The following is a 230,686-nucleotide window of genomic DNA, read 5'->3' on the forward strand; positions in this document are numbered from 1 at the left end:
CTAAAAGAAATCTTAGAGCGAAGGTCTTCGTCGCCAGCAGCGCCGCCGCCCTCGTTCTGTGAAGCGGCTTATACGGCCCCCACCCTTTCTAAGTCAACAGCACTTTGCGAAAAAAACAAGCTTTCTTCCATGTCATTGAATTCTAACAGAGATTTCCAGACAGCCAACCAAACAGCCAAAAAACGCCACCGCACAGGACACCAACTCACCAATTAGAGCACCAAATGCTCCCGGCGAGGCACGCCTCCCCGCCAGCACTGGACGTTGTCCTGGCATCCGGAGCGCTGAAAATGGCGCTCGACGTCAATTGAACCTGTGCTCCTTGTCTGCGAGCGGTGATGCAAACAATGTTTGCCCGGGAGACAGCTCCCGGTCGCCATCGGTGCGTGCGACGAGCGAGGGAAGGCCCGGCACATCGAGATGGACCACCGTATCTGCGCCGAGCCTTTCGATGTGTCTGACCTCCCCTCGCCACTTTCCTTCGACGGATGACAGCGAAACGTGCTCGGGCCGCACGCCGTAAACCTTGCAGCCTTCGCGCGCGGCGATCTCTCCTTCGAAGAGGTTCATCTTGGGGGAGCCGATGAAGCCCGCGACGAACGGTGTCGCGGGATGGTTATAAAGGGTCATCGGAGAGCCGACCTGCTCTATCTTCCCACCATTCAGGACGACAATCTTGTCCGCCATGGTCATCGCCTCGACCTGATCGTGCGTCACGTAGATCATCGTTGCCCCAAGCTTGGCGTGGAGATCCGTGAGCTCCATGCGCATCTGAGAGCGCAGAGAGGCATCAAGGTTGGAGAGCGGTTCGTCGAACAGGAAGACCTTCGGGTTGCGGATGATGGCACGGCCGATCGCCACGCGCTGCCTCTGCCCCCCCGAAAGAGCCTTGGGCTTGCGATCGAGCAGGTGCGAGAGTTGCAGGACCTCAGCCGTTTTCTCGACCTTCTCCTTGATCTCCGCCTTTGGACGCTTGGCGAGCGAAAGACCGAACCCGATATTCTCGGCTACCGTGAGATGGGGGTAGAGGGCGTAGGACTGGAAGACCATGGCAATGCCGCGCTGGGACGGTTCGGCTTCTGTGACGTCCTTTCCATCGATCAGAACCTTGCCCGACGTCGAGGTCTCGAGGCCCGAGATGATCCTCAGCAGCGTGGACTTCCCACAGCCGGACGGACCGACAAAGACGCAGAATTCCCCTGCTTCGACACTTAGGTCGACACCCCTCATCACTTCCAGACCGCCAAAACTCTTGCGAATGCTATCAAGAACGACGCTTGTCATCCGATTATCCTTTCACGGCGCCGGCGGTCATGCCCGCAACGATCTGCCGGTTGAAGAAGACGAACACGATGAGGGGAGGAATGGTCACCAGCAAGATGTTCATGAACAGGAGGTTGAATTGTGTCTGGAACTGTCCCTGGAAGTTATAGAGCGTGAGCTGGACGGTCACGTTCTCGCGGCCAGGGAGATAGTAGAGCGGGTTCGTGAAGTCGTTGAAGATCGCAATGGACTGCACGACTACGACCGTAACGGTCACCGGCTTCAACAACGGCAGGACAACCCGGAAAAAGATCTGGAGTGGTTTTGCACCGTCGATGATCGCGGCCTCATCCAGATCGCGCGGGATCGTCGCAATGAAGCTCTTGAACAACAGGACGGTGAACGCCAGGCCATAGGCAACCTGGATCAGGATCATGCCGGAGATGGTCTTGAACAGACCGAGTGACTGGAGCACCCAGATGGTCGGCACGACCGCCGGCGGAATGATCAGGCCAGCGAAAACACAGGCATAGATGACCGTATTCCAGCGCGATGGGCGGCGCTGCAGAATGTAACCCACCATCGCGCCGAACAGCACCAGCAGCGCCACCGCCACCACCGTGATCACGGTCGAATTGAAGTAGGCCAGCAGCAGCATGTAGTTGCGGGCTTGAATGACCTCGAGGAAATTCTCCCAGAGACGCCATTCGACGGGCAGGCCGAATGTCAGAGAGGCCGCAGCCTGCTTTGTCTTTGCCGCCGTCAGCAGGATGAACAGGAACGGCAGCACGAATATGATGCCGGAGGCGGCGAGCGCTATTACGCCCGAGTAGCGTTGGCGGCGCGTCACAGGTCCACCTCCTTGCGGTTGAACCATGCGGTCAGGGGCAGAACGATGACGCCGATCAGGATGAACAGAATGACGTTTCCTGCCGTCGACAGGCCATAGAAGCCCGCCTGATACTGCTTGTAGATGACGCTGGCGAGGACGTCCGACGAAAAGCCGGGACCGCCGCGCGTCATCGCCCAGATGAGATCGAAACTTCTCATGCCGCCGATCAGGGACAGAGTAACGACCGTGACCGTGGCCGGCTTCACGAGCGGAACCGTCACACGGACGAACATCTGCACCCGTGTCGCCCCATCGATCCTGGCGGCTTCGTAATAGTCGGCGCCGATCGATGCCAGACCGGCGATGTAGATCACAGTCGCAAGCCCGATGCCCTTCCAGAGGTCGACGAAGACGATGGAATAAAGCGCGAGGCTCGGATCGGTGAGCCAGCCGGGACCGTGGATGCCGATCGCGGCAAGCGCGACGTTGATGAGCCCGCGCGTCGGGTGCATGAGCACCGAGAAGGTGATGCCGACGCCGATGGTCGAAACCAGGACGGGAAAGAAGATAACAGTGCGCAGCAGACCCTGTGCCCAAATGCCCGATGTCAGAAGTACGGCCAGCAGCAGACCGAGCACCGTCTTCGTGCCAGAGGTCAGGACCGCGTAGATAATGGTGTTGATGAGGCCCTGGATCAGGAATGGTTCACGAAAGAACTGCCGATAGTTTTCCAGACCAATGAATTGAGCGCTGAAAAGATCCCACCTTGTCAGGCTGAACCAGAAGGAGGCGGCGGTCGGAACCAGAAACAGCACGGTGAAGATCACTGCCGCGGGCAGGACGAACCAGTATGGATACGGAGATTTGCGCGTCACTAAGGGGCTCCTTGAACACCCCCAGCCCGGACGAGCACCGGGCTGGGGAGGGCTGGGAGGTTACCAGTTTGGCAGGCCGAGCTGCTTGGCCTGCTTTTCGACGTCCTGGTCGTAGAGAGCGGCGGCATCCTTGGCGGAGCGGATGCCGGTTCCGACTTCGACAGTGATCTGCTCAAGCGCCGGCCCCTTTACAGGGGACACGAATTCCAATGCCGGCGCCGTATGGCCTTCGGTTTCGAAATAAGGCAGCATGTCGGAGACCACGGCCGGGATATCTTTCGGAAGTTCGCAGCCCTTGACCAGATAGGGGCCGGACGGAACCGCCTTGGCCATGAGGTCGCATGCCTCCTTGCTGCCAACGAAGTCGAGGAATTTCTTGGCTTCGGCAACATTCTCGGATTTGGCCGATGCATAAAGTGCAGACGGCATCCACACCGTGAGGCCGTTCTTGGCCGCGTCCGCGCCCGGCTGAGCAAAGAAGCCCAGGTCTTTCAAACTGTCCGGAGCGTTCTGTTGAACGTTTCCGATGCCGAACGTCAGGTTCGGATAATGTGCAGCCTCGCCGGTGGCCACCATCCGCATGCCATCATCGAACTTGGCAGCCCCGAAGTCAGCGTTGAAGTAGCCGGCTTTCGCGACCTCTTCGAGGTGCTCGAAGCCGCGCATCGCAGCTGGCGTATTGGCGTACTTCACCTTGTTGGCGGTATAGTCGTCGGCAAAGTTTGGAACCTCGGCCTGGACATTGTAGTAGTCGGCGAGAACGAAGAGCTGTGAAGTCCAGGTGTCGCCGTAGGTCTGCGCCACTGCGACCTTGCCTGCCGCCTTCACCTTCTCGTTGTTGGCCATGAATTCCGCCCATGTCTTAGGCGGGGTAAGGCCGAGATCCGCATAGATCTTTCGGTTGTAGAAGATACCGCCACCCATCGCAGGACCAAACGGCATTCCGCGCACGTGTCCATCCGGACTGGTGACAACCTTCTTGAAGCTTTCCATAATTCCAGCTTCGGAGGCAAGGTCGGAAAGGTCGGCGATCGTTTCCTGCGGCTTCAGTGCCTGGAACAGCGAGCCCGCGTTGTAAAGGAAGATATCGGCCATCTCACCGGTAGCGAGGCGCGTCTTGATGATGTTGTCGCCTTCCGATCCCCCTGCGCGTTGCTCAACGTCGAAGGAGACATCGGGATGCTTTTCCATATAGGCCTTGGAAACAGCATCGAACGAGGCGATCGTCTCTGGGTTTGTGTCGATCAATACGCTGAGCGTTACGTCAGCATGGGCAACGCTGGCTGCCAGCGACATAAAGGCTGCGGCAAGAATGCTGCACTTCGTCATTCTCATAGTCATTTCCTCCTCTTGAAGACCAGAATGATTGGGCTGCGCGCTTTCGGGCTAGGCCCGAAAGCAGTTTTGCTAGATTGAGAACGTGATCGTATGTTCTCCCGCGCCGATCCTGACCTCCTCGCCAGGCGCGACAAGTTTGCCGTCCGCTGTCAGCGACTTCCTTCCCACCTTGCCCTGCAGGCGTGCGGTTACGCCCTCCGGCAATACAAGACGGCAGGTCACCGCCCGGCCTTCCAGTCTCCATCCGGCCTCGATGCGGCCAAAGCGGGTGTCATGCCAAGCCGCGACCGGGGACAGGGCTGGAAGAATGGCCGGGTCGAAAGCAACCTCCTCGAAACCCGGCTTGTCTTCCAGCGGCTTGATGCCAGCCACATCTTCAAACAGCCATTGGCACACCGCGCCATAAGCGTAGTGATTGTAGCTGTTCATGTCAGGATCGTAGATCGTCCCATCCTCTGCGAGCGCATCCCACCGCTCCCAGATCGAGGTCGCGCCGCGCTCGACCTGATAGAGCCAACCGGGGACTTTCCTGTTGAGGAACATCTTCTCCGCGAGATCGAGCATGCCAAGGCGCGTCAGTGCCGGCAGCAACGCCGGCGTGCCGATGAACCCTGTGCCGATGACGCCGTCCGTTTCTTCGGAAACCCGACGGAAATATGCGCGTCCGGCTTCTTCATACTCCGGCGGGACAAGACCATAGAGGAACGCCAGCGCCCAGGATGTCTGGTCGTTATGCGCAATGCGGCCCGACGGCGAAAAGAACTCATGCTTGAAGGCTGCCCGTATCTCCTCGGCCTTCGCATCGAGGCGCGCGGCTTCAGAGGTCTTGCCGAGAACCTGGGCGATTTTTGCGGTCAACTGCGTGGATATGAAGTGATAGAGCGTAGCGGCACAATCATCGGCCACCGTCGGGCGCGGCTTCCTGTTGTCGCCGACAGGCTGAAGCCAATCGCCGAAGGTGAAGCCGTGAGCGCCCCAGACCGCAGGCGGCCGAATGATCGGTCCATCGGAGATACCCCAGAGGTAGTCGAGCCAACGCATCATCGCCGGGAAGCACTCTTTGAGAACCGAGGCGTCCCCATAATGCAGGTAGAGTTGCCACGGAATGATGACGATGGCGTCACCCCACCCCGTGGAGCCTGCCCAATCGCCGCGCCCGTCTATCGGGAACAGGCGCGTCGGATCTGGCGAGAAATGAGGAACAGCACCATCGGCGCGCTGATCGTGCATGACGTCGCGGAGATACTTCGTCAGAAACGACTGGCTGTCGGCCAGCCAGCAGGCCGTGCCGGCAAAGACCTGCGCGTCGCCGGTCCAGCCGAGCCTTTCATCGCGCTGCGGGCAATCCGTCGGGACTTCGATGAAGTTGGAGCGGTGTGACCAGATCGTGTTTTCCACGAGCCGATTGACAGCCGGCTCCCCGGAGGTAAATCCACCGGCGGTGACCGGCACCGAGGAGATCGGGACCATCGTGATCGCGACGAGCTCCGCTTTACCTGTTAGCGTGATCCTCGCATAGCGGAAGCCCATGAATGTGAAGAGTGGCGCATAGGTCTCTTCGCGCTCTCCCTTCAACGTGTAGACCAGTTCAGCGCGGGCGCTGCGGTAGTTGCGATTGTCGAAGAACCGTTCCGGACCGAGCACTTCCGAATGTTCGACACGCACCTGCGCTCCCGCTTCTCCCTTTACTCGAATTAGAATGTACGCGCCGGCATTCTGGCCGAAATCATAGACCGTGCGACCGTCGGGCTCGATCCAGCTCTCGATCGGCGTGAACCCAGCGAGCTCTTTGACGGCGCCCGTCTCATGTGGCACGAGCAGGGCTTTATCGAAGGCGAGAACCTCGACGCCTGCGGTATCTGCAGGCACGATGCGCGCGTCGTAATCCTCACCGAAATAGATGCCGTTCCGTGTGACCGGCGTGTAGCCGCTCTTCCAGGTGCCGTCGGTCTTGAGGAGCGGTGCTCCGGCTGCGCTGATCTCGGCAATGGCGCCGGTTCTATCCCCCCAGCAATTGAAGACCGGATTGGAGGCCCAGAGGAGCTGACTCCGGTACCAGCCGTCACCAAGCCAGATCTCGATGCGATTGCTTCCTGAAAGCAGCAGATCCGTCACATCATATGTCTGGTAAGCGATCCGGTCGTCGTAGCAGGTCCAGCCGGGCGTCAGCAGATCGTCGCCGACACGGCGCCCGTTGATGAAGGCTCTGTAGAGACCAAGCGCCGATATGCGCAGCGTCGTCCCCGGCGTTACGGTCCCGATCGCAAACTCACGGGATACAAACGTTCCTGCCGTTCCCTGCCCTGCGTCGCAGGTTGGCGCGATCATCGAAGCGCCGAACTTGAAGGTTGAACCGTCAATGCTGCCAACCACGGCGGTGCCGCGGTCCAATACAATCGTCATTCCTCAACTCCCTTGGCTGCCCCGTCCTCTGGCGGCCGAAACAACACGCTTGTGTGTATCGTTCTATGTAGATCATTCTACAACATCGATTGCCGCGCAAGAGTTTTTTGTCTATAATTTTCGCGTATTGTGGAGATAGACGTATTATAATGAAAAAACAGATGGTTAGCGCGACGGCAGGACGGGCGACGATCCGCCATGTCGCAGCGGATGCGGGAGTCTCGGTTGCAGCCGTCTCGAAAGTTCTTCGCAACGCTTACGGCGTCAGCGACATTCTCCGGCAGAAGGTAGAGACATCGATCGAGAAGCTGAAGTACCGTCCGTCGGTCGCCGCGCGGGGGATGCGAGGCCGTACCTACACGATCGGCGTTCTGATCATCGAGTTGACCAACCCCTTCCTTGCGGGGGTTATCGAGGGCGCAAACGACACCTTCTCCGACAACAATTACAAGGCTCTTGTCGGCATAGGTCGCGCGGCAAGTGCGATAGAAGCATCCTTAATCGAGTCCATGATCGACAACCATATGGATGGGCTGCTGATCATTGCCCCGCGAATTTCGGGCAAACTGATCGAGCGATACTCTCGCCAGATCCCGATCGTCGTGATCGCGCATCATGAACCGCAAGCCCTGAGCTATGACACGGTCAACTCCAATGACCGCAAGGGAGCATACCTGGCTGCCGAAGCCCTGCTGCAGCAAGGCTACGAGGACATCGCCATGCTGAGCTACGATCTTTCCGAGTCTCCGTCTTCGGTTGTCGTTCTCCAGCGCGAGATCGGCTATACCGAATTCATGAAGCAGGCGGGCCTTGAAGCACGCAGCCGCATCATTCGATTGCCGTTGGTCGCTACAGATCGGAGCGCCGAGATCCAGACGTTCCTGAACTCAGCGGACCGACCTCGCGCCGTGTTCGTCTGGTCGGATCTTGATGCGGTGCCGCTCCTGAACGCCGCAAGAACCAGCGGTATCCGGGTTCCTGAAGATCTCGCCATCATCGGCTACGACAATTCTCCGCACGCAGCCATCCCGCTCGTTGCGCTCTCGAGTATCGACCAGAACCCGGCCGAACTCGGAAAGACGGCGGCAGAGATGCTTCTCAGCCGGATCGACGGCCGCGAAGAGGCCCAACACGTTTTGATCGAGCCCCACGTCGAAAAGCGCTCCAGCGTCTGATGTGAAGTCCGGCGGCTGCGCAACGGCCACATCACTCCAAGGTGGACGGGCTCACGTCCAGGCCGTACAATGACAGCTTGTCGCAGGCCGAGACTTTTCGGCAGGAGTGCGCCAATGGCTATCTTCATGGATCGGCATGAACTTGCGGGAACGTCGGCCGCCGATATCGCCGAAGCGCATCGTAGGGATCTCGACATTCAAGATAGGTACGGGGTCAAGTTCCTCACCTACTGGTACGATCCCCGCCGGGGAAACGCGTTCTGCCTCGTGGACGCCCCTGATATGGAAACTGCCCAATGCGTTCATCGCGAGGCCCACGGCTTCATCGCCGGCGAGGTTATCGAGGTCGCTTTGTCCGCCGTCGAGGCCTTCCTCGGTCGGATCAACGACCCCGAACCGGCTTCCGGGCAGATCCCTGGAGAGATGGATGGCGGTCACCGGGCGATCCTCTTCACGGACATCGTTGGCTCGACCGCAATGACGTCGCGTCTCGGCGACCGCATGGCGACAGAACTGGTCAGGGCGCACGATTCCGTCGTGCGTCGATGTCTCGGACAATCCGATGGCCGCGAGGTGAAGCATACAGGCGACGGCATCATGGCGGCGTTTGCCTCCACGGCCCAAGCCGTCAATTGCGCGATGATGATCCAGAAGGAGTTTCAGCGGTTCAACGACGCAAACCCAGAACCGATCCATGTCCGCATCGGACTGGATTGCGGAGAACCAATCGAGGATAGCAATGATCTGTTCGGGTCGACGGTGCAACTTGCGGCTCGATTGTGCGCTGCAGCGTCTAAGGACCAGATCGTTGTCTCCGAGAACATCTTTCGCGAGTTCGGCGCATCCGACATCTTCGTTCACGCGACACAGCGAAAACTCAAGGGATTTTCGAAGCCCGTGCTGGTGTTCCAATGCGACTGGACGAATGCTGGCATCAACTAGGACTTCTCCAAGTTTGCCATAAGGCTTGGGGCCAACTCCTGTCCCTGCTCTAGGCTATGAGCCTTGCGCCATTCTCTTGGCCAGATGGCTGCCGCCGCCGGGTTGGCCGAGCCAGATCAAGGCGATCCGATCGCCCGTTTGTTTTGCCAGATACATATAGCTGTCCGCTCGCTTCATGAGGGACACGGCGTCGTCGTCGTGCTGGAGCAACGTGACCCCTACGGCAGCGCCAATCTCGGTCACGATGCCATCCACCGCAATCGGTTTGAAAATCCGGTCTATCGCCTCGTTGAGCGTCAACTCGACGTCATTCAAATGCGCCTCATCAATTTCGAGGATGACCGCGAACTCGTCGCCACCGATGCGCGCGATGAAATCATTGGCGCGGAAACTGTCGCGGAAACGACTGGCGATCGTTCTCAAGACCTCGTCACCCGCCACGTGCCCCATCGTGTCGTTCACTGCCTTGAAGCCGTTAAAGTCGATAAACGCGAGCGCGACAAGCTTCTCCGACTGATCCATACGCGCGATGTACTCGGAGATGACCTCATCAAAACAGGCACGATTTGGCAGTCCCGAAAGTGCATCGGTTCGCGCCGACGCCCGCAAGGCAAGCTCGATCTCGTTTTGGTGGCGAACGCGGGCTGAAACATCGACAATGACCTCGACGTCAAACGAAACACCGTCGATGACGGTACGCTGGGCCGAAATCAACGTCGGCAGGATCGTGCCGTCCGCATGCCGGAGATCGACCTCTTCCAGGACATAGCCACCGTCTTCAGCGAGCAGGCGATGCCGGCGGTCCCGAGCCGGGCTGCTGATTGCAGACCCTTCCGAGGTAAGCGTCTTGCCTCGAATATCGTCCCACTTCAGTCCGGTCAGCCGCAGGTAGGCATCATTGACCTTGAGGTAGCTCGAAGTTTCAGTGTCGCTTGTCGAAATCGCCATGGCGATTGGCGCGAACTCGAACATTCGCATCAATATCGAAGTCAGAACGTCTGGCGGGAGTATCTCGGCGTCGGCCATACACTTGATCACAAGAACACAAGCTCACAATGTAACGCGCAAAAGTAAACGCTTGCTGACATTGCCGGCGGGTTGGCCGAGCCAAGCGAACCTGAGTCAGCGGACGAACTTGCGGAAGTTTGGCTTGCGTTTCTCCTTGAAAGCCTTGCTGCCTTCCTTGGCTTCGTCGGTGTCGTAATAGAGGCTGAGCGCATACATACCCATGCCGGCGATCCCCCGGATGTTCTCGCTGTCCATGTTGAACGAGCGCTTGGCGATGGCGATGGCCGTCGGGCTCTTTTCCAGGATCTCGGCGCACCACTTGTCGACCTCGGCGTCCAGCTGATCGTCAGCGACCACGGTGTTGACGAGGCCCATGTCGAGCGCCTCTTTCGCGCTGTAACGACGGCAGAGGTACCAGATCTCGCGAGCCTTCTTTTCCCCGACGATGCGCGCTAGGAAAGCGGTGCCGAAGCCGGGATCAACCGAGCCGACCTTGGGACCGACCTGCCCGAAGACAGCACTCTCACCCGCAATGGTGAAATCGCAGATCGTGCATAGAACGTTACCGCCGCCGATGGCATATCCCTGCACTTTCGCGATGACCGGCTTGGGAACATCACGGATGATGGAATGCAGGTCCTCCAGCGGCAGCCCGATCGTTCCACGACCGTCGTACTGACCTTCGTGAGCTGTCTGATCGCCGCCGGTGCAGAAGGCCTTGCTACCCGCGCCGGCGAGGATGATCACGCCGACCGACTTGTCCCATCCGGCTGCATTGAAGGCGTGAATCAGCTCCTCGCAGGTCTTTCCCCGAAACGCATTGTACTTTTCCGGCCGGTTGATCGTGATCTGCGCGACGCCGTCGACTGCATCGTAGAGGATATCTTCGTACTGCATAGTCTCGCTCCCTGATGATGGTCTCACCCCTGCGTATCGTGTCTTTCGCGCCTCCCTGTTCGGCAATGTGTGGCACCGCTCAACTCGCCCACCGGCACCTCTCAGAAATCCCAGTCATCGTCTTCGGTGGCCACCGCCTTGCCGATGACATAGGACGAACCCGAGCCGGAGAAGAAGTCATGGTTCTCGTCAGCGTTGGGTGACAGCGCCGACAGGATCGCAGGGTTCACCTTGCAGGCCTCGGTTGGGAACAGTGCTTCATATCCCAGGTTCATCAACGCCTTGTTCGCATTGTAATGTAAGAACTTCTTGACGTCCTCGGTCAGCCCCACACCGTCATAGAGCGCTTCTGAATACCGCGCCTCATTGTCATAAAGCTCGAGCAGAAGATCGAACGAGAAGTCCTTGATTTCCTGTTTCTTTGCCTCACTCATACGCTCGGTTGCGCGTTGAAACTTGTATCCGATGTAATAGCCATGCACCGCCTCGTCGCGAATGATAAGTCGGATCATGTCAGCCGTGTTGGTGAGCTTTGCGCGGCTTGACCAATACATTGGAAGATAGAAGCCGGAATAAAAGAGAAAGCTCTCCAGGAAGACACTGGCAACCTTTTTTCGCAACGGATCGCTCGAACTATACTGCTCAATGATCAGGGACGACTTGCGCTGAAGGAACTCGTTCTCCTCCGACCAGCGGTATGCGTCATCGACATCGGCTGTCGAGCAGAGCGTCGAGAAGATCGAGGAGTAGGAGCGCGCATGCACCGCCTCCATGAACGAAATATTCGAGAGCACCGCCTCCTCGTGCTGCGTCACGGCGTCGTCCATCAGGCGGATCGAGCCGAAACCGTTCTGGATGGTGTCGAGCAGCGTGAGGCCGGTGAAGACACGGATCGTCAGCTGCTGCTCTTCCGGCTTCAAAGTCGCCCACGACGGGATGTCGTTGGACAATGGCACCTTTTCCGGGAGCCAGAAATTTCCCGTCAGGCGGTTCCAGACTTCCAGATCCTTGTCGTCCTCGATACGGTTCCAGTTGACGGCGCGGATGCGGCTTGCCGGCTTCAATTGCATGTTCATTGGGATTTTCCTTTGGGAGCCGAAGATCAGAGCGCGCAGGATACGCAGCCCTGCACCTCGGTGCCGGTCAGCGCCATCTGGCGAAGGCGGATGTAGTAGATGGTCTTGATGCCCTTCTTCCAGGCGTAGATTTGAGCCCGGTTGATATCGCGGGTGGTGGCCGTGTCGCGGAAGAACAGCGTCAGCGACAATCCCTGGTCGACGTGCTGCGTGGCGGCCGCATAGGTATCGATGATCTTCTCTGGCCCGATCTCGTAAGCGTCCTGATAATAGTCGAGATTGTCGTTGGTCATGAAGGCGGCTGGGTAATAGACCCGGCCGATCTTGCCTTCCTTGCGGATCTCGATCTTCGAGACGATCGGGTGGATCGAAGAGGTCGAGTGGTTGATGTAAGAGATCGAGCCCGTGGGGGGCACGGCCTGCAGGTTCTGGTTATAGAGACCGGACGCCATCACCGCCTCCTTCAGGGCCAGCCAGTCCTCCTGCGTCGGAATTGCGATCCCCGCCTGATCGAAGAGAGCCCTCACCCGTTCGGTTGCCGGCACCCATGCGCGCTCGGTGTATTTGTCGAAATACTCCCCCGATGCGTATGCGGACTTCTCGAAGCCCTTGAAGCTTCGCCCGCGCTCGACTGCCAAGCGGTTCGAGGCGCGCACGGCATGATAGGTCACGGTGTAGAAGTAGATGTTGGTGAAATCCACGCCTTCCTCTGAGCCATAGAAAATGCGTTCGCGAGCGAGATAGGCGTGCAGGTTCATTTGCCCGAGACCGATCGCGTGGCTGTCGTCATTGCCCTTTTCGATCGAGGGGACGGATGAGATATGGCTCATGTCCGACACCGCGGTCAGCGCTCGGATCGACGTCTCGATCGTCTTGCCAAAATCGGCCGAGTCCATAGCGGCTGCGATATTCAGCGAGCCGAGATTACAGGAAATATCCTTGCCCGTGCGCTTGTAGGAGAGATCGTCGTTATACTCGCTCGCCTCGCTCACCTGCAGGATTTCCGAGCACAGGTTGCTCATGGTGATGCGCCCGGCGATCGGATTTGCCCGGTTCACCGTATCTTCGAACATGAGGTAGGGATAACCGCTCTCGAACTGGATCTCCGCGATGACCTGGAAGAAATCGCGCGCCTTGATCTTTCTTTTCCGGATGCGGCTATCGGCGACCATCTCGCGGTATTTTTCCGTTACCGAGATCTCCGTGAACGGCACGCCGTAGACGCGTTCGACGTCGTATGGCGAAAAGAGGTACATATCCTCTTTGTTCTTGGCGAGTTCGAAGGTGATGTCAGGCACCACCACGCCGAGGGACAGCGTCTTGATGCGGATCTTCTCGTCGGCATTTTCCCGCTTGGTATCGAGAAAGCGCATGATGTCCGGGTGATGGGCGTTGAGGTAGACGGCGCCCGCGCCCTGGCGAGCACCCAGCTGGTTGGCGTAGGAGAAGGCATCCTCGAGCAGCTTCATCACAGGGATGATGCCGGAGGACTGATTCTCGATATGTTTGATCGGAGCGCCGGCCTCGCGGATGTTGGTGAGAGACAAGGCAACGCCACCGCCGCGCTTGGACAGCTGCAGCGCCGAATTAATGGAACGACCGATGCTCTCCATGTTGTCTTCGACCCGCATAAGGAAGCAGGAAACAAGCTCGCCGCGCTGCTGCTTGCCGGCATTCAGGAAGGTCGGCGTCGCAGGCTGGAAGCGACCCGAAATGATCTCGTCGGCCATGTCGGTCGCCAGCGCCTCGTTGCCTTGCGCGAGCGTCAGTGCCACCATGCAGATGCGATCTTCGTAACGCTCGAGATATCGCTTTCCGTCGAAGGTCTTCAGCGTGTAGCTCGTGTAGTACTTGAACGCCCCCAGGAACGTGGGGAACCGGAACTTTTTCGCGTAGGCGCGGTCGAAGAGATCGCGCACGAAATTGAACGAGTACTGATCGAGAACAGCCTGCTCGTAATAACCCTCGGCCACGAGGTAATCGAGCTTCTCCCTGAGATTGTGGAAGAAGACGGTGTTCTGGTTCACATGCTGCAGGAAATACTGCCGCGCCGCGGCCCGGTCCTTGTCGAGCTGGATCTTCCCGTCCTCGTCATAGAGGTTCAGCATCGCGTTCAGCGCGTGATAATCGAGCGTCGCTTCGAGTAACTTTGCAGGGCGGTCGGCCGTATCCCGCGGTGAAGAAGAACCTAGCGTGTCCAAAATCGTTCCAATCCATGTTTGACGTTGGCGACGTCCTCGTCGGTGCCCAGGAGCTCGAACCTGTAGAGGTAGGGCACCCGGCATTTGGCCGCGATAATGTCGCCGGCGAGCCCGTAGGTCGCACCGAAGTTGCTGTTGCCGGCGGCAATGACACCGCGGATGTTCGAGCGATTTTCCGCGTCGTTGAGAAAGCGGATCACCTGTTTGGGGACAGCGCCCTTGCCGCCCTCGCCGGCATAAGTCGGCACGACGAGAACGAAGGGCTCATTGACAGTCAGACGCTCCGTGGCGTCCCGGGAAATGCGCAACGCCGGCAGCGCGAGTTTCAGCACGAAACGATGGGTGTTTTCCGAGCGGCTGGAAAAATAGACGACCCGCGCCATCGCCGGCCTTCCCTATGCCAAAGCGCTGATCATATCCGGGCGGAAACCGGCCCAATGCTTGTCGCCGGCGATCACAACAGGCACCTGGCGGTAACCGAGGCCCTGAACCAGTTCGTATGCCGTGGCGTCGGTGGAAACATCGACGACCTCATAGGGAATTCCCTGACGCTCTAGAGCTCGGGTGGTGGCTGTGCATTGAACGCAGGCAGGCTTGCTATAGACGGTGATCGTCATGACTTCCTCGTAAGCTTCAAAAAGGAATAGGGTATCGATCGGACATCCGCCGATGTCCGTGCGACAAATCTGAAATGGGACGGCACGCCTTTACACCGGGCGCTGAGGCTCGGTTACTCGCGCTTGCGCGGACTTGCTAAACTGGACATGGACTTCACCCCGAAGTTGGCAACACGAAGGTTCGGGGCAGCGACACGCGTGGACATCATTCCACACCTATGCGCGACCTTCCGGACACCCCGCCCGTGGACGTTTTCGTTTGAGGCAGGTCTCCTGGCTCGCGGGTCACGACATCCATTCTCGCCTTCCCGAAACTCGCGCTTCAGTGACTTTCTCGAACAGATGCTCGCCGCTTACAGTTGCGGGGGCAGCTCCGGCATTGCAGCGCCCATCATGAACAGCCGCTCACCGTATTCCCGTCTTAGCTTCCAATTCGTGAGAATCAGAAGAACCTCCAACACTACATATAGTAGTTGAGCCGTTATTTTCGTCAATAACCATGTTTCGGGGCCAACAGATTTGTGGACTGACGGCGGCAGATGGCGTGTCGCCAAAGCCGTCATACGGATTCCGGATCGCCCATCCACTGAGGGATATCGCGCTTGACATGCAGCACACGCCACACGTCGATATGCTCGGCATGATCCCGATAAAACACGCAATAGGGATAGCGCTTGAGCGCGATGCTGCGCAGGTCGGGCAGTTCCAGTTCGTATGCATAACGCAGCGAACCTGACTGCGGGTGTCTTCCAAGCAGATCGAACGCTGCCTGCAGCGCATCGACGAAGCCGATCGCCGTATCGACGCCGGCTTCTCGCGCATAATAATCCACCGCCGCATCCACATCCGTGCGCGCAAGTTGGCGGAGATGGATTGGCTTGGGTGTCACTCGCTCTGTTGACCGCGAGCCCGCTCGCGAAGGCTGGCGAAATAGTCGCCGTCGAGAGGGCCGGTCGCAGCCGATGCGGCTCCGTCGAGAAGTAACCTTCGAAGATTGAGCCGGTCCTGATCGCGGCGTATCAGCTCCCGGACATACTCGCTGCTCGTGCCATAACCACGGCCCGTGACCTGCTCGTCAACGAAGCTCTTGAGGTTTTGCGGAAGAGAGATGTTCATCGTGCTCATGTTGGCAGCCTAGCGGTCTTGGCAAAATTTGGCAAGGACTCCGCATTTCCGGCCTCTGACCTGCCAAGCGGTCATTCGACGGTGCCCATCCCACCCCGCAACAACCCTCTTGATTACCACAACAAAATATAAGAACATAAAGTGAACACACGAGAGGTCTGCAGATGAACAAGACAGAGCAAGTCATCGCAAACGCTTTGGCCGTTGTTGCAAACTGCCGCGCCGAGCGCGAGCGTGACGCGGAACGACGGAAGCGCGTATTCGGCAGGATCGACATTGGTCTCCCCCTGCCCGCCCTGAAGGGAACGCAGTTGACTCTCGATCTGCATTGACGAGGAGCATGGCGCAGCCATGCCCGCGGCATCGACCGTCCAACCGTGGCAGATTTGCAACCGACGTTCAGGCAGTGTCATTTTAGAATGGGTAAATGGACGTCATTTGCAGTTACGCTCTTCCAAATATGCTCCGGTTGGCTATCGTCCGCTGGACTAACCGGTGGAGCATTCATGTTGCGTAGATTGCTGATTGCGAGCCTTGTTGTTCTGTCTGGTTGTGGACATCCTACTGGTGTGATGACCCCCGTGGCGCTGACGGCGGCCACTCCGAAGACGACCCAAATCAACATGCTTGTTGCAACGACGCGAGAGCCATCCGGCGATCCCGCAACGCTCTTCAACGGCGAGCGCAGCCCGAAGCCTTACCTGACCGAGGTGTCAGTCTCGATTCCCCCGAAGCGGGAGCCGGGGACTGTACAATGGCCGAAGCGGCTTCCTCCGAACCCGGCAACAGACTTCGCCGTCACACAAGTGACACCGGTCGCGACCCTTGCCGAAGGCCGTCTGTGGCTTCGTCAGCATATTCAGGACGGGCATGCGCTCGTGTTCGTCCATGGCTTCAACAACAAGTATGAGGATTCGGTCTTCCGTCTGGCGCAGATCGCCAACGACAGCGGCATGAAGGCGACGCCGGTGCTGTTCACCTGGCCGTCGCGCGCGCAGCTGACCGCCTACGAATACGACAAGGAAAGCACGAATTACTCGCGAACCGCCTTGGAACAGGCGCTCCGCACGCTGGCTGAAGACCCCGCGGTCAAGGACATCACGGTTCTTGCCCACTCGATGGGGACCTGGCTTGCGATGGAATCGCTCCGGCAGATGGGCATCCGCGACGGTCACGTGAACAGCAAGATCCGCGACGTTATTCTCGCCTCGCCCGACATCGACATTCAGGTCTTTGCCAAGCAGTATGCCGAAATGGGGACGCCGAGACCGAAGTTCACGATCTTCGTCTCGCAGGACGACAAGGCGCTGGCTGTGTCGAGCTTCATCACGGGCAAAGTCTCGCGACTGGGCGCGATCGACCCGACTGTGGAGCCCTATCGTACAAAACTCGAGGAAGCCGGCATCACGGCAATTGACCTGACGAAGGTCAAAAGCGGCGACAGGCTGAACCACGGCAAGTTCGCCGAAAGCCCTGAGATCGTGCAATTGATCGGGCAGCGGTTGATGACCGGCCAGACCTTGACCGATTCCAATGTTTCGCTCGGCCAGGGCATTACCGCCGTCGTCGGCGGAACAGTCACGACCATCGGCAACGTCGCGGCGACCGCGGTGGCTGCGCCGGCAACCATCATCGAACATCCGGTGGTGCTGAAAAAGAAGCCGGAGAATGCCAGCGACACCTTGCAGGGTGATCTGAAACAGCAGCCGCTGACGCAGTAGACCGGTCCGATCCAGTTCCTCTGGTGCAGTATTGCTCGGCGTCACCTCGCTGACGGCGAAGATTTACGCGCACGTGTTCGCGCATTTACCGTAACGTACTGTCGGTTTGCCCCGATTGGAGCGAAACTGGCGTCCAAACAATGGAGGCGCCAATGACCACAATAGCTCAATGGTTAGCATTCGCCGGACACCGGAGCATCGCCGGATTTTCGAGCCGCCGCCTAACCAGAACAATCGAAGCCGCTCTCACCTCTCTGCTCGTTGCCGTCCTGCTGTTGCTGACAGGCACGGCCCAATCGGCCTTTGCACAAGACGTTCTGCCGTCCTGGAACGACACGTCCGCGAAGGCACGCATCGTGGACTTCGTCACGAAGACTGTGACGGAGGGCGGCGAAGGCTATGCTGCGCCGGAGGCGCGTATTGCCGTCTTCGACAATGACGGCACGCTCTGGTCGGAGCAGCCTTACTACTTCCAGCTCGGCTTCATGCTTGATCGCGTCAAGGCATTGGCGCCGTTGCACCCCGAGTGGAGTGAAAAAGAGCCGTTCAAGAGCATACTGTCGGGCAATCTGAAGGGAATTGCCAAGGGCGGTGAAAAAGGGATCGTCGAGCTGAGCATGGCCACGCACGCCGGCATGACGACCGATGAATTCAACAAGATCGTCACAGAATGGTTCGCCACCGCCAAACATCCCAAGACGGGCAAGCTGTTTAGTGAGATGACGTTCCTGCCGATGCGGGAGCTGCTCGACTACCTTCGAGCGAACGGCTTCAAGACCTACATCGTCTCCGGCGGCGGCGTCGAATTCATGCGCCCCATGACCGAGAAGGCCTATGGTATTCCGCCCGAACAGGTAATCGGTTCCACCATCACCACGGAATATGCGCTTGTCGATGACGTTCCGGTGTTGAACCGGCTCCCGAAGATCGACTTCATCGACGATGGCCCGGGCAAGCCAGTCGGCATCAACAAGTTCATCGGGCGCCGACCGATCTTCGTCGCCGGAAACTCGGACGGCGATTATGAAATGCTGCGCTGGGGGACCAGTGGCGCGCAGCACGGTTTCGGTTTGATCGTTCACCACACGGACGCCGAACGCGAATATGCCTACGACCGCAACTCGGAGTTCGGCAAGCTCGACAAGGCCCTGGACGAAGCCGAACGCAGGAACTGGCTTGTCGTCGACATGAAAAACGACTGGAAGAAGATCTACAAGTTCGACCAATAGCAGCTGGAACAGCACCCCGAGATCATCGCCAGAGTCTCATCGAGCGCTGGCCAATGACTCCGTGTTGAACTGCGCCCCGGCCTTCGTCAGGCCAGCCTGGATGGAGGCCGTCAGCTGTGGGGAATATCGCCGCCAGGCCATCCTGCGGTCGAATGTCGATTCGAAGTCTGGCTCGCGCTGCTGGACTTCACTAAGCCGAGCGGCAACCTGATCGGAGCCCAGCTGAGCGAGGGCCGCGACTTTGAGCATGTCGGCATCGAAATCCCTGTGATTCAACTGCTCCGCCAGCAGCGAGGCTCCGGACCAGTCACCGCGGCGATATGCATCGAGCGCAAGCACGAGAGTGGCTTCTCGCGGAACCGCGTCAACGTCACGTCCAGCGTCTTCAGCCAGTGAAACGCCCGCGTCCCAATAGCCCGAATTGAACAAGACCATCGCCAGGTTCGCGCTGACGTCCGGATTGTTCGGATTGAGCGACAATGCCCTGTTGCCCGTACTGATCGCCGCCTCCGTCCTGCCGCTGTAGAAGAGCGCCGTCATCAATGCGATATGGGCGCGATCGGATATAGGGGCCAGAGACACCGCGCGATTGGCAAGTTCGAGCGCGCGATTAACCGCAGTGGCTGTGTTCGTTTCCGTCTGTTGTGCGAGCAGAATTCTGGAAAGGGTGGCCGCCGCATCCGCGTCGTTCGGATCAGCGGCAATCGTCCTTTCGAGGCAAGAAGCAGCGCCTGTGAGCGCCGCTGACCCACCCTCGTCGAGCTCATACTCCGCGCGCAGGACACATGCATTGCCGATCGAGGCCTCAGCACCCCCATGTGTTTCGACATTGTTGATCGCGCTGCGCGCCGCTGCGAATCGCCGTGACAGCAAGGCCGCGAGCTCTGCTCTTGCGACGACCACCGTCTTTCCCTTTGCATCCACATGCTGAACGCCTGACGTCAACAGATCGCCGGACCGCGTATCGGTGATCTGCCACCAGACGCTGCGGTCATCGCCGTCGCTGTAATACTTCATGTCGATGGCATAGGCGTTTGCAACGGAAGGTCGAAGTTCGTCCGCGAGCGTCCGGTGCCGGGCAGGCCCTGCGACGACGCGTAATGTCTGGAACTGCGTCAGCGCCGTCAGCAGCATGTCCCTTGTCAGGGTTGCCTCTCCGCGTTGCTCGTCAGCGGCCGCCACCATCGTCACCGTGACGACCGGCTTCTCGGTATTGATCGTGCGGAAGGCAAGCCCAAGGCCGCCGATTGCGGTAGCTATGAGAGCGAGGAACAAAGCCGCCACCGCAGCCTGCCCACGGCGAGCCAAAGGCAATCGGACGGGCTGGTTGGTGGCCACCGTGTCGCTCTTGTCGATGCCTTCATTGGAAGCGCCACCGTCGAAGTTAGCCCGCTCGTCGGTCTTGCAGCCACCTGTCTGACGAAACTCCGCAACATAGCGCCCCCTCGGCAGCCGAAGCTCGACAGAAGTCTCCGAACCGTACGCCTCATAATACTGGTTCAGCGCGGATCTGATCCTGCTTAACTCGATACGGACGATCGGATCCATGGTCGAATCGAAATTGCTCGGACGACCAAGGACGTCGATGGCGATCTCGTAGGCCTTGGCGCTGTGATCTTCACCCGAAAACCGCCTGTCGGCCAAATACCGCAAAACGCTGGCCGCACGCTCGGTCGCATGGAATCGATTGTCGGAAAGAAGTCGCTCGAGTTCGGCGCGCGCCTCGACCTCCGGAACGGCGCTGGCCACAATATCACGCTGCTCAGTAGGCATCGCAGTTCCCCGCACGCAATGATCAACCGGACAAGCGCGGATATATTGCGCGCCTAACGATAGGTTGCAACAGCAAATGGAAAATAAATCAACGGGCGATTGCGCCATCAGATGGGCTATTCCGGAATGCCCCAGCGTTTGTCGAGACAGAGCTTGATGACGTCGTTCTCAATCTCACCGCAGATCGTCTCGTACTCCTCGACGAGCGTGTCACGAGAGGCGCCAGACCGCGCGCGAAGGCGTTCCAGCGCGACACTCGCATCCTCATATGCCTCGCAGAGCCCTTCGAGAGACGCGGATCTGGTGATGATGAGCTGAAGGCGACCCCGAACCGCTGGCAGCTTCAGCATCAGTCGCCACAAGCCGCGCTGCGCGGCGTTGTTCGGCGCCGGCTCCGATGTGTTACCATCCCCCATCATACAACCACCTTGGGTCACAAGCTCACCCGACAGGCGGAGGGTACGCTACGGCGCGAGGCGGGGAAGTACGTAACGGTAAATGTGGGCGGCAGAGGCCGCGACTCCCGCAGCCCGCTCGGCCGACTTTGCCTGGGCGCTATCGCCCGGGGGCGTGAGCGAAAGGTCCGACGCCACCAAGCATCAAACACATGAATCGATCTGCGCCAATCGATTCAAATTTGTCGTTGGACGCTGACTCCTAGCCGAATCATGTTTGAGGTCATGAGCCAGCAACAGTCCAGCCTCCGCCTTCAACGTATAGACGTCACCAAAAACATGGCGCGCTACTACGCACTCTCGATCCAGCCGACATTGTTCGGCCAGACATCGCTGGTCCGCGCCTGGGGTCGTATCGGCACTCGGGGCAAGGAGATCGTACACATGTTCGAACGCGAGCAGGACGCCATCGCGTTGCTTCGCAAAATCGCCGAAAGGAAGCTGAAAAAAGGCTACTCCGTCAAATAGCGAAATCATCCGCCGTTGCGTCGGCATATCGCTTGGACGAGGCTTGACAAACATGGTCTGCCTGTATTTTATCCAAGCCTGCGGATTAGGCAAAGCCATGCCGCAATCACATGACTTCGATAGTCGCTGGGCAGTTTCGCCTCATGATGCTCCATTCCCTGGATGGTTCGCGTCGTGGGGTTTTTTGTTTTTTGGTCTTTGATGAACGACGCGCTGAAGATCGGGATCCTTTATTCCACCACCGGCCCCTATGGCTCGATGGGGCGCGACGCGCGCGACGGTGCGGAATTCGCGCTGCGCGAATTTGCCGGATCGGCCGGATTGGCAATCGAGCCGGTTTTCTTCGATCCGCATGCTGATATCGCCGCCTACCTTGAAGGCGCGCGCCAACTGTTGCGGTCCGGTTGCCGACATATTGTCGGAACAATCACCTCGGCCGCCCGCAAGGAAGTCATTCCCCTTGTGGAGAAGCACGACGCGCTCCTTTGGTACATGTGCCCCTACGAGGGCTTTGAGGCCAACGAGAATGTCATCTATGTCGGCGGCTGCCCAAACCAGCATCTGATCCCGCTCTTCGAGCATCTCATTCCCCGCTATGGCAAACGCCCCTACCTGGTCGGCGCCAACTATGTCTGGGGATGGGAGATGAACAGGCTTGCCCGCGAGCTGGTGACGAACGCCGGCGGCGAGATACTCGGCGAACGCTACCTTCCGCTTGAGGAAACCGCTGTCGAACGCATCGTCAGCGATATCGAACAACGCCGGCCGAGCTTCATTCTTAACAACCTGATCGGCCCCTCTAGCTACGCCTTCCTCGAAGCCATCCGGCTGCTGGGCGAACGCGATGCAGCGTTTCGGCCGGAAAACTGCCCTGTCGTCAGCTGCGACCTGATGGAGTGCGAGCTGGACGACATTACGCCCGGCGCTGCCCTCGGCCAGCTTTGCGCGGCCTCGTATTTCGACAATCTCGCCACGCCGGAGAACGCGGCGTTCAAGGCGCGGGTCGCCGGGCATTTCGGCGCTGGCCGCAGGACCTCCGGCGTGTTCGCCAGCGCTTATACGGCGATCAAACTCTGCACTGACGCGATTGTCACCGCCGGCACCGACGATCCCATCGCGGTTCGACAGCAGCTTTATCAAGCGTCGTGGCCAACATTGTTCGGTCCGCTTGTCATCGACAGGGAGACCAACCACGCTGCCCTGCCGTTCCACCTTGGCCGCATCAATGCCGAGAACGGCTTCGATGTGATCGCTTCGCGTGCTCCTCTTGCGGCCGACCCCTATCTCACGGGGCGCAACAAGCCGGCTTCGCCGAGACTGCGGGTGGTTCAATGAGCGAAACCCCGAACTTCGCCGGCTGGCGCGCAACGGTTCTGCATCGGGAAGATGGCAACACCGAACGACTGCACCGCCAACTCCGCCTTCTTGGCCTCACCCCGAAAATACAATGGGCGCCGCTCTCGGCGGCCGAACTACCTGATCTGGTCATCGTTGACGCTGATCAGGGCTGGGACAGCCTGCTTCCGTGGCACGGCGCAACGCCGACATGCCCGGTCGTCGCACTGCTTGGCTCGGAAGCACCGGGCCGCATCGCCTGGGCGTTGGAGCAGGGTGCCGGATCCATCATTGCCAAACCAATCGCGGCATCGGCCGTCTACCCGGCGCTGGTCATGGCCGTATCGATCCATCAGGAACGCAAGGCTTCCGCCGAGCGATTGCAATATCTGGAAGAACGCGTGCGGCTCCGCCCGCTCGTTCACGCCGCAGTGGAGAAATTAATGACTGGTCGCAACATAGATGAGGAGCGGGCCTATGCCGTGCTTCGTGATTGCGCCATGCGCCGGCGGCTACCGATGGAACAGATTGCAGCCTTCATCCTGGGCGGTGCCGAACCGCTGCCGGAGGCCGGTTGATGCGCGTTTTGAAAGCCCTGTTTCGCCAGCCGGCAGCCCTGTTCGGCGTGGTCGTCGTTCTGCTTGTGATCCTATTGGCAATCGCCGCACCGTGGATCGCACCGTATAGCCCGGATGAGCAGATGTTCGACGGACTGTCTCTGGAGGGAGCGCCGCTGCCACCCGGCGGCCAGTTCCTGCTCGGCACGGATACGCTCGGCCGCGATCTGTTTTCGCGCCTGCTGTTCGGTGCCCGAACCTCCCTGCTGATCGGCCTAGTCGCAAACGGCATTGCTGTCGGTATCGGCCTCTTTATCGGCATTCTCGCTGGCTACTTGCGCGGCTTGTTCGGCAATGTGCTGATGCGGTTTACGGACCTGATGATGGCGTTTCCCGCATTGCTGCTCGCGATCGTGCTCGCCGCCCTCCTCAAGCCCAGCCTCTGGATCGTCGCCATGGTGATCGCATTGGTGAACTGGGTGCAGGTCGCACGCATCGTCTATACCGAGACCCGTGGACTGGTGGAGCGGGACTTCATCATGGCGGAGCGTTCGCTCGGCGCCGGCCACATGCGTATCCTCTTCACCCATATCCTCCCCCACCTGATGCCTACGGCGATCGTCTGGGGGACCCTCGGGATTGCAACGACCGTGCTGCTTGAAGCGACACTCTCCTTTCTCGGTGTCGGCGTTCAACCGCCACAACCGTCATGGGGAAACATCATCTTCGAAAGCCAGAGCTACTTCCAGGCAGCACCTTGGCTGGTCTTCTTCCCGGGAGCGGTCATCCTGCTGACGGCACTTTCCTTCAATCTCGTCGGGGATGCCCTGCGCGACATTCTTGATCCGACACAGCGGGGTAGAGGCTGATGGCGTTCGTCGTCCTTCGCCGCCTCGTCCAGGCAGCCCTCATCCTGCTTGGCGTCGCCGCCATAACCTTCGTCCTGTTGTACGCGCTACCGGCTGATCCTGCCCGGATGATCGCCGGCCGCAGTGCTACCACACAAACGGTTGCCAACATTCGGCATGAATTGGGGCTGGACCAGCCACTGCTCCTGCAGTTCTGGACCTACCTGACGAACCTGCTGTCCGGCAATCTCGGCCGCTCCTACGCGCAGAAGACCGAGGTGTGGACGCTGGTGGCGGCCCGCCTCCCGGCAACGCTTGTCCTGATGCTGGCCGGCATTCTGGTGGAAGTTGTCCTTGGCCTGATCCTCGGAACCCTCGCGGCGGTGCGCCGTGGCGGCGCCGTTGACCGGCTGGTGATGATGGCATCCTTCATCGGCGTCTCCGCCCCGCAGTTCGTCGTCGCTCTGCTTCTGCTTTACATCTTTGCCGTGACGCTCGGCTGGTTTCCGATGAGTGGCTACGGCACCCTCGCCCATGTGGTACTGCCGGCAACCACCCTCGGCGTCCTTGGCGCCGGCTGGTATGCACGCATGGTGCGATCGGCGATGATCGACGTGCTCAATCAGGATTACGTTCGCACCGCCCGCGCCAAGGGTCTCTCGTCGCGACGCATCATCTTTCGGCATGCGCTTCCGAACGCGATCCTGCCGATCATCGCCATGATCGGCATCGATATCGGTCAGTTCATGGGCGGCGTGGTTGTCGTCGAGGCCGTCTACGGATGGCCAGGCATCGGCCAGCTTGCGTGGCAGGCAATCCAACAGGTCGATATCCCGATCATCATGGGTGTCACGCTGGTATCGGCACTCGCCATCGTCATCGGCAACCTGCTCGCCGACCTTATCGCGCCGCTTATCGATCCACGTATCCGAACACGTTGACAGCAACCAAAGAAGGGGAACCTAACATGTTCAAACGCCTGCTCCAAACGACGAGCCTCGCCACGATGGTGGCACTCGCGCCGCTTGCCGTCATGGCTCAAGACGCACCCAAGCAGGGTGGCGACATCGTCGTCACCTACAAGGACGACATCAGCACGCTCGATCCGGCAATCGGCTATGACTGGGTCAACTGGTCGATGATCAAGAGCCTCTTCTCCCGCCTGATGGACTATGAGCCGGGCACACCCAACCTCGTGCCGTCCCTCGCCGAAAGCTTCACTGTTTCCCCCGATGGCCTCACCTACACCTTCAAGCTCCGCAAGGGCGTGAAGTTCTCGAGCGGCCGTGAAGTCGTTGCCTCGGACGTCAAGTACTCGATCGAGCGCGCGGTCGATCCGAAGACGCAGGGTCCGGGTGCCGGCTTCTTCGGCGCCATCAAGGGCTTCGAGGACGTGACCGGCGGCAAGGCAACCACGCTGGCGGGCATCGAGACGCCGGATGAATCGACCGTCGTCTTCAACCTGTCGCGCCCCGACGCGACCTTCCTGCATGTGCTCGCGATCAACTTCGCCTCGGTTGTGCCAAAGGAAGCCGTTGAGGCAGCCGGCGGCGATTTCGGCAAGAAGCCGATCGGTTCCGGCCCCTTCATCCTGAAGGACTGGACAATCGGCCAGCAGCTCGTTTTCGAACGCAACAAGGACTACTTCGTCAAGGACGTCCCGCATATCGACAGCTTCAAGGTCGAGGTCGGCCAGGAGCCGCTGGTCGCTCTGCTGCGTCTTCAGAAGGGTGAAGTCGATATCGCCGGCGACGGCATCCCGCCGGCCAAGTTCCTCGAGATCAAGAATTCGGCCGATGGCCCGAAGATGATTGTCGACGGCGAGCAGCTCCACACCGGCTACATCACGCTCAACACCAAGGTTAAGCCCTTCGACAACGTCAAGGTCCGCCAGGCGGTCAACATGGCGATCAACAAGGAGCGCATCACACGCATCCTGAACGGCCGTGCCACACCTGCCAACCAGCCGCTGCCGCCGCTGATGCCGGGCTATGACAAGGCGTTCACCGGTTATGCCTACGACGTTGCCAAGGCCAAGGCCCTGCTGGCTGAAGCTGGCTTCGCGGATGGCTTCGAGACGGTTCTCTACTCCACCAATACCGATCCGCAGCCGCGTATCGCCCAGGCAATCCAGCAGGATCTGGCCGCCATTGGCGTCAAGGCCGAGGTTCGGGCGCTGGCACAGGCAAACGTCATCGCCGCGGGCGGGACCGAAGGCGAAGCGCCAATGATCTGGTCGGGCGGCATGGCCTGGATCGCCGACTTCCCGGATCCGTCGAACTTCTACGGTCCGATCCTCGGATGCTCGGGTGCGGTCGCCGGCGGCTGGAACTGGTCGTGGTATTGCAACGCCGATCTCGATAAGCGCGCTGTTGCCGCAGACTCCATGTCCGATCCGGCAAAGTCCGCCGAGCGTACCGCTGCCTGGGGCAAGGTGTTCACCGACATCATGGCTGATGCGCCGTGGGTTCCTGTGATCAACGAGCGCCGTGTTGTGGCGAAGGGGCTGCGCATGGGCGGTGCGGACAACATCTATATCGATCCGACACGCGTCATCAATTACGACGCCATCTACGTCAACCAATAAGCTCGGCAAGAGCAAACACCTTCCCGGCCGGTCCGGGAAGGTGCACTCATCCCAGGGAGATTTTGACATGTGCGTCGCCTGCACCCACACCATTCACCGCGCTCAGCACAATTTCGGCTGGAACAAGGACTTCGCTCCGGCCGTTGTCGCAAAGCCCGGCGAGACCATTCATTTCGAATGCCTTGATTCATCCGGCGGCCAGCTCGGCCGTGACGCCACCCTCGAGACGCTCAACAATCTCGATTTCGGCAAGATTAATCCGGTCACTGGTCCGGTCTATGTGGAAGGCGCCAAACCCGGCGACGCCTTGAAGGTCACCATCCGCCGCTTCGAGCCCTCCGGCCACGGCTGGACGGCCAATATCCCGGGATTCGGCCTGCTGGCCGATCAGTTCAAGGATCCGGCGCTGCACGTCTGGTCCTACGACGCCAACAGCATGGCGCCTGCGCTTTACGGTCCCGGTGGTCGCGTGCCGCTGAAGCCTTTCGCCGGCACGATCGGCGTCGCGCCGGCCGAGGCTGGCACCCATTCCGTCGTCCCCCCCCGACGCGTCGGCGGCAACATGGACATCCGCGACCTGACGGCGGGCGTTACGCTCTACCTGCCGGTCGAGGTCGATGGAGCTCTGTTCTCGATCGGTGATACCCACGCCGCGCAAGGCGACGGCGAAGTCTGCGGCACGGCGATCGAAAGCCAGATGAACGTCGAGGCAACGATCGAACTCGTCAAGGACGCCCGCCTACAGACGCCGCGCTTCACCACCACCGAGCCGGTCACCCGCCACCTTGATGGCGCAGGCTACGAAGTGACGACCGGCATCGGCCCAGACCTGATGACCGGCGCCCGCGAAAGCCTGATGCGGATGATCGACCTGCTCGGTTCGGAACACGGCATGAGCGCCGTCGATGCCTATCTTCTCTGCTCGGTATGCGGCGATCTCCGGATCAGCGAGATCGTCGACCAGCCGAACTGGGTTGTCTCGTTCTACTTCCCGAGGATCGTATTCGCGTGATTTCATCTGCTCCCTCGCCCGTTCTCGCCGTCCGCGATCTCAGCATAGACGCCCTCACGCCCGAGGGCCGCAAGCCGGTCCTTCGCAATGTCGGCTTCGAACTCGCCTCCGGCGAGACGCTTTGTATCGCAGGCGAATCCGGGTCGGGGAAATCCGTGACGTCGCTCGCCATCATGGGTCTGCTCCCGAAGGCATCGCTTCGCGTCGCCTCGGGGAACATCCTACTTGGCGAGCGGGACCTGCTGACGCTGTCGAACCGCGCCATGCGCGGCATTCGTGGTGGCGACATCGCGATGGTATTTCAGGAGCCGATGACCTCGCTCAATCCTGTGATGTCGATCGGTGCGCAGTTGACGGAAGCCATTCGCGAGCACCAGGGCAGCGACCAGGCTGAGGCCGTCGCGCTCAGGATGCTGGACGCCGTGCAGATGACGGAGCCGGCCCGACGTCTGAAGCAGTTCCCGCACGAACTTTCCGGCGGCATGCGGCAGCGCGTCATGATCGCCATGGCGCTCTCCTGCCGCCCCAAGGTGCTGATCGCCGATGAACCGACGACGGCGCTCGATGTCACCGTACAGGCCCAGATCCTGAAGCTGATGCGCGAGCTGAAGACCGAGTTCGGCACGTCGATCATCCTCATTACGCATGACATGGGGGTGGTTGCCGAAATGGCAGATCGCGTCGTCATCATGCAGCATGGGCGCATTGTCGAAACCGGCCCCTCGCTGGCCGTGTTTTCCGAACCGAAAGAGGCATACACCCAGCAGCTGCTGGCCGCAGTTCCCCGGCTCGGGGCACTGTCGGGCACCGACGGCCCGCCGCGCGTGACCGCTTCCCCGAAAGAGGCCAAGCCCACGGATCATGCGCCGGTGATGAACGTCACAGGTTTGAATGTCGTTTACGGCACCTCCGGCAGCCGCTTCTTCAAGGGCAAGCCGCCGGTGCGCGCGGTCAACGATGTTTCCTTCGACATCCTGCCGGGAGAGACGCTCGGACTCGTCGGGGAAAGTGGTTCGGGCAAATCGACGACCGGAAAAGCAGTTCTCGGCCTGATCCCGTTTACCGGCGATGTGCTGATAGACGGGCGGAACATTGCCGGGCTGGGACAGCGCGAGATGCGCCCGGTGCGACGTTCCGCACAGATGATCTTTCAGGACCCTTATGCATCGCTTGATTCCCGCATGGCGGTCGGCGCCGCGGTCGCCGAGCCGATGCTCATCCACGGCATCGGCGACAAGTCTGAGCGGCGCGACCGGGTAGCCGAACTTCTGAAGCGAGTCGGGCTCACACCCGACGCCGCTACCCGCTACCCTCACGAGTTTTCCGGCGGCCAGCGCCAGCGTATTTGCATTGCGCGCGCGCTGGCACTCGAACCCAAGCTGATTGTTGCAGACGAGAGCGTTGCGGCGCTTGACGTTTCAGTCAGAGCCCGTGTCCTGGACCTGCTGCTTGAACTGCAGGAGACGATCGGCCTCGCCTATCTCTTCATCTCACACGACATGGCTGTCGTCGAGCGCATGTCGCACAAGGTCGCAGTCATGCGGCACGGACAGATCGTCGAGACTGGCTCGCGACGGGAAATCTTCGAGAACCCGCGTCAACCCTATACGCAGGCATTGATGGCGGCTGTTCCTGTCCCGGACCCGGCGCACTACAGGGCCGCGCGAGAAGAGGTCGTTTACCGCGAAACCGGTGAGGCGTGAGCCTCGCTCGTCGCGCCGAAATTCTTGAGGTAGATCGATAGAAGCTGCGTTTGCGATGAAATGCCGAGTTTGCGGTAAACATTGCGTCGATGCACTTTGACGGTACCGGTCGAGATGTTGAGCTTAAGGCCAATCGATTCCGACGAGTGCCCCTGAAGTACGAGGTCGACGATTGCCGTTTCACGGGCAGTCAGATTGAGATCCTGCCAGACGGCATCCGCGGGTTGGAGCGCTGTTGCTTTTGCTCCGCGCTTTTTACCTCGCTGTTGTCCGGTATTGAGTTGGGCATCAAAGCGCGCGGCGAGGCCGGACCAATAGTGCCTGGCCATCTTGGCGACCAGTGGCTCGACCTGCTTGAGCAATGCAATCTCGGCAGCGGGAAATGCCCCCGTCTTTTCTCTCCGCATCAACGAGAGCACGATCGTGGTGTCGCTGTCCGCGGCGATGAAAAAGCCGACCTCCTCCGCCAGCCCCGTTTGCACATAATAGGTGCGGTAATACTCACTGGAAAAAAAGCGATCCGGCGCGAGCTCGCGCATGCGGAAGACGCCAGTCCGCCGGGCATGTGCCGTGTGATAGAATGGATCAAGGAGGTAGGGACCCGCCTGATAGAGCGTGACGAAAATGATGTGCTCCTTCGGATCGAAGGTGCTGTAGAGATCGATCGGCCGTTCCTTGCCGCGGTAGGCAAAGGCCACGACATAATCGAAGCGTACCAGTGCCGACATCATGTTCCGAAAGGTTTCGCCGAACTCGGCGTCGCTCATCGCCGGCTTGCCGACCGTCGCGCCGAAGGCTTCAAACAGCGCCTGCAAATCGGTGCTCATCCTGACGGAACCCTCCCCGTTTCCTCGCTGAAAGCCCGCGAGCGTGTATATACCTTCCATGAAGCCATTTTGGCTTAAATACCTCTCTCGGGGTATATACCGTAAGAGAGGGTGCGGCTTAGTCTTTTACCAACGACGGTGGCAAAAGGCAGCGCTAGACTGCCCACTCCAAACCAACCGCAGGGAACAGACGTGGCATCCGCTTCGACGAACGATATCGAGTTCCGTTCGGTCACCAAAAACTATGGCGCGGTGACCGCCGTAACGGACATTAATCTTCATGTGCCGAAGGGCGCCTTCCTGGCGCTGCTCGGCCCTTCCGGCTGCGGCAAGACAACTTGCCTGCGCATGATCGGCGGCTTTGAGCAGCCAAGCGAAGGAACGGTCCTGATCGACGGGCGCGAGATGAACGGCGTCCCCGCCTATCGCCGCCCCGTCAACATGGTGTTTCAGCACTACGCGCTGTTTCCGCATTTCAACGTCGAACAGAACGTTGCCTACGGGTTGAAACAGATGCGGCCGAAGATCGCCAGCGCCGAGATCGATCGCCGCGTCGGCGAGGCGTTGGAGATGGTACGCCTTAGCGGCTTCGCCAAGCGCCGCATCCACGAGATGTCCGGCGGCCAACAGCAGCGCGTGGCACTCGCCCGTGCCATCGTCAACCGCCCATCCGTTTTGCTGCTCGACGAGCCTCTGGCGGCGCTGGACAAGAAATTGCGCTCAGCGATGCAGATCGAACTGCAAACACTCCAGCGCGAACTTGGCATTACCTTCGTTCTGGTGACGCACGACCAGGAAGAGGCGTTGTCCATGGCCGATATCGTCTGCGTGATGAGCGCGGGCCGGATCCGACAACTCGGCTCGCCGCAGGAAGTCTACGACCGCCCGGCTGATCTTTTCGTTGCAGATTTCGTGGGCAAGACGAACCGCGTCACGGCAAAAATGGAAGCCGACCGAGCGACCATCAGGCTCGCCGACGGGTCAGCGATCGCCGCCGGACCGCGCCCGTCCGTCGCTGTCGGCGAGGCGATTGTTGCGATCCGTCCGGAAGCCATTCGCCTGTCGCGGCAACCGGTTGACGGCACTGCCTTCAAGGGCACGGTGACGCACCGTATCTTCCTCGGCTCTTCTGCCGAGTATGCGGTAACGGTGCCCGGCCTCGGTGATTTTCTCGTGACCGCAGATCGGCGCGGTGTGAGCGAAAGCGACCTTGTGGAGCCTGGCGAAGCGGTGTTCCTCGCCTTCGACCCGCTGGCCGCGCATGTCTTTCCAGCAAGTGCAGCATAAAACCAAAACAAGGGAACAGCATCATGAGCAAGGACTACAAGGATAATCTTCCCATTTCCGCCGAAGGCTTCATGGACGAATTCATGCGCCTGAAGCGCGGCTCCGTCAGCCGCCGCCATTTCCTCGGCATCACCGGCCTTGGCCTTGCCACGGCGGTCATGTCGCGATTCCCCGGCGCGCTCTCGACACCTGCCTATGCCGCGGGTGAACTCGGAACGCAGATGTCGATCGCCACATGGCCGAACTACCACGACCCTGCGACATTCGATAACTTCAAGGCCGCAACCGGTGTCGCCGTTGAAGTCAACGTCTTCGGCTCGAACGAGGAAATGCTGGCAAAGCTGCAGGCCGGCGCGTCCGGCTGGTCGCTGTTCGTGCCGACGAACTACACGATTTCGACCCACCACAAGCTTGGCCTGATCGATGAACTCGATCTGTCGAAGATCCCCAATTTCAGCCAGACGACGCAAAATCCGCGCTTCACCAAGGAAGGCCAGATCGACGGCAAGACCTATGCCGTGCCGAAGAACTGGGGCACGACCGGCTTTGCCGTCAACACGTCCAAGATCAAGTCGAAGCCGACCACATGGAAGGACTTCTTCGAGCTCGCACAGACGGAAGCCGATGGCCGCGCCATGGTGCACGACTACCAGCTGACGACGATCGGCAGCGCACTGGTTTCGTTGGGCTACGGCTTCAATTCAATCAAGGCCGACGAACTCGCCAAGGCAGAAGAGCTCCTGATCAAGGTCAAGCCGCATCTGTTCGCCATCAACAGCGACTATCAGCCGGCGATGCGCGCAACCGACGCCTGGATGACGATGTGCTGGACCAATGACGGCGCACAGCTGAACCGCGATGTTCCTGAAATCGCCTACGTGCTGGGCACGGACGGCGGCGAAATCTGGACGGACTACTATGCGATCCCGAAGGATGCGCCGAACAAGGCCGCGGGCTATGCCCTTCTCAACTTCCTGATGGATCCGGCGAATGCCGCCAAGGAGCACATCGCCAATGGCGCGCCGGCAACGGACAGCCGCGTGATTTCGCTGCTTCCGAAGGAGATCACCTCGAACAAGATCGTCTACCCCGACGAAGCATCGCTGACGCCGCTCGAGTTCGGCGCCGCCGTGACGCTGACAGATCCGGGCCGCGCCGAACTGATGGCGCGCTTCAAGTCGGCCTGATCTGACATCTGAGGCCCTCCGTCTGCTCTTCGTCCAACGCGAAGAGCAGACGGACGCAGCCTTGTTGCCCACAAACCAGCATTGTGAAGCCCATAGCATGGCCCTGACAACGGATACCAAGAAACGGCTCGTCACCGCCGCGCTGGTTGCGCCGGCGAGTGCCTGGCTCTTCGTGTTTCTGGTCCTGCCCTTCATTGCGATTGTCGTCTTCTCCTTCGGCGAGCGAGCACCGGAGGGCGGATACCAGGCGGCGTTCACGTTTGCGCAGTTCGCCAATCTCGGCTCGCGTGCAGCGGCCTTCAAGAACACGCTCATTCTTGCTCCGATCGGCGCATTTGCCTGCCTGCTCGTGGCGTATCCGGTCGCCTATTATTTGGCGGTCAAGGCAAGCGCGAAATACCGGCTTCTGCTGGTTTCGCTTGTGGTCGTCCCCTTCTGGACCAGCCTTCTCGTTCGAACCTATGCGTGGATGTATATTCTCGGTGCGCGAGGCATTCCGCATCTGCTGGAACTTGTCGGCATCGAAAATGTCCGCCTGCTGAATACGCCGGGTGCGGTCCTGCTTGGCATCGTCTACGGCTATCTGCCGCTGATGATCATGCCGATCTACGTCAGCCTGGAGAAACTGGATCGACGCCTGCTGGAGGCATCTGCCGATCTCGGCGCAAAACCGATCTCGACCTTCTTCGGCATCACGCTTCCGCTGTCGCTGCCGGGTGTCATGACAGGGATTGCTCTCGTGACCATCCTGCTGCTTGGCGAATATCTCATTCCGCAGCTTCTGGGCGGCGGCAAAGTGTTTTTCATCGGCAATGCGCTGGTGGATCTCTTCCTGCAGTCCCGCAACTGGCCCTTTGGCTCGGCAATTGCAGTTAGCCTCGTCGTGGTGGTTGTCATCGTGCTTCTCGTGGCCATGCGCATCGCTTGGCGCGTCTCGGGCACCCGCCAAGTGGATCTCGTCTGATGCGCAGCCTCGTTACCGCAGTTTACCTCTTCCTCTACACACCGATCGCCCTGGTCGTCCTGTTCTCGTTTAATGCGGGCCGAAACGCTTCGGATTTCACCGGCTTCTCGACGCAATGGTACGGGAAGGCGTTGAGCAACACGTTCCTGATGGAGGCGCTGCAAAACAGCCTGATCATCGCAGTGACCAGCGCGGTTCTCGCAGCCATTTTCGGCACCATGGCAGCCATGGGAATGGAGCGGCTCGGGCCGAAGACCCGTGCTGCGTTCGATGGCCTCTTTGCCGCCGCCATCGTCGTTCCGGGCGTCGTCATCGGTATCGCGACGCTCGTTGCACTTGTCGAGGTGTTCGGCTTCATCAACCCGCTGCTCGCCGCTGTCTGGCCGGGCGAACAAGCGCCGAAGCTGTCGCTCGGCTATGGATCGATCATCGCCGCCCATGGGCTTTTCACGATGGCGCTGGTGACAATGATCGTCAAAGCACGCATCGCAAGCCTGGGACGGGATATCGTCGAGGCATCCAACGACCTCTATGCGACACCGTTCACGACATTTCGCCAGATCGTGCTGCCACAGATCCTGCCGTCGATCCTCGCAGGCTTCCTGCTCGCGTTCACCTTCTCCTTCGACGACTTCATCATCGCCTTCTTCGTCGCGGGCTCGAATACGACGCTGCCGATCTACGTGTTCGCATCCATTCGCCGCGGCGTCACGCCTGAGATCAACGCCATCGCCACCATGGTGCTCATCGCATCGCTGATCTTGATCCTCGTCGCGCGCTTCCTGATGCGCGACCGGAAAACGCAGTAACGGGAAATATCATGATCCTCAAAAATCGCGTCGCAATCGTCACGGGAGCCGGATCGGGGATTGGCCAGGCCGGGGCCTTGATCATGGCCCGCGAGGGCGCCCACGTCGTTGTCGTCGATGTCGACTTCATGAATGCCGGCGAAACTGTGAACCAGATCGTGGCCGCCGGCGGAAATGCCGAAAGCCTGGTTCTCGATGTCACCGATGACCGCGCGCTTGAAGCCGGTATCACTGCGATCGCTGAACGCCACGGACGCATCGATATCCTCCACAATCATGCCGGAGCACAGGTGGCAGGCGATCTAGAGGAAGTCGCGATCGACGGATTCGACAAATCCTGGAACCTGAACGTCCGGGCTCACTTCATGGCTGCGCGGTTCGCCATGCCGATTATGAAGAAGGCTGGCAAAGGTGTGATCCTCAACACGTCCTCCTCGTCCGGCGTGCTCTATGACCGCGAGATGATCGCCTACACAACGACCAAGCATGCCGTCATCGCCATGACCCGGCAAATGGCCGGCGACTACGCCCGCTTTGGCATTCGTGTGAACGCGCTCTGCCCAGGCTGGGTCGATACCCCGTTCAATGAACCATTCATTGCGCAGATGGGCGGGCGTGTTGCAATCGAGACCTATGTTGCCCAGCAGGTGCCGCTCGGGCGCTGGGCAACGGTTTCCGAGATCGCCGAACCGATCCTTTTCCTCGTGTCCGACAGGTCATCCTACATGACGGGCCAGATTCTCGTTGTCGACGGTGGCGAAACCGTCGTCTAGCCGCGCCGCGCTGCACGGAAACCTCTTGCAGAAAACCTCTTTCCGGCGATGCTGCCTCAGGGAGCAGGAGGAGGTATCATGAGCCGCGATATCATTTTGGTCGATCCGTTGCCGCGGACGCTCGAACTCATCATGGAGCCGGCCGTGCGTGGCCGGCTCGAAGCGCTTGGCGAGGTCGTCATTTCGGAAGATCGCCGCATGCCGGATGATCAGGTCGAAGCGCTGTTGCCGGAGACCGTGCTCATTTTTGGCCAGACGGATATGCCGAAGGAGCGACTGGATCGTGCACCGAAGCTCAAGGCGATCATCAATGTCGAATCCAACTTCATGCCGAACATCGATTATCAGAGCTGTGTCGAGCGCGGCATCTGGGTGATCACGCCTGCCTCCGCCTTTGCCTCGCCCGTTGCCGAGGCATCGCTGGCGATGGCGATCGATCTTGCGCGCGGGATTACCCAGGCAGACCGCGACTTTCGGCAAGGAACGGAGGAATACGGACTCGCCGGCAACAAGGGCGTCTTCCGCTTCGCCGGGGCCCCAATCGGGATTGTCGGCTTCGGCGATCTCGGCAAGCAACTTCGAGAGCTCGTCCGCCCCTTCAAGAACTCCGTTCGGGTATTCGACCCCTGGCTTCCCGACGAGGTGATACAGCGCCTTGATTGCGCGCCGTCGGACCTCGACGAACTCTTCCGCGAAAGCCGGGTTGTCTTTGTATTCGCAAGCGTCACAAGCGAAAACGAAGGCTTCATCGGCCGTCGGCAATTTGAACTGATGCAGCCGGGATCGGCGTTCCTGCTGATGAGCCGTGCCGCGGTCGTGGACTTCCCGGCTATGCTTTCTGCAGTCAAGTCGGGCCACATCAGGGCCGCGACCGACGTGTTCCCCGACGAGCCCGTGGCTGCGGACGATCCTCTGCGGACGATACCGGGCCTGCTCCTATCTGCACACCGGGCTGGCGGCACGCGCGATGCGTTCTACGAAATCGGCTCCATGGCCGTCGCTGATGCCGAATTAATCATGAGGGGATTGCCGCCACAGCTTTGCCGGCGCGCGGATCCGGCGACGGCGAGCCGGCTACGCTCCAAGCCGGTCTCCGTATCCTGATCGCGCGCAGAGATATTGTCGGCTTCAGATCGCCGTGAAGCCGTTGTCCACGAAAAGGTGCGCGCCGTTCACGAATCTGGAGTCATCGCTGGCAAGGTAGAGTGCCGCCCGCGCAACGTCCTCGGGCTCGCCGATGCGGCCCTGCTGGGCAGCGATGGCGGCATCAGACACATCGACGCCGAGAGCCTGGAGCTCGGACACCTCGCGCAACCCGTGAGGCGTACGAATGAAACCGGGGCATACGGCATTGCATCGAATATTGCGGTCCCGGAACTCGACACCAATCGCCCGCGCGAACATGTGGACCGCGCCCTTCGTCGTATCGTACAGCACCTCCATCGGCGTCGCCGCGACGGCTGAGATCGATGAGGTGCAAACGATCGAGCCACCGCCGGCCGAGATCATTCCCGGCAGCACGGCGCGCGTCATCAAGAACATGGACCGGACATTGACCGCGTGAAGCCAATCCCACTCCTCGACGCTCGTTTCCAGGAAAGGCTTTATGACAATCGTGCCCGCGTGATTGAAGAGCACAGTCACCGGGCCAAATTTCTCTTCGACACCGCGAACTGCGTTGTTTACGGCCGTCTCGTCCGAGACATCCGCGGTCCAAAAGTCAGCAACACCGCCATCGTCGCGAATGGCCTTTGCCGTCTGCGCGGCTGCCTCGGCGTTGCGGTCGATGATTGCCACCTTCGCGCCCTCCGCCGCAAAGAGCCGTGACGCCGCTCCTCCCATACCGGTAGCGCCGCCCGAAATAATCGCGATATTGCCGTTCAACCGTCCCGTCATGTTTTCCCCATATCATGTTCAAAATATTGCCCCAACGCGAGGCACGCGCTGTTTGAAGGCACGCGCGCGCCTTGCGCAGAGTATCAGAGGATAGCCACGATAGAAGGAGAAAGACGCTTACCAAACGTCGTTCGATTGCCGCAACGACGCCGCGCCGGACAGCGACCGGATCGCTGTCAGTTCGCTCCGGCTTTCAGGATACGATGGGTGCTCGCGTCCAAAGCATGACTTGCGTCCCTGCCATCTTTGGCGAGCCCGTTGGCGGTGTTGGCACAGGAGGAGAGTGCGAGGAGCAGAGCGACGACGGCGGCGACTTTTGTCATTTGGTCTCTCAATCGACTTGTTGATGACAATGACATGTCGCCGTGACGCGGGAAAGCAAGGGCATACCCGCCCAAGGCTCTACCCAGTCTAGGTGAAGCGCCCTGCCCGTGACATCACAGAGCGCGTTGCGCAGCCGCCGGTTCCTCATCGTTATCCAGTGCCAGCAGTTCCCCGACCTGCGCCAACGCTCCCGTGATGACATCGGTGCGTATCGAATAGAACACCGATTGAGACACGCGCCGGGTATCAACGAAATTGCTCTCCCGGAGGATTGCAAGGTGCTGCGATAGGGCGGACTGGCCGATACCCAGCGTCTTCGCGAGAACCTTGACCTGTATCTCTCCACGGCGGAGATTTTGAAGTATTGCTAGGCGATTGGCGTTGCCCAGGACCGACATGTAGTCGGCCAGCAAGGCGATATCGGATGAGACCCAGGTGTCTTCCTGCATGAGATTTCCCTTTTAAGAAATGGCTCGAATGCACGGCAGCAGACCACGGCTGTCGGTTTGCCCAAACCGGCCTTCGAAGCGTTTTTGAATTTTGAGAATGAGGTACCGGCTAGACCGGTGGGTCCGTATGTACTGACGCTCGACGATGAACAAATCTGAGACGCAGTGGGACATCAGCACAAGGAGTTGGTGCTGATAACAGCTGCGATACCGCCGCCTGAGGCGAGCGGCCATGCTGTAACAGGAGAGTGGACATCATGTTCACCTGATTGGAATGGAAACTGTCGACACCATCCTCCACACCATTAAAAAGATAGTTAAAAATCATCAGCTTCCCGGCCGAAACCGGGCTTTAAATCCCTTTATTTTAGACAATTCGGCAAATATGGTACTTTTCAGTACCCTTTTATCGCGTCATTTCGAGAATGGCACTCACGGAATAGGGTCAGTTGGCGCCGACGCCTCTTGCAAAGATTGCAATGCACTGCCGCAGATGAGCCTTGCGCAGCTCGAGATTCGGCCACGCTTTCGCCTGTCCCTCGGGTGGCCTTATGCCACCGAAGATCATATCCATCAGCATCCGCGCACAGCTCTCAGGATTGCTAATCGCGGCCTTGCCAACCGTGGCTTGCTGCGAAAGCCAATCGACCAATTGTTGTCGCGACTTGAGCATGCCCTCATCGTGCAGCATGTCCCTAAGCTCGGGAAACTGCCCGGACTCGCGCATCGCCAGGTGAATGAAAGCAGCGCGCTCCTCATCTGCCGCCTCATCCATATCAATCATGAAGATCGCCTCCAGTGCCTTTGACACGGGCAGATCCTCGTCTTCCGGTCGCGGCAGATCGAGCATCATCTGACGATGCGCGATCACCACTGCGCGGAAGAGATCTTCCTTGCTCGCAAACAATCGATAGAGGGTCTGCTTGGACACGCCACTACGGGCAGCGACAATGGCTGTCGTCGTGCCCGCATAGCCCAGTTCGACGAATATCTTCTGTGCGAAGGCAACGATGTGCGCTCGCTTGGTCTCGTCGCTCGATACCTTTGGACGCCCGCGCGGCCTCGGAATCGAAATGTTGGCAGGGTCCCCGGATCCATCCATGAAAGCGGCACTCGATTGGCAGCGACGACAGCGAAGGCTGCCAATCGCCCAGGCAGCCTGCCAGCGACGGCATTTTGCCAAGATGGTTTCTGTGTAGGACCACTGGATCAGGAACTGTTCAGTTCGCACCCATCACGTGACCCCATTTCCGTGGCAAAGCAGCTGTTCGCGACCTCCGAGTCGCACATCAGCCGCTACATCGCACCGTTGGCCGAACCTGCCTCGTGAAACCACTGAAAGTCAATCATTTTTGGCTAATGTTGGATTATCCGGCAAACAGCGGACTTCACAACCCCGTGTTTGCCATGACAGCGGGCGACCACACGATCTGAGCCGGCAGCAGATCGGGTGACGCGCCGTAGCCGTGCCGCTCACAGCAGCATTGAAGCGCCCCGATCGAGGTAGGTGTCCAGGAACTGTTCGAGGCGCGGATTTCTTGGCTTCCTGAACACATCCTGCGGGGCTCCGGTGAATAGCACCTTCCCGTGATCGAGGAACGTGATCTGCTGACCAACGGTGGCGGCAAAGCCGATCTCGTGCGAAACGACGACCATTGTCATGCCTTCGGCCGCCAGATCACGCATGACGTTCAGCACTTCACCCGTCAGTTCTGGATCCAGTGACGATGTCGGTTCGTCGAACAGCATGATCTTCGGCTTCAGCGCCAACGCTCGGGCGATCGCCACGCGCTGCTGCTGGCCGCCGGAGAGCTGCGACGGGTAATGCCCTGCACGACCTTCGAGGCCAACTTTGACCAGCTGCGCCATGGCGCGTTCCTCGGCGTCCTTGCGGCTCATCTTGTGAACCGTCTTCAAGGCTTCGCTGACGTTCCCGAGCGCGGTCATGTGCGGCCACAGATTGAACTGCTGGAATACCATACCGATCTGGGCGCGGATCGTCCGGTTCGCCGCTGCCGATATGCGCTCGCGCGCACCTTGCGCGTTCTCGGTGAAACCAAGCACCTCGCCATTGATCGTGATGATGCCGGAAGTGGCTTCCTCAAGGAACGCCATGCATCGCAGCAGCGTACTCTTGCCCGATCCGGATGGCCCGATCAGGCAGGAAACCTGCCCCTGCGGAATCTCAAGATCGATGCCATGCAGCACCGTCGAGTCGCCGAACTTCTTCACGAGATTTTTGACTGCGATCGCGGGTAGGCTCATGCGTTGAAAAACCTCAATCTGGTAAGTTTCATTTCGACGAGATGGCCAAGCCTGCCGGTGATCTCGACGAGCACCCAGTAAAAGAGTGCCAGGACGGAAAGCGCTTCGACGAAGGCGTATTGCTGGGCGCCGATGGCACTCAGCGTAGCAGTAAGCTCGGGAACGGTAATAATCGACAGGACCGCCGTCTCCTTCATCAGGAGCACGGCCATGTTCAGCGAAGGCGGCAGCACCAGCATAGTCATCTCGGGCAGGAGAATGCGCCGGATGATCTGGCCTTGGGTGAGCCCGACACATTCTCCGGCTTCGATATGCCCCTTGGGAACGGCAAGGAAGCCGGAGCGGAAGATCTCGCTATAATAAGCCGCACCATAAATCGAGATGCCGACAAGGCCCGCGGGCAGCGGATCAAGCGAAAGGCCAATGAACGGCCCTCCGTAGTAGACCAGAAAGATCTGGATCAGAAACGGCGTGCCGCGCAACACGGCGACGATCAGGCCGAGGGCCGTGTCGAGGACCGGTCCTCCAAATCGCCGGCCGACGGCCACGAAGAAGCCGATCACCGCCGCGGCAAGCGTTCCAACGATCCAGATCATGATCGTCACGCCAGCGCCGCTCAGGATGGCCGCGCGTTGGTCGAGAATGACGTTGATGTCGAAGGTCATCGCGGAACTCCTGGAAGGGAGCGCTCGATCAGGCCACCCGCAAGCGCCACGATCCAGTTGATCACGAGATAGATGAGCCCGGCACAGGCAAAGATCTGCAGCGGCAGGAAAGTGCTGCCAGCAAGATCCTGCGCCATGCGTGTCAGCTCGACGATGCCAACGACCGACACCAGCGAGGATGCCTTGAGGATTAAGATCGCTTCATTGACGAGCGCCGGGAAGGTAAGCCGCAACGCGATTGGTGCCTTGATGCGGCGAAAGATCTGTGCCGGGGTCAATCCCACCATCTCGGCCGACTCGACAAGCCCGATGGGAACGCTGGCAAAGCCGCCTCGCAGGTTTTCGGCCTGATAGGCCGCCGTACACAACGACAGGCCGGTGATGGCGGCAACGATACTCGGCACATTCAAGCCGATCGCGGGCAGCATGTTGTAGATCAGCAGCAGCTGCACGAGCAGAGGCACGCCACGGAAGAAGCTGATGAAAATCTGGGCAGGCGCGATGAAAAGCCGCTTTTGCGAGAGAAGCATCCCGGAAAGAAGGATCGCGATTGCAAAACCGATCAGGATCGACACGACGCTGATTGTCACCGTGTAGATCGACGCCTGCAGAAGCAGTTCGAAGAGTTTGATGGACATGTCCGGCTTTTGCCCGCCTGGCTGTCGTGGAGACCTGATCGCGCCCTGAAATCACAGGGCGCGATCGGTTAACGATCGGCAGAAATCAGAATGCCGGATCCTTGACAGCGTCAGGCGTGTCGAAGGTCGCGCCGAACCACTTCTTCTGCAGCTCAGCCATACGACCGTCGGCCTTGATCTTCAGCAGGGCGGCGTCGATCGCGTCCATCAGGGGCGCATGATCGGCATCCTTGAGACCGATGAAGCCGAAGTAGGACTTCTTGCCGAACGGCGGCAGAACAACCTCAAACGTTCCTTCGCGCTGCTTGGCAACGAAGGCGATGTTCGGCAGCGAGTTCGCTACGCCGGCAATGCGGCCGGCCGCCAGGTCCGCATAGGATTCCGTGAAGGCAGGATATTCGCGTATGTCCACCTTGGACGGCAGCGTTTCAGAGAACTCCTTGAGCTGGTCGAGCTGCGACGTCGCCTTGCCGACGCCGATCTTCTTGCCGGCGATATCCTCTGGCTTGCTGATCGTGGTGTCGCCGGCCTTCTTCAGTACGGCAATGGTCGCTTCGGCGATCGGCGGAGTAAAGCGATAGCGCTCCATACGCTTCTTTGTGATCGTCGCAGGACCTGCAACAACGTCAAACTTTCCGGCTTCAAGTGCGGGGAAAACGCCGTCCCACGGAAGGGCGACCCACTCGATCTTGACGCCGAGTTCCTTGCCGATTTCGGCAAAGAGATCCACGTTCAGTCCGGCATGTTCGCCGGCATCGATAAAGTCAAAGGGCGCGAAGGCGGTTTCGGTCCCGACCTTCAGCGTGCCGGCGGCCTTGACGGCTGCAAGCGTGTCCGCGGCGTGGGCCGACAGGGTTGCACCGAATATGAATGCTGCGCCGACGAGGCCCTTAAGCAACGAGTTTGCAATCATGATGTTGTTCTCTCCAGTTTTCCCTCCGCAAAGGAGGAGTTCCCGATTTCAGTCCCGTTGAACGGATTTCTGTGATCCGCTTTTGACTATACAAATAGATATAGGCTAGCCTAAGGTGTCAACGTCAAAGTCGACGGAAGCAAATTTTGTGCCGAACGACCGCATCGGAAGTAATGCCGATTGTCGCCTCGCCCGACAGCAAGGGCGGATGTCGCTGGGAGCAGGTGGCGTATTGATACCAATTCACCAAAGAATTTTCAAAGACATAGAGGCGAAAATCCTGACCGGCGACTGGCGGCCGGGCGACCGCATCCCGATCGAACACGACCTGGTTGAGGAATATGGATGCTCCCGCATGACGGTTAGCAAGGCGCTTTCCACGCTCGTGGAACGCGGCCTTATCGTCAGGCGCCGGAAGGCCGGATCGTTCGTTGCCGCACCACAGATCGACCGCATGGTAATGGACATCCAGGACATCGGCACCGAAGCAGCTCTGGCCGGTTACGAGCATCGCTATGAGATACTGGTCCGAAAGATCGACACGCTCGCACCTGCCGAAGCGGCGCAGCTACAGAGCACGGCGGGAGCCGAGGTTCTGCGAATTCAGTGCCTCCATATCGTGGATGGCAAACCGACCGCGATCGAACGGCGAATTATCCTGCTGGATACCGTACCGCAGGCACGGGACGAGAGCTTTGCCGACGTGCCCCCCGCGAAATGGCTTTTGTCACAGGTGCCTTGGTCGAAGGCTAGGCATGTAATCCGCGCTGTATCCGCCGACGCAACAACGGCCCGGGTGCTGCAGATCGGTCGCGGAGAGCCCTGTCTCAATCTCATCCGCCAGACGTGGCAGAACGACCGCTTGGTCACTTACGTCGAGATCACGCATCCCGGCGAGCGTTTCCAGTTTGCAGGCGTCTTCCATCCTGCAGAGACACTTGTTTCTCGTCACCAATCGTAGCGAGGCTTCCCGATGACCGACGAGCAGCACTTCAGGGCGGTTCCGCTTAAAGGCTTGCAGGCATTCGAGGCGGTTGGTCGCTGCGGAAGCGTTACGGCGGCCGCGACGGAGTTGAACGTCTCTCCGGGCGCCATCAGCCAGCAGATACGGAAAATCGAGAGCTTCCTCGGCGTAACACTCCTGGAACGCAGCGGCCGGACGGCCGAACTGACGCTCTGGGGCAGGCTTTACCACCGGGAGATTTCCAAGGGTTTCGAGCAATTTGCCGCCGCCGAGCAGATCCTCGCACGAGCGCGCAACGAGAACGCGCTGGTGCTGAGCGCGTTGTCGTCTGTTGTCAACAAATGGATCGGCCGGCGCATTTTCGATTGGCAGGCGCTCCATCCCGATGCGCATGTCAGGGTGACGGGCCGGGACCGCGAACCCCGCATGGGATTTGACGAGGTCGACTTTCGCGTGAGCTACGGCTCCGACGTGCTCCAGCACGACCACTATACAGAGCTGTTCCGCGACTGGGTCGTGCCCGCCTGCTCCCCTGCCCTAATCGACGCCAAGACTGTGCCGGCTTCCGCGCTGCTTCGCTATCCGCTGCTTCATGTCGAATGGGAACGGCATTTCACGCCCTACCCCAGTTGGGCGGAATTTGCCGAGAAAGTCGGCGTCCAACTCAAGGAGACCGCCCCGGGGCTTTCCTTCACCCTGTCGAGCAGCGCTATCGATGCGGCCGTCAACAAGCGCGGCGTCGTCCTTGCCCAGAGGTCGATGATTGCGGATGAGCTCGAGGCGCAGACTCTGGTCATCCCCCTCGATGTCAGGATCCCGCTCCGGGAAAGTTACTTCCTCGCCTGGGATCGTTCCGCGCTACAGAAGCCGTTCGGGACAGAGTTCCGCGACTGGGTTATCGCCATCTCCCGGCGACAGGCGACCGTCTCGGCACCCTCCACTCTTTAGAAAAACTAAAACGGAAGATAGCTTGCGCGATATTGATGAAAAAAGCCGCGCGGCGTTAATTTGCGCATATCGATGATGATCAGCCTCAGGAGGGCTTAATGGCGCGAACCGACAAGATGAAACTCGGCACCTTCGTCTACACGTTCGGTTTTCACCCGGCCTCCTGGCTTCACCCTGCCAGCAGTGTCCACGGCGCCAATGATTTCAGCCACCTTCTGGATGTCGCCAAACGCTCGGAAGCAGCGAAACTCGACTTCATGTTCATGGCGGATTCACCGGCCGCTGCCGTCGGCGATCCTGATGCGCTTGCGCGGATCCCGACGAAAATGAACCGCTTCGAGCCACTTTCCTTGCTCTCGGCTCTTTCGGTCACGACCGAAAACCTCGGCTTGGTGGCAACGGTCTCGACCAGCTACTACGAACCGTACAACGTCGCGCGCCTCTTCGCCTCCATCGATCATCTGAGCGGCGGTCGCGTGTGCTGGAACGTCGTAACCTCCGACCATGACGAGACGGGTTACAACTTCAATCGCGAAGGGCTCGACCCGCACGCACTACGCTACGAGCGCGGCAATGAGTTCGTCGACGTGGTCTTCGGGTTGTGGGACAGCTTCGAAGACGGCGCCCTGCTCCTCGACCGCGAGAGCGGCGTCTACTACGACAAGACCAAACACCACACGCTGAACCACAAGGGGAAGCACTTCCAAGTGCGCGGTCCGCTCAACATTGCGCGCTCGCCGCAGGGTCGCCCCGTAATTGCGCAAGCCGGCGGCTCTGAGCCCGGCATGGACATGGCCGCCCGTACGGCAGAGGTCGTCTTCAGCCTGGCATCCAACATCGAGCGCAACAGGACCTTTTACGACAACGTCAAGCGCCGCATGCCGGCCTACGACCGCAACCCCGATGATCTGAAGATCATGCCAGGCGTGGTCCTGAACGTCGGAGAAACCCAGGCCGAAGCGCAGTCAAAGGTCGACTACCTGATCGACAAGATGCATCCCGATGTCGGGCGCCTGATGCTCTCGGAATTCCTTGAAGCCGACCTGCGCGGCGTCCCGATGGACAAGCCTTTCCCGATGGACAGACTGCCAGAAACGCCGAAGGGCTCGCGCGCGCTGTTCGACGAACTCGTCGATTTCGTGAAGAGCGGACGCACCGTCGGCGAACTGGTGCGGCACTATGCCGAAAAGCACACGGGCAACGGCATTACGGGCACACCGGTTCAGATAGCCGACTTCATGGAAGAATGGTTCGAGACACGTGCGGCCGACGGCTTCATCCTGATGTTCCCCACGTTGCCCGCAAGTCTCGACGATTTCGTGAAGCTCGTCCTGCCGGAACTGCGCCGCCGCGGCCTGTTTCGCGAGGAGTATGAAGGTAAGACTCTTCGCGAGAATCTGGGGCTTTCCATGCCGGCCAATCGGTTTGCGGGCATCAATTCGCAGCGTTGAACGCGGAGGTAGGCAGATGGACCAGATCGCGAAGACGGTGTTTACCGTCGATCAATCGGCTTTCAAGATGTCGATGCGACAACTGGCGGGAGCCGTGAGCGTCATCACCGTCGGCGAACACGAGGAACGCACGGGCTTCACCGCCACGTCGGTATCGTCGCTATCCGCTGACGTTCCGTCCGTCATCGTCAGCGTCAACCGGACTTCGTCTTCCTGGCCAATGCTCGAAAAGTATCGCCGCTTCTGCGTCAATGTGCTTGCCGCCGATCAACAGCATGTTGCCCAGTCCTTTGCCGGCTTCGATGGACGGCGAGGCATCGACCGGTACACAGGTGGCACCTGGTATCACCTTGCCACGGGCACGCCAGCGCTGCGAGATGCCTTGACGGTCCTCGACTGCGAACTCGACGCGGTGATGAACCATCACTCGCACGCGATCCTGATCGGTCGCGTCTGCGCGATCGACACCAGAGAAGACATGGAACCGCTACTCTACTGGCGCGGGGGCTATCGCCGGCTATCAAACGGCATAGCGACGACTTCCTGAAGTTCTGGTTTGCGCGAAGGAGATGGTTCTACGCGCAAAACCGTATTCACTGCCCTCAGGCCGCGTCCGGGCGATGAAGCGTCTTGACCTCTAGGAAGTCCTCCAGACCGAACATGCCGCCCTCGCGACCGTTCCCGGACTGCTTGTAGCCGCCGAAGGGACTGCCATAGCGATGGGGGGCGCCATTAATGTGCACCATGCCGGCGCGAAGGCGTGCGGCCACGCGTTCCGCTCGTTCCGGATTGCCGGTCTGGACATAGGCGGCGAGACCGTAGTTGGTGTCATTGGCAATCGCGATCGCCTCCTCCTCGGTCTCGAACGGCATGATGGCCAGCACCGGCCCGAACACCTCCTCACGGGCGATACGCATCGTGTTGTCGACATCCGCGAAAATCGTCGGTTTTACGAAATAGCCCGTCTCGAAACCCTCGGGCTTTCCAGCGCCGCCGACAAGCACTCTTGCGCCATCGGCAATTCCCGCCTCGATCAAGGCCTGGACGCGACCGAACTGGATATCGCTGACCAGCGGACCAATGTGCGTCCCCTCTTCCGCGGGATTGCCGACAGCAACCTCCCGACCCACGCGCTCGGCAATTTCAACGGCCTTGCCGTAAACGGACTTCTGCACCAGCAGGCGCGTTGGTGAATCACAGGACTGGCCGGAGTTGTTGAAGCACTCCAGTACGCTGCCGGTGATACGATCTTCCAGATCAGCATCTTCGAAAACGATATTCGGAGATTTACCGCCGAGTTCCAGCGTGACGCGCTTGACGGTATCGGCGGCATCCTTGCTGACTGCAATCCCGGCGCGGGTCGAGCCGGTGAAGGACATCATCTCGACATCCTTGTGCTTTGAGAGTGCGGCACCGGCATTCAGGCCGTCGCCGTTGACGAGATTGAAAACGCCGGCCGGGAACCCGGCTTCATGCACCATCTCCGCATAGAGCATGGCGTTCAGCGGCGTAAATTCGCTTGGCTTCAGGACGCAGGTCGAGCCAGTGGCCAAAGCCGGGACAACCTTGAGCGCAATCTGGTTGATCGGCCAGTTCCAGGGTGTGATCAGCCCGCAGACGCCGATCGGCTCCCGCAACAACACATCACCGTTCGGCAGGACTTCGCGCATGGAAATGGTCTTCAGCGCGTCGATGAACCCTTGGAGATGGCCGACACCAACATCAGCCTGCTGCTCCCGGCTCATGGTCAATGGCGCGCCAAGTTCCAGCGTTATCGTCTGCGCCATTTCCTCGTAGCGGCGCTTGTAGATCGCGAGCAGCTTTTCCAAGAACGCAAGGCGCTCTTCGACGCTGGTACGGCTGTAGCCGGCAAATGCCGTCTTGGCGGCAGCAACCGCCCGATCAATATCGGCGGCGGTTCCCATGGAGATCACAGCCACCGGCTTTTCCGTGGCCGGGTTCAGGACGTCCAAATCGTTGGCGGCAAGCGGCGCCACCCATTCTCCGTTGATGTAGAACTTCCGCTTGTCGAGCATGGTGTGTCCTCTCAAGACTGTTTCTGTTTTTTGTTGAGCCAATCGCTGATCAGTTGCCGGTAGCGCTCGCCGCTGAAGCTTGGAAAGTGCCCCCCATGAACCACGCGGGCCGGGATCGTCAGCAGCCGTTCCATCGATGCGAGGTAGTCGTCGGCATTGGCGTGGTAGGTGTCCTCGATCAACGGCCCGTCGTAAAGGATGTCGCCGGAAAACAGGATCTCAGTTTCCTTTTCCCACAAGGCGATGCCTCCTGGGGAGTGGCCGGGCGTGTGGATCACCTCGAACGTCCTGTCTCCAAGGTCGATCACATCGGCATCGTTGAGAATGCGCGTCGCCGGCGCCCCGCGAACCGCATAGCACTTTGAACAATAAGGCTCCGGCGGCAGGGCATCAAAGATCTCGTCGGTGACGTAAGGGTCGGCAAGCGTATTGGCCCGCGTCGGATTGGCGAGCAGCTCCGCCTCGGCGGAATGCACCGCACGGCATTCGAATTCGTGATGGCAGCCGATATGGTCGAAATGCGTGTGGCTCGCGACGGCAATCAGGTCGCGCTCGGTGACAAGCGGCACCCATTCACGGAGCGAGACCACGCCCATCCCGCTGTCGACCAGCATGTCCCGGTCACGCCCCCTGATATGCCATATGTTGCAGCGGTAAAATTCCTGAATGTAAGGCTCCGAGATCGCGGTGACGTCGTCTTCCAGACGTCGCAACGCATACCATTTGCCGGGATCGATACGCTCCATCAGATCAGTTTCCGCCGCCATGTGCCGGCAAGGCTACGACATCGGACGCAGTGACGGCAAGCGCAACGCTTTGCCCTTCCACAACGCCCGCCGATTGCGGCATGTGCGCGACGATCGCAAGCTCCGGCGCGGTCAAGGGTTTCAGGTGGCAGCGATAGTGGGTCCCGAAAAAGGCTCCGGCGGTCACCGTTGCCTGGCCAAGCGCCGTCGCCGCCTCGGTCGCGGCGTCGCCGCGGCGGAAATGCTCCGGCCGGATGCACAAGGTCACCCTCTGCCCTTCCGTCGGCGCGGCGGCCGTGAAGCTTCGGTGCGCGAGAACGAGGTCGCCGATGGCCGTCTCGACCTTGGCGCTCGCCGCATCGACTGCCTTGACGGTGCCGGGAACGAAGTTCACTTCTCCCATGAAGCCGGCGGAAAACAAGGAGCGCGGGCGCATGTAGATTTCCGATGGAGGGCCGAGGTCTTCGATGCGCCCCTGGTTCATCACCACGATCCGGTCGGCGATCGCCATTGCCTCTTCCTGGTCGTGCGTCACGTGGACGAAGGTCGTACCCACCCGCTTCTGGATCGCCTTCAGCTCATCCTGCATCTGGCGACGAAGCTTGAGATCGAGAGCACCGAGCGGCTCGTCGAGCAGCAACACATCCGGGTCGACCGCAAGCGCCCTTGCCAGCGCCACGCGCTGGCGCTGGCCACCCGACAGTTCGTGCGGTCGCTTGTCGGCGGAGGACTTAAGGCCGACAAGGTCGAGAAAGCCTTTGGCCCGCTCTTCGCGCTCGGTCTTGGCGACGCCGCGCATTCTCAGCCCAAAGCCGACATTGTCCTTGAGCTTCATATGCGGAAACAGCGCGTAATCCTGGAACATGGTCGTCGTCGGCCGCCTGGCGGGCGGAACGTTGGTCATGTCCTTGCCGCCGATTGTGATCCGACCCTCGGTCGGCAAAAGGAAGCCGCCCAGAATGGAGAGCAGCGTTGTCTTGCCGCAGCCGGACGGTCCGAGCAGCACGATGAATTCGCCGGCTTCGATATCAAGCGAAACATTGTCGAGCGCGGTGAAGGCGGCAAAGGTCTTCGTGGCGTTTGCGATGGAAACCGGAGCGGTCATGATTTCTTTGTCCTTCCGAACAGGCAGAGTTCCAGAACGATCAGCACCGTGACCGACACGAGAAACACCAGCGAGCCGATGGCATTGGTTTTTGGATTGAGGCCAGAGCGAAGCAGGCTCCAGATCTCGACGGGGAGCGTGACGTCGAAGCGAGACAGCAGAAAGGCGATGATGAACTCGTCCCAGCTGAAGGTCACGGACAGGAAGAAGGAGGCGAGCAGCGAAGGCATCAGCATCGGTGCAGTTACCAGCATCATGACCTTGAGATCGCTGGCGCCGAGATCGCGTGCCGCTCGCTCGATGTTGATGTGGTGATCACCCATCGAGGAATAAATGATGGCAAAGCAGAGCGGTAGATTGATGACCACATGGCCGATCCCCACCGTCCAGAGGGAGAGGCCGATGCCGAGTGTATTTAGCACTGTCAGCAGTCCCAACGCGATGATGAGGTAGCTCACCGTCATCGGCGCGATGAGCAGACCGCGCTGGAGCGCTGAACCCGGCAATTTGTAGCGGGCCAGCGCATAGGCGGCGAGGAACCCGAGAACGCAGGCGACCAGCGAGGATATGGTCGCGACCAGAAACGAGTGAAGCAAGGCCGACATCAGCTTGCGGTCGGCGAAGACCGCCTCGTACCATTGCAGCGAGAACCCGTTGAACGGCGGCACCGGCAGACGGCCATCCTGGAACGAGAAGAGCACCAACACCACGACGGGCAGGAAGATGAACCCGAAGATCAGCAGGGCATAGGTCGTGGAAACGAACGTCGTTATCCTGTCGCGCATCGTCAAGCCCTTTCGATCTTCAGCCAGCGAGCGCATGCGATATAGGCGACCGTCACGGCGAGCATGAGGATGATCGAGAGCGCCGCCGCCATCGGAAAGTCGGCCCGGCGTCCGAGCTGCAGCATGATGATCTGCGGCAGCACAAGCTCGTTGTTGCCGCCGAGGATCTGCGGCGTGACGTAGTCTCCAATGCAGAGCACGAAGGTCAGGAACGCCCCCGTCATGATACCGGGGATCGTCAGCGGCAGGATCACGTGCCAGAAGGTCTGCAAAGCGTTTGCCCCGAGATCCGCGGCCGCGCGGCGGTAATTTGGCGGAAGCTGAACGAGGTTGGCATAGATCGTCAGCGTCAGGAGCATGACAAAAAAGTGTACGAAGCCGATGACTGTCGCGGTGCGATTGCTGGCGAGTTCCAACGGCTCGCTGATCAAGCCGCTCTGCATCAAAGCCTGATTGATGACGCCATTGCGGGACAACACCAGCAGCCACGAATAGGAACGCACGACATAGGATGTCCAGAACGGAAGAACCGCGAGGATGAGTGCCGTTCGTTGGAAACGCTGCGGCACGCGTTCGGCAATGATCCAGGCAAGCGGATAGGCCAGGAGCACCGAAAGGACGGTAACGATCGCGGTTATCTCCAGCGAATTCGTCAGGCCCTTGAACAGCGCGTCCTTTTCGAAAAAGGCGACGTAGTTGCCGAGGTTCCAAACGCGCACGATGGAGCCGCCCTGCTGGGCCCAGAGGCTCATCGCCGCCATGAAGAGGAAAGGCGCCACGAAGAAGGCAAGCGTCCAAAGAAGCGCAGGCGCAACGAAGCCCCACGCCTTGCGACGCTCCGTATCTTCAAGGGAAAGGCTGGCCATGCCAAAACTCCGTCCTGCCTCTCCCGCATGGCGGGAGAGGGTCATGGTAAGGCGTTGCGGAAAGATCGATGCTTACTGCTGCAGCATCTCGGTCCAGACATCCTGCATCTTGGCGTCGAGTTCGGCGCTCGGAATTGGATAGAGCTGGGTGCGCTTCAGATAGTCTGCCTGTTCGTTCCAGCGCAGCGCCGTCTTCTGCTCATCGGTCAGGTGGGCGCCGGCCTTCTCGTTGGCAGGCATTGCCCAGTAGCATGAGGAGGTCGCAAGCCGTGCCTGGCCTTCCGGACTGACGATATACTGCACGAACTTGAGCGCCAGGTCCTTCTTGGTCGAGTCCTTCATGACGCCGATCGACTGCGCCCAACGCACGGCACCCTGATCAGGAATGACCCAGTCGAGGTTGGGCTTGTCCTTGACCAGACCGGCGGTCAGCCATTCTCCACCGCCGAAGACGATATCGACTTCGCCCGTGGCCAACGCCGTCTGCGACGAGACGACATCGCTCACCTGCTTGGAGTTTTTCTTCAGCGCGAACAGCTTGTCCTTGATCGCCGGCATATCGGCGTCCTTCAGGTCGGCCGTGGCCTTTCCGAGATCGATGCCAGTCAGGCCGATCATCGGCAGGTAATAGTCGTAGACTGCAATGCGGCCCTTGTACTTGTCGGACCAGAGCTTCGACATGTCTTTCATGTCAGCCGGATCGACCTTAGTCTTGTCGTAGGAAACCGTGTTGTAGCCGAACTTTTCGGTAACGGCGTAGGTCTTGCCGTCCCGCGTGTTGTTGGCTTCCATCCTGACCTCCGGGAAGAGGTCCGCATTCGGAAGAGCATCGGCCGGGATCTCGGCAAGAATGTCCTTGTCGACCGCGCGCTGCACATCAACGCCATCGATGACGAGAACATCCCAGTCACCTGGACGGGACTGGTCGATGATCGACAGTCCCGCACCCGTACCTTCGTAGTCCTTTAGGTTGACCTTGACGTTGTTGGCCTTCTCGAACGGCTCGATCAGCGCGGGATCGGTGTGATCGCACCAGACGAGCGCGTTCAGCTCCTCCTGGGCGAAGACCGGCGCGGGCGCCAAGGCCGCGGATGCCGCACCGAGCGAGAGCACGGCGACGGATGACAGGAATTTACGCGCAAATGCGCCTGGAAACGCTTGGATCATGATGTTGCCCTCTGGTCAGCGACGCTCGTCTTGGCGCCTTCACAAAAAAGATTGAATGAGTTCATTTTTTAAGTCAATATGAATTTTGAAGGTATTCATAATTTGAAGAGAGCTGCAAATGACGGGGCTGCGCGCAAGGCAGAAAGCTGATCGGAATCGTCGCATTCTGGAAGCCGCGACGGGCCTTTTTCGTGAGGTCGGCTACGACAGCGCGCGTATCGAGGACATCGCCGAGCGCGCCGAGGTTTCTGTCGGAACCTTCTACAATTACTATGAGAACAAGGGTGATATCCTCGTGGCTGCGGTCTCGATGGAAGTCGAGGAGGTTCTGGAATCCGGCAAGGCAATCGTCGAGAACCCGCCTTCAGCAACACTCGACGCACTACAGGCGCTGATCGGCCAATATTTCGATCACTCGCTGGTCTATCTGAGCAAGGAGATGTGGCGAACGGCGATGGCCACCTCGATCCAGCAGCCCGACAGTCCCTTCAGTCGCCGGTACACCGAACTCGATGGCCGGCTCTGTGACCAGGTTTCCATGCTGATGCAGAAGCTGCAGCTACGCGGCGCCGTTATGCCAGGGATCGATGCGGTTGCCGTGGGCCAAATGGCCTTCAACAACCTCAACATGATGTTCATCGAATTCGTCAAGGACGAGGCGATGACGTTGGAAACGCTGAAGGAACGTGTCGCGCGGCAAAATCGCCCGCTCGCACTCCTGATCAGCAGCCCCAGAATTCAATAAAAATACGGGAGACAGGGATGGAACAGCAACAACAAGCCGTGCTCGCGGCGGCCGATCGGCTTGTCGACGCTTTCGGGCGGCATGATCGCGACAGCTACTTCGCGGCATTCGCACCAGAAGCGACATTCGTTTTTCACAATCTGGATCGCGCACTGCGCAACCGCTCAGAGTACGAGGCGGAATGGGAACTGTGGGAGACCAGAGACGGCTTTCGCGTGAGGGGGTGCCGTTCGAGCGACCGCCATGTGCAGCTGGCGGGACCGATCGCCATCTTTACCCACAGCGTGGAAACGGACCTTTCGTTCAACGGCGAACCGACGACAAGCACGGAGCGGGAAACGATCGTTTTTGAACAGCAGGCAAGTGGCAAATGGATTGCGATCCACGAGCATCTGTCGCCGCGCGCCTGACATCCGCGCCCCAAGACACCACCTGAATTCGACTGACCAGACGTGCTAAGTACCGCTTAGAAGAAGGATTAAGTGCATGGTTGATTTGAAGAAACACCTGGAAGAGCTGCGCAGCAGGTTCGCGGACAGCGCGGAGTTCTTCGATCCGCGGTTTCGCAAGGTAGCAGAGAAGATCTTCAAGGGCGGCACGCGCGCCGCACCTTACTCCGGCATTTCGACCTTTGCCGGCCTGCCCTATCGCGAGGTGGATTTCTCGGCTCCCGATTTCGGCGATCTGCAGGTTGCAGCGATCGGCGTTCCGATGGATCTCGGGGTCAGCAACCGCCCGGGCTCACGGTTTGGACCGCGCGCCGTTCGCGGCGTCGAGCGGATCGGCCCCTACAATCACGTTCTTGATTGCGCCCCGGCCTACGACCTGCGGGCCGCCGACATCGGCGATGTGCCGTTTGGAAGCCGCTACCGGCTCGAGCAGTGCCACCAGAACATCGAAGCCGTCATCGGCAAGATCGTCGAAGCCGGTGTCATCCCGGTTTCGGTCGGCGGCGATCACTCGATCACCCATCCGATTCTAAAGGCAGTCGGCGCAAAGCGGCCAGTTGGACTGATTCACATCGATGCGCACTGCGATACCGGTGGACCGTTCGATCAGACGAAGTTCCACCACGGTGGACCGATGCGCAACGCAGTCCTTGATGGCGTGCTCGATCCGACCAGAACCATACAGATCGGTATCAGAGGCTCATCGGAATACCTGTGGGAATTCTCCTATGAGTCGGGAATGACCGTCATTCACGCCGAGGAAATTTCCGGCATGGGCATACCGGCGGTTATCGAAAAGGCGCGGAAGATCGTCGGCGACGGCCCAACCTACCTGTCCTTCGATATCGACAGTCTCGACCCGGCCTTTGCGCCTGGCACAGGAACTCCCGAAATCGGCGGGCTGACCACCCGAGAAGCGCTGGAGCTCCTTCGCGGGCTCCGGGGCCTCAATTTCGTGGGCGGGGACGTGGTGGAGGTCGCGCCACAGTATGACAGCACCACGAATACCGCTCAGGCAGGCGCGCAGGTCCTGTTCGAGATTCTGAGTCTGCTGGTTTTCAGTCCGGCGCTTGCGACGCGCTAACAAAACCGTGATCGAAACAATGCGCGCGCCGAGACTCTCTCGGCGGCGCAACCGTATTCCTACCGGTAACGTTGCAGTAGCCGATGCGGGCGCCGAAATAGCCGCGGCCGCCCTAAACACCAATCCTGAGGGCTAACAATTAGCCCTTGCCACCGCGTTTCAGCGGACGATATACCCCCTGCAGGGTTGGAGACGTTAAGGTGCTGTCTCCTGCCGGTGCCTGATGCGTGAATATGTCGAACGCAGGTAGGACGAAACTGATGGCATTTTGTTACGCTCGTGATTGCCTGTCGAGCACACCTTCCCGCACGAGTGAAATGCCGCTCGCTTGCCAAGCGAGCTTACGCTGCAGGACGAAACTCAGTTCCATTTGCTGTCCATCCGATTACTAAACCGCGCGGCGAACCTGCGCGACAAACAGCTCGTTCTCGTTCGCCGGCATCCAATGGGGCTATTCCGTGGATAACTCACCCAAATCACCATCATTGCTCAGCCGCCTGTGGCTATTTCTTCTGGGCGCAATCATCACGATTGCCGGCCTTTTCTTTGCCATCGGCGGCGGCAAGCTCGCCTCGCTTGGAGGCAGCTGGTATTTCCTGCTCGCCGGCATCGGCCTCATCATCTCCGGCCTCCTGATCGTTCGTCGCAGACCGGCAGGTGCTTTGCTGTTCGGTCTCGTCTTTGTCCTTACCGCCATCTGGGCGGTATGGGATGCAGGGCTTGAGTTCTGGCCGCTCATTTCGCGACTGCTCGCGATCGGTGTCGGCGCCGTCGTGGTCGCCCTCTCTTTCCCGCTGCTGCGTCGCTCGGTCGGTCGCACGCCTGCCTATGGCGCGTCCTTCGTCCTCGCCGCCATTCTGGCCGTTGGCTCCGCTGCAGCCTTTGTCGGTATGTTCATTCCTCACCCCACGGTAACGGCGACGGCTGCCCCGGCTTTGACGCCCGTCTCGCCTGACAAGGAACAGAAGAACTGGGAAAGCTACGGCAACACCCCCGGGGGCAGCCGGTTTGCAGCGCTTGACCAGATCAACCGCAACAACGTTTCCAAGCTGCAGGTCGCCTGGACCTACCACACCGGTGATATCCCGATCAGCCCGGGCGCCAACGGCGCCGAGGACCAGGAAACCCCGCTACAGGTCGGCGACACCGTATTCCTTTGCACGCCGCACAACAACGTGATCGCCCTCGACGCCGACACCGGCAAGGAAAAGTGGAAGACGGAGATCAACGCGAAATCATCCGTCTGGATGCGTTGCCGCGGCCTCGCCTATTTCGACGCCACGCGGTCGCTCGAGCAGCCGACGGCACCGGGCTCCACTCCCGTCACGCAAGTGACAGTCGCACCGGGCGCGCTTTGCGAACGCCGCATCCTGATGAACACGATTCAGGCGGAACTGATCGCGATCGATGCCGATACCGGCAAACTCTGCGAAGACTTCGGCAACAAGGGTCGTGTCGACCTGAAAGTCGGCATGGGCGACGCACCTGATCCCAACTACGTGCTGACATCGGCACCGACGCTTGCCGGCACTACGGTCATCGTCGGTGGCCGCGTCGCCGATAACGTCAGTGTCGATATGCCTGGCGGCGTCATGCGCGGCTTCGACGTCGTCACCGGTCAACTTCGCTGGGCCTTTGACCCCGGCAATCCCGACATCACATTGCTGCCGCCTGCCGGCAAGAGCTATACACGCTCGACCCCGAACGTTTGGGCGGCCATGTCCTACGATCCGGCTTCCAATACGGTGTTCATGCCCGTTGGAAGCCCCTCGGTCGACCTGTGGGGCATTACGCGCACGGCGCTTGATCACAAGTACGGCGCATCCATGCTCGCTCTCGATGCAACGACGGGCCGCGAGAAATGGGTGTTCCAGACCGTTCACAACGACCTGTGGGACTTCGACGTCCCGATGCAGCCGACGTTCATCGACTTCCCGGGCAAGGACGGTTCGACGGTACCTGCGCTCGTCTTCGGAACCAAGGCCGGCCAACTCTACGTATTGGACCGCGCAACCGGCAAACCGCTGACCGAGGTTCAGGAACAGCCCGTCAAACCCGGCACGATCCCCAATGAACCATACGCCCCGACGCAGCCGCGTTCGGTCGGAATGCCGCAGATCGGCGCCCAAACCCTGACCGAGTCCGACATGTGGGGCGCCACCCCGTTCGACCAGTTGCTGTGCCGCATCGCCTTCAAGGGCATGCGCTACGATGGGCTGTATACCGTACCGGACACCGATATCTCCCTCAGCTTCCCGGGTTCGCTCGGCGGCATGAACTGGGGCGGATTGTCTTCCGATCCAAACAGCAACTACATCTTCGTCAATGACATGCGGCTTGGCCTCTGGATACAGATGGTCCCGGCCGACCCGAAAAGCACTGCGACCAATAGCGGTGGCGAAAGCGTCAACACCGGGATGGGCCTCGTTCCGATGAAAGGTACGCCTTACGCGGTCAACAAGAACCGCTTCCTGTCGCAGCTGGGTATTCCGTGCCAGAAGCCGCCATTCGGCACGATGACGGCAATCGACATGAAGACCCAGAAGATCGCCTGGCAGGTTCCAGTGGGCACCGTTCAGGACACCGGGCCGCTGGGGATCAAGATGGGATTGCCGATCCCGGTCGGCATGCCGACGCTGGGCGGCACGCTGGCAACGCAGGGCGGACTGGTGTTCATCGCCGGGACGCAGGACTATTACCTGCGCGCCTTCAACTCGGCGACCGGTGAGGAAGTCTGGAAGGTCCGCCTGCCGGTCGGCAGCCAGGGCGGCCCAATGACCTACAAGTCGCCCAAGACCGGCAAGCAGTATGTCGTCATCTCCGCCGGTGGCGCCAGACAGTCGGACGACCGGGGCGACTATGTAATCGCCTACGCGCTTCCGAACTGAAGCCACGAGACGTCAATGGGGGCCGCACCTGCTGGCCCCCATCCCACCCGGCACGGTTGACTCGACACGAGCCACAGCCGAAAACGCAGGAAGGCATGTTCCGGACTGCGAATTCCTCATGACAGATAAGCGCCCTACCCTCCCGCCGCTCAATGCACTGAGAGCCTTCGACGCGTTGGCGCGGTGCGGAAGCCTGAGAGCAGCCGCAAGCGATCTGGGTGTGGTGCCCGGCGCCGTGCGCCAACAGCTTTCCAGCCTGGAAGAACATTTCGGAGTACCGCTCTTCAATCGCGATGGCGGACGCGTCAGCCTGAACGATACCTCGCGCCGGCTTGCGGACGCTGTCGGTGTCGCCTTTGCGATCATAGCGAGGGCTGCCGACGAAGTATCGCCGCAGGGGCAGCGATCGAAGCTCAGGGTCGGCGTTCCGATGCCGATGGCAGCAGCATGGTTCATACCCCGGCTCCCTCGTATTCTGGCGGAGGTGAAATCGCTTGAAATTCAGGTTGTTCCCGTGCCGGTCAGCCTGAGCCTGACGGATGCGGCGGATATCGACGCGCTCATCGCAGGCGGCGAATACCGGCCCTTGCCCGATATCTCTGCCACCCAATTCATGAACGATGAGTTTGGACCGGTCGGAAGCCCGGAGGCGATCGAACAACTCGGCCTGGGTCTCGACGCCGGCACCGCCATCATTGCCAGGGACGTAAGCTACCTCTGGGACGACTGGTTCCGTGAAAGCGGCACCACGCCCGTGCGCTTTCAGAGGCGTACCGAATTTAACGACCTGATGCTTGCAATCAGCGCCGCCAAGGCGGGACTCGGCCTGACCATCGCCCCGCGAGCATCGATCGAAGCGGATCTGGCCGCAGGCACGTTGATTGCACCCTTCGGCTTCTCCGCCCGGCCCGCCGGCTATCGTCTCTGCTGCCGGGCGGTGGACCGTGATCGCAAGGCGATTGCGGCGTTGCGCGCCTGGCTCGTTGCCGAAGGGAAAGCAGCAAATCTGCGCGTGGAGACACTTTAATGTCCCTGTGCGAGAGCACCGCGAATTGGTTATGACGCTTTGACGGCAACCGGGCCGATTGGCCATGAAAGGCAATACTGCATGCTGCGTTGGGGTATTCTGGGAACGAGCTTTATCTCCCATACGGTCGCTGATGCCATCAGCGCCAGCGATGGCTCGCAAATCGTCGCGGTTGCCGGTCGCGATCCCGCGCGTTTGGCCGAGTTTGCAGACCAGCACGCCATCGCCAGACGCTATTCGACTGTGAACGCCTTGGTCGACGATCCGGATATCGACGTAGTCTATGTTGGCCTGCCCAACAATGTCCACCACGAGGCGGTCATCGAGGCTGCGGCAAAAGGAAAGGCCGTGCTTTCAGAGAAATCACTGACCACGACGATGGCCGAGGCGCAGGCGCTGGCCGCCGCGGTCCGTGAATCGGGGATCTTCTTCCTCGAGGGGTTGATGTATCTCAGCCATCCCATCATTGCCGAACTCGGCGGCATCATACGGTCGGGACGACTTGGGACCGTCCGCTCGATTGCCGGCCTCTACGCTGCCGACATCTGTAAGCTCGTCAATCCTCTCGGCAAGGGTACGCTCTACAACCTGGGCTGCTATCCGGCCTCATTGTTGCAATACGTCGTTCAGACCGCCTTCGGTCCGCAGGCTTTCGCGGATCGCTCGGTATCCGCTCACGGCAATATCTCGTCGCATGATGGCAACATCTGCGATGCCTCCCTGTCGGTCCGCTTCGGCAACGGGACGCTCGCCACGCTGCAGTCGACGGACAGTTACGGCATGTCCTTCGACTTTGTCGTGCGAGGCGACCTCGGATCAGTGCGCTTCCGGACAAACCCATGGCTGCCGACCGCCGGCGACAATATCCTGGAGATCGAGGACTATGGCCGACCGCCCGAGCAGATCCGTGTCCCGTCCGATTTCGACGCGTTCGGACATCAGGTCCGCCTAGTCGAGCGATGCATTGCCGAGAGATTGAGGGAAGCACCTCGCCCCTCTCCACGACTGAGCGATTCCATTGAAATCATGGAATTGCTGACCGACTGGGAAAACGCGATCCGGGCGCCTGCCACCTAGAACGACAGGTCGAGCGCCCGCCCTTCAAACAGGCGATCCCTCGAGCCCTCAAGGTGGGACTGCATCAGATTGCGGGCGTCATCCGACCTGCCTTCGGCGATCGCCTTGTAGATCGCGTTGTGTTCCTGAAAGACCTGCTCGAGACCGGGACGTGGCCCGAGCAGCGACAGCCCGTGCAGATGCATGCCAACCGCGATATGCGCCTTCAGCGCATCGATCGAGGCCGTATAGTAGTGGTTGTTCGCTGCTTCCGTCACGGCACGGTGAAAATTAAAGTCGGCGTCCGTGCGATGCAGCTGATGGCTCGTCGCTTCACGAAGGTCGGCCAGTGCTGCAGCAATCTTCTGGATCGCGGCCTCATCGCGTCTTTTGGCAGCGAAATAAGCGGCGGCCGGTTCGATCGTCAGGCGGAACTCATAACAGCGCTGGATATCCGCGATGGTCTTTACGGGTGAATAGGACAACTGCGTCGTCGGCGAACCGTGCGCGCTGACGAAGGTGCCCGCACCCTGCCGTGCATAGACCATCCCCTGGTCGCGCAGCCGAGCCAAGGCATCGCGAACGATCGGGCGGGAAACGCCGAGCAGCGAGGCGAGCTCGTGTTCGCCGGGAAGGCGCGAATCCGGCGGATAGTTACCGGACTTGATGCGCTCCAGCAGCTGATCGAAGACACGATCGACCAGCTTGACGGCTTTGCCGCGCTCCGGCTTCGCCGCCGCTGTCACTTGCGCGCCTGCCGATGCGCCATTTGCTTCGTCCACTTTCATTCTCCCCGCCGGCATCGTCTCACGCCGCCTGATTCTGCGGTATCAGTCTTAGCAAACTCTCGGAATTCCCAAAGCCCCCGGACTTGACCGCACAGCGGATGCTCACGCCATTCGATAGCGTCACACTGAACCACGGAATCCCCGCCTCGATCTCGCCCTTCGGAAGGAGGACACGAACTCCGAGCGCCTGGAAAACAGCAAGAGCCGTATCACCGCCGCCAACCATCAGCATTTCCGGATCAGTGGCTTCTATTGCAGATTTTACACCTTGCGCAAAGCGCTCCGCAACTGCCGCGGCATCGTCATTGATCTCTCCGGTGCAACGCAGCAGGACAGGCAGGTTCAATTCGCCGGTATATGCTAAGGCTCCCATCGGCGCATCTACGCTGGTGCGCAGAACCCCCGCAACCTCCAGCTTTGCCATCTGGGCAGCTGTAATCGGGTCGCGCGAGCCGAAGGCAAAGACCGTGTCGCTGGCTGGCTGGAACGGCAATCTGACCGCGCCGGGGCGCGTTATCGTGCGCGCGAGCGCGCTGCCAAGGCCACGGGCACCAACGGCAAGCGCCCCGGCCCAGTCGTGTTCGGCCACCAGACGATCGAGGTCTCCGTCACTCTCAGCATCTGCGACAAGAACAGTCTCGCGCCGACCGCGAAAGAGATCGCCGATGGCGAGTGGCTGATCGACGCCGCGGCCTACGACCTGACCATTTCGTGTGTAGCGCTCTTGGTCAGGAATAGCTGGCGCGACCACGATTTCGCGACGACCGAAAGCTGCGGCCAGAACCGAGCCTTCAGCTGCCACGTTACCTTTTAGCCGCGAATCGATCTTCTTCATGACGATATCGGGAGAGGCGGCAAGAAGCGCGTTGGCCGCGAGGCCCACTCTTCCTGCCGCTTCTTCCTCCGGGAGAGCCCGCGAAGCAGTGTTGACGACAACGACATCACACGCCGTCGCCAGTGCCTCGGATATGGCTTCGACATTGATCGCGACGGCCACCGATAGACCTGCGTCGACGAAGGGCGTACCCGTGTCGAGCGCGCCGGTCAAATCGTCAGCGATGATCGCGACCTTCAACGTCATGCAGCCTGTCCCGTGTTGACCGCGTGGCAGGCGACGAGGTGACCGGGCTTGGCTTCCTTCCACTCCGGCACGACCTTGCTGCACACATCCATCGCGATCGGGCAGCGCGAATGGAAGCGGCAGCCGCTCGGCGGATTGAGCGGGCTCGGCACGTCGCCCTGTAGGATCTGGCGCGTGCGGGTGCGCTCGAGTTCCGGATCGGTTTCCGGAACGGCCGACAGCAACGCCTTGGTGTAGGGGTGCAGCGGGTTTTCGAACAGCTCCTCGCGGGTCGCGAGCTCCGCCAGGCGGCCGAGATACATGACGCCGACGCGAGTGCTGATATGGCGCACGACGGCAAGGTCGTGGGCGATGAACAGGTAGGTCAGGCCGTATTTTTCCTGCAGGTCGAGCAGCAGGTTGATGATCTGCGCCTGGATCGAGACGTCGAGCGCCGAGATCGCCTCGTCGCAGACGATGAACTTCGGCTGGCAGGCAAGCGCGCGGGCAATGACGACGCGCTGGCGCTGGCCGCCGGAAAGCTCGTGCGGATAGCGCTGCGCGAAACGGGTCGGCAGGCCGACATCGGTCAGAAGTGCTGCGACGCGGTCCTTCAGCTCGGCCTTGGTGCAGAGCTTGTGGAAGAGGATCGGCTCGCCGACGGCCTCGCCGATCGTCATGCGCGGGTTGAGCGTCGAATAGGGATCCTGGAAGACGATCTGCAGGTCGCGGCGGAAGGGCCGCATCTGCTTTTCGTCCAGCGTCGCCAGATCCTGGCCCTTGTAGACGACCTTGCCTGAGGTCGCCTTGTAGAGGTTGAGGATGGTGAAGCCGGTCGTCGACTTGCCGCAGCCGGATTCACCGACGAGCGAGAGCGTCTCACCCTCCATGATGTCGAGATTGACGTTGTCGAGCGCATAGACTGTCGCCGAGCGTTCGCCGAAGGCGCCGAGCTTGACGTGGAAATGCTTGACGAGGTTTTCGACCTTGAGCAGCGGTTGGGCACCCATCACGCGGCCTCCTGCATTTTCTGGACGACGAAGCAGGCGGTGCGGTGGTTTCCGGCGCCTGAAATAGGCTCAAGTTTCGGCACGCGCTCGTGGCAGACGGCTTCCGCCAGCGGACAGCGCGGAGCAAAGGGGCAACCCTTAGGACGACGGCCGGGCTCCGGCGGCGTGCCGCCGATCGAGCTGAGGCGGCTTGCCGGCGCGTCCGACAGCTTCGGGATGGAGGCCAAGAGGCCGCGCGTATAGGGATGGCTCGGTCGCGCGTAGAGCTCGTCGACCGGTGCATCCTCGACCACGGTGCCGGCGTAAAGCACGGCGACGCGATCGACGAGACCGGCGATCAGCGCCAGGTCGTGGGTGATCCAGACGACGGACATGCCGAGCTTGGCGCGGAGGTCCTTCACCAGATCGACGATCTGCGCCTGGATGGTGACGTCGAGCGCCGTTGTCGGTTCATCGGCGATCAGGAGTTTCGGATTGCAGGCAAGGCCGATCGCGATCATCACGCGCTGGCGCATGCCACCGGAGAGTTCGTGCGGATACGCCTGCAGTCGCTCCTCCGGGCCTGGAATGCCGACGAGGCGAAGCAGTTCGACCGCGCGGGTGCGCGCCTCGGCCTTCTTCATGCCGCGGTGATAGATCAGCGGCTCGCAGATCTGGTCGCCGATGCGCATGACCGGGTTCAGCGAGGTCATCGGGTCCTGGAAGACGAAGCCGATATCGCCGCCGCGCACCTTGCGCAGCTCCTTGTTCGACATCTTCTGCAGGTCGTGGCCGTCGAAGCTCGCCGAGCCCTTGGTGACCTTGATCTTGTTCGGCAAAAGCCGCATCAGGCTCAGCATCGTCAGGCTTTTGCCGCAGCCGGATTCGCCGACGACGCCGAGCGTCTCGCCCTTGTTGACGTGGAGGTCGATACCATCGACCACGACCGCCGGGCCGTTCCTGCCGTCGATCTCGACGGTCAGGCCGCGGACATCGAGCAGTTTCTCATTGGATCGCGTCGTGTTCATTATTTGGAACCCCGCGGATTGAGTGCGTCGTTGAGGCCATCGCCGAGGAAGCTGAAGGCGACCGAGGCAAGGCCGAGGACGGCGGCCGGGGCGGCCAGCAGGTGCGGATAGTGCTGCCAGACACGCAGGCCGTCGGAGATCATGTTGCCCCAGCTGGGCGTGGGCGGATTGACGCCGACGCCGAGGAAGCTGAAGGCGCTCTCCAGAACCATGGCCGTTCCGAGACCGGCGCTAACCGAGACGATCAGCGGGCCAAGCGCATTCGGAATGACGTAGCGCTTCATGATGATCCAGTTCGACAGACCGAGCGCCTGGGCGGCGGTGATATAGGGACGGCTGCGGATCGACAGGACCTGGGCGCGCACGAGGCGCGCATAGGGCGGCCAGGAGATCAGCGCCATCGAGCCGAAGACCAGCATGAAATCGACCCATACGGTCTGGCGGTAGAAGGGATTGAGGGTCGCAAGATACTGCGCTTCCATCCACTTGGCGATCGGCGCCTTGAGCGAGGCATTGATGACGACGACGAGCAGCAGGTTCGGGACAGACATGGTCATGTCGGTCAGCCACATGATGACGCGATCGAACGGGTTGCCGAAGAAGCCGGCGATGGCGCCGAGCAGGGTGCCGATGAAGACCGCGATGACGGTGACGATGACAGCCACAAGGAAGGCCGTGCGTGTGCCAAAGACGACACGGCTGAAGACGTCGCGGCCAAGATCGTCTGTACCGAAGAGATGCGTAAGCGACGGAACGGCGTTGCGGGCCTGCAGATCCTGGCTCAGATAGTCATAGGGCGTCAGATAGGGGCCGAAGATCGCGGTGAAGGCCAGGATGAGCACGACTGCGAGACCGAAGACGGCGAGCTTGTTGCGCTTCAGGCGGTACCAGGCGTCGCGCCACAGGCTGACGGGGGCCTCTTCCTGTTGTGCGACGGGAGAGAGAGGGATAGCGGACATGGTCAGCGGCTCCTTCTTGCATCGTTGGCACGCGGATCAAGCAGCGGGTAGAGAACGTCGACCAGAAGGTTCGACATCATCACCAGGAAGGATCCGATAAGCGTGATCGCCAGAATGACGGGATAGTCCGAGTTGGTGAGCGCCTGCACGGTCAGGCGACCGAGGCCGGGGAGACCGAAGACGAGCTCGACGAAGATCGCGCCGTTGACGATGGTGATCATGATCAGACCGAGCTGGGTGACAACAGGCGTCAGCACCGGGCGCAGGATATGGCGCAGCGCCACCACCATCTCAGGCACGCCCTTGGCGCGGGCGGTACGGACAAAATCCTCCGACAGCACCTCGATGACGGCGGCGCGCGTCTGGCGCACGATTAGCGCGATCGGCTGGAAGGAGAGAACGATCAGCGGCAGCAGGATGCGCACGTCGAAGACGCCGCCCCAGCCATAGGGCACCTTGATCATCGGCATTAGCACGATCAGGCCAACCATCAGCAGTGGGCCGGCGACATAGGCCGGGATCGCCCAGAGGAAGAGCGCCGAGCCGAGGATGGTATAGTCGAGGCGGCTGTTCTGGTTCATCGCGGCGATCATGCCAAGCGGAATGGCAATGACCGTCGTGAGGATGATGGAACAGAGCGCCAGCTTGAAGGAAACAGGGGCGGCAGCCGAGACCATGGCCCAAACCGAGCGGCCTGATGTCAGCGAATTGCCGAACTGGCCGTGCAGGAGGTTCCAGATGTAGAGGCCGAACTGCTCGATGAAGGGCCTGTTCAGGCCGGCACTTTCGCGGATGGCTTCGATGCGCTGCGGGTTATAGGCGACGTCGCCGGGTGCGCGCAGAAAGATCAGCTTGATCGGATCGCCAGCGCCATAGAAAGCCAGCGCATAGACGGCCAGCATGACGATAAGGACTGACGGAATCCAGATGGCAAACCGGGTTAGCACGTAGCGTAACAAGGTCACCTCCCACCGGTTGGTAGACACGTTTCCGCGCTCACGCGGACATGCGATGTCTTCTTGAAACTTGCGCGAAGGCCTTGCGGTCTTCGCGCGGTTGCTAAAATGCCCGAAGGCTATCTACTTGTAGGTTTCGAACCGGCTCAGCCGATCGAAATGTCCCAGGGCGCCACGACCTGCCAGTCGAGGTTCTTCTCCATGCCCTTGACCTCCTTGGTGGCCCAGCGCGACATCGCCTGAGAGTACCACGGAATGAAGGCCCAATCTTCGCGGAACGCCTTCTGGGCGTCCTGTGCGAGCTTGATGCGATCAGGATCGTCGGCCGCTTTGGTCGCGGCTTCGGCGAGAGCGGCATCGACCTTGTCGTTCTTGTAACCACCAAGCTTGTTCTGCGCGTTCGACGAGGTCGAAGCGATGCAGCCGGCGAGATAGGAGACTGCGTCAGGCACGCGGGTGCCGACGTCGTCACGGAAGATCTGCACCGCGTTCTGGTCCGGGCCCGCATAGGAGTCCTGCTGCGGCTTCATATCTACGGCAGTGATGCCGAGGTTCTGACGCCACTGCTCGGCGATGAACTGCGCCGCGGCCTCGATGGCCGGAGCGGAAATACCGACGAAGAGGATCTTCGGCAGGCGCTCGGGACCGCCATAGGTAGATTCCGCGAGCAGCTTCTTGGCAGCAGCCGGATCGTACGGATAGGGCTCGAAGCCGGAATTGTCTGCACCCGGAACCGAATTCAGGATTTGATCGGCCTTCTTGTGCGGACCATCCGGATAGGACGCCTTGAAGAGACCGTCACGATCGATCGCCATGATCAGCGCCTGGCGAACCTTCGGATCATCCATCGGTGCGCGGGTGACGTTGAACCAGAAGTGCTGGCTGGTCGGGATCAGCGGGCCTGCGGAGAATTCGGGGCCGAGGTCCTGGATGATCGTCGAGGTGACGAGCTCGGTATGGGCGTTGAATTCGCCCGACTTGATAAGCGACGTCGCGGTGACGTTGTCTTCGATCGACGTAATTTCGATGCGCGCCAGCTTCGGCTTCGGGCCGAAAAAGTTCTCGTTCGGCTCGAATACCAGCTTGCCGGCGTCGATATCGATGCTGGTGAGCTTGAACGGGCCGGAATATACGGCGCTGCTGTCGGGCTTGTACCAATCCGCCACTTCCTCGCCATCGCTGCCGCGCGACTGCGCAGCCTTGGTAATCGGCGCGATGTGGTTGGCAAGACGCATGAAGAAGATCGGATCGGCTTCCGTCAGCGTGACGACGACGGTGCCTTCATCAGGCGTGGCGACGCCCGTCAGCTCGTTGCCGGAACCGGCACCGATTTCCTTGAAGCCCTGAACCTTGCTCAGCACCTGGTCGGCGCGCTGGCTCTTGGTGTTGGGCATGGAAGCGACTTCCCAGGAGCCCTTGACGTCAGCCGAGGTGATCTTGCTGCCGTCGGAGAAGACAGCCTTCGGGTCGATCTTGAAGGTCCAGACCTTATTGTCAGGCGATTCCCAGCTGGTGAAGACATAAGGCTTGATCTTGCCTTCGCTGTCGAAATACATCGGCGACGCCCACCAGATCGAGTTCCAGCGGAACGGAACACCGCCGCCGCGCAGCGGCGACCAATCCTGGTTGAACGCCGGGTTGGCGACTTTCAGCACCTGGCCGTCATCGGCGAGCACGATACGTGCATTCAGGCCAAAAACGGTGAGGCCAACGCCTGCGGCGAGGCCGAGCTTCAGCGCCTCACGGCGCGACATCTGCGCCTTCTGCGCAGTTTTCCCATCATTACGATCAGTCATCCTGTCCTCCCATGACAAAACCCAGACGCCCTCGTCTTCACTCCACACGAAGATGCGTCACGACATGGCCAAACATTCGCTCGTTAATGTAAATATGTCAATTAAAATTAGCAGATGTCTCCACAATCAAAATCGCTAAAATATTTTATTGTTGTTTTTCTTGTACTTACAGATTCGTCGCAAATTCATTTCCTATTGTCATATTGACAACACCGTTCGCGAAGATGAAGAAAACGCCATCCTGCGGGCCGAGTTCCCGCCCTTGCCGCCGATCGGGGCGGCGTTCATCCGAGGAGGACGACATGAACGCTCACAAGATTACAGGTGTATACAGCGCGGCCGCGACACCGCTGAACGCGGACGGAAGCCCGGATCTCGGCCTGTTTACCGAACACTGCCAGCGCCTGTTGGAAGAAGGATGCCACGGTGTTGCGCTTCTCGGAACGACGGGTGAAGCAAACTCGTTTTCTTCGAGCGAGCGTCGCAACATCCTCGAAGCCGCGCTGAAAGCAGGAATTCCCGCTGACAAGCTTCTACCCGGCACCGGTGTCGTCGCGATTCCCGAGACGGTGGAACTGACAAGGCACGCGCTCTCGCTCGGCGTAACCAAGGTCGTGATGCTCCCGCCGTTCTATTACAAGGGCGTTACGGACGACGGCCTCTTCACCGCTTATTCGCAGGTACTGAACACGGTCGCCGACAACCGGCTACAGGTCATCCTCTACCACATTCCGCAGGTTTCCGGCGTTCCGCTTTCCGTGCCGTTGATCGGTCGCCTGATTGAGGCCTTCCCTAAAACCGTTGTCGGCATCAAAGAATCTGCAGGCGATTTCAACAATATGCAGGCAATCATCGCCGCCTATCCGGGCTTCTCCGTACTTGCCGGCGCCGATCCTCTGCTGCTCCCGCTTCTCAAGGCCGGCGGCGCAGGCTGCATCACGGCGACGTCAAACCTGGTCGCCGACTCGCTGCGCGCCGTCTATGACAACGTCCACGACGAGGCACAAACCTCGGTCGTCGATGCCGCCCAGGCGCGGATCAACGCCTACCGCGCGCTGTCCAATTCCTACGTGCAGATCCCGACGATCAAGGCGATGGTCGGCCTGAAGACCGGCAATGCTGCATGGAAGCGGACGCGCGCACCATTGATGCCCCTCAGCGAGGCCGACTACGCCGCTCTTGCCGAAAATTACGCAAAGCTGCCGTAAGGAGCCTACCGATGACCTACACAGGCTTGCCGTCGGAAGCCGTTCCGGCATTGATGACTGGCGATATCACGCCCCATCCAAGCGAAAAGGGACGGGCCGAAGCCTATCTGCCCTCCCCCTGCATCCAGAACCACGCTGCCAACCTTGCCTTTTTGCCTGACGGAACGCTGACATGCGTCTGGTTCGGCGGAACCATGGAAGGCATGGGCGACATCTCCGTTTACATGTCGCGACTGGTCCCTGGCGGCTCTCGTTGGTCCGAACCCGAAAAGATGTCGGACGATCCTGCGAAATCCGAGCAAAATCCTTTGATTTTCAATGCTCCGGACGGAGCCACATGGCTGCTTTACACCTCGCAAACATCCGGCAACCAGGATGGATCAGTTGTTAAGGCGCGCATTTCGACAGACGGCGGCAAGACTTTCGGAGAACCGCAACTCTTGTGCGGCATCCCAGGGACATTCGTTCGCCAGCCCATCATCGTGAACAGCCGCTGGACCTGGCTCCTGCCCGTTTTCAGGTGCATTGGCCTTCCTGGGGAGCGATGGACGGGTGACGCCGATACCGCAGGCGTGCTGATTTCCCGGGATGCCGGCAAAAGCTGGGTAATGGCCGACGTCCCGGACAGCGTCGGCGCCGTTCACATGAATATTGTCCCGCTTGCAGATGGCAAGTTCGTCGCATTCTACCGGAACCGCTTCGCAGAACAGATCCTCTCGAGCCACTCCGATGACGAGGGCGAGACCTGGAGCGTGCCAGCGCCGATCGATCTGCCCAACAACAACTCGTCAATCCAAGCCACCCGCTTGAAAAATGGCGATATTGCAATGGTTTACAACCATTCCAACGCCATGTCATCCGATGCGCGCAGGCTGTCGCTCTATGATGAAATCGAAGGCGATGAACAGGAAGAATCCGCCGCATCGCAGCCTTCGGACCGACGCAAAGCGATATGGGGCGTGCCGCGCGCACCTCTCAGCCTCGCATTCTCGTCTGATGGTGGACGGAGCTTCCCGCGCCGGGTCGATCTCGACACTGGCGACGGCTATTGCCTCAGCAACAACTCCAAAGACGCCTTGAATCGGGAGTTTTCCTATCCTTCGATCACCGAAGGTTCGGATGGAGTGATCCATATTGCCTATACGTACTATAGGCGCGCGATCAAATACGTGAGGCTATCGCCTCCGGCTGTCTAGCGCGCAAGCGCACGCGCCCAAGTCAGATGCCCATTGAACAGGTGCGCCGTCAGCGACGGATTCTCGCACCTGTTTGACCGAACTTGTCCTGTTATTTAACAATTCCGTCACCCTGCGAGCTCCGACACACGGCACGGAGCGCAGACAAAATTACATGCCGATGTTATGCAGCATTATCACATTAAAACAATATGTTGATCGTGTTTTCAAACACTTCATCGGGAACCACAGATCGGAAAAGTGAAACAAATTCGACTGCGAAGCTTGCCAAGCAAGGCAGCTTTGTATAACAAATTTACATCTTAAGCGACACCTGTGAGTGCCGCAGCAGCGTCAGGGGAGGATTGATCCAATGGTCAGTTTGGATTCGCCTATCACAATCGTTCGGCCACACCATATCGAATTTGGCGTCGGCACCGCCAACCGCCTCGGAAAGTGGGCAAGCGAAAGAGGCTACAGCCGAATCCTCGTGATTTCCGATGCGTTCAACGCGACACGCGTCGATGCGCTCGCCCTGAATGGCGACATCACCGTCTTTTCCGAGGTCACGCCCGAGCCCGACATCGCCAATCTTGACAAGGTTCTTGCCGCGGCGAACGCAGCAGACGCCCAGCTGGTGGTCGGTTTTGGCGGCGGCAGCGCCATGGACCTGGCAAAGCTGGCTGCCGTTCTTGCCGGATCGGGCCAGACCCTGCATGAGGTTGTTGGGCCCAACAAGGTGCGCGGCCCACGCCGCGCCGCGCTCGCACAGGTGCCGACGACATCGGGAACCGGCAGCGAAGCCGGCATCCGTGCGCTGGTAACGGATCCGACGACAATGGCCAAGCTCGCCGTGGAGAGCATCCATATGCTTGCCGACATCGCGGTCATCGACCCGGCGTTGACATTTACCGTGCCCGCTCGCACCACGGCCGCAACAGGCGTGGATGCGATGGCGCATTGCGTCGAGGCCTTCACCAACCGCAAGGCCCACCCGATGATCGATCTCTACGCGATCGAGGGGACGCGGCTGGTCGGAAAGTATCTGGCGCGCGCCGTCAAGGACGGTTCGGACGCCGAAGCGCGCGCCGGGCTGTCGCTCGCGTCGCTCTATGGCGGCTTCTGCCTCGGCCCAGTCAACACCGCCGGCGGGCATGCGCTGGCCTATCCGCTCGGCACTCGTTGGCATGTCGCGCATGGAGCGGCAAATGCGCTGATCTTCCCGCATGTGCTTGCCTTCAACACGCCATCCGTGCCGGACAAGACCCGGGCGATCATGGAGGCACTCGGCCATCAGACGTCCGCAAACGTCGGCTCGGTCTTTGAAGCCGCCTACGCATTCTGCGCCGATCTCGGCATCGAGATGAAGCTGTCCGGCCTTGGTGTTCCGGAGAGCGACCTCGACGCGATGGCGGACGATGCTTTTGCGATCCGCCGTCTTCTCGATAACAATCCGCGCGATCTGTCGCGCGCCGATATTCGTTCGATCTATGAGGCCGCCTTCTAGGCGCGTTGCCACTCGAAAAGGAATGTGACTGATGGACAGGAATGCAAAAGTCGCCGTGACGCTGGGCGATCCCGCGGGTGTTGGTCCGGAAGTGATCGTCAAGGCGCTGGCCGCGCTGCCTGAACAGGAACGCGGTGATTTTGTCATCGTCGGCAATACCGAAGCACTCGAGCGCGCCAACCGGGCGGCGGAAACCGGCCTCTCCTTTACGCTAGCGAGCGCGCCCGCTGCCGGCAAGATCGCCGTTGACGAAGTGGAGCTTGGCGCGGCCCTTCCCGAGATCGGCAAGGTCAGCGCCGTCGCCGGCGACGCCTCCGTGCGCTACATCAGCCGCGCGGTCGATCTTGCACTCGCCGGCCAGGCCGACGTCATCGTCACGGCGCCGATCAACAAGGAGGCGATGAACCTCGCTGGCCACCATTTCGACGGTCATACCGGCCTGCTCGCGCATCTGACCGGTTCAAAAAGCTCGTTCATGCTGCTCGCGTCGGAACGTCTGAATACGATCCACGTCTCGACGCATATCTCGCTGAAAGGCGCGATCGAGCGTGCCAAGACGGAGCGCGTGCTGGCAACCATCGAAGCCGGACACAAGCACTTCATGCGCCTTGGCAAGAAAGCCCGCATCGCCGTCGCCGGCCTCAACCCGCACTGCGGCGAAAACGGCCTTTTCGGCACAGAGGACACCGAGTTTCTCGCGCCGGCGGTCGAGCTGGCACAGGCCAAGGGCATCGACGTCGTCGGCCCGATTTCGGCCGACACCGTTTTTGCGCGTGCCTACAACGGGGCGTTTGATCTCGTTATCGCGCAGTATCACGACCAGGGCCACATACCGATCAAGCTGGTGGCTTTCGAAACGGCCGTCAACGTCTCGCTAGGCTTGCCGATAGACCGCGTTTCGGTCGACCACGGAACCGCGTTCGACATCGCCGGCACCGGCAAGGCCAATCACGTGAACATGCTTTCGGCCATTGCCTATGCCCGACTGATGGCGCGGTCACCGCGTCAGCAGGCAGCCTGATAGCATGTAAGCGACCGTTTCGCGGCGGCTACGCTTACGGCGCCGCCCGATTCCGCATGCCGTGGGAGGAGATTGTAATGGACAGGACGGTTGTCATTCTCGGCGGAGATGTTGCTCCCGAAGGGCGGCTGCTTTTGGAAGCCGCCGGTGCGACCGTCTTGGCCACACCTGCCTATATCGACCGCAAGGCTGTGATCGAAATCCTGCAGACCCATAAGCCGGATGCGGTGATCGTACGACTGCTCGCCGACAGGCTGGGGCACGAGGAGATGATCGCAGGAGGCAAGCTTCGTCACATCGCCAAGCACGGCGTCGGCACCAACGATATCGACGTCAAGGCGGCGACCGAACTGGGCATCGGCGTTTCGATGACGACCGGTAGCAACGGACATTCCGTCGCCGAGCACGCGCTGGCCCTTATCATGGCGCTGGTCAAGGATCTCCCCAGGCAGGATGCACTGATCCGCGATGGGATCTGGGACAAGAACCAGTATCAAGGCCGGGAACTGCGCGGCCAGCATCTCGGCATCGTCGGCTTCGGTTTCATCGGCCAGACGCTTGCCGGAATGGTCACAGCGATCGGGATGACCGTTTCGGCCTTCGACCCGCACACGCCCGATAGTGCCTTTGGAGACACCTTCAGCCGCGACACTGATCTCGATGATCTTCTTGCCAAATCCGACATCGTCAGCCTGCATTGTCCGTTGACGCCGGAAACCCAAAACCTCATCGACGCGCGCCGCATCCGGCTCATGAAGCCCGGTGCGTTCCTGATCAACACCGCTCGAGGCGAAGTGGTCGATGAGAAGGCTCTCACGGCAGCGCTTGAGGACGGACATCTGGCCGGCGCAGGGCTCGACAGTTTCGCGGTGGAACCACCCGGCATTGCAAACCCGTTGTTCCAACTCTCGAACACGCTCGTAACCCCGCACGTGGCCGGCGTCACTCTCGACGCCAAGCGGGCCGTCTCGGTGATGTCTGCCGAGAACGTATTAGCCGTGCTCAATGGGAACACGCTCGCGCCGCGTTTCCTCGCCCGTTGACGACGGCGCAAAATCTAATGGAGATCTCCCATGGGTGATACGCCTGACATCCGCTACACACCCGAAGCGCTACGGGCGTTCACCCGCGACGTCTTTCTGGCCGCCGGCCTTGAAGACGCGAAGGCTACGGCCGTTGCCCACTATCTCGTCGAAGCGGACCTGCTGGGACATACGACGCATGGCCTGGCATTGGCCGGCTGGTATCTGCAGAGCATTGCCGATGGCGTCATGACACGGGCCGGTGAGCCGGAGATCGTGTCGGATCGCGGCCCCGCAATCGCATGGCGCGGACGCCGCCTCCCCGGTGCCTGGCTGACGTCGGAGGCGGTCAAATTGGCCTGCGAACGTGCCGCAACCTTTGGAACTGCGACGATCACCATTGCCGACAGCCACCATATCGGCTGCCTCGCGGCCTATCTCACCATTGCAACCGACCGTGGCTATATGGTCAGCATTGCCAGCTCCAGCCCCTCCGGCGCACAGGTTGCGCCTTATGGCGGGCGAAAGGGCGTCTATACGCCCAACCCCGTGGCCCACGGCATCCCGACGCCGGACGACCCGATTTTGATCGACATCAGCGCGTCGATCACAACGGTCAACATGGCGCAGCGCTTGGTGCGCGAGGGGCGACAGTATGAGTATGAATGGCTGCTCGACGAGCAGGGAAACCCCAGCCGTGATCCGCGGGTTATCGAACGAGGGGGAACCTTGCTACCGGCCGGTGGCCTAGACCACGGGCAGAAGGGCTATGGCATGGCGCTTCATGTCGAAGCCTTTACCCAAGGGCTGGCCGGCTATGGCCGCGTGGATGCCCCCAAGGGCACGAATGCGGCGGTAACGGTCCAGGTTTTTGATCCCGACGCCTTCGGCGGCCGCGATGCATTTCTGCGCCAGACAGGCTGGCTTGCGTCCGCCTGCCGCGAAAATCCTCCCCGCCCCGGTGTTCAGCGCGTCCGCCTGCCCGGCGAAAATGGCCTTACCCGCAAGCGTGCCGCGGCCAGCGATGGTGTTTCATTGGCTTCCGGCATCCTGTCGTCGCTCGTGGCGAAAGCGGAGGCGTTGGGTGTGATCCCACCCAGCCCGCTGTAATGCGGGCTGCACCACGCTATGGCCAATCGGCATAGCCGGATGACAGGACCTCATTGTGTGAGCCGGCCGCGGCTCGCGCCATCTGCCGGTATTTCTGCGGTGACAGACCCGTGCGCTTGGAAAAGAACTGACTGAAATAGGTCGCTTCGTGAAATCCCAACGCGTCGGAGATTTGCTGAATTGAGCGATCAGATCGCTCCAACCTTAGCTTCGCTTCCTGGATAAGCCGCTCGTGGAGAAGTTGTATGGGCGAGCGCTGCAGCTCACGCTGGCATATGGCGTGAAGGCGGTCCGGAGTCACGCCGAGTTCGCGTGCGTAGTCCCCGATCGGCTTGTGTTGCAGGAACCATCCTTCGACGAGCTGCCGGTATCGCTGGAGGACCGAACCACGCCGCCCCTTGTGGGCAAGCTCACCTTCGCCACCACCGTCAAACCGCCATACCGCCATCAAAATGAGCCGGAGGTAGGCGGATACGACCATCCAGGAGGCGCTTTGCGGATCGGCCAGCTCATTGGCGTAACCCGCGAACAACGGCGCCAAATCCTGGGAAAACTGCGGACCAAAATCGTTGATCAGCTTCAGCTGCTCAGTGAGAATTCTAAGCGAATAGGCCTCGACGCGGTCGCCAACGGCATCCGCCAGAAGGTGCGGTGACGCGCCGATCAGATAGCCATGACCGCCGGCGGCAATCCCGATCTCGTAACGGTCATGAAACGGCAGCGACACCAGCGACGGCCCCTTCATGAACCGCTCGTCAAAGTTCTCGGAACGGAGCGTCGCACTGCCCGCCGGCAGAAAGAAGAAGTGATGGAAATCGGCGTAGATGCCCTTCTGAAAATGAAGGGTCCGCTTCGACAAGGCGGAATCATGCCGTTCGCCGCGTGCGTGGTGATAAAGTCCGCTTTCCACACACCTCTCCCAGTATGCCGATGTATTCCCCGAATTATTATATGATTTAGCCAGAAAAGTATAATTCTTGGCTTGGCATTCGGCGTAGGATTTCTTCATCGGCCTTTGGGAGGAGGCATCCGGTATCGCTGGATGGGCAGCACGCTGCCCAGGAATATCGATTCACCTTCCATCGGCGCTGCGGGCTCGCCCCGCGTTTAAACGGGTGTCGCTGGTGTTTGTTACAAAACTCCTCATTCACGATCAGGAAACGGATGCATCCGATGCCTCGACGTTCGAGCGCATCAGCCCCGTCACGGGTGACCTCGTTACGATCGCTGCCGCGGCATCGCCCGCAGACATGGATCTAGCGGCGGATTCGGCCGCAGCAGCCTTCCCGGATTGGTCGGATACCCCACCCGGCGAGCGACGCGCGTTGCTCAACCGCGTCGCGGATCTGATTTCAGCGAGAACAACAGACCTGATCGCGGCAATGATCGAGGAAACTGGCGCGACCGAGATCTGGGCGAAGATGAACTGCGAACTGGCAGTTGACATTTTCCGCGACGCCGCCGCGATGACCACCCAGATAACCGGCGAAATCATCCCCTCTTCGATCTCCGGCAACATGTCGCTGGCCGTTCGCCAGCCGGCGGGCGTCTGCGTCGGCATAGCGCCGTGGAACGCACCGATCATCCTTGGTGCTCGCGCCATCGCGATGCCGCTTGCCTGCGGAAACACCGTCATATTGAAGGCGTCGGAACTGTGCCCGAAAACGCACTGCCTGCTCGGTGAAATCGTGCGCGCTGCAGGCTTCCCGCCAGGCGTGGTCAATGTTGTCACCAACGCTCCGAAGGATGCGGCGGCGGTCGTCGAGGCCCTGATTGCACACCCGGCGGTGCGGCGTATCAATTTCACCGGGTCAACGCGCGTCGGGCGTATCATTGCCGCTCTCGCCGCCAAGCACCTAAAGCGTTGCCTGTTGGAACTCGGCGGCAAGGCGCCGTTCATCGTGCTCGCGGATGCCGATATCGATGAGGCCGTGCGCGCCGCATCCTTTGGCGCCTTCATGAACCAGGGCCAGATCTGCATGTCCACCGAGCGGATCATCCTGCTCGACGAGATCGCCGACGAGTTCGTCGACAAGTTCAAGGCAAAGGCAACCCAGCTCGTCGCCCGGGATCGCCGGGAGGCGGTAAGCCCGCTGGGGGCGATCATCAGCCTTGAAGCCGCACGCCGTGTCACCACGCTCGTCGACGACGCGTTGCAGAAAGGCGCCAAATTGCTATGTGGCGGCCTCGCGCGCGGAGCATTCATGGACGCAACGATCCTCGATCACGTGACGCCCGCCATGCGTATCTATCGGGAAGAAAGCTTCGGGCCGCTGGCCGCCATCATTCGCGTGAGCAGCAATGACGAGGCCGTCACGATCGCCAATGACAACGAGTATGGACTGTCATCGGCGGTGTTCAGCCGCAACATCCAGGAAGCGTTGTCAGTCGCCAAGCGCATTGAATCCGGCATCTGCCACATCAACGAAGCCACTGTTTCCGACGAACCGCAGATGCCGTTCGGCGGAGTGAAAGCGAGCGGATACGGCCGCTTCGGCGGCAAGGCCGCCATCGACGAGTTTACGGAATTGCGTTGGATCACCGTCGCGACGGGCAGGCGCGACTATCCGATCTGACGCGAGAAGCACGAGTGGGGCGTGCCTGAACGTTACATGGGGCCAAAGTTTTAGGGCCAAATTCTGGGAGGAGTGAACCATGACGAAAGACCATAAGGAAACGAATTCGATGCCGTTCACACGGCGCGGCTTCATGGCCGCCACCGCAGCCGGCGGCATGACGCTTGCCATCGGCAGCAGATCGGCGCTGGCCCAGGCCGACGACACGATCAAGGTTGGCTTCATCAGCCCGCGCACCGGGCCGCTCGCCGGCTTCGGCCAGACCGACGGCTACGTGCTGGACCTCGCAAGGAAGGCACTGGCTGGCGGTCTGCAGGCCGGCGGCAAGACATGGAAGGTCGAAATCATCGACCAGGACACGCAATCGGATCCGTCCCGCGCCGGCCAGCTTGCCAAGGACCTGATCAACAATCGCGGCATCGACCTGATGCTCGCGGTCTCGACCCCCGAGACGATCAACCCGGTAGCCGACGCCTGTGAAGCCGCAGGCGTGCCCTGCCTTTCGACAGTGATGCCCTGGGAAGCTTGGTATTTCGGCCGCGGCGCAAAGCCCGGCGCCCCCTCGCCGTTCAAGTGGACCTATCACTTCGGCTTCGGCGTCGGCGAATTCCACAAGACCTATGTGTCGCAATGGAATCTGATCAAGACCAACAAGAAGGTCGGCGTCATGTATCCCAACGATGCAGACGGGAACGCCATCCGCGCCAATCTGGCGCCACTGCTGGCGAAGGACGGCTTCACCATCGTGGACCCGGGTCCCTATGAGAACGGCACCAGCGACTACTCCGCCCAGATCGCGCTGTTCAAGCGCGAGGGCGTCGAGATCTTCAGCAGCTTTCCGATTCCGCCCGACTTCGCAGCATTCTGGCGCCAGGCCGCCCAGCAGGGGCTAACTCGCAAGATCAAGATCTGCCAGGTCGCCAAGACTGGTCTCTTCCCGTCCGATATCGAGGCACTCGGCAAGCTCGGCGTGAACGTGAGCAGCGCCGCTTACTGGCACAAGGCGTTTCCTTACAAGTCGACCCTTACGGGCGTCTCCGGAACGGAGTTGGCCGATGGCTATGAGGCGACGAGCGGCAAGCAATGGACACAGCAGCTTGGCGCCAGCCTGTCACTGCTCGACGCGGGCTTCGACGCGCTCAAGGCCAGCACCGATGTGAAGAGCAAGGAAGCGGTGGCCAAGGCGCTCAGCACGCTGAAGACCACGACCATCGCCGGCAAGGTGGATTTCACCTCCGGACCGGTTGCAAACGTCTCGCCCGGACCGATCATCGGCACGCAGTGGGTAAAGGCGCCCGAAGGCTCGAAGTTCGCGCTCGACTATGTCGTCACCGAGAATGTCACTGATCCGAACGTTCCGGCCAGCGGCAAACTCATCCCCTACAACGGGTGAGCGGGCCAGTGCACCAGCAATTTCAAAAGGGGCCGAGAGGAGAGTTTCTCTCGGCCAAGGGCATCAGCAAGAGCTTCGGCGCGCTTGTCGTGATCGAAGATCTGGATTTCACCATGGGTGTCAACGACGCGGTCGGCATCGTCGGCCCCAACGGCGCCGGCAAAACGACACTTTTGAGCATACTGGCCGGTGCATTCGCGCCAACCAGCGGTGCCATCTCCTTCGCGGGCCACGACGTTACAGCGATCACGGCCGCCGACCGCTGCAAGGCCGGCTTGGTGCGCACGCACCAGGTTCCGAAGCCATTCAGCGGCATGACGGTCTTCGAAAACGTGTTTGTAGCCGCCGCTCATGGAGAACTTTCTCCTCGCGACGAAACCTACGACCGCGTCGTTGATTCTCTTTCTCTTTGTGGAATGCTTCAGGTCGCCAACCGCCAGGCAGACACGCTTGGTCTGCTCGACCGTAAGCGCCTCGAGCTTGCCCGGGCGCTGGCAACCAATCCGAAACTGATGCTTCTCGACGAAATCGGTGGCGGGCTCACCGACAGCGAAGCGAGCGAGCTTGTCGCAACGATCCAGGAACTTCGACGCCGAAACATCGGCATCGTCTGGATCGAGCACATTGTGCACATCCTTCTCCAGGTCGCCGACCGCCTCATCTGCATGGACGCCGGCCGCATTATCGCCGACGGCGACCCAAAGGCGGTGATGAGCGACGAGCAGGTGATGAAAGCCTATCTTGGGAGATCGCCCCTATGAGCATGCTCTCAATTCAGAACCTCGAAGTCCGCCATGGCTTGCTGAAGGCCGTGCGTGGTGTCAGCTTCGAGGTCGAAAAAGGCGACGTTCTCGCTCTCGTCGGCGCGAATGGGGCCGGCAAGACGACATTGTTGAGGTCGATCGCAGGCGCACATCTGCCCGCCTCCGGCAAAATCCTCCTTGAAGGCAAGGACCTCACGCACGTTCCCTCGCACAAGCGGATTGCGATGGGCGTCGCACTGGTACCGGAAGGTCGCCGGCTCTTTTCACAGATGACTGTCGAAGAAAACCTGCTGCTCGGCAGGACATCGGGCCGCAAGGGCGAATGGACTGTGGACCGGGTCTTCGACGCGTTCCCGAACCTCGTACCGCGTCGCCACGCAAAGACGGGCCATCTCTCCGGCGGAGAACAGCAGGCAACAGCGATTGGACGCGCGTTGATGAGCAATCCCGACGTCCTGCTTCTCGACGAGGTATCCCTCGGCCTGTCGCCGCTGGTTGTCGATCGCGTCTACGCCCAGCTGCAGAAGCTTCTGACATCCGGAACGACGATCATCCTGGTCGAGCAGGACCTTGGGCGGGCGATGAGCGTGGCGAGCCACGTCATCTGCATGTTGGAGGGCAAGATCGCGCTCGACAGCCCTGCCTCGGTGGCTTCACGCGAACAGATCACGCAAGCCTACTTCGGGCTGCACCGCAGCGACAGCGGGAGGGTGGCACAATGATGGACAGTCTTATTCAGGGCATTCTTCTGGGCGGCTATTACGCCGTGATCGCCTGCGGCCTCTCCTTCATGTTCTCGGTGATGCGGATCATCAATCTGGCTCATGGCAGCCTGGCGGTCGCTGCCGCCTATGGTCTCTGGCTGCTCGCCGACAAATTTGGCGTCTCGCCAATTGCCGGGCTGGCGGTCGTGTTGCCGATCATGGCCGCCATCGGATGGGCCCTGCAGCGCTTCATTCTTGAGCGCAGTGCACGTGGAAGCGCACTTCTTCCGATCCTGACGACGTTCGGGCTGTCGATCATCATCGACAACCTGCTCTTCCAGCACTTTGGTGCCGACACGCGATCGCTGGCACCTTTCCTCGGCGATCTCTCCTATGATTCCTGGGAGCTGCCCGGTGAAATCTATGTCGGCAAACTTTCGGTGATCATGATGGTGGCGGCTGTCGCCATTCTCGGTGGTCTCCAGCTGTTCCTCAGCCGTTTCGCGTTGGGCAGGGCCATTCGAGCCACGGCCGAGGACCCGGACACGGCCGGTCTCGTCGGCATCGATGCGCGCAAGATCAACGCCGTTGCCACCGCCATCGCCATGGTGACGGTCGGCATTGCGGGGGCCTTCCTCGCCATGCGGGCGACGTTCGACCCCTACTCGGGCGGCCCTCAACTGCTCTTCGCTTTCGAAGCGGCAGTCATCGGAGGCGCTGGTTCACTTTGGGGTACACTGGCTGGCGGCATCGTCCTCGGCCTCGCGCAATCGCTCGGTGCCCAGCTTCATCCGCAAGGTTTCCTGATTGGCGGCCACCTTGTATTCCTGCTGGTACTCTTTGCCCGGCTGTTCCCGCTGCGCGGCGCCCTTGTCGGTAAGACCCGCACGACCGTCCGGAGCCCCGCATGACCTATGTTCCGAAAGACTTTTCCGTCGAACGCTGGACCCGATCCTCGCGCCTTGCCGTGCTCGGCGGCGTTCTCCTTCTTGCATTGTTTGCGACTGCGCCGGTGTGGATGGGCGCTGGCGCCGTCGATCGCATGACGGCCTTGTTCATCTACGTGATCCTTGCTGCCATGTGGAACGCTCTGGCGGGCTATGGCGGCCTCGTCTCTGTCGGCCAGCAGGTGTTCTTTGGGCTTGGCGCGTACTTTACGGTGCGGCTTGCGGATGCCGGCCTCAATCCTTTCGTCTCGCTCGTCGTCGCAGCATTCATCACCGCTCTTCTGTCGATCCCGCTGTCGTTTTTCATGCTGCGCCTGAAGGGCGGCGAGTTTGCAATCGGCATGTGGGTGGTGACGGAGATCGTTCACCTGCTTGTCAATCTCGACCAGCTCATCCAGGGCGAGACCGGGACCTCGCTGATTTCGCTCAACGTCTACGATAGCCAGACGCGACGCGCGACGATCTACTGGATGGCGCTCGTGGCGATGGCCGGTCTCCTCGGCCTGCTATTCGCGGTATTGCGAAGCCGGGCGGGAGCGGCCATCCAGGCCATCCGAGACAACGAGGATGCGGCCATGTCGGTTGGCGTCAAGGTCATGGCGACGAAACGTCTGCTCTTCGTTCTTGCTGCGTTCGGTGTTGCGGTCGCCGGCGGCCTCTGGCTTGCAACGGCGACGACGTTCCAGCCCAAGACTTACTTCAGCATCCAGTGGACGGCCTACATGATCTTCATGGTCCTGGTCGGTGGCATCGGCAAGTTCGAAGGAGCGATCCTCGGTGCGGTGCTGTTCTTCGTCATCGAGACCTATTTCGGCAATCTCGGTGTCTGGTACCTGATCGGCCTCGGCGCGACGGCAGTGCTGTTTTCGCTCTACCTACCCTCGGGTCTTTGGGGCGCAATCGAACAACGGTCCGATGTCCGGCTACTGCCTGTCGGCTACCGGCTCAAACTACCCGCCAACCTCGTCAAACAAGAAGATCGATAGGCTCGCGAACCGCGGACTATCGGGAAAGGTGAAGTCAATGCTTTTTGGGAAGACAATTCTGATCACTGGCGTCGCGTCGGGGATCGGGGCAAGGACCGCCGAGCTCGCAGCCCAACTCGGCGCGGAAGTCATCGGCGTGGACGTGCGCGCGCCCTCGCAACACCTGGCGTCATTCATCCAAGGTGACATTTCCTCGGCTGACGGTGTCGCCGAGATCGCGCGCCGCCTGCCGAAGCGGCTTGACGCGCTTGCGAACGTAGCGGGTCTTTCCGGCAATACCGGCATAGCACAAACCCTTGCCGTGAATTTCTTCGGGCTCAGAGCGCTGTCCGAGGCCGTCGCACCGCGTCTGCGTGAAGGCGGCGCGATCATCAACGTCGCCTCGATCGCAGGATATGGCTGGCGAGCGAACCTCGATAGGGCAAAGCGCCTGACCTCAGTGGAGGGCTTTCCCGATGTCGAGAAGCTCGCCGCCGAGCATGGTCTCAAGAATGAAGAGGGTTATCCGCTGTCGAAGGAGCTTCTGTTGCTCTGGACAATGCGCGCTGCTCACCAGCCCCTGTTCAAGGATCGTGGCATCCGGGTCAACGCGGTCAGCCCCGGGCCGGTCGAGACTCCTATTCTGCAGCAATTCCGCACCGTTCTCGGCGATGCCCGTGTCGACAGCGACATCACGCGCGTCGGCCGCGCGGGAACGGCTGCCGACATCGCACCGGCCATCCTCTTTCTGTGCTCGGACGGAGCCCGCTGGATAAACGGCGCCAACCTTGCCACAGACGGCGGCCTCGAAGCCTCCATCAACGCCGAAGTTCTCGGCTTCTAACATCTTCGCATCAGGAGACCTGACATGGACATTGCCCTTCTCATCGACGGCGAGGACCGCCCGTCATCGACCGGCCGGACCTATGATCGCATCGATCCCTTCACCGAAAAGGTCGCCAGCCGTGCGCCCGCTGCTAGCCTTGACGACGTTGCAGCGGCAATCGATGCCGCCTCCTCCGCCTTTCCCGCCTGGTCGAAAACCGGTCCTGGGCATCGCCGCGCCATTCTGCTCAAGGCGGCAGACATCATAGATTCGAAGGCGGCGGAATTCACGCGCCTGATGATAGAGGAGACCGGTGCAACCGCACCCTGGGCAGGCTTCAATGTCATGCTCGCAGCCAACATCCTGCGCGAGGCCGGTTCGATGACCACCCAGATTTCGGGTGAGGTCATTCCCTCTGAAAAGCCGGGGACACTGGCAATGGGTGTGCGCCAGGCGGCTGGCGTCTGCCTGGCGATTGCCCCATGGAACGCGCCCGTTATTCTCGCCACCCGCGCGATCGCAATGCCGATAGCCTGCGGTAACACCGTCATTTTGAAAGCCTCGGAACAGTGCCCGGGCACGCACCGGCTGATTGCTACTGCGCTGGTGGAGGCCGGTCTGCCGGCCGGTGTCATCAATGTCATCACCAATGCACCGGAAGATGCATCGGCCGTCGTTGCCGCATTGATCGCAGCACCTGCCGTTCGTCGTGTGAACTTCACGGGCTCGACCAAGGTCGGCAAGATCATTGGCGAACTGTGCGGCCGGCACCTGAAGCCGGCATTGCTGGAACTGGGCGGCAAAGCACCGCTTGTCATCCTTGATGACGCAGATATCGACGGCGCCGTCAACGCGGCGATCTTCGGCGCCTTCATGCACCAGGGCCAGATCTGCATGTCCACCGAACGCATCATCGTCCATCATGCGATCGCCGACGTTTTCGTGGAGAAGCTCGCCGCCCGGGCACAGCAACTGCCGGCGGGCGATCCTCGCGGGCATGTCGTGCTGGGATCGCTGATCAGCCTCGAGGCCGCAAAGAAGATGGATGACCTGATCGCCGATGCGCTGGCAAAGGGCGCCAAGCTTGTCGCCGGCGGAAAACGCACCGGGACTGTCGTGGAGGCAACCCTCCTCGATCACGTCACTGCGGACATGCGCGTGTATGGCGAAGAATCCTTTGGTCCGGTCAAGCCGATCATTCGTGTTGCCGATGAGGACGAAGCGATCCGCATTGCCAACGATACCGAATACGGCTTGTCCGCGGCGGTGTTCAGTCGTGACGTTCAGCGCGCAATGGCGGTCGCGGCCCAGATAGAATCCGGCATCTGCCACATCAACGGCCCGACGCTGAACGACGAAGCACAGATGCCGTTTGGCGGCGTCAAGGGCAGCGGCTATGGCCGGTCCGGCGGCAAGGCCGCCGTCGCGGAGTTCACCGATCTCCGCTGGATCACGATCGAAGACCCGGGCCAACACTACCCATTTTGAGCCTAGACGCCGCCAACCCTTGCCAATGCGAAGAGATCCGGGCACGAGATGCCCGGATCTCCGTTTATGCCTCCGCCATAAAAAACCGCTTGGGTTTTCACCTCGGAATCATTTATAGAACTATTCGGTTCCGTAATGATTACGGGTGAGTCGTCGTTGGGGCTTTTGTCTCGTCCCCAAGCACACTCTCGGCTGAATTGGGGTCGCCGACCGATATCGGGGCATGCGGAAAGTCATACTGTTGATCTGCACGACGTCGCCTTGGCGGCGAACGGTCGCACTTTGCCGTTTGACTCCTGCGCATAGGGGCAGTGTTTATGGTTTCCACGTATCTCAGTTATCTGACGATTACCAACAATCTCGGCAAAACCCTCTCGAGGACCGCATCGCAAGGATCGGTCGCGACCGAAACGGCGTACTATAAAGAGAACATCGGCAAGGTTACGAGCGTCGATGACTTCATGAGCGACTACCGCCTCTATTCCTATGCCATGAAGGCATACGGCCTGGAGGACATGACATACGCAAAGGCCTTCATGAAGAAGGTACTTGAAAGCGACCTCAGCGACTCATCAAGCTTCGCCAACTCATTGAGCGACAATCGTTACACGGACTTCGCCGCCGCCTTCAAGTTCGTTGGCGAGGATGCGGCCGCTCAAACGAGCAGCCAGGAAAGCACGCTTCTCGACAATTACCAGAGCTCCTTCGACGATGAGACCGCCGATATCACCACGGAAACGGACTATTACGACGGCGCGATCAACAACATCACATCAGTCGACAGCCTGCTCGGCAGCTCACGCCTGCGAAACTATGTCCTGAATGCTTTCGGCTTGAGCACCGACTACACGTCCACCAGTTTCCTGCGCAATGTCCTGACCAGCGACGTCGATGATCCCGATAGTTTCGTCAATCAGCTTGACGACGACGTCTACCTCAACCTTGCCAAGGCGTTCAATTTCAACACCGACGGCAGTGTCAGCGACCCGCTGCAGACCGACGACCAGAAGGCCTATGTCGAGAGCGCCTACACCATTTCACAATCGACCTTCGCCTCGTCTCAGGTCGAAGATGCCTATTCGGCCTACTTCTCGGCAACCATCGGCAACATAACGACGGTCGACCAGTTGATGGCGGATGACAAGCTCGTTGCCTATATCCGGTCGGCCTATGGCCTCAGCGATTCAGAGCCCGACAACTACATCTCCGCCTCCTTGAAAAGCTCGACGCTCGCAACCGCGATCGGCTATGGCGATCTTCACGACGCGTTCAACTTCGAGTCCGACGGCACGCTGGCAGATGGCGTCTCGGCGCAGACTAGCGACCAGACCACGGCAACGACCGAGGCATTCTCCACGAACTACTCGTCGGCCAGCGTCGACACCTGGATCGAAGACTCGGTCGCGAACTACAAGACCCGCCTCGCGGATGTGACGAGCATCGACGACTTCCTGAAGTCGAATGCCGACGACGATGACGACAGCAACGATGACGACGCCGAATTGTGGCAGATGGCTCTGCGCTCGTTTGGCATCGGATCGGACGAGGTCACGAAGAGCGAATTCCGAAAGATACTGGAAAGCGACCCGGACGACCCGGACAGCTACGTCAACAAGCTCAATGACAGCAGGTTCACGTCGCTGCGCGCCGCCTTCAGCTTCGATGCCGACGGCAATACCACTGTGCCTCTTCAGGCAATGTCGCAGTCGGTCGTCGACGACTTCGTTGCCGACTACAAGGAAAACAAGATCAGGTATCTGACGGGCACTGAAAAGACCGATGCATCCAGCGCCGCAGATACCGAAATGACCTATTTCAATACGCAGATGGGTACGATCAGCAGCGTCTCCGAACTGCTGGCCGACGACCGCCTGGTCAATCTGATGCTTGAAGCCAAAGGCATCGATCCCGACGACGTCACCTCAAGCGAGCTGAAGAAGATGTTTGAGTCGGACCCCGACGATCCGGACAGCTACGTCAATCAGCAGTCTGACACCCGCTTCGCATCGATCGTTGCTTCCTTCAACTTCGATACGGACGGCAATCTGTCGGCAGACCCCGTCGGCACCGTCCAGCAACGCGGCGATGTAATCGATACGGTCAACAATTACGTCCGCCAGACGCTGGAGAGCAACGAGGGCGACAGCAACACGGGCGTACGCTTGGCGCTCTACTTCGAGCGCATGGCGCCGACGATCTCGAGCGCCTACGACATTCTGGGCGACAGCGCGCTGTTCGAATTCTTCACGACGACGTTCAATCTCTCAAGCTACGTGTCGAACATGGATGTCGACAAGCAGGCCGAGATGGTCACGAACTTCATCGATCTGGAGGATCTCGGCGACCCGGACAAGGTCGAAAACCTGATCCAGCGCTTTACGGCGATGTACGACGTTGCGAACGGAACCACCGATTCCAGCGCCCTCAGCATTCTCAGCGGCTCGACCTCGATCAGTGCAGATACCCTGCTCGCCGTCGCGCAGTTGAAGAGCGGCTAGGAGAGCGCAGCGATGAGTGGCTGGATCAGTTCGTTGACGGTACCGGAAGAAGATCTGGAGCAGGCTTTGAAGCTTGCGGCCGATCTGGTGGATCTTCTGCCGTTTTCTGGAGTCAAACTCTGTGAGGAGCAGAAGCGCGCTTGGCCGCGCAGCGGCGTCTATGGCCCCGCCGGCGACGAAATCACCGGAATCCCTCCTGAGGTCGAGTTGCTGTGCGAGGCGATCGCCACCTGCCTCCTGGCCGACGCTTCCATTGATATGTCCGAACTATCCGCGAAGGTCGCCCCGTTTCTGCGCGACACCATCCCCTCTTCACGGATTCACTGAAGCTATCGTGCCCGCACGCTTAATCCTGCGAGTATTTGGAATTGAGATTGGAGGGCGGCCGCTTGTACTTGCGCGCGAAGAATTTCACGAAAACGAGATAAAACAGGCAGTTGGCAAGAATATAGCCGCCTTCAAGTGCGCCCGCGTAAAGCGCGGACCACACGAAGACCTCGATACCCGATTTTGCCGAGCCGATACTCGCCAACGCGTATCCGGCAATCACGATTACGACCACGAGTGTAAAATGCAAAATCGGCAATCGGACGGCGCACACGGCGCCGACTAAAAACAGAACTAAAAGACTCCACGGCATTAAACTTCGGCTCCCAGCGGATCGTCTGGAATCAACACCCCAACCTTATCGCCTATTTCCACGCCCGAACAAGGTGGTCATATTTCGACCTCCCTTTTCACCAACTCGACCGCCACCTCCGGCAACGCACAAGCGTCACGGGGAGGCCGACGGTTTGAAGCCATCGTCGGCTGCCGGCGTACCGGGCGCTCCTTGCCATCTTTCAACACGAATGACATCTCCCGGGAAAACCGGGTCATTGTCTTTCGCAGGAATCGTGTGTGTCGCACCCTTGGCGGTGCGGTCGACCGTCGTCACGAACGACCCGGGGCCGTCATCGGCGGCTACATTGGCAGCGACCGGCGAGCGGATCTCGATATTCTGAAGCAGGGTTCGCGCCGTTTCGGCCTTCTCTGCGTTCGCCGCCAGCTGGTCGCGCACCTGTGCGGCCTCGGTCAGGGCATCGACACGGTATCGGTTGCGCACATCCGCGGTGTCTCGAGCCACCTTGGCAATATCCTGCTGCGCCCTGAGAATGGCCAGAGAGACGTCAAGATTTCGGCTTTCCAGATCCGCCAGATTCTGGCTCGAGGTGAGCTGGCGAGACGATACGGTCAACCCCTGGGCGATCAGCTTGCTGACGGCACCGACGTCCTTGTTGGCAAGATCAATCTGCTTCGCCAACGACGCCGACTTGGCTTTCAGGGTCTCGATCTCATTCGTGGCCAGCACCTTCGCCTGGTTGAGCGCATCGAATTCGGCGCTCATCGATTGCTGACGTGTATCGAACAGGTCTTGCTCCTCGCGCATCATGCGATCGACGACGGACTGCCCCGCCCTCTTCGTCAGCTCCTCTGGGAACGTGATCGAGGGTTGATTATGGGTAATCGCATCCAACCGGCCTTGCCGGGCAAGGAGCCCGAGCCGTTCCACCTGAAGCGTACGCAGATCCCCGCGGCTGACCAGCGCATCATGCTGCAAGGTGAACGAGCTCGCGTCGACCGGGCCGAACATACCGCCAGCCATGCTTAGCGCCTGAACAATCGTCAGACCGGGACTATAGCTGTATTTTCCCGGCTTCGAGACAAGGCCAGTGACGAAGAAGGGCCGGTACTCGGAAACCTCAACCGAAGCGTTGGGGCGCTTCTGCAGCCCGACCTGTGCTTGCAGTCGCTCGCCGATCGAGTTGGCGACCTGTTCCAGCGTCATTCCGGCAGCAGGCACGGTGCCGATGATGGGAAGCGACAGGTTCCCGGCTGCGGAAATGGCAAAGTCACCGTTCAGCGGCACCCATTCATAGGCTGTTCCCGTGACCGGCCGCCATTCGTAGACGCGAATTTTCAAAGTGTCCTGGGGGCCGAGGATGTAGTCCTCCGCTCTCGCCGAGGTGCTGAAGCACAGTGCGATGAACGTGGTCAGAAAAAGGAAAAGGCAAGCCACCCAGGCTCGCTGTCTATCGGCACCACCAATTGTTCTTTGCCACATCTGCCTGCTCGTGGAAGAAACTTTATGGGTCATGTTTCACTCCTACCAAATACCAGCGCGGTGATCGAAACAATGCTTCTCAGCCCTTGCTAGGCTACACCAACTTGGGCCCGACTGGCTGTCGACCTGACGACGAAAGACTTGAACTTCTCCATGAAGATCTCCGTTCGGAACTCTCCGGCGCGCGCGACCGCATCCGCCGGATCGAAATCGATCCGCTCCAGGCGTTCAACCGCGTCGATCAGCGCTTCGACCGTCTGCGTGCCGAAGAACACGCCGGTCCTGTCGCGCACCACGGTTTCGGTCGCTCCGCCGCGGCCAAATGCTATCACGGGGCGTCCGCTCGCCATCGCTTCCACCGGCACGATACCGAAGTCTTCCTCCCCCGGAAAGATGAGCGCCTTGCACCGTGCATAGTGATGCTTGAGGACGTCAAAGGGCTGAGGCCCCAGGATCGTCACTGTGGGCCCGGCGATCTTGCGAAGATGGTCGAGCATCTCGCCGCCGCCGATCACCAGGAGCTTCGCCTTCATGCGGTTGAAGGCCTCCACCGCCAGATCAGGTCGCTTGTAGCCTACCAATTCTCCGACCATCAGATGGTAGTCGCCGAGTTCGGAGGCCGCGACCGGCCGGAAGGCAGCCGTATCAACCGGCGGATGGATAACCTCGGCGTCCCTGCGATAGTAGCTCTTGATCCGCTGCGCCACCGTCGCGGAATTCGCCGCGAAATCGTCTACACGATTGGCCGTCGCGACATCCCAGGTTCTCAGGTAATGCGCGAGCGGCGGCATCATCAGGCGGGTCATCAACCCTGAACTATCGTAGTATCTGTTGTACATATTCCAGATGTATCGCATCGGAGAATGACAGTAACACACGTGCACGGCCGTGGACGTCGGGATTACCCCCTTGGCGGGCCCGGACTCGCTACTAATTACGAGGTCATACTCATTAAGGTCGATCTGCTCCAAGGCCATCGGCATCAGGGGCAGATATTTCTTGTACATCTTCTTTGAATAGGGAAGTCCATCGATGAAGGTCGTGTGGACCTTATGCTTCCGGATCACGTCGGAAATTGCTGCTATATCATAGACATGTGTGTAAATATCCGCGCACGGATAGATGTTGCAAAGTGCTTCCAGCACCTTTTCTCCACCGCGCATTCCAACCAGCCAATAGTGTATGATTGCCACACGCATGGAAAGCTCCATGAAAATATTAAACCGCATAGATTGTAGAAAATGAACGCGGCCATCAGATATGACAAAGAATATCATAAATCGACCAAAGTCGCTCCGGCCTTATCAATAACGATTTCAGCCAGATGCTACTCAGACATTATCGTAACCTACCTATAAATACTGCAGCGCAACAAAGACATTGTCAAACGGTGCGCTAGTTGTTAACTTACCGACCATGCCCGATCGGCGCAGTCTGCACATGCCCATTGACCTTTCTTGAGTAGGGAGCAAGCAGATGAGGGAATTTGATCTAAGACGTGACTTTGACGGACTGGGTGGCGCAAGGATGCGCCGGCCTACGGAACTGGTGCACATTGGACGTTCAAGGGCGAGAATTCCCGATACCGCACCGGGTAGAATGAAGTACGCCGTCGATGCGGTCCTCGCCGTCATCGCGCTGGTTGTACTGTCTCCAATGCTGCTGATGGTGACGGTGATCCTGCTTGTCACGCAGGGTCGGCCGATTTTCATCACGCATCGGCGTATCGGCAAAAATGGCGTGCTGTTCTCGTGCTTGAAGTTCAGAACCATGGTCTCCAACGCCGAAGAGGCGCTGGCGCATCATCTGACAGAAAATCCAGACGTCCGCGCTGAATGGAAGGCTACACGAAAGCTGAAGGATGACCCCCGCGTCACACCTTTCGGGCGGATTTTGCGTAAGAACAGCATCGATGAGATCCCACAGCTGCTGAACGTCATCAAAGGCGAGATGAGTCTTGTCGGCCCTCGCCCGATTGTACCGAACGAAGCCGAACTCTATGGCGTGCATTTTTCCGACTATATTCGGGTTCGGCCCGGACTGACCGGCCTTTGGCAGGTGAGCGGGCGAAACGACACGAGCTACAGCAAACGTGTGGAACTCGATGTCCTGTACGTGTCGGAGCAAACGCTATGGGGCGACGTGGTGATCATGGCCAAGACGATACCGGCCGTGCTGTCCTCCCGCGGTAGCTACTGAGACGTCGACCCTAGGGGCCGAGGGCAGATGCACGTCCTGTGCCGTCTGCCGCCACAGAAATATGACTGCGCCGTAAACAGACGTTCCGAGCATTGAAACCCTCATGGAAGGACGCTGATGTCAGCATTGCAGGATATCTATCTTTCCGATCATTATGCGGAGCTCAATCCGAACTGGCACGAAGAGGATTCCCCTTGGAAGGCCCGCCAGATCGAAAACATCATCAGAAAGAACGGGCTGCAATTCGATTCGCTTTGCGAAATCGGCTGCGGAACCGGAGAGATCCTGCTGAATTTGTCCCGGGCGTTCCCGGCAGCTCGGTTTGCTGGCTATGAGGTCTCTCCTCATGCCTACCAGAGAGCAAAGACAAAGGAGACAGATCGTGTCTCCTTTCACCTGAGCCCTAGCGCCGGCGAAGAGCGGACTTGCTACGATGTCCTTGTGGTCGCAGACGTCATCGAGCATGTCGACGACTACATCTCCTTCATAAAGGGGCTTCGCGCCCGCGGCCGCAAGGCCATCTTCCACATCCCGCTCGATCTCTCGGTTCAGTCGATACTGCGTGGCTGGCCCATCATGAATCTGCGCGCCAATGTCGGGCACTTGCACTACTTCTTCAAGGACACGGCGCTCGCGACCATCAGAGATTGCGGGTACTCGGTGATCGACTACAGCTACACCGCCAGCCGCCTGGAGCTTCCCAACCAGGCGCTCAGCAGTCGTTTGATGCGTCTGCCGCGCAGGATGCTCTACTCCATCAACCCGGATTTGGCAGTTCGGGTGCTCGGCGGCTACTCGCTCCTTGTTTTGGCAGAGTAACGATCATGACGATGGCAAGGAGACAAGCTGCAACATGATCCTAGAACCCATCGGCGTCGCTACCATTCTTGTTGGTCTGTTTTGCGTACTGCTTGGCGACATGACGATGGTCACCGTGCTTGCGATCGTACCGGTGCTGGGGTCAGCGGCCGCGATGTTCGTCGGCTTTGCCAATATTCAGCCGGCCCATGTCCTCCTCGGCTTTCTTGCATTGGGCGTCATTACCCGAAAGCAAGAGTTACGGGCCTTCATCCGCGCCCTCAGCCCCGGGGAACCGGGCTTCTGGTTCGTCCTTCTGATCGCCTATGGCGTGCTGAGCGCCTACTTTGCCCCACGCCTGCTTACGGGTGTGACGCAGATCGTCGCGCTCGGCTCGACGGTCTTCGGCGACACAGGATCGACCGTTCCGCTCGTGCCGGTCTCCAGCAACCTCACCCAAAGCGTCTATATGATCGGCAACCTCGTTTGCTTCGGGTTGACCTTGGCGGTGGCGTCGACCCATCGAGGCTTCAATGCGGTTCTGACCGGGCTGATCGGCTATTGCGTTGCCAACATCGTCTTTGCCGTGCTCGATATGGCCACCTTTGCCACAGGCACGCAATGGCTCCTCGATTTCATGCGCAACGCCCAGTATGCGCTTCACACCGATGCTCAGATCGGCAACCTGAAGCGAATTGTTGGCTCCTTCACCGAGGCTTCCTCTTTCGCGAGGTCGACGCTTGGCGTGCTGGCATTCTCGGGAACGCTCTGGCTCAGCGGCTACAAACGGCCGCTTATGGGCTCGATCGCCGCAGCCTCCGTCGTGCTGCTGTTTCTGTCCACTTCGTCGACAGGCGTCGCCGGCGCCCCCCTCATGCTGTTGATCCTTTACGCGACCGCGTTCTCGCTTAGCGGCAGGAGGCGAATCCGCCGCGTGACCGCCGCCGCTATGATCATGGTCCCTCTTGCAATGATTGCGGTCGCGCTGCTGATAGCCATCGATCCCGTGATATCCAAGACCGTCTATGACTACGTGGACATCGTTGTGCTGGGCAAAGCCACGTCCGATTCCGGCATTGAGCGGAGCACGTGGAATACAATCGCCATGCAGAACTTCTTCGACAGCTGGGGATTTGGTGTTGGGCTTGGAACCGTCCGCACATCGAGTTTCGTCATGGCGCTGCTCGCCAATGTCGGCATTCCCGGTACGATCTTCTATGCGGCGTTTGCCTACACCGCGTTTTTCAAGAAGCGCGGCGTCCCCGGAACGCTGACGTCCGATGTGCGGCTTGCCGCACGCAACGGGTGCTTCGGCTTGATGATCGGAGACCTGCTTGTCAGTCCGGTGCTCGATCAGGGGCTGTTCTTCTGCATGCTGGCTGCTGTCTGCTGCGCCCAGCCCGAACGCGAGCGCAGCACCCAGGCGGTGCGCGCTGCCACGCAGTTGGGAGCGACCGCATGAGCACCGTGCCCAAATTCGCCGTTAATGGCCGTTTCCTAACGCAGAATGCGACCGGCGTGCAGCGCTATGCATTGAATGTCATGCGGGCTCTGAACACTGCGCTGGAAGAAGCGGACGGGTGGGCAACGATCGTTGCGCCCGTCGGCGGAAATGATCCAGGCTTCGCCCGCATGCCTGTGAGCCATTCGGGCCGCCTGTCGGGTCACGCGTGGGAACAACTCACTCTTCCCGCCCGATGGCGAGGGAGGCTCCTCAATCTTTGCAACACCGCCCCGGCGTTAAAGGCAGACCAGATCGTCTGCATCCATGACGCCAACATCTTCGCAGCTCCCGACAGCTACAGCCGCTCATTCAGAGCGTTCTATCACACGCTGCAGCCGCTTCTCGCCCGGAGATCTGCCCGGATCACCACGGTCTCCCACGCTGCAGCCCGGCAGATCGCCAGACACCTTCCCATTGCTGTCGAAGACATAGCGGTCCTGCCGAACGGCCACGAGCATGCCTTGCGCTGGGATCCTGCGCTTGCACAGACCGCGCCAGGGATCATTGCCACGGTATCCGGTCGAAGCGAGCGTCAGTTCGTGCTCGCTCTCGGTTCACGCGCACGGCACAAGAACCTGACCCTGCTGATCGACGCAGCGCCGGGGCTCGATGAAATCGGGGTCGACATCATCATCGTTGGCGGCGACGCGGGAATTTTTGTCCCGGGCGAACTCGCGGCGCGGCCCAACGTCCGCCTGATCGGGCGCGTTTCCGACAACGATCTCGCATACCTGCTCGACCGGGCCCTCTGTCTCGCCTTTCCGTCATTGACCGAGGGATTTGGCCTGCCGATTGTCGAAGCGATGGCACGGGGCTGCCCGGTCGTCGCCTCCCATTGCGCCAGCATGCCGGAGGTTTGCGGCACCGCCGCTCTCCTTGCGTCCCCGACCGACCCCGTGGCCTGGGTCCAGCATATCAGCACCCTCAAGGATTCGCAGGAACTGCGCGCCGACCTCGTGCAACGGGGACGCAGCCAGATCAGACAGTTCTCGTGGTCCAACACGGCCGCAGGCTATTTGGAACTGCTTGAACGGCCGACGGCCCGGAGATCGATCTATCATGCACCGGTTACAGCTACTGGCGCGCGCACGGCGCTCGTTGTGGCAACACGCGGACGCCCTGCCCTTGTCAGCGCAACCGTGCGGCACACGCTTGCAACGCAAACCCAGCCCCCCGACACCGTTATCGTCTCATGCGTCGATCCCGAGGATGCGGGAGATCTCGCGGACCATCCCAACGTCACTGTGTTGACCGGACCGCCCGGCCTCGCCGCCCAGCGCAACACCGCCTTGGCCAATCTCCCCAAGAATACAGAGATCGTCGCTTTCTTCGACGACGACTTCGTTGCCGACGGAAACTGGATCGCCGCTGCCACCCGCACCTTCCGGGATGAGAGCCGCGTTGTCGCCTTTACCGGCCGCGTTGTTGCCGACGGCATCAACGGCCCCGGCATCGCATTCGCCGATGCCGTGCAGATGACAGCGGAGGCAGCGGCGGCCGATTGGGCTTGGATCGAACCCTACAGTCCCTACGGCTGCAACATGGCATTTCGCGTAAAATCAATCGGCTCGACCCGCTTCGACGAACGCCTGGTCCTCTACGGCTGGCTTGAGGACCGCGACTTCGCGGCTGCCCTCGCCAAGGGCGGTGGGCGACTGGTCAAGGACGCCGCTGCCTTCGGCGTCCACATGGGCACCAAGGGTGGACGCATAAGCGGCAACCGTCTTGGGTATTCGCAGGTCGTGAACCCGCTCTATATGCTGCGTAAGGGAACGATGACCATCCCGAAGGTCGCGAACCACATCCTTTGCAACATGGCCAGCAATTTCGGACGAGCGGCGTGGCCGGAACCGTTCGTCGACAGACGCGGCAGGGCACGAGGCAATCTCATTGCCATTGCCGACGTACTTCGTGGCCGTCTGGAACCCGAGCGCGCGGCAGGGCTCCCGACAGCAAGCCAGAGGGGATCAATTCAGCCGGAGGTAAAGGCGCGATGACGTATAACAGCCCGCAGCCCCTGAAGCGTTTGTCCGGGCTATGGCGGTTCGATGACACGCTTACGGAGAAGACCGACGAAGGTCCGGTGGCTCTGCTGCGCGCGATGTATCTGCTCGGTCTGCAGCACAAGACGAAACTGATCCTATGCACCGCGATCGGCGTAGGATTGGCAACGCTCTATGCCAAAACCCTTCCACAGACCTATTCGGCAACGGCTACGCTTTTGCTCGAGCCACGACGCCAGGCCGCGATTTCCGGCCAAGAGGCAATCGTACCGGGCAGCCTCGACTTGAACAGAGCCGATAGCGAGCTCCAGATCATCCGCTCGGAGCGTCTTCTATCGGCAGTATTCGACAGCCTGGACCTAGAGAACGCACCGAGCCTCGGGCCGGCTGCTGGACGAATGATCGACGCTCCGATGGCCGAGGTACAGCGCTATCTCGATCAGTCCGTGATCGGTAAACGACCGCCCGCCGAGAACAATCCCGCCGTCCCGGAAATCGGCAAGTCCGGGCGCTCGGTGCCACCTGCAGCGCCAAGCAACGATCCAGCCGAAAATAGCGCCCGCCAGGCGGCATTCCAGGACTTCATAAGGAACCTCAACGTCCGACGCGTTGGCCAATCCTACGTCATCGAGATCGAATACTCGGCAACCGACCCTGTGCTCGCGGCCCGCGTCGCGAACGCAATGCTGTCCGGCTACATCTCGCAATCTGTCGGCTTCAAGGCGCAATTGGCGCAAGCCGGAACGGAAGCGCTTCAAGGGCGCCTCGACGCTCTGGCCGCCCAGGTCAACGCAGCCACGGATGCAATGAGGCACGGTACGCTGCCGATCATTCCGACGCCGGATGCCGACGCCCGGATCATCGGTGCGGCATTGCCGCCGGTGAGCCCCACTGGCCCCCGTTCAAAGCTCATCATGGCGCTTGGGGGCGTGCTCGGGCTGATCGGGGGCTTCACCATCCTGGCGCTGGATCGCAAGGTTCGGACGGCCAAGGATCTGATGCGTGATACCGGCGTTCCCTGCCTCGGAACCATACCCGAAGCCGGTAGCTGGATCGGCGCAGCCTGGCGCACGGATATCGAGCGGGCCGCACTTGTCGTCAGCCAGCCCAGTAGCCGCTACGCTGTCGCTATGCGTGACTTGAGAACATCAATCGAGATCGCCTGCTCCTCCATTCGCAGCGAACGTAGTCTGGTGATCGCGATCGCCGGCTGGGAAGAAGGCGCCAATATCTCGACGGTCTGCCTCAGCCTTGCGCAATTGATAAACAGAAGCGGCCGGTATGTTACCCTCTTCAAGTCCGAGGTCGGGCGTCCGGACTATGAGGCCGGCGGGATGGACAGTTCCGTTGCCGTTTCGTTGGCTGATGCGCTGATTGCCGACGTGCGTCCCGAGCAAGTCCTTTTCACGAACAGAGACGGCATTACGGTATTGCCGATCCACTCGGTTAACCCAGAGACCAACCTTTTTGCTGACTTCCGAGACCGCCGTGTCGCACGTATTGTCGAGTCCGCTCGCGTCAGAGGCGACGTCTTGATCGACTTGCCACCTCTGCACGACTCGACGGACGCCCTGGCATTGGCGATTCACGCTGACGCGGTGCTGATCGTGGCAACCGCCGGGAAAACGACGACCGATGAGGTGAATGACATGCTTCATCAATTGCGGCGCTCCGGCGCCAATGTGATCGGCACCGTAGTCAATCGGAGAAAGGCATGACACCAGCAACGGTCGGCGGACAGGCAGCTGGCCTTCTTTACAGAACGGTGCCGCGCCAAAGGTCGAGAACCATGGCAAATGGTCACCAGGACAGAGTGACGACTCCGAAGCTTGCGGTCGTCATCACCTGCTGGAATTACGAGGCGTATGTGTCACGGGCGATCCGTAGCGTCGTTTCGCAAGGGCGCGACGATTGCGAACTCGTGGTGATCGATGACGGTTCGACGGATCACTCCTGGGAAGCAATCACCCGCGAAGGCGTGACCGCCTATAGGACGGAAAATCGCGGCCAGCGCGCGGCCTGCCTCTACGGGCTTGATCACACGCAGGCCCCCTTTGTGCTTTTTCTCGACGCCGACGACGAACTGGTCCCGGGCTCCCTTGCCACCATCATCGCCGCACTCGATGAGCGGGTTGCTAAGCTGCAGTTCCCCTTGATCCAGATTGATCGTGACGGAAACGTCACCGATGCGAATGACCCGTCGCTCGGCACGTTCCGAAGCAGCCTGACCCTCGCCGACCGGGTACTGCGTACGGGGGTCTACACAACGCCTCCTACCTCCGGAAACGTGTTCCGGCGTGACGTCTGCGAATATCTGCGAGAGGTCGATTATGATCGCGCGGTCGATGGCGTCATTCTGTTCATTGCCCCCTTCCTGGGCGACGTGGTGGGACTCTCGCAGCAGTTGGGGCGTTATCGCGTGCATGACCGAAACGACTCCGGGCTGGGACGTCCCCTCAGCGCTGAATCGTTGCGCCGGGATATCAGGCGCTTCGTGGATCGCACGGATCATCTGCGCCGAATCCTGGAAAGATCAGGCCGGGCGGCAGAACTGGTGGCGCCGGAGCAAACCTACTACTATCTCGAGCACAGCTATTATCTGGCGATAGTCGATGGCCAGCGTGTTTCCCTCGGCAACCTTGGTCGATTGTTGGTCGCCCTGTGGAGCGAATGCTACCCCGCGAAAACCAAGGCTAGATTGACAGCGTACTATCTGATCACCACTGCCCTGCCAAACGAGCGCGCACGCCGCGCAATTGGCTATCGGCTTGAGTCAGGAAGACGTTCGGCCATGGGCCTGCTTCGCTCACTTCTCTGATGGCAGCACACTTGGCGTTCTCACGCCCGACAGCTATCGACGATTGACAAGCTCGAGCCGCCCACCACCGGCGATCAACCGCACACCCAGAGCAAGCAGCGTGCCGACATAAGCCGCCGCACCCGTGCTCGCCACGATGCCAAGCTCAACGACATCGTTCCACGCACGGCCCGCAAGCTCGTGTCGCAACACCAGAACCCAGATCGCCATGACAATGGCGGCGAGCGCAATTTGCCACAGGTTCTTCAACTGCCTCCAGATTTCAACCTGCAGCAGCCGCCTCGTCTCCATGAGATAAAAGACAAACATGATCGAGGAGAGCAGCACCCTCGCAAAGCTGACGCCTGTGGTTGAAAAAAGATAGAAAGCAATAGAGATCAATACCAGCCTGAAGCACAGGTCGATCGTGTTGAGCTTGAAGATGATATGCGGCCGATCGACCGCAAGCCCGGCAGAGTACAAAGTCTGGAAGTAGGGAATGGGGATCATCGACAGCGCCAGTGGGGTGAGGAGAGGCGCCGCGTCCTTCCACTTCGCTCCGAGCAGCAGGTCCGTGACAAGGTCCGACGTCAGGCTGATACCGACACAGGCCGGCACCGCAATCAGCATGACAAAGCGAACGGCTTTCAGGAAGGCGAACTTCATCCGCTCGGGATCCGAGCCGATCCGTGCAAATGCAGCCATGACAGACTGTTGCGCAGGACCGATCAGGTTCTGCGTCGGAATTGCCGCGACATCGCTGACCAAGGCATACCGACCGAGTATCGCCTTGCCCGCGACGGCGCCGATCAACACGCGATCGAACTGCCAGTTGAGGGCCGATACCAACTGCGCGGAACTGAACCAGCCAATGAAGCCTGCAAAATCGGGCAGCCGGGACAACGAGAAGGCCGGGCGATAGGGCGCCAGAACATAGGACGCAATAGTCGCCGCGGTCGATGAAGCCACGTAATTTGCTGCGATCGCCCAGTAAGTTCCCCCGAGGAAAACGGTGGTCGTGGCCACGACGAACGAGGCTACCTTCCCGCAGAACTCCAGAAGGAAGGTCTGCCGGAAACCGAGATCCCTGGCGAAATGCACCATAGCCGGGCTGTATAGGCCCTTTATGACTGGGGCGAGCGCGAGCACCGCAACGAGAGGCATCAGCTCCGGGTCGTTATTCAGGGCGGCAAAAGGCCACGCTGCCGCCAGAATAATGACGGCGATCAACCCGCTTCGCAGGATACTCAGCGTGAAGCTGGTGTCCAAATGGCGTTGGTCAATTGTCTTGAGGCGGACGAGCGCCTGCGTGACAGGCAGCTCGAGGACGGTGTCGACAACAAGCACGAGCGACATCGCCAACGCCGCCAGACCAAAATCGTCGGGTGTCAGGCTGCGAGCGAGAACCAGCAGCGTAAAGAAGTCGATGATGCGGCCGACGAAGCGAGACACAATGAGCCAGCCGGCTCCTTTGAAGGCTTTGAATGCGAGCATTCTGAAATCAAGACCCCGCTGTTTGCCTCTTCGCTCCAAGGGTATCGCAATGTTGTTTCATGCTTGTGCATCGGCTGTACAAAGGAAGTGCGCTCAACCGGCTGCGAACGCCCGCAGGGATTCCGCAAGCTTGCTGTAAAGCACCCGTGTGTTGAAATGCTGGCGCACGGTTTCCACTGCGGCAGCACCGAAAGCCTCTTTGTTTTCCCAGGCATTCAGGATCGCAGCCGCAAGCGCCTCGGGATTCCCGACCGGAACCAGCCGACCATTCACGCCGTCTTCCACAAGGCGCTCGAAAGCCCTGATCCTGCTCAAGACCACTGCTGTGCCGCACCCCATCGCTTCCAGTGCGGCAACGGCCACGGCCTCGTTGGCCGAAGGCATCGCGTAAACTCCGCACGTCTGCAGGAAATCTCGAACCGTCGTTCGATCGACAAAGCCGTGAAACCGCACGCGAGCGGAAACACCAGCATCGACCGCGCATCGCGTCAGCATGTCAAGGTCGGGGCCGGCGCCGACGATGTCCAGTGACCATTCTTCCGGCAGAAGCCCAAGCGCCTTGATGATATCGCTCGTTCGCTTCTGTTTGTTGGTCAGCCGCGCCACCGTCAGAATTGTCTTGCTGCGTTGGACATCGGCGCGCGGATAGAACCGGGAGGTATCGCAGCCGTTGGGCTGAAGCGTGGGCACGCCGCCATGCTGGGCAACGATGTCGCATTCGTCGGGTGTCTGGCAGTAGACGCCCCGAGTTCGCGCGAAGGATCGGCGCTTGAACCACTTGAGCACGCCCTTCGAGACGCCGCCGTGATCAGCGGCGGTCGTCGGCAGGTCGATGCGCGAAACAACATGGTCGAACCGGCCGCTCCAATATTCCTGAATGTAGAGCAGATCGACGTGATCCTGTGCGAGCCCTGCTTTGAGCGGCTTCATCAGTGCTGCCGCATTGAGCCGCTCATCAGCGTAAAGCGTTAGCGGATTGGTCCGGCTCATTCGCTTGAGCCATACCCTTTCCGCCGGCCGGTACCACGCCGCAAGCTGAAGAAATCGTACAGCAACGCCCGAATCCGTTTCGTAACGGCCGCTTTCATGCAGCGAGGGAATGTAGAGCGTCACCTTGACGCCGTTCTCCACAAGACCACTGCCGTAATACCAACTCCAATCATTGCGGTAGCTCTGAAGGTATTTCTCGCGTGTCTGACCCTGTACACGTCCGAAGAACCCTTCGAAAGAACCGCAACTCAGAAGCATGGCAACATTCATCAGCAACTCCTCGGTCTGGCCAGTCTAGCGATGCAGGCGAACTGTGACGCCCCGCACGATATGCACCGCTTCAAGCGCTGCCAGCAGCGCCGGCTTGAGCAAGGGAAAGTCACGCGCAATCGCGCCCTCGCGCCATAGCTGCGACTTCACCGAGATGAGTTTCCGGCCGATCGCGGCCCTTTCGGAGCCACCGATCACCTGCACCATATCCGACCGTCCGAAATCGACCGAACGCGGGCCGGTGCCGAGCGCGACAAGATCGAATTGGGTCGGGTTGGTAATGGCTCTTTTCAAGCGCCGCCAGGCTCGGTCGGCGTCAGCCACAACCGTCGCTCCGCTGGTGACGCCGTCGATGTACTGCAGCGCTCCTGCGAGGAGCGGGTTGCCCAGCGAAGGGTCAAGTCTGCCGTATCGGATGTCGCCGGAATCCCCCACTATCTGGCCGTCGGCATCTTCGCTCAGCCGTCTTACCGACGGCACTGCCGGCTCGAACAGACTTTCGATGATCTGCCAGTACCTTAGAATGACGGATTCCACTTTGAGTGGGCTGTAGAGGTTTTGTTCGACCACAAGCCCCGCAACTCTCGGGAAATGATCCTCGCTCAGCCCTTTGTAATTGCACCTGGCGAACTGGATCGTCTCGAAACGGTGGTCAGGGAAGCCGGCGGCCAGGAGCCGTTGCGTGCTGCCATACAAGCCGGTATCGCACAGGATGATCCGCTTCGTGTCTCCAGCAACCTGATCGAGATGCCGGGCGAAAAGCTCGTTCTGCTTTCGCACATCGGCAAGGACACGTTGACCTTCCGAAGTGTCCAGCATGAAAAAGAGCCGCGCCGGGTCGAAAGGCTGCCGCCAAGCCGCCGGCAGGTCGTAGCGGCCCTCACCCATTGCATGAGCGACATCCGCAAAACTATTGCCGCGAAACTCGCGACCGAGCTCGTCCAGCACCGCTGGGCTTCTCGTCATGAGCGCGGAACGCGCCGCAACAAGGCGCGAGACCAGAATGCTCTCCCGCTTCATATCGAGCGGAAGCTCCAGAGCCCGCAACAATCGCTCGAATGCTTCACGGATACCGACGCCGCCTCTCGCGCAAAACAGCATGGTCGCATCGCCGCCTGCATTCGCCTGCCTGGCGTATAGCCAGATCAGCAAGCAGAACTCGGCGACGATCGGCCCAAAAACCTCCTTGCCGAACGACGTCCTATCCTCCGGCACGGGAACATCCATCCTGCCTCGCAACAAGCGTCGCCTGACGCGCCGAATTGCTTCCGTGGCTGCGCCGTCCGCCCGGGAGGCGTAGCTTCTGAAAGTGTTCCTCGGAAGATGTACGGCCCGGATGCCCATTCCCTCGGGAACGTAGAAGTCGGCTCTTTCGTCGTCCCCTATATGGAGCATTTGCAAGGGGGAGACCGACTCGGCTTCCAGAACTGCCGAAAACAACCCACCATGCCGCTTGCTCGCACCCATGTCGGCGCTCGAGTAGACCCGGTCGATGAGCCCAGGGCCATGAAAATAGTCGATCAGTTCGGTGAGTTTGTCTGCCGGCAACCCCGTGTCGCTCACGGCAACAACCCTGAGCCCCGCCGCATGATAGCGCCGCAGCAACATCGCGAGAGCGCCGTTCGCCGAAAGGGCCCTTTTCTCGGACGCCAGTTCGATCGCAAGCCGTTCCTCGACCAAATTCTCGGGCAATCCAAGAATGTTGAGTTGGTTGCAGATAATATCGGTGAGACGCACCTCACCCGCGCCGTCGCCCATATTCAACGCGCGATAGGCTGATTTCTGTGCCAAGAGACGCACACGAACAAGGTCGTCCGGAGGCACCGAAAAGCCGCGCTCGGCGAGCAGGCGCGCAAATTTTGCCTCGGCCGCTACGATCCGAGATCGCTCCGATTTCCTACGGCGTAACAATAAAGTATCGAAGACGTCGGTTGAGATCAGCTCTATCTTGCTGACAGGGCTGTAGAGATCATCATGGCTTCGTCGCAGCACTGGATACTCCCTGCGTCGGTCAGTTTAATTGATCCGTCTCTCCGGAACGAATCCGGCACACAAAACAACCCAGCCACGTCTCAGGAAACCGGGCTCGCACCAATGCATCGCATTCTCGTGGCGCAAACGAGCCCGTAATTTCAAGCGCCACCAAGATATAGTAGCAGACTCAAATTCACGATATCAAGTGCCGATCAACAACTCGATCAAAGAAAAAGATCGACAGAACTGAGATTTACTACTTAAGCGTTATAAGTTCTTACGTATGAAACGCCGGATACATCCGAATATATCAACCTTACTCTTATCTTTTCAGGTCGGAAAATTTAATCTATGGTTGGGCTTGGGGGTCTTATAGACGGGAACAGTCTATGGGTGACGCAAGTAGCGAAATCGTCCGCGAGACTAACATCGAACCAGAGGGGTTTGATGCAATTGTTCTTGGAGCCGGGATTTCCGGCTTGGTGTCTGCTTCCGTTCTTGCAAAGCAGGGAAATCGCGTTCTCGTTGTCGATGAGTATAGCCACATAGGGGGCAACCATATCGACTGGTCGTCCAACGGTTACACATTCGACATCGGAAGCCTGATCTTCCAGGACGACTCTCCCCTGCTCGACCACTTTCCGGAATTGCTGACACTTTACGTCCCAATCGATCCAAAGTGGGCGCGGTTGAACCCGCAAGGCATGGTAACGGCCTATCCAATCTCGCTGCGCGACGACATTCTGGGCGCTGGCCCGCTGGAGATCACCAGAATCCTCGCTTCCGCCGCCTACGCGCGGATCTTCCAGCGGAAAATGCGGAACGCCAAGGAATTCTCCCGATATTGGATTGGCGCCTATCTCCTCCACCGTTCCGGGCTGGAATCCTACATGAAACGCTTCTACGGGATCGGCGCGGAAGAAATCGACATTGATCTCGCCAGAAAGCGAATGCTCTGGATCAGCGAACATGCCTCCTTGAGAAATCTGGCCTCACGCGTGCTGAAGCCCAGGAGGCAGGGGCCAACAAACCGCCAGATGGCGCGTCCGCGGGAAGGCTTTAGAACGCTTTACAATGCCGCCGCCGAACGGCTGACAAAACAAGGCGTTACATTTCATCTTGATGCGAAGATGCAGAGTGTCCTTAGAATTCAGGGCAGGCTGCACTTGGATCTCGGGGATAGAACCGTCGCGTCCAGCCGGGTGATATCAACGATACCGATCCACCGAGCCGAGGAATTGTGCGGCCTCGATTCCGGCCGGCGGCTGGAAAGCATGACGCTCATCGCCCTCTATTTCAGCTTCTCCGGAGAGCGCGGGTTCAAAGAGTCGATCATCTACAACTTCTCTCACGAAGGCGCCTGGAAGCGCTTGACCGTCTATTCCGACTTCTATGGAAGGGTTGGCGATCGCGAATATTTCACTGCCGAGGTTGTGGCCAACCATGTCGGCGGATCCGTGAGCCAAGCCGAAGCCGATTTCCGTGCGCACGTTCAGGCAAACGGACTTTTCACCGGCGACCTGAAGCTCGAGGGAAGCCAGGTCCTCGACAATGCATATCCAATCTATCGCGAGGGCGCGGCGCGGCACGCAATCGAAGCTGGGCGGCAGCTGCGGGCCTTCGGGCTCGAGTCCTTCGGCCGGCAGGGTGCGTTCAACTATCAGCCGACCGCTCGCACCTCGACCCTGGAGGCGGAAGCGTCCGTCAACGGCGCATAGGATCATGTCTGCCGATACGGTCCGAGAGACAGGAGCAAACGTTCGCGGCGGTCAGGGTTGAGATTTTAGCCATTGCTGACAAATGTCGATCGGGCCATACTTCGATCTCATCCATTGCGAGCGCATAGCATTTTTGCCGACAACGACACTGGGTGCTTTTCATGCGTATCCTGCATATTCTCAATCATACCAATCGGTTGAATGGGCACGTTCATGCGGCGGTCGATCTCGCCTGCGCTCAAAGCAAGCTCGGCCACGCCGTCTGTGTCGCCAGCGGCGGCGGTGATTTCGATGCCCTGCTGCACAGGAACAATGTCGAGACGGTGGTAATCAATCACCACCGAAAGCCGGTCAACCTTCTCAAATCGTCATTTGCGCTGCGTTCGCATGTGGCCGCGTGGAAGGCGGATATCGTTCACGCTCACATGATGACCAGCGCCGTCCTCGCTTGGCCGATCTGCAAATTCGCCGGCATCCCGCTGATCACCACAGTTCACAACGAGTTCGAAAAGAGTGCAATCCTCATGGGGCTCGGCACGCGGGTGATTGCCGTGAGCGGAGCGGTCGGCGCATCCATGCGCAAACGCGGGATACCGGCTTCAAAGCTGCGGGTTGTCCTCAATGGAACGATCGGGTCCATGCGCTTCGAAGACCGCAACCGGGTGCCCGTTGCTCTCCACGCACCTAGCATCCTCTACGTCGGCGGCCTGCACCCCAGGAAGGGGTTGCCCGACCTGTTCAAAGCCTTCGACATTGCTTACGCACAACACCCTGAGGCACGGCTCTATGTCGTGGGCGAAGGACCATTCCGAAAGGCCTATGAGGAAATGGTCGGCCAGATGGATTGCGCGACAGCGGTGAGCTTCCTTGGCGCAAAGGAAGACCCCTTTGCCTGGATGGCCGGCGCGGACATCTTTGTTCTGCCGTCTCACGCCGATCCGGCGCCCCTTGTTCTTTCCGAGGCGCGGGAGGCCCGCTGTGCGGTCATCGGGACCTCGGTGGACGGCATACCACAGCTGTTGGAAGCCGGAGCCGCCGGCATTCTGGTTCCTCCAGAAGACCCCGGCGCGCTTGCGGCCGTTCTCTGCGATCTTCTCGACAGTCCCGCCCGGATTGAAGAGTGGAAAGACAAGAGCCAATTACGCATCGAGCACCTGACGATCGACCGCGTGGCGCGCGAAACGATGGATGTCTACGGAGCCGCCCTGTCGCCCATGTCGAAAACGGCCGCAGCAGCAGCCTGAAGCCCGCAACCCCAACCGGAGAGCCAAACCATGACCACCACTACGTCTCGCCGTGGTATTCTGATCGGCGCTGCCGCGCTGGCGGCCGGAGGCGGCTTGCTCCTCACCGGCACCCGCCCAGTTGCCGAAGAAACCCGCGACCCGACAGAAGGTCGGGCTCTCGCTTTCGATGAAAACTTTGCGATGCTCGATCCGGCAATCTGGTTTGCCGGCCCAAAAGCCACAACCTTCGATAGCGGTTTTTACGGCCGATCCGCCTTCAGCCGGATCGAAGGCGAGGAAGGCTTCCTCCCCTACGAGATCGTCGATGATGCGGCAGCGGGCAACGGCAAGGCACTCCAGATATCAGCCCGATATATCGGGCGTCCGATGAACGTGCCAAACTACTATGGAAACAACCTGCCCGAATTCCAGTGGATCTCCGGCAATATACAGACGGCGAAATCAGACGGCACAATCATGAAGGGCTGGAGACAGGGATATTTCGAAGTGCGGATGTGGGTGCCCGCGCATCCCCTGAGCTTCCCTGCCTTTTGGCTGATGAACGGCAGGAGCATCCTCTATCCAAAAACCAGCATCGAACTTGATGTCATCGAGCAAAAGGGCTTCGAGCCAACTCAATACGGCCTCTACCTGCACGAATGGGGCCAGCCCGGTGAACACCACGAAGGCATCGGCATGCATACCGGAACAGACATTACCAAGGGCTACTTTCGCTATGGTGTTTCCGTCGATGGCGGCCGTTGCCGGTTCTACTTCGAACGCAAGCCTATTCGCGATCCAAAGACCCAGCAGGCGGTAGAATGGACGATCGGGCGCGCGGCGGAGATGGATGCGCAAAACGACGTCTTCTGGCCGCTGATAACCCTCGCCCTGCAATCCGACGTTCCGTTCCCCAATCCGCTGCGCGATGAAGACCGGGAGACGAGACTGCGCGTTGACTACATGAGGGTCTATACCTGACCTCCACGCTGCGGCGAACCGGCCAGCGGCTATCAGTTATTTGACAAGCTGTGCTCGACCAGCGCTGCGAGCCCTAAAAGACCCGCATCATCCCCACGGCGTCCACTGAGCATCAGCCCAATTGGACGGTGTTGGGACGGTCGACGAACCGGGATGGCAATAGACGGCTGGCCGGAGAGATTGAACACCGTCGCGTTTTTCGACGCCTGCAAGTCGTAGTCGTCGTGCCAGTTTCCGAGAACCGCCGGCATGGTGGTTGCTGCCGGAGCAACGAGCACGTCGCAATCGCGCATGGCCGCGTCCATCGTCTGTGCAAATCGACGAACCCGGCCCCGCGCATCCTGGTAGTCGGCCAGAGTGATGCGCGATTTTCTTTCCAGTTTTTCCGAGGCGCGTGGGCTGAACCGTTCGCGGTGGGACAAAAGCTCGCCTGCGAACGCTTCGTAAGCTCCCCGAAACAAGCGTGTGCTTATCGTCAGGCTGTCTTCGACCCCTGCCTCATCCAAATCGACGATCAAGGCGCCCAGGCGCTGCAGATCGGACAGGCACTCCTCGACTGCACCTGCGATTTCGGGATCACCGTCAAAGAAGAAGCGGCGCATCACGCCGATCCGAACGCCCGCGAGCCCATCGTCTCGCACGGCAGCATCTTGCCCCTCAAGCCCCGTAGCCGCAGCAAAAGTCAGTGCTGCGTCCGCCACGGTTCGCGTCAATGTGCCCACATGGTCCAACGACGGCACCAGCGGCACGACACCGTCCGTCGAGATGGCATTGAAACTCGGCTTGAAGCCGACAACCCCGCAACAATGAGCGGGGAAGCGTATGGAGCAGGCGGTATCGGTCCCCAACGCCGCGAATGCCAACCTAGCGCCGACAGCGGAGGCCGAGCCCCCGCTTGAGCCACCGGCATCCAAGCGGGCATCCAGCGGATTGCGGATCGCACCGAAAAACGGATTGTCACTGGTGGTTCCATACGCAAGTTCGTGCATCCCGACCTTGCCAAGAATGATGGCGCCAGCGTCCCTCAATTTCCGGACGACCTCGGCATCGTGCTCGGGAACCAGATCGGCGAACAGCTCGGATCCGCTCGTCATGCGAACGCCGGACACCGCTATGTTGTCCTTGATGGCAATCGGCACGCCATGAAGCGGGCCACGCCAGCGCCCCCGTGATCGCTCGGCGTCGGCAGCGCCTGCAGCCTCAAGCGCCAACTCCCGTGCGACCGTGATGAAGGCGTTTAGCGAAGGGTTACGCCGGTCAATGCGTTCCAGCATATGCTTTGTGAGTGCGGCGGATGTCAGGGTGCCGGCCCGCATGAGCGCCGACACCTCGGCAATGCTGAGGTTGTGCCAGTTTTCTCCCGGCATCCTCAACGCTCGCTTTGACGCAGCCAGTCCGCGAGAGACCGTCGCTTCTGTCGCCCGCGGCCGACCATTGCCTCGGCCGCACACAGCGAGTTGAGCACGGCCTCCTGCGTCGCTTCGGCAGCGGCGCGGAAGAGTTCGTCTATCCTGCCTTCGTTGAGTGCCCGGATTTGAACGAAATCTGCGGGTTCATCGTGGTCGAAGACCACGCCCGTGCTGAAGCCGACCGTGATATCGCCGCTTCCGTGCCCCCAGAAGGCGCCGAGCCGAGCAAGGCCGGCACCGCACCGACGGCTGACACGCTGCAGCTGGCGGTGTTCCATCGGGATGTCTGTTGCCAGAACGATGATGACGGATCCCTTCTCGACATCCTGCGTCGTCTTCGGGCTTGGGCGTCGGCCATCCGGCAGGACAAGATCGCCCGCGCGCCCGAAGTTCGAAAGAACGAGAACGCCAAGATGGAAATCCGATGCATCCAGCACGATCCTGCGTGACGACGTGCCAATGCCGCCCTTGAAGCCGAAGCAGCTCATTCCGGTCCCGGCACCGACATTGCCTTGCGCCATCTCGTCGCTTGCGCTGACGAGCGCGAGACGGGCATGATCCTCGGTTACGGCCATTGCCTGGATATCGTTCAGCGGTCCGTCATTGCATTCGCCGACCACGGGATTGACCGTTGCAGTCTGCCTGCCGATATCGGGATTTTGCGCGATCGCCTCGCGGATAAGGGCATTGGCGCAGGTGCCGACGGCGAAAGTATTGCTGAGCAGGATCGGCGTTTCCAATGTCCCCAGCTCGTCGACCTGGACAAGGCCGGCGCTCTTGCCGAACCCGTTGATGACATCGGCGGCAGCCAGCACCTTCCGGCGATACATGTTGCCGCCATGAGGAACGATGGCGGTCACGCCCGTATTGATGTCGCCAGCCCGCAGCGTGTGATGCCCGACGCGGACGCCGGGCACATCGGTGATCGCATTGCGTGGGCCAGTGGGCATGGTTCCGCAGACGATGCCGAAATCACGTGCTGTTACGCTCACTGGTTAGTCCTTCCCGATCTAGAGACGCCCGGCTTCGATGATGCTCTTCAGGAACGCCTGCGTTCTTTCGCCCTGCGGCTGTCCGAAGATCTGTGAAGGCGGACCTTGTTCATAGACGACTCCGCCCTGAAGGAAGCAAACCTTGTCTGCCACTTCGCGTGCAAACCCCATCTCGTGGGTCGCCAGCACCATCGTCATGCCCTTCTTCGCAAGATCGCGCACGATGTCCAGAACTTCCGATACGAGTTCGGGATCAAGCGCCGACGTAATTTCATCGAGCAAGAGCAATGTCGGGTCCATCATCAGCGCACGAACGATCGCGACACGCTGCTGCTGACCGCCGGAGAGCCTGTCAGGATATTCGTTGGCCTTGTGCTCGAGCCCGATGCGGGCGAGAAGCGCGCGTCCCTTCTCGAAGGCTTCCTTTTTGGGCATGCCAAGCACCTTAAGCGGCGCCAAGGTGACGTTCTCGATCACGCTCATGTGCGGAAAGAGGTTGTAGCCCTGGAAGACGATGCCGATCTCGCGGCGCAAGGCATCGAGATCCACGCCCGGTCCGGTCACGCGGTCTCCGTGGAGGCGGATTTCGCCCTCCTGGATGGTCTCCAGCCGGTTGATGCAGCGAAGCAGCGTGGACTTGCCGCAGCCGGACGGCCCGATGAGGCATACGACCTCATGTTCCTCAATATTGAGAGAGATGCCGGCGAGAACCTCCACCGGCCCGTAGCGTTTGTATGCCTTGTCGATTTCGACGAGTGCCATTTTCAGAGTTTCCTTGCCTGCCGGCCTACATGCCCGAGCGCATCTTGCGGCGATCCCGCTCGATCAGCTTGTCGACGAAGCGCGCCTGCGGAATGGTGATGACGATGAAGATGAGCGCAACCGTGGTCACGGCGGAGAGGTTGAAGTAGTTGCTGGCAATGATCTTCGACTGATTGAAGGCGTCGATCGTACCAATGATGGCGACCAGCGCGGTGTCCTTCTGCAGGCTGATGCAATTGTTCATCAACGCCGGCACGATGCCACGGACGGCTTGCGGAACCACGACGTAACGCATCGTCTTGAAGTACGACAGACCAAGCGACCGGGCCGCAGCAATCTGGCTTGGATGAATGCTCTCGATACCCGCCCGGTAAACTTCGGACGTGTAGGCGCCGTATGTCAGCGTCAGAGCGATGATGGCATAGGCGTTCGACGAGAGATCCTTGAGGATCGGAAGCCCGGTCAGCGGCAGACCGAAGCCGATCAGATAGATGGTGATGATCGCCGGGAGACCGCGGAAGAGATCACCATAGATGATAGCCAGCGTGCGGATAGGTCTGCCGGCGTCACCGGGGAGCGTTCTGGCGATGGCAACGACCAGTGCCCAGACGAGGATCAGGATGCCCGACACGAAAAAGATGAAGACATTGGTGCCGAACGCCTTGAGGACAGCGCCCGCCGACTTGGCGATCAATCCGACGTCAAAGAAGGTCCGGCTTACTGCGGCATCATTAACCACGAGGAACCATGCAAGGACGCACACGATGAGCAGGGATGCCGCATAGGCAAGTGCTCGCCAGGATGCATCGGAAGCATTGGCCCCGAACTCGCGCCCCAGATGGACGTCCGCTGTTCTGGCCGCCTGGCGCGACCACGACAGGGCGCGCACTGCCAAGGCGACCACGAACAAGGGAATGATAACCGCAATGGTCGAGACGATCGCGACCGGCACCGCCGACCAGCCCTGCGCGACCACATAGCCGCGAATGAAGTAGACCGTATAAACGACGGCAAGAAGAGTGAGGATCGCGCAGAGCAGCACCGCGACGGAGCGTCTGCCATGAGTTTTCACCTGGTTGCGAGCGCGCCAGTTGCTGGCGCGCTCTCCCCCGGCTTCAACAGCCTGTATCGACATGGGGTTCTCTATCCTCGGCTCAGGGCTTCCAGGCCGGAACATCGTCCGGCGAAACGCCGCCGAAAGATTCCAGAAGGTAGGCCTTCTCCAGCTGCTTGAGCGTGCCGTCGGCCTTCAGCTCTTCCATCACCTTGTCGATGATCGGGTTGTTCGGCGAACCCTTCGGATAGATGCCTGCCGTCTGGCCACCCGTCGAATACTTGCCCACGGTAACCAGCTTGCCGCCAGAATTAGCGACTTGGCCGAGCACGATGCCGAGATCGGTCATGACCCCATCAACCTTGCCTGCCACAGCCGCGGTGAACATGGAGCCCGTGTCGTCAAACACGTCGACCTTCTCGACCTTCAACTCGTCCTGGAGATAGGAAACCATGGTCGTCCCCGCCTGGGTCCCCATGTGGCTCGTCTTAATGTTCTTTTCATCAAGCGTCGAGCCAGCCTTGGCGGCAATACCGTAGTCCGAAGTCGCGTAGGGCATGGAGAAGTCGACCACCTTCTTGCGCGGCTCGGTAACCGAGATCAGCGCCAGGGCGATATCGAAGTCCTTGTTCTGGCCAGCGACGATGGAATCGAACGATGCGTTGACGAGCTTGACCTTTTCGAGCCCAAGGCGGTTGGCGATGTTGACCGCCATGCAGAACTCGAAGCCGTCCTTGATCGTGTCGGGCGTATCGCCATTGAACTGGCCGACGGCCGGGAGATTGATGATGACCGTGAACTGGCCGGGGACAGCCGGCTTGATCGATGCCGTGCCTTTCTGGCCGGTGAGCGGGCAATCGCCGTAACCTTCGGTCGCCGAGGCTGCAGTCGCCATCGCCAGCGTGCCGGCGAATACGGCAGCAGTTGCTGACCTGGTAAGAATAGTTGAAATTTTCATGGTTCCCTTCCTTTTATCGTTGTTGGGTTGAAGTCATTGCCGCTACAGGATCGGCGCGGTTTGGGTCCGGGCGAGTTCCAGATAGGCGGCTTGCAATCGACGCGTAATCGGCCCGGGCTTCCCGTCGCCGATCGAACGTTGTGCAACTCGAATGATTGGCGTGACCAGGCTCGAAGCACTCGTCAAAAAGACCTCCCGGGCATCGTAGGCCTCGTCGAGCGTGAAGCGGCGCTCCTCGATCGTGAGACCCTGCTCCTCGGCGACGGCTTGCAGCGCCCGACGGGTGCAGCCAGGCAGCACGGCGTGGGAGTTCTGGCGCGTAACGATCACGCCCTCCTTGCTGACGATGTAGGCAGTCGACGACGCACCCTCGGTCACGTGCCCATCTTCGACGAACCAGGCCTCATGAAAGCCACGAGCTTTCGCGTGCTTCTTTGCAAGGACCTGCCCAAGCAGCATGACCGTCTTGATATCGCGCCTGGCCCAACGCGGATCGTCAGCTACGTCAACGGCAACGCCGTCGCGCACCGACGCCGTGTCCACGATCTTCTTTGCCTGGGTAAATCCGATAAAGCTCGGCTCAATCGCTTCGGCATATCCGAAATCGCGATCGGCGACGCCGCGAGTTACCTGCAGATAAATGACGCCCTCACGCAGGTTGTTGCGTCGCACCAACTCGGTCTGGATCTCGACGATCCGTTCCTTTGCCATCGGCATGGGGATGGAAATTTCACCAAGCGAGCGCTCGAGCCGGGCAATATGGAGGTCATTGTCGAGCATTCGACCGTCGATGACGGCTGTTACCTCGTAGATGCCGTCAGCGAAGAGAAAGCCCCGATCGAAGACTGAAATTTTTCCGTCTTCCTCCGCAACAAACGCCCCGTTTACAAATATCGTTCTGCTCACCCGTATGCCTCGCATTGATAGTATGCGTGGACGGTAGGCGATAAAGGATCGGCTGGCCAATGCATTGTTTTGCAAGCGTTATGCATATTTTGCATAAGACTGAATAGGCGTAAGTGTGCGAGATCGGGACCGCGCCAATGCGGCAATCCCTCGGCCCTATATCAGCGTCGAAGCGAGTCAAAAACGCGCGGCGAGCTTCTAATCGTTCCCGGCTCCGGCGGACGATGGCAACGTCCGCGCCCCCATTGCGCGCCAAAGGCGCTCTACAATCGGACGGGATGAAACGGCATGGCGATAGATGCGGATATCGACATTGATATTCCATTTGGGATCAAGGCTTGCCGGTGCGAGACGACCGCTCCTGATGTCTTCCTCGACAAGCTTTTCCGGCAGCCAGGCAACGCCCCACCCCGCCAACGCCATCGCTTTCAGGCCGACGGAGATCGTGTTCTCGTGGACGATCGCTCGCGCAAAGCGCTCTTCACGTGCGAAATGCTTCGAAAGGGCCACCCCGAAAAACGAAAAATCGCCATAGCTCAGATAGGGAACAGGTTTGCCGGCGGCTATGCACATGTCGAGAAGCGGACCGTCATCCTCACGCTTGCACACCGGCAGCAGCGTTTCCGTGCCGAGCAGCAAATAGGGAAAGCGATCGCTATCAAGCCAGAATGGCACATCGCTGTGCGCGTAGCTGAGAAAGAAATCCACTTCCCCGTCAATCAACATGGCCACGTTGTCTTCGATGCCACCTCGGTCTGCGCCCAGTTTTGAGCTGACCGGCCCGACCGCGCGCTCGAGATTTCGCAACCACTCGGGAAGGAACGTCACCGTCAGCGTCTGCAATGCGGCGAAGGTGACGACATCGGATCGCGCACTCGCGGGCCGCAATCGTTCTCGCGTGCCATAAAAGTTACGAATCGCCTCCTGCGCGGCCGGCAGGAAGGCTTTTCCTTCCTTCGTGAGCTCGGCCGGAAACGTCGCACGGCTAACCAGCGTCACACCAAGCCAGCTCTCAAGCTGCTTGATCCTGCGGCTGAAGGCGGACTGGGTGATGCTGCGTTCCTGCGCCGCTCGTGAAAAGCTGAGGCTCGACGCCAGCGCAACAAAATCCTCGAGCCACTTCAGCTCCAAAGTCCATACTCCCAAATGGCGTCAAACGCGGCACCCAAGGCGTGACTGTGCCAGCATGACACGGCAAATCCGCTCGGCAGCCGTGAACTGCCACAGCGACGTGGTCTCCGACTAATGAGCGGTATAGGCGCCGTCCACCGGGTAATAGCTCCCCGTTATGAAGCTCGCCTGATCCGACAGCAAGAAGCACACGACCGCGGCCACCTCTTCCGGCGTCCCGCGCCGGCCCATCGGCTGAAGCGCCTCCATGCGGCGCGTGCTGGTAAACTCCTGGTGCTCAGACAGAAGAGGCGTCTCGATCCAGCCAGGCCCAACGACATTGATTCGCACGCCCATCCTCGCATATTCGATCGCCGCCGCCTTGGTCAGACCGACAACACCATGCTTGGCGGCGGTATAGGCCGATATGGTCGGCAGACCGACCGATCCTAGCACCGAGGACATATTGACGATGGAACCCCCGCCGCTGCCCAGCATCGCCGTGATCTCCTTACGCATGCAGTAGAAGACGCCGTTCAGGTTGACGTCGATAATCTTGTGCCAGTCCTCGATCGGATAGTCTGCCGCTGGCCTGCGAGGGCCGTTGATACCGGCGTTGTTGACGGCGAGATGCAGCCCCCCACACTCCCCTACCGTGAATTTGACAAGCGCTTCGACCGCTTCGGGATCGGTAACGTCGACAACGAACTCACGCGCCTTGCCTCCCAGCGAGCGAATATCCGCTGCGGTTTTACCGGCAGCGGCGGCATCGATATCTGCGATGATAACCTCGGCACCGTACTGAGCAAGTTCGCGGGAAATGGCGGCGCCTATGCCGGAGCCGGCACCTGTTACGATCGCGACCTTCCCATCGAAACCGAGCTTCATAATGTCATTCCTCATTCCTACTCCACGACGCAGTCGAGCAGAGGAGAATGCCTGACGCAAGAAGTTTCGTCGGCTTGTCCCGCCTCGGTTGCAGTCGCTCCATTCGAACACTGTGACCGGAATGCCTAAGTCGCCCGAATAATCAAGTAAGAATGATCGCCGGGCAGCAAAATCCACTGCGAAGACTTTGGCCGAGACTTGGCCAATCAGAATTGGAATGTTACACCGTCGGGAGGGCTGATTGATCGCATAGCGGGTGAAAATGGACAAAAACCAGATTACGCGCCGGGCGCTCGTGCTGTCCGGCTTGGCTTTGATCACGTCGGGGTGCAGCGGAGCAGGATGGTTATTCGGGAGCGGCGAACGAGGCGCCAATCCGAATTTGCGAAGGCGGGAGGTTGCGTACAGCACCAATGAAGCGCCGGGAACGATCGTCGTAAACACCTCTGAACGCTTTCTTTATTTGGTAGAACCTGGCGGTCGAGCCACGCGCTATGCCTGCGCCGTCGGCGAAGAGGGCCTCAGCTACAAGGGTAGAGCGACCATCGGACGAAAGGCCGAATGGCCGTCATGGACGCCGACCGCGAGCATGATCGAGCGCAAACCCCGCCTGGCGCAGTATGCGGGCGGCGTGCCGGGCGGGCCGAACAATCCTTTGGGGGCAGCCGCCCTCTATCTCTATCGCGGCTCCGAGGATACGAAGTTTCGACTGCACGGAACGAATGAACCGTGGCTGATCGGCCAAGCCGTATCGAACGGATGCATCCGTTTGACCAATGAGGATATCGTCGATCTCTACAGTCGGATTCCCGTCGGTACGCCAGTATTGGTCGTGTAATGCTTACATTTAACGGCAAAGACGCCACGATCTGTTAGTCATCTTGCGACACGCCCGGCGCTCGGAAAGCCGGTGTGTCATTTCCGCACTTGGCGTTCGTGTATTTTGCCGCTATTAGTAGATTCGTTGCCTTCGATAACCTTATTCCGTGCTGTGGAGAGGACTACTTGATGAGCAGAATTCTAATCCTATCACTGATTGCCGTGTTTTCCGTTGCGAGCCTGAGCTCGTGCGGGACTGTTGGTAAAGGCAAAGGTAAGGCGCCGCCGCCAGTAGCGGAAGCGCCTATCACTAAGTAACAGTCGATCTTTGCGTGGGGAGGGGGCAGTCACTGGCCCTTCCCCATTCCTCGTTCAGGCTAGACCGGCTTTCCCGCTTGCTCGTGCATTGGTAGCATGCGCGCTTGCCTTTTGCCTGCGCTCATTTCAGCTTGGGAGATGCCGTGTGGGGATGATGCTTGCTAAGAGCCATCTGTCACTATTCCTCTTGTTTGGTCTCGCGTTGACGTCATGCCAAACAGATGACAAACCGCCTCAGCCGCGCTTCGTGTCCGACACAAGCGGAACGCCCGTCAAAGCAAATGCGGCTAACCAGTACTTTATCGAATTCCGATCCCGCTACGCGCTGACCTATGGCCACACCTATGCGGTGTTCGGTCGTCTGGACAAGGGCGGCGGGATGATCAACCCGCAGGTGGCGGGTCTCGCTCCAGCCTCGCCGGATGCAGCACCCTACGTGATGGGCCACTTCATCCCGGTTCCGGCATCAACGGGGGCTACGGATGGCGATCTGGAAGAGCAGTACAGATCGGCGAGCTGGCGCGTTCTGCTGACCGAAGCGGAGTATAACAAGGTTGTACCACATATTCGCGCTCTGCAGGCCAAATCCAAATTCTGGGAAGCATCCGTCTACAATTGTAACGCTTTCGTAGCGGACATCGCTCAATCAATGGGATATAAGACGCCCAGCATTTGGCTGAGACCGCAACAGTTCATCACGAAGCTTCGCGAGATGAATACAGGTTGATTGGATCGGCCTATTATTGATCGCATGATGGATTGCAGAAAGGCCCCGGTTTAACGTGAACGTCTCTGTCGCTGCAGCGGGTCAAATAGCGTGGGTGCTGGGCATCATCGCGTGGTCCGTCATTCGCTATCCCTTCGAGCGGCGCGCCAAACGCGTTCGCGTCGTCACTGACCGCCGCTCTGCCATAGAGGTGTTTGGGCTCACCGCAGCGCTCGTCGGCATGGCATTCGTGCCTGGCGTCTATGTCGCGACCGGATTTCCGAAGTTTGCCAACTATACCGCGCATGTCTGGGCTGTCGTAGTCGGGGCGATCTGCTTTGCAGCGGCCATGTGGGTTTTTCGCCGAACCCACAAGGAACTCGGCAGGAACTGGTCGATTTCGCTGCAGATTCGCGAAAAGCACGAGCTGATCAGCCGCGGCCCCTATGCGCTCGTTCGCCATCCCATGTACACCTCCTTCATGCTTATGGCTGTCGGCCAGGCCTTCCTTCTTGCAAACTGGATCGCGGGCCTTGCCGGTCTGGTCGGCTTCGCTATTCTCTTTTTCCTGCGGGTGGACAAGGAAGAGCGCATGATGCTGGAGGTCTTCGGCCCGCGCTATCGCGACTATATGGACAAGACTAAGCGGCTTATCCCTTATCTTTACTAGAGGTGGCATGATGCGTGGGCGCGCGGTCAAGCTTTCGGCGTCACGGCGCCTTGTCGGAGACCTGATGCGGTTTTCGATCGGCGTTCCTCGCGTGACGGTGCAACGGCAAATGAACCTTGGCGCTCTGCTTGGCGCACGCGCCGCCTTGCAGGATCGCCCCTCCTGGACCGTGCTGTTCCTGAAGGGATACGCGCTTCTCTCCGCCGAGACGCCAGACTTGCGGCGCGCCTATGTAAAGCTGCCAAGGCCACAGCTCTACGAATACCCTGAGAGCATCGCTTCGGTCGCTCATGAGCGAGAATACGAGGGTGAACGCGCCGTGCTGTTGAGCACGATCAAATGCCCCGAGCGCCAGTCCATATCCGACCTGGGCGCGGCGATTGGGGCGGCGCGGTCGCGGCCGGTTCTCGACGTCAAACAATTCCGCCGCGCCTTGAAAATCGCCCGCCTGCCGGGACCGATCAGGTGGCTGCTGATGTGGCTTGGTCTCAATCTTGGACGCCAGCGCGGACGGTTTTTCGGTACGTTCCAGCTGTCCGTCTACTCCGGCCTCGGTGCCGAATCTCTCAATCCGCTCTCGCCGCTGACGACGATCTTCAACTATGGGCCGATCGATCGGGATGGGCTGGTCACGGTTCGCATCCACTATGACCACAGGGTCATGGACGGAGCCAACGTCGCACGTGCGCTAGAGCGTTTTGAAACGATATTGAACGGCCCCGTTGCCGATGAAGTCAAAAAGCTTGCGAGCGGCGGAGCGCGCCCGGGCAAGGCAGTATCCGAGGCTACAACATGACGCCAAGTGGCGAACTCCGCCCGGCAATCGTCGTCATTGGCGCATCGCGTGGTATCGGCAAGGCGATTGCTGAAGTTGCCGCGAGGGAACGCACGATCGTCGTCCTCGTCGCCCGTTCCGCCGAGGGGCTTGCTGCCGTGGCAGCCAATGTGAAGGCATCCGGCGCCGAAGCCTACGTGCTTGCGCTGGATCTGATAGCACGCGACGCGGCGGCAGCGCTGGAGACTTTCCTTTCCGAGAAAGGTCTATATTGCGATGTCCTGGTCAACAGCGCCGGCTACGGATTGCGGGGCGGAGCGACCATCCTGAAATATGACGAACAGCTTGGGATGGTCGATCTCAACATTCGCGCTCTTACCGACCTCACGCTCCGCTTCCTTCCTGGCATGGTCGCCCGCCGCCGCGGCGGCGTTCTCAACCTGAGTTCGATCGCGAGCTTCACGCCTGGTCCTTACATGGCCCTGTATTATGCGAGCAAAGGGTTCGTCCGGTCGTTCTCGCAGTCGCTTCACTATGAGCTGCGCCGCAGCGGCGTTACCGTGACCTGCGTAGCACCAGGACCTGTCGCAACGGAGTTTCTGGAAAAATCCGGCGCCAATCGCGCCGCATTGTTCAAGATCCTGCCGAAGCTCGATGCCGTTTATGTCGCCGAACAGGCCTGGCGCGGCCTTCGGTCCGGCCGTCGCCTTGTGATACCAGGGATCTCCGCCAAGCTGGCGGCATTTATAGCGGCAGCGCTGCCGTCGGCCATCATGGTGCCCCTGATCGGCCGGCTACAGCAACGCAGCGGCGACCCCTGCCCCTGCGGCTCAGGCAAGAAGTTTAGGGAATGCTGTGGCCGCTAGCCGGCGCCGGATCTCAGGCGTTTTCGAAGCCCGACAGCACGCCGACCGCGTTGACGCCGATTTCCTCGACGGCATAGCCGCCTTCCATGACGAACAGCGTCGGCAGACCGAGCGCCGCTATGCGCGCGCCGATTTTCGGAAAGTCGTCCGTCGTCAGCTTGAACTTGCTGATCGGATCCTTTTCGAACGTATCGACGCCGAGCGAAACCACCACGACATCGGGTGCATACTCGGCCAGTCTGTCGCAAGCGTCGTCCAGCGATGCGCTCCAGCGATCCCAAGCGGTGCCAAACGGCATCGGATAGTTGAGGTTGAAGCCCTCTCCTTCCCCGGAACCCCGCTCGTCCGCATGGCCGAGGAAGTATGGATATTCCTGCATCGGGTCGGCATGCAGGTTCAAAACCTGGACGTCTGCGCGAGAGTAGAAGATTTCCTGCGTGCCATTGCCGTGATGATAGTCGACATCGAGGATGGAGACCTTCTTGGCTCCCTTGTCGCGGAACCACTGCGCCGCCACAGCAGCATTGTTGATATAGCAGTAACCGCCTGCAAAGGCCGCACCGGCATGATGTCCGGGTGGGCGGCAAAGCGCGAAGGCGGATCGATCGCCGCCGTGGACGATTGCTGCCGCGGTCAGTGCGACGTCATGCGACGACTTGATGGCTTTCCAGCTTCCCTCGACAAAACCCGCGCCGGCATCGAAAGAATAATAGCCGAGCAACCCATCGATGAAATCGGGTGGAACATCGCCGCGCAAACCGCGCGTCGGCCAGGTGAATGGCAGCGCGGTTCCTGAACGGCCAAGTGCTGTCCAGCGATCCCAGACTGTTGGCAGAAAATCGAGATAGTCCTGCCGATGCACCTTGGCCGCGGTGGAGAGGTCATGCTCTTCGGCCGCGAGGATCGGTCCGAGACCGACGGCGCCGATGCGCTCCGCCACGAATTGCGGTCGGGACGGCAACTCGAAACCTGGAACGATGGCACCCGCGACGAGTTCAAGCTGGCTGGAATGGCCGCTATGCAGCGGCGAAAAAACGGTCTTCATATGAATTTTCCGAGAAAAGGATGCGGCCGTGCGAGACATATGCCATCGCACGGCCGGCCTGGAATTTTACTTCTGAAGTTCTGTCCAGATCTTGGTGTACAGCGCCTGAACTTCAGGCGGGCAAGTCTCCGACGGATGACCGTTGGCCGCAAATTCGGCGGGCACCTTGATCTCCGGCGCATCCTTCATATCTGCCGGCATGAACTGCTCGGAGCCGGCAATGCCGTTGGCATAGCGGTGGAAGCCGGAATTCATGCCGGCATTTTCAGGCTCCATCATGAAGTTCTGGAAGAGCTTTGCGTTCTCGACGTTCTTGGCATCCTTCAGGATCACCAGATTGTCGCTCCAATCGACGAAGCCTTCCTTCGGGTAGCCGTAGTGGATAGCCGGGTTCTTCAACCGCTGCCGGAAGGCCGAACCGTTCCAGTCGCTGGTCGCGGAGAAGTCGCCAGAGGTCATCTTCTCGATGGTGTTGTACTCCATCGCCACCCAGTTCGGCTTTGCCGCGATCAGGGTGTCACGCACCTTCTTGAGGACCTTGAGGTCGCCCGTGCACTTCTTGCCGCCGCTATAGAGAACGGCCGCGTCCATCACGTCGTTCATCTCCGGTACGACGTTGATCTTGCCCTTCAGCTCATCCGGGGGATTGAAGACAATCGACCACGTGTTGATGTCGCCTTTATAGACGTCGGTGTTGACCACCGTTCCGACCGTTCCCATCGCCCACGGCACCGAATAGTGGCGCCCCTTGTCGAAATCCGGATCCGCCCATTCCTTGGCGACGTTCTTGAAATTCTCCATCTGGTCCGGCCGGCTTTCCAGCAGCAGCCCTTCGGAAATCCAGATCGGAAGGTAGTTTTGCGAGGGCACAGCCATGTCGAAGCCGGAGCCACCCTGGCGAACCTTGGCAAGCGCCGTATCGTTCGAATCGTAGTCGGTGATCGTCACCTTGACCTTGTACTTGTCCTCGAACTTCTTGATCATTTCGGGGCTGGTATAGTTGCCCCAATTGTAGATGTTCAGCACACCTTCGGCGAAGGAGTGCGAGGTCGAAGCCAGCAATACGGCGGCTATGACCATGGCTGATTTGGCGATCTTCATGCTGTTCCCTTTCGTTATCCACGTTTCTTATTGACGAAGAAGAAGACTGTGACGGCTGCGACAGAGAGGACGAAGAAGACGGTGGAGATGGCATTCATCTCCGGCGTGATCGCTCGTCTTATTTGCCCGAGCATGTAGGTCGGCAGCGTGTCCTCCCCTGCCGACTTGACGAACTCGGTGATGACGACGTCGTCGAGCGAGATGACGAACGCCAGCATGAGACCGGCGAGAATACCCGGCCAGAGCAAGGGGAAGGTGACGTAACGAAACGTCTTGAGCGGCGTGGCGTAGAGATCCGCAGCAGCCCGTTCAAGCGTCAGATCCATGTTCTCGAGCCGCGCGCGGATCGGCAGGTAAGCGAACGGAACACAAAACGCGGTATGTGCCGCGATGAGATAGCCGAGCCCAGTGTAGCCGGTCCAAATCTTGATGCGGGAGAAGAGGATGAGCAGCGCCACGGCCGTAACGATCTCCGGCACCATCAGCGGCGCATTGATGAAGGCATACTTCATCGTCAAGCCGCGATAGGCCGGTGTGCGTGTCGTTGCCAGCGCCGCCATCGTGGCAGCGATTGTAGCAACGACGGCTGCAATTGTTGCAATCTGCAGCGATCGGATCGATGCGTCGATAACCTGCGCGTTGTTAAACGCGCGGTCGAACCAACGCAGCGACAAGCCCTCCCAATTCGCAAGACTTTCGCCCGCGTTGAAGGCATAGACGACGAGAACCGCGATCGGCAGGTAAAGCAGGAAGAAGCAGATCATCGCGATGGTCGTGAAGCCTGCCTGACGCTTGACCGAAAAACTCCTAGCCATGGCCATTGCCTCGCGCGCCGGCGTTGCGGACATAGACGAGCAGCGCCGCCATGACCACGACCATCAGCGCGATCGACAGAGCGGAGCCGAGCGGCCAGTTTCTGCCTTGCCCGAATTGCAGTTCGATCAGGTTTCCAAGCATCATGTTCTTGCCACCGCCGAGGATTGTCGGGGTGACATAGGCGCCAAGCGAGGGGATAAAGACCAGAATGGAGCCCGCGACAATGCCGGGCATGGACAGCGGCAGGACGATACGCTTCAACACCTGGAACGGCGTTGCATAGAGGTCGTAGCCGGCTTCGAGCAGCCGGAAATCCAGCTTCTCAAGACTTGCATAAATCGGCAGCACCATCAGCGGTAGATAGACATAGACCATGCCCGCCATGATCGCGCCGTTGGTGAACAGCATCTGGATCGGACGTTCGATCAGACCGAGACGCAGCATCAGCGTGTTGATCAGCCCCTCGTTACGCAGGATCTCAAGCATCGCGAAGGTTCGGATCAACAGGTTCGTCCAGAACGGGATCGTGATCAGGAAAAGCCACAGTTCACGCGTGCGCTCCGGCCGCGCTGCAATGAAGTAGGCCGTCGGGAAGCCGAGAACGAGCGTGAAAACGGTTGTCAGCAGCGACAGAACGGCCGAACGAACGAAGATTGACGCGTGAGCATCCGCCAGCGAAAGCGTGTCGTCGAATATGTCGCGCTGCAGAAATACACCGATCCAGCCATCCTCGGAAAATAGCCATTGCACGTCGCCGTAGGGTCCCGGTGTCAGGAACGAATAGACCAGTACGATGAGAAGCGGACCGCAGGCGGCGAAGAGGATGATGAGCAGGGCCGGAGTGGAGAGCAGCCAGCGATTTCGAATGTCGCGCCGTCTGTAATCGTCCATGACCCCGGCGGCTTCGCTCATCTTAACCCCTCAAGACCCGCGCGGCGTTTGGCGCGAAGGCGATCCCGACCTCGTCGCCGACCGCCAGACCGATGCTCTGGTTTGGCTTGTTCTGTTGCCGGATCGTGAAGGACGTCGCGCCGTCAGACAGCCGAACATGGTAGTGGGTATCGGTGCCGCTATAGATGATATTGGTCAGCGCCCCCCGAATGCCGCCAGCCCCACTGGCCTCCTCGGGGGCACAAAAGCCGGCGTGCTCGGGCCGGAGCACCACGGTGACGTCGCCGTCCGGCGTAAAGTCGGAAGGAACCGCGGCGCGAATCTGCCCCCCGGCCTTGAGATGAACATCGGCATGCTGTCCGCTGAACGCGATCACGCGGCCTTCCAGGAAATTCGTCTCGCCGATGAAGTCGGCTACGAACCGGTCAGCTGGCGCATCATAGATATCGCGCGGCGCACCGACCTGCAGCACCTTGCCTGCAGACAGGACCGCGATGCGGTCCGACATGGTCAGCGCTTCTTCCTGGTCATGCGTGACAAAGATGAAGGTAATCCCTGTCTCGGCCTGCAGTCGCTTCAACTCGATCTGCATTTCTTTCCGCAGCTTGTAATCGAGCGCGGAAAGCGGCTCGTCCAGCAGCAGCACTTTCGGCCGTGGTGCCAGGGCTCTTGCAAGCGCGACGCGCTGCTGCTGGCCGCCCGAGATCTCGCTGGTACGCCGGTTGGCCAGAGCCTCCATCCGCACGAGTTTCAACATGGCGGCCACTCGTTCCGCCACCTCCGCCTTGGGGCGGCCGAGCATCTGCAGGCCGAACGCGATGTTTTCGCCGACAGTCATGTGAGGGAAAAGTGCATAGTTCTGAAAGACCGTATTGATCGGCCTTTTGAACGGCGGCATTGCAGCGATGTTCTCGCCATCCAGCAGGATCTCGCCATGGGTCGGAAACTCGAAGCCGGCGATCAAGCGCAGCAGAGTCGTTTTTCCGCAACCGGAAGGTCCAAGAAGCGTGAAGAACTCATTCTGCCGGATGGCGAGCGAGGTCTCGTTGACGGCGGCTACGGCATACTCGCCGAAGCCGAAAAATTTGGACACACTGCGAATTTCGACGGCATTCAATTGCGTCATGCACAGGCTTCGCGTTCGTTATTGCTGTTCCCTTTTGACGCTAGGTGAGCACAGCGCAAAGCGATTGACAACCCGAATTCGCAAGCCCGCCCAATCATTTCTCCGAAAAGGTGATGCGGCCGCCGCAGATCGTCATAACTGGGCGAACGCTGGTCAGGTCCGTTGGATCGATCGCCTCAAGGTCATGGCTGAGGATCGTGATGTCGGCCAGGAAGCCCGGCTTGATCTGTCCTTTGGTCGCTTCACGGAATTCGACATAGGCGCCCTCGACGGTGTAGGCTTCCAAAGCTTCAGGTAGCGAAAAGCTTTGGTCTGGATCGCTTTCCTGCCAACGCGTCCTTGTGATCGCGGCATGCATGCCGTGGATCGGGCTGATGGGCGAGACCGGCCAATCGGAGGCAAAGCAAATGTGGGCGCCGGCATCCTTGAGCGTGCGCCAGGCATAGCTCAGCGGCCAACGACCGCGACCAATGCGCGATACGGTCGGCTCCAGCGGCACGCCCATGCAGCCCGGTGGATGCGGCGGCTGCATCGAGGCTACGACCCCGAGCTCGGCAAATCGCGGAATGTCCGAACCATGCACCACTTCGATATGTTCGATACGGTGGCGGCTATCTCGAACCCCGTTCGCCTCGCGCGCTGCGGCATAGCCGTCGAGCACCGCCTTGACGGCACCGTCACCGATCGCATGAACGGCGATCTGCAGGCCCCGGCGATCGGCTTCGACCGCGACCTCACGAAACTGCTCGGCCGTAAACAGTCCTTCACCGCAATAGTCGGGGCGATCGGCATAGGGCTCGACCATGACTGCGGTCCAGCTGTCGAGAACGCCATCGAAGAACACCTTGACCACCCCCGAGCGCAGGAAGTCGCTGTCGTAGCGCGCTGCCATCTCCGAGGCCTTTTCAAGCATGTCGACCGACATGAAATTCTTGAAATGGAACGGGATCATCACGCGGCACGGCAGCGCGCCATCCTCCTCCTCGATCGCGGCAAGGAGTTCCAGCTGATAGAGGTTGCCGTCCATGTTCTGGATGGTTGTGATGCCGTGCCGGGCGCAGTAGTCGAGGCCGAGCCGCATCACATCCATGTCCGTGCGCCATTCCGCGGCGGTCGGTCGTGGATCCGGCTCACCGCCCGTCGAAAGGCCGAGGCGATAGCGCCCGAAGCCGCCGGCTGCCTGAACCGGGCTGAAAGCCTCCATTTCTCGAAGTTCGCCGGTTGCAAGGCCATCGGCGCCCATAACGATCTCATTGCCAGGCCGAAGCTGCTTGCCTTCGAGAAGCCCAGACAGCTCGAGCGCCCTTGTGTTGGCCCACGCCGTATGATGATCGGGGGCGAAAAGTATCAGGCCCTGATCCGGCGAGATCTTATCGAGATCGTGCCGTGTCAAGCGATCCGTCTCGCCGAGCAACGTGTAATCCGCCCCCTGGGCGAAGAGAATTTTCTGTTCGTCGCGGCCCTTAGCATATTGCCGAACGGCGGCCGTCAGCTCGTCCAATCCGGATACGCCCTTGAGTTGAAGGTGGTCCAGCTCCGCCGCCCCGGAAAACAGATGCATGTGATTCTCGGAAAAACCGGGCGTAACGGAAGCGCCGGCGGCATCGACTATCCGGGTATCCGGCCCACGCCAGCTCGCCGGTCCCTCGTCTGCCTCAACACCCCGTATCTTTCCGCCGGAGACGGCGATGGTAGAGAGACCAGACCGCGTCGTACCGGGTGACAGGACGCGCGCGTTGACAATGAGAAGCTCGGCAAAATCGGACATGGATGGCTGACCCTGAATCGGAAAGGAGTGAGACCCAGCTAATCATGCTCCGCGGCAGCCAGACAAGGCCTGATCGAATCTAAAAGATCCGTGGCGCCAGATTGTTCAGCAGGCGCTTGAAACGTCCCCGTGAGGACGCCAAGCGAGGTGGTTCACCCGGCAGTCGCCGGATGAACCATTGCATAACGTTAGTTGGCAAGCAGGTCGTTGACGCGGGTTTCCGCATCAGTCAGCGCGGCATCGATTTCCTTCTGGCCGGTGATGGCGGAGGCCATCTCTTCGCCGATGATGTCATTGACGGCGAACTGATGACGAACCTGTGCCGGCAGCGGCTTGGCAACATTCGCGATGCTGAGGATCGTGGTGCGATGCGGCAACGCCTTGAACTCGGCAGAGTCGATGACCGCCTGCTGAGCCGGCAGGTGACCGGTGCGAGACCAATCGAAGTTGTGATCGGCCATGAACTTCAGGAACTTGCCGATAGCGGCAACCTGTTCAGGAGAACGATCCTTCTTCGTCATTGCCCAGGAGTGGCCGTCCGACCAGTATGCCGGCTCACCACCGAATACCGGCGGATACGGATAGACCGCGTAGCCGTTGCTGAGCGGATTGTCCGCCTGCTTCGACAGAGCGTCGAAATCGCCGACGACCCAGGTACCGTTCAGGAGAACGCCGCCATCACCCTTGGTGAAGCCGGACAGGGATGCAGCGTAGTCCTGATCCTTCGTTGTCAGATCCTGATCATAGATATCCTTGAACAGCTGAACGATCTTCTTGGCTTCAGGCGTGTTGAGCTTGACGTGGGTCGGATCCGCGAAGAAGTCAGACTTCATCTGCGTCAGGTAGATATAGAGCGCACGATAGAAGGCGCCCTTTTCGTTGGCCATGCTCTGGACGAGATAGGGCTTGCCGGTCTTTTCCTTGAACTGCTTTGCCTGTGCGAGCAGCTCGTCGGCGGTCTTCGGCAGCACCGGCGTGCCGTCGTCATTCACCAGACCCGCCTGGCGGAAGTAGTTCATGTTGATGTGCCACAGCATGGTGTGGGAATCGATCGGCAGACCGAAGATCTGGCCTTCCTTCGTGACACCCTCGCGGCCAGCGGAGGTGAAAGCCGAAGGCTCCACGCCGGCAGCCTTGAGAACCGCATCGAGAGGCTCGAGAAGACCCTTCGACTGGTAGTCGGAGAGAACGGATTCGTGAATGGTGACGACATCCGGCGGCTCGCCCGATGCCAGCTGTGCCGTCAGCTGGTCGTAGCCGGGCCATTCGACGGTGTTTACGTTGATCTTGATGTCCGGATTGTCCGCAACGAACTTGTTGATCTGCGAGGTGATGATCCCGCACTCGCCGACAGCCTTGCTGACGTCGGTGTTGGTGCCCCAATCGGCGTCGCACGATCCGAAGAAGCGCTGGACGGTGATTTCGACCGGATCAGCGGCCACGGCTGGCCACGACGCCATGGTCATGGCCGCCGCCAGTAGGATGTTTCTCAAGCTAGTCTTCATTGCAATCTCCTCCTATTGCTTGCGAAAACGCGGGTTGAAACCGGATTGTCAGGTCATGATCGTCATCTCACTGCGTAACCCGAAACCGCAGTGACGATGTATTTCTGGAAGAACAGGTAAACGACGAGCGTCGGCAGCCCTGCGAACACCGCCTGGGCCATCAGGAAGCCAAGGCCTTCGGTCTGGGCGAAGTTCATCTGCATGGAAGCGATGCCGGTTGTGATCGTGTACATGTCCTTCTTGGTCGCAGAGATGAGCGGCCAGAGATAGTCGTTCCAGGCGCCGAGGAAGGTGAACACACCGAGTGTCGCCTGGGCCGGGATGGTCAGGGGCAGAAGCACCTTCCAGAAAATCTTGAAGCGTGACGCGTTGTCGAGCAGCGCTGCCTCGTCCAGTTCCTTCGGAATCTCCCGGAAGTACTGTGTCATCAGGAAAACACCGAATGGTGCAGCCAGACCCGGCAGGATCAAACCGGGATAGGTGTTATGCAGCCGCAGCATGCTGAAGATCTGATGCCGCGCGACAATCACCGCCTGCTCCGGGACGGCAAGGCCGAACAGAACGATGACGAAAAGAATGTCGCGTCCCGGAAAGCGCAGCCGGGCAAAACCATAGCCGGCAAGCGACGACAGGATCAATACGCCGAGCGTCATGCCCGACGAAACGATGAGGCTGTTCAGGAACCAGCGGAAAACATTCGATCCACCGAGAACGTCCACGTAGTTCTTGACCGTATAGGGAACGTGGAAGACCGAATTCGTATCCAGCTTCAGTTCCGCATTGAGCTTGAACGATAGCCCGACGACCCAGAGGATCGGCACGACCATGATCAGGCCGGCGACCACGACGGCCAGAAGGATGATGCGATCGCCGAGGGTTTTTCCGACCATGCCGGAGCTTGTGCCGCTCATCGATTTTCTCCGCGCCGGTTGGAAAGGAAGTATTGCAGCATGCCGGCCATCAGGATGATCGCGAACAGAACCTGCGAGGTCGCAGCGCCCATGCCGACATCGAAGCGGGTGAAGGCAACGTCGTAGATGTAAAGAACGATTGGTCTCGAAGCATTGTTGGGACCGCCCTGCGTCATCAACTGCGCCTGGCCGAACACCTGGAACTGGAGCACGCTCTGAATGATCAGCACGAGCAGGAATGTCCGGCGGATCGACGGAAGCGTGATGCGCCACAGCGTCTTCCAGCGCCCGGCATTGTCGAGCGCCGCGGCTTCATAGATCTCGCCCGGAACCTGTTGCAGGGCCGCCAGGAACAGCATCATCGGCAAGCCCACGCCCCACCAGACTGTTGCGATCGCAACAGCAGGAAGCGCAAGGCGCGCATTGCTGAGGAAGGTGACCTGCGGCAGGCCGAACCAGCCGAAGATATTGGAAAGCAGGCCGATGTCGGGGATGAAGACAATGCGCCATATCAGCGTAACCACCGTGACCGAGAGCACCGACGAGGCAAAAAAGACGGCGCGCATCACCGAGGCGAAGCGTGTCTTGCGATTGAGTGCCAAGGCAAGCGCCAAGCCAAACACGGCAAGAACCGGCACGGTCAGGACAACGAAATAGAGCGTATTCAGTACCGCGCCGCGGAAAATCTTGTCGTTGAACAGGCGCGTATAGTTGGCAATCCCGACAAACTTGCCGGGGCCGAAGAGGTCAGCCTTCGTCAGCCCGAGCCAGAAGCCCCAAAAGAGCGGGATGACCAGCAGGCAGACGAAAACAAATACGAACGGTGCAACGAACAACCCATTCCGCAGGCGGGATTCGTTCATGTGCATGGCCTGGTTCATCACGCGGCCTCCGCCGTGTGATAGCCGCGGCCGGCCGCGTCAAACAGGTGGGTTCTGCGGCCGTCGAACGTCAGCGCCACAGCCGCACCGGGCGCGAGCGGGCTATCGCCCTTGGCTTCCGCCACCAGCAGCGAGTTGTCTGCGATGCGCGCATAAACCAGCGTGCGATCGCCCAAACGCTCGATCACCTCGACAACGGCATCGGTGTCGCCTGTTCCGGCCTGCCCAATCGAAATCGCTTCCGCACGGACACCCAGCGTGTAGTGGCCGGACGATGCCAGGTCGTTGAACCGCACCGCCGTACGGACGGTCGCTCCATCGGTGAGGCGAACAACCTCGCCCTCGAGTTTCACCGGCAGGAAGTTCATGGCAGGAGAACCGACGAACTCGGCGACGAAACGCGTCGCAGGCCGTGCATAGATCTCCATCGGCGTGCCGACCTGTTCGATGCGACGGTTGTTCATCACCACGATCCGGTGCGCGAGCGTCATCGCCTCGATCTGGTCGTGAGTGACGAAGACCATCGTCGACTTGACCCGGTTGTGAAGCTGCGCGAGCTCGACGCGCGTTCTGACGCGCAGTGCCGCATCGAGGTTCGACAGAGGCTCGTCGAACAGGAAGGCCTGCGGCTCCTTGACGATCGCGCGGCCGATAGCCACGCGCTGACGCTGGCCGCCGGACAGTTGGCCCGGCTTGCGATCCAGCAGCTTGTCGAGAACAAGAACCTGCGCCGCCTCCGTTACCCGGCGACCGATCTCCGCTTCGTCGACGCCAATGTTGCGCAGGCCGAAGGCCATGTTGTCGCGAACGCTCATGTGCGGATAAAGCGCATAGTGCTGGAACACCATGGCGATACCGCGTTCGCCCGGTGGCAGATGATCGATGCGCTTGCCGTCGATGCGGATCTCGCCGCCGTCGATGCCCTCCAGCCCGGCAATCATTCGCAGCAAGGTGGATTTCCCGCACCCGGATGGGCCAAGGAAGACCATGAACTCGTTGGAGTTGATCGTCAGGGACAGATTGTCGATGACCTGCACGGCCCCGTATTGCTTGCTTATGTTTACCAGTTCAATGAGCGCCACGTATTCCTCCCGTGATTGGGCTCCAGAGCCTTGCCGTGCGAGACTGGGTGCGGCCTTCCGCGCCCAGCTCTGACATCGTCACTTGCTCTGATTGACCGTCGCGATCATGGCGTCGAACAAGGCGGCAGCGACCGGATCCGTACCGGCAGCTGCATTGGTTAGCCGGAAAGTCGTTGCAACGAGATTGCCACGGCCGACGCGGCGCTCGGCGATCGTGACCGCAGGCTTGTGAACCCAACCGATGACAAGCCCGCCATGGACCGGTCCGGCATACTCGAATGTGCGGAAGCCCGTCATGACGTGATGCGGCACGACCTTCTCGAACGACAGGTCGAGCAACGGACCGCCCGGCAACGAAGCGAATGCACCGTCACGACGGATCCAGCTGAAGTTGGCAATCCAGTCGCCGCGCCACAGCGTGCCTTCACGCGCGATCAGGCCGATGCCTGGAAGCTGCTGATCGATGCCGACCGGCATATCCCGCTCATCGATGGTCATCTCGCGATAGAGCTTTTCGCCGGCGGGAATGTCCGTGCGCAGATTGCGATGCGTGGGAACGCTGCCATCCGCGATCACGAAATAGCGTGCGCCGTGACGCATCGCCTCGATGTCGCTCTCGTCGAGGGCATGCACCAGATTGACGTCAGCTCTTTCAGGCTCAGCGATAGGATAACCCAGCGTCTCGGCAAAAGCGCGAAGCGCCGGGTCCTTGGAAGCGATGCTCGGCAGGTTGGCCCGGCTACGCTTTGCGTAGAGCGCGATATCGAGAACGTTGGTCGCAAGCCGCTGGCCATTCGACAGGACTTCGAACTCGATGTGCAGCGTGCGGTTGGCGTCGGTATCCGGCATCTGCATCGGCACCACGCCGACGCTTGCCACCGCATTGGCAGCCGTTGTCGGCAGAACTCGCTCGCCGTCGTGCCCGTAGGTCCAGCGGATCGTTGCCCCATCGGGGATGGACGCACCACCGGTCGCGACCGAGAGATCAACCTCCAGAACATCCCCCGCGTAAGCCGACCAGGCAGTCGGGCGGGCGACAATCACGATATCGCTATTGATGCTTGCGAATTGGTCGTGGAAGACGCGCGGATTTCGGTTGATGTCGAGAAGGCCGTTTGCTTCCCAATGAACGTCGGTGAATTCCGTGATGACGTAGCCAACAATCGTCGGGTGCGCGCGCATCACTTCGATTTCGTACTTCAGATTTGCGAACTGGTACCACTGGGCGGCCTCGATGAACGAGCCGAAATCCTTGAAGACGGTATCCAGATGCAGCGATCGGAAGCGCTTCTGGACGCCGTGCGGATAGGCAACGCCATCGCCCCATGTCGCACCGGTCTCCATCCAGAAGGGTTCGGAGCCATCCTTGAGAAGGACCTTCGACGGATCAGGCAGCCCCCATACGCCAAACTCGGAAACGATAAGCGGCTCATCGCCCCGCCGCTGTGCATCACCAAGACCCGAATAGGTCCACGCAGCGCCGCCTGCGAATTGCTTGGTGATGTCGTCCCACTCTTCGCGACGTTCCGGAACTGAACGGTAATAGTGGTAGTCATTGAGATCCGACTTCACATGGAAGTTCGGGAAGCAGGCGGAATTATCAGAAACAAGACGGCTCGGATCGAGCGCCTTCAGCCAGTCATAGGTCTCGGCCAGCCACTGGCGATGGTCGGCATTCTCGACGGTGCGCGTTCCCCAATCCTCGTTGATGATCGTCCAGGCGATGATCGACGGGTGATGGCCGTCGCGCCGGACAATGCCCTCCATCGTCTCGCGCATGCGTCTGGCCGACGCGTCGGTGAACGTCTGGACGTTCGGGATTTCAGTCCAGATCAAGAGCCCAAGCCGGTCAGCCACTTCGTAGTAGCGCGGATCGGGAACCTTGATGTGAATGCGCAGCGTATTTAGCCCAAGCTCCTTGGCCTTGCGGGCCTGATCTTCGAGAAACTCCAGCGAAGGAGGCGTGCAGATGCCCTCGGGATAGTAGTCCTGATCGAGCGCTGCACGCATGTAGAGCGGCGCGCCATTCAGGAAGAGTTGACCGTCCCGGGTCTCGATGGTGCGAAAGCCGAACGTGACCGACGTGGCATCGACGATTGCGCCCGCCACGGAAAGGCTAATGTCAGCACGGTAAAGGTTCGGCGTCTCGGGCGACCACGCCTTCACCCGCGGAACAACGACGCTCAACGTACGGCCGACCCCCTTGCCTGTCACCTCCAGCGCACCGTCTGGCCCATGGACGAGGACGCGCACCTCTGCGTCTACCGCGGCGGCAGAAAGATCCAGATCGAAGCGGACGGCGCCGGATGCAAGGTCGGCATTTGCCGTTGCATGCTTGATATGGCTGGCATCGCGCGCTTCCAGCGTCACCGACTGCCAGATGCCGCCGAGCGGGCCATACCAGCTCTGCTTGCCGTGCGGAATTTCCGCAAAAGGAAACTGCGGGTACTTGGTCGCGTCGGCGCTCGGGAGCGTGACCGAAACATCGATCTCGTTCTCCGCCTTGAGCACACTGCTCGGGATGCTCAATGTGAACGGAAGGTAGCCGCCTTCATGCGTCCCGATCGACTGACCGTTGACCGAGATTTCAGCGAAATAGTTTACCGCACCGAAATGAAGGGAAATGTCGCGGTCGGCCCAATCCTGCGGCAGCGAGAACCGCCGACGATAGACCCCCTTGCCGAAAGCGTCACGCAGATCGGCGAATTCGGACTGCCATACGGACGGGACATTTGTCGAGCGCCAATCGGCATCGCTCTCGAACTTGAACTGCCAGAGGCCGTCGAGTGTCATTCGCTTGCGCGCATCCTGAGACGGCGCCAAAGCGGGCGTGACATGGGCGGTCATGAACTCTCTCCCTTGCGGATTATGTTATTAGTTATATTATTAGTGATGGGTATCGACATTATAACTTAGTGGCAAGCGGAAAATTCCACGATGCGCAAAACCCACAGGGGCCGGTTGTCGGAAAAGTGGATTTTCTATAGCTTGATGAATGGGATGGGCCGATCGATGAAGTGGGACAGACAGTGACCAAGCGTGCAACCATGGTTGACGTTGCACAGCGTGCAGGCGTCTCACAGGCAACCGTATCTCTCGTGTTGAATGGGGTCAGCAACCCACGCGTTTCCGAGGTCACCCGGGCACGCGTCATGGAAGCCGCGGAGGCGCTCGGCTATCGCAAGGGCCCGAGACATAACGTTCCCGAACACCGGCGGCCCGTGATCGGATTACTGATCGACGAAGTCAGCACAACCCCGTTCGCCATGCCCTTCATCGAGGGCGCGCGCGACGAAGCGGCGCTGCAGGATATCCTGATTGCAACCTTCTGCACCCGATCCGATCCCAAGATCGAGAGCGCAGCACTCGATTTGCTGCAGGAACTCAATGTTATCGGCATTCTCTACACGACCCTGACGACCCGGCAGATCGTTGCCCCCGAGCGGCTGAACGACATCCCTACGGTTCTCGTGAACTGTTACGACAAGCATCGCCGCCATCCCTCGGTTGTTCCCGGCGACATCGCGGGCGGCCACGCGGCGACCGAAGCGTTGCTGAAGGCCGGCCATCGCAGGATCGCCCACCTGAAGGGAGAGGACTGGATCGACGCCGCCCGAGACCGCGAAAAAGGATACCGGCAGGCGCTGACCACCTGGGACGTTCCCGTTGATGAAGACCTCATTCTGATGGGGGGATGGACCGTCAACGGCGGTCGCGAACTCACACTCAAACTGCTTGATCGACAAGACCCGCCGACCGCCATCTTCTGCTTTAACGACCGCATGGCAGTCGGCGCCTATGACGCCGTCAAGAGCCGCGGCTTGCGTGTCCCGGAAGACATCTCCGTGGTGGGTTTCGACGACGAGGATCTGGCCTCCTACATGGTGCCGCCGCTTTCGACCGTGCTGCTGCCCCACGACGAAATGGCACGATGGGCTGTGGGCGCGCTGCTTGACCACAACGAGGGCATCTCATCTCACCGCACCACGCAGAAGATCAAGATCGAGTGCCCGCTTGTCGAGCGTGCCTCGATTGCCGAGCCAACCGCACCGTGATCACATGATTGTTTGGCGACGTTCGCGTGCCCCCGCCCATCCGTTAGCCCGCCGCGCCAAACGTGGTTGATTCGCGGAAAGCCCCTTTCCTCGCGTGCGACAGTGCAATTTGACATCCGACCAAAGGATGCCGACATTGCCTCCGATGCCACGACCAGCGTGGCCGACGGAATGCAGAGTCGCAGACCTTCTCTGAACAGGATGAGCAATATGAACCTCAAGGACCCCTCACTCTTTCGCCAAGCGGCACTGATCGGCGGCGAATGGATCGATGCCGATCCCGCCAACGCGATCGAGGTCAACAACCCCGCGACCGGCGAAATCATCGGCCGCGTGCCGAAGCTCGGCGCAGCCGAGACGAAAAAGGCGATCGAGGCCGCGCGAACCGCCCAGAAAGGCTGGGCCGCACGCACTGCCAAGGAGCGTTCCGGCATCCTGCGCAAGTGGTTCGAGCTGATGATCGAGAACAAGGATGATCTCGGCCGCATCCTGACGCTGGAGCAGGGCAAGCCGCTCGCCGAAGCGACCGGCGAGATTGTCTATGGCGCGAGCTTCGTCGAATGGTTCGCGGAAGAAGCCCGCCGCGTCTATGGCGACCTGATCCCTGGCCATCAGCCGGACAAGCGCCTCATGGTGATGAAGCAGCCGATCGGCGTTGTCGCTGCCATCACGCCCTGGAATTTTCCAAACGCGATGATCACCCGCAAAGCCGGCCCCGCCTTTGCCGCCGGTTGCGCCATGGTTCTGAAGCCCGCCTCGCAGACGCCTTTCTCGGCGCTGGCGATCGCCCATCTCGCCGAACGCGCCGGCCTGCCGAAAGGCCTGTTCAGCGTCGTCACCGGCTCGGCCGCGGCAATCGGCGCGGAGATGACTTCCAATCCGACCGTTCGCAAACTGACCTTCACCGGATCCACCGAGATCGGTGCTGAGCTCTACAAACAGAGCGCACCGACGATCAAGAAGCTCGGCCTGGAACTCGGCGGCAATGCCCCCTTCATCGTTTTCGACGATGCCGACCTTGATGCAGCCGTCGAAGGCGCACTGATCGCAAAGTTCCGCAACAACGGCCAGACCTGCGTCTGCGCCAATCGCCTATACGTCCAGGACAGTGTCTACGATGCCTTCGCGCAGAAACTTGCGGCCGCGGTCGGCAAGCTGAAAACCGGGAACGGCTTCGACGAAGGCGTCATCCTTGGACCGCTGATCGACAAGCCGGCCCTCGAAAAGGTCGAGGAACATGTTGCCGATGCGCTGGCCAAGGGAGCAAACGTGGTGCAGGGCGGCAAGCGCCACCCGCTCGGCGGTACCTTCTATGAAGCCACCGTCCTTGCCAATGTCACCAAGGACATGGCGGTTGCGCGCGAAGAGACATTCGGGCCGGTAGCCCCCCTCTTCCGCTTCAAGGATGAAACGGATGTCATCGAGCAGGCGAACGACACCGAGTTCGGTCTTGCTTCCTATTTCTACGCCAAGGATCTCGCCCGCGTCTTCCGGGTCGCCGAAGCGCTGGAATACGGCATGGTCGGCGTCAATACCGGGCTGATCTCGACAGCCGAAGCGCCCTTCGGCGGCGTCAAGCTCTCCGGCCTCGGCCGCGAAGGCTCGAAGTACGGCATCGAGGAGTTCATGGAGATCAAATATGTGTGCCTCGGCAGCATAAGCTGAGCTCAAGGTACAGATCGGCTCCCTTTCCATGGGGGCAGGGAGCCGATTTTACAGTGGGTCCTTGGACCGTTGCTTGCCGAGCGATTTCATAGACCGAGCGCATGATCGACAGGTCGCCCCGGCGTCTCGTCCGTTATTGTCGACCATGCCTGCGCGTCAGCAGCCATACGAGGTACGGACCGCTGATCAAAGCTGCAAAGAGCCCGACCGGCACCTGATAGGGATAGATGATGATTCGCGAGAGCCAGTCGGCGGCGATCAGAACGCCCGCGCCGATCAGGATGCTCGCCGGTAGCTGGTGGCCGGGTTTCTGAAAGCCGATCAAACGGGCGAGGTGTGGTGCGATCAGGCCGGTGAGGCTTAGCGGGCCGACGAGGAAGGACGCTATGGCAGTCATCACCGCGGCGATGACGGCTAGGATCAGCCGGCTAAGACCGACCGAAAGGCCGAGGCCACGGCTGGCGCTGCCGCCAAGCGGCAATATCGTGAGCCATCTCCCCAGCAAGGGCAGTGCCCCTGCCAGCGCAACGGCAGAAATCACCGCTGTCCAGGCCTCAAAGGCGCCGGCTCGGCTGGTCGATCCCGAGAGCCATGTAAGTAGGATATACCCCCGCATATCGCCCTGCGCGAGCACCATGGTGACGATCGCCATGGCAAAGGCGCCGATTGCTATTCCGGCCAGCAACAGTCTTTCGGGTGCGAATTGGGTACGGCCAGCGATGGCAACCATCACCATAAACGTCACCAACGCCCCGAGTGCCATGGCAGTGAGCATGATTGTCGGTGACGGAAACCCGAAGAGGAATAGCGCCACGGTGAGCCCGGCACCGCCGCCTGCACTGACGCCCAGCACTTCCGGGCTCGCGATCGGATTGCCGGTCACTCGCTGCATGATGAAGCCTGCGGCGGCAAGCAACGCCCCGGCACCTCCGGCTGCAGCCGTGCGCGGCAGACGAAACGGAAGCAGGTCGGAAAACAGCGCCCCCACCGCGACGTGCCAGCCATCCTCGCCCGGTCCAATCGCCAGTGCTGCCAGAAGAAAAAACAAGACCAGCACGCAGAGTGCAAGCAGGCCCACAACCGGTCGCTCCATACGACGAAATGCAGCGGCGGAGCGCGCCGTCACTGCGGCGACGGAGTGGACGCGCGGCAGGAGGAACAGCAGCAGCGGTCCTCCCAGCAGTGCCGTGGCGGCACCGGCAGGCGCCAGATCGGAAAATCCCGGCCCAAGCAGCTGCGTGATGCAATCGGTGAGAAACAGCAGGCCAGCTCCCACCAGCGGAGCGACAATCATCACTTGCCGGGTGGTCCTCGCCCCGACAAAGCGCGCGATCGCAGGTGCCGCGAGCCCGAGAAATCCGATGATCCCGACCTGCGCCGTCACAGAGGCCGAGAGCCAGACGCCGAGCGCCAACACCAGGAAGCGGGTGGTATGCAGTGCGACCCCAAGGCTTCTGGCTGCCCCGTCGTCCAGCGAAAGCACGGTCAAGGGCCTCATCAGTAGCGTGGCCGCGAGCGCGCCGATCAGCAGGCGGGGACCAAGCGAAAGCACACCACTCCAGTCCTGCTGGCTGAGCGAACCCGCGCCCCATATGTAGATCGACATCGCATATTCGCCGCGCGCGAGAACAACCGTGACACTCAGCGCCGAAGCAATCAGCGTCACGATCATGCCGGAAAGAGCGACAGTGACCGGATCGAGGCTGCGCCGCCAGCTGAGTGCTAGCACGATGGCCACCGCTACCAGTCCGCCGCCGAAGGCAACGAGTTCCCGCGAAACGCCGAGAAGCAGCGGCGAAAAGCTCATGGCGATGGTCAGCGCCAACTCCGCGCCGGAGGCGATGCCGAGCGTCGAGGCATCGGCGATCGGATTGCGCAGCACCCGCTGCAGCAACGCTCCGGAAAGACCGAGCGCAGCTCCCGCGATCAGCGCCATCGCCGCGCGTGGCAACATGCTGTCCCACAGGAGAATTGAGTCCAGCATAGCCGCATCTGCGGCGTCGGTGGGAACCTGTGGCCGCAACAGAACAAGCAGCGCGAACGCGATGACGCAGAGCACGGCGAACACCGCGCCGTTCGCGGGAGCGAAGGGTGATATGGCGCGGTTTGGCACGCGGTTAGCCGTTCCAGGCACGTGTCAGCCCTTCCGCGAGAAGATCGGCAAACCGCATTGCTGCTGGCAAAGCGCCGTAGGGGTTGATCGAGCCCAAGGTCAGGACGCGTCCCTGGCGCACCGCCGGCAGCGCGTTCCAGAACGCGCTGGTCTTGAGGGCTGCCAGCGCGTCTTCGGGCTGCGGCGGGATCATCACGATCCAGGCCTCGGGAACGGCGGCAAGCGTTTCGATGCCGACCGGCGCCATGGCGGAATAGCTGGTGGCACCCGACCAGGCATTCGCCAGTCCAACACGCTTCAAGACTTCGCCGAACATGCTGTCGGCACCGAACACTCGGTAATGCCGTGCATCGCCGAGATTGATCGGGATGACCGGTCGCCCGTCACCACCGGCAAAGACGGCGCGATATCGCTCAAGTTTTTCGGAAAGCGTGTCCCGCAACTGCTCGGCTGCGGGCAGCTTCAACCTGTCCCCGATTGCGAGCGCCGCCGCTTCGGCGAGCACAAAGGGACTTTCGTTCGGCTCATAGATCGCGTGGCTTACCACAGGTGCGATCCGGCTCATCAGATTGTCGGCCCAGGCGTAGAAATTCGAGTTGAAGATCAGGTCCGGCCTTGCAAAACGCATCGCTTCGAAGTTTGGCGTGCCGCGCAGGCCGAGATCCGAGACCGACGCTGGCACGTCAGGCGCTACCGCAACTTGGCGGAACTGCCGGAGCTCCGTCCCAGCCACAACATTCGCGCCAATCGCAAGCAGCGTTTCAAGCAACGCCCAGTCCAGCGTCGCCACCCGCGGCAGCTGCTGCGCCGACAAGACGGCAGGTGCGGCCAGCAAGGCGGCAGCGCCTGCGATGAAATGCCTTCGGGTTGAATACGTCACTGTTGTCACAGGAGATAGCGGACCGTTCTAACGGGGTAAGACACCGGGAGGGACAAGCCCTCCCGGTCGCGCAGCCAATGCAAAACTAAACCACCGCTGTCAACTTACCATTTCTTGCTCAGCTTGAACGTAACCGTCCGAGCGTCACCGTAACCGCAAACGCTGAGGCCACCGCAACCGGACACATATTCCTTGTCGAAGAGATTGCTGACGTTGAGCGATGCGACCCAATTTTCCTTTTCGTAGCGGATAGCCGCGTCGAATACTGCTGCGCCTGGGACCTTCCTGGTGTTCGCTTCATCGGCCCATGACCAGCCCTGATAGCGGACACCAGCTCCAAGGCTCATCCCCTCCAGGGCACCCGACGTCACAGCATAATCGAGCCACAGCGCGCTCGTCACCTTCGGGACGATATAGGGCGAGTTGCCCACCAATGCGGGGTTGGCCTGGTTCTCGGTCACTTCCATGTCGGTATAGGCAAACGAACCAAGCATCTTCCAATTGTCATCAAGATTGATCTTGGCTTCCAGCTCCGCACCACGGGAGACAACCTCACCAAGCTGGCTCTGGCTGAAGTCCGGATAGGTGACCGTGTTGTTGTGCTTGGTGATGTGGAAGACGGACGCTGTGATCACGCCATCGATGAATGTCGGCTCGTATTTGACGCCGCCTTCGACCTGATAGCCGTCCTCCGGCTTCAGGGCGCCGGAGATACCGGTTCCGATCTGCGGATTGAAGAAGCTCGCGACACTGACGTAAGGCGTCACGCCGTTATCGAATTCATACGCCAAACCGGCACGTCCACTGGCTGCCGCATCGTTCGTGCTGTAGCTCGTCCCGACAACAGCATCGGCGTCGGTGTTGACGAAGTCATAGCGTCCGTTGACGGTCGCCACCCAACCGCCGCCAAAGTGTATCTGGTCCTGGGCGTAGATGCCAAGCTGCTGCTGCGTGACAACCTGATCGAGCTGCACATCGTTCGCCGGCTGCGGCAAGCCATAGATCGGATCAACCGGGCTGATAGGCGTCGCGGCGGCGGGCCACGTCGGCCATTTCTGCACGTGATCCAGCTTGTAGTATTTGTAGTCGGAGCCCACCATGACGTTGTGGGTTGCGCCACCGAGATCGAACTCGTTCTCTGCCCGGTTATCGACGGAGACCGTATCCACCCTGGAGGTACCCTCGAAGCCGACGCGATAAAGCTCGGTCAGGGTCGCGTCGGTGTAGCCATAGGGGTACGGCCCGATCTCATGCTTGTCCAGATGACCATAGCGGAGGTCCTGCGACACCTTCCAGCCATTGTCGAACTCGTGCTCGAACTCGTAGCCAAGCATTTGCTGCGTATAGTTGCCGTCATCGATATCGGGCTCGCCAAGGAATGTCTTTCTGTCGATTTTTCCATAGGGCGCGTTCACAACCGTTCCCACGTAGGGGAGGAAGCCGTTACTCGAATGCACCTGATCGAGCGCGCCAGCATAACCCCAAACGGTGAGGCTCGTTGCGTCGTCCGGAGCGACAGTCAGCTGGGGCATGATGAAGCCACGCTTGTCGTGGGTGTAATCGACATAGTTGTCGCCACCGGCAACCTTGCCGGTGAGACGATAGGTCATCGTGTCGCTGGAACCGACCTTGTCGGAAATGTCGAAACCGGCGAATGCGTTGCCGTTCGAATTGATGCCAGTCTCGGCATAATAGAGCGGGTCATCCGTCGGGCGCTTGCGCACAAGGTTGACCACGCCGCCTGGATTGGCGCCTCCGAGAAGAACCGAGGACGGTCCCTTGAGCACTTCGACGCGCTCAAGCATGAACGGATCGATCTGGAAACCGCCGAAGCCATAGCTGAACAGCGAGAGGTTATCCATGAAAACGCCGGTCTGCGTGGCGTTGAAACCGCGAATGAAGAACCAGTCCGTATCGCCGTCATTACCATAAGGCTGAGCCACAACGCCCGGCGTGTAGAACAGCGCCTGGTCCACCTTGTTGGTGATGCCACGATCGTCGAGCTCCTGCCGCCCGATGACGGAGACGGATTGCGGAATTTCGTTCAGCGGAGTGTCGGTCTTCGAACCCGTCGTCGTCGCCTTGGCGACATAGCCTTTGACAGGGCCGGTCGCCGCGGCATCGGACGCGGCGACGTCTGCACCTTGAACCACCACCGGCTGCAATTCCGTTGCCTCCTGCGCCAGCACGGAGGACGCATGTGCCAACCCGGCAACAGCCACCCCCGCCAACAGATTGGCCCTGAAAATGAAACCCTTGGTCCTGCTATGCATGCCGTTACCCCATCCACGCCGCGCAAAGGCACGGCCATCACCTGAATAAGGTGAGTAATTAACTCAATTTTAATGGCCGAGCTTGTCGCTATCCGGGGAGAATTGAACGATTTTGGGCAATTTTTCGCACTGCAAACGAACGCCCGACCGCTGTGTCTTTCAGGCCACCCGCGCCTTTTTCCAGTAGGCAGGCGTGGTGCCGACATTCTTGCGGAAGACACGCGTGAAATGCGCCTGATCGGAAAATCCCGTTTCAGCCGCGATCACCGTCAGCGGCTGATCGCCCTCCACAAGAAGCTGCTTGGCCCTGTCGAGACGCGCGTTCATCTGCCACTGGTGCGGTGCCACGCCCGTCGAAGCCTTGAAAGCATGGCTGAAATGCGATTGCGAGAGCCCGGTGAGAACCGCCAACTCTTCCAGGCGGATGTTGCGGAGGCAATTTTGCTCGATGAACTCGGTCGTCTTGCGCAGTTGCCACGCCGCAAGCTTACTGCGCTTGCGCGGTGTCGCCTTCGTCAACTTCATCACATCGATGATCAACGACATCGCCAAGCCGTCGCCATAGAGGTCGTGCAGCGGCTGCGGATTGGTGCATTCGGCAGCGATCAACTGCGCGAGCGTGAGGATGCGTTCGTCCGAGAACAGAAGCTGCGGGCTTTTCAGTCTTTGGGGATCGATTTCTTCCATCAGCCGGCCGCTGACGATATCCGCATCGAAATGAAGGTCGAGATGCCTGATAAACTCGACATCCACCAGATCTGCCCAGAGCTCCATATCGGCAGGAACATAGGAAATCGGCCGGTAGGCCCTATCTTGGACCGTGCCCTGCCCCTTGGGCATCAGCCTTACCTTTGAATTGCCGGGACCGTGCAAGTCGAGCAAAATGAAGAGGCGGGGATCGCTGGCAACGTAATAGCCTCCCGCATAGGGGGCGCATTCGACATCCCAGACATCGGCCACGATCCCGTTCCATTGGCGGCGATGCGCGCCGCCAATAACGGAAAAGCCCTCGATCTTGTTTTGCATTCTCGGTTGAAACGTCATGGCCGGTCTCGCATTCCGGCGCGACCGGAAAACATGTGTATTTTAGTCAAGTTTACTATCGTGATCTTGTCGTGAGCGCAATGCGAAATTGCCGAATAGTCGACAGGTGGTAAAACATCAGCGGGGACTGTGCCGGTCCGCTATTGCGGCGCGACCGCGTCCGCCAGTGCCTGCCGGTCGAGTATCCGTTCGATCGAACCATTTGCCATGATAGCGGTGCGATCGCACATGTGGCCGATAACGCCGGGATCGTGACTGACGAGAATGAACGTCATCCCATGCGCAGCCTTCAAATCGTTCAGCAGGTTCAGTATGCCGGCTTGCACCGAAACGTCGAGCGCCGAGGTCGGTTCATCGAGCAACAGCAACTTCGGCTTCAGCAGCAAGGCGCGAGCGATCGCCACGCGCTGGCGCTGGCCACCGGAAAGCTGGTGCGGATAGCGTTCAGCGACCATCTGCTTCAACCCGACCTGATCGAGCGCCGCGTGCACGCGATCACTGACATCGGGTATTCCACGGATCGATAATGGCTCGCCGAGCGTCCTTGCGATGCGATGGCGGGGGTGCAGCGACGAGTAGGGATCCTGAAAGACCATCTGAATTTCTTCGCGAGCGGCGCCGGTAATCTTCCTGCCTGGCGACAACGGCTGGCCGAACACACGGATCTCTCCCTGCCATCCGGTATTCAAGCCGGCGATCGCCCGCAGCACAGTCGTCTTGCCACAGCCTGACGGCCCGATGAGGCCGAAGGTTTCGCCTGCGCCCACCTCGAAACTGACGCCACGAACCGCCGTATAGCCGCTTCCCGCGCCCTGAAAGGTCACAAAAAGTCTTTCGACCGAAAGCGCCGTCATGCTTCTTCCCCATAGACCGGCAGCCGCGAACCGTAAGTCGCCGCCGACGGACGCGCATTCCAAAGCGCCCGCGTATAGCCCGACTGCGCCCCGGCAAGATCTGCCGCGACCATCTGCTCTTCTATACGGCCGTTCCGCATGACGACGACACGATCGGCGTAGCGCGACACCTGTTGCAGGTCATGACTGATCAGCAGCAAACCCATTCCGAGTTCCTCGGTGAGTGACCGCAAAAGCTTCAATATCTGCTCCTGCAAGTTTTGATCGAGGGCCGAGGTCGGCTCGTCCGCAATCAGCAGTTTCGGCCGATTGACCAGCATCGCCGCGATCATCACGCGCTGTCCCATGCCGCCCGAAAGCGCGGCGGGATAGCTTGAATAGGCTCTCTTCGGATCGGTGAAGCCAACCCTTGCCAGCATATCAAGCGCATGCTCACGTCGTTCGGCCGCCGATAGTCCGGTATGCAGCAGCAACGCCTCTTCGACCTGTCGGCCAACCTTGTGAGCCGGGTTCAGCGAATATTTCGGATCCTGAAGGATAAGCCCGATATCGTTGCCTCGGATCTTGTTCCAGCCGGCAGGCATCAGGCCGCCCAGATCCTGTCCGTCGAACATAAGACGCTTTGCCTGCACCTTGGCGCGAGACGGCAAAAGCCCCATAATTGCCCGTCCGGTCATCGACTTGCCCGACCCGGACTCACCGACCATTGCCACGATCTCGCGCCCGACGGAAAATGAAACGCCGTCGACGACGCGCACCGGGCCGCGATCGGACGGGAACGAGATCGACAATTCCTCGATGGACAGCAGCGGCTCAGTCATGGCGCGGATCCAGAATATCACGCAGGCCGTCGGCAAGCAGGTTGAAGGCAAGCGAGGTGACGAAGATCGCTGTACCGGGAACCGCCGCGACCCACCATTGGTCGAAGATCACCTGCGTTCCCTCAGACACCATCGACCCCCATTCCGCTGTCGGCGGACGGACACCGAGCCCAAGGAAGCCAAGACCAGCCGCGGCGAGAATGATGCCGGAAAGGTCAAGCGCAAGGCGAACGATGGCGGACGGCAGAACCAGTGGCAGAACATGCCCCCAAAGCAGCCGGACGCCCTTGATGCCGACCATCTCGGCTGCCGCCAGATAGTCGCTTCGCCGCAGCGCCGCGGTCTCGACGCGCGCTTGGCGCGCATAGGCGGGCCAGCTTGTCAGCGCCAGCGCCAAAGCGCCATTGATGAGACCCGGGCCCATGATCGCGACGAAGGCAAAGGCGAGCAGAAGCCGCGGAAACGACATGACGATATCCGTGAGCCGCATGAGCACGCGCTCCGTCATGCCGCCGAAAAAGCCCGCAAGAATGCCGACGACGATGCCGAGCGGCGCCATCAGCAGGACGACGATCAGCACCAGCAGCAAGGTCGGCCGCGCTCCGTAGATCAGCCTCGACAGGATATCGCGCCCAAACGCATCCGTGCCCAGCCAGTGCCCGGCAGTTGGTGGCATAAGGCGGTTCGCGGTCTCCTGAAGATTGGGATCATAGGGAGCAAGGATCGGCGCCAGCAGTGCGACCATGAGAATAAGAAGGACAATCAGCCCCCCGATCGCGGCGGAGCGCGATCTCATGAAGCGCCCGACAAACGCCGCCTTGCCGACGGGGATATCAGCAATATCGCTCATTGCCGTCCCCTTGCATTGATGCGCGCGACGCCGAGGTCGGTGAGTGCATTCAACAAGACGAATGACGCGCCGACGACAAGTGTCGCCCCAAGGATTGCCGGCGTGTCGCCGGCGAACATCGCCGTCGTCAGATAGCGACCGATACCGGGCCACGCAAAGACCGTTTCCGTCAGAACCGCGCCTTCCAGCAGACCGGCGTACGAGAGCGCGATGACGGTCAACAGCGTGCCCGAGATGTTGGGCAGGACATGGACGAACACGATGCGGCGCAGGTTCGCACCCTTCGCGCGAGCGGTCGTCACATATTCCTGGCCAAGTTCGGTGAGGATCGCGGCTCGCGTCAATCGCGATATGGCAGCAGTCGCATGAAGCGCCAGGACAATCGCCGGCAAGGCCAGATGGGCCAGCACGTCGCGGAACGCCCCTGTCTTCCCCGACATCCATGAATCGATGAGCGCAAATCCCGTCACCGACTTTACGGTGTACTGAAAGACGACGTCCGCCCTTCCTGGCCCCGGCGCCCAGTGCAAACGCGCGTAAAACAGGAGCAGCATCAGCAGTCCGAGCCAGAAGATCGGGACCGAATAGCCGAATAGCGAGACGAACCGTGCAACACTATCCACCCAGGTGCCCTGCCGTGCGGCAGCGGCTATGCCGAGCGCCAATCCGATGACGGTTGCCAGCAGGATCGCCGCGGTGGCCAGCTCGATCGTTGCCGGGAAGGTCCGGGCGATATCCTTGGCGACAGGCTGCCCTGTCGAGATCGACTGCCCCAGGTTTCCGGCAAGTGTTGTCTGCAGATAGCGAAGGAACTGCATCGGGACAGGCTGGTCCAGACCGAGTTCCAGGCGCGCCTGTTCGTAGGTCGACTGGCTCGCATGATCGCCGACCATTTGCAGGGCTGGATCGATCGGCGAAAGCCGTGTCATCGCAAAGGTCACGATCGCCAAGCCCAAAAGGGTCAGCGCGAATGACCAAAACCACTTAAGAAATGGCCGAACGAACGACAACTCCCGCCAGCGTTTGCGCTGGCGGGAGTTGGTCATGTCGGCATTGGATCGCGTTGCCGCTTGCGGCACTTATTTTTCCACCTTGTCGTAGTAGACCTGGTCCGCATTGAGACCCTGGGCATAGTTCTTGATTTTGTCGCTTAGCACGACTTGGTCGTTGCCTTGAAGCGTAAAGATGAAGGGCGAGCTAGCCTGAATCTTCTTCTGCAGGTCCTGATAGAGCGCGACGCGCTTGGCAGGGTCCTGTTCCTTGACGGCTGCAAGCGTCTCGTCGGTCAATTCAGGAATCACCCAGCCGGCATATTTCGCGGCCGTGTTGGTGGAGTTGTCCTTGTTGATCGCAAAGGCACTGGCGTTGGAATGCGGATCGAAATAATCCGGGATCCAGTAGCGAAGGGTCATCTCGAACTTGCCCGAACGGCCGCGTGCATAGATGTCGCTTGCCACGCCCGGCTGGATGTCGAGGTTGATGCCGGCCTGCGCGAAGGTCGACTGCAGCGACTGCGCGATCGAGAGGAACGGCTGGTCGTTAAAGACGATGAGTTCGACCTTGAACGGCGTCTTGATGCCGGCATCCGCCAGAACCTTCTTCGCCTTCTCGACGTCGAGCTTGAATGGCGTATCCGTCAGCGCGCCGGGGAAACCGACTGGCAGGAAGGCCTGATGCACGGTGCTCTGGCCGCGCAGCAGGTTCTTGGCGATGCCATCGTAATCGACCAGATAGCGAGCCGCTTCCCAGAAGGCCGGATTGCCAAGGGTCGGATTCGCCTTGGTGTTGAGCAGGATATAGTCGGTGCGGGCAGAAGGAACGGAGAGCACCTTGACGCCGTTCTTGTCCTTCAGCGCTTCGATCTGGTCGGCCGACAGGCCACGAGCGATATCGGCATCACCCTGTTCGACCAGCAGGCGGCGCGCGCTAACGTCAGGAACGTTGCGGATGATCACGCTTTCCAGCTTCGGCTTGTCGGAAGAGTTCGGATTTGCCTGCAGCACGAGAGCTTCGTGCGGCGTGTAGGTGGCAATGGCAAAGGCACCGCTGCCGGCGGAATTCGTCTTCAGCCATTCATTGCCGAAATCATTGTCCTTGGCTTGCGCTGCAACGGTCTGCTCATCGACGATCGAGGCGATCGGCGCCGTCAGCAACGACAGGGCAAAGCCTGAGCCGACATCAGCCGTCCAGGTGAGCTTGACGTGCTTGTCGTCGACCTTGGTGACAGCCGCGTCGACATTGTCAGCCGTCCAGCCGAGCTCGTTCAGGATGAAGGCAGGCGACTTGTTGAGCTTCACTGCGCGGGTCAGCGAGAAGACGACATCCTCGGCGCGCACCGGATTGCCGGAGGCGAATTTCGCATCGGCCAACTCGAACGTCAGGCTCTTGCCGTCAGCCTTCCAGGAGGCAGCCAGCGCCGGCTCGATTTTCGTGCCATCATCCCGGTTGGACTGCACGAGCCGCTGATACAAGTTGTTGAAAGACTGAACCGTCGTCAACTCGAAGCCTTCGGCCGGGTCGAAGCTGACGGCATCATCGATCGACTGGGCAACGACCAGCACATTCGGCGGCGTTTCGGCATAGGTGACCGGCGCTCCCAAAAGAAGCCCCAAGCTGAAAACGGTACCGAGCAGTTTAGCGCGGCCGGCGGCGAGGTTCATATTCATATCTCCATGAGTTAATTGGTTTAATTGTTTTGGCCAAACTTAGCGATGCGGCGGGCCGCCACGAGGCCTGATTGTCCATTTTTGCATTTCGGGGTGGAAAATCTTTCCGGTTGTCGTGGATGGCAAATCTACTCGGCTGCGGCTTTCGAAAGAATCATGTGATCGAGCGGCAGTTCGGTCGAATACTTTATCTGCTCCATTGCGAATACCGAGGAAACATCGCGGATATCGATCTTCGCGATGAGCCGTTTGTAGAATGCATCATAGGCCGCGATGTCGGGCACGACAACGCGCAAAAGATAATCCACATCGCCGCTCATGCGATAAAAGTCCAGAACCTCGGGGAAGGTCACCACAACTTCCGAAAACCGCTTCAGCCATTCGGTCGAGTGCGCGTCCGTCCGGATCGACACGAAGACCGTAACGCTCGCGTTGACCTTTACCGGGTCGAGAATGGCAACCTTCCGCTGAATGACACCATCCTCCTCCATCTTCTGGACACGCCTCCAGCAGGGAGTGGTGCTGAGACCGACCTTCTTCGCGAGATCCGCGACCGACAGCGTCGCGTCCTCCTGCAGAATGCGAAGGATCTTGCGGTCGAGACGATCCATCCTGGAATGCCTTTCGATAGAAGAATTGAGACAGAGCCCGCCCACACGGAATTAGCTTTCCGCATGTCAATTTGGGTTGAACAGGCCTTTGGGGAAGAGCAGTGAGGCAGCGCTTCTTCAGCTGGCGAGCTTGCGAAGCGCTAACAGATCGAAGACATCAAAGTCATTGAAAACTCACTTTCTTTCCTAAAGACTACTATTTCAGTAGGAATAATCGAGAATTGAAAATCTCAAGAATGTGCGCTTCGCGGGAAAATTCTTCTACAATTTGGCGACAACCGGAGAGCGTCAGTTGGGGAAGGTCGGAGTGCCAGGCTTCCGTCGCAAATCCTCCGAATTGCCCAGAATGGGGATGCAGGTCCCGAGGGCCTGCCCTCGCCTAGCGGCGCGCGGCCCAGCTCAGGCCTCGCCGCAATATCAGCGGCATATGGGCATGATCGAATTCGGCGGCGACGTGACCGAGCGCGGAATAGAAGACACGACCGGCACCAAAGCTGCGCTTGAAGACCACCGGCATGGTGACATCGCGGGCTGCCGGGTCGTGTTCACCGGTGAAGGTGGTGGTTGCGAGGATTTCGATGGAAGGGTCGTAGTGCAGGTAATACTGCTCGGACCGATAGTCGAAATCCGGAATTCCCCGCATCACCGGGTCTTCCGGGCTGGTAACCGAGACGCGAAAATCGATGATATTGCCGGGATGGGCAACCCAGGTCACGCCGGAGACGTAGCGGAACGGGGCGCTTTCCTTGAATGAGGTCGCGAGCGAGCCATGATGTCCACCAAGACCGAGCCCTCCGCGTACGACTTCCACGAGGGCGTCGGCATGGGATTTTTCGAGGACCTCGCCCGTGATCACAGGCACGACAAGATCTGCTTGAGCGAGCTGCGGCGAACCGAAGACGCCGAGATCGTTAGTGACCTCCGTCTGGAAGCCATCTTCCGCGAGAAGCCCGGCGACGATGCCGGCGCATTGCTCCGGCTCATGGCCCCGCCAGCCGCCCCAAACGATGATCGCCTTACGCATGATCTTTCCTTATCTCGGATGCGCTGAACCGCCGGAGGGGCTTGGCCGCCGGCGGTTCAAATATCCACGATCTCAGCTTCGGATCGTGGCCTTCCCTTCCTCGACCAGTCGTGCCGCTGCTTCAGCAGGCGTCGTCCGCTCAAACGCGAGTTCGTCGGCGATCGGGCGCAGGACGCGCTGGTCGAACTCCGTAGACCCCAAAGGCGCAGGCGCTGGATAGTCACCCACCTGATCCTTGAGAAGGTTCACGTATTTCACGGTAGCCTGCTCCGTCGGGTTGAGGTTCGGCAATATCGCTTCGCGGACCGCCGGCGACATCGGCACGCCGCGTTCGACACCAAGGATCTTGCCGGCGTCCGGGTCATTGACGAAGAAGTTGATGAACCGTGCCGCAGCTTCGCCGTTCTTCGTCGTCGCGCCAACGCTCCAGATGAGAGCCGGGCGATAGTAGTGGCCCGACGGTCCGCCCTTTTTCTCGCGGGGCAGCATCGTGATGGCCAGCTTGCTTTTCGAGATCAGCTGGTAGCCGACCAGCTGGTTGGAATAGGCCATGCCCATTGCCGACTTGCCGAGCGCCAGACAATTGGTGTCGATCGTGTTCTGGTCCAGCGTCTGTACGTCGGCTGCAACGGTGCCACCCTTCTTTCGCAGCTCCTCCCAGAAGCTGTACCACTCCTTGGCGTCCTCGACGTCGAAGCCAAGCGTCGCGTCCTTGTAAAGGCTCTTCCCGCGCTGCCGCAGCCAGGCGTCGAACACATAGTTGTAGCGCGCGCCGTAGGGTCCACCCGCGTAATTGTCCCTGCCGCCCGCCTTTGTGAGCTCGACTGCCAACTTTGCATACTCGTCCCAGGTGAGATCCGGCGTAGGCACCGGAATACCAGCCTTCTCGAATGCCGTCTGATCGAAGAAGAGCGCGAATGAATTGAGGCCAAGACCGACGCCGTAGAGCTTTCCGTCCACAGTCGTCAGCTTCAGCACGTCCTTGCCGAAGGCATCGACCTTCAATGTCGAGGGCACGAACTCATCGAGCGGCAGGCAGGCCCCGCGCTTGGAGTAATCGGAGATCGTTCCGGGCTCGAGCTGAAACACATCCGCGATCGAACGGCCAGCCATCTGTGTCGCCAGCTTGGTCCAGTACCCGTCCCCGCTGAGAGATTCACCAACGATCGTCACGCCGGGCGTCTTGCCTTGATAGAGCTTGGCGACGTCGAGCGTGCGCTTTGCGCGATCGTTCGATCCCCACCACATGGCGCGCAGCTGTGCGTCCGCTGCAAAAGCCGGAATGCTAGCGCCGGCGCCGAATGCCAGGCCGGTCGCCACGCCGGCGGAGCCCATCAGAAATGAACGTCGATTGATCTGCATGCTGATTCCTCCGGTTGCCTGCCCTTGGCGTCCTCCAACGTCTTTCGGGCATGTGGCGGAAAGAGTACGCAAAAACTTTCTGTTTGCAACAAAATATCTTTCTATTGCAAATTTGCGTAATTTGCATAACTCTACACTCATGAGCGAAATCAAATCAAAGCGGCCGCGTCAGGCCGACATTGCCGCCACTGCAGGCGTCTCCGTATCGACCGTGTCGCGCGTCCTGGCAAACGAACCCGGCATCAGCGAATCTGTCCGGCAGCACATCTTGCGGGTCGCAGCTGAGCACGGTTATCAAACCAAAGGCTCTTCAGAGCCAATGCCGGGCGGTCTCGCGTTGATTGCCAGTGACGGTGCGACAGGCGGGCTCAGCGTCTTTTACGAGTCGATTGTCGAGGGTTTGCGCGCAGGCGCAGCGGACGCGGGCATGTCCTTCGAAGTCCGGCTGGTCCGTGAGGACCGCGCGATGCCTGATGTCATTCGCGAGCACATGAAGGCCACCAACGCCGAAGGCCTGTTTCTGGTCGGCATCGACCCCAATCCTGCGCTGCGACAATGGATCGAGGCAGAAAAGATCCCAGTCGTTCTCGTCAACGGTACTGATCCACGACTTCGGCTCGACGGTGTCTCTCCTGCCAATTTCTTCGGCGCCCTCCAGGCAGGCGAACGGTTGCTTTCCGCCGGCCATCGCAAGATCCTGCATTTCACCGGTTCCCATCGCCACACCATCCGCGAGCGCGTCAGGGGCTTTGACGCAGCGATCGCGTCGGTGGAGGGAGCCACCAGCAAGGTGGTTCCAATGAGTTTCCAAGGCAGCGCCAGCCGGGAAGCTCACGAATTGATGGCCGCCATCCTGGATGAAGAAGAGGGGTTTACCGCCGCTTTCTGCATGAACGACTTCATTGCCGTCGGCGTTCTGGAAGCCGTCACCGAGGCAGGCCTTCGGGTGCCTGAAGATTTCGCGATCGTCGGTTTCGACGATCTGCCCTGCGCAATGATGACCAATCCGCCGCTCTCCACCATGCGCGTTGATCGTGGCGCTCTCGGCCGTGAGGCCGTCGGCCTGATGATCGACAGGTTCCATGATCGGACAGCGCCAGCCCGTCACGTCTGCCATGCGGTCGTCCCCGTTGCCGGGGGCACCGTACCAATGCCGAAAACCGATGAGTGATGTTGATGACCTATGATCCGGCCAGCGCCAATCCGTTAGCGGGCAACCCGCTGGAGACGCGCGAAGACATGAACCGCGCCCTCCTCGATCTCTTCGATCCGTTGCTTCCCTATTTCTCAGCGGGCAATGCACGCGTTCGGCTGGATGCTGCCGGCGCCCATTTTGATCGCGCAGCCGCGGACCTGGAAGGGTTTGCCCGCCCTCTTTGGGGCCTGGCACCGCTTGGAGCTGAAAATGGCGACTTTGCCCATTGGCAGCGTTTTGCAGAGGGGCTGGCGAACGGCACGGATCCCGACCACCCGGAGTATTGGGGTACGGTCAACGGCCGAGACCAGCGAATGGTCGAGCTCGCAGCGCTCGGTTTTGCGCTGGCGCTTGTCCCCGAAAAGATCTGGGAGCCTCTGAGCGAGCCGGCGAAGGCCAATGTCATCGCCTATCTCAAGCATGCACGACAGTTCGATTATGCGGATAACAACTGGAAGTTCTTCCGCATTTTCGTCGACATCGCCCTTGATCGCGTCGGCGCCGAATTCGACCGCAGCCTGACAAGGCGATACCTCGAGGAGCTCGAGGGCTTCTATATCGGTGACGGCTGGTATCGCGACGGCAACGTGCGCCGCATCGACCACTACATTCCTTTCGCGATGCATTTCTATGGACTGATCTATTCCAAGCTTGTCGATGACGACTACGCGAAACGCTACCGAGAACGCGCCGTTCTGTTCGCCAAAGATTTTCGCAACTGGTTTGCGCCCGATGGCGCGACAATCCCCTTCGGCCGCAGCCTGACCTACCGCTTCGCCTGCGCCGGGTTCTGGTCGGCGCTCGCCTTTGCCGATCTTGAAGCCCTGCCCTGGGGCGAGATCAAGCATCTCTGCCTGCAGCACCTGCGCTGGTGGAAGGACAAACCGATGACCAATCGCGATGGCATCCTGTCGATCGGCTTCGGTTATCCGAACCTGCTGATGTCTGAGAGCTACAACTCGGCGGGATCGCCATATTGGGCATTCAAGGCCTTTCTGCCGCTGGCGATCGCGCATGACCATCCATTCTGGACAGCGAAGGAGAAAGCGCCTGCACCAAGCGAAAGCGTCTCGCCGCAGCGCCATTCCGGCATGGTCCTGATGCGTGCCGGTGGCGATGTCGTGGCCCTATCTTCGGGACAAGAAAATCTGCAGATGCGGTTCGGCACGGAGAAATACGCGAAGTTCGCCTATTCCGCACGCTATGGCTTCAGCGTCGAAGCCGATGAGCGGAACTTCGCCGGCGGTGCGTTCGATTCCGCGCTCGCCTTCAGCGACGATGGATTGCACTACCGCGTGCGCGAGACGAACGCTGAGGCAAAGCTCGCCGGCGACGTGCTCTATTCGAGATGGTCGCCATTCAGGGATGTTTCCGTCGAAACCTGGCTGGTTCCCGCAGCACCCTGGCATATCCGCGTCCACAGGATCAACTCTCCGCGCCCACTGCAAACGGCCGAAGGCGGGTTTGCGATTGCCAAGCGAGACTTCGATCTAGACGTGCTTGCGGCTGCGCCGGGCAGTGCCCACGTCATAGGTGAAGCCGACTTCTCCGGTATTGTCGACTTGGGTTCGACCGTGGAACGAACCGGGCTCGCGCAGAAAGCTCTGCCGAATACCAACCTGATCGTCGCCAAGACGCTCGTTCCCCAATTACGGGGCGAGATCCCGGCCGGCGAAACCATCCTGGTGACGGCCGTGCTCGCGCTCGATGAGCCGGCTGCGGTTTCCCGCGCATGGACCAAGCCTCCGGCGGCACCTGACATCTCGGTGCTTGAGGCCCGCATAGCCAGGGACGGCATCACCGTCAGCGCCATCGAAGCGCCGGGGCAGATGCCATGAGTCGACCGGGTATCGCGCTTGCCATGCACCCGGGGCGGACGGAGCACGTTCTCCCCGATCGCCTTCTCGACCGGCTGGAAAGTCTGGGCCGATTGCTTGATCGAGAGCCGTTGCAGACCTTCGCTGACGAACGCGCCAAGCGAATACTGCCTGAAACGGAAATCCTCATAACCGGATGGGGTGCTCCCTATGTCGGCCGCGATGTGCTTTCGGCAGCCGGAGGGCTGAAGTTGATCGCCCATGCGGCGGGAACAGTGAAGGGCCTCATAGATGAGCGGGTTTTTCGCGCAGGCATCGCCGTCAGCCATGCTGCGGAGGCCAACGCGATCCCCGTGGCCGAATTCACGCTTGCCGCCATCCTCTTTGCTGGCAAGCAGGTCTTCCGGTTTCGCGACACTTATGTTGCGGACCGCAACCGGCATCGCACGCATCCGATGCAGCGGCTTGCAATCGGAAACTACGGCCGCACGGTCGGCATCATCGGCGCGTCGCGCATCGGCCGGCGCGTGATCGAGCTGCTGAAGCCCTTCAATTTCAGAGTTATCCTCTTTGACCCCACGTTGAGCGTGTCGGAGTGTGCGGCGATGGGGGCTGAACAGGCTGATCTTGATTGCTTGATGCGCAGCGCTGATATCGTCTCGCTGCACGCACCTTCCCTGCCGTCGACGCGCCATATGATCGATGCCCAAAGGTTAGCGCTGATGAAGGACGGCGCGACGCTCATCAATACGGCACGCGGCGCCATCATCGACGAGGCAGCACTTCTCGCCACGCTTTCAACCGGTCGGATCGATGCGATCATCGATGTGACCGACCCTGAGATACCGGAACCGGCATCCGCGTTTTACGACCTGCCGAACGTGTTCCTGACACCCCATATCGCCGGCGCCGTCGGGCTCGAGCGGACGCGATTGGGCGAAATGGCCGTCGACGAGATAGAGCGATACTTGAGCGGTCAGCCACTGCAATACGGGATCACGCTAGCCGACCTCGAAAGAATGGCCTGATGTTTGAGCCGTGGCTTCGCTTGCGCCGAGCCGGCTCAATTAGCCATCCGGCAAGGTGAAGACCAAGCAGGAGCGGTCGATACCGCGCAACCGGTGCTCCCCCAGGGAAACCAGTTCTTTGCTGGCTTGCGCGGTCGCCTCGCCGGACACGAGGACCGTGCGATGCAGAGGCTTGCACAATCCCTCCAGCCGGCTGACGAGATTCACCGCTGGCCCGATCGCCGTGAAGTCCAGCCTGTCGGCAGCGCCGATGTTCCCCCACAATATCTCACCGAAATGCACGGCCACGCCAAACGGCAAGGGCGCGAGACCTTGCGCCTGCCGCGAAACCTCGAGGTGAGCCATGCCCGCCCGGGCAGCCACAACGGCGTTCAGCGCCGCGTCGCACGCCTCCGCCGGGGTCGCGGTCACGGGGAAAATTGCCAGCAATCCGTCGCCCATGAATTTCAGGACTTCTCCGCCGAAGGCGTGCACTGCTCCCGCGAGGCGCTCGAACCATGCATCGAGCGCAGCAATCACCAGCAAGGGTTCTGTCGTTTCCGACATGGTGGTGAAGTCCCGCAAATCGGCGCACAGAAGCGCCGCACGAATGATCTCTCCGGTTCCACGCGAAAGCGCGCCTGACTGTACGCGCACGGCGCTCCGCCGGCCGAGATAGGTTTCGAGCAGTGCTGCCTGCGCCGCCCTTGAAGCGATGGCGGCCAAGGGTGCCAACGCAAAGCGCGCAACCTCATTCAGCCGGCCTGTTTCGGTAGAATCGAATGGTCGTTTGCCAGCCCAACCGAGCACCGGAGTATCCGGTGCCTTTCCAATCGCGCTTTCAAACAGCGGTCCGAGCTCTTCAAGCCAACCGCGCTGCCCGCTATCGGGCGCTCCTGCGAGAAACCCCAGACGTTCTCCCACCACCCCAGTGTCGGCTCTCCACAGCGACGTTCGGTGTGCAATGATCGGATGCGCGACAGCAAGCGTCAACGCACCACCGGCGAGCGGCAGCCCTTCGGCTTCAAGGCGACGACCGAGGTCTCTCAGGAACGACGCGGCGCTGGGTGACGCTGCCGCGTCATCAACAAGCCAGGCAATGGGATCGGATAGGTCCATTGGGAACGGCCTCACGGCATTAGCGAACGATCATCCAACACCAGCCGCAGCTCCCCGTCAGGTCGCTGTTACCCACGGATCCGGCCCCGGATCTCGGCCGGCCGCAACTTCGCCAAGCCGACCGAGGTAGTGTTCCCAACCCCGTGTATGGCTCGCACATTCTTCCGCGTCCGGCAGGCCTGTGTGGGTGAAGCGCAGGAGCGTTCCGTCCGGCTGCTCGATCAGATCGATTTCGACCAGGCTGGAGCCAGGGGGAAAGGTATCACTGCCTTCCCAGCCGAAACTATAGGCAAGGCGGTGGACAGGCACCACTTCGCGAAACGATCCGCGGGCAATGCGGGTACCGTTGACGTTCACGAGATATAGGCCTCCCGGGCGCGGCTCGACCTGGGCTTCGGTGCCCATCCAGGCGAGTATTCTCTCCGGGTCGGTAAGCAGCGCGAAAACCGCCGCAGGTGGTGCGGGAATATGGGTTTCGCGCTGGATAATGAATTGCTCCTGCATCTATCGCTCCCGGTTCCTCGACCGCCTCCGCAAGCCCTACCCGAACTCGGCCTCAGCCATCCCGAGCTATGGATGTAGTCCTGCCGTTCACGCGAGCAAGTCCAAGTCCCTGAAACTTGTGCGGGACGACGCGCCGTGCTGCCGTGGCCAGCGACGAGATAAACAACTTGATCTGGCGACCTCTTTTGCGCATTCAATGAGCCGCAGGCCGTGATCGAGTGACAAATTGCAAACCATGCATGAGTTAAAGCGACAGGATGATGCAAGCGCGCCTCCTATCCCTCGTCAATGAAGGCCAGATGATTTTGCGGTCAACCACCTCATGAAACCCAGCAGCCTCAACGTCCTTGTGATCGACGAGAACAGCATCCGAGCGTCCATCATCGAGGTGGGTCTCCGCGAGGCCGGCTACGACAGGGTGACGATTATTGCCGATATGCATGGCCTTGCCCGGCGCATCATGGAGATCAATCCCGACGTCATCGTCATCGACATCGAAAATCCCAATCGTGACATGCTCGAAGGCATCTTTCAGATTTCACGCGCCGTGAAACGCCCGATCGCCATGTTCGTCGACAAGTCGGACGAGGCGTCGATCGAGGCCGCTGTCGAAGCCGGCGTGTCCGCCTATATCGTCGACGGGCTCAAGCAGGAGCGGGTTCGTCCCATCCTGAAGATGGCGATCAGCCGGTTCAATGCGTTCTCCCGTCTGAGCCGCGAGCTGGAGGAAACCCGCGGTGAACTGGAGAACCGAAAGGTGATCGACCGCGCAAAAGGACTTCTGATGCGCTCGAGAGGGCTGTCGGAAGAGGACGCCTATGCCCTGTTGCGACGAACGGCCATGAACCAGAACAGGAAGATCGTCGAAATCGCCCAAAGCCTTGTTACCGCAGCAAGCCTGCTCGACCCCGGAACCGACGCATGACACACGAAATCACCGCGGGCTTCCTGCCGCTTCTCGATAGTGCGCTTCTGGTGGCCGCCAAGGAAAAGGGGTTTGCCGAGGAGCACTCGGTTGCCCTCAAGCTCGTGCGCGAGCGCTCCTGGGCAACGATCCGGGACCGATTGGCGGTCCGCCACTTCGATGTGGCCCACATTCTTGCGCCGATGCCAATTGCCTGCAATCTCGGGCTGACGGCTCCCGCGCCGCAGATGGTCGTCCCGATGGCGTTGGGGCTGGGCGGCAACGCAGTCACCGTGTCTCCTGAATTGTGGAGCGAAATGGTCGATCACGGCGCAACCGCCGATCTCGACGCTCGATCAAGCGGGCTGACACTGCGGCAGGCGATCGTCGGCCGCAAGGGCGACAAGGTACGCCTCGGCGTCGTCCACCCCTATTCAGGCCACAACTACGAACTTCGCTACTGGCTGGCGGCGAGCGGCATCGACCCCGAGAATGATGTCGAGATCGTCATCCTACCCCCGCCGGATATGGCCGATGCCCTTACCGCCGGCATTATCGATGGTTATTGCGCGGGCGAGCCCTGGAACACGCTCGGCGTCCTCAGAAGCGACGCCCATCTGGCGACAGTCAAGGCGGCAATCTGGAAGTCCAGTCCGGAGAAAGTCCTTGGCGTCAACCGCCGGTGGGCAGACAACCATCCTGAGGCGCTGGCTGCCCTCCTTCGGGCGCTCTACCAGGCTTCGCTCTGGTGCTCCAATCCGGCAAATCACGAGGAACTCGCAGCGCTTTTGGCAACAACGACCTATGTCGGCCGACCAGCTGAAAACCTGTTGCCCGCTCTGACTGGCAGACTTTCGATCGGTGGCGGACAAATCCAGACGGTGCAGGACTTTTTCGTTCCCAATGCCAAGGCCGCGACCTTTCCATGGCGGAGCCACGCCCTGTGGTTCTACACGCAAATGGTTCGATGGGGGCATATCGAACACACGCCCGGCCACCAGCAGATCGCGGCAGATACCTATCGACCGGATCTCTACCGCAGCGCCCTTAAGACGCTCGGCGTCGCGCTGCCGTCCGCGAACTCCAAGGTCGAGGGCGCTCTGGCCACCGAGACGCCTGTCGGCTCGACCGGCACTTTGACACTTGGGCCGGACGGTTTCTTTGATGGCAGCCTGTTCGATCCCGATCGAGTCGATGCTTACATTGAGAGCCAGACCGTCCGCTAAGCGGCGTGCTCATTTTGTGCGCATTGCACAAAATTTGGATGAAATGTTGCACTGCTTTTAAAGCGCCTGGTCTCCGCACCATCGACCAAAACTACAAAATCCTTACAAATCATAATCTTAAAAAATCTGGCACGCCTTTTGCTTTCCTTTAAGAAGGCCAATAAGCCAAGAATTCGGCGTCCAACGACGGGCGCCCCAAGCAAAGCCGCTGTTCAGGACATCTCGCGCACCTCGTGGTGCACGCGCGCTCCCTGACCAGCGGCTTTTTGTTTTTAACCCCCAGCGATGGATAGGCACGACCTTGTCGGGCCCCGGAGAAGCTATGTCTGTTCTCAAGAAAACGCAGCCCATGTCCACCGGCGAACCAGCCAGAGCATTGTGGATTTCCACTCTCGCCTTCACGATCTGTTTCGCCGTCTGGACGATATTTGCGATCATCGGCATTCGGATCAAACAGGAACTGGGCCTGAGCGAGACCCAGTTCGGATTGCTGGTCGGCACACCTGTCCTGACCGGATCGCTCGTTCGCATCCTGCTTGGCATATGGACCGAACGATACGGCGGTCGCCTCGTCTACACGTTGACGATGCTGGCAGCAGCAGTCGCAACTTTTCTGCTGTCCTATGCCACCACCTACCCGCAGATGTTGATCGCGGGCCTGGGCGTCGGCCTCGCCGGCGGCTCATTCGCGGTTGGCGTCGCTTATATCTCGCCGTTCTTTCCCGCGCAGAAGCAGGGAACGGCACTCGGTATCTTCGGCGCAGGCAACGTCGGCGCAGCAGTTACCAAGTTCGCAGCACCTTTCGTCCTTCTTGCCTGGGGATGGCAGGCGGTTGCCGAGATCTGGGCTCTCGTCCTTGCTGCCATGGCACTCGTCTTCTGGTTCAGCACATCCGATGATCCGGCCTTTCGCGCTCGCCGCAATCGCGGCGTTGCCCGCAAGAGCCTGCTTCAGGAGTTTGCCCCTCTGAAGAACGTCCAGGTCTGGCGCTTCTCGCTCTACTACTTCTTCGCCTTCGGCGGTTTCGTCGCCCTTTCCCTGTGGCTGCCGCGTTATCTGGTCGGCGTATACGGCTTCAATCTTGAGACCGCCGGCATGGTCGCCGCTGCCTATTCGATCCCCGGCAGCATCTTTCGGGCATTCGGCGGCTTTGTTTCCGACAAGAAGGGCGCCCGAAGCGTGATGTATGCGACCTTGGCAGTTTCCGCCGTCGCCACGCTCATCCTGTCCTTCGCGGTAACGCCGGCAGCGTTCATCGTCGTCGTCTTCGTACTCGGCTTTTTCATGAGCCTCGGCAAGGCAGCCGTCTACAAGCATATCCCTGTCTACTACCCGGAAAGCGTCGGCGCTGTCGGCGGCGTCGTTGGAATGATGGGCGGCCTTGGCGGCTTCATCCTGCCGATCGCCTTCGGCGCCCTCAAGGATATGACCGGGCTCTGGTCGAGCTGTTTCCTGCTGCTCTTCGTGGTCGTTTCGATCGCCTTTGTCTGGATGCACCTATCCGTAAAGCAACTCGAACGCCGTGGCCTGTCCTCCCAGGCCGTCGCAGCATCCTAATTCGGGAACGAAAACCAATGACCCAGAAACTTGTCATCGTCGGCAATGGTATGGCGCCGGGACGCATGCTCGAGCACTTGCTCGAAAAGGCGCCGGGCGAATATCAGGTCACGATCTTCAACGCCGAGCCGCGCGTCAACTATGACCGCATCATGCTCTCGCCGGTCCTGTCCGGCGAGAAGGACTACGAGCAAATCATCATTCACGGTGATGGCTGGTACATCAAGCACGGCATCACGCTCTACAAGGGCCACAAGATCGTTGCGATCGACCGGCACGCAAAGACGGTCACATCGGACCACGGCGTCACCGAGAGCTACGACAAGCTGGTGATCGCCACCGGCTCGGTCCCCTTCATCATTCCCGTCCCCGGCAAGGAATTGCCTGGTGTCATCACCTATCGCGACCTGGACGACGTGCAGGCGATGTTGCTGGCAGCACAGTCACGCGAGAAGGCGATCGTCATCGGCGGCGGCCTGCTCGGCCTCGAAGCGGCTGCCGGCCTTGCTCAGCGCGGCATGGACGTGACCGTGCTGCATGTCATGCCGACGCTGATGGAGCGCCAGCTCGATCCGGCTGCCGGTTATCTCCTGCAGAAGGCCGTGGAAGAGCGTGGCATCAAGGTCATCACGAAGGCCAACACCAAGGCGATCATTGGCAACGGCAAGGTCGAAGGCATCGAACTGGACGATGGCCGCATCATTCCGGCAACGCTTGTCGTCATGGCGGTCGGCATCCGTCCCAGCGTCGGGCTTGCGAAGGATGCCGGCATCGCGGTCAATCGCGGCATCGTCGTCGACGCCGGCATGCAGACCTCGGACGGCAGCATCATGGCACTTGGCGAATGCGCAGAAGTCGGCGGCCAGGTCTACGGCCTTGTCGCGCCGCTCTACGAAATGGCGCGCGTCGCCGCCTCGCACCTCTCCGGTGACACCTCCGCCGCTTTCGTGCACTCCGACACGCCGACCAAGCTCAAGGTGACGGGCATCGAACTTTATTCGCTCGGCGATTTCGCCGATGGCGACGATCGCGAGGAGATCGTGCTCCGCGACGCCTCGGCAGGGGTCTACAAACGCCTAGTGCTCAAGGACAACAGGATCATCGGCACCGTCCTTTACGGCGAGACGGCCGATGGCGCCTGGTTCAACGATCTGAAGAAGAAGCAGACCGACATCACCGAGATGCGCGAAACGCTGATCTTCGGTCAGGCCTACCAGGGAGGGTCGCCGCTGGACCCTATGGCGGCCGTTGCAGCCTTGCCGGATGATGCGGAAATCTGCGGCTGCAACGGCGTATGCAAGGGAAAGATCACCTCGTCCATCACGGCCAAGGGGCTGACGTCGCTCGACGACGTCCGCGCCCACACCAAGGCATCCGCTTCCTGCGGCTCCTGCACCGGCCTGGTGGAGCAGCTGATGACCCTGACGCTTGGCGACAGCTACAATCCCGCGGCCGTCACACCGATGTGCACCTGCACCGAGCTCGGTCATGACGATGTTCGTCGCCTGATCAAGGCCAAGGGATTGAAGACGATCCCCGCCGTCATGCAGGAGCTGGAATGGAAGACGTCATGCGGCTGCGCCAAGTGTCGTCCGGCGCTGAACTACTACCTCGTCTGCGACTGGCCGGACGAATATGCCGACGATTACCAGTCGCGCTTCATCAACGAGCGCGTCCACGCCAACATCCAGAAGGACGGCACCTACTCCGTCGTTCCGCGCATGTGGGGCGGCGTGACAAACTCCAACGAATTGCGCGCCATCGCCGATGTCGTCGACAAGTTCGAAATCCCGATGGTTAAGGTCACCGGTGGCCAGCGCATCGACCTGCTCGGTATCGAGAAGGAAGATCTGCCGGCTGTCTGGGCGGACCTCGGCAAGGCCGGCTTCGTCTCCGGGCAGGCCTACGCCAAGGGATTGCGCACCGTGAAAACCTGTGTCGGCTCCGATTGGTGCCGCTTCGGCACCCAGGATTCGACCGGCCTCGGCATCCGCATCGAGAAGTTCATGTGGGGCTCATGGACGCCGGCCAAGCTGAAGCTCGCTGTCTCTGGCTGCCCGCGCAACTGCGCGGAAGCGACCTGCAAGGACATCGGCGTCATCTGCGTCGACTCAGGTTTCGAGATCCACTTTGCCGGAGCCGCCGGTCTCGACATCAAGGGCACGGAAGTTCTCGGCCTCGTCAGGACCGAGGACGAAGCACTGGAGCATATCGTGGCGCTGACGCAGATGTACCGCGAGCAGGCCCGCTATCTCGAGCGCATCTACAAGTGGGCGAAGCGCGTCGGCCTCGACGAAATCCGCCGCCAGATCATGGGCGATGCCGACAAGCGCAAGGCCTATTACGACCGTTTCGTCTTCTCGCAGAAATTCGCCCAGGTCGATCCCTGGTCGGAGCGCGTCTCCGGCAAGGACAAGCATGAGTTCAAGCCGATGGCGACCATCGGCTACCCCCAGGCCGCTGAGTAGGAGATGGACATGAACTGGATTTCAATCGGCGACATCTCCGACATTCCGCTGCGCGGCGCACGCTGTGTGAAGACACCGCAGGGCAAGGTCGCCGTTTTCCGCACCGCGGAGAACGAGGTCTTCGCCATAGAGGACCACTGCCCGCACAAGGGCGGGCCGCTCTCGCAGGGTATCGTTCATGCGAAGGCAGTCACCTGCCCGCTGCACAACTGGGTGATCTCGCTCGAAACCGGCAAGGCACTCGGAGCAGATGAGGGCGAGGTCAGGACCATTGCGGTGCGTAACGAAAACGGTGCGCTCTATATCGCGCTTGAAAGCCTGATGATGGCAGCCGAATGATGGAAAGAGAGGTCAAGACAACCTGTCCCTATTGCGGCGTTGGCTGCGGCGTCATCGCCAAGGTTGCAGAAGACGGCAAGGTTTCCGTCAAGGGCGACCCGGACCACCCGTCCAATTTCGGGCGACTCTGCTCGAAGGGCTCTGCGCTCGGCGAGACGATCGATCTCGATGGGCGCATCCTCTACCCGGAAATTTCCGGGGAGCGGGTGAAATGGGAACAGGCGCTTGACCTCGTCGCACAGCGGTTTTCGGATGCCATCAACGAGCATGGCCCCGATTCCGTTGCCTTTTACGTCTCCGGTCAGCTGCTGACCGAAGACTATTACCTCGCCAACAAGCTGATGAAGGGCTTCATCGGTTCGGCCAACATCGACACCAATTCGCGCCTCTGCATGTCGTCCTCCGTCGCCGGCCACCGCCGCGCCTTCGGATCGGACACAGTGCCCGGCACCTATGAGGACATCGAGCTTGCCGACCTGGTGATCCTCACCGGCTCGAACCTCGCCTGGTGCCACCCCGTGATCTATCAGCGGCTGGCGGCCGCCAAGGCAGCTCGCCCGGGAATGAAGGTCGTTGTCATCGACCCGCGGCGCACGATGACATCGGATATCGCCGACCTGCACCTGGCGATCCGCCCCGACAGTGATGTCGCCCTGTTCGTCGGCTTGTTCTCGCATCTGATCTCGAACGGATGCGTCGACCAGAACTATGTGGCCGAACACACCAACGGCTTTGCCGAGGCCTTCGCGACGGCGTCCAATCTTTCATCGAACGAGATCCTCGAACGCACGGGCCTGCCGACCATGCAGCTTCGCGAATTCTATCGCCTGTTTGCGACAACGGAAAAGGTCGTCACCTGCTACAGCCAGGGCGTCAATCAGTCCTCCTCCGGCACCGACAAGGTCAATTCAATCATCAACTGCCATCTCGCAACCGGCCGGATCGGCAGGCAGGGCATGGGGCCGTTCTCCCTCACCGGTCAGCCGAACGCCATGGGCGGCCGCGAAGTCGGCGGGCTCGCGAACATGCTCGCTGCCCACATGGCAATCGAAAATGCCGAAGACCGCGATCGCGTCCAGCGCTTCTGGAGGTCTCCGAGGATCGCGCAGAAGCCCGGCCTCAAGGCCGTGGACATGTTCAAGGCGGTCGCTGACGGTCGCATCAAGGCGTTGTGGGTCATGGCGACCAACCCGGTTGTCTCCATGCCGGATGCAGATGCCGTCGAGGCCGCCATCAAGGCCTGTCCCTTCGTCGTCGTCTCGGACATCCTCAGGGAAACCGATACGGCCCGCCATGCGCATGTCCTGCTGCCCTCCCTCGGCTGGGGCGAAAAGAGCGGCACGGTGACGAACTCCGAGCGCCGCGTTTCCCGTCAACGTGCCTTCCTCGACGCACCCGGCGAGGCCCGCGCCGATTGGTGGCAACTGAACGAAGTCGCACGCCGCATGGGTTTTGTCGAAGCCTTCGACTTTGGCTCCAATGCCGAAATCTTTGACGAGCATGCCGCGCTCTCTGCCTTCGAGAACACCGGCAGCCGCGATTTCGACATCGGCGCCTACGTTGGCATGGGCGAGCCGGCCTATGACACGATGGTTCCCTTCCAGTGGCCGCAGCCGGTCGGCAAACACAGAGGCATCACACGCTTCTTCGCCAGTGGCGGTTTCTTTCATCAGGACGGCAAGGCACGCTTCATCGCAATCGAGCCGACCGGATCCGATCGCACCAATCCTGACTATCCGTTCACGCTGAACACCGGCCGCATCCGTGACCAGTGGCACACGATGACGCGAACCGGCAAAAGTGCGCGATTGTCGGCCCACATTGCCGAGCCGTTCGCCGAGCTGCACCCGCGCGACGCCATCGAGGCCGGCATCGGCAATGCCGGTCTCGTCGAAATCGCGAGCCCTTATGGACGCGCGATCGTACGGGCGCTGCTTACCGAGCGACAGGCCCGTGGCAGCATCTTCGTGCCGATGCACTGGAACGATCAATTTGCCGCCAAGGCCCGCATCGACGCGGTCGTCGCCCCGCTGACGGACCCCGTGTCCGGCCAGCCCGCCTCCAAGAACGTCGCGGTGGCCGCCCGGCCGTTCAAGGCAGCACGCTACGGTTTTGCGGTGTCGACAGCGAAGCCCGACAATCTGGACGCAGCCTATTGGGCACTGGCCAAAGCCGAGGGGGGCTGGCGCCTCGAACTGGCGTTCGATCAGGCAGCCGACGACTGGTGCAGCTGGTGCCGCAGCACCTTCGCGATCCCTGAGGATGTCGAACCACTCGGCTATGCCGACGAGCAATCAGGCGATCTCCGCCTGGCCTTCTTTGCCGGCAAGCGCCTGCTTGCAGCGCTGTTCCTGGCCCGCGAACCGGTGGCCGTCGCGCGCAACTGGGCGATCTCGCAGCTCACCGCCGAACATGGCGATCTGCGCAAGCGTTTCGCCCTCGTCGCCGGGCGCCCCGGCGCCGACAAGCCCGATCCAGGCGCCACCGTCTGTTCCTGCTTCAGCGTTGGCGTCAACCAGATCGTCGGCGCAGTGCGCAACGGCTGTCACAGCGTCGAGGCGATCGGCAAGGAACTCAACGCTGGAACCAACTGCGGCTCCTGCCGCGCTGAAATCAGGGGGATCATCGATGGATGTCTTGCAGCAGCCGCTGAATGAAGCACCCGCCCGCATGGAGCCACTCGCGAAGCTCCCGGTGTTCTGGGCACTGGAGGGCACGCGCGCTGTCATCGCGGGCGGCACAGATGCGGCCGCCTGGAAGGCCGAGCTTCTCGCGGCCTGCGGCGCACAGGTTCATATCTATGCCGAAGAGCTCTCCGACAGTTTCGAGAAGCTGATCTTGCGCGGCGCGGAACACCCTGAGGGCGGCTTCGTTCATCACTGCCAAGCATGGGATGAAACGGGCTTCGTCGGCGCGGTCATAGCCATCGCCGATTGCGAGGGAAATGACGAGGCGGCGGCCTTTTTCGGCGCGGCTCGCGTCGCCGGTGTACCGGTCAACATCATAGACAAGCCTGCCTTCTGCCAGTTCCAGTTCGGCTCGATCGTCAATCGCTCACCCGTCGTGGTCTCGATCTCCACAGATGGCGCCGCTCCGATCCTTGCCCAGGCAATCCGCCGGCGGATCGAGACATTGCTTCCGCGCACGCTGAAAGCCTGGGCGGGATTGGCACAGGCGCTGCGAGATCGTGTCAACGAACGGCTGGCGGCGGGCCCCTTGCGCCGTGCCTTCTGGGAGACATTCGTCGATCGCGCCTTTTCAAGTTCGGATACGCCGGAGGAGGGCGTCGGCGGGCAGCTTCTCGAGGAAGCCGAAAGGCTTCGAGGAGCGCCCGCCCACTCGTCGCGCGGCCGGGTAACGCTGGTTGGCGCCGGGCCCGGCGATGCGGAGCTGCTGACATTGAAAGCCGTCCGCGCCCTGCAGGCGGCAGACGTCATTCTTTTTGACGATTTGGTTTCACTGGAAGTGCTGGAGCTCGCCCGCCGAGAGGCCAAGCGCATGCTTGTCGGCAAGCGCGGTGGGCGCACGAGCTGCAAGCAGGAAGACATCAACGACATGATGGTGAAGCTTGCAAAGGCTGGCAAACGCGTCGTGCGACTGAAATCCGGCGATCCCATGATCTTCGGTCGCGCCGGCGAAGAGATCGCCCATCTCGATCGCGAGAACATTCCGGTGGACGTGATTCCCGGAATTACGGCAGCGAGCGCCATGGCGTCGCGCCTCGGCATTTCCCTTACGCACCGTGATCACGCCCAGTCTGTCCGCTTTATGACCGGCCACTCGCGCCACGGCGGACTGCCAACCAATGTCGACTGGAAGACCGCGGCCGACACGCACACGACCACGGTGTTCTACATGGGAGGCAGGACGGCGCCAATGATTGCCGAACGGCTGATGACGGAAGGGCTGCCACCCTCGACACCTGTCGTGATCATGAGTGATGTAAGCCGTGCGACACAGGCACAGTGGTATGGAACGCTCGATACGGTGCGCGAGGGCATCGCCGACGTCGGCTATGACAACCCTGTCCTGATTGCTGTCGGTCGGGCGCTGGCGGCCCGCGCCACAGGCGTCGCGGAACACCGGTTGCTTCCGCAGGTGCCTCCAGCCCCAACCCAGGGCGACGATCACGCCACCGAAACGCTCCTGCGGGTCGGCAACGGCTAGATCGCCGACGGCTGCCGATAGCCACCGCGTTTTGCAGGGGATCGCAGAGCGCCCGGGTTGCAATTCCCGCTATCTGCCTTATCGCCTTGAGGTTCGGAGAGTTGACTTTTCTTCGGATCGAAAGACTAGCTGCCTTTGCGAGCTTGAGGCCGTCCTGAACGGTTTGGCGGTAGGCAGCGAATGGAGCGGGCAGGCAGGATGAGCGACAAAGATATAAGTTCCGAGGACACCGTAAGAACGCGTGGTTCGGGAACCCAAAGCATCTACACCGCCTTGCGCCGGGAAATTCTTTCCATGGCTCTGCCGCCGGGCAGCCCGCTCGATGAGGTGAGGCTTTCCGAGCGCTTCGGCATGTCGCGGACACCGATTCGCGAAGCCCTGCTGCGACTGGTCGCCGATGGGTTGGTCACGACTCTTCCAAACCGGAACACGATCGTCGCAATCATCGATTTTTCTACCCTCCCGACCTATTTCGAAGCGCTGACGCTAATGTACCGTGTGACGACCCGTGGTGCCGCCCAGCGCGGTGGAACGGCTGGCCTTGATGAAATCCTGCGCCATCAGCGCGATTTCATCGCTGCCGTGGAAGCGCAGGATGCCTTTACGATGATCGAGGCGAACCGCGAGTTTCACGTCGCCATCGCCGAGCGCGCCGGTAACTCCTACTACACAACATTCTTCGCGCGTTTGCTCGACGAGGGTCGCCGTATCTTGCGGCTCTACTACTCGACTTTCGATGACAGGCTGCCAAGGCAGTATGTCGACGAGCACGAGGAGATGATCGACGCAATCCGCACCGGTGATGTCGAAAAGGCCGACAGGCTCGCCGTTGAGCACGCGGACCAGATCGTTCGTCAAATCCAGGAGTATATCTCTCGCGACTTCAACAACGCGCGTGCGCTGCCGGGCCTCTAGTTTTCAGCGCCCTTGCGGCAGGACGAGCCTATCGGTTCAGGCTGTGGGTCCCGGGCTACTTCACGAGAACACAAACAAGGCGCCCTCGAGGGCCACCATTTACCACAATGATCCGGCGCTGACGGTAATGCCTCCCGTTCTTCTGGCGCCTTGCATGAGAAGGAACGATTATGTCTTTGTCCCCACGCCCATCCGCAATTTCCGATGCCGAGCGTCTGGCACGCCTTGCCCGCCTTCGCGCGAGCATGGAAACCGCCAATCTGCAGGGCGTTCTTCTCGGATCAACGGAAAGCCTTCGCTATTTCACCGGACTTGCCTGGCACCCGAGCGAACGATTGCTCGGCGCATTGGTCACGCCAACCGCGCTCCACTACATCGTTCCGGGCTTCGAGCTCAGCAAGGTCGACAGCATGCCGAAACTTGCCGGTGAGATCATCACCTGGGAAGAAGATGAAAGCAGCTCCACGCGCGTTGCCTCGCTGCTTGGTCCCACGGATCGTCTCGGTCTCGACGATGCGCTACCGCTTTTCGCCTATCATGCGCTGGCCGGTGCCATGGGCTCGGACCGTCTGGTCGATGGCGGACGTATCATCCGCGATATTCGCCTGCGCAAATCGACAGCTGAGATCGCTATCATCCAGTATGCGATGAACCTGACGCTCGAAGTGCATCGTCGGGCACATGGCTTCATCAAGCCAGGCACCAAGGCGTCCGATGTGGTCTGCTATATCGACGAGCAGCACCGGGCGCTCGGCGCGGCAAATGGATCGAGCTTCTGCATCGTTTCCTTCGGGGAGGCGACCTCCCTCCCCCACGGCGCGGAGGGCGAGCAGACCTATTCGGCAGGCGATGTCGTGCTCGTCGACACCGGTTGCCGGATCGACGGATACCATTCCGACCTCACCCGCACCTATGTTCTCGATGCGCCCGACGCAGAATTTTCCCGCGCCTGGTCGATCGAACGCGAAGCGCAGCAAGCGGTTTTCGAGGCTGCCCGGCTTGGCGCTGCCTGCGGCAGTCTTGACGATGCCGCGCGCGCCGTCATCACACGGCATGGTCTAGGACCTGATTATGCGCTGCCCGGCTTGCCGCACCGGGCCGGCCATGGCCTGGGTCTCGAAATCCATGAAGAGCCCTATATCGTTCGCGGTAACCGCACGGTGCTCGAAACCGGCATGTGCTTTTCCAACGAACCGATGATCGTCTTCCCCGGTCGCTATGGTATCCGGCTGGAAGATCACATCCACATGACCGAGACCGGGCCTAAGTGGTTTACGACACCGGCAAAGGGTCCGGCTGAGCCGTTTGCCTGATTGCTTCCCGTGCCGGATTCTTCCGGCACGTCTTTTCTGTCGACAAAAAGAATACAGCGTGTATTATAGATCTCGAAAGGGTCGGATTGGACGCGTCGGGCGTCGCAATCGCCAGCCACCAGAGGTTCACAGGAGCTTGAAATGAAGGCCAAGATTTTTTCGGGTGTAATTCCCGCGCTGATGACGCCCTGCAAGGAAGACCGCAGCCCGGACTTCGATGCGCTTGTCCGCAAAGGCAAGGAACTGATCGCCCAAGGCATGTCGGCCGTTGTCTATTGCGGATCGATGGGTGACTGGCCGCTGTTGACCGATGCACAGCGCATGGAAGGTGTGGAGCGCCTGGTGAAGGCCGGCGTTCCAGTTATCGTCGGCACGGGAGCCGTCAACAGCGCACTCGCCGTCGCACATGCCGCGCACGCTCAGAAGGTTGGCGCGAACGGCCTGATGGTAATCCCGCGCGTTCTGTCGCGTGGTCCTTCTCCGGTTGCGCAAAAGGCCCATTTCAAGGCCATCCTCGCCGCCGCACCGGAGCTTCCCGCCGTTATCTACAACAGCCCCTACTACGGCTTTGCCACCCGCGCCGACCTGTTCTTTGCATTGCGCGCCGAGCATCCCAACCTCGTCGGCTTCAAGGAATTCGGTGGCGCCGCTGACATGCGCTATGCGGCTGAGAACATCACGAGCGGCGACGATAGCGTTACGCTGATGATCGGTGTCGATACCGGCGTGTTCCACGGTTTCGTGAACTGCGGTGCGACCGGCGCCATCACCGGCATCGGCAACGTACTGCCGAAGGAAGTCATTCACCTGTGCAACCTTTCGCAGGCCGCTGCCAAGGGTGATGTGGAAGCGCGCCAACGCGCGGAAGAGCTTGAGAGGGCACTGAATGTCCTGTCGTCCTTCGACGAGGGTCCGGACCTTGTTCTCTACTACAAGCGCATGATGGTGCTGAAGGGTGACAAGGAGTACACGCTCCACTTCAACGAGACCGACGCCCTGACCGAGAGCCAGCGCGGCTACGTCGATACGCAGTTCAACCTTTTCAACACGTGGTATGCCACCTGGAGCAAGCTCCCGGGCGCGGTGCAGACCTACAAGGGTTAAATTCCGGCCAAGCCGCTATCTTGAAAGGCCCTCTCAACGAGGGCCTTTTTGCATGAAGGACGATGTTGAAACGTCAGCGCTGTCGCTAGGCGACTGCGTCAAGCCCAAGCGCCAGCAGGCGGTCAAGCTGCTCCACCTCGGCCTGGGTCAACGCGATGCCATCCGCCACTGACTTGGTACGGGCAGCGTAGCGCCGCTGTGAAGGCAAGCGTGCGCCTTGGCCGGCAATTGCCTCGAACAAGACTTCCGCGCGGGCGAAGGGATCGCCGGAACGACCTGCGGCGAAGGCGCGAGGCGAAAAGCCAAGGATGAGCTCGCCGTGGCGCGGGGCCAGCGTCGTCGTCCCAAGAAGGTCAAGCACCTCAGGACTGGTCAGATCACCGATCATGATTCCGGCCAGAAGCTCGACCATCGTGGCGATGGCTGATCCCTTGTGCCCGCCAAAGGGCAGCATTGCGCCGGCAAGCGCCGCGTTCGGATCGGTCGTCGGGTTGCCTTCCGTGTCGATCGCCCAGCCCTCCGGCAACGGCTTTCCCGCCCGACGGTACAATTCGATCTCGCCGCGTGCGGCCACCGAGGTCGCGAAGTCGAATACGTAGGCTGGCTTTCCCTCGCGGGGCCACCCGAAAGCGAGAGGATTGGTACCGAGCAGTGGCTTGTTGCCGCCGGTCGGGGCAACGGTAGCGTAGCTCGGGCACATGACGAGCCCCGCGAGTCCCTGCTCGGTCAGCGCCTCCACCTCCGGCCAGAGCGCCGAGAAATGCGTACAGTCGTTGATGACGAGTGCTGCCAACCCGCAGGATCGAGCCCGCTCGGCGAGCACTGGCAGGCCGAGTTCGAACGCAGGGCTTGCGAAGCCGCCCTTCGCATCCACCCTGACGATGGCAGTGCTTTCCTGCGGCACGAGTTCCGGCAGCGCATCCGGGTCGACCTTGCCCGCTTTGACCGTGCGCAGAGCGCCCTCGATCCGGTAGATGCCGTGCGACTTGCAGGCGTCACGCTCCCCGGCCACGACCACGCGCGCCACCGCGCCCGCCTGCGTGCCATTCAGGCCCGCTTTGCGGAAGATCGCTTCGACACGCTCTTGAAGCGCGGTGATCGTCAGGGTAGTGGTCTCGCTCATCTTGTGTCTCTCATGTGTGGCCTCACGCGCCAGCGTTGATATTATGCATACATAGAGTATACAAGCTGCCTGACCGCGCAATTCGCCAAGGGCTGATGTTCGGCCCAGTTGCACCCTGAATTAGAGAAGGATACCTCACATGGTCTTCACCCCGAATGGAAAACACCTCATCGCGGGCGAATGGGTCGACGGAGCGGGTACCTTCGCGTCCTCCCCTGCGCATGGCCCCGTGCACCACTTCGCCGTCGGCACGCCGGAACTGGTGAACCGCAGCTGCGAAGCGGCGGAAGACGCATTCTGGAGCTATGGCTATTCCACACGCGCCGAGCGCGCCGCGTTCCTGCGCGCCATCGCCGACGAAATCGAAGCCCGGGCAGAAGCAATCACGGAAATCGGTACCCAGGAAACCGGCCTTCTGGCAGCCCGTCTGCAGGGCGAGCGCGGCCGCACGACCGGCCAGCTACGGCTCTTCGCCGATCACATTGAGAAGGGCGAGTATCTCGACCGCCGCTTCGACGCTGCACAGCCCGATCGTCAGCCGGCACCACGTCCTGAAATCCGCTTGATTCAGCGGCCGGTCGGCCCGGTCGCCGTCTTCGGCGCGTCGAACTTCCCGCTCGCTTTCTCCACGGCTGGCGGCGACACGGCGGCGGCTTTGGCAGCGGGTTGCCCGGTGGTCGTCAAGGGTCACTCGGCCCATCCCGGCACTGGCGAGATCGTGGCCCAGGCCATCGAAGCCGCCATCCGCAAGACCGGCGTTCACCCGGGCGTCTTCTCGCTGATCCAGGGCGGCAATCGCGACGTGGGTCACGCGCTCGTGCAGCATCCGCGGATCAAGGCTGTCGGCTTCACCGGCTCGCTCGCTGGCGGTCGTGCACTCTTCGACCTGTGCGCCGCACGCCCTGAACCGATCCCCTTCTTCGGCGAACTCGGTTCGGTCAATCCTATGTTCCTCCTGCCGGAAGCGCTGAAGTCGCGCGCTGCCGCGCTCGGACAGGGATGGGCAGGCTCGCTCACAATGGGTGCCGGCCAGTTCTGCACCAACCCCGGCATCGCGGTGGTGATCGAAGGCTCTGACGCCGATACCTTTACCGCAGCTGCCGTCGAGGCGCTGGGCAAGGTCGCTCCGCAGACCATGCTGACGGATGGAATTGCAAAGGCCTACCACGATGGACAGGCGCGTTTCGCGACCCGCAACACCGTCAAGCCTCTGCTCGTGACTGAATCGTCCGGCCGCGAAGCTACGCCGAACCTGTTCGAAACCACCGGTGAGAAGTACCTTTCCGACCATGCACTCGGCGAGGAAGTCTTCGGGCCGCTCGGTCTCGTGGTACGGGTCGGGTCGGTCGACGAAATGGAGCGCCTCGCACGCGGCTTCGAAGGCCAGTTGACGATCACCATCCACATGGAGCCCGCTGATCTCGACGCGGCACGTCGCTTGCGTCCGGTGCTGGAGCGCAAGGCTGGACGCCTTCTGGTGAACGGCTTCCCAACGGGCGTCGAAGTTGTCGATTCCATGGTGCACGGCGGCCCGTATCCGGCTTCGACCAATTTCGGCGCGACCAGCGTAGGTACGATGTCCATCCGGCGCTTCCTGCGCCCGGTAGCATATCAGAACATGTCTGAAGATCTTCTGCCTGAGGATTTCCAGGGCTGATCTGACGGTCCAAATTTCGGGAGAGCTTCAGCCAATGAGGCTCTCCCTGGAATTTACAGCTTATTGAAGAGTTGGTGTTTGCGGGCGCTCCATATAACGGAGGCGGAAGCCCTCGATCAGCGTCATGGCCTGCTGGAGAAGAATCTCCGCCGCACGAAGATCTTCGCTTGCCAGCGTGTCGGCACTGCCACGAATAGTCAGCGCCAGGCTCTGGGAATTCACCGCAAAGCCGCGATTGCCCTCGCTGAGTGCTTCTTCTGCGCTTAGCTCTAATGCCTCCGCCACTGCAGCAAGAATATCCTGCCGCTCGCGCACGCTCATCTGCGTGATCGTCTTCGATCCGTCCATAGTTGTCTTCTTTCTTGGGATGACGGCCCGGTAAGCCTGCTGGTCAGGCTATATGTAGGCAGGATCGATCGTTGATCAATACGACTTTGTGCCAGAGCTCTGCCGATAGAAGCCGAATGCGAAATTCACATCCGGATCACATCGACCGCATCGCCAAGCTCGCGCATCGCGATATCGACCACACTCGCCTGATGGGTAAAGAGGATCGTCTGGAACGCGCGTGGCGCCGACGCAAGCGTCTTCAATCCAGACCGCGTCCTGTCGTCGTCGAACGTCTGGAAGATGTCGTCGATGACAAGGGGCGCCGGCTCATTGCGCGAGCAATAGTCCTCGAGGAACGCCAGTCTGAGAGCCAGATACAGCTGGTCCGCGGTGCCCTCGCTCAATCCCGCAAGGGGAACGCGTTCACCACCTGTGCGAACAGCCTGCAGATGGAGCGCATCATCCTCGCCATACTCCTGCGCCAAGCCTAGGAATGCTCCTTCCGTCAGGGCCGAAAACAGCGTACCGGCGCGTGCCACAACAGGATCGGATTGGGCCTCCCGATAGGCCTCCATCGAACTGGAGAGCATCCTTGCGGCCAATTTCAGAACAATCCACTGGCGCGCGAGGTCCTTGGTCTCCTGCTCGGCAGACAGCTTCTCGAACACGGCGTATTCGACGCTCTTGCTCGTCTCCAATTCCTGCTTTTTCCGCTGGGTCTCGGAAAGGCGAGCGGTCAGCGCGCCCAGGCGATCGACGAGCTTGACGTCCTCGCGTTCCAACTCCTCGATCAACAAAGCCGCCTCTGTCCGATCGAAACCGGAAAGCTCGAGACGAACGTCCTCTTCGGCTCGACCGTTCGCATGCTGCGTGAAGCGCCGCCTGCTAGCCTGAAGATTGCCCAGCGCCGCGCGCCGGTCCGTCAGTCGTTGCAGAAGCGACGATGGCTCGACGGCCAGGGAGAGCGACCGCGTCAGATCGGACAAGACGGCGTCGCAGGCGGTCGCCTCCTCCTCGCATCGCTTGAGCGACAGCTCGGCGAGTTCCATGTCGGCCACGAGCCTGGTGCGCCGCTGCTGCTCCGAATTGGTCGCAACGGCACGCTGGTGAAGCATATCGATGGCGGCGTCCGCGGAAAGCTGGGACAGGTCGGTCGCGACCTCACCCGTGAGGGCAGCCACGCTCTCTTCGAAGGCACGGATGTCGCGGGACATCCCCCTCACCCGCCGGCTCCTGTTTTCTCGCTCGACAAGCACCTGCGGCACCTGTTTCCAGACATCCAGCGTCGCTTGCGCCATCTCGATTGTGGCGCCTTCTCCAAGGCCCAGAGCTGCCGCAGCTTCCGCAAACTCAGCTTCCCAACGGTCGATCCGATCTCTCAGCTCTTCGCCGTCCGCCTCAAGATCGCGAATGGTCTCGAGGCTCGAAGCCCGCTTGCCATCTGTCGCGCGGCTCTCGCTCCATCGCTGCTCCATGGCTTGAAGGTGACGCTGTAGCACGCGGCCAAGGGCAGAACAGGCCAACGTACGCGCGTCCGAAAGCCCGGTCTCTCTCGCGATCTCGTTGAGAACCGGAAGGGCGCGATCCTCGCTCAGCCGCAGAACCGCCATTTCGTCTTCCAGCGCATTCAATGCCGTGCGCTGGGCACTGAGGTCCTCAACGGCGCGACGCCATTCGACCATTTGCTCGGCCGCGAGCGGGGTTACACCGGAGCGCGCGAACAACCCGGTATATTCGCCCTCGTGCCGCCTCAGCTTTGTACTCGCGGCTTGCTCCTCGCTCTCCAATCGAGCCTGGATCTCGAGCAGTTCGGCGGACCGCATCAGAAGCTGGGTGTGACGCGCGACCCTTTCAGCATCGGCCAGCGCCAAATCGGAGAGGTGGTCGACGCGAAGGATGGCAGCCGAAACGTCCTCTGCCTTGAAAGGCGCGCCACCTGCGACAAAACCATCCCAGAGTTCGTCGCGGCGCGACCGCTCCCGCGAGATGTCATCGCGGGTCACGATTTCGTCGCCGCTCTCCAGGCGCTTCATCTCGAGGGAGACGGTAACAATCTCTGTTGCAGCCTGCGCAATCTTGCCCGAAATCTCGCCCAGCGAAGCCATCGCGGTCTCGATTGTGCGGCGATGCGCAGAAAGTGTCGCCACATCCGGCAAAGGCACGGACATCAACTGATCCAGACTGTCTACCGCCGGCGTCAGCCGGCCAATTCCGCTCTCAAGGTCGGATCGTGCGCGTTCGATGCGAACCTGCAACGCGTCGCCGCGAGCAATCTCGGCAAGATCACCCTGAAGCGCTGCCAGCCTGTCGGCGTATGGCCGGGGATCGACCGGAGGCGGGCCGTCGTAGATGTTGTCCAATTCGCGCAGATAGGAGCGCTCCTTGGCCAGGTTTCGCTCCACATCCACAGACAGCCGGCGCAATTCGCGTCCTGACTCTGCCAGATGGTGAAGACGCGCGAGCGCGGCGTCGGTTGGCTGGTGATCCTGCAGCTGCTCCGCCTCGACATCCAGACCGAGCTTGCGGACAAGCTGACGGATCCTTTGATCGAAATCGTCGACTTCGCCGCGCACGCGCACAATGTCGGACTTCGCGGCAAGGTAAGCGGACTTGCCCGCATAGCGCTCCATGATCTTTCCGGCGGCGTCATAGAGCGCCTCGTCGACCTGCGCGACGCTCAGCGCATCGCGCAATCGAAACGTGTTGGCCCGCGCGGCGTTCATGCTGTCGACGGCCTGACGGTTGGACTCGATCGCGGTCGCGAGCCGCTCCTCCGCATCGACCATGCCATCAATTTCCGCAAACGCGGAAATCACCCGCTCCTCGGCGTCGATCTCGACCAGCAAAGGCTCAAGGTTGCGAAGTGCGGTGAGTCGCCCGTGTTCCTGGCGCTTGGCAAGACGCTGGGACTGCAATTGCGCAAGCTCCGCCGCGATGCTCTCTTCCTCGTCGATCAGCCTCTTCCAATCGCCGGACCTGAGCTCGTGCTCCCGCTCGGCCTTGCGCGCCTCTTCGTGTCGTTCGAGGGCCTGATAGAACAGCCTGTCCTTCGACCGCCGCTGGGCGAAAATCCCCTCGGCATCACTGTCCAATGCTCGGCGGAGGTTCGTCAGGCCGGTCAGGCCGGATGCGGCAGAAAACAACAGGCTGCCGATCTCGCCACCGCTTTGCAGCATCGTCGCGGCACCTTCGCGAAGGCGACGCGTATTCAGTCCAAAAGCGCGCTCGAACACCGGCCGCGCCAGCGCACCCAGGAACGGTGATAGCGCATCATCGGGAAGCGGCGCTTCCTGATCGGAATGGGAGACCAGCGTGTTCTTGCGACCGCGACGCCGCCGGAAACGGAGGTCGTTGCCGCCCCGCGACGTTATCGCCGCGCCGATCCGCAAGGTTGAAGCCTCGTGCAGAAAGGCCTGCTCGATTTCGTGCGGAAAACCAAAGAGGAGATCCGATATCGCCTTTAGGGCCGACGACTTTCCGGCTTCGTTCGGACCATAGATGATGTGCAATCCGGCGCCTTTGCGAAACTCAAGCGAGCGATCGGTCAATGCGCCGTAACGCAGGATATCAAGACGGTCGAAGCGCATGTCAGGCGTCACCCTCGCCGCGCGCCAGCAGCAACTGCCTGGCTTCCTCGATCAGGGCATCGACGGTCATTTCAAGCGGCAGGTCGCTGGCGCCGATGCCGCCGGGCAGACGCGGAACGATCGATGAGAGCAGGATCGCCGCCTCCGATTGCAGGTCGTCTTCGTTGCCGTGCTCGGCCACCAGTCGACCGAGATCAAGGATCGCACCATCCGATGCAGCGCGAATAGGAGGCTCGATCACCAGCAACTCAAGCTTTTCCAGCCAAATGTCTTCGTGGGCGCGATGACATGCTGCCTGGACTTCATCGATCCATTGTTGCCGGTTGGCCGTGAAATTCCGGTGCAGACGTGATGCGCCCCGCAACCGGACGCGTAGCGCCGTGATGCGTTCGTCAGCGTCAGCGCGGATCGCACGTGCCGATTGCTCCACCAGCCGCAATATGTCAGGCGCGCTCTGGTCGAGATCGATGCCGATTTCGGTCACAGCGAAACGTGCCTCATCGACGATCATGCGCGCAAGTTCGATCCTGCTATCGTCGACGGTAACCAGCACAGCGCCTTTCGCGCCCCGCTCCCTGACGCTTCGCCCCTGGAGATTGCCGGGGAACACGACGACCGGATCGCTTGCCACCTCCTCGAACTCATGCACATGGCCAAGAGCCCAATAGTCGTAGCCACGAGAGCGCAGGTCTTCAAGCGAACATGGTGCATAGGGGGCGTGCGGCTCCTTTCCACCAAGAGACGTGTGCAGAACCCCGATATTGAACCAGCCTCGAACGGCGGGAGGATAGGTCAGCGCCAGATTGTCGTTGGCGGACCGCTCGGCAAAACCTTGCCCGTGCAGCGCGACATTCAGGCTTTCGACGAGCATCGTTTCCGGCTTGGATGTCGAAAACTCGTAGACATTCCCAGGCAGAGAGATCGTCTTGGTAATGATGCTCAACGCGTCGTGATTGCCGCGCAAGAGATAGACCGGGATGCCCGCGCGATCGAGCCGTCCCATCTCGCGGCTGAAGAACAAGCCGATCTTGTTGTCCTTCCAGTCGCCGTCGTAAACGTCGCCGGCGATCACGAAGAAATCCACGTCAAGTTCTATCGCGCGGCTCACCAGCGTCGAGAAAGCCTTGCGACTGGCCTCAACGAAAATGGCGGCAATGTCGGGATCCTTGAGGGCGAGCCCCTGGAATGGGCTGCCCAGATGAAGATCCGCAGCGTGGATGAACCTGAAAGACGACATGCACTCGCTCTGTGTTCATGAAGACGCAGCAAGTCTATTGGCTGGCAAGGGCGATTGAAACGATTCATGAACGAAACAGCCGGTGAGGCAGCGGATAGCCACAAGATATTCGGCGTTTCGCCGGCGAACAGCGGTTCGCTAGCCTCCTTCCCCACGTGATGGGACGCGTGTGCGCCTCTCCAAGTGGGGAATAGAGAATCGAAAGTGACTTAAAACAGCCTCGAGGCGCCTACGCAGCGATGCCGTCGACGATGACAAACTTCTTGCCGTGTGAGCAGGTTTCGATGCGCGCGTCGACCTTGTAGATGTCGCGCAGCATCCCACAGTTGATGACCTCTTGGGTCGATCCGCTGACGGCCATCTCGCCGGAGGAGATGACGATGGTGTGCTCGCAATAGTGCAAGGCGTGATTCAGGTCGTGCAAGGCAACAAGGACGATCATGCCGGCCCTGCCGGCAAGATCGCGCACGAAGCTCAGCACCTCGACCTGCCGATGCAGGTCGAGTGCCGATGTCGGCTCGTCCATCAGCAGCACTTCGGGCTTTCGCACAAGTGCCTGGGCCAGGGACACCAGCTGGCGCTGCCCGCCGGAAAGCTCACCCAGCCCGCGGAACGCAAGATCTTCGATCCGCAGCGCCTTCAGGATGGCGTCGATTTCGAAAAGTTCGTCATCACGGACACGCCAGCCGCCACCCTGTTTTGCAGACAGGAGAACCGACTCGTAGACCGTGAGCACCGCGTTGGCGCCGGTATCCTGCGGCATGTAACATATCGCGCGGTCACCATTGGCGGCATCGGAAAGCTCGACGAGGCCTGGACCAGCGATGAGCCCCGCTATCCGCTTGAAAAGCGTCGATTTTCCGGCGGCGTTCGGTCCGACCACTGCAGTCAGGCTGCCGCTTTTCAGCGTGTCCACTCCAACTTTCGAAAGGACGGTCACTCGGCCGTATGAGGCTCCGACATCCTTCAACGCAAGAGCTACCACGCGCGCCTCCTGTTGCTGAAAATGAGCACGAAGAAAAATGGAACGCCGACGATCGCGGTGATAACGCCGATCGGCAGGATCGCGCCGGGGATGAGGATCTTGCTGACAACCGAGGTGACGGAGAGCAGCAGTGCGCCGCAGATGATCGAGCCGGGCAGGAAGAAGCGCTGGTCCTCGCCCACGACCATGCGCGCGATGTGCGGTCCAACCAGACCGACGAAGCCGATCGTTCCAACGAAGGACACGGGAATGGCAGCCAGCAGGCTGACGGTAAGCATGGTCTGCAGCCGCAGCGCGCGTACGTTTACACCCATGCTCGCGGCCTTGTCGTCGCCAAGGCGCAGCGCCGTCAGTGCCCAGGCATTGCGCATGAACAATGGGACCGTGACGACGATGATGGCGGCCGTCACATAGACCTTGTCCCAGGTCGCCTTCGTCAGGCTTCCCATGGTCCAGAACACAACCGCCGCAAGCGCCTGTTCGGAAGCCAGATACTCCAGCAGCGACAGCGCGGCGTTGAACGTGAAGACGAGAGCGATGCCCAGAAGGACGATCGTTTCGACAGTCACACCACGCAAGGTGGAGGCAAAATGGATGAAGAGCGCAGCGACCATCGCCATCAGAAAGGCATTGATCGGAACCATGTATTCGATGCCGGCCGGGAAAATCGCGACCCCCGTTACCAGCGCAAGCGCCGCCCCGAAACTGGCCGCCGCCGAAATCCCCAGCGTGAAGGGACTGGCCAGAGGGTTGGACAGGATGGTCTGCATCTGCGCGCCGGCCACCGACAGCGAAGCGCCAACAGTAACAGCCATGAGCGCGATCGGCATGCGAATGTCCCAGATCACCACGCGCAACTGATCGGCTGCTGTCGCGGGGTCGAACAACGCGGCGAGAACCTGACTGATCGTGTAGTTGGCCGGCCCGAGTGCCATGTCAGCCGCAATGCTGAGGCCAAGCGCCACGAGCAGGAGACAAAGGATCACTATGCGCCGGAACGCGAGAGCGCGATAGCGCTCCCGCCCAGTCGCTGCAGCTTGAAGAGCCACGCTGGCCATATGTCAGCTATCCTTCAGCGAGACGAAATATCCCGGCTTGTAGTCCAGTGGCAGGAAGCGCGAGTGCAATTCCTTGAATGTCGCTTCGGGATCGAGGTCCTTGAACAAATCGGGATGCAGCCACTTGGCCATCTGCTGAATAGCCACGAACTGATAGGGGTTGTTGTAGAACTGGTGCCAGATGGCGTGGACATTGCCATCCTTCACCGCCTTCACGCCGGTGAATGCCGGGCGTTCGGTCAAACCCTGCAATTTGCGCCGCGCTTCCGTGAGGTCGGCGCCATAGCCCACGCCAACCCACTTGCCGCCGGGCACATATGCCTCCCACAAGCCACCGGTCACGATGACCTGATCGGGGTTCGACGCGATGATCTGTTCCGGATTGACCGTGCCGAACGTGCCGGGAATGATGCCCTTCGCCATGTTCGTCCCGCCGGCAATCTCGACCATCTTGCCGAAATTCTCATTGCCGAACGACATGCAGCAATCATCGGAATATCCGCCCGCACGTTCGACGAAGACGACCGGCCGTGGCGGGTTCGACTTCTCCAGCACATCCGTTACCTGCTTGATGCTGTCGGCGCGGAACTTGATGAAGTCCTCGGCCAGTTGCTCCTTGCCGGTGAGCTTGCCCATGATGCGCATGCTCGGCTCGGTATTTTCCATCGGCTTTTCGCGGAAGTCGACGTACACGAGCGGAATACCGACCTTGGCGAGCTTCTCGATGTAGCCCGCCTCTTCCGTGGCCGTCTTGGCATCGACGTTCATCAAGATCACGTCGGGCTTCAGCGCCACGGCCTGCTCGATGTTGAAGGTTCCATCCTTCATGCCGCCGAAGGTCGGCAGCTTGGCAATTTCAGGATACTTCGCGAGGTACGCGTCGTAGGTTTCCGGATCCGCCTTGGGCAGGTCGTCGCGCCAGCCGACGACATGTTCGAACGGATTGCTCTTGTCGAGTGCTGCAAGGAAGTAGATCTGCCGCCCCTCGCCCAGAATGATGTGCTTGACGGGAACGCTGACCTCGATGTCGCGGCCGGTGACGTCCTTCAACGTTATCGTGTCGGCAAGCGATGGCCATGCCGAGGCAAGGATGCCGGCAGCAAGCAGCGTGGCTTTCAAAGTCAGACGCATCAGGATCACTCCGTGGAAAACTCGGAGCTGTATTTATTTTATGATTGTCTTCGTCAAGTTTTATCTTTTAGAAGAGTTCGAAATAGTCCTGACGATTCAAAGGAAGACGGAAGAGATGTCCGGCCACAACCACGGACTGCGCGAGGAGATAAAGGCCTATTGGTCGGAGCGCGCGGCGACATTCGATCAATCACCCGGTCACGAAATCTTTTCCGCGCCGGAGCGCCTGGCGTGGCATCACCTGATCCTGAAGCATCTCGGCGCGGGCGATGGTCGACATGCGCTCGACCTTGCCAGCGGCACCGGCGTCATCTCCCATCTGATGGACGACCTCGGATATAACGTGACCGGCATCGATTGGTCGGAGGAGATGCTGGAGCGGGCGCGCGCAAAGGCTGCCAAGCGCGGTCGCCCGATCAAGTTCTTCCTCGGCGATGCGGAAAACACCATGGAAGGCAGTGAGGCGTACGACGTCGTCGTGAACCGCCACTTGGTCTGGACGCTCGTCGATCCTGAAGCCTGCTTTCGCGAATGGCTGCGCGTCTTGAAGCCAGGCGGCAAACTGATGATCGTTGACGGTGATTTCGTCAAAGTCGGACGCGGCGAACGCCTTGTCAAGCGGCTCGCCGCCTGGCTGGAAAAGGCAGGGCTATTGAAACCCGACACCCCGCATGCCTCGCGTGAATTTGCCGAACGCCACAACAGCATTCTCGCGCGCGTCTATTTCTCCGCCGGCGCACGCGCCGAATCCGTCGTGGACTTGCTGCAGCAAGCCGGTTTCGAGGATATCGTTATCGACACCAATCTCCGGCAGATTCATAAGGCACAGGCAAAGAACTGGAACTACCTCAAGGCCTTGGCGAGAGGACTGCAGCACCGGTATGCGATCGTGGCGCAAAAGCCGGCCTGAACCGGCGCGAGAGCAGAAGAGTTCGTCAACAGCACGAGCGAAGTGCTGTCTCTGGAGGAGATAGCCTCAGGTGCCGGGATCAGCGTCAACTCGCTGCAACGCCTGTTTCATGCGGCCCATGGGACGACAGTATTTCACTACATCAGAACGCAGCGGCTCGAGCAGGCGCGGCTCGCGCTGGAAAGCGGTGACGTTTCGATTGCCCAGGCTGCCTACGTGGCGGGCTATACCAGCGCGGCAAACTTCTCCACCGCCTTCAAACGCAGGTTCGGGTTTACGCCAAAGCAAAGCCGGCAGGGCTGAGAGCGACAGGCTACAGGTGGCTGCGATGCTGGATCGCGAAAGCGCTCACCCTGCAGCCATCCGTCAGATGATGGTCTTTTGGACGCTAACCTATTCGATATGCCGGAGGTTTTCATCCATATGGCCGATAACGAGATTGGCGCTACTGCGGGTAAACTCGTGAAGCAAGCGGCAAGTTCGGGAGCGACCAGCTGGCTGGAGGAGAAGACCACATGACACTCACTGTTAACGTCGGAGCCGCGCCGCAGGCGTTGGAGCCGGTTAACTCGAAGGACTATGTCAGCGCGATGTCGGCGCATGTGTCCTCGGTCTGCGTCATCACGACAGCGATCGGCGGACGCCGCTTCGGCCTGACAGCAACGGCTGTGTCATCCGTCTGCGCCAGCCCGCCGCGACTGCTCATCTGTGTCAACAAATCCGGCTTCAGCCACGACAGGATCATCGAGGCCGGCCATTTCTGCGTCAATGTCCTGACGGAGGACCAGGTCAGCGTGGCGGAGCTTTTCGCCGGCATGAAAGGTTCCGACGTGGAACGGTTCGCCTCGGGCGCCTGGACGAACATGCCGTCCGGATCGCCGGCGCTGACTGGCGCAGCCGCAGTCTTCGACTGCCGCACTGCGCTGATCAGCGATCAATTCACCCATTCCGTCATTTTCGGCGATGTCGTCGCGGTCAACAGCCAGTCCGGACAGGACGCCCTGCTTTACGGTGCCCGGCGGTTTCGTTCTCTGCAGAAGGCGCCCTCCGAGCTCAACTGAGGGCGCCGGGCTGCCGCGGCTAACCCTGCGCTCCGTCTCGTTTGGCTTGCGCCACTGCCTGCGCTTTTCTCAACCTGCCGCGCTCTGCCGGCCGCACCAGCGAAATCGCCTTCCGGTCCGGGATATCCCGCATGCCTTCATTGGCATGGCGTGTGTTGAAAGGCACGTTGCCCTTTTGAGCCGCCTGCTTGAGTTCGAGTGCGCGCTGGGCGTTTTCAACGAGCGAGTGGTTCTTGGCCATCGCCGTCCGCCGCTGTGACTCGGCATTCAAGCGTTTCATCCCGATCGACAGAACCGAAGCCTTCAGTCGAGATCCGGCGTCCGAGGTCTTCGGCGACGCGCCCTTGGGGGCGGACTTTCCGCGCATCTCGCGCCGATGCTGATTGGCCTGCGACTGCGCCTTGTCGCGCATGTCGCGAAGCCTTCGCGACAGCTTGTCCAATGCGTCGTCAGATAGCGCCTGTATCTCGGGATGACGTGTCTGGCGAACAACCTCGCGCTCGTCGACGTTGAGTGCCCGATCTTCTTCCTTACGGGTAACGGCCATTTCATGTCTCCTTTGTCTGGGAGGTTTCACAGGACTTGGTCATGGCGAAGCGGCATCGGTGGACAGATATGTCACCGAAGGCTTCTTTCCACGCATTGCCTCGCGATTGACGTGGATATACATCTCGCCGATAGACATTCCCTGGAGCAAACGATGACAGCAGCCCCCATTTTTCCTGGACTACTGATCGAGTCCGCCGAGATCCGCTTGATCCGCCTACCGCTGCTGACACCATTTGTGATCTCCACGGGAACGATGACCGAAAAGGTAATTCCGATCCTGACGCTCCGTGCGGAAGGACTGGAAGGCTATTCCGAAGGGGTTATGGATCCTCTTCCCGATTACCTCGAGGAAACGATCTCCGGCTCCCTGAGCTTCCTGAAGGGAGCCGTGCTCCCGCAGGTTATCGGCAAGCGCTTCAACGGCCCGGCGGAGCTGAACAGCATTCTCGACCCATGGCGCGGCCACAGGATGAGCAAGGCCATGGTCGAGATGGCGATGTGGGATCTCTGGTCGAAGGCGCTGAACCTTCCGCTCAGCGTTGCCCTCGGCGGCGTACGTGATGCCGTGGACGTTGGCGTCAGCCTCGGCATCGCCGACATTCCCACGACCATCGCCCGCGTCGAGTCGGCCGTTCAAGCCGGCTACAAGCGCGTGAAGCTGAAAATCAAGCGCGGCCATGACCTCGGTCTGCTCAAGGCAGTCCGCGAACGCTTCCCTCACGCGAAGCTGACAGTTGACGCGAATACCGACTACAAGCTGTCCGACCTCCCCCTTCTCAAGGCGATGGACGAGTTCGCGCTTGATTACATCGAGCAACCCCTGGCCTTTGACGATATTTCCGATCACGTGAAGGTGCAGGAAAAACTTCTCACCGCCATCTGCCTCGATGAGAGCATCCGCTCGGCGGTCGATGCAAGAAAGGCGCTGGTCGCAGGGGCCGGTCGCGTCATCAACATCAAGGTCGGGCGGGTTGGCGGTCACACCGCGTCGCGCGCGATCCACGATCTCTGCGCTGCGTTTGACGTCCCGGTGTGGTGTGGCGGAATGCTTGAGGCCGGGATCGGTCGAGCCCATAACATCCACCTGTCGACGCTTGCGAACTTCACCAAGCCAGGAGACACCTCGTCGGCCAGCCGGTACTTCCCGCGAGACATCGTCAACGAAGCGCTTGAGGCGGTCGATGGGCAGATGCCGGTGCCGAAGAACGGTCCCGGGATCGGCGTGACCCTGGATTACAAATTCCTCGACACGGTGACGAGCCTCCAAGAGGAGCTCGCCCTGTGAGCGAGATCCTGATCCGCGAGCTGGAATCCGTGGCGGAGCTCAAACATTCCGAGCATCTGCAAAGGCTGATCTGGGGAGAGGACGATCCTCCTGACAACTCCGACCTGCTGCTCGCCATACAACACGAAGGCGGCCTGGTTGCCGGCGCGTTCTCCGATGGAAAGATGCTCGGCTTCATCTTTGGCTTTCCGAGCTCGACGCAAGGGGTGCAACATTCGCACCGCCTCGGCGTGCTCTCGGAAGCGAGAGGCCTGAAGCTTGGGGCGCGCCTGAAATGGTTTCAGCGGGACTGGTGCCTCGCTCGCGCAATAACCTTGGTCCGTTGGACCTACGACCCTTTGCGCGCGGTCAATGCCGGGCTGAACATTTCAAGCCTGGGGGCGACATCATCCACCTACCATGTCGACTACTACGGCCCAATGGTCGGCATTAACGCAGGCCTCCCCTCGGACCGCATCGTCGCCGAATGGAAGCTGGACTCCCCGCTTGTCGCAAGCCGGGCGCGAGGCGCCCAGCCTGACCTGCCGCAGGGTCGAAGAGTGGACATTCCGCGCGACATCGAACAGCTGGTATCACGCGACCCGCAGGCGGCGCTGGCCGCGAGACTATCGCTGCGCGAAACTCTCATGGATGCCTTCGGCAAGGGCGAGCGCATCATCGGGTTCGATCCGGAGACTGCATCCTATTTGATTGGCTGAGCTCGCGCTCAGCCTTGCCGGTCACCTTTGATGGAAGCCGCCTGCGTTAACCTGCGGGCTCCTGTCATCTCGTCAGAACGGGTCAGCGGCATCACTGCGAATGCCGCTGGGTGTTTCCCGCCGATTAACCTGCGGCAATCATGAAGCCATCAAAGAAATCGGCGAGCGCCGCATGGGCATCGAGCGGCAGGATGTGCGCAACATATTGATCTGGCCGTACGACGACCATGCATCCCTTCTCTCGATCGACGCCGCGCAGGTCGAAGATGTTGTTGCTTCCCTTAAGGTCGGGACAGAACATCTTTTCGTAGTCGCGCAGGTCGAAGCGCCCCTTGGCGGGAAAAAGCAGCGCTGGCATTGCCTCGATCGCAAGCTCGCGATGGGACTGCTGGAAGACAGCGCGAACGTCGATGACGGAATCGATGTCACCGCCTTGCGGCGTGAATTTCGCCAATGGCGACCCCGCGCCCTCGAGAAAGCTGCAAAGAGCCGCGAGCGGTGAGCCGGGCTGGGCACGGTCACCTTCACCCGCAAAGGCATAGACGTGCCAGCGACCGTCAGCCTCGGCCGCATGGCCGAGTTCCATCGGTCGGGCATCGCCAAGGCGGACGACCGGTGCCGAGTGGAAGCGCTTGCCGATCGGGAACCCCTTTGCAAGGTCCTGATAGGTCGCCTCGCCGGTGAGGACGGAGGGTGCATAGCGCGTGGCGGTGCCGGCGGTGTAGCGCCCGGACCGGACGAAATACTCCTGGACGTCGGCCGGGTCCACACCATCGGGATTCGTCGCGGATTTCAGTGGCGCACTGAGCATTTTTGCCCATTCACGGTCGAAATCGATCAGTTCCTTCGCGATTGATTGCCGCTCGGCGGAATAGCTGTGCAGCAACTCGGCAGGTGCGCGGCCCTCCAGTACGGCGGCAAGCTTCCAGCCCAGATTGAAGGCATCCTGCATCGAAACGTTCATGCCCTGCCCGGCCTTCGGGCTGTGTGTGTGGCAGGCGTCGCCGGCGATGAAGACGTGCGGCAGCCGCGTCGCGATCTCCGCCTCCGGCACATCATCGAACTTGTCGCACAGTCGCTGACCGATTTCATAGACCGACCACCAGGCGACTTCCTTCACCTCGAAGCTATAGGGCTGAAGCACCCGCTGGGCGGCGGCGATCAGATGGTCGACCGTTATGTTCTTGCTGGCGACGCGCTCATCCTTGGCGAGCTTGTCGAGCTCGACGTAAATGCGCACGAGATAGCCGCCCTCGCGCGGAATGAGCAGGATGTTGCCTTCGCCGGCCGACTGGATCACGGCCTTGAGGCGGATGTCCGGAAAATCCGTGACGGCCAGGACGTCCATGACGCCCCATGCCTGATTGGCGGAATCGCCCTTCAATTCCCGTCCGAGCGATTTGCGCACGGCGCTGCGCGCTCCATCGCAACCGACCACATAACGGGCCTGCACGGTCTCGATCTGGCCTTCATGGGCGGAATCGTTCCGCTCGAGCTTGATCGTAACCGGATGACTGCCTGCTGTCGCGGCGGTATCGATCGTGAGGTCGGCCAGGCGGCGAGCGTAGTGAGGCTCCAGCCGGTTCGGCGAGCGGCGCATGATATCGAGGTAGAAGTCATGCACGCGTGCCTGGTTGAGGATGACGTGTGGCATTTCGGAGAGGCCGTCTTCGACGTCCTGGATTCGGCCGTGTCGGACGATGTTGCCGCGCTTGCCATCGTCGGGCTTCCAGAACGATGTTTCGTTTACCCAGCACGATTCCTTCAAGACCTTCTCGGCAAAGCCGAAGGCGTTGAACATCTCAAGCGTGCGGCAGGCAATCCCGTCTGCCTGGCCGAGCTCCAGTGGACCCGGCTTCTGGTCGACGATTGCGGTCTTGATACCGGGAAAGGCGGAGAGCTGGCTGGCGAGCGTTAGACCGGCCGGGCCGCAGCCGACGATCAGAACGTCAACTTTCGAAGGCAGCGCGTCCGCCCCCGCCGACGCCTCTGGCGATGGCTCTGACAATGCAGGATCGCCGGTTCTGAAGCCATTCAGGTGAAATTGCATGGACATTCTCCTCCCATCTTGGGCTGCGAGGCGCCCACAGCCTGGGGTGTGGACGCACACACCGGGCCCCGTTTAAGGTAGCGCGCAAGGCACATATTTCGCAGCAATCAATATTGCTCATAATACTGATGATCAGCATACTGTCAATTGACTTGTGCAGGCGGAGGGACGAGTGAGAGACAACAATGACATGCCGGGGCATCTGATCCGCCGGTTTCAGCAGATCGCGGTGGCCGTGTTTCACGCAGAGGCGGAGGCGGCAGGATATGACCTGACGCCAGTGCAATACGCGGCATTGGCGGCCATCAGTACCAATCCCGGCATCGATCAGGTGACCCTTGCGGGCTTGATCGCCTATGACCGCACGACAATTACCGGCGTGGTGGATCGGCTGGCGCACAAGGGCATGATCGAGCGGAACGCGAGCAGCCGCGACCGGCGCGCCCGTGAACTGACCATCACGACGGAAGGTATACGCACGCTCGAAGGCATCACGCCTGCGGTGGAGGCCGCGCAAAAGACCATGGTCCGCGGGCTATCAACCGACGAGGTCGAAGAACTGATGCGGCTCCTGCGCAAGGCGACGGCATCAGGCAACGAGCTCAGCAGGGCGCCGCAGCGCGATGTCCCAGGCGACTAGAAATCGCATGGTGTGGCAGGCTTCCTCAGCCTGCCACACTTTCGTTCAATCGCGTCGAGCTGGTCTCCGCAAAGCGGAGCGGTCATCGACGCGCGATACGCTTGTCGATTATGAAGCGGCGCTTTTCGAGCTCTACGAAGTAAGACGCGACGTTGAAATACTCTTCCGGCGCCCATACCCCCGGCTTGCGGGGATTTGCCAGAATCAGCTGGGCAGCGATGGAACCGTTCATCGATGTGCAGGCATCGACGTAGGGCGCGTACATGTCGTCGGGCTTGACCACGACTTCCACAGTCACCTCTGTCTCCACGCCATCTTTCAGACCCCGACCGACCGCGAAGTGGATCTCGTTGCTTTCCTGCGCCGGAATGAGGTGCACATTCTTCTTGATGTTTCGATCGAGCACCTTGTTGAGCACGTCGAGCGGCTTCACCTTGACGCCGCCGATATCGACCGGTTCATCGAAATCTCCGAAGCCTGCCTTCGCAAGCCCCACCCACGCTTCGTGCTCGCGGTGCGGAAGATGTAGTTTCCAGGTGAACTCCTTGATGCCTTTCTCCCTTATGCCGTCAGCCAACGGCACCGTCAGCTGTTCGGAATGGGGAGAATGCATGAACTCGCAGCGTCCCCAGGGTTCAGGCAGGTCGAGATATTCCCGCCCACTCATCGGCGCGCACTCGACATGCCGGCCATCATAGAACTGGGTGCTCGGATGGGCATATTCCGCAAGGACGGTGGACACGCTGTAGGGTGGCACTAGAACGGGGTTCTCATCGCCAACCAGTTCCGCCGCCCAGTAGAGATTGATCTTGTCGATCGTATCCAGTTCGTCGGCAACGGCACGGCATATCACGTTCGACATGCCAGGATCGGCACCGACCCCAATCACGGCCGTGACCCCAGCCTCCTTGAAGCGCTCGTGTTCGGCGAGCTGCTTGACGGTGTAGGTACCGAGCCCTCCCAAGTCGATATAGGAGACGCGTGCTTTCAGGGCCGCCTCGAAGATCACCATCTGGAAACCGAGCAGGGTTGGAACGCAGTTGATGCAGATATCGGCGCCAGCGATGGCCGCGTCCAACGCATCCCCGTTGGTAACATCGAGATCGAAAGGCACGGTGCGCGGATCACCCAGCTCCGACACCAATGCATCGATCTTTTCGCGCGATGCGTCGCAGAGCCGTAGCGTCGTGATGTCGATGATGGAACGCTCGGAGAGCAGGTCGCGGACAATGCCTGCGCCCATGAAGCCAGCGCCGCCAAGAAGTGTAATGATCATTGTTTAGTCCTCAGGAGAAACTAGGAGTGCTTTCGGCCGCCGTGCTCGTAGAACCACTCATCGGGATAGGGATACCACCAGCCCTGGACGACAGGCTTGTGATCGATGATGACCATCTTCGACCGACGGAAGGTATCGAGCCCAAGCCTGGAAAGCTCGCGCCCGAGACCCGATTTTTTCCAGCCGCCGAATGGAAGCGCATCATTGTCGATCAGCGGATTGTTGATCCACACCATGCCGGCTTCCAGCCGCTCCGCCGCATCCATCGCCTCATCGAGCGAGGTGGTGAAGACTGAGGCGCCTAGCCCGAACTCGCTATCGTTGGCACGCTCGATCGCCTGGTCGAAATCGGCAACCCGCATGACGGCCGCAACCGGACCGAAGCATTCTTCGCGCATGATCGCCATATCCTGCGTGCAACCCGTCAGGATCGTCGGTTCGTAGAACCAGCCGGTTGGCTCGCTTTCGGGGATCCTGCCCCCCACGACAACGGTCGCACCCTTCGATTTTGCGTCCTCGACAAGGCGAATAACCTTGTCGCGGGCAGCCTTGCTGACCAGTGGTCCGATCTCAGCCCGGGTCAGCCCGTTGCCGATCCTCAACCTTTGGGTCTCTTCCGCAAATCTGGCGATGAACTCGTCATGGATACTGTCGACAACGAAGAAGCGCTCCGCCGACGTGCAGACCTGGCCGGACATGTGAAAGGCAGCCGTCACCGCTCCTGCAGCCGCTACATCGACCGGTGCATTGGCCGTGATGATCATCGGGTCCGAACCGCCAGCCTCGATGACAGCCGGCTTCATCTGTCCGGCCGCGGCCATCGCAACAGCCCTGCCCGCCGCAACCGAGCCAGTGAAGGCTACGGCATGCGTCTTCGGTGACTCGATGAGCGCGGTTGCCAGTTCAGCGCCGCCGGGAAGGCACGCCACAAGCCCTGCGGGAAGCGGATCGAAGACCTGCATGAACTCGAGCGTCGATAACGTCGTGGCGGGTGCCGGCTTGATAATGCAGCCGTTCCCGGAGGCCAATGATGCCGCCACGGTCCAACACATCAAGAGGATCGGAAAATTGAACGGCATGATGTGAACGCTGACGCCCAATGCTTCATAGCGTGAATGCTGGAATGAGCCTGCCTGTGTCGTGCCGGCAACCTTGCCACCATCATCCCGGGCCATTTCCGCGAAATAGCGGAATGCCCCGGCGCAGTTGGCCACCTCGCCGATCGCTTCCGGGTATGGTTTTCCCATCTCCCGCGACATCAGTTCCGCGCAGCGGCGCATGTCGGTCGCTTCGATGCGACTGGCGACCTGGTGAAGGATCGTCGCCCGTGTCTTGGCGTCCAGCCGCGCCCATTGGCGTTGCACTTTGCTGGCGCCGTCGAGTGCGGTCTCCATCTCGGCAGCGGTCACCTCGCTGCGGATACCCACTTTATCAAGGTTTGAGGGATCTATGACGTCGTGGGCGACGCCGGCACTGATCTGGTAAGCGCCGTCAGCGAAATAGACAGCTTTCGAGGGATCAAACATCGGTCTCAATTCCTGCGTTCGTGTAGGTCGGCGGGCTGGCTTGATCTGGCCTGGGCAAACTGCTGCCAGCCTGGGAGGCACTCATCCATGCAAGACCGGATTTCGGTGAGATTGGCTTGGCTCAGAGCGCGATCCAGCAGCGTGGAGACATGCTCCTGATACCGGAGGTAACCATGCTTGCCGTCACGCCTGGAGAGCCGCTCGAAGTTGCCCAGGATCTTGGTGTGACGATGGGCAGCCAATAGCCAGTAGTCGGCCATGAACGTCGCATGGTCGACGTTCGGACGTGCGGCGAGATATCGCTCGACCAAGCTGGTCTCGAGCGCCGGTGCTATCGACCGACGGGCATCCTGTGTCAGCGAAACGAGGTCATAAGTGGCCGAGCCGATAAGTGCGTCCTGAAAATCCAGGACACCACAGGCGGCGATCCCTTCGCGCCCGTCGATCACCATCAGATTGTCGACGTGGTAGTCACGCAGGACCAGCACCTCGCGACGGCCCGCCACCTCGGCGAGCGTCTGCTTCCAAAGCGAAAGGAACCTTTGCTTGAATCGCGCAATGTCGAGGTCTGGATTGCAGAAAGGAGCAAACCAGTCGGTGAACATGCCGAGTTCCTCGAACAGAGGCGTCTCGTCATAGCTCGGGAGGTCGATCCTCGTCGCGCCGGGCGCATCATGCAGATGGACCAGCGTATCGATCGCAAGCTGATAGAGTTCCGTCTCGCTCTCCCCTCGGGCGAAAAGGCGCGTAAACGTGTCGTGTCCAAAGTCTTCGATCAGCGCCAGCCCCCTGTCGAGATCCATCGCGTAGACTTGCGGAGCCGACAGGCCCAGTTGCACGAGGTGCCGGCTGATCTCAACGAAAGCCGGAAAATCCGGCGCATGCGCCGGAACTTCCATGAGAAGGCGCGGCGTGAACTCGACACGATAGTATTTTCGTGGGGAAGCGTCGGCGGGCAGTTGCGTGAGTTGCAGCAACTCATCGCAAGACTTGAAGACAAAGCCCTGCCGTGCATCCCATGAGGTTTGATCCTGCATGATGCTCATTCACTTTCTTCGCGTTTAAACTGACCGCCGGCGCTAGGCGACTTAGCGGATCATGTAGACCTTCTTGATCGTTTCATGGACCGTGCAGACACCTTTCCAATCCTGGGGGAAGAAGGCGGCCGTGTCCGGCGTTACTTCGATCACGTCCCCGGATTCATGCACGTAAGTGCAGCGCCCCTCGAGAAAGTGGCAGAACTCATCGCGCGTTACGTGGCATTCCCACTTGCCGGGCGTGCAGATCCAGAGGCCACATTCGCTCTCGCCGCTTGGACCCTTGTGGATCAGCCGGCCCGACACGTGGCTTACCCCCTCGATCATCGTGGGAATTGTTCCCCAATCGACGAGGTCGCTCTGTTCCAGCGGCTTTCGCATCAACGGTGCGGTGGTCATGTGCGGTTTTCCTTTCGTCTCGGCTTACGCCAGCATGTATATGTTGCGCATGGTCTCATGGACGGTGCATTCGCCGGTCCAGCCGGCCTTGAACATCACCGCCGTTCCTGCAGTCACCTCCACGACCTCGCCGCTATCCGAGCGGTAGGTCGCGGAACCGGTAACGAAATGGCAGAACTCGTCGCGGGGGATCGACAGGCGCCAGCGGCCCGGCGTGCATACCCAGATCCCGGTTTCCGGCTGGTTGTTCGGCCCCTTGAACAAGAGCCGACCAGTGGATTTCGACTGCCCTTCAAGCGCATCGGATTGGACACCCCAGTCGACAAGATCGTCGAACGTCGTTGCGCCATGTATATGTGGGGCCGTGGAAGTCAGGGTTTTAGGCATTGTATGTTCCGGTGTTGATCAGCTGATTGAGGATGCCTGCGGCCTTTTGCGGACCATTGCGGCTCTGCATGTGAGCCGACGTGGAGGCGAGTTTTGCCTTCATCGCGGCATCATTGATCATGTGCTCGAGTTTGGTAGCGAGCTCTTCGTCGGTCCAATCATAACGGGGCATCTTGAAGCCATGACCGGTCTCATCGATGCGGGTTGCGTTGTCGTGCCCGTCCCATACATAAGGCATGATGATCGCCGGCTTGCCGAAGTAGAGGCACTCGGTGAAGGAGTTGTTTCCTCCGTGATGGATCGCCGCATCGATCTGCGGGATGACGGACGGCTGCGGGAACCAGCTCTCGATCACCACGTTGCCAGGCACATCTTCATACTGGTCCTTGTAGTCGCCCACATTGACCAGCGCGCGGTAGGGCAGCCTGCCGATCGTCTTGATCAACCGCTTCAGGAGATCGGTGTCGCCTGCTCCGAGGCTGCCAAACGAGATGTAAATCAGAGGCTTGTCATTGTTCTCGGCAAACGTCGGGACGGTGTACGGCGCCTCCTTGCGGATGCAGCCCTCGAGATACTGGTACTGGTTTGGATCGAGTGGATGCGCCCGGTCGAACTTTACCGACTGCGGATAAAGCAGCAGGTTCATATGGGGCGAGGCCTCGAAGAACTGACCGATGGGATAGGCCTCTTCCCCTGTCGAGGCGAGGAACGCGTTGAAATCATCATGGATGGGCTTGATCACTTCATTGAAGCGGTCACGGAAGGCCGCGTGGCCGGCAAGGTCATCCTGGCGGCATCCGGAAAGGTGCGGCGGGATTTGCGGGTCCTCGATCTCGTTCTCCGAGCAGGAAATGATCCGCACCCACGGCTTGCCGAAGTGCTTGATCGCCGGAAACAGGATCACGTTATCGACGCAGATAAGGTCTGGCTGGATCTTCGCCAGAACGGCCGGCAGATCCTTTTCCGCCCATTTGGCGCTGTCCACGATCGCGGTCCAGCAGTCCTTCACGTAGTTGTCGATCTGGTCGTAGGGGCTTTTGCGGAAATTCGGGATATGGCCGTTGATGAAGTCCTCCCAGAACTTCGCCATCTGTTCAGGCGGCACCGGGGCCGAGAGATTGACGGGATAAGCCTCGAATCCATAGCCCTCGTAGACCGACACGAAGCCCGGATCGGAGAGAAAAACCGCCTTGTGGCCGAGGGCCTGGACGGCTTGGGCGATACCAACCGAGTTGAGGGCCGGGCCGAACGCGGCTTCCGGAAAGAATGCAATCGTTTTGCTCATCAATGTTCCCTTCTTGTCATTATTCTTGTGCCGCCATCCCTAGAACAGGTGGCATTTCGCAGGATCGAACAGCAGGCGTACCTGCTGCGCCGGCCTGAAATTCCGCCCCTCCTCCGCGGTGACACGAACTTGCACCGGAGCCTGAGACGCAGTCGTCTCAACGTGAAGCACGCGGTCGAGCCCGTGATAGGCGATGTCGGAAATCGTGCCCGCGAGGCCAGCACCATCGTCGGAAAGACGGATCGCCTCTGGGCGCGCTGCCAGTGTTGCCTTGCCGGGGCCACGGTCGGAGGAAAGCGCAATCCGGTAGCCGTCAGCAGTGAAAGTGCCGTGGTCGCCGACGGTTACGTCGATGAAGTTCATGATGCCGATGAAATTGGCGACGAAACGATCGGCAGGCTGTTCGTAGACCTGCTCGGGCGTGCCCACTTGCAGGAGTTTCCCGTCGCGCAGGATCGCCATGCGGTCGGCCATGACCAGCGCCTCCTCCTGGTCATGCGTGACGATGATGAAGGTGATGCCCGCTTCGTGCTGCAGGCGCTTCAACTCCAGCTGCATACGCTCGCGCAACTTCTTGTCTAGCGCCCCGAGCGGCTCGTCCAGCAGCAGCACTTTGGGACGCTTCACCAGAGCGCGGGCGAGCGCTACACGCTGCTTCTGGCCGCCTGAGAGCTTGTCGGGCTTGCGATCGGCAAAAGCGGTCAGATCCGTCGACAGCAAGGTTTCATCCACCCGCCTGCGGATTTCGGCCTTGTCGAGACGCTCCATCTCCAGGCCGTAGCTGAGATTTTGGCGCACGGTCATATGCGGAAAGAGCGCGTATGACTGAAACATCAGGTTGAGCGGCCGCTTTTCCGGCGGCAGCGACGCGATATTCTCCCCCGACAGCACGATCGCCCCGCTGGTCGGCATCTCGAAACCGGCGAGCATTCGCAGCAAGGTCGTCTTGCCGCAACCAGACGGCCCCAGCAACGCGAAAAACTCGTTGCGCTGGATGCTCAATGACACATCGTCGACCGCAGAAACCGGGCCGAATGCCTTGCTCAGGCCCTCGATCTTCAGGATCGTCTCATTCTTGCTGGGAACGTTGGTCATTGCATCTGTTCTTTGTTGAGCCATTGAGAAATGAGGAGCGCGGTTGCACTGACACCCATGACAATCGTCGCCAGGGCATTGACTTCCGGCGTGATACCAAAGCGGATCATCGAGTAGATCTGAATTGGCAGGGTGATCGACGACCGGCCGGCGCCGGCCGTAAAGAAGGCGATGATGAACTCGTCCACGGACAGGGTGAAGGCCAGCAGGGCGCCTGCGATGACGGCCGGCAGGATCACCGGAAGCGTAACCCGCCAGAATGTCGTCCACGCGGAAGCTCCAAGGTCGCGAGACGCCTCGACGATGGAATTGTCAAAGTTCTTCAGCCGTGCCCGGACCACGGAGCAGACAAAAGCCAGATCGAAAATGACATGGCTGATCACGATGGTGTGCAGGCCAAGCGTGATGTTGAGCAGCGAGAAGAAGGACAGGAGCGCAACGGCAAGAACGATATCGGGGATCACCATCGGCGCGAAGGCAAGAGCCTCTATGCCCGTGCTCTTGCGCCGGCGCTGCTCCATGCCCATCGCCAGCATTGTCCCGAGCACGGTCGAAATTGCCGTGGCACATACCGCCACGATCAACGTGTTCCAGGCGGCGCCCAGAATGCTCGCATTGGCAAGCAGCGACCCATACCACTTGGTCGAGAAACCAGACCAACTGGTCGGCAAACCGGACTCGTTGAAGGACAAGAGAACCAGCACCGCGATCGGGAGGTACAGGAAGCCGAAGACCAGGAGCAAGACGATGCGGGAAGGCAGGCGTGATTGTGGCATCTCACGTCTCCCTTTTGATCGTCTCGCCGCTCGCACGGGCCGCGACCCTTGCTTGCAGCAGCAGCAATGCCATCATGGTGATGATCAGAACCATCCCGAGCGCTGCGCCAAACGGCCAGTCATTGGCGCTGAGAAACTGGTCGTAGACCACGTTCCCGATCATCTGGAAGCGGCCGCCTCCAAGAAGCGCCGGCGTCACGAAATTGCCGATCGACAATACGAAGACAAATACCCCGCCCGCAGCGACGCCGGGCAGCGTCAGAGGAAGCGTGACCCGAAAAAAGGTGCGAATGGGCCCGGCACCAAGATCGCGGGAGGCTTCCATAAGCTCCGGATTGAGACGCGTCAGGGTGGAGTAGATCGCAAGGATGACGAAGGGCAGATAGTTATAGACGAGCCCGACGATGACCGCGCCTTCGGTATAGAGCAGTGACAAGGGTTCGCCCTGGTAACCGAGCACCTGCAGAAGCTTGTTGATCAGCCCCTCGCGATTGAGAAGCACGATCCAGGCATAGGTGCGGATCAAATAGTTCGACCAGAAAGGCAGAACCGCAAAGAAGAGCAACATAGGTTGGCGTGCCCGCGGTGCACGACTGATCGCATAAGCGGCGGGATAGCCGATGAGGACAGCCAGCAGGGTGGCCAGTCCCGCGATCTGCGCGGATTTTAGGAAGATCCGCGCATAGAGTGGGTCCGCGACACGCAGGAAGTTCTGCAGATTCAGATTGTAATCAATACCGCCCCAGACGCCGCGCTCGAAGAACGCGTAGCTCAGGACCAGCAGGCATGGCGCCACCATGAAGGCGAGCAGCCAGGCGACAGCGGGCGCCGCAAGGAGGTTAGGTCTGGTTGCTTGGTAAGACACGAAGAAGGAAACCTCTGGAAGGTTGATTTCCCAACAGCTGCCCGATCACTTCCCACATGCCTGCGTGAAGTAGCCGAGTGTCTGTCGATGACCGTAAGCGCGGCAGCTAGATGTCCAGCCCTCAGGCGGGACATCTGCCGAATTCGATCGAGCCGCGTACGTGCGGCAAGGCCCTAGTTGGCGGCCTTGATTTCGCTCACGGCGCGGGAATAGTCCTTCTGTGTCGCCCCGAGATCCCTGAGGAGCTCATACTTCATCAGTTCCGTCGGTGTCGTACCCATGTTTGGATACTGAGCGATCAGCTTCGGATCGAGGCTTTCCATCGCGGCCTTGTTCGGAACCTTGTACAGGATGTTCTCGGCCGCCCAGGCGTGGTTCTTCGCATCGAGCATGAAGTTGATGAACTTCATGGCTTCCGCCTGCTTTTCAGAGTTCTTCATGACGACAATCGTATCGACCCAGAGATCCGAGCCTTCCTTCGGCACCACGAACTTGATGTCCTTGTTGTCGGTAATGCCGTAGTTGCACCAGCCGTCCCAGGCCTGCACGAGGTGAGCTTCGCCGGATACCAGCTTCGAATAAAAGGTCGTGTCGTCGTAGGCGAGAAGGGTCTTCTTCGCTTCGATCAGCTTGTCCTTTGCCTGCTCGATCTTGCCGGCATCCTTCTCGTTGACCGAATAGCCGAGGGAAAGCAGACCCGCCGCCATCAGCCAGCGGTCAGTCGCCAGCATCGTGGTTTTTCCCTTCAGCGTATCATCGGGCTTCAGAAGGGTATTCCAGCTGTCCACCGGTGTCTTCACGAGGTCGGATCGGTAGCAAAGACCCGTCGCGCCCCAGGTATAAGGAACTGAATAGGCATTGCCCGGATCATAGGCCAACTGAGCGGCCTCCGGATAAAGGTTGGCGAGGTTCGGGATCGCGGACTTGTCGAGCGGCGCCAGCATGCCTTGGCCGTTGAGAATCTCGGCGAAGGGCGACGAAACGAAGACCACATCGTAGCCCTTGCCCTTGCCGGCCATCAGCTTGCCCATGATTTCTTCATTGGTGGCATGATTGACCACTTCGATCTCGAGCCCGGTCGCGGCTTTGAAACTCTGGGCTACATCCTTCGCCATGTAGCCGTCCCAGTTGGAGATCACGAGGTCAGCCGCACCGGCGACATTTGCGCTGCCCAGAATGACCGAGATAGCCAGAGCCTTCGTACTCGCGCTGCGGAGTACTGCTTTCGTTTTTCCACTCACGGAGAATTCCCTTTTTTATTTGTTCCACCTCAGAAATCAGGCGCCGCCGCTTGGCACGGTCATTTGCTGCCCGACGCGATGGTATTATTTCAAACAAAAATACGTCAATAGAAAAAATGATCGGCGGTATCTTTTTCCAATTTCGTACCATCGCACTTGAAAATCAATCCTGCGCCGGGCACTATGAATCAACGAACACGGGACGTACCGAATGACATCTGAGACGCAACGCCCACGCCATCGCCATGTTGAATTGGCGCAAAAGGTACTGGACATCGCGATAGAACGAGGGATGTCACCGGGCGAACGGCTTGCCGAACAGGCCCTGGCGTCCCTCTGCAATGTATCGCGAACACCGATCCGCAAGGCCCTGCAAGTCCTAGCCGATGAGTCCATCGTCACCGCGGACACCGATGGCGGCTATGTTCTCGCGGTGGATCCCGTGACCCTTCCGAGACTCGCGGGCGGCGAGTCGGAAACGAGCGAAGGGGATTTGCATCTTGCAATGCTGCGGGATCTCGCAGCCGGCAGGATCCAGGAAGTCCAGACCATAGCCGGCTTGCAGCGACGCTACGACGCATCCCGAATGACGGTACAAAATGCGCTAAATAGACTGTCAGAAGACAATATGGTGGAACGTGGCGCCGGGCAACAGTGGGTATTGAAGCGCTTCGCCGTCAGCGTTGACTCCATCTCCAAGAACTACGAGTTCCGTCTCGCGACAGAACCCCTTGCGCTCACGATGCCGGATTTCAGGCGGGATCTGCCTGCCATTCTGGCGCTTCGCCACTCCATGAACAGGCTCAAGGAGATGGATGAATCGAGCTTTGATGTCAGGCTGTTCGAGCGCACGGACTTTGATCTGCACATGCTGATTGCGCGCTGTTGCGGAAACCCGTTCATGGCCGAGGTCCTCTCGAATTTCCATAAGCGACGGACAGCGATGCCGTCGCCCAGATATGCCAGCATGTATCGCCTGATCCAGTCCAATCTGGAACATATTCAAATACTTGAGCACATAGAGAGAGGGCAGCTTGCGCTTGCGGCGGATCTTTTGCGCGTGCATATTCAGCTGTCCCAATCGCAGCGCCCTTCGCTCGCTGGCCGGGGCGTTCCCCGCGCATTCAAAGTCGTAGGCCGTTGATCGAACATGCCCACTGAAAAAACCATCGCCTTCTTTCCCGAGGCCAGCTACGGAGCCGCGCTCAACTGCATCGGCATCGCACAAGCGCTGCGGCGCATGGGACACAAGCCAGTCTTCATCTGCCATCCGGGCTTCTCGGGCATCTTCGCCGACTACGGTTTTCCCGAATATCCGCTGTCGGATACCGAAGAACCGACCGACTGGAACGATTTTATCGAGCGCCATCAGGATGCGTTTCGCCAGCCGCCGGTCGATCAGCTCGACACCTACATCGGCCCCACGTGGGAAACGATCGTGGACACGGCGATCCGCGTCGAAGAACCGCTCCGCCTGCTTTTGGCTCGACTGCAGCCGGACGTGATCGCGCTCGACAACGTTGTCATGTTCCCGGCGATCGCCAATGCCGGCGTCCCCTGGGTGCGGATCGTTTCATGCGCCGAGACTGAGATCCCGGATAGCAATGTCCCGCCATACCTTTCGGGTGCGGGTGAGAACGACAAGGACGATTGGGATGTGTTTTCGGCGCTCTACAAGAAGACCGTGGCGCCGACGCACCGCCGTTTCGCAGCTTTTCTCAACGAATGTGGCGTGAAGCCACCGCCACCACCCACTTTCCTCGACGCCTCGCCATACCTCAATCTTTTGCTGGCGCCGGAGATTATCCGGCACAAGAGACACCAGCCGCTGGATCCGGAAAAGTTCGTTTTCCTCGATGGATGCGTGCGCAATGAGGCGCCCTTCACGCCACCGCGTTTTGCGAACCATAACGATGCGCCTCTGGTCCTGATCAGTTTCGGCTCTCTGGGCGCAATGGACGTCGAGATGATCAAGCGCATGCTCAGCGTGCTTTCGACGCTCCCCTTCCGCTTTCTCGTCAATGTCGGGCACTGGCGCGAGGAGTATCGCGAGGTGCCGGACAACGTGTTTATCGACGCATGGTTCCCCCAGCCTTCGGTCGTCGAGCAGGCAAGCCTCTTCATCCACCACGGCGGCAACAACTCGTTCTGCGAAGCGCTCTATTTCGGTGTTCCGTCGCTGGTGATGCCCTACTGCTGGGACGGCCACGACAACGCCGTGCGGGCCGACGAGACCGGCGTGGGCAAGCGGCTGGACCGCTACAACTGGTCGGATGAGGAACTCGCAGGCGCGATCCATTCGCTGATCCGGGACCAGAAGATGCATATCCGGCTAAAGGCGAACGCCGAGAAAATGCGAAAGGCAAACGGCGTTGCCCGAGCCGCGCAGGAAATCGTCACCGTCGCGGAAAATCACAAGTGACAGCAATCAATCGCGAACCAATGGCCTGGAGCTGAGGAATGAAAGACAAACTATTCATCGCGGGCCAGTGGGTCGCTCCGGTCAAGGGAGGCAGCTTCGACGTCGTCAATCCGGCAACGGAGCAGACGATCCATCGCGCACCTGCCGGCACCGCCGAAGACATCGACCTCGCCGTCACCGCGGCACGACAGGCGTTCGACGTCGGCCCGTGGCCCAGAATGTCGGGCAGAGAACGCGCCGTCATCTTGCGCCGCATCGCCGATATCATTCTGGCGGAAAAGCATGCCCTGGCGCATCTGGAAGTGCTCGATAACGGCAAGCCGCTGCCCGAAGCAATCTGGGACATCGAGGATGTCGCCGGATGCTTCAACCTCTACGCCGCGTTTGCCGAGGAACTTGACGAAAACGCGGAAGAACCGATTGCGCTCGCGGACGCTCGTTTCTCCTCGAAGGCCGTCCGGGAACCGATCGGGGTAGCGGGCGCAATCATTCCGTGGAACTATCCGCTGCTCATGGCGGCTTGGAAGGTCGCCCCGGCGCTCGCAGCCGGCTGCACCATGGTGCTGAAGCCCTCCGAACTCACGCCGCTGACGGCGCTCGAACTCGGCGGAATCGTCGAGCGTGCCGGTTTGCCGGCAGGCGTGCTCAACATTGTCAGTGGCCTTGGGCCGGATGCGGGACAGCCGCTGTCCGAGCACCCCGGAATAGACAAGCTTGCCTTCACCGGGTCCGTGGCAACGGGCTCGAAAATCATGGCCACAGCCGCCCGCGACATCAAGAACATCAGCTTGGAGCTCGGCGGCAAGTCGCCATTTGTCGTTTTTGCCGATAGCGACATCGAGAAGGCCGTCGAGTGGATCATGTTCGGCATCTTCTGGAATCAGGGCCAGGTCTGCTCCGCGACTTCGCGTGTTCTGGTGGAGGAAAGCCTCTATGCGCCCCTCCTGGAACGGCTGGTGGCGGAGGCAGCGAAGATCAGGATCGGCGACGGCCTTGCTGATGGAACGCTGCTTGGACCGCTGGTTTCAAGCGGTCAGTATCAAAAGGTTCAGGCGGCTATCACCCGAGGCAAGGCCGAGGGCGCGACGATCGCCGGCGGAGGCAAAAGACCCGAAGGTCTCGACACCGGCTATTTTCTCGAGCCGACCATCCTCACAGATATGGCTGAAACCAGCTTCATCTGGACCGAGGAGATCTTTGGCCCCGTTGTGTGTGTCAAGCCGTTTCGCGATGAGGCCGATGCGATCCGCATGGCAAACGATAGCCGTTTCGGCCTTGCAGCAGCCGTCATGTCCAAGGACAAGGCACGGTGCGAGCGGGTCGCGAAAGCACTGCGCGCGGGTATCGTGTGGATCAATTGCTCGCAGCCCACCTTCGCCGAGGCTCCTTGGGGCGGTTACAAGCAATCCGGCATCGGCCGGGAACTGGGACGGTGGGGTCTCAGCAACTATCTCGAGACCAAGCAAATCACCACCTTCGAGAGCGATGATCCCTGGGGCTGGTACATCAAGTAATCGGTTGAAACCCCCGCCCTGCCTTTCATCCCTGCTCTTTCGGAGATTACTCATGCGCAATCCCTCTTGCCTGGCCATCATTCTAGCCGCCGGTGACAGCACGCGAATGAAATCGCGACGCTCCAAGGTGCTGCATCCGGTTGCGGGGCGTCCGATGATCGCCCACGTCCTTGATGCCATCAGCGAGGCGGGCGTGTCGGAGGCCGCGCTCGTGGTCGGACGAGATGCCGATGCGATCGGTGCTGCTGCGACGGGTACGAACGTGCAGGTAGAAACGTTTATCCAGTCCGAGCGGCTGGGCACCGCGCATGCCGTATTGGCTGCACGCACGGCGCTTGAGCGGGGCTATGACGAGATCCTTGTGACCTATGGAGACGTGCCGCTGATCACCGGCGCCACCTTGCGTGCGGCCCGCACGGCGCTCGCAGACGGCAGCGGCGTCGCGGTCATCGGCTTCGAAGCCGCGAACCCGACCGGATATGGACGCCTGCTGGTCAAGGACGGTGAGCTTTTGGCCATCCGCGAAGAGAAGGATGCGACCGACGAGGAGCGCCTGATCCGGCGCTGCAACAGCGGCATCATGGCGATCAGCGGTCGCCATGCGATAGAACTCATCGCGCAGGTCAGCAATGACAACGCCAAGGGCGAGTATTATCTGACCGACATCGTCGAGATCGCCCGAGCGCGCGGCATCGCAACCTCGGTCGTGGACGCCGACGAGAACGAACTCGCCGGCTGCAACAACCGGCAGGATCTCGCCGCGGTCGAACGCTTCTGGCAGGAGCGCCGACGCCGGGAGCTTATGCTGTCGGGTGTCTCGCTGATTGCCCCGGAAACCGTGTTCCTTTGCCACGACACCGTTATTGAGCCGGATGTAATCGTTGAGCCCAACGTCGTATTTGGCCCTGGTGTACGCGTTGAAACGGGAGCGGTTATCGGAGCCTTCAGCCATCTGGAGGGCGCGCACGTGTCAGCCGATGCACATGTCGGACCCTACGCCCGCCTTCGCGCCGGCTCACGGCTCGCCCGCGGCTCCAAGGTTGGCAATTTCTGCGAAATAAAGAACGCGATGATCGGGGAAGGCACGAAAGTCAATCACCTGAGCTACATCGGCGATGCGCAGATAGGCTCCGGCACCAACATCGGCGCAGGAACGATTACCTGCAATTACGACGGCGTGAACAAGCATCTCACGACCATTGGGTCGCGTGCCTTCATCGGCTCGAATGCATCTCTGGTCGCACCGTTGAGTATTGGCGACGGGGTGATCGTCGCTGCCGGCAGCACAATCACGGCTGATGTCCCAAGCAATGCCCTCGCCTTCGGTCGTGCACGACAGGAAACGAAGCCTGAGCGCGCCAACACGGCAAGAAAGACCAACCGGGCCTAGACCTGCAGCTCGAGCGAGCGAGCGACCGACCGATCGGAAGGCAATCCACCTCATCGCGCTAGGATCGCGAAACCAGATCGAGGTTGAAGGCCTCCAGCTGGTGGTAGAGTTCCTTGTATTTGGCGTAGCCATAGGCGTACCGATCCGTCAGCGACGGATCGGGTTCGAAAACGCGCTCCGTCACGACGAGCTGTGCGGCTGCATCGGCCAGCGAATGAAACAGCTGCGCTCCCGCGCCGGCCAGCACCGCTGCGCCGAGCACGCCGGCATCGAGATTCTTTCGCCGCAAGAGTGACTTTCCCAGCACGTCAGCACGGATCTGACACCAAACATCCGAAGCCATGCCGCCGCCTGCCGCGCAGAGCGCCGCAGGCACGGTCCCGGCTGAACGTTGCAGGCTTTCAATCGCCATCCGCGCCGAAAACGCCACGCCTTCCATCATCGCGACGGTGAATTCGGCGGGCCCCATCGCCGCATCGATGCCCGAGAAGGATGCCCGTGCATGGGCATTCCACAACGGCGCGCGCTCGCCCTGCAGGTGAGGAAGAAAGACTGGCGTCATGCAGCGCCGATCGACGTGATCGGCAAGGGAAGAAAGCTCCGCCGGCGACCGCCCAAGCAAGGTCGATAGCCACGCCATGGAGGCACCGCCGGCTTGCGTCGGAGCGGCATGAAGCACAATGGATTCGCAGCGTGGGAACGCGATCACACCCGGCTCGGGATTTCGTTGCTCGGAAACGATGCCCAGCACCTCGCTTGTTCCGCTGAGATACAGGCCATCCCCCTCGCGCAGCGCACCGCTGCCGAACAGGCCGGACCATGCGTCCATGGTCGCAACGACCATCGGCGTTCCGGCAGCCGGCAACCCACTTCTTATCTGTCCGGCAAGCGACGTAAAGTCCCGGATGGGTGCCAGTCGCTCGGCGGCCCCATCGACGAGGTCGACCAGCCCGCTTATGTAGCGCAAATCCTGATCGATCACACCGAAGGACTCCATCGGGTCGGCCACGACCTCGCCGGTCAATTGCATGATGCAATAGTCCTTGGGTGACATGACCCAACGTGTCTTTTGCCAGATATCCGGATGGTGACGCTTCACCCATTCCATGCGCGACAGCACATGGCTCGCGTCGATCGGCAGCGGCGCTCCCCACCAGGCGATCTTGTCGGTCGGGTCAACCCTGGCGTCCAGTTCGGCGGCCACATCGGCACACCGACCGTCCTGCCAGATAATCGCCGGCATCAAAGCATCGCCGTTCGCGCCGACGAAGACGTGACTGTTCACATGGGAGCACAAGCCCACCGCCTGCAACTGACCGGGTGCGAGATCAGAGGTAAGCTCGTCCAACGCCGCCTTGACGTTGACGATCCAGTCGCCCGCATCCTGCTCCACAATGTCTGGCGCCCGGCGCGTCGTCGGATAGTGACGGGCATAGCTGCGCTCGACGTTGCCATTCGCATCGAATCGCGCAGCCTTGACGGCCGTCGTTCCGACATCGATGCCGATCAGCATGGGACCGCTCACAATTTCCTCCGTCTGCGCTCTTGCAACCGACGCCATCCTTAGCGGCGCGATTGACTCATGACAATCTGTGGCAACCCTTGGGTACGGTCTATTGAAATGCGGATTAAGCTCGGCTAACGTCCCGAACACATTAGAGAAATCGAAAGATAAGGGCGGGGACCAGCATGACTTTCGTATTGAAGACCAGCGCCGTTGCGGGAGTTCTCGCAGCGCTTTTCATCGCAGGCGCAGCCAACGCTGCCGGCAAGATCGCGGTGATCACGCCATATCTCTCGCAGCCAGGCACACAGTTTTATGTCGAGGCCTTCCAGGAGGAAGCCAAGACGAACGGCTGGGATATCAATGTCATCGATACGAAGGGCGATGTAGCCGCAGCCATCAGCCGCATTGAAGACGTCAGCACCCAGAAGGTCGACGCCATCGTCATCAATGTCGATCCGGCGCAAGTTGCGGCCGGTCTGGAGACTGCCAAGGCAGCCGGGATCCCGGTCTTTGGCATGGATGCCGGCGCAAACCCGCTGCTGGTCACGAATGTCACATCGAATGGCTATGCGATGGCAGCCGATACCGCCGCCTATGCCGCAAACCGCATCAACGGCAAGGGCAATGTCGTGATGTTCGTTTTCGATGCCTTCCCGCCGGTTCAGGCGCGCGGCGTGATTGCCGACGCGATCTTCAAGAACAATCCCGACATCAAGGTTCTCGAGCGCGTCACCCCTGATGTCTCCGACGGAGGCATCGCGGATTCCCGAGCCAAGATGGAAGCAATCCTGACGGCTCACCCGGAAAAGGGATCGATCGCAGCGGTCTGGGCAGCTTGGGATCAGCCGGCCCTCGGCGCGTTGCAGGCAATTGAAGCGGCCGGCCGGCAGGACGAAGGCATCGTCATCACCGGCATCGACGCCAATCCTCAGGCCCGCGACGCCATCGCCAAGGGAAGCAATTTCGAAGCTTCGATGGCGCAGGATTTCAAGGGCATTGGCCGGACAACTGCCGACGCCGTGAAGCGCTATCTCGCAGGCGAAAAGATCAAGCAGAGCGTGCTCTACGTGCCGACCAAGCTCGTGACCTCGGCAAACGCCAAGGAATGAACGCGCCGACCCTCGAAACGCGCAGGCTTTCCAAGAGTTATTCCGGCGTACCTGCGCTAAGAGATGGCTCCATCACCGTCGCGCGTGGCGAAGTCCACGCGCTGATGGGCGAAAATGGTGCGGGCAAGTCGACGCTGATCCGTATTCTTGCGGGTGCGACGACGCCTGACAGCGGCACCATCCTGATCGACGGCCAACCGGTGTCGATCGAGCATCCCTCGCAATCGCGGCGGCTGGGCCTGCGTTTCATCCACCAGGAACTCGCCGTCATTCCGGAGCTTTCAGTCGCCGAGAACCTGTTTCTCGGCCGGCCCTATCCGCGTCGACTGGGCTTCCTTGCCGACTGGCGGGAGCTCAATCGGCGTGCATCGCGCGCCCTCGAAGCATTGGACATCGGTCATATTGACCCGAGCCGGAAAATGGCGCGGCTATCGCTTGGCGACCAGATGCTGGTAAAGATCGCCGCGGCCTTTCTGGATGACGACGGTGAGGCCGCTCGCCTCTATGTGATGGACGAACCCACGGCCGCCCTGACGAGCGAAGAATCCGAACGCCTGTTCAAGGTTATCGCCGGTCTGACGGAACGAGGACGAAGCGTCATTTACGTGTCCCACAGGATGGACGAAGTGATGCGCATCGCCGACAGGGTGAGCGTCTTGCGCGACGGCGAGACCGTGGCAACACGCGCGATATCAGAGATCAGCAAGGCTGAGATGATCGAGCTGATGACGGGTCGTCAGATCGCGGACGCTTATCCGCAACGGCAGGCGACGACCACGTCGGCATCCGTGTTGCGTCTCGACGAGGCGCGTTCGCCGGATGTGCACGCTATCTCGTTCGACCTGCGTGCAGGCGAGATCCTGGGTGTGACCGGCCTCTCCGGCGCTGGCCAGAGCGAGGTCTTGCGCCTGCTTGCTGGCGCCGACAAATGGACAGGCGGCACCATTGAACTCGACGGCAAGGCGCTGGCAGCCGGTACACCCGCGGCGCGTTGGGCAGCCGGCATCGCCTATGTGCCGCGCGAACGGCGGCTCGAAGGTCTTCTGCCGCGCGCGTCGGTCGCCGACAACACCGTCCTTGCCCATCTGGAATCCCTGAGCCGCGCAGGGATCCTGCGTAACCGCCGGGCGGAACTGCAGAGATCAGCCGACATTGCCTCGCGCGTCAAACTGAAATCGACAGGCGGCAAACAGCCCGTCTTTCAATTGTCCGGCGGCAATCAGCAGAAGGTCGTGCTTGCGCGCGCGATTCTCGGCGGCCCGCGGGTCCTTCTGCTCGACGAGCCCACCCGTGGCGTTGATGTCGCTGCAAAATTTGACATTCACACATTGATCCGGGAACTCGCCGCAAGCGGCGTAGCCGTTCTCCTGGCATCGTCTGATCTCTCCGAGCTGACCGGCATGGCCGACCGCATCCTCGTCATGCGCGAGGGGCGGCAGAGCGACATCGTCGCGGCCGATGGCCTCACGCAGGCAAGATTGCTTGCGCTGTCGTTCGGTGAGCCCGCTTAATTTCCCTGAGGACGTTCAATTGATCCGCGCCATTCGCAAATACGGAACCCTGGTTGGCATCATCGCCGTGATCCTGTTCTTCTGGATCAACATACCTGATACCTTCATGACGGCGCGCAACTGGCTGAACATTTCCCAGCAGGTTTCCATGCTTGCCGTCACCGCCTTTACCATGACGATCGTCATGGCGATGGGCGATTTCGACCTTTCCGTCGGGTCGATGGCCAGCCTTTCCGGTATCATCGCCGCGCTTGCATTCAAGGCAGGCGTGCCCGTACCCGCAGCGATCATCCTTGCCCTTGCCGTCGGGCTTGTCGGCGGATTGATCAATGGCTTGCTGGTCAGCTACATCGGCATCCTGCCATTCGTCGCGACACTCGGCACGCTCACCGTGTTTTCGGGCTTCGCCTTCCTCGTCAGCGGCGGCAAGACGATTTTCGGCACCGACATCCCCGCGAGCTTCAGCGGCTTTGCACGCAGCGGAATTCCGCTGTTTCAGGCTGGCGAGCAATGGGTGTCGCTACCGTATCTGACCCTTCTTGCGCTGATCGTGCTGTTTGTGGTTTGGGTGCTCCTGGAACACACCGTTTACGGCCGGCGTCTCTATGCCATCGGCGGCAATGCCGAAGCGGCCAGGCTTGCAGGCGTAAGGGTACGTTTCCTCCGCTTCTCCGCCTTCGGGCTGACAGGCATCGGCGCAGCGACTGCCGGGCTGATGTACGCCAGCCGGGTCGCCTCCGCCAACCCGACACAGGGCAGCGGCCTGATGCTTTCGGCAATCGCTGCCGTCTTTCTCGGCATGACGATGAGCGAAGAGGGAGAACCCCGGGTCCTGGCCACGTTTTTCGGAGTGCTCATTCTTGGCGTGCTCGACAACGGTCTCACGCAGATGAGTGTCGATTCCTATGTTCGCGAGATCCTGATCGGAACGATCATTATTCTCGCCGTGGCCTCCTCGAGCCTGAGCAAGCTTGGCCAACGATAGTCTGACACTCGGGGCGCCGCCACGGCGTCAGAGTGTCGGTTCGGTGAGGAAGCAGCGGACGACGGGAGCCTGATCCAGCACTTGGCACCGGCTAGCCGGTGCATATCCCGATTCTGCCGTCATCAAGACACATGAAGACGACGCCGCCATCTTCCAGCGCAAGTCGTAGCTGCGCCGCGGTGGCACGATGAACGTCATGCCGACAGCCTTCATAATCCCGTATGGTGCTGCGTGAGACGCCGGCTCTGCCAGCGAGGTCCATTTGAGTCCAGTCGAGGAGGCCGCGAGCTGCGCGACAAAGCGCCGGCGTCAAAATCTTGGAGTCGTTCGCTTGACCCATCGCTCGAAGTCACCCATATTGGTTGATATATGCCATATAGGGCAATTTCAGCCCAATTGCTAGATGCTGGCCGGATCCGCCCTTACGGGCTCTGGGATCGAGAAACAGAAGGAATAAAGCCTTGGGATAACAGTCGGACCGTCTCTGCTCGTTGTCCTGCTGCTTCTGCCTTTTGTCGGAAGCCTTCTGTCCGTCTGCCTGCTGAACACCCCGTCGCGGCGCCTGCCGGCCGGCTTGGCCGCCATCATCATACTCGCGTCCCTGTTGTTGACAGCAAGTTTTTATCCTGCGGTTTCCGACGGCGGGGTCGTCCGCTTCGATACGCAGTGGCTGCCGCAGCTCGGCTTGAACTTTACCCTGCGGATGGACGGCCTGGCATGGATCTTTACCATGCTGATCACCGCAATCGGCTTCCTGGTCGTGCTTTACGCGCGCTATTACATGTCGGAAGAGGACCCGGTCCCGCGGTTCTTCTCGTTTCTTCTCGCATTCATGGGCGCCATGCTCGGCGTCGTCATCTCGGGCAATGTGATCCTGCTGTCGGTGTTCTGGGAACTGACAAGCATCTTTTCCTTCCTGCTCATCAGCTACTGGCACAACAACCCCAACGCCCGCGACGGCGCGAGGATGGCACTGACGATTACCGGGATCGGTGGCTTCTGCCTGCTGATCGGCCTCATCCTGCTCGGCCACATCGTCGGCAGCTACGATCTAGACAAGATCCTCGATTCCGGCGATGTCGTTCGCAATCATCCCCTGTATCTGCCAGCCCTGATTTTCATCCTCCTGGGCGCGCTGACGAAAAGTGCGCAGTTCCCGTTCCATTTCTGGCTGCCCAACGCCATGGCCGCGCCGACACCGGTCTCGGCGTTTCTCCATTCCGCGACCATGGTCAAGGCAGGCGTGTTCCTGCTGGTTCGCTTCTGGCCAGTGCTTTCGGGCACCTACGAATGGTTCGCGATCGTCGGCGCCGCCGGCATGATCACTTTGCTGCTGGGCGCCTATTTTGCGATGTTCCAGCAGGACCTTAAGGGCTTGCTGGCCTACTCGACCATCAGCCATCTCGGCCTGATAACGGTCTTGCTCAGCCTAGGTAGCCCTTTGGCAACCGTTGCAGCAATCTTCCACATGCTGAACCACGCCACCTTCAAGGCCTCGCTCTTCATGGCGGCCGGCATCATCGACCACGAGACGGGAACACGCGACATGCGACGGCTGAGCGGCCTCTTCCGCTTCATGCCGTATACCGCAACGCTTGCGATCGTCGCCAGTGCCGCCATGGCAGGAGTGCCGCTCCTCAACGGGTTCCTGTCGAAGGAAATGTTCTTCGCGGAAGCGGTGGAGACGCATGCGGATTCCATCCTGGACCGCATTCTTCCCTATATAGCGACCCTTGCCGGTGCGTTCAGCGTCGCCTACTCGCTGCGCTTCATTCACACCGTATTCTTCGGTCCACCGCCGACCGATCTCCCGAAAAGCCACCCGCACGAGCCGCCCCGCTGGATGCGGTTCCCTATCGAATTCCTGGTCATCGCCTGCCTGATCGTCGGCATGGTCCCGGCGCTATCGATCGCGCCTTTTCTGCACAGCGCCGTCGTCAGCGTCCTGCGAGAAGACACTCCGGAATACAGTCTCGCGATCTGGCATGGCTTCAACCTGCCGCTGGCGATGAGCGCGATCGCCCTGGTTGGCGGTGCGCTGATTTACTTCTTCTTCAAGGATTACTTCTCCCGGTGCGATGACGGCCCTCCGTTCCTTCGCCGGCTCAAAGGGCAGCGAATATTCGAGCGCGTTATCGTCGAGGTGTCATGGCGCTGGGCCCGCATCGCGGAGGGACGCCTAGGCACGCGCAAACTCCAACCGCAGCTCCGTTGGCTGGTGGTCATGGGGTTTGCCGCAGGGATGCTTCCCCTCTATGTCAGGGGCTTTGAAAGCCGTCCATTTACCTACTCCGGTTTCGACCCCGCCTTTGCTGCGATATGGGCGATCGGCCTGGCGCTTGCGGTCGGCACGGCCTACATGGCCAAGTACCACCGTCTCGCTGCCCTGGTTATGCTCGGCGGCGTAGGCCTCGTCGTGTGCATCACCTTTGTCTGGCTTTCTGCACCCGATCTCGCGATCACCCAGCTGCTGGTCGAGATCGTTACCACGGTCCTCATCCTGCTCGGTTTGCGCTGGCTGCCGAAGCGGTCGGAGGACCTCGGTGAATCGATGACGCTGAGAGCACGGTTCCGCCGGTTTCGGGACTTCGCGCTGGCCATTCTCTGCGGCGTCGCCATGTCATTCATCGCCTATGCCGTGATGACGACGCCGGTGCCTGACGCGATTTCCAATTACTTCCTGGAAAACGCCTACACCGAGGGCGGTGGTCGCAATGTCGTCAATGTGATCCTCGTGGATTTCCGTGGCTTCGACACGATGGGTGAGATTGCCGTTCTCGGCGTCGTCGCCTTGACCGTCTATGGCCTGCTGCGCCGCTTCCGCCCGGCTGAGGACAGCATGGATATGCCGGAGCAACAGCAGGCGCAAAATCGCTTCGACGAGGAGCGGCCGGAGCGTTCGGCAGGCGACACCGTGCGCGACTACCTGCTGGTGCCGTCGGTGATCATGCAGTGGATGTTCCCGGTCATCATCACCTTCTCAGTCTATCTCTTCATGCGCGGGCACGACCTGCCCGGCGGCGGTTTCTCGGCCGGCCTGACATTGTCGATCGCCTTCCTGCTGCAATATCTGGCCGGCGGGACGCGGTGGGCGGAAGACAGAATCCGTATCCTGCCCTTGCGCTGGATGGGGGCAGGATTGCTGACAGCCGTCTCAACAGGGATCGGCGCCTGGTTCTTCGGCTATCCTTTCCTGACGTCGCACTTCCAATACATCGACCTGCCCCTCATCGGAAAAATGCCGGCGGCGACCGCGCTCCTGTTTGATCTCGGGGTCTTCTGCCTTGTGGTCGGATCGACGGTTCTTATTCTCGTCGCGCTCGCGCACCAGTCCTTGCGCATCAATCGCCTGCGGACGATTGAAGCCGCCAAATCGGAGGAGCGCTGATGGAGCTCGTACTATCCGTGGCCATCGGCGTCATGACCAGCTGCGGCGTCTGGCTGATCCTGCGCCCGCGAACCTACCAGGTGATTATCGGGCTTTCGTTGCTCTCATACGCCGTGAACCTGTTCATCTTCGGCGTCGGCGGCGTGAAGGCCAATGTCCCCCCGATCCTCGGCGACGGGGCAGCAGGCCACTTGGCGGATCCGGTGCCGCAGGCTCTTGTTCTGACCGCGATTGTCATCGGCTTTGCGACGACTGCGCTGTTTCTCGTCGTGCTGCTCGCGTCGCGCGGCCTCACCGGTAGCGACCACGTGGATGGGAGGAACGAGCCGAAATGAACGGTTGGGCCCACCACCTTATCATCGCGCCGATTTTGGTGCCGCTGATCGCCAGCGCTATCCTGCTGTTTGTCGATGAACGCCAACGTCTCGCCAAGGCCATGATCAGTCTTGCCTCGGCGATCGCGCTTACAGCCATCGCCATCATTCTCTTCCGCATTGAAAGCGGCCCGAACGGGTTTGAAGGCGCCTATCTGGTCGGCAACTGGGCTGCACCCTTCGGCATCGTGCTCGTGTTGGACGGCCTTTCGGCTCTCATGCTGTTGCTGACGGCCCTTCTTGCCGTCCCGGCCCTGATCTTTTCACTTGCCCGTTGGCACGCGGTCGGCGCGCACTTTCACAGCATGTTTCAGCTTCTGCTGATGGGGGTGAACGGCGCCTTCCTGACCGGCGATCTGTTCAATCTCTTCGTCTTCTTCGAAGTCATGCTGGCAGCCTCTTACGGCCTTTTGCTGCACGGCTCCGGCCCGCTCAGGGTCAAGGCGGGCATGCACTACATTGCCGTCAACCTGGTGGCTGCGCTGTTGTTTCTGATCGGCGTCAGCCTGATCTACGGTACCGCCGGAACGCTCAACATGGCCGATCTTGCGGCACGCATACCGGACATGGAGCCGGATCGTCGAATGCTCATGGAGGCCGGCGCCGGCATTTTGGGGATCGTCTTCCTCATCAAGGCGGGCATGTGGCCCCTCTGCTTCTGGCTGCCGACGGCCTACAGCGCCGCATCGGCGCCCGTGGCCGGCATATTTGCCATCATGAGCAAACTCGGCATCTATGCCATCCTACGCCTGACGATGCTTCTGTTCGCAGATGGCCCATCGGCGAATTTCGGCACCGTCGTTCTGCTTTACGGCGGCATGGCAACGCTGATCTTCGGCACCATCGGCGTGCTTGCCTCACAGGCCCTCGGTCGACTGGCCGGATTTTCGGTTCTCGTCTCCTCCGGCACCCTTTTGATGGTCCTCGGCATCAATGATGGGGCCGTGTCGTCAGGCGCCCTTCTCTATCTCGTCAGCTCGACGCTGACGATCAGCGCCTTCTTCATGCTGATCGAGCTTGTCGAACGCGGACAGGATGCCGGCGCCAACGTGCTCGCGGTGACCATGGAAGCCTATGGCGATGCGGACGACGAAACCCTGAACGAAGAAGAGGGCGTCACCATGCCTGGCACGATGGCCATCCTGGGCATCTGCTTCGCAGCCTGCGGTATCCTGCTTTCCGGTCTCCCCCCGCTTTCCGGCTTCATCGCCAAATTTGCGATGCTGTCGGCCATGATGGGCACGGGTGCTATCGGCGTACCGCCGACGGCCGCCGTCTGGGCTTTGATCGTGTTAGTCATCCTGTCCGGCATCGCAGCCCTTATTTCCATGACGCGCGCAGGCATCCGCACCTTCTGGGGTTCCATCGAAGGGACGGTTCCTCGCGTGCTCGTCATCGAAATCGTGCCTGTGATGTTCCTGCTTGCCCTGACCCTTGCCTTGACCATCCAGGCCGGACCGGCAATGCAATATATGGACACGACTATTCGCACGCTGAGCAAGCCGGCAAACTACATCAATGCGGTCAGCACGGCCGTACAGATCCCCGGCTACAAAGCGAGTTCCGGCGCCGCAAAGGAGAGCAAGTGATGCTGCCTTATCCCTTGCTCGCAACCTCCCTTGTCCTAATGTGGCTGCTGCTCAACGGCTTTACGCTCGGCAATCTGATTTTGGGCGTGCTGGTCGCCGTATTCGCGACCTGGGCCATGGCATCGCTACGGCCGGAAAAACCGCGGCTGGCCAAATGGTACCTCCTGCCCAAGCTGTTCGTGCTCGTGGTCTACGACATCGTGAAGTCGAACATGGCGGTGGCCGCGATCATCATCAGGAGCGGTTCGCGGCATCATAATCCAGGCTTTGTCACCATTCATCTCGACATCAGGAGCCGCTCCGCCCTCGCCCTGTTGGCTGTCATCCTGACCAGCACTCCCGGATCGGCCTGGCTCGAATATGACTCCAACGACAATTCAGTGCTCATCCATGTTCTCGACATTCAGAACGAAGCTGTCTGGCGAGACACCATCAAGAACCGCTATGAAAAACTGCTGATGGAGATTTTCGCGTGAGTGCAATCATTCTGTTCAGCGCCGTCTCGATCGCCCAGCTGATGCTGGTCCTGTCGATGGCCATCGTATCGGTACGGATGTTCATCGGCCCCCGCGCCCAGGACCGGATCATCGGTCTCGATACCTTCTACATCAACGCAATGTTGCTGCTTATGACGTTCGGCGTCGGTACAGGCCGGGTCGTCTATTTCGAAGCGGCACTGGTCATCGGCATGCTCGGGTTTGTCGCCTCGGTCGCCTTGGCGAAATTCCTGATGCGCGGCGAGGTGATCGAATGATGTATTCGGCCGCAGATATTCCTGTTTGGGTAGCCGCCGTGGTTGCCTTTTTCCTCTTGCTCGGCGCCGCACTGGCATTGATCGGCTCGATCGGCCTGCTGCGACTGCCGACATTCTACGAGAGGATCCACGCCCCCACGCTCGGAACGAGCTGGGGAATAGGTGGTATCATGGTTGGGTCCATGCTGTTCTTCTCGGTCGCGTCCTCGCGCCTGGCGGTCCACGAGATCCTCATCGGGGTCCTTGTTACCGTCACAACCCCTGTGACTCTCATGATGCTCGCGCGCGCGGCGCTGCATCGCGACCGGGTCGAGAACAACGGAAAGGCGCCGCCGAAGCATTCCGGGCGGCACCTCTGAGATTTCCCGATTTGAACGGAGGAGGAGCGGCATCATTCGCGTCCGCTCCTTCTCTGCTATCTCCGCCTCGCTAGCCTATATGCCCACCGCAGCGGCAAGCGCGGCCAAGGGTGAAGGCTCAGGCGAGAATACGTCAAGGACGCAAGGCGCCGCCACAACAGCCAGCGCCAGCATGCCAAAGATCAAGCGTTTCATGGGGTACTCCCTGGATTATCGAAATGGTCAGGCGAGTGTCAGCTCGACTGCGATATTGCCCCGTGTCGCCTTCGAGTAGGGGCAAGTCTGGTGCGCTTCCTCGATGAGGGCCCGGGCGAGTTCCGGGTCGAGGCCCGGCAGGCTGACATTCAATCGGGCCTGCAGAAAATAAGCGCCGTCGGTGGTGCCGAGATCGACTTCGGCATCGACAGCCGTGTCGGCCGGGAGCCGTAGCTTGCGCTTGCCGGCAGCAAGTCCCATTGCGCCGATGAAGCAGGCCGACCAGCCGGCAGCGAAGAGCTGCTCAGGATTGGTGCCAGGCTGCGCCGTGCCGGGAGGCGAGAGCTTGACGTCGAGCTGGGCATCGTCGCTGCGGACCAAACCATCGCGGCCGCCGGTCGTATGGGTCTTGCCGGTGTAGAGAACCTTTTCAATCTTCGTCATGGGAGCACTCCTCGTGTTCTGTCGCAAGGTGCGACGTTGTTGACAGGAGTGGTTTTGAAGGACTGACGTATCCGGCTTGTTTCCTGAAATGCCGGAAGTGTATCAAAGCGTAGCTAAAGGCCGGCGGGATATAGTCGCATACACAAAGCGGCCCGCGACCTCATGGCCGCAGCGTCACTTCGGCCGCCAGCCCGCCACCCTCCCGGTTGTAAAGGCGCACCGCGCCGCCGATCGTGCCGGCGAGCTGTTGCGCGATGGCAAGACCCAGCCCCGTGCCCCCGGTCTCACGGTTGCGGGACTGCTCCAGCCGGAAGAATGGCTGCATGGCCGCATCGAGCATGTCGTCAGGGATACCCGGCCCGCGATCCATCACCGTGATCGCGATATCGCTCTCGCCCTTTCGCTCGACGCTGATCTCGGCAGCGCCAGCGAACTTGATCGCATTGTCGATGAAGTTGGTGAGAATGCGCCGCAAGGCATGCGGCTTGGTCGAGGCGGTTCCTTGAACGACGCCGACCACGGAGACCGCCTTTCCGGTATCCTGATAATCATAGGCGATACTGTCGATGAAGGAAGAAAGGTCGATGCGCGCGATCTTCTCGCCATTGCCGTGCGAGCTGCGTGCATAGGCAATGCCGTCCTGCACCAACCGTTCGATCTCACGCAGGTCGTTGACGAGCTTGTCCTTCTCCGGCGAGTCATCCGCCATGTCGGCGCGCAGGCGCATGCGGGTGATCGGCGTCTGAAGGTCGTGGGAAATGGCTGCGAGAATCTGAACCCGCTCTTCGAGATAATGGGCGATGCGTTCGCGCATGCCGTTGAAGGCGCGCGCCGCGTGAGCCACCTCGCTCGGGCCGGCCTCGCTCATCGGCTGCCCTTTTTGGTTCGGATCAAGCGCATCGGCAGCCGCCGCGAGCTCACCCAACGGCCGGATCGCCTGCCGTACCGCGAACCAGGTACAAAGGACCAGTAACCCCATCTGCACGGCGAAAACGTAGGGAAGCCATTTGGCAACCGGCATCACGCCGGTCGGCGTGACGTCGATCGTCAATGGAGAGCCGTCGGAGAGCGTCAGGTGTCCCTGCAGCCGTTTGCCGTCGCCCGGAATGGATTCGATCTTCAGGGGAAACTTGTGGCCTGCGGCCTCCTCTATGCGCTCCGCGATCTCGGCACCCCGGCCGGACATGTCAGGCACGCCGGGAAGGCCCGGCCCGAGAACGAGGCGATAATTGCCACGGCTCAGCCGATCCAGCCAATCCGCCCGCTCGTTGGCCGGCAGCCGGTCGACCACGGCGATGGAGGTGGCAAGGTCGCTTTCCAGCGTCCCTAGCATCACCGCCTTGGCCGACATGTAGCGCTCCAGCAAGAGGATGCTGAAGGACAGGCCGTAGGCAATTGCCAGTCCGGCGAACAGGATGAGGAAGAGCCGCGAGCGGAGCGTGCTCGGCCACCGCCAGCGGCGAGCTGTACCGCTGGCCGTCATGTCCTGGGCTCCGAAATCTCGACCGGAACGGAGAAAACATACCCTTCGGCCCGCACGGTCTTGATGTAGGTCGGTTCGCGCGCGTCGTCGCCCAAGCGCTGGCGCAGCCGGCTGACGAGAAGGTCGATGGAACGGTCGAAAAGCTCGGCATCGCGCCCCTGCGTGAGATTCAGCAACTGATCGCGATTAAGCACACGCTGTGGATGATCGATGAAGACCCTTAGCAGACGGTATTCGGCTCCACTCAGCGCGATTTCGGTGCCATCCTTGTCGAGAAGATGCCGGCCAACCGTGTCCAGGCGCCAATCGCCGAAGGTCAGGATCTGGCCGGCTTCGCTGATCTGGAGATTGGGCGGCAGCATCCGCGTTCGGCGCAGGACCGCCTTGATGCGCGCCAGAAGCTCGCGTGCGGCAAAGGGCTTCTGCAAATAATCATCGGCGCCCATCTCCAACCCGATGATGCGGTCCATTTCGTCGCTACGAGCCGTCAGCATCAGGACTGGCGTCGCCTTGTGCTTGCCGGCGCGCAATTCGCGGCAAAGGACCAGCCCGTCATCACCCGGCATCATGACATCGAGAACGATCAAGTCGACCGTATCCGTCTCGAGGAAGTTGCGCATCTGCCGGCCGTCGGCCGCCACCGTCGCGCGAAGTCCGTTCTTCTTCAGATAGCTCGACACAAGCTCGCGAATTTCGCGGTCGTCATCGACGATCAGGATATGGTCGATATGCTCCATCTTCGGACCTTCAAATCCTCGTTTGCTGTATGGGCGGCGAACCGCTGATCCTCTTTAGACGCGGATTCGGCTGCTGCGAAGCGGAGAAATATCCTCACAGCAGCCAACGTCGACCTAGAACTTCGCAACGTCGAGGACGGCCTGGGCAAACGCCTCCGGCGCTTCCTGGGGCAGGTTGTGGCCAATGCCGCCTGTGATGTTGCGATGCTCGTACTTTGCGGAAAACTTGGCCGCATAGACCGAAGGATCCGCATGTGGCGCACCGTTTGCGTCACCTTCCATGGTAATGGTCGGAATGGTGATCACCGGCCCCATGGCGAGCTTCCTTTCGTATGCATCGTACTTGGCTTCGCCCTTAGCCAGCGCCAGCCGCCAACGATAGTTGTGGATGGTGATCTCCACATGATCGGGATTGTCGAAGGCCGGCGCCGAACGGTTGAAGGTTTCGTCGTCGAACTTCCATGTCGGCGATGCGGTCTGCCAGATCAGGCGGACGAAATCGCGGGTATTGGCGGCATAACCGAGGCGGCCGCGTTCGGTCGCAAAATAAAACTGGTACCACCAGGCAAGTTCAGCCTTCGGAGCAAGCGGCTTCTTGTTGATTTCCTGGCTGCCGATCAGGTAACCGCTGACGGACACGAGAGCCTTGCAACGCTCCGGCCAGAGTGCCGCCATGATACCGGCGGTGCGTGCGCCCCAGTCATAGCCGGCGACGATAGCCTGCTCGATGCCGAGAGCATCGAGAAATGCGATCATGTCGGCGGCAAGAGCAGACTGCTGACCATTGCGCGGTGTCTTGTCGGACAGAAAACGGGTGCTGCCATAGCCACGGAGATAAGGAACGAGGACGCGATAGCCGGCCGCTGCGAGGATCGGCGCGACATCGACGAAACTGTGGATGTCGTAAGGCCAGCCGTGCAGCAGCAAGACGGCCTGGCCATCCGCCGGGCCGGCCTCGGCGTAACCGATGTCGAGCACACCCGCTGCGATCTGTTTCAGGCTCTCGAACGAGGTATGGTTGCCGGCCTTGCCGGCGGCAGACGACGATCCCGTAGCAGATTGGGCGTTCGCCAACGAGGTCATGCCGAGCTCGACGGCTGCAACGGTCATTGCAGCTACGCCGAAGAAGCGGCGGCGTTGAAGGTTGACTTCGTTCTGGGGCAACTTGGGGCTCATCGTGTTCTCTCCGATCCGTGTTTGATGATGTGGGACAAAATGCTGGCGGCATGTATACGACATGTGTCCCCTGCGTCCCGTAATTGCATTCGGATGTAGCATCCGCCAGCCCGGATACAGTCTGATACAATTCATCGACCGTATGCCCACCCGGCTGCAGACTTGGCAGCACGATTGTCTCGTTCTGTAGACTGAGGGCCAATCCCTACACTTCGATACATTTCCCCGCCGATCCGGACACACGCGGGATACGTCACGTCGACCAGATTGGCGCCGTGCTGGTCGAACCGCATCGCCGGCCAGAACCAGAACCCGGTTTCAAAGGAAACGATGATGACCCTTCTTATCATTGCCTATCTTGGAGGCGCGCTGACGATCCTCAGCCCCTGCATCCTGCCCATCCTCCCCTTCGTCTTCGCTCGATCAGGACAACCTTTCGTCCGCAGCACGCTGCCCATGCTCGCCGGCATGGCTGCGACCTTCGCCGCCGTGGCGACGCTCGCCGCGGTCGGCGGCAGTTGGGCGATCCACGCCAACGAATATGGTCGTCTGGCTGCGATCGTCTTGCTAGCCGTTTTCGGCGTCAGCCTGATCTCGCCCCGCATCGCGAGCGCCATTTCCCAGCCGGTCGTTGACCTAGGCAACCGGATGCTGAACACCGCTGGAAAACCTGGCGCCGCGCCGACGGCGGCGAGCTCGCTAATCCTTGGGATCGCGACCGGTCTGCTCTGGGCGCCATGCGCCGGACCGATCCTCGGCCTCGTTCTGACCGGTGCCGCGCTACAGGGCGCAAACCTCGAAACGACCTTCCTGCTGGCCGCCTACGCCGCCGGCGCCGCGACCTCGCTCGCCATTGCCTTGGCTGTGGGCGGCAAGATCTTTGCTGGCATGAAGCGGTCACTGGGTGTCAGCGAACGGATCCGCCAGGCCTTGGGTGTAGCGGTACTGGCTGGCGTTGCCACCATCGCGTTTGACCTCGACACCGGACTGCTCGCGCGGCTTTCCTATGCAAGCACAACATCCTTCGAGCAAGCGGTATTGGACCGGCTGCAAGTGAAGCAGAATGCTGCACAATCCACAGAGGTTGCCAGCAACGGCGCGATGGCGATCAGCGACGCTACAGGATCGTTCCACGCGAACCTGCCGATCGAAGGCCCTGCCCCTTCATTGAATGGCGCGGTCGAATGGCTGAATTCGCCGCCGCTTGATCTCAAGCAACTCCGCGGCAAGGTCGTTCTGGTCGATTTCTGGACCTACTCATGCATCAACTGCATCAGGACCACACCCTTTGTCCGCGCCTGGGCTGAAAAGTACAAGGACCAGGGTCTTATGGTAATCGGTGTACATGCTCCGGAATTCGCGTTCGAGCAGAAGATCGACAATGTCAAAAAGGCCGTCAGCGACTTCAAGATCGGCTATCCGGTTGCGATCGACAACGACTACAAGATCTGGCGCGCCTTCGACAACAGCTATTGGCCGGCCCACTATCTGATCGATGCCGACGGCCAGATCCGCTACCACCACTTTGGCGAAGGCAATTACCGCCAGACCGAGCAGGCAATTCAGGATCTCCTGCGCGAGGCCGGCGCCAATGCCTCCGCCAGCGCGCCGGTGACACCCGACGCCAAGGGCGCTGAGGCCGGCCCCGACCTGAAGAACATCCGGTCCGACGAAACCTATCTCGGCTATACACGCGCCACCAACTTCGCCTCGCGGGAGAATGTGAACGCCGACGCCCCACGCGAGTATTCGGTCGGACAGCCTGATCTCAACGAATGGGGCCTGTCGGGCACCTGGACTGTCGGCGCGGAACAGGTCACGCTCGACAAACCGAATGGCGGTATCGCCTACCGGTTCAGTGCTCGCGATCTACATCTCGTCCTGGGTCCCGGCACAGCCGGGAAACCGGTCCGCTTTCAGGTGAAGATCGACGGCAAGGCGCCGGGAGACAGTCACGGTGCGGATACCGATTCCGACGGCAACGGCACCGTCACCTCGACAAGGCTCTACCAGCTTGTCCGCCAATCCGGCGACGTGGAAGTGCGGACCTTCGAGATCCGCTTCCTCGACCCGGGCGTCGAAGCCTACGCCTTCACCTTCGGCTGAAGCCTCTTTTCCATCCAACCAACCCCAATACAGGAGCTATTTCCATGAACCGTCGTTACATCTCCACCCTTGCTCTCGCATTCGCCACCAGCGTCATTGCCTTCGCAGCCCAGGCTGCCGAGGTGAAGAACATCGTTATCGTCCATGGCGCTCTTGCTGATGGTTCCGGCTGGCGCAAGGCAACTGACATCCTCGAACGGCGCGGCTTCAACGTCACGATCGTGCAGGAGCCGATCACCTCGCTTGCCGACGATATCGCCGCCACCAAGCGAGTGCTCGACCTGCAGGACGGTCCGACACTCCTCGTCGGTCACAGCTATGGCGGCATGGTGATCACCGAGGCCGGCAACAGCACGAATGTCGCTGGCCTTGTCTATGTCGCCGCCTTTCAACCCGACAAGGGCGAAAGCCTGCTGAACCTCGCCAGCTCCAAGCCGGCCAGCGGCATGAACATCCGCGAGACAAAAGACGGCAAGTATCTCTATCTGGATCCTGCCGGTTTCGCGGCCGACTTCGCCGCCGACTTGCCGAAGGACGAGGTCGCCTTCCTCGCCAAGTCGCAGGTTTTCGCATCAAAGGACGCATTCTCCGCCAAGGTTGGCGAGCCTGCCTGGCGGACGAAGAAGAGCTGGTCGATCGTCGCCACCGACGACCACTCGATCAACCCGGAGCTTGAGCGGGACATGGCAAAGCGCGCCGGCAGCGCGGTGACCGAGATCAAGGCAAGCCACGCGGTCTTCGCCTCCCGGCCGGAGAAGGTCGCCGATGTGATCGCGGCGGCAGCAGCTGCGTCCAGCAAGTGAGTTGTTGCGGCAGTTCACGCATGTCGTGAACTGCCGCACGCGCTATCCGAACGTTATTTGACTTTTGTCAGAGCTCGTGAATAATGTCGAAATAACTCATTTCTGGAATATGCCGTATGCCCATCCGCTCCACCGACCAGGTACTGCACAAAGCCGCCTGGCTCTACTACACCCATGGCATGCGGCAGGATGAGGTGGCAAAGCACCTCGACATTTCCCGCGCCTCGGTGGCGATGTACCTCAGGCGGGCTCGGGAAACAGGCATCGTCAACATCGCGACATCAACACAGCTTTTCGCAGACGACGTTCTAGCACGCCAGGTGGAAGATGCGATCGGCCTCAAGTCCGTCTGGATTGTTCCGGAAGATCGGCATGCGCTGGATCCGACAGCGGAAATGCCGGTCGTGGCGGCCGCCGTATTTCTGGAACTGATCGGCAAGGGTGATAGGGTCGGCGTTGCCTGGGGGCGAACCGTCTATCACATTGCCGACGTCATGCCCTTCGCCGACCTGCAAGGGGTAACGGTGGTCCAGCTTTGCGGAAACCTTGGCGCGCCCTATTCCTATCGGCCCGACCAATGCACGACAGAAATTGCGCGGCGGTTGAACGCAGAAGGTATCAACTTCTATGCGCCGTTGGTTCTAAGCTCCGAGCGGTTGGCGCACGAGCTGCGGCAGGAGCCGGTTATCCAGGAGCAATTGGCCACGATACCGGACTGCACGCTCGCGCTTTATTCCGTTGGCGGCATCGAGGCCGACAGCCATCTTGTCAAGTGCGGGGCGCTGACCGCCGAGGAAATGAAGGCGCTGGGCGAGGCAGGCGCTGCCGGTGTCATCGCTGGCCAGGTGATCGACCGGGAGGGGCAATTGATGGATTGCGCCCACAACCGTCGATGCATTTCTGCCGATCTCGACTCCATCCGGTCAATCCCGAAGCGGATGATGGTCGTGCAGGAGGACGAGAAGCTGGAACCTTTGGTCGCTGCCATCAAGGGCGGCTTTGCTTCGCATCTTATCATCACCGCTTCGATGGCACGGCGTCTGCTCGATCGCTGGAGCGGCACCGCGGCACCAGGCAGCGGGACCTGAATTCAATAAAGTCAGGCATGGCGGGTGCGGAGGCGCTGGCTTTGCCGTGAACGGAGGAGGACATCATGAAGAATCTTTGGCGCGACAGCGATGCGGAAGCAATGGTCGAAGCCTATGCCAAGAAAGGCATCAATCGCGATCTCGCACTCAGAACCTACACGACCCGGCTGCTCGGCGGAGAGCCACGCCTGGTGCTGCACGGCGGTGGCAACACGTCGGTCAAGACTGTGGTCAGCGATATCGTCGGCGACGAGTGGGAGGTCCTCTGCGTCAAGGGCAGCGGGTGGGACATGGGCACGATCGAGCCTGAAGGGTTGCCCGCGGTCAAGATGGCGTCGCTGCTCAAGGCCCGCAAGCTTGACGCGCTCTCGGACGAGGACATGGTGACGCTGCAACGCGCCAACTTGGTCGATCCGGCATCGCCCAATCCCTCGGTTGAGGCGCTTTTGCACGCCTTCCTTCCGCACAAGTTTGTCGACCATACCCATTCGACCGCGATCCTCGCGATCGCCGACCAGGTAGCCAGCAAGGAGATGAGCTCGGCAATCTTCGGCAAAAAGATGGGCTTCGTGCCCTACATCATGCCGGGCTTCGCCCTCGCCAAGGCCGCTGCCGAAGTGTTCGATTGGGACCCCGATGTTGACGGTCTCATCCTCGACAAGCACGGCATCTTCACCTTTGGCGAGACGGCCAAGGAAGCCTATAACAGGATGATCCATTACGTCACGCTGGCGGAAGACTATGTGCGCGAGCACGGGAAAAACCCCTTCACGCCGGCAATCCTGCCGCAGACAATTGCTCCCGCGAGCGAGATCGCATCAATGCTGCGTGGCGCGGTTGCCGTCGCTCGTGGCGAGGGCCGTTACGATCGCATGGTGAGCGAATTCCGGACGTCCCCTGCGATCCTCGAATTCGTCAATGCACGTGAGGTCGAGGACATGGCCTCGCGTGGTGTCTCGACCCCTGATCTGTCGATCCGCATCAAGACCGGTCCGATGGTATTGCCGGCGCCGGACGCTGATCGGATCGAGGATTTCCGCAGCGTCATCGAGGCCCGCGTGGCAGCCTTTGTGGCAGACTATACGGAGTACTTCCGCACGAACGACGCGCGTGACGATGTGAAGCGGACGATGCTGGACCCGATGCCGCGTCTCACCCTCGTCCCCGGCCTCGGCATGTTCGGCCATGGCCGCACACTCAAGGACGCGAAGATCGCAGCCGATGTCGGCGAGATGTGGATCGAGGCGGCACGGGATGCGGAATCGGTCGGGCGCTTCGAGCCCGTCAGCCGACCGGATCTCTTCGATCTCGAATACTGGTCCCTGGAACAGGCAAAACTCGCCGGTGCCAAGCCAAAACCGCTAACGGGACAGGTGGCATTCGTAACCGGCGGTGCCGGCGCCATCGGCGCAGCAACGGCCAAGCTCTTCGCGCGTGAAGGCGCCCACGTCGTGGTGGCTGACCTCGACGGCGGCAAGGCGAGTGATATAGCCAAGGCGATCGGCAACCACTCCATCGGCGTGGCGTGTGATGTTACGGATCCAGCCTCGGTGCGCGCCGCCTTCGATCGTGCAGTTGCAACCTTCGGCGGCGTCGACATCCTTGTCTCCAATGCCGGTGCGGCATGGGAGGGCGCCATTGCAACGCTCGATGACAGCTTGCTACGTCGGAGTTTTGAGCTGAACTTCTTCTCGCACCAACTGGTCGCGCAAAACGCCGTCAGGATCATGAAGCAGCAGGGCACCGGCGGCGCGTTGCTCTTCAACGCAAGCAAGCAGGCGGTCAATCCCGGGGCAAAATTCGGCGCCTACGGACTGCCGAAAGCCGCAACGTTGTTCCTCTCTCGGCAGTACGCCCTGGAGCACGGGGCAGATGGCATACGCTCGAATGCTGTCAATGCCGACCGTATTCGCTCGGGGCTGCTGGACGACGAGATGATCGCCAAGCGAGCTGCCGCCCGCGGCCTTTCGGTCAAGGACTATATGGGCGGCAACCTGCTGGGGCAGGAGGTGACCGCCGAGGATGTGGCTCAGGCCTTCCTCAATCATGCACTGGCCGAGCGAACGACCGCGGACGTCACGACGGTGGACGGCGGCAACATCGCTGCCGCCCTGCGCTAGACCAGGCCTAGATCCGCTTCTCCGGTCACTGGCCGGAGGGGCCAAGCCGCAGCCAGACAACTCCGCAAACGAAAAAGGCGGCCCGAAGGCCGCCTCCCATTCGCCAGACAAAGCCGGAAGCTACTTCTTGCTGGGCGTCGGCATCCATGCAGGAACCGCAACGTCGGCATGGGCGAACTGCGGCAGCTTGGCGCCGAGCTCTTCCATGTTCTTGATGTCGGCATCCTTCAGCTGCTGCTGCGTGATCAGGGTCGGAGGAACGATCACGTTGTGGCCTGGATCTTCGCCGGCAAGCAGCATGGCAAGGGCGCGAACGGACACCTGACCGACCACGGCAGGATTGGTCGCAGCCGTTGCAGCCCAGGCGCTATCCGGTTCGCGCATGGCGGCGATATCGGAGGTGGAAATATCGGCCGAGTAGATCTTCACGCTGGTCGAAAGGCCAGCTTCGTCGACCGCGATCTTTACGCCCTTGGCGAACTCGTCATAGGGCGCGAACATCACCTGGATATCGGGGTTGGCCGAAAGGACCGAGCGGGCCTGGTTGGCGACAGAGTTGGCGATGGGATTGTCCATCGTTCCGAACATCGCGGCTTCCTTGATGCCCGGATACTTCGTCTTGAACTCCTTCCAGGTCTCGTCGCGGCGGTCGAGCGGCGCGATGCCGGCGACATAGACGTAGCCGGCCTTCCAGCTCTCACCGTTGTCCTTGATGGACTGCTCGAGCGCGAGTCGCGCCAGATCGCGGTCGGACTGCTCGATCTGCGGGATCTGCGGGTTCTCGACGTTGACGTCGAAGGCGACAACCTTGATCCCGGCATCGACGGCGCGCTTGGCCGCTTCCTTCATCGATTCCGTCAGGCCGTGCTGGATGATGATACCATCGACCTTGAGCGCGATCGCCTGGTCGACCATGTCGGCCTGCAAGGCGGCATCCTGGCGGCTGTCCAGCACGCGAAGATCAACGCCAAGGGCCTTGGCCTGCGCTTCGACACCCGACAGATAGGATTGGAAGAAGTCGCCGGTCGACAGATAACGCACGAGGGCGATCTTGACCTTGCCGGGATTATCAAAGGGCTTGGGCATTTCGGCCGAAACGGCCATGCCAGAAAAGGCCGTCGCGCCCATAAGACCTATGGTCAGCTTGGCGAGTGTTCTGCGCGTAATATTCATTCCTGTCTCCTCCACAGTAGACGCTTTGTTGTTCATGCGTATGCGCGATGGGCCTCCCAGCCCTATCGTTTGCCTCTCCCCGATAGAGCAAAGGTAAAGACCAGCGCGATGACCAGCACCGCACCCTTGACGAAATCCTGCGTGTAATAAGGCGCGTTCATCATCGTTAGGCCCTGCAGGAGAACACCGACGAAGAGCGCACCGATCGCGGTGCCGAAAGCGTTCGGCTTGGCAACACCAAGCACTGCAAAGCCGATGAGCGCGGCCGCAACCGCATCCAGTAGGAGATTGTTGCCCGAAGCGATATCGCCACGACCCAAACGCGCCGCAAGCAGGATGCCGCCGATCGAGGCGAAGACGCCTGAGATGACATAGGCGAACATCTTGTAGGCATTGACCGGCGCACCAGCGAGCTGGGCGGCGCGCTCGTTCGAACCAACAGCGTACATCATCCGGCCGTAGCGGGTATACTCCAGGAAGAACCAGATGAGCACGGCGAGGACGATCAGCACGACGACCGAAACCGGCACCAGATTGGGCAGGATGAGGTCGAAGCGATGGCGCCCGAGTGCCAGGAAGGCCGGGCTGAATGTGCCGCTTGCGGTGCTGCCGTCAGGCAGGCTCATGCCGGTCGCAATCGATCGGCCTTCAGTGGGAATGCGTTGCAGCCCGACAAGCAGGAACATCATACCCAGCGTCGCCAGCAGGTCGGGAACGCGCATGTAGACGACCAGGAAACCGTTGATAAGCCCGATGACGATGCCGATCAGCAGGCAAGCGGCAATGGCGGTCAACGCGTCACCACCCATGATGACCATGATGTAGGACGAGGCCATCATCGCCGTTGTCGCAACGGAGCCGATCGACAAATCGAAGCCGCCGACGACCATGGTTGCCGTGACGCCGAGCGCCAGGATGCCGGTGATCGAAACGGATTGCAGGATGAAGACGGCGCTCTGCGGCGATGCAAAGCCGCTGGTGACGATGGAGAAATAGACGAGCATGCCCGCCAGCAGCACCAGAAACCCATAGCGGATCGCGAGCTCGCGAATGGTGGCGCTGCTCGCCTGCGGCGGAACGCTTCGTGTCGTCGGCGCAGCGGCGATCGGCGTGTCGTGATCAGTCATTCAATTCACCATTTCATGTTGCCCGGCGATTTCGGTCAGCAGCTTGTTGACGTCGATATTCGCGTTGCGGTGTTCGCCGACCAGGGTCTGCTCGGACATCACGAGAATGCGGTCGGCAATTTCGAAGGCCTCATCGAGCTCGGTGAGAAAGACAACGGTCGCCCTTCCCTTGGCCGAGGTTCGCAGCTTGCCTGCAATGTCGCGCCGGGCAGCGATGTCGACCCCCTGAAAAGGTTCATCGAGCACTAGCAGCCGGCACGGCTGGCTCAGCCAGCGGGCGACCATGACCTTTTGCTGGTTGCCGCCCGACAGCGTGTGCATCTCGTCGCGCTCCGACCGGCAGACGATGCCGAGCGCCGCAATCTGCCGCTTCGCCTCGCCCCGTTCCGAACCGCGGCTCGAGACCCCGCCGAGATGCGCGAGCCGCCTCAGGAACGGCAGGCTCATGTTCTCGTAGATATTGAAATCGGGAATGATGCCGCTGTCCGTACGGTCCTTGGCAACTAGGAAGACACCCTCGTTGATTGCCTGCTGCGGTGTGCGAGGCTTGTAGGGCTTGCCATCAAGCGACATCTGGCCGGCAGCGGGCTGCCTTGCACCGAAAAGCGTTTCGGCAAGCGCAGTCTTGCCAACGCCGACGAGGCCGGTGACAGCAACGACTTCCCCCTCGCGAAGGGCAAAGGAGAAGGGCCGAGCACCGCTGGCCAGTTGCAGGCTCTCGGCGGAGAGAACCGGCGCCCCTCCGGTTTGTACGGTGATGCCGCCGTGGCTGATCGTCTTGCCGAGCATGGCGTTGACCGCACCCTCGTAGTCGAGGTCGGGGCCGGCAAACGTACCGGTGATCCGTCCGTCTCGGAGGCTGACGATACTGTCGGCAAGACGCCGGATATCAGACATCCGGTGCGAGATATAAAGGATCGCCACTCCGTGGGCGCGCAGGCGGTCGACAAGCTGGAACAGCCGCTCGGCCTCGGCGCTCGACAGCGACGATGTCGGCTCGTCCAGAATCAGGACTTTCGGTTCGTGCGCCATGGCGCGGGCGATCGCAACCATCTGCCTGTCGGCAAGGGAGAGGTCGGCAATGCTGGCGTCGAGATTGATCGACAGGCCCATGCGGTCGGCAACAGCTTTTGCTTCACGCCGCACCCGCCTTGGATTGAAGAACCAGCGGGCCGAGCGACCGTTCAGCCGGTCAAGGGTGAGATTTGTCGCGACATCGAGATCCGCGACGACACCATCGTTGATGTTCTGATGGACGGTCACGACACCGGCGCGGATGGCCTCTGCCGGCGAGGTCGGAAAGAAGTCCCTTCCCGCGAGCGAGATATGGCCAGCGTCGCGCGTATAGACGCCGCTGACGATACGAACGAGTGTCGACTTGCCAGCGCCGTTTGCGCCCATGAGGGCAGTCACAGAGCCGGCGCGCAGTGAAAGATCCACCCCGCCGAGCACCTGAATACGACCAAACGACTTCCGCAGTCCTTCGACGCGGAACACAGGTTCTTCGTTCATCTCCATCCTCCCGACATAATGCTAGGACGGGAAGTCATCAAATGTCAAGCGCGTTGACATTTGACAAAGTAGCCCATATCAAATGCCATCAAGATCGTTGATTGGGAGATCGCTGGCCGACCAAAGAGGAGGGAAGCCAGTAGTGCGGGGTGGAGACGAGCCCGCACGAAAACGATCCGGGAGGAAGATAATGACGGATACGAAACCGTTCGTGGCGCTATGCCCCGAAACGTTGCCGCAACGGCTGGGCGCCCTGCCCGAACTCAGGGCAAGACTCGGCGCCAATAACGAGAGCTGGCGTGTCAAAGAAGTCGGCGACGGCAACCTCAACCTGGTCTTCATCGTCGAAGGCGACCAGGGAAAGGCGATCGTGAAGCAGGCGCTGCCCTATGTGCGCCTTGTCGGCGAAAGCTGGCCACTGCCGCTGAAGCGGTCCTTCTTCGAATATCACGCCCTGGTCCGCCAATCGGAGCGCGACCCCGGCATGGTGCCGGAGATTTTCTATTTCGACGCCGAGCAGGCGATCATTGTCATGGAATTCCTGTCGCCGCACATCATCCTGCGGCGCGCGCTCATCGAGGGCCAGCAGCTTCCGAGGATTGGTCGCGATCTCGGCCTCTTCGCGGCGCGGACGCTGTTTCGTGGCTCGGACCTTGCCATGTCCGCGCGCAAGCGCAAGGAGGATTTGGCGCTGTTTTCCGACAATGTGGAGCTTTGCGACATCACGGAAAACCTCGTCTTCTCCGATCCCTACTTCGAGGCGTCCCTCAACCGGCACACGTCGCCGCAGCTTGACGGCCTGGTGGCCGAATTGCGGGCCGACCGCGACCTGAAAGTCGAGGCGCAGAAGCTCAAGCATCTCTTTACCGCCAAAGCGGAGACGCTGCTCCATGGCGACCTCCACACCGGATCCGTGATGGTGACGGGCGAAGAGACGCGCGTCATCGACCCGGAATTTGCCTTCTACGGCCCCATTGCATTCGACGTGGGCATGATGATCGCCAATTTCTGGATGAGCTATTTCTCGCAGGCAGGGCACGAAGAAGACGGTGATCGCGAAGAAATGCGACGCTACCTATTGGGGGTCGTCGACGAGATCTGGACGACCTTCCGCGCGGAATTCGCTCGCCTCTGGCACGAGGAGCGCAACGGCATCCTCTACCAGCGATCACTCTTCGAAGATCGCGGCGACCGGCTGGGCTCCGAACAGGCGCTCGACCACATGCTGCACGAGATCTGGACCGACATGCTCGGCTTTGCCGGTGTGGAGATCCATCGCCGTATCCTCGGCCTCGCGCACAATGCCGATTTCGAAACCATTTCGGACCTCGACCTGCGCGCGCGCTGCGAAACGAAAGCCCTGAAGCTGGGCCGCCATCTCGTCGTCAACCGCCGGCAAATTCATAGCCTTGCGGAGATCAACTCTTTGGCCAACAGGCTCGAGAAGGAGACAGTCAGTTGAAAGTCGGAGAACGCCACTACCACACCATCTGGCTGAACGAGGACGGCAGATCCGTTGACATCATCGATCAACGGTGGCTGCCGCATGAGTTCCGGGTGGTCACGCTGAAGAACGTGGAGGACGTTGCGGTTGCCATTCGCGACATGTGGGTACGAGGCGCGCCACTGATCGGCGTAACCGCGGCTTATGGTGTTGCCCTTGCCATGGCCTCCGACAGTAGCGACGCATCGCTCGACACAGTCTGGGAAACCCTTCACGAGACGCGTCCGACGGCCATCAACCTGCGCTGGGCGCTCGATGCCATGCGTGAGTTTCTACGCAAGCTGCCCGAAGGCGAGCGAGCTGATGCCGCCTATCGGCGTGCC

At 60.5% G+C, this 230,686-nt stretch carries 207 protein-coding genes and 1 riboswitch (1 of these 208 cut by a window edge); of the genes, 102 read left to right on the forward strand and 105 right to left on the reverse strand.

From position 1 onward, the window contains the following. A partial coding sequence (locus A6U87_RS30305; protein WP_206744130.1) for a hypothetical protein occupies positions 1-216 on the forward strand: 216 nt, incomplete at its 5' end. 87 nt (positions 217-303) lie between these two features. Here A6U87_RS30305 and A6U87_RS19810 read toward each other — a convergent pair. From A6U87_RS19810 to A6U87_RS19830, 5 genes are all read right to left on the reverse strand, one after another. Beyond that, a complete protein-coding gene (locus A6U87_RS19810; RefSeq protein ID WP_065693026.1) occupies positions 304-1,284 on the reverse strand; it encodes an ABC transporter ATP-binding protein in 981 nt (326 codons plus the stop codon). Positions 1,285-1,288: 4 nt separating this feature from the next. Further along, the gene (locus A6U87_RS19815) at positions 1,289-2,113 is read right to left on the reverse strand and encodes a carbohydrate ABC transporter permease (RefSeq protein WP_065693027.1); all 825 of its coding nucleotides are present in this window, start codon (positions 2,111-2,113) and stop codon (positions 1,289-1,291) included. Next, a complete protein-coding gene (locus A6U87_RS19820; RefSeq protein ID WP_065693028.1) occupies positions 2,110-2,970 on the reverse strand; it encodes a carbohydrate ABC transporter permease in 861 nt (286 codons plus the stop codon). The genes A6U87_RS19815 and A6U87_RS19820 overlap by 4 nt, the downstream gene beginning before the upstream one ends. Before the next feature lie 60 nt (positions 2,971-3,030). Further along, a complete protein-coding gene (locus A6U87_RS19825; RefSeq protein WP_065693029.1) occupies positions 3,031-4,305 on the reverse strand; it encodes an ABC transporter substrate-binding protein in 1,275 nt (424 codons plus the stop codon). A 72-nt stretch (positions 4,306-4,377) separates the two neighbouring features. Further along, positions 4,378-6,636, reverse strand: a complete 2,259-nt coding sequence (locus A6U87_RS19830) for an alpha-L-rhamnosidase (protein ID WP_065693365.1) — start codon at positions 6,634-6,636, stop codon at positions 4,378-4,380. A 224-nt stretch (positions 6,637-6,860) separates the two neighbouring features. Here A6U87_RS19830 and A6U87_RS19835 point away from each other — a divergent pair, with 224 nt between their 5' ends. Next, positions 6,861-7,886: a LacI family DNA-binding transcriptional regulator gene (locus tag A6U87_RS19835; RefSeq protein WP_065693030.1), complete on the forward strand. Its 1,026-nt coding sequence runs from the start codon at positions 6,861-6,863 to the stop codon at positions 7,884-7,886. Between the two features lie 114 nt (positions 7,887-8,000). Further along, the gene (locus tag A6U87_RS19840) at positions 8,001-8,828 is read left to right on the forward strand and encodes a nickel-binding protein (RefSeq protein ID WP_065693031.1); all 828 of its coding nucleotides are present in this window, start codon (positions 8,001-8,003) and stop codon (positions 8,826-8,828) included. A gap of 54 nt (positions 8,829-8,882) precedes the next feature. On the opposite strand, the gene A6U87_RS19845 is transcribed toward A6U87_RS19840, so the two are convergent. The 8 genes from A6U87_RS19845 to A6U87_RS19880 all read right to left on the reverse strand — a co-directional run bounded on the left by A6U87_RS19845 (position 8,883) and on the right by A6U87_RS19880 (position 15,752). Beyond that, positions 8,883-9,800 carry a sensor domain-containing diguanylate cyclase gene (locus A6U87_RS19845; RefSeq protein WP_065693366.1) on the reverse strand — a complete coding sequence of 306 codons (918 nt, stop codon included), beginning with the start codon at positions 9,798-9,800 and terminating at the stop codon, positions 8,883-8,885. A 150-nt stretch (positions 9,801-9,950) separates the two neighbouring features. Then, the gene (gene badI, locus A6U87_RS19850; protein ID WP_065693032.1) at positions 9,951-10,733 is read right to left on the reverse strand and encodes a 2-ketocyclohexanecarboxyl-CoA hydrolase; all 783 of its coding nucleotides are present in this window, start codon (positions 10,731-10,733) and stop codon (positions 9,951-9,953) included. A gap of 101 nt (positions 10,734-10,834) precedes the next feature. Next, positions 10,835-11,809 (reverse strand): class 1b ribonucleoside-diphosphate reductase subunit beta, encoded by a 975-nt coding sequence (gene nrdF / locus A6U87_RS19855; protein ID WP_065693033.1) that lies wholly within the window; start codon positions 11,807-11,809, stop codon positions 10,835-10,837. Between the two features lie 26 nt (positions 11,810-11,835). Continuing rightward, positions 11,836-14,010, reverse strand: a complete 2,175-nt coding sequence (gene nrdE, locus A6U87_RS19860) for a class 1b ribonucleoside-diphosphate reductase subunit alpha (RefSeq protein ID WP_065693034.1) — start codon at positions 14,008-14,010, stop codon at positions 11,836-11,838. Beyond that, positions 13,998-14,393 (reverse strand): class Ib ribonucleoside-diphosphate reductase assembly flavoprotein NrdI, encoded by a 396-nt coding sequence (nrdI, locus tag A6U87_RS19865; RefSeq protein WP_065693035.1) that lies wholly within the window; start codon positions 14,391-14,393, stop codon positions 13,998-14,000. Before nrdI ends, nrdE begins: the two co-directional genes overlap by 13 nt. A gap of 12 nt (positions 14,394-14,405) precedes the next feature. Then, positions 14,406-14,627, reverse strand: coding sequence for a glutaredoxin-like protein NrdH (nrdH, locus tag A6U87_RS19870; protein WP_065693036.1), 222 nt, complete (start codon positions 14,625-14,627; stop codon positions 14,406-14,408). A 245-nt stretch (positions 14,628-14,872) separates the two neighbouring features. Further along, positions 14,873-15,098, reverse strand: a riboswitch (cobalamin riboswitch). A gap of 88 nt (positions 15,099-15,186) precedes the next feature. After that, positions 15,187-15,516: a type II toxin-antitoxin system RelE/ParE family toxin gene (locus A6U87_RS19875; RefSeq protein WP_065693037.1), complete on the reverse strand. Its 330-nt coding sequence runs from the start codon at positions 15,514-15,516 to the stop codon at positions 15,187-15,189. Continuing rightward, entirely contained in the window at positions 15,513-15,752 is a 240-nt protein-coding gene (locus A6U87_RS19880) for a ribbon-helix-helix domain-containing protein (protein ID WP_065693038.1), read from the reverse strand. Before A6U87_RS19880 ends, A6U87_RS19875 begins: the two co-directional genes overlap by 4 nt. A gap of 164 nt (positions 15,753-15,916) precedes the next feature. On the opposite strand from A6U87_RS19880, the gene A6U87_RS30205 reads away from it, so the two are divergent. The 3 genes from A6U87_RS30205 to A6U87_RS19890 all read left to right on the forward strand — a co-directional run bounded on the left by A6U87_RS30205 (position 15,917) and on the right by A6U87_RS19890 (position 18,702). Then, entirely contained in the window at positions 15,917-16,084 is a 168-nt protein-coding gene (locus A6U87_RS30205; protein ID WP_198928733.1) for a hypothetical protein, read from the forward strand. Positions 16,085-16,258: 174 nt separating this feature from the next. Continuing rightward, the gene (locus A6U87_RS19885; RefSeq protein ID WP_065693039.1) at positions 16,259-17,473 is read left to right on the forward strand and encodes an alpha/beta hydrolase; all 1,215 of its coding nucleotides are present in this window, start codon (positions 16,259-16,261) and stop codon (positions 17,471-17,473) included. 152 nt (positions 17,474-17,625) lie between these two features. After that, entirely contained in the window at positions 17,626-18,702 is a 1,077-nt protein-coding gene (locus tag A6U87_RS19890) for an HAD family phosphatase (RefSeq protein ID WP_083199598.1), read from the forward strand. A gap of 36 nt (positions 18,703-18,738) precedes the next feature. On the opposite strand, the gene A6U87_RS19895 is transcribed toward A6U87_RS19890, so the two are convergent. Continuing rightward, entirely contained in the window at positions 18,739-20,475 is a 1,737-nt protein-coding gene (locus tag A6U87_RS19895; protein WP_065693040.1) for a hypothetical protein, read from the reverse strand. A 116-nt stretch (positions 20,476-20,591) separates the two neighbouring features. Next, the gene (locus tag A6U87_RS19900) at positions 20,592-20,891 is read right to left on the reverse strand and encodes a hypothetical protein (protein ID WP_065693041.1); all 300 of its coding nucleotides are present in this window, start codon (positions 20,889-20,891) and stop codon (positions 20,592-20,594) included. A 264-nt stretch (positions 20,892-21,155) separates the two neighbouring features. Between A6U87_RS19900 and A6U87_RS19905 the strand changes: the two genes are divergently transcribed. From A6U87_RS19905 to A6U87_RS19940, 8 genes are all read left to right on the forward strand, one after another. Continuing rightward, on the forward strand, positions 21,156-21,398 hold the full coding sequence (locus A6U87_RS19905) for a WGR domain-containing protein (protein ID WP_065693368.1): 243 nt from the start codon (positions 21,156-21,158) through the stop codon (positions 21,396-21,398). Positions 21,399-21,599: 201 nt separating this feature from the next. After that, positions 21,600-22,733, forward strand: a complete 1,134-nt coding sequence (locus A6U87_RS19910) for a transporter substrate-binding protein (RefSeq protein WP_065693369.1) — start codon at positions 21,600-21,602, stop codon at positions 22,731-22,733. After that, on the forward strand, positions 22,730-23,311 hold the full coding sequence (locus A6U87_RS19915; RefSeq protein WP_065693042.1) for an ANTAR domain-containing response regulator: 582 nt from the start codon (positions 22,730-22,732) through the stop codon (positions 23,309-23,311). The genes A6U87_RS19910 and A6U87_RS19915 overlap by 4 nt, the downstream gene beginning before the upstream one ends. Next, entirely contained in the window at positions 23,311-24,159 is an 849-nt protein-coding gene (locus A6U87_RS19920) for an ABC transporter permease (RefSeq protein WP_065693043.1), read from the forward strand. Before A6U87_RS19915 ends, A6U87_RS19920 begins: the two co-directional genes overlap by 1 nt. Beyond that, complete coding sequence (locus A6U87_RS19925; RefSeq protein WP_065693044.1) at positions 24,159-25,079, forward strand: ABC transporter permease; 921 nt, start codon at positions 24,159-24,161, stop codon at positions 25,077-25,079. Before A6U87_RS19920 ends, A6U87_RS19925 begins: the two co-directional genes overlap by 1 nt. A 26-nt stretch (positions 25,080-25,105) precedes the next feature. Continuing rightward, positions 25,106-26,725, forward strand: a complete 1,620-nt coding sequence (locus tag A6U87_RS19930; protein ID WP_065693045.1) for an ABC transporter substrate-binding protein — start codon at positions 25,106-25,108, stop codon at positions 26,723-26,725. Between the two features lie 67 nt (positions 26,726-26,792). Continuing rightward, positions 26,793-27,737, forward strand: coding sequence for an acetamidase/formamidase family protein (locus tag A6U87_RS19935; protein WP_065693046.1), 945 nt, complete (start codon positions 26,793-26,795; stop codon positions 27,735-27,737). Continuing rightward, complete coding sequence (locus A6U87_RS19940; RefSeq protein ID WP_065693047.1) at positions 27,734-29,440, forward strand: ABC transporter ATP-binding protein; 1,707 nt, start codon at positions 27,734-27,736, stop codon at positions 29,438-29,440. The genes A6U87_RS19935 and A6U87_RS19940 overlap by 4 nt, the downstream gene beginning before the upstream one ends. Here the strand turns inward: A6U87_RS19940 and A6U87_RS19945 are convergent. Beyond that, positions 29,416-30,267, reverse strand: a complete 852-nt coding sequence (locus A6U87_RS19945; protein ID WP_065693048.1) for a helix-turn-helix transcriptional regulator — start codon at positions 30,265-30,267, stop codon at positions 29,416-29,418. The two genes, A6U87_RS19940 and A6U87_RS19945, sit on opposite strands and share 25 nt — an antisense overlap. A 192-nt stretch (positions 30,268-30,459) precedes the next feature. On the opposite strand from A6U87_RS19945, the gene A6U87_RS19950 reads away from it, so the two are divergent. The 6 genes from A6U87_RS19950 to A6U87_RS19975 all read left to right on the forward strand — a co-directional run bounded on the left by A6U87_RS19950 (position 30,460) and on the right by A6U87_RS19975 (position 36,391). Beyond that, the gene (locus A6U87_RS19950) at positions 30,460-31,554 is read left to right on the forward strand and encodes an ABC transporter ATP-binding protein (protein WP_065693049.1); all 1,095 of its coding nucleotides are present in this window, start codon (positions 30,460-30,462) and stop codon (positions 31,552-31,554) included. A 23-nt stretch (positions 31,555-31,577) separates the two neighbouring features. Then, positions 31,578-32,741: a PotD/PotF family extracellular solute-binding protein gene (locus A6U87_RS19955; RefSeq protein WP_065693050.1), complete on the forward strand. Its 1,164-nt coding sequence runs from the start codon at positions 31,578-31,580 to the stop codon at positions 32,739-32,741. Positions 32,742-32,838: 97 nt separating this feature from the next. Continuing rightward, the gene (locus A6U87_RS19960) at positions 32,839-33,705 is read left to right on the forward strand and encodes an ABC transporter permease (RefSeq protein ID WP_065693051.1); all 867 of its coding nucleotides are present in this window, start codon (positions 32,839-32,841) and stop codon (positions 33,703-33,705) included. Next, positions 33,705-34,514 (forward strand): ABC transporter permease, encoded by an 810-nt coding sequence (locus A6U87_RS19965; RefSeq protein ID WP_065693052.1) that lies wholly within the window; start codon positions 33,705-33,707, stop codon positions 34,512-34,514. The genes A6U87_RS19960 and A6U87_RS19965 overlap by 1 nt, the downstream gene beginning before the upstream one ends. 11 nt (positions 34,515-34,525) lie before the next feature. Beyond that, positions 34,526-35,287 carry an SDR family NAD(P)-dependent oxidoreductase gene (locus tag A6U87_RS19970; RefSeq protein WP_065693053.1) on the forward strand — a complete coding sequence of 254 codons (762 nt, stop codon included), beginning with the start codon at positions 34,526-34,528 and terminating at the stop codon, positions 35,285-35,287. A gap of 78 nt (positions 35,288-35,365) precedes the next feature. Then, positions 35,366-36,391, forward strand: a complete 1,026-nt coding sequence (locus tag A6U87_RS19975; RefSeq protein ID WP_065693054.1) for a hydroxyacid dehydrogenase — start codon at positions 35,366-35,368, stop codon at positions 36,389-36,391. A 24-nt stretch (positions 36,392-36,415) separates the two neighbouring features. On the opposite strand, the gene A6U87_RS19980 is transcribed toward A6U87_RS19975, so the two are convergent. The 8 genes from A6U87_RS19980 to A6U87_RS20015 all read right to left on the reverse strand — a co-directional run bounded on the left by A6U87_RS19980 (position 36,416) and on the right by A6U87_RS20015 (position 42,437). Then, positions 36,416-37,183 carry an SDR family NAD(P)-dependent oxidoreductase gene (locus tag A6U87_RS19980; RefSeq protein WP_065693055.1) on the reverse strand — a complete coding sequence of 256 codons (768 nt, stop codon included), beginning with the start codon at positions 37,181-37,183 and terminating at the stop codon, positions 36,416-36,418. Positions 37,184-37,359: 176 nt separating this feature from the next. After that, positions 37,360-37,506, reverse strand: coding sequence for an entericidin (locus A6U87_RS19985; protein ID WP_065693056.1), 147 nt, complete (start codon positions 37,504-37,506; stop codon positions 37,360-37,362). Between the two features lie 114 nt (positions 37,507-37,620). Beyond that, positions 37,621-37,956 (reverse strand): helix-turn-helix transcriptional regulator, encoded by a 336-nt coding sequence (locus A6U87_RS19990; RefSeq protein WP_065693057.1) that lies wholly within the window; start codon positions 37,954-37,956, stop codon positions 37,621-37,623. A gap of 445 nt (positions 37,957-38,401) precedes the next feature. Then, complete coding sequence (locus A6U87_RS19995; protein ID WP_065693370.1) at positions 38,402-39,058, reverse strand: TetR/AcrR family transcriptional regulator; 657 nt, start codon at positions 39,056-39,058, stop codon at positions 38,402-38,404. Positions 39,059-39,429: 371 nt separating this feature from the next. Then, the gene (locus A6U87_RS20000) at positions 39,430-40,221 is read right to left on the reverse strand and encodes an amino acid ABC transporter ATP-binding protein (protein ID WP_065693058.1); all 792 of its coding nucleotides are present in this window, start codon (positions 40,219-40,221) and stop codon (positions 39,430-39,432) included. Beyond that, positions 40,218-40,886, reverse strand: coding sequence for an amino acid ABC transporter permease (locus tag A6U87_RS20005; protein WP_065693059.1), 669 nt, complete (start codon positions 40,884-40,886; stop codon positions 40,218-40,220). The genes A6U87_RS20000 and A6U87_RS20005 overlap by 4 nt, the downstream gene beginning before the upstream one ends. After that, on the reverse strand, positions 40,883-41,524 hold the full coding sequence (locus A6U87_RS20010) for an amino acid ABC transporter permease (protein WP_065693060.1): 642 nt from the start codon (positions 41,522-41,524) through the stop codon (positions 40,883-40,885). The genes A6U87_RS20005 and A6U87_RS20010 overlap by 4 nt, the downstream gene beginning before the upstream one ends. Before the next feature lie 85 nt (positions 41,525-41,609). After that, entirely contained in the window at positions 41,610-42,437 is an 828-nt protein-coding gene (locus A6U87_RS20015; RefSeq protein WP_065693061.1) for a transporter substrate-binding domain-containing protein, read from the reverse strand. A gap of 232 nt (positions 42,438-42,669) precedes the next feature. Between A6U87_RS20015 and A6U87_RS20020 the strand changes: the two genes are divergently transcribed. From A6U87_RS20020 to A6U87_RS20035, 4 genes are all read left to right on the forward strand, one after another. Then, positions 42,670-43,398, forward strand: a complete 729-nt coding sequence (locus A6U87_RS20020) for a UTRA domain-containing protein (protein ID WP_065693371.1) — start codon at positions 42,670-42,672, stop codon at positions 43,396-43,398. Between the two features lie 12 nt (positions 43,399-43,410). Further along, positions 43,411-44,349: a LysR family transcriptional regulator gene (locus tag A6U87_RS20025; RefSeq protein WP_065693062.1), complete on the forward strand. Its 939-nt coding sequence runs from the start codon at positions 43,411-43,413 to the stop codon at positions 44,347-44,349. A gap of 98 nt (positions 44,350-44,447) precedes the next feature. Further along, entirely contained in the window at positions 44,448-45,800 is a 1,353-nt protein-coding gene (locus A6U87_RS20030; RefSeq protein ID WP_065693063.1) for an LLM class flavin-dependent oxidoreductase, read from the forward strand. A gap of 16 nt (positions 45,801-45,816) precedes the next feature. Next, positions 45,817-46,347: a flavin reductase family protein gene (locus tag A6U87_RS20035; RefSeq protein WP_065693064.1), complete on the forward strand. Its 531-nt coding sequence runs from the start codon at positions 45,817-45,819 to the stop codon at positions 46,345-46,347. A gap of 55 nt (positions 46,348-46,402) precedes the next feature. Here the strand turns inward: A6U87_RS20035 and A6U87_RS20040 are convergent, their stop codons facing one another. The 6 genes from A6U87_RS20040 to A6U87_RS20065 all read right to left on the reverse strand — a co-directional run bounded on the left by A6U87_RS20040 (position 46,403) and on the right by A6U87_RS20065 (position 52,505). Further along, positions 46,403-47,836 carry an aldehyde dehydrogenase family protein gene (locus A6U87_RS20040; protein ID WP_065693065.1) on the reverse strand — a complete coding sequence of 478 codons (1,434 nt, stop codon included), beginning with the start codon at positions 47,834-47,836 and terminating at the stop codon, positions 46,403-46,405. Between the two features lie 11 nt (positions 47,837-47,847). Next, entirely contained in the window at positions 47,848-48,582 is a 735-nt protein-coding gene (locus tag A6U87_RS20045) for an MBL fold metallo-hydrolase (RefSeq protein ID WP_065693066.1), read from the reverse strand. A gap of 4 nt (positions 48,583-48,586) precedes the next feature. After that, positions 48,587-49,687 (reverse strand): ABC transporter ATP-binding protein, encoded by a 1,101-nt coding sequence (locus A6U87_RS30720; protein ID WP_065693067.1) that lies wholly within the window; start codon positions 49,685-49,687, stop codon positions 48,587-48,589. Next, positions 49,684-50,472 carry an ABC transporter permease gene (locus A6U87_RS20055; protein WP_065693068.1) on the reverse strand — a complete coding sequence of 263 codons (789 nt, stop codon included), beginning with the start codon at positions 50,470-50,472 and terminating at the stop codon, positions 49,684-49,686. Before A6U87_RS20055 ends, A6U87_RS30720 begins: the two co-directional genes overlap by 4 nt. Before the next feature lie 2 nt (positions 50,473-50,474). Next, positions 50,475-51,338 (reverse strand): ABC transporter permease, encoded by an 864-nt coding sequence (locus tag A6U87_RS20060; protein ID WP_065693069.1) that lies wholly within the window; start codon positions 51,336-51,338, stop codon positions 50,475-50,477. Positions 51,339-51,410: 72 nt separating this feature from the next. Continuing rightward, positions 51,411-52,505 carry a spermidine/putrescine ABC transporter substrate-binding protein gene (locus tag A6U87_RS20065; protein ID WP_065693070.1) on the reverse strand — a complete coding sequence of 365 codons (1,095 nt, stop codon included), beginning with the start codon at positions 52,503-52,505 and terminating at the stop codon, positions 51,411-51,413. 118 nt (positions 52,506-52,623) lie between these two features. On the opposite strand from A6U87_RS20065, the gene A6U87_RS20070 reads away from it, so the two are divergent. From A6U87_RS20070 to A6U87_RS20095, 6 genes are all read left to right on the forward strand, one after another. Further along, positions 52,624-53,250 (forward strand): TetR/AcrR family transcriptional regulator, encoded by a 627-nt coding sequence (locus A6U87_RS20070; protein WP_065693071.1) that lies wholly within the window; start codon positions 52,624-52,626, stop codon positions 53,248-53,250. A 17-nt stretch (positions 53,251-53,267) separates the two neighbouring features. After that, positions 53,268-53,660, forward strand: coding sequence for a nuclear transport factor 2 family protein (locus tag A6U87_RS20075; RefSeq protein WP_065693072.1), 393 nt, complete (start codon positions 53,268-53,270; stop codon positions 53,658-53,660). 76 nt (positions 53,661-53,736) lie between these two features. Continuing rightward, positions 53,737-54,783 carry an agmatinase gene (gene speB, locus A6U87_RS20080; protein ID WP_065693073.1) on the forward strand — a complete coding sequence of 349 codons (1,047 nt, stop codon included), beginning with the start codon at positions 53,737-53,739 and terminating at the stop codon, positions 54,781-54,783. 458 nt (positions 54,784-55,241) lie between these two features. After that, a complete protein-coding gene (locus A6U87_RS20085) occupies positions 55,242-57,671 on the forward strand; it encodes a glucose/quinate/shikimate family membrane-bound PQQ-dependent dehydrogenase (protein WP_065693074.1) in 2,430 nt (809 codons plus the stop codon). 118 nt (positions 57,672-57,789) lie between these two features. Beyond that, positions 57,790-58,698, forward strand: coding sequence for a LysR substrate-binding domain-containing protein (locus tag A6U87_RS20090; RefSeq protein ID WP_065693075.1), 909 nt, complete (start codon positions 57,790-57,792; stop codon positions 58,696-58,698). Positions 58,699-58,779: 81 nt separating this feature from the next. Then, the gene (locus A6U87_RS20095; RefSeq protein ID WP_065693076.1) at positions 58,780-59,775 is read left to right on the forward strand and encodes a Gfo/Idh/MocA family protein; all 996 of its coding nucleotides are present in this window, start codon (positions 58,780-58,782) and stop codon (positions 59,773-59,775) included. Here A6U87_RS20095 and A6U87_RS20100 read toward each other — a convergent pair. From A6U87_RS20100 to A6U87_RS20130, 7 genes are all read right to left on the reverse strand, one after another. Beyond that, the gene (locus tag A6U87_RS20100; protein WP_065693077.1) at positions 59,772-60,542 is read right to left on the reverse strand and encodes a FadR/GntR family transcriptional regulator; all 771 of its coding nucleotides are present in this window, start codon (positions 60,540-60,542) and stop codon (positions 59,772-59,774) included. The genes A6U87_RS20095 and A6U87_RS20100 overlap by 4 nt on opposite strands. A 19-nt stretch (positions 60,543-60,561) precedes the next feature. Continuing rightward, a complete protein-coding gene (locus A6U87_RS20105; protein WP_065693078.1) occupies positions 60,562-61,623 on the reverse strand; it encodes a four-carbon acid sugar kinase family protein in 1,062 nt (353 codons plus the stop codon). Beyond that, a complete protein-coding gene (locus A6U87_RS20110; protein WP_018901281.1) occupies positions 61,620-62,612 on the reverse strand; it encodes an ABC transporter ATP-binding protein in 993 nt (330 codons plus the stop codon). The genes A6U87_RS20105 and A6U87_RS20110 overlap by 4 nt, the downstream gene beginning before the upstream one ends. Further along, positions 62,612-63,619, reverse strand: coding sequence for an ABC transporter ATP-binding protein (locus A6U87_RS20115; RefSeq protein ID WP_018901280.1), 1,008 nt, complete (start codon positions 63,617-63,619; stop codon positions 62,612-62,614). Before A6U87_RS20115 ends, A6U87_RS20110 begins: the two co-directional genes overlap by 1 nt. Beyond that, positions 63,619-64,578, reverse strand: a complete 960-nt coding sequence (locus A6U87_RS20120; RefSeq protein ID WP_037181816.1) for an ABC transporter permease — start codon at positions 64,576-64,578, stop codon at positions 63,619-63,621. The genes A6U87_RS20115 and A6U87_RS20120 overlap by 1 nt, the downstream gene beginning before the upstream one ends. A 2-nt stretch (positions 64,579-64,580) precedes the next feature. After that, positions 64,581-65,537, reverse strand: a complete 957-nt coding sequence (locus A6U87_RS20125; RefSeq protein WP_026283501.1) for an ABC transporter permease — start codon at positions 65,535-65,537, stop codon at positions 64,581-64,583. Positions 65,538-65,680: 143 nt separating this feature from the next. Continuing rightward, positions 65,681-67,330 (reverse strand): ABC transporter substrate-binding protein, encoded by a 1,650-nt coding sequence (locus A6U87_RS20130; RefSeq protein WP_065693079.1) that lies wholly within the window; start codon positions 67,328-67,330, stop codon positions 65,681-65,683. Positions 67,331-67,632: 302 nt separating this feature from the next. On the opposite strand from A6U87_RS20130, the gene A6U87_RS20135 reads away from it, so the two are divergent. The 6 genes from A6U87_RS20135 (at position 67,633) to A6U87_RS20160 (ending at position 74,373) form a co-directional block, all read left to right on the forward strand. Then, entirely contained in the window at positions 67,633-68,538 is a 906-nt protein-coding gene (locus tag A6U87_RS20135; protein WP_065693080.1) for a dihydrodipicolinate synthase family protein, read from the forward strand. Between the two features lie 11 nt (positions 68,539-68,549). Continuing rightward, positions 68,550-69,734 carry an exo-alpha-sialidase gene (locus tag A6U87_RS20140; RefSeq protein ID WP_065693081.1) on the forward strand — a complete coding sequence of 395 codons (1,185 nt, stop codon included), beginning with the start codon at positions 68,550-68,552 and terminating at the stop codon, positions 69,732-69,734. A 352-nt stretch (positions 69,735-70,086) separates the two neighbouring features. After that, on the forward strand, positions 70,087-71,220 hold the full coding sequence (locus tag A6U87_RS20145; RefSeq protein ID WP_065693082.1) for an iron-containing alcohol dehydrogenase: 1,134 nt from the start codon (positions 70,087-70,089) through the stop codon (positions 71,218-71,220). A gap of 31 nt (positions 71,221-71,251) precedes the next feature. After that, positions 71,252-72,241, forward strand: coding sequence for a 4-hydroxythreonine-4-phosphate dehydrogenase PdxA (gene pdxA / locus A6U87_RS20150; RefSeq protein ID WP_065693083.1), 990 nt, complete (start codon positions 71,252-71,254; stop codon positions 72,239-72,241). A 77-nt stretch (positions 72,242-72,318) separates the two neighbouring features. Next, on the forward strand, positions 72,319-73,284 hold the full coding sequence (locus tag A6U87_RS20155) for a hydroxyacid dehydrogenase (protein WP_065693084.1): 966 nt from the start codon (positions 72,319-72,321) through the stop codon (positions 73,282-73,284). A 30-nt stretch (positions 73,285-73,314) separates the two neighbouring features. Continuing rightward, on the forward strand, positions 73,315-74,373 hold the full coding sequence (locus tag A6U87_RS20160) for an Ldh family oxidoreductase (RefSeq protein ID WP_065693085.1): 1,059 nt from the start codon (positions 73,315-73,317) through the stop codon (positions 74,371-74,373). 16 nt (positions 74,374-74,389) lie between these two features. On the opposite strand, the gene A6U87_RS20165 is transcribed toward A6U87_RS20160, so the two are convergent. Further along, positions 74,390-75,283, reverse strand: coding sequence for a response regulator transcription factor (locus A6U87_RS20165; protein WP_065693086.1), 894 nt, complete (start codon positions 75,281-75,283; stop codon positions 74,390-74,392). Between the two features lie 214 nt (positions 75,284-75,497). Between A6U87_RS20165 and A6U87_RS20170 the strand changes: the two genes are divergently transcribed. From A6U87_RS20170 to A6U87_RS20215, 10 genes are all read left to right on the forward strand, one after another. Next, a complete protein-coding gene (locus A6U87_RS20170) occupies positions 75,498-76,949 on the forward strand; it encodes an aldehyde dehydrogenase (RefSeq protein ID WP_083199632.1) in 1,452 nt (483 codons plus the stop codon). A 79-nt stretch (positions 76,950-77,028) separates the two neighbouring features. Continuing rightward, positions 77,029-78,342, forward strand: a complete 1,314-nt coding sequence (locus tag A6U87_RS20175) for an ABC transporter substrate-binding protein (protein WP_065693088.1) — start codon at positions 77,029-77,031, stop codon at positions 78,340-78,342. An 8-nt stretch (positions 78,343-78,350) separates the two neighbouring features. Next, the gene (locus A6U87_RS20180) at positions 78,351-79,103 is read left to right on the forward strand and encodes an ABC transporter ATP-binding protein (RefSeq protein ID WP_065693089.1); all 753 of its coding nucleotides are present in this window, start codon (positions 78,351-78,353) and stop codon (positions 79,101-79,103) included. Then, positions 79,100-79,828 (forward strand): ABC transporter ATP-binding protein, encoded by a 729-nt coding sequence (locus A6U87_RS20185; RefSeq protein ID WP_065693090.1) that lies wholly within the window; start codon positions 79,100-79,102, stop codon positions 79,826-79,828. The genes A6U87_RS20180 and A6U87_RS20185 overlap by 4 nt, the downstream gene beginning before the upstream one ends. After that, positions 79,825-80,721, forward strand: coding sequence for a branched-chain amino acid ABC transporter permease (locus A6U87_RS20190; protein WP_065693091.1), 897 nt, complete (start codon positions 79,825-79,827; stop codon positions 80,719-80,721). The genes A6U87_RS20185 and A6U87_RS20190 overlap by 4 nt, the downstream gene beginning before the upstream one ends. Continuing rightward, a complete protein-coding gene (locus A6U87_RS20195) occupies positions 80,718-81,743 on the forward strand; it encodes a branched-chain amino acid ABC transporter permease (RefSeq protein ID WP_065693092.1) in 1,026 nt (341 codons plus the stop codon). Before A6U87_RS20190 ends, A6U87_RS20195 begins: the two co-directional genes overlap by 4 nt. A 37-nt stretch (positions 81,744-81,780) precedes the next feature. Beyond that, on the forward strand, positions 81,781-82,566 hold the full coding sequence (locus A6U87_RS20200) for a coniferyl-alcohol dehydrogenase (protein ID WP_065693093.1): 786 nt from the start codon (positions 81,781-81,783) through the stop codon (positions 82,564-82,566). A gap of 24 nt (positions 82,567-82,590) precedes the next feature. Continuing rightward, positions 82,591-84,036, forward strand: coding sequence for an aldehyde dehydrogenase (locus A6U87_RS20205; protein ID WP_065693094.1), 1,446 nt, complete (start codon positions 82,591-82,593; stop codon positions 84,034-84,036). Between the two features lie 317 nt (positions 84,037-84,353). Continuing rightward, positions 84,354-86,534, forward strand: a complete 2,181-nt coding sequence (locus A6U87_RS20210; protein ID WP_065693095.1) for a DUF1217 domain-containing protein — start codon at positions 84,354-84,356, stop codon at positions 86,532-86,534. A 12-nt stretch (positions 86,535-86,546) separates the two neighbouring features. Beyond that, positions 86,547-86,861, forward strand: a complete 315-nt coding sequence (locus tag A6U87_RS20215) for a hypothetical protein (protein WP_065693096.1) — start codon at positions 86,547-86,549, stop codon at positions 86,859-86,861. A gap of 19 nt (positions 86,862-86,880) precedes the next feature. Here A6U87_RS20215 and A6U87_RS29380 read toward each other — a convergent pair whose 3' ends face one another. From A6U87_RS29380 to A6U87_RS20230, 3 genes are all read right to left on the reverse strand, one after another. Further along, the gene (locus tag A6U87_RS29380; protein ID WP_083199604.1) at positions 86,881-87,066 is read right to left on the reverse strand and encodes a hypothetical protein; all 186 of its coding nucleotides are present in this window, start codon (positions 87,064-87,066) and stop codon (positions 86,881-86,883) included. 243 nt (positions 87,067-87,309) lie between these two features. After that, positions 87,310-88,671, reverse strand: a complete 1,362-nt coding sequence (locus A6U87_RS20225) for a polysaccharide biosynthesis/export family protein (RefSeq protein ID WP_065693098.1) — start codon at positions 88,669-88,671, stop codon at positions 87,310-87,312. 56 nt (positions 88,672-88,727) lie between these two features. Next, the gene (locus tag A6U87_RS20230; RefSeq protein WP_244499542.1) at positions 88,728-89,837 is read right to left on the reverse strand and encodes a glycosyltransferase; all 1,110 of its coding nucleotides are present in this window, start codon (positions 89,835-89,837) and stop codon (positions 88,728-88,730) included. Between the two features lie 277 nt (positions 89,838-90,114). Between A6U87_RS20230 and A6U87_RS20235 the strand changes: the two genes are divergently transcribed. The 6 genes from A6U87_RS20235 (at position 90,115) to A6U87_RS20260 (ending at position 97,960) form a co-directional block, all read left to right on the forward strand. Next, positions 90,115-90,837 (forward strand): sugar transferase, encoded by a 723-nt coding sequence (locus A6U87_RS20235; RefSeq protein ID WP_083199607.1) that lies wholly within the window; start codon positions 90,115-90,117, stop codon positions 90,835-90,837. 126 nt (positions 90,838-90,963) lie between these two features. After that, positions 90,964-91,656 carry a bifunctional 2-polyprenyl-6-hydroxyphenol methylase/3-demethylubiquinol 3-O-methyltransferase UbiG gene (locus A6U87_RS20240; RefSeq protein ID WP_065693373.1) on the forward strand — a complete coding sequence of 231 codons (693 nt, stop codon included), beginning with the start codon at positions 90,964-90,966 and terminating at the stop codon, positions 91,654-91,656. Between the two features lie 34 nt (positions 91,657-91,690). After that, positions 91,691-93,097: a hypothetical protein gene (locus tag A6U87_RS20245; protein WP_065693100.1), complete on the forward strand. Its 1,407-nt coding sequence runs from the start codon at positions 91,691-91,693 to the stop codon at positions 93,095-93,097. Next, positions 93,094-95,136: a glycosyltransferase gene (locus A6U87_RS20250; protein WP_065693101.1), complete on the forward strand. Its 2,043-nt coding sequence runs from the start codon at positions 93,094-93,096 to the stop codon at positions 95,134-95,136. The genes A6U87_RS20245 and A6U87_RS20250 overlap by 4 nt, the downstream gene beginning before the upstream one ends. Next, positions 95,133-96,860, forward strand: coding sequence for a Wzz/FepE/Etk N-terminal domain-containing protein (locus tag A6U87_RS20255; protein ID WP_065693102.1), 1,728 nt, complete (start codon positions 95,133-95,135; stop codon positions 96,858-96,860). Before A6U87_RS20250 ends, A6U87_RS20255 begins: the two co-directional genes overlap by 4 nt. Next, positions 96,857-97,960, forward strand: a complete 1,104-nt coding sequence (locus A6U87_RS20260) for a glycosyltransferase family 2 protein (RefSeq protein ID WP_342587906.1) — start codon at positions 96,857-96,859, stop codon at positions 97,958-97,960. Before A6U87_RS20255 ends, A6U87_RS20260 begins: the two co-directional genes overlap by 4 nt. Before the next feature lie 33 nt (positions 97,961-97,993). On the opposite strand, the gene A6U87_RS20265 is transcribed toward A6U87_RS20260, so the two are convergent. The 3 genes from A6U87_RS20265 to A6U87_RS20275 all read right to left on the reverse strand — a co-directional run bounded on the left by A6U87_RS20265 (position 97,994) and on the right by A6U87_RS20275 (position 102,685). After that, the gene (locus A6U87_RS20265; protein ID WP_065693103.1) at positions 97,994-99,433 is read right to left on the reverse strand and encodes a lipopolysaccharide biosynthesis protein; all 1,440 of its coding nucleotides are present in this window, start codon (positions 99,431-99,433) and stop codon (positions 97,994-97,996) included. A gap of 93 nt (positions 99,434-99,526) precedes the next feature. Beyond that, on the reverse strand, positions 99,527-100,693 hold the full coding sequence (locus tag A6U87_RS20270) for a glycosyltransferase family 4 protein (protein ID WP_065693104.1): 1,167 nt from the start codon (positions 100,691-100,693) through the stop codon (positions 99,527-99,529). A gap of 24 nt (positions 100,694-100,717) precedes the next feature. Next, positions 100,718-102,685 (reverse strand): hydrolase, encoded by a 1,968-nt coding sequence (locus tag A6U87_RS20275; protein WP_065693105.1) that lies wholly within the window; start codon positions 102,683-102,685, stop codon positions 100,718-100,720. Between the two features lie 371 nt (positions 102,686-103,056). Between A6U87_RS20275 and A6U87_RS20280 the strand changes: the two genes are divergently transcribed. The 3 genes from A6U87_RS20280 to A6U87_RS20290 all read left to right on the forward strand — a co-directional run bounded on the left by A6U87_RS20280 (position 103,057) and on the right by A6U87_RS20290 (position 106,592). Next, entirely contained in the window at positions 103,057-104,385 is a 1,329-nt protein-coding gene (locus A6U87_RS20280) for an NAD(P)-binding protein (RefSeq protein ID WP_065693106.1), read from the forward strand. A 161-nt stretch (positions 104,386-104,546) separates the two neighbouring features. Then, positions 104,547-105,629, forward strand: a complete 1,083-nt coding sequence (locus A6U87_RS20285; protein ID WP_065693375.1) for a glycosyltransferase family 4 protein — start codon at positions 104,547-104,549, stop codon at positions 105,627-105,629. Between the two features lie 30 nt (positions 105,630-105,659). After that, positions 105,660-106,592 carry a family 16 glycosylhydrolase gene (locus A6U87_RS20290; RefSeq protein ID WP_065693107.1) on the forward strand — a complete coding sequence of 311 codons (933 nt, stop codon included), beginning with the start codon at positions 105,660-105,662 and terminating at the stop codon, positions 106,590-106,592. 32 nt (positions 106,593-106,624) lie between these two features. On the opposite strand, the gene A6U87_RS20295 is transcribed toward A6U87_RS20290, so the two are convergent. The 8 genes from A6U87_RS20295 to A6U87_RS20330 form a co-directional block, all read right to left on the reverse strand. Further along, positions 106,625-107,959, reverse strand: a complete 1,335-nt coding sequence (locus A6U87_RS20295; protein ID WP_065693108.1) for an amidase — start codon at positions 107,957-107,959, stop codon at positions 106,625-106,627. A gap of 2 nt (positions 107,960-107,961) precedes the next feature. Continuing rightward, positions 107,962-108,993, reverse strand: coding sequence for a P1 family peptidase (locus A6U87_RS20300; RefSeq protein ID WP_065693109.1), 1,032 nt, complete (start codon positions 108,991-108,993; stop codon positions 107,962-107,964). 18 nt (positions 108,994-109,011) lie between these two features. After that, complete coding sequence (locus tag A6U87_RS20305; protein ID WP_065693110.1) at positions 109,012-109,755, reverse strand: amino acid ABC transporter ATP-binding protein; 744 nt, start codon at positions 109,753-109,755, stop codon at positions 109,012-109,014. A gap of 25 nt (positions 109,756-109,780) precedes the next feature. Further along, on the reverse strand, positions 109,781-110,890 hold the full coding sequence (locus tag A6U87_RS20310; protein WP_065693111.1) for an amino acid ABC transporter permease: 1,110 nt from the start codon (positions 110,888-110,890) through the stop codon (positions 109,781-109,783). Positions 110,891-110,909: 19 nt separating this feature from the next. Beyond that, positions 110,910-111,767, reverse strand: coding sequence for an ABC transporter substrate-binding protein (locus A6U87_RS20315; RefSeq protein WP_065693112.1), 858 nt, complete (start codon positions 111,765-111,767; stop codon positions 110,910-110,912). A 42-nt stretch (positions 111,768-111,809) separates the two neighbouring features. Further along, on the reverse strand, positions 111,810-112,673 hold the full coding sequence (locus tag A6U87_RS20320; protein WP_065693113.1) for a D-amino-acid transaminase: 864 nt from the start codon (positions 112,671-112,673) through the stop codon (positions 111,810-111,812). Positions 112,674-112,871: 198 nt separating this feature from the next. After that, positions 112,872-113,804 carry a LysR family transcriptional regulator gene (locus A6U87_RS20325; RefSeq protein ID WP_065693114.1) on the reverse strand — a complete coding sequence of 311 codons (933 nt, stop codon included), beginning with the start codon at positions 113,802-113,804 and terminating at the stop codon, positions 112,872-112,874. Between the two features lie 111 nt (positions 113,805-113,915). Next, a complete protein-coding gene (locus A6U87_RS20330; RefSeq protein WP_065693115.1) occupies positions 113,916-114,671 on the reverse strand; it encodes an SDR family NAD(P)-dependent oxidoreductase in 756 nt (251 codons plus the stop codon). A 262-nt stretch (positions 114,672-114,933) separates the two neighbouring features. On the opposite strand from A6U87_RS20330, the gene A6U87_RS20335 reads away from it, so the two are divergent. The 6 genes from A6U87_RS20335 to A6U87_RS20355 all read left to right on the forward strand — a co-directional run bounded on the left by A6U87_RS20335 (position 114,934) and on the right by A6U87_RS20355 (position 118,825). Beyond that, complete coding sequence (locus A6U87_RS20335; protein ID WP_065693116.1) at positions 114,934-115,509, forward strand: L,D-transpeptidase; 576 nt, start codon at positions 114,934-114,936, stop codon at positions 115,507-115,509. Positions 115,510-115,679: 170 nt separating this feature from the next. Then, positions 115,680-115,808, forward strand: a complete 129-nt coding sequence (locus tag A6U87_RS30510) for an ABC transporter (RefSeq protein ID WP_083199635.1) — start codon at positions 115,680-115,682, stop codon at positions 115,806-115,808. 151 nt (positions 115,809-115,959) lie between these two features. After that, positions 115,960-116,535 carry a hypothetical protein gene (locus A6U87_RS20340; protein ID WP_065693117.1) on the forward strand — a complete coding sequence of 192 codons (576 nt, stop codon included), beginning with the start codon at positions 115,960-115,962 and terminating at the stop codon, positions 116,533-116,535. A gap of 55 nt (positions 116,536-116,590) precedes the next feature. Beyond that, positions 116,591-117,184, forward strand: a complete 594-nt coding sequence (locus tag A6U87_RS20345) for a protein-S-isoprenylcysteine O-methyltransferase (RefSeq protein WP_065693118.1) — start codon at positions 116,591-116,593, stop codon at positions 117,182-117,184. A gap of 10 nt (positions 117,185-117,194) precedes the next feature. Then, positions 117,195-117,980 carry a hypothetical protein gene (locus tag A6U87_RS20350; protein ID WP_065693376.1) on the forward strand — a complete coding sequence of 262 codons (786 nt, stop codon included), beginning with the start codon at positions 117,195-117,197 and terminating at the stop codon, positions 117,978-117,980. Next, positions 117,977-118,825, forward strand: a complete 849-nt coding sequence (locus A6U87_RS20355; protein ID WP_065693119.1) for an SDR family oxidoreductase — start codon at positions 117,977-117,979, stop codon at positions 118,823-118,825. Before A6U87_RS20350 ends, A6U87_RS20355 begins: the two co-directional genes overlap by 4 nt. A gap of 13 nt (positions 118,826-118,838) precedes the next feature. On the opposite strand, the gene A6U87_RS20360 is transcribed toward A6U87_RS20355, so the two are convergent. From A6U87_RS20360 to A6U87_RS20410, 11 genes are all read right to left on the reverse strand, one after another. Continuing rightward, positions 118,839-119,870, reverse strand: coding sequence for a histone deacetylase family protein (locus tag A6U87_RS20360; protein WP_065693120.1), 1,032 nt, complete (start codon positions 119,868-119,870; stop codon positions 118,839-118,841). A gap of 66 nt (positions 119,871-119,936) precedes the next feature. Continuing rightward, entirely contained in the window at positions 119,937-120,950 is a 1,014-nt protein-coding gene (locus tag A6U87_RS20365; protein ID WP_244499553.1) for an extracellular solute-binding protein, read from the reverse strand. Positions 120,951-120,985: 35 nt separating this feature from the next. Continuing rightward, complete coding sequence (locus tag A6U87_RS20370) at positions 120,986-121,786, reverse strand: ABC transporter permease (protein WP_065693377.1); 801 nt, start codon at positions 121,784-121,786, stop codon at positions 120,986-120,988. Next, positions 121,779-122,699 (reverse strand): ABC transporter permease, encoded by a 921-nt coding sequence (locus tag A6U87_RS20375; protein WP_065693122.1) that lies wholly within the window; start codon positions 122,697-122,699, stop codon positions 121,779-121,781. The genes A6U87_RS20370 and A6U87_RS20375 overlap by 8 nt, the downstream gene beginning before the upstream one ends. A 1-nt stretch (position 122,700) precedes the next feature. Continuing rightward, on the reverse strand, positions 122,701-123,804 hold the full coding sequence (locus A6U87_RS20380) for an ABC transporter ATP-binding protein (RefSeq protein ID WP_065693123.1): 1,104 nt from the start codon (positions 123,802-123,804) through the stop codon (positions 122,701-122,703). 94 nt (positions 123,805-123,898) lie between these two features. Next, positions 123,899-125,572 (reverse strand): amidohydrolase, encoded by a 1,674-nt coding sequence (locus A6U87_RS20385; protein WP_065693124.1) that lies wholly within the window; start codon positions 125,570-125,572, stop codon positions 123,899-123,901. 188 nt (positions 125,573-125,760) lie between these two features. Beyond that, positions 125,761-127,077, reverse strand: coding sequence for an extracellular solute-binding protein (locus tag A6U87_RS20390; RefSeq protein WP_065693125.1), 1,317 nt, complete (start codon positions 127,075-127,077; stop codon positions 125,761-125,763). Between the two features lie 62 nt (positions 127,078-127,139). Then, entirely contained in the window at positions 127,140-127,988 is an 849-nt protein-coding gene (locus tag A6U87_RS20395; RefSeq protein WP_065693126.1) for a carbohydrate ABC transporter permease, read from the reverse strand. Continuing rightward, on the reverse strand, positions 127,985-128,869 hold the full coding sequence (locus A6U87_RS20400) for a carbohydrate ABC transporter permease (protein ID WP_065693127.1): 885 nt from the start codon (positions 128,867-128,869) through the stop codon (positions 127,985-127,987). Before A6U87_RS20400 ends, A6U87_RS20395 begins: the two co-directional genes overlap by 4 nt. Continuing rightward, on the reverse strand, positions 128,869-129,951 hold the full coding sequence (locus A6U87_RS20405; RefSeq protein ID WP_065693128.1) for an ABC transporter ATP-binding protein: 1,083 nt from the start codon (positions 129,949-129,951) through the stop codon (positions 128,869-128,871). The genes A6U87_RS20400 and A6U87_RS20405 overlap by 1 nt, the downstream gene beginning before the upstream one ends. A 78-nt stretch (positions 129,952-130,029) precedes the next feature. Further along, complete coding sequence (locus A6U87_RS20410) at positions 130,030-132,798, reverse strand: glycoside hydrolase family 2 protein (protein ID WP_065693129.1); 2,769 nt, start codon at positions 132,796-132,798, stop codon at positions 130,030-130,032. A 182-nt stretch (positions 132,799-132,980) separates the two neighbouring features. Between A6U87_RS20410 and A6U87_RS20415 the strand changes: the two genes are divergently transcribed. Together A6U87_RS20415 and gabD are read left to right on the forward strand one after the other, a co-directional pair. Next, complete coding sequence (locus tag A6U87_RS20415; protein WP_083199609.1) at positions 132,981-134,006, forward strand: LacI family DNA-binding transcriptional regulator; 1,026 nt, start codon at positions 132,981-132,983, stop codon at positions 134,004-134,006. A gap of 210 nt (positions 134,007-134,216) precedes the next feature. Further along, a complete protein-coding gene (gene gabD, locus A6U87_RS20420) occupies positions 134,217-135,671 on the forward strand; it encodes an NADP-dependent succinate-semialdehyde dehydrogenase (RefSeq protein WP_065693378.1) in 1,455 nt (484 codons plus the stop codon). A 133-nt stretch (positions 135,672-135,804) separates the two neighbouring features. On the opposite strand, the gene fhuB is transcribed toward gabD, so the two are convergent. From fhuB to A6U87_RS20480, 12 genes are all read right to left on the reverse strand, one after another. Beyond that, positions 135,805-137,784 carry a Fe(3+)-hydroxamate ABC transporter permease FhuB gene (gene fhuB, locus A6U87_RS20425; protein ID WP_065693131.1) on the reverse strand — a complete coding sequence of 660 codons (1,980 nt, stop codon included), beginning with the start codon at positions 137,782-137,784 and terminating at the stop codon, positions 135,805-135,807. Between the two features lie 4 nt (positions 137,785-137,788). Then, a complete protein-coding gene (locus A6U87_RS20430; RefSeq protein ID WP_065693132.1) occupies positions 137,789-138,664 on the reverse strand; it encodes an ABC transporter substrate-binding protein in 876 nt (291 codons plus the stop codon). Between the two features lie 104 nt (positions 138,665-138,768). After that, a complete protein-coding gene (locus A6U87_RS20435) occupies positions 138,769-140,937 on the reverse strand; it encodes a TonB-dependent siderophore receptor (RefSeq protein WP_065693133.1) in 2,169 nt (722 codons plus the stop codon). 159 nt (positions 140,938-141,096) lie between these two features. After that, positions 141,097-141,981, reverse strand: a complete 885-nt coding sequence (locus A6U87_RS20440) for an AraC family transcriptional regulator (protein ID WP_065693134.1) — start codon at positions 141,979-141,981, stop codon at positions 141,097-141,099. Between the two features lie 140 nt (positions 141,982-142,121). Beyond that, complete coding sequence (locus tag A6U87_RS20445) at positions 142,122-142,835, reverse strand: ABC transporter ATP-binding protein (RefSeq protein ID WP_065693135.1); 714 nt, start codon at positions 142,833-142,835, stop codon at positions 142,122-142,124. Beyond that, entirely contained in the window at positions 142,832-143,656 is an 825-nt protein-coding gene (locus tag A6U87_RS20450) for an ABC transporter ATP-binding protein (protein ID WP_065693136.1), read from the reverse strand. Before A6U87_RS20450 ends, A6U87_RS20445 begins: the two co-directional genes overlap by 4 nt. Then, positions 143,649-144,506, reverse strand: coding sequence for an ABC transporter permease (locus A6U87_RS20455; RefSeq protein WP_065693137.1), 858 nt, complete (start codon positions 144,504-144,506; stop codon positions 143,649-143,651). Before A6U87_RS20455 ends, A6U87_RS20450 begins: the two co-directional genes overlap by 8 nt. After that, positions 144,503-145,585: an ABC transporter permease gene (locus tag A6U87_RS20460; RefSeq protein ID WP_141684014.1), complete on the reverse strand. Its 1,083-nt coding sequence runs from the start codon at positions 145,583-145,585 to the stop codon at positions 144,503-144,505. Before A6U87_RS20460 ends, A6U87_RS20455 begins: the two co-directional genes overlap by 4 nt. Further along, positions 145,586-147,166, reverse strand: a complete 1,581-nt coding sequence (locus A6U87_RS20465) for an ABC transporter substrate-binding protein (protein ID WP_065693138.1) — start codon at positions 147,164-147,166, stop codon at positions 145,586-145,588. Between the two features lie 134 nt (positions 147,167-147,300). Beyond that, entirely contained in the window at positions 147,301-147,783 is a 483-nt protein-coding gene (locus tag A6U87_RS20470) for an Lrp/AsnC family transcriptional regulator (RefSeq protein ID WP_065693139.1), read from the reverse strand. 379 nt (positions 147,784-148,162) lie between these two features. After that, positions 148,163-148,807 carry a ThuA domain-containing protein gene (locus A6U87_RS20475; protein ID WP_065693140.1) on the reverse strand — a complete coding sequence of 215 codons (645 nt, stop codon included), beginning with the start codon at positions 148,805-148,807 and terminating at the stop codon, positions 148,163-148,165. A gap of 72 nt (positions 148,808-148,879) precedes the next feature. After that, positions 148,880-150,169 (reverse strand): ABC transporter substrate-binding protein, encoded by a 1,290-nt coding sequence (locus tag A6U87_RS20480; protein WP_065693141.1) that lies wholly within the window; start codon positions 150,167-150,169, stop codon positions 148,880-148,882. 139 nt (positions 150,170-150,308) lie between these two features. On the opposite strand from A6U87_RS20480, the gene A6U87_RS20485 reads away from it, so the two are divergent. Genes A6U87_RS20485 through A6U87_RS20495 form a run of 3 tightly spaced genes read left to right on the forward strand, consistent with a single transcriptional unit; the run spans position 150,309 to position 154,209 of the window. Continuing rightward, a complete protein-coding gene (locus A6U87_RS20485) occupies positions 150,309-151,340 on the forward strand; it encodes a LacI family DNA-binding transcriptional regulator (protein WP_065693142.1) in 1,032 nt (343 codons plus the stop codon). A 5-nt stretch (positions 151,341-151,345) separates the two neighbouring features. Continuing rightward, on the forward strand, positions 151,346-153,202 hold the full coding sequence (locus A6U87_RS20490; protein WP_065693380.1) for a DUF2264 domain-containing protein: 1,857 nt from the start codon (positions 151,346-151,348) through the stop codon (positions 153,200-153,202). Further along, entirely contained in the window at positions 153,199-154,209 is a 1,011-nt protein-coding gene (locus A6U87_RS20495) for a hydroxyacid dehydrogenase (RefSeq protein WP_065693143.1), read from the forward strand. The genes A6U87_RS20490 and A6U87_RS20495 overlap by 4 nt, the downstream gene beginning before the upstream one ends. 39 nt (positions 154,210-154,248) lie before the next feature. On the opposite strand, the gene A6U87_RS20500 is transcribed toward A6U87_RS20495, so the two are convergent. Both A6U87_RS20500 and A6U87_RS20505 read right to left on the reverse strand, forming a co-directional pair. Further along, positions 154,249-155,307 (reverse strand): adenylate/guanylate cyclase domain-containing protein, encoded by a 1,059-nt coding sequence (locus tag A6U87_RS20500; protein WP_065693144.1) that lies wholly within the window; start codon positions 155,305-155,307, stop codon positions 154,249-154,251. Positions 155,308-155,364: 57 nt separating this feature from the next. Then, positions 155,365-155,811, reverse strand: coding sequence for an SRPBCC family protein (locus A6U87_RS20505; protein WP_065693145.1), 447 nt, complete (start codon positions 155,809-155,811; stop codon positions 155,365-155,367). 322 nt (positions 155,812-156,133) lie between these two features. Here A6U87_RS20505 and A6U87_RS20510 point away from each other — a divergent pair, with 322 nt between their 5' ends. From A6U87_RS20510 to A6U87_RS20555, 10 genes are all read left to right on the forward strand, one after another. Beyond that, positions 156,134-156,736: an ANTAR domain-containing response regulator gene (locus A6U87_RS20510; protein ID WP_065693146.1), complete on the forward strand. Its 603-nt coding sequence runs from the start codon at positions 156,134-156,136 to the stop codon at positions 156,734-156,736. Further along, positions 156,733-157,941: an ABC transporter substrate-binding protein gene (locus tag A6U87_RS20515; protein WP_065693147.1), complete on the forward strand. Its 1,209-nt coding sequence runs from the start codon at positions 156,733-156,735 to the stop codon at positions 157,939-157,941. The genes A6U87_RS20510 and A6U87_RS20515 overlap by 4 nt, the downstream gene beginning before the upstream one ends. A gap of 322 nt (positions 157,942-158,263) precedes the next feature. After that, positions 158,264-159,499, forward strand: a complete 1,236-nt coding sequence (locus A6U87_RS20520) for a nitrate/nitrite transporter (RefSeq protein WP_065693148.1) — start codon at positions 158,264-158,266, stop codon at positions 159,497-159,499. Between the two features lie 17 nt (positions 159,500-159,516). Beyond that, positions 159,517-161,967 (forward strand): nitrite reductase large subunit NirB, encoded by a 2,451-nt coding sequence (nirB, locus tag A6U87_RS20525; RefSeq protein WP_065693149.1) that lies wholly within the window; start codon positions 159,517-159,519, stop codon positions 161,965-161,967. 3 nt (positions 161,968-161,970) lie between these two features. Beyond that, positions 161,971-162,306: a nitrite reductase small subunit NirD gene (gene nirD, locus A6U87_RS20530; protein WP_016554895.1), complete on the forward strand. Its 336-nt coding sequence runs from the start codon at positions 161,971-161,973 to the stop codon at positions 162,304-162,306. Then, positions 162,306-164,963, forward strand: a complete 2,658-nt coding sequence (locus A6U87_RS20535; protein ID WP_065693150.1) for a nitrate reductase — start codon at positions 162,306-162,308, stop codon at positions 164,961-164,963. The genes nirD and A6U87_RS20535 overlap by 1 nt, the downstream gene beginning before the upstream one ends. Next, complete coding sequence (gene cysG / locus A6U87_RS20540; RefSeq protein WP_065693151.1) at positions 164,935-166,473, forward strand: siroheme synthase CysG; 1,539 nt, start codon at positions 164,935-164,937, stop codon at positions 166,471-166,473. Before A6U87_RS20535 ends, cysG begins: the two co-directional genes overlap by 29 nt. 198 nt (positions 166,474-166,671) lie before the next feature. Continuing rightward, positions 166,672-167,388 carry a GntR family transcriptional regulator gene (locus A6U87_RS20545; protein WP_065693152.1) on the forward strand — a complete coding sequence of 239 codons (717 nt, stop codon included), beginning with the start codon at positions 166,672-166,674 and terminating at the stop codon, positions 167,386-167,388. 170 nt (positions 167,389-167,558) lie between these two features. Then, positions 167,559-168,701 (forward strand): Xaa-Pro peptidase family protein, encoded by a 1,143-nt coding sequence (locus A6U87_RS20550; RefSeq protein WP_065693153.1) that lies wholly within the window; start codon positions 167,559-167,561, stop codon positions 168,699-168,701. 141 nt (positions 168,702-168,842) lie between these two features. After that, a complete protein-coding gene (locus tag A6U87_RS20555) occupies positions 168,843-169,805 on the forward strand; it encodes a dihydrodipicolinate synthase family protein (RefSeq protein ID WP_065693154.1) in 963 nt (320 codons plus the stop codon). An 85-nt stretch (positions 169,806-169,890) separates the two neighbouring features. On the opposite strand, the gene A6U87_RS20560 is transcribed toward A6U87_RS20555, so the two are convergent. Further along, a complete protein-coding gene (locus A6U87_RS20560) occupies positions 169,891-170,928 on the reverse strand; it encodes an Ldh family oxidoreductase (RefSeq protein WP_065693155.1) in 1,038 nt (345 codons plus the stop codon). Positions 170,929-171,067: 139 nt separating this feature from the next. Here A6U87_RS20560 and A6U87_RS20565 point away from each other — a divergent pair, with 139 nt between their 5' ends. Then, complete coding sequence (locus A6U87_RS20565; protein ID WP_065693156.1) at positions 171,068-172,585, forward strand: aldehyde dehydrogenase (NADP(+)); 1,518 nt, start codon at positions 171,068-171,070, stop codon at positions 172,583-172,585. 60 nt (positions 172,586-172,645) lie between these two features. Here the strand turns inward: A6U87_RS20565 and A6U87_RS20570 are convergent, their stop codons facing one another. The 6 genes from A6U87_RS20570 to A6U87_RS20595 form a co-directional block, all read right to left on the reverse strand. Further along, on the reverse strand, positions 172,646-172,933 hold the full coding sequence (locus A6U87_RS20570; protein WP_065693157.1) for a hypothetical protein: 288 nt from the start codon (positions 172,931-172,933) through the stop codon (positions 172,646-172,648). Between the two features lie 125 nt (positions 172,934-173,058). Next, positions 173,059-176,502 (reverse strand): YhaN family protein, encoded by a 3,444-nt coding sequence (locus A6U87_RS20575; RefSeq protein ID WP_065693158.1) that lies wholly within the window; start codon positions 176,500-176,502, stop codon positions 173,059-173,061. A gap of 1 nt (position 176,503) precedes the next feature. Continuing rightward, positions 176,504-177,739: a DNA repair exonuclease gene (locus tag A6U87_RS20580; protein ID WP_065693159.1), complete on the reverse strand. Its 1,236-nt coding sequence runs from the start codon at positions 177,737-177,739 to the stop codon at positions 176,504-176,506. A gap of 229 nt (positions 177,740-177,968) precedes the next feature. Then, positions 177,969-178,724 (reverse strand): ABC transporter ATP-binding protein, encoded by a 756-nt coding sequence (locus A6U87_RS20585; protein ID WP_065693160.1) that lies wholly within the window; start codon positions 178,722-178,724, stop codon positions 177,969-177,971. After that, entirely contained in the window at positions 178,718-179,782 is a 1,065-nt protein-coding gene (locus A6U87_RS20590) for an iron ABC transporter permease (protein WP_065693161.1), read from the reverse strand. Before A6U87_RS20590 ends, A6U87_RS20585 begins: the two co-directional genes overlap by 7 nt. A 3-nt stretch (positions 179,783-179,785) precedes the next feature. Continuing rightward, complete coding sequence (locus A6U87_RS20595) at positions 179,786-180,913, reverse strand: ABC transporter substrate-binding protein (RefSeq protein WP_065693162.1); 1,128 nt, start codon at positions 180,911-180,913, stop codon at positions 179,786-179,788. 115 nt (positions 180,914-181,028) lie between these two features. On the opposite strand from A6U87_RS20595, the gene A6U87_RS20600 reads away from it, so the two are divergent. From A6U87_RS20600 to A6U87_RS20610, 3 genes are all read left to right on the forward strand, one after another. Continuing rightward, positions 181,029-181,823 (forward strand): class I SAM-dependent methyltransferase, encoded by a 795-nt coding sequence (locus tag A6U87_RS20600; RefSeq protein WP_065693381.1) that lies wholly within the window; start codon positions 181,029-181,031, stop codon positions 181,821-181,823. 42 nt (positions 181,824-181,865) lie between these two features. Further along, positions 181,866-182,126: a helix-turn-helix transcriptional regulator gene (locus A6U87_RS20605; RefSeq protein ID WP_065693163.1), complete on the forward strand. Its 261-nt coding sequence runs from the start codon at positions 181,866-181,868 to the stop codon at positions 182,124-182,126. Positions 182,127-182,338: 212 nt separating this feature from the next. Beyond that, complete coding sequence (locus tag A6U87_RS20610) at positions 182,339-182,884, forward strand: flavin reductase family protein (protein ID WP_065693164.1); 546 nt, start codon at positions 182,339-182,341, stop codon at positions 182,882-182,884. Positions 182,885-182,903: 19 nt separating this feature from the next. On the opposite strand, the gene A6U87_RS20615 is transcribed toward A6U87_RS20610, so the two are convergent. Next, the gene (locus tag A6U87_RS20615; protein ID WP_065693165.1) at positions 182,904-183,431 is read right to left on the reverse strand and encodes a hypothetical protein; all 528 of its coding nucleotides are present in this window, start codon (positions 183,429-183,431) and stop codon (positions 182,904-182,906) included. Between the two features lie 153 nt (positions 183,432-183,584). Here A6U87_RS20615 and menC point away from each other — a divergent pair, with 153 nt between their 5' ends. Together menC and A6U87_RS20625 are read left to right on the forward strand one after the other, a co-directional pair. Next, complete coding sequence (gene menC / locus A6U87_RS20620; RefSeq protein WP_065693166.1) at positions 183,585-184,718, forward strand: o-succinylbenzoate synthase; 1,134 nt, start codon at positions 183,585-183,587, stop codon at positions 184,716-184,718. Continuing rightward, a complete protein-coding gene (locus tag A6U87_RS20625) occupies positions 184,715-185,416 on the forward strand; it encodes a GNAT family N-acetyltransferase (RefSeq protein ID WP_065693167.1) in 702 nt (233 codons plus the stop codon). The genes menC and A6U87_RS20625 overlap by 4 nt, the downstream gene beginning before the upstream one ends. Before the next feature lie 124 nt (positions 185,417-185,540). On the opposite strand, the gene A6U87_RS20630 is transcribed toward A6U87_RS20625, so the two are convergent. Further along, positions 185,541-187,466: an FAD-binding monooxygenase gene (locus tag A6U87_RS20630; RefSeq protein WP_065693168.1), complete on the reverse strand. Its 1,926-nt coding sequence runs from the start codon at positions 187,464-187,466 to the stop codon at positions 185,541-185,543. Between the two features lie 172 nt (positions 187,467-187,638). On the opposite strand from A6U87_RS20630, the gene A6U87_RS20635 reads away from it, so the two are divergent. Further along, positions 187,639-188,106, forward strand: coding sequence for a MarR family winged helix-turn-helix transcriptional regulator (locus A6U87_RS20635; protein WP_065693169.1), 468 nt, complete (start codon positions 187,639-187,641; stop codon positions 188,104-188,106). Positions 188,107-188,188: 82 nt separating this feature from the next. Here A6U87_RS20635 and A6U87_RS20640 read toward each other — a convergent pair whose 3' ends face one another. From A6U87_RS20640 to A6U87_RS20685, 10 genes are all read right to left on the reverse strand, one after another. Beyond that, positions 188,189-189,382 (reverse strand): saccharopine dehydrogenase family protein, encoded by a 1,194-nt coding sequence (locus A6U87_RS20640; protein WP_065693170.1) that lies wholly within the window; start codon positions 189,380-189,382, stop codon positions 188,189-188,191. A gap of 20 nt (positions 189,383-189,402) precedes the next feature. Further along, positions 189,403-190,908: an aldehyde dehydrogenase gene (locus tag A6U87_RS20645; RefSeq protein WP_065693171.1), complete on the reverse strand. Its 1,506-nt coding sequence runs from the start codon at positions 190,906-190,908 to the stop codon at positions 189,403-189,405. 5 nt (positions 190,909-190,913) lie between these two features. Beyond that, positions 190,914-191,954 (reverse strand): aminoglycoside phosphotransferase family protein, encoded by a 1,041-nt coding sequence (locus A6U87_RS20650; protein WP_065693172.1) that lies wholly within the window; start codon positions 191,952-191,954, stop codon positions 190,914-190,916. A 42-nt stretch (positions 191,955-191,996) separates the two neighbouring features. Continuing rightward, complete coding sequence (locus A6U87_RS20655) at positions 191,997-192,344, reverse strand: cupin domain-containing protein (RefSeq protein ID WP_065693173.1); 348 nt, start codon at positions 192,342-192,344, stop codon at positions 191,997-191,999. Between the two features lie 24 nt (positions 192,345-192,368). Beyond that, the gene (locus A6U87_RS20660; protein WP_244499543.1) at positions 192,369-192,731 is read right to left on the reverse strand and encodes a cupin domain-containing protein; all 363 of its coding nucleotides are present in this window, start codon (positions 192,729-192,731) and stop codon (positions 192,369-192,371) included. Then, positions 192,724-194,019 (reverse strand): glycosyltransferase, encoded by a 1,296-nt coding sequence (locus tag A6U87_RS20665; RefSeq protein ID WP_141684015.1) that lies wholly within the window; start codon positions 194,017-194,019, stop codon positions 192,724-192,726. Before A6U87_RS20665 ends, A6U87_RS20660 begins: the two co-directional genes overlap by 8 nt. Positions 194,020-194,055: 36 nt before the next feature. Further along, the gene (locus A6U87_RS20670) at positions 194,056-195,111 is read right to left on the reverse strand and encodes an ABC transporter ATP-binding protein (RefSeq protein WP_065693175.1); all 1,056 of its coding nucleotides are present in this window, start codon (positions 195,109-195,111) and stop codon (positions 194,056-194,058) included. After that, the gene (locus A6U87_RS20675; protein WP_065693176.1) at positions 195,108-195,887 is read right to left on the reverse strand and encodes an ABC transporter permease; all 780 of its coding nucleotides are present in this window, start codon (positions 195,885-195,887) and stop codon (positions 195,108-195,110) included. Before A6U87_RS20675 ends, A6U87_RS20670 begins: the two co-directional genes overlap by 4 nt. Before the next feature lies 1 nt (position 195,888). Beyond that, complete coding sequence (locus tag A6U87_RS20680) at positions 195,889-196,752, reverse strand: ABC transporter permease (protein WP_244499544.1); 864 nt, start codon at positions 196,750-196,752, stop codon at positions 195,889-195,891. 173 nt (positions 196,753-196,925) lie between these two features. Next, positions 196,926-197,993: a spermidine/putrescine ABC transporter substrate-binding protein gene (locus A6U87_RS20685; protein WP_065693177.1), complete on the reverse strand. Its 1,068-nt coding sequence runs from the start codon at positions 197,991-197,993 to the stop codon at positions 196,926-196,928. A 211-nt stretch (positions 197,994-198,204) separates the two neighbouring features. Here A6U87_RS20685 and A6U87_RS20690 point away from each other — a divergent pair, with 211 nt between their 5' ends. The 4 genes from A6U87_RS20690 to glmU are packed head-to-tail and all read left to right on the forward strand — an operon-like array spanning position 198,205 to position 203,319. Beyond that, positions 198,205-199,137, forward strand: a complete 933-nt coding sequence (locus tag A6U87_RS20690; RefSeq protein WP_065693178.1) for a GntR family transcriptional regulator — start codon at positions 198,205-198,207, stop codon at positions 199,135-199,137. A gap of 6 nt (positions 199,138-199,143) precedes the next feature. After that, positions 199,144-200,415, forward strand: coding sequence for a glycosyltransferase (locus A6U87_RS20695; RefSeq protein WP_065693179.1), 1,272 nt, complete (start codon positions 199,144-199,146; stop codon positions 200,413-200,415). A 38-nt stretch (positions 200,416-200,453) separates the two neighbouring features. Continuing rightward, a complete protein-coding gene (locus A6U87_RS20700; RefSeq protein WP_065693180.1) occupies positions 200,454-201,929 on the forward strand; it encodes an aldehyde dehydrogenase family protein in 1,476 nt (491 codons plus the stop codon). 52 nt (positions 201,930-201,981) lie between these two features. Next, positions 201,982-203,319, forward strand: coding sequence for a bifunctional UDP-N-acetylglucosamine diphosphorylase/glucosamine-1-phosphate N-acetyltransferase GlmU (glmU, locus tag A6U87_RS20705; protein ID WP_065693181.1), 1,338 nt, complete (start codon positions 201,982-201,984; stop codon positions 203,317-203,319). 58 nt (positions 203,320-203,377) lie between these two features. Here the strand turns inward: glmU and A6U87_RS20710 are convergent, their stop codons facing one another. Next, complete coding sequence (locus tag A6U87_RS20710) at positions 203,378-204,844, reverse strand: FGGY-family carbohydrate kinase (protein WP_065693182.1); 1,467 nt, start codon at positions 204,842-204,844, stop codon at positions 203,378-203,380. Positions 204,845-205,008: 164 nt separating this feature from the next. Here A6U87_RS20710 and A6U87_RS20715 point away from each other — a divergent pair, with 164 nt between their 5' ends. Genes A6U87_RS20715 through A6U87_RS20725 form a run of 3 tightly spaced genes read left to right on the forward strand, consistent with a single transcriptional unit; the run spans position 205,009 to position 208,431 of the window. Beyond that, positions 205,009-205,935 (forward strand): substrate-binding domain-containing protein, encoded by a 927-nt coding sequence (locus A6U87_RS20715; protein WP_065693183.1) that lies wholly within the window; start codon positions 205,009-205,011, stop codon positions 205,933-205,935. Next, positions 205,932-207,446, forward strand: a complete 1,515-nt coding sequence (locus A6U87_RS20720; RefSeq protein WP_065693184.1) for a sugar ABC transporter ATP-binding protein — start codon at positions 205,932-205,934, stop codon at positions 207,444-207,446. The genes A6U87_RS20715 and A6U87_RS20720 overlap by 4 nt, the downstream gene beginning before the upstream one ends. Before the next feature lie 19 nt (positions 207,447-207,465). Then, positions 207,466-208,431: an ABC transporter permease gene (locus A6U87_RS20725; protein WP_065693185.1), complete on the forward strand. Its 966-nt coding sequence runs from the start codon at positions 207,466-207,468 to the stop codon at positions 208,429-208,431. A 91-nt stretch (positions 208,432-208,522) separates the two neighbouring features. Here A6U87_RS20725 and A6U87_RS29390 read toward each other — a convergent pair whose 3' ends face one another. Further along, on the reverse strand, positions 208,523-208,771 hold the full coding sequence (locus A6U87_RS29390) for a helix-turn-helix domain-containing protein (RefSeq protein WP_083199617.1): 249 nt from the start codon (positions 208,769-208,771) through the stop codon (positions 208,523-208,525). Between the two features lie 126 nt (positions 208,772-208,897). Here A6U87_RS29390 and A6U87_RS20735 point away from each other — a divergent pair, with 126 nt between their 5' ends. The 6 genes from A6U87_RS20735 to mnhG are packed head-to-tail and all read left to right on the forward strand — an operon-like array spanning position 208,898 to position 214,895. Next, positions 208,898-211,819, forward strand: coding sequence for a monovalent cation/H+ antiporter subunit A (locus tag A6U87_RS20735; RefSeq protein WP_065693187.1), 2,922 nt, complete (start codon positions 208,898-208,900; stop codon positions 211,817-211,819). Then, entirely contained in the window at positions 211,819-212,154 is a 336-nt protein-coding gene (locus A6U87_RS20740) for a Na+/H+ antiporter subunit C (RefSeq protein ID WP_065693188.1), read from the forward strand. The genes A6U87_RS20735 and A6U87_RS20740 overlap by 1 nt, the downstream gene beginning before the upstream one ends. Beyond that, positions 212,151-213,782, forward strand: a complete 1,632-nt coding sequence (locus A6U87_RS20745) for a monovalent cation/H+ antiporter subunit D (protein WP_065693189.1) — start codon at positions 212,151-212,153, stop codon at positions 213,780-213,782. The genes A6U87_RS20740 and A6U87_RS20745 overlap by 4 nt, the downstream gene beginning before the upstream one ends. Beyond that, the gene (locus tag A6U87_RS20750) at positions 213,782-214,258 is read left to right on the forward strand and encodes a Na+/H+ antiporter subunit E (RefSeq protein ID WP_065693190.1); all 477 of its coding nucleotides are present in this window, start codon (positions 213,782-213,784) and stop codon (positions 214,256-214,258) included. The genes A6U87_RS20745 and A6U87_RS20750 overlap by 1 nt, the downstream gene beginning before the upstream one ends. After that, positions 214,255-214,536: a K+/H+ antiporter subunit F gene (locus A6U87_RS20755; protein ID WP_065693191.1), complete on the forward strand. Its 282-nt coding sequence runs from the start codon at positions 214,255-214,257 to the stop codon at positions 214,534-214,536. Before A6U87_RS20750 ends, A6U87_RS20755 begins: the two co-directional genes overlap by 4 nt. Then, positions 214,533-214,895: a monovalent cation/H(+) antiporter subunit G gene (gene mnhG / locus A6U87_RS20760; protein ID WP_065693192.1), complete on the forward strand. Its 363-nt coding sequence runs from the start codon at positions 214,533-214,535 to the stop codon at positions 214,893-214,895. The genes A6U87_RS20755 and mnhG overlap by 4 nt, the downstream gene beginning before the upstream one ends. A 222-nt stretch (positions 214,896-215,117) precedes the next feature. On the opposite strand, the gene A6U87_RS20765 is transcribed toward mnhG, so the two are convergent. The 4 genes from A6U87_RS20765 to A6U87_RS20780 all read right to left on the reverse strand — a co-directional run bounded on the left by A6U87_RS20765 (position 215,118) and on the right by A6U87_RS20780 (position 218,930). Continuing rightward, the gene (locus tag A6U87_RS20765; protein ID WP_065693193.1) at positions 215,118-215,534 is read right to left on the reverse strand and encodes an organic hydroperoxide resistance protein; all 417 of its coding nucleotides are present in this window, start codon (positions 215,532-215,534) and stop codon (positions 215,118-215,120) included. Between the two features lie 160 nt (positions 215,535-215,694). Then, positions 215,695-217,017 (reverse strand): HAMP domain-containing sensor histidine kinase, encoded by a 1,323-nt coding sequence (locus A6U87_RS20770; RefSeq protein WP_065693194.1) that lies wholly within the window; start codon positions 217,015-217,017, stop codon positions 215,695-215,697. Next, positions 217,014-217,754 carry a response regulator gene (locus tag A6U87_RS20775; protein WP_065693195.1) on the reverse strand — a complete coding sequence of 247 codons (741 nt, stop codon included), beginning with the start codon at positions 217,752-217,754 and terminating at the stop codon, positions 217,014-217,016. The genes A6U87_RS20770 and A6U87_RS20775 overlap by 4 nt, the downstream gene beginning before the upstream one ends. Positions 217,755-217,868: 114 nt before the next feature. Beyond that, positions 217,869-218,930, reverse strand: coding sequence for an alpha/beta fold hydrolase (locus A6U87_RS20780; protein ID WP_065693196.1), 1,062 nt, complete (start codon positions 218,928-218,930; stop codon positions 217,869-217,871). Between the two features lie 333 nt (positions 218,931-219,263). On the opposite strand from A6U87_RS20780, the gene A6U87_RS20785 reads away from it, so the two are divergent. The 4 genes from A6U87_RS20785 (at position 219,264) to A6U87_RS20800 (ending at position 225,047) form a co-directional block, all read left to right on the forward strand. Beyond that, complete coding sequence (locus tag A6U87_RS20785; RefSeq protein WP_065693384.1) at positions 219,264-221,036, forward strand: cytochrome c biogenesis protein DipZ; 1,773 nt, start codon at positions 219,264-219,266, stop codon at positions 221,034-221,036. Positions 221,037-221,080: 44 nt separating this feature from the next. Next, entirely contained in the window at positions 221,081-221,839 is a 759-nt protein-coding gene (locus A6U87_RS20790; protein ID WP_065693197.1) for an alpha/beta hydrolase, read from the forward strand. Positions 221,840-221,955: 116 nt separating this feature from the next. Further along, positions 221,956-222,927, forward strand: coding sequence for a sugar-binding transcriptional regulator (locus A6U87_RS20795; protein ID WP_065693198.1), 972 nt, complete (start codon positions 221,956-221,958; stop codon positions 222,925-222,927). A gap of 65 nt (positions 222,928-222,992) precedes the next feature. After that, entirely contained in the window at positions 222,993-225,047 is a 2,055-nt protein-coding gene (locus A6U87_RS20800) for a bifunctional aldolase/short-chain dehydrogenase (RefSeq protein WP_065693199.1), read from the forward strand. A 120-nt stretch (positions 225,048-225,167) separates the two neighbouring features. Here the strand turns inward: A6U87_RS20800 and A6U87_RS20805 are convergent, their stop codons facing one another. The 3 genes from A6U87_RS20805 to A6U87_RS20815 all read right to left on the reverse strand — a co-directional run bounded on the left by A6U87_RS20805 (position 225,168) and on the right by A6U87_RS20815 (position 228,859). Beyond that, positions 225,168-226,220 (reverse strand): substrate-binding domain-containing protein, encoded by a 1,053-nt coding sequence (locus tag A6U87_RS20805; RefSeq protein ID WP_065693200.1) that lies wholly within the window; start codon positions 226,218-226,220, stop codon positions 225,168-225,170. Between the two features lie 62 nt (positions 226,221-226,282). Beyond that, positions 226,283-227,347 carry an ABC transporter permease gene (locus tag A6U87_RS20810; RefSeq protein ID WP_083199619.1) on the reverse strand — a complete coding sequence of 355 codons (1,065 nt, stop codon included), beginning with the start codon at positions 227,345-227,347 and terminating at the stop codon, positions 226,283-226,285. After that, positions 227,348-228,859 (reverse strand): sugar ABC transporter ATP-binding protein, encoded by a 1,512-nt coding sequence (locus A6U87_RS20815; RefSeq protein ID WP_065693201.1) that lies wholly within the window; start codon positions 228,857-228,859, stop codon positions 227,348-227,350. It abuts the gene before it with no gap. Between the two features lie 190 nt (positions 228,860-229,049). Between A6U87_RS20815 and mtnK the strand changes: the two genes are divergently transcribed. Then, entirely contained in the window at positions 229,050-230,321 is a 1,272-nt protein-coding gene (mtnK, locus tag A6U87_RS20820) for an S-methyl-5-thioribose kinase (RefSeq protein ID WP_065693202.1), read from the forward strand. Next, positions 230,318-230,686: the beginning of an S-methyl-5-thioribose-1-phosphate isomerase gene (gene mtnA / locus A6U87_RS20825; protein WP_065693203.1), read on the forward strand. The gene runs 726 nt beyond the window's last position; 369 of the gene's 1,095 nt are visible here — the first part of the coding sequence; its start codon is at positions 230,318-230,320; its stop codon lies beyond the right edge, outside the window. The genes mtnK and mtnA overlap by 4 nt, the downstream gene beginning before the upstream one ends.

It is taken from the genome of Rhizobium sp. AC44/96 (assembly GCF_001692185.1).
Classification (GTDB): domain Bacteria; phylum Pseudomonadota; class Alphaproteobacteria; order Rhizobiales; family Rhizobiaceae; genus Rhizobium.

Coding starts and splice junctions, on each gene's coding strand:
- A6U87_RS19810 (WP_065693026.1), bottom strand. CDS start 1,284: ATGACAAGCGTCGTTCTTGATAGCATTCGCAAGAGTTTTGGCGGTCTG.
- A6U87_RS19825 (WP_065693029.1), bottom strand. CDS start 4,305: ATGAGAATGACGAAGTGCAGCATTCTTGCCGCAGCCTTTATGTCGCTG.
- A6U87_RS19830 (WP_065693365.1), bottom strand. CDS start 6,636: ATGATCGCGCCAACCTGCGACGCAGGGCAGGGAACGGCAGGAACGTTT.
- A6U87_RS19835 (WP_065693030.1), top strand. CDS start 6,861: ATGAAAAAACAGATGGTTAGCGCGACGGCAGGACGGGCGACGATCCGC.
- A6U87_RS19840 (WP_065693031.1), top strand. CDS start 8,001: ATGGCTATCTTCATGGATCGGCATGAACTTGCGGGAACGTCGGCCGCC.
- A6U87_RS19845 (WP_065693366.1), bottom strand. CDS start 9,800: ATGTTCGAGTTCGCGCCAATCGCCATGGCGATTTCGACAAGCGACACT.
- badI (WP_065693032.1), bottom strand. CDS start 10,733: ATGCAGTACGAAGATATCCTCTACGATGCAGTCGACGGCGTCGCGCAG.
- nrdF (WP_065693033.1), bottom strand. CDS start 11,809: ATGAACATGCAATTGAAGCCGGCAAGCCGCATCCGCGCCGTCAACTGG.
- nrdI (WP_065693035.1), bottom strand. CDS start 14,393: ATGGCGCGGGTCGTCTATTTTTCCAGCCGCTCGGAAAACACCCATCGT.
- nrdH (WP_065693036.1), bottom strand. CDS start 14,627: ATGACGATCACCGTCTATAGCAAGCCTGCCTGCGTTCAATGCACAGCC.
- A6U87_RS19880 (WP_065693038.1), bottom strand. CDS start 15,752: ATGAGCACGATGAACATCTCTCTTCCGCAAAACCTCAAGAGCTTCGTT.
- A6U87_RS30205 (WP_198928733.1), top strand. CDS start 15,917: ATGAACAAGACAGAGCAAGTCATCGCAAACGCTTTGGCCGTTGTTGCA.
- A6U87_RS19885 (WP_065693039.1), top strand. CDS start 16,259: ATGTTGCGTAGATTGCTGATTGCGAGCCTTGTTGTTCTGTCTGGTTGT.
- A6U87_RS19890 (WP_083199598.1), top strand. CDS start 17,626: ATGACCACAATAGCTCAATGGTTAGCATTCGCCGGACACCGGAGCATC.
- A6U87_RS19895 (WP_065693040.1), bottom strand. CDS start 20,475: ATGCCTACTGAGCAGCGTGATATTGTGGCCAGCGCCGTTCCGGAGGTC.
- A6U87_RS19900 (WP_065693041.1), bottom strand. CDS start 20,891: ATGGGGGATGGTAACACATCGGAGCCGGCGCCGAACAACGCCGCGCAG.
- A6U87_RS19905 (WP_065693368.1), top strand. CDS start 21,156: ATGAGCCAGCAACAGTCCAGCCTCCGCCTTCAACGTATAGACGTCACC.
- A6U87_RS19910 (WP_065693369.1), top strand. CDS start 21,600: ATGAACGACGCGCTGAAGATCGGGATCCTTTATTCCACCACCGGCCCC.
- A6U87_RS19915 (WP_065693042.1), top strand. CDS start 22,730: ATGAGCGAAACCCCGAACTTCGCCGGCTGGCGCGCAACGGTTCTGCAT.
- A6U87_RS19920 (WP_065693043.1), top strand. CDS start 23,311: ATGCGCGTTTTGAAAGCCCTGTTTCGCCAGCCGGCAGCCCTGTTCGGC.
- A6U87_RS19925 (WP_065693044.1), top strand. CDS start 24,159: ATGGCGTTCGTCGTCCTTCGCCGCCTCGTCCAGGCAGCCCTCATCCTG.
- A6U87_RS19930 (WP_065693045.1), top strand. CDS start 25,106: ATGTTCAAACGCCTGCTCCAAACGACGAGCCTCGCCACGATGGTGGCA.
- A6U87_RS19935 (WP_065693046.1), top strand. CDS start 26,793: ATGTGCGTCGCCTGCACCCACACCATTCACCGCGCTCAGCACAATTTC.
- A6U87_RS19945 (WP_065693048.1), bottom strand. CDS start 30,267: ATGAGCACCGATTTGCAGGCGCTGTTTGAAGCCTTCGGCGCGACGGTC.
- A6U87_RS19955 (WP_065693050.1), top strand. CDS start 31,578: ATGAGCAAGGACTACAAGGATAATCTTCCCATTTCCGCCGAAGGCTTC.
- A6U87_RS19960 (WP_065693051.1), top strand. CDS start 32,839: ATGGCCCTGACAACGGATACCAAGAAACGGCTCGTCACCGCCGCGCTG.
- A6U87_RS19965 (WP_065693052.1), top strand. CDS start 33,705: ATGCGCAGCCTCGTTACCGCAGTTTACCTCTTCCTCTACACACCGATC.
- A6U87_RS19970 (WP_065693053.1), top strand. CDS start 34,526: ATGATCCTCAAAAATCGCGTCGCAATCGTCACGGGAGCCGGATCGGGG.
- A6U87_RS19975 (WP_065693054.1), top strand. CDS start 35,366: ATGAGCCGCGATATCATTTTGGTCGATCCGTTGCCGCGGACGCTCGAA.
- A6U87_RS19980 (WP_065693055.1), bottom strand. CDS start 37,183: ATGACGGGACGGTTGAACGGCAATATCGCGATTATTTCGGGCGGCGCT.
- A6U87_RS19985 (WP_065693056.1), bottom strand. CDS start 37,506: ATGACAAAAGTCGCCGCCGTCGTCGCTCTGCTCCTCGCACTCTCCTCC.
- A6U87_RS19990 (WP_065693057.1), bottom strand. CDS start 37,956: ATGCAGGAAGACACCTGGGTCTCATCCGATATCGCCTTGCTGGCCGAC.
- A6U87_RS19995 (WP_065693370.1), bottom strand. CDS start 39,058: ATGGATGGATCCGGGGACCCTGCCAACATTTCGATTCCGAGGCCGCGC.
- A6U87_RS20000 (WP_065693058.1), bottom strand. CDS start 40,221: ATGAGCCTACCCGCGATCGCAGTCAAAAATCTCGTGAAGAAGTTCGGC.
- A6U87_RS20005 (WP_065693059.1), bottom strand. CDS start 40,886: ATGACCTTCGACATCAACGTCATTCTCGACCAACGCGCGGCCATCCTG.
- A6U87_RS20010 (WP_065693060.1), bottom strand. CDS start 41,524: ATGTCCATCAAACTCTTCGAACTGCTTCTGCAGGCGTCGATCTACACG.
- A6U87_RS20015 (WP_065693061.1), bottom strand. CDS start 42,437: ATGATTGCAAACTCGTTGCTTAAGGGCCTCGTCGGCGCAGCATTCATA.
- A6U87_RS20025 (WP_065693062.1), top strand. CDS start 43,411: ATGACCGACGAGCAGCACTTCAGGGCGGTTCCGCTTAAAGGCTTGCAG.
- A6U87_RS20030 (WP_065693063.1), top strand. CDS start 44,448: ATGGCGCGAACCGACAAGATGAAACTCGGCACCTTCGTCTACACGTTC.
- A6U87_RS20035 (WP_065693064.1), top strand. CDS start 45,817: ATGGACCAGATCGCGAAGACGGTGTTTACCGTCGATCAATCGGCTTTC.
- A6U87_RS20040 (WP_065693065.1), bottom strand. CDS start 47,836: ATGCTCGACAAGCGGAAGTTCTACATCAACGGAGAATGGGTGGCGCCG.
- A6U87_RS20045 (WP_065693066.1), bottom strand. CDS start 48,582: ATGGAGCGTATCGATCCCGGCAAATGGTATGCGTTGCGACGTCTGGAA.
- A6U87_RS30720 (WP_065693067.1), bottom strand. CDS start 49,687: ATGACCGCTCCGGTTTCCATCGCAAACGCCACGAAGACCTTTGCCGCC.
- A6U87_RS20055 (WP_065693068.1), bottom strand. CDS start 50,472: ATGCGCGACAGGATAACGACGTTCGTTTCCACGACCTATGCCCTGCTG.
- A6U87_RS20060 (WP_065693069.1), bottom strand. CDS start 51,338: ATGGCCAGCCTTTCCCTTGAAGATACGGAGCGTCGCAAGGCGTGGGGC.
- A6U87_RS20065 (WP_065693070.1), bottom strand. CDS start 52,505: ATGATCCAAGCGTTTCCAGGCGCATTTGCGCGTAAATTCCTGTCATCC.
- A6U87_RS20070 (WP_065693071.1), top strand. CDS start 52,624: ATGACGGGGCTGCGCGCAAGGCAGAAAGCTGATCGGAATCGTCGCATT.
- A6U87_RS20075 (WP_065693072.1), top strand. CDS start 53,268: ATGGAACAGCAACAACAAGCCGTGCTCGCGGCGGCCGATCGGCTTGTC.
- speB (WP_065693073.1), top strand. CDS start 53,737: ATGGTTGATTTGAAGAAACACCTGGAAGAGCTGCGCAGCAGGTTCGCG.
- A6U87_RS20090 (WP_065693075.1), top strand. CDS start 57,790: ATGACAGATAAGCGCCCTACCCTCCCGCCGCTCAATGCACTGAGAGCC.
- A6U87_RS20095 (WP_065693076.1), top strand. CDS start 58,780: ATGCTGCGTTGGGGTATTCTGGGAACGAGCTTTATCTCCCATACGGTC.
- A6U87_RS20100 (WP_065693077.1), bottom strand. CDS start 60,542: ATGAAAGTGGACGAAGCAAATGGCGCATCGGCAGGCGCGCAAGTGACA.
- A6U87_RS20105 (WP_065693078.1), bottom strand. CDS start 61,623: ATGACGTTGAAGGTCGCGATCATCGCTGACGATTTGACCGGCGCGCTC.
- A6U87_RS20110 (WP_018901281.1), bottom strand. CDS start 62,612: ATGGGTGCCCAACCGCTGCTCAAGGTCGAAAACCTCGTCAAGCATTTC.
- A6U87_RS20115 (WP_018901280.1), bottom strand. CDS start 63,619: ATGAACACGACGCGATCCAATGAGAAACTGCTCGATGTCCGCGGCCTG.
- A6U87_RS20120 (WP_037181816.1), bottom strand. CDS start 64,578: ATGTCCGCTATCCCTCTCTCTCCCGTCGCACAACAGGAAGAGGCCCCC.
- A6U87_RS20130 (WP_065693079.1), bottom strand. CDS start 67,330: ATGACTGATCGTAATGATGGGAAAACTGCGCAGAAGGCGCAGATGTCG.
- A6U87_RS20135 (WP_065693080.1), top strand. CDS start 67,633: ATGAACGCTCACAAGATTACAGGTGTATACAGCGCGGCCGCGACACCG.
- A6U87_RS20140 (WP_065693081.1), top strand. CDS start 68,550: ATGACCTACACAGGCTTGCCGTCGGAAGCCGTTCCGGCATTGATGACT.
- A6U87_RS20145 (WP_065693082.1), top strand. CDS start 70,087: ATGGTCAGTTTGGATTCGCCTATCACAATCGTTCGGCCACACCATATC.
- pdxA (WP_065693083.1), top strand. CDS start 71,252: ATGGACAGGAATGCAAAAGTCGCCGTGACGCTGGGCGATCCCGCGGGT.
- A6U87_RS20155 (WP_065693084.1), top strand. CDS start 72,319: ATGGACAGGACGGTTGTCATTCTCGGCGGAGATGTTGCTCCCGAAGGG.
- A6U87_RS20160 (WP_065693085.1), top strand. CDS start 73,315: ATGGGTGATACGCCTGACATCCGCTACACACCCGAAGCGCTACGGGCG.
- A6U87_RS20175 (WP_065693088.1), top strand. CDS start 77,029: ATGACGAAAGACCATAAGGAAACGAATTCGATGCCGTTCACACGGCGC.
- A6U87_RS20185 (WP_065693090.1), top strand. CDS start 79,100: ATGAGCATGCTCTCAATTCAGAACCTCGAAGTCCGCCATGGCTTGCTG.
- A6U87_RS20190 (WP_065693091.1), top strand. CDS start 79,825: ATGATGGACAGTCTTATTCAGGGCATTCTTCTGGGCGGCTATTACGCC.
- A6U87_RS20195 (WP_065693092.1), top strand. CDS start 80,718: ATGACCTATGTTCCGAAAGACTTTTCCGTCGAACGCTGGACCCGATCC.
- A6U87_RS20200 (WP_065693093.1), top strand. CDS start 81,781: ATGCTTTTTGGGAAGACAATTCTGATCACTGGCGTCGCGTCGGGGATC.
- A6U87_RS20205 (WP_065693094.1), top strand. CDS start 82,591: ATGGACATTGCCCTTCTCATCGACGGCGAGGACCGCCCGTCATCGACC.
- A6U87_RS20210 (WP_065693095.1), top strand. CDS start 84,354: ATGGTTTCCACGTATCTCAGTTATCTGACGATTACCAACAATCTCGGC.
- A6U87_RS20215 (WP_065693096.1), top strand. CDS start 86,547: ATGAGTGGCTGGATCAGTTCGTTGACGGTACCGGAAGAAGATCTGGAG.
- A6U87_RS20225 (WP_065693098.1), bottom strand. CDS start 88,671: ATGACCCATAAAGTTTCTTCCACGAGCAGGCAGATGTGGCAAAGAACA.
- A6U87_RS20230 (WP_244499542.1), bottom strand. CDS start 89,837: ATGCGTGTGGCAATCATACACTATTGGCTGGTTGGAATGCGCGGTGGA.
- A6U87_RS20235 (WP_083199607.1), top strand. CDS start 90,115: ATGAGGGAATTTGATCTAAGACGTGACTTTGACGGACTGGGTGGCGCA.
- A6U87_RS20245 (WP_065693100.1), top strand. CDS start 91,691: ATGATCCTAGAACCCATCGGCGTCGCTACCATTCTTGTTGGTCTGTTT.
- A6U87_RS20250 (WP_065693101.1), top strand. CDS start 93,094: ATGAGCACCGTGCCCAAATTCGCCGTTAATGGCCGTTTCCTAACGCAG.
- A6U87_RS20255 (WP_065693102.1), top strand. CDS start 95,133: ATGACGTATAACAGCCCGCAGCCCCTGAAGCGTTTGTCCGGGCTATGG.
- A6U87_RS20260 (WP_342587906.1), top strand. CDS start 96,857: ATGACACCAGCAACGGTCGGCGGACAGGCAGCTGGCCTTCTTTACAGA.
- A6U87_RS20265 (WP_065693103.1), bottom strand. CDS start 99,433: ATGCTCGCATTCAAAGCCTTCAAAGGAGCCGGCTGGCTCATTGTGTCT.
- A6U87_RS20270 (WP_065693104.1), bottom strand. CDS start 100,693: ATGAATGTTGCCATGCTTCTGAGTTGCGGTTCTTTCGAAGGGTTCTTC.
- A6U87_RS20280 (WP_065693106.1), top strand. CDS start 103,057: ATGGGTGACGCAAGTAGCGAAATCGTCCGCGAGACTAACATCGAACCA.
- A6U87_RS20285 (WP_065693375.1), top strand. CDS start 104,547: ATGCGTATCCTGCATATTCTCAATCATACCAATCGGTTGAATGGGCAC.
- A6U87_RS20290 (WP_065693107.1), top strand. CDS start 105,660: ATGACCACCACTACGTCTCGCCGTGGTATTCTGATCGGCGCTGCCGCG.
- A6U87_RS20295 (WP_065693108.1), bottom strand. CDS start 107,959: ATGCCGGGAGAAAACTGGCACAACCTCAGCATTGCCGAGGTGTCGGCG.
- A6U87_RS20305 (WP_065693110.1), bottom strand. CDS start 109,755: ATGGCACTCGTCGAAATCGACAAGGCATACAAACGCTACGGGCCGGTG.
- A6U87_RS20310 (WP_065693111.1), bottom strand. CDS start 110,890: ATGTCGATACAGGCTGTTGAAGCCGGGGGAGAGCGCGCCAGCAACTGG.
- A6U87_RS20315 (WP_065693112.1), bottom strand. CDS start 111,767: ATGAAAATTTCAACTATTCTTACCAGGTCAGCAACTGCTGCCGTATTC.
- A6U87_RS20330 (WP_065693115.1), bottom strand. CDS start 114,671: ATGAAGCTCGGTTTCGATGGGAAGGTCGCGATCGTAACAGGTGCCGGC.
- A6U87_RS20335 (WP_065693116.1), top strand. CDS start 114,934: ATGGACAAAAACCAGATTACGCGCCGGGCGCTCGTGCTGTCCGGCTTG.
- A6U87_RS30510 (WP_083199635.1), top strand. CDS start 115,680: ATGAGCAGAATTCTAATCCTATCACTGATTGCCGTGTTTTCCGTTGCG.
- A6U87_RS20340 (WP_065693117.1), top strand. CDS start 115,960: ATGATGCTTGCTAAGAGCCATCTGTCACTATTCCTCTTGTTTGGTCTC.
- A6U87_RS20350 (WP_065693376.1), top strand. CDS start 117,195: ATGCGTGGGCGCGCGGTCAAGCTTTCGGCGTCACGGCGCCTTGTCGGA.
- A6U87_RS20355 (WP_065693119.1), top strand. CDS start 117,977: ATGACGCCAAGTGGCGAACTCCGCCCGGCAATCGTCGTCATTGGCGCA.
- A6U87_RS20360 (WP_065693120.1), bottom strand. CDS start 119,870: ATGAAGACCGTTTTTTCGCCGCTGCATAGCGGCCATTCCAGCCAGCTT.
- A6U87_RS20365 (WP_244499553.1), bottom strand. CDS start 120,950: ATGGTCATAGCCGCCGTATTGCTGGCTTCGACCTCGCACTCCTTCGCC.
- A6U87_RS20370 (WP_065693377.1), bottom strand. CDS start 121,786: ATGGCTAGGAGTTTTTCGGTCAAGCGTCAGGCAGGCTTCACGACCATC.
- A6U87_RS20375 (WP_065693122.1), bottom strand. CDS start 122,699: ATGAGCGAAGCCGCCGGGGTCATGGACGATTACAGACGGCGCGACATT.
- A6U87_RS20380 (WP_065693123.1), bottom strand. CDS start 123,804: ATGACGCAATTGAATGCCGTCGAAATTCGCAGTGTGTCCAAATTTTTC.
- A6U87_RS20385 (WP_065693124.1), bottom strand. CDS start 125,572: ATGTCCGATTTTGCCGAGCTTCTCATTGTCAACGCGCGCGTCCTGTCA.
- A6U87_RS20390 (WP_065693125.1), bottom strand. CDS start 127,077: ATGAAGACTAGCTTGAGAAACATCCTACTGGCGGCGGCCATGACCATG.
- A6U87_RS20395 (WP_065693126.1), bottom strand. CDS start 127,988: ATGAGCGGCACAAGCTCCGGCATGGTCGGAAAAACCCTCGGCGATCGC.
- A6U87_RS20400 (WP_065693127.1), bottom strand. CDS start 128,869: ATGAACCAGGCCATGCACATGAACGAATCCCGCCTGCGGAATGGGTTG.
- A6U87_RS20410 (WP_065693129.1), bottom strand. CDS start 132,798: ATGACCGCCCATGTCACGCCCGCTTTGGCGCCGTCTCAGGATGCGCGC.
- gabD (WP_065693378.1), top strand. CDS start 134,217: ATGAACCTCAAGGACCCCTCACTCTTTCGCCAAGCGGCACTGATCGGC.
- A6U87_RS20435 (WP_065693133.1), bottom strand. CDS start 140,937: ATGCATAGCAGGACCAAGGGTTTCATTTTCAGGGCCAATCTGTTGGCG.
- A6U87_RS20440 (WP_065693134.1), bottom strand. CDS start 141,981: ATGACGTTTCAACCGAGAATGCAAAACAAGATCGAGGGCTTTTCCGTT.
- A6U87_RS20445 (WP_065693135.1), bottom strand. CDS start 142,835: ATGACGGCGCTTTCGGTCGAAAGACTTTTTGTGACCTTTCAGGGCGCG.
- A6U87_RS20450 (WP_065693136.1), bottom strand. CDS start 143,656: ATGACTGAGCCGCTGCTGTCCATCGAGGAATTGTCGATCTCGTTCCCG.
- A6U87_RS20455 (WP_065693137.1), bottom strand. CDS start 144,506: ATGAGCGATATTGCTGATATCCCCGTCGGCAAGGCGGCGTTTGTCGGG.
- A6U87_RS20465 (WP_065693138.1), bottom strand. CDS start 147,166: ATGAACCTCGCCGCCGGCCGCGCTAAACTGCTCGGTACCGTTTTCAGC.
- A6U87_RS20470 (WP_065693139.1), bottom strand. CDS start 147,783: ATGGATCGTCTCGACCGCAAGATCCTTCGCATTCTGCAGGAGGACGCG.
- A6U87_RS20475 (WP_065693140.1), bottom strand. CDS start 148,807: ATGCGTAAGGCGATCATCGTTTGGGGCGGCTGGCGGGGCCATGAGCCG.
- A6U87_RS20480 (WP_065693141.1), bottom strand. CDS start 150,169: ATGCAGATCAATCGACGTTCATTTCTGATGGGCTCCGCCGGCGTGGCG.
- A6U87_RS20485 (WP_065693142.1), top strand. CDS start 150,309: ATGAGCGAAATCAAATCAAAGCGGCCGCGTCAGGCCGACATTGCCGCC.
- A6U87_RS20490 (WP_065693380.1), top strand. CDS start 151,346: ATGACCTATGATCCGGCCAGCGCCAATCCGTTAGCGGGCAACCCGCTG.
- A6U87_RS20495 (WP_065693143.1), top strand. CDS start 153,199: ATGAGTCGACCGGGTATCGCGCTTGCCATGCACCCGGGGCGGACGGAG.
- A6U87_RS20500 (WP_065693144.1), bottom strand. CDS start 155,307: ATGGACCTATCCGATCCCATTGCCTGGCTTGTTGATGACGCGGCAGCG.
- A6U87_RS20505 (WP_065693145.1), bottom strand. CDS start 155,811: ATGCAGGAGCAATTCATTATCCAGCGCGAAACCCATATTCCCGCACCA.
- A6U87_RS20510 (WP_065693146.1), top strand. CDS start 156,134: ATGAAACCCAGCAGCCTCAACGTCCTTGTGATCGACGAGAACAGCATC.
- A6U87_RS20515 (WP_065693147.1), top strand. CDS start 156,733: ATGACACACGAAATCACCGCGGGCTTCCTGCCGCTTCTCGATAGTGCG.
- A6U87_RS20520 (WP_065693148.1), top strand. CDS start 158,264: ATGTCTGTTCTCAAGAAAACGCAGCCCATGTCCACCGGCGAACCAGCC.
- nirB (WP_065693149.1), top strand. CDS start 159,517: ATGACCCAGAAACTTGTCATCGTCGGCAATGGTATGGCGCCGGGACGC.
- nirD (WP_016554895.1), top strand. CDS start 161,971: ATGGACATGAACTGGATTTCAATCGGCGACATCTCCGACATTCCGCTG.
- A6U87_RS20535 (WP_065693150.1), top strand. CDS start 162,306: ATGGAAAGAGAGGTCAAGACAACCTGTCCCTATTGCGGCGTTGGCTGC.
- cysG (WP_065693151.1), top strand. CDS start 164,935: ATGGATGTCTTGCAGCAGCCGCTGAATGAAGCACCCGCCCGCATGGAG.
- A6U87_RS20545 (WP_065693152.1), top strand. CDS start 166,672: ATGAGCGACAAAGATATAAGTTCCGAGGACACCGTAAGAACGCGTGGT.
- A6U87_RS20550 (WP_065693153.1), top strand. CDS start 167,559: ATGTCTTTGTCCCCACGCCCATCCGCAATTTCCGATGCCGAGCGTCTG.
- A6U87_RS20555 (WP_065693154.1), top strand. CDS start 168,843: ATGAAGGCCAAGATTTTTTCGGGTGTAATTCCCGCGCTGATGACGCCC.
- A6U87_RS20560 (WP_065693155.1), bottom strand. CDS start 170,928: ATGAGCGAGACCACTACCCTGACGATCACCGCGCTTCAAGAGCGTGTC.
- A6U87_RS20565 (WP_065693156.1), top strand. CDS start 171,068: ATGGTCTTCACCCCGAATGGAAAACACCTCATCGCGGGCGAATGGGTC.
- A6U87_RS20570 (WP_065693157.1), bottom strand. CDS start 172,933: ATGGACGGATCGAAGACGATCACGCAGATGAGCGTGCGCGAGCGGCAG.
- A6U87_RS20575 (WP_065693158.1), bottom strand. CDS start 176,502: ATGCGCTTCGACCGTCTTGATATCCTGCGTTACGGCGCATTGACCGAT.
- A6U87_RS20580 (WP_065693159.1), bottom strand. CDS start 177,739: ATGTCGTCTTTCAGGTTCATCCACGCTGCGGATCTTCATCTGGGCAGC.
- A6U87_RS20590 (WP_065693161.1), bottom strand. CDS start 179,782: ATGGCCAGCGTGGCTCTTCAAGCTGCAGCGACTGGGCGGGAGCGCTAT.
- A6U87_RS20595 (WP_065693162.1), bottom strand. CDS start 180,913: ATGCGTCTGACTTTGAAAGCCACGCTGCTTGCTGCCGGCATCCTTGCC.
- A6U87_RS20600 (WP_065693381.1), top strand. CDS start 181,029: ATGTCCGGCCACAACCACGGACTGCGCGAGGAGATAAAGGCCTATTGG.
- A6U87_RS20610 (WP_065693164.1), top strand. CDS start 182,339: ATGACACTCACTGTTAACGTCGGAGCCGCGCCGCAGGCGTTGGAGCCG.
- A6U87_RS20615 (WP_065693165.1), bottom strand. CDS start 183,431: ATGGCCGTTACCCGTAAGGAAGAAGATCGGGCACTCAACGTCGACGAG.
- menC (WP_065693166.1), top strand. CDS start 183,585: ATGACAGCAGCCCCCATTTTTCCTGGACTACTGATCGAGTCCGCCGAG.
- A6U87_RS20630 (WP_065693168.1), bottom strand. CDS start 187,466: ATGCAATTTCACCTGAATGGCTTCAGAACCGGCGATCCTGCATTGTCA.
- A6U87_RS20640 (WP_065693170.1), bottom strand. CDS start 189,382: ATGATCATTACACTTCTTGGCGGCGCTGGCTTCATGGGCGCAGGCATT.
- A6U87_RS20645 (WP_065693171.1), bottom strand. CDS start 190,908: ATGTTTGATCCCTCGAAAGCTGTCTATTTCGCTGACGGCGCTTACCAG.
- A6U87_RS20650 (WP_065693172.1), bottom strand. CDS start 191,954: ATGAGCATCATGCAGGATCAAACCTCATGGGATGCACGGCAGGGCTTT.
- A6U87_RS20655 (WP_065693173.1), bottom strand. CDS start 192,344: ATGACCACCGCACCGTTGATGCGAAAGCCGCTGGAACAGAGCGACCTC.
- A6U87_RS20660 (WP_244499543.1), bottom strand. CDS start 192,731: ATGCCTAAAACCCTGACTTCCACGGCCCCACATATACATGGCGCAACG.
- A6U87_RS20670 (WP_065693175.1), bottom strand. CDS start 195,111: ATGACCAACGTTCCCAGCAAGAATGAGACGATCCTGAAGATCGAGGGC.
- A6U87_RS20675 (WP_065693176.1), bottom strand. CDS start 195,887: ATGCCACAATCACGCCTGCCTTCCCGCATCGTCTTGCTCCTGGTCTTC.
- A6U87_RS20690 (WP_065693178.1), top strand. CDS start 198,205: ATGACATCTGAGACGCAACGCCCACGCCATCGCCATGTTGAATTGGCG.
- A6U87_RS20695 (WP_065693179.1), top strand. CDS start 199,144: ATGCCCACTGAAAAAACCATCGCCTTCTTTCCCGAGGCCAGCTACGGA.
- A6U87_RS20700 (WP_065693180.1), top strand. CDS start 200,454: ATGAAAGACAAACTATTCATCGCGGGCCAGTGGGTCGCTCCGGTCAAG.
- glmU (WP_065693181.1), top strand. CDS start 201,982: ATGCGCAATCCCTCTTGCCTGGCCATCATTCTAGCCGCCGGTGACAGC.
- A6U87_RS20715 (WP_065693183.1), top strand. CDS start 205,009: ATGACTTTCGTATTGAAGACCAGCGCCGTTGCGGGAGTTCTCGCAGCG.
- A6U87_RS20720 (WP_065693184.1), top strand. CDS start 205,932: ATGAACGCGCCGACCCTCGAAACGCGCAGGCTTTCCAAGAGTTATTCC.
- A6U87_RS29390 (WP_083199617.1), bottom strand. CDS start 208,771: ATGGGTCAAGCGAACGACTCCAAGATTTTGACGCCGGCGCTTTGTCGC.
- A6U87_RS20740 (WP_065693188.1), top strand. CDS start 211,819: ATGGAGCTCGTACTATCCGTGGCCATCGGCGTCATGACCAGCTGCGGC.
- A6U87_RS20745 (WP_065693189.1), top strand. CDS start 212,151: ATGAACGGTTGGGCCCACCACCTTATCATCGCGCCGATTTTGGTGCCG.
- A6U87_RS20750 (WP_065693190.1), top strand. CDS start 213,782: ATGCTGCCTTATCCCTTGCTCGCAACCTCCCTTGTCCTAATGTGGCTG.
- mnhG (WP_065693192.1), top strand. CDS start 214,533: ATGATGTATTCGGCCGCAGATATTCCTGTTTGGGTAGCCGCCGTGGTT.
- A6U87_RS20765 (WP_065693193.1), bottom strand. CDS start 215,534: ATGACGAAGATTGAAAAGGTTCTCTACACCGGCAAGACCCATACGACC.
- A6U87_RS20770 (WP_065693194.1), bottom strand. CDS start 217,017: ATGACGGCCAGCGGTACAGCTCGCCGCTGGCGGTGGCCGAGCACGCTC.
- A6U87_RS20775 (WP_065693195.1), bottom strand. CDS start 217,754: ATGGAGCATATCGACCATATCCTGATCGTCGATGACGACCGCGAAATT.
- A6U87_RS20780 (WP_065693196.1), bottom strand. CDS start 218,930: ATGAGCCCCAAGTTGCCCCAGAACGAAGTCAACCTTCAACGCCGCCGC.
- A6U87_RS20785 (WP_065693384.1), top strand. CDS start 219,264: ATGACCCTTCTTATCATTGCCTATCTTGGAGGCGCGCTGACGATCCTC.
- A6U87_RS20790 (WP_065693197.1), top strand. CDS start 221,081: ATGAACCGTCGTTACATCTCCACCCTTGCTCTCGCATTCGCCACCAGC.
- A6U87_RS20795 (WP_065693198.1), top strand. CDS start 221,956: ATGCCCATCCGCTCCACCGACCAGGTACTGCACAAAGCCGCCTGGCTC.
- A6U87_RS20800 (WP_065693199.1), top strand. CDS start 222,993: ATGAAGAATCTTTGGCGCGACAGCGATGCGGAAGCAATGGTCGAAGCC.
- A6U87_RS20805 (WP_065693200.1), bottom strand. CDS start 226,220: ATGAATATTACGCGCAGAACACTCGCCAAGCTGACCATAGGTCTTATG.
- A6U87_RS20810 (WP_083199619.1), bottom strand. CDS start 227,347: ATGACTGATCACGACACGCCGATCGCCGCTGCGCCGACGACACGAAGC.
- A6U87_RS20815 (WP_065693201.1), bottom strand. CDS start 228,859: ATGAACGAAGAACCTGTGTTCCGCGTCGAAGGACTGCGGAAGTCGTTT.
- mtnK (WP_065693202.1), top strand. CDS start 229,050: ATGACGGATACGAAACCGTTCGTGGCGCTATGCCCCGAAACGTTGCCG.